This is a genomic window from Pseudomonas sp. LBUM1644, assembly GCF_059716195.1.
Genome location: NZ_CP166812.1, coordinates 2,938,395 through 3,169,080, shown reverse-complemented (window position 1 = coordinate 3,169,080; position 230,686 = coordinate 2,938,395). Strand labels below are relative to the sequence as shown.

Here is a 230,686-nt window from a genome sequence, read left to right as displayed (position 1 = left end):
CGAACTTGCGGTAGTCCAGGACCTGCGTTTTGCTCTGGGAATCCAGGTAGGTCATCTGGGCATTCACAACCCCGCAGGTGGGTGCGGCGTCCTGTGTCAGCGACACCACTTTCTTGATGTCCAGGTGGGTGCCATAGGTGTAGGTCTTAGGCGAAACGTCTGCTTCGGCGCGGGCAGATAAAGTGCAGATGTTCAGGGCGGCAAACAGGCAAGCGGCGTAGATTGCTTTGGTGTTCATGGTGATCTCCTCAAGGCTTCAATGGCTAGGTCGTTCAATTGAGCCGAGGCGGTTGGGTTTGCCTCGATGGAACCTATTAGAAGCCTGAGAGGTATCTGGTCTGTGTCGAAAAAAAGGGTGTTTTAATCGATGCGTATCAGGGCCGCCTAGTAATACACATCGATACAAACCTTTAGGAATTTAAATTTTTTCCTCTATCCGCCATTCACACCAGATTGCGAATGTGAACGGACCATCGGCAACGTGGCGATCGCCAACAATTACAGATCTGGAGCATTTTCGAAAACCAGTACTGGCCCGCTCATTACCTGATCAACGCCATGAGGCAGATGAGTTACACCCACTTTGGATGAAGCCAATGACAAGGCACAGGATCAGGTGATTCAAACCTGAAAGGAGTATCTAAGTGTTGAATATCAATCAGTTAAGCAGTGAGTGGCATAAACCGATACTTATGTGTAAGTGCTCAGTGCACAGTTTTCGCCTAGGCTGACTCCAGCGATGATCGTCACTGCACTTAGCTATTACCTGCAGCTCTCTACAGTTAATTTGGTATGCGAAAGTGGATAATATCGACTAATTATGGATGAGGTCTGTTACTTGAGATATCTAATAGATCATTTTCGCATTCCGCTTGGATATCCACCGCTAATCAATATTGGCCTGTCATCCGTTCTGTCTTAATGGCAAATAGCCTTGCACTTCGATTTTTGAGTCTTGGTTTCAGGACAAAACTTTCTTTGTAGGAGTTCATCAAATGGCAAGAACAGTGTCGGACTTTGTAGTCGAAGCCCTGCGAGGCGCGGGAGTGAAACGCGTATACGGCGTGGTAGGCGATTCGCTCAATGGCTTTACGGATGCACTACGCCGGGATGAATCCATCGACTGGATTCATATGCGCAACGAGGAAGCAGCTGCATTTGCAGCTGGTGCGGAAGCACACCTTACCGGCGATCTGACCGTTTGTGCTGGTAGCTGTGGCCCCGGAAACCTTCACCTCATCAACGGGCTTTTCGATGCTCACCGAAACCGTGTTCCTGTATTGGCGATTGCAGCCCATATACCAAGCACCGAAATAGGGATCGAATACTTCCAAACGACTCACCCGGAAGTACTGTTCAAGGAATGCAGCCATTATGTTGAATTGGTTTCCCGTCCGGATCAGCTCCCTCAAGTGTTGGAGCGCGCGATGCGCGCGGCGATCTCAAAAAAAGGGGTGGCAGTAGTGGTGCTCCCGGGGGATGTCGCTTTGCAACCTACCTTGGTACCGGTACCGCGTTGGCTTGTGCCCAGCGATCCTGTCATCCATCCGCGCAGTGACGAGCTTGAGCAGCTTGCTTTCATGCTGAATAAAGGCAAAAAGATCACACTGCTTTGCGGGGCGGGTTGCGTGGGCGCACACGAGGAGATTTTGAGCTTAGCTCAGAAGCTGAAAGCTCCTATCGTGCATGCGCTTCGTGGCAAGGAATTCATCGAGTACGACAATCCCTACGATGTTGGAATGACTGGGTTAATCGGGTTCTCTTCAGGCTATGCGGCTATGAAGGATTGCGACACTCTCCTGATGCTGGGTACCGACTTCCCTTACCGGCAGTTTTATCCAGCAGACGCGCGCATTTTCCAGGTTGATGTTCGCGCTGAGGCACTTGGAAACCGTTGCGGTTTGGACATGGGTTTGGTTGGTCAAGTGAAACCCACACTTCAGGTACTGCTTCCTTTGCTAGAGGAGCACCATGACAGCGGTCATCTCGATGCTGCCCTGAAGCATTACAGGGAAACCCGCGCAGACCTGGACGCCCTGGCAGAGGGAGGCTCAGACGGCGCGATGATTCACCCGCAGTACGTGACCCGCCTGGTTAGCGAACTGGCGTCTGAGGATGCTATTTTCACTTGCGACGTCGGCACGCCAACTGCTTGGGCTGCACGCTACTTAAAAATGAACGGCAAGCGCCGCCTCATCGGTTCGTTCAACCACGGTTCTATGGCCAATGCAATGCTCCAGGCTATCGGTGCGCAGTGCGCCTTCCCTAGTCGCCAAGTAGTCTCTATGTCTGGCGACGGTGGTTTTGCAATGATGATGGGCGATGTCCTGACATTGAGGCAGATGAAACTGCCCGTAAAAATCATCGTGCTTAACAACGGCACGTTGGGTTTTGTGGAAATGGAGATGAAAGCCCACGGTTTCCTGGACGTTGGTTGTGAACTTGATAACCCGAACTTTGCAGCAATGGCCCAAGCCATCGGTATCAAGGGCATCCGGGTTGAAAAATCTGCGGATTTGGCCGGTGCATTGAAGGAAGCCTTTGCTCATCCGGGCCCCGTCGTGGTGGACGTTGTCAGCGAAAGGCAAGAGTTGATCATGCCGCCAAAAACCACGTTCGCCGAAGCGCAAGGGTTCGGGCTCTTCATGTTGAAAGCTGTCCTTGATGGACGGGCCAAGCAGCTCATCGATCTAGCCAAGGTGAACCTTCTACGATAAGCACTAGGATCTCCGCCAGTAGCCAACACGCTGGCTCTGGCGGACTGATCCGATCTAGCGGGCCGGCCCCTGATTCACCAGAGTTCTCAGATTTTTCCGCATAGGGTGAGGATGCCGAATTATGAAAACTTCTGATGCGCGACGTTTGCCCGTATCAAAGCCTGATCAGGGCTAATTGCACTGCGTTGTCAGGTCTTCATTTTACTCAAGCTGACCTCCATCTTCGACATCAGGATGAATAACAGCGGTGTGGTAAGAAAAGAACTGACTGGCCCGGCGAGTAATAATGCTTGAACGGCTTCGGGCATGCCGGGAAGATTGGCATTGCGAATCTCATACATACGTTCAGGACCACCCTATCATCACAAGGAACAATAGACGGTCGATAGCGCAGACGCTGGAATATGAGCCTCTAATTGATATTCAAATATCAACCATGCTTGTTGGTTCAAGGAGGTAATATGCGAATTGTGTTCTGTGGCGAGACTTTTCCCGATACTGCAGAGGCCCTTCGGCAAGCGTTGCCATTCGATGCCAGTGATGAAGTGATGAAGTGATGAAGTGATGAAGTGATTGTGTGGTCGGGAAAGGATCTAAAAACGCTTCCTAACAACATAGATGTATTGATTCCCAAAATGCACAGTGTCGATTTCCGCTTGCTTGAAATGAGCCGCTGCCGCCTCGTGCAACAATGGGGGGGCGGTCTGGAAGGTATCGATATTCTTGCGGCTAAGGATTTAGGGATTCCAGTCGCTAACGTCCCAGCCAATGGAGGAAACGCAGACTCCGTTGCGGAGCACGCGTTGCTTTTGATATTGGCGTTGCTCCGAAATCTGACACAAGCTCAACTTAATGTTCGGAGCGGCATATTGGGGGCGCCATCAGGGACTATGTTGGCGGGACGTACGGTGTGCCTCTACGGTCTGGGAACAATCGCATTGCCGCTCGCTCGGCGTCTTAAATCTTTTGACGTTAAATTGATCGGGCTGACGCGCCAGTTCAGTGCCGCGAAGATGGCGGAATTTGGCCTGGATGAATGTTACTCGCTAGAGGAAAAAGCGACCTGCTTGAAGCAGGCTGACATATTGGTCATCTGCGCTCGCCTCACTCCTGAATCCCGCGTTTCGCGAGCAATCGAGAGCATCGACTTCGATGCCGCGCTCAGCAAGCTTGAGGCCGTCTTGGCCGAAAGCGAAAAAAGGTATGGCTAACTTTCTGCGTAAGGCAGGAGAGTGGAGCCTGGGTATACGCGGGCTGATTTCGGTGATCGTCTGCTTTTGCCCATAGCTGCTTGTCGCGACCGTCCGCTTTTGGCCGATTTCTGCCTTTCGCCACCCGCAGCTATGGGTCGACCTCTGCCGGTCATAACCAAGGGGCGTACTGGTCAAATTCGGTCCAAAGGACTTTCAGGTCGAATTCGAACAAACTGGGTAGATCTGGGTAGTTCGCCACCAGTCTAAGTCGACGGCGAGATGAGCTAGGCAGGACGACAGTCATGCCAGATAACTCAGATTGCAAGATCGCTACAGCGGACGCTCTGACATTGCTCCTCCACAACCAGCACGCCCTAAGTGCAGCGACAGAAGAGATAACCAAGTGGCTCTCAGAAAATGGAGTAGGGAATGTCGCCGCTAATGCGGTGTCGGCCATGGAAACGCTGGACACAAATGGTCAAGCCATCACAGATTCCATTTTGAGAATACGCCAGTCGTAGAGTACTCAGCACAGGGCGGCGCTAGCATCATTTCGCAAGTCAATCAGATCGACGCTGCCCTCAATACGCCGCTCTTGGCGGAGGACGAATAAATCCTGGCCGCGACATGGACTCGCATACACTGAGCTCCCTGCCCCTAGATTCAAAATGTGGTTTTTGGTGTATCGTTAGATTACTAACTACATAGAGAATTAACATGTCAAAACTCGCAGAATTTCGTCAGCTCGAAAAGCACTTGGCTGAACAGCTCCAAGCTCTCGAAGCGCTGAAAGGTGATGTTGGCCTCAAGAAAGAAATCGAGTTCGAGACCAAACTGCGTGCACTGCTGGCCGAGTACGGCTGCAGCCTACCGAACGTGATCAACCTGCTAGATCCGCAAGCGAGCCGTCGCGCTCCTGCCGTCGATTCCAAAGCTGGCACCCGTAAGCCACGCCAAGTGAAGGTTTACAAGAATCCTCATACCGGCGAAGTCGTCGAAACCAAAGGCGGCAATCACAAAACGCTGAAAGAATGGAAAGCAGAACACGGTTCCGCGACTGTTGAGTCTTGGCTGACAAAGTGATTTTGGTTTGAGTAAAAAAGGGCCCTCCGAGGGTCCTTTTTTTCATCTCATCCAAGAGCGGAGGTTAAAAGCTTCGTCAGCTTGCCTCCCCGCGAAAGTCGGTATCAGTTTCAGGCAATAAGCAGCCGATTTCTGCCTGTCGCGAAGGGCTACAGGCGACCCAGGCTGTGTGAAAACGCGCTAAACACCTCGAAAACTGAGAGTCGCGAGGGTTGCCTGCAATCATCCAACCCCCAGATTTCTAGCCTCTAGCCCACGCTGTCGGCGTGCCTGCTGATCGCCGGAATTTTATACTGAATCTGAGCAACTGATGTCTGACCAGGGCTGAGTAGAGCGAAACATTCCGGATGAAAGCGGCTAACAAGGGTTTTGACACACTCTGGGCCGATTGCTGCCTGTCACGAAGGGCTGCAAACGCCCGGTTAGCCACATCAATTCTACGTTACGCTGGGCTTCTCGCTCCAGGCGCCGGCTCGACTGAATGCGGTTGAGATAGCCGTAGATGTAAATCTTCAGGAGGATCGCGGGGTGGTAAGCAGGCCGGCTGGTATCAGCCGGTATGACGCCTTCAAAACCCAGTTTGACCAGGTCGAGTTCGTCGACAAAGACGTCGACTACGCGCACCGGATTGGTATCGCTGACGTAGTCGTAGAGGCTCTCGGGAAGTAAGGTGCCTTGGCCTCGATGTTCACCTTGGATAAAGCGCTTCATGGGCGATCCCTGCGATGAAATCCTCAGAAATCATAGCAAGGGTTTGCGAAAGCGTTTTTACACACTCTGGGCCAATAACAGCCGTTCCGCGGTAGGTAAGATCGAAGGGCAACAAAACGGCGTACCAACTCGATCTCCCTGGCTGATGCGCTATCGATTCTCATGGTCCAGGCCCAGATACGTGTTCGGCTTTTCATACCGCAAGCACGTGTGGCGATGTCCTAACACGCTGACGGATGAGGTACTTTTAAAACAGCACTCTAGGATGCTGTTCAATGCATAGTTGGTCGCACTTTTTTAATGAGCAGCGCGGCTATTTCGACTACGCCCGAACTGACCCGGTGTAGCGCCCATGATTGACTTGTACACCCGGGTCAAATGCGGCTGATCGGCGAACCCAGAAGCCATCGCTACCTCAGCCAGACCCAGGCCTGTTCTCAATAGTTTGTGCGCTCGTCGCACCCGTGCCTGTAGTTGATATACGTGCGGTGTCACCCCACATTTCTGACGGAACGCCCTCATCAGCTGGAACGATGGCAATCCGGTCAATTTGGAGAGGTCATCAAGCGTCACTTTGTCCGACAGATTTTCATCAAGATAGGAACGCGCAAGGGTGATCGCTGACGGCTCAGAGCAGGTCGTGTCAGGCAACCACATTCGACTGCCGTGCACCGTGAGCAAACGGATGATTATTTCAGTGATTCGGGACTGGCGCTCAAGCGACGAACAATGAGTCTCGGAGAGACGATGAAGCTCCAGAAGGTTTGTAGTCAGCACGGGATCTTCAATCACCGGACTGGCAAACATCGGTAGCCCGGATATCCCGAAGGTGCTCATGGCTATCTCCAGAAACACGTCCGGATGGATATGCAACGTTCGGCACAACCAACCGCCCGTATCTGGCCGTCCGCAATGGAGATCGTCTGGATTAATCAAGACAAAACTTCCGCGCCTGGCGATGCCGTCTGAACGGAGAGTTTTCAGATGAACGCCTCCGGCAAGCACCACCCCCAGACTGAGTTCTTCATGGGTATGCCACGGATAGCGATGGTCGAAGTAGGCGCCTTTTAACAGCTCGGCGTCGTAAAGATCCACCATCGTCCAGACATTGACGGAATTCTTTCCGGCATCGGTACCGAAATCATCATGCACGAAGCCTTTCTCCTGCCATCGGGGTTATGAAACCAGGCGATTGTACGCAGATGCAAATGCGCTGGCCTGCAAGATTCTTCAAGATCTATCGGGAAATGCTCGGCTAATCTCTGTGACCTCTATAGCAGTCGTAGCTTTCATTTGTTAGCACCTGCACAACACCCAAAAAAAAATCCATTGCTGGAGCATCTGTCATGGCGAGCGTTGCGCGCGCGTACTGTTTACCAAACGCTGAACATTCGGATAAACAAAACGACGTAGGAGAAGTGGGCGGACTGACACTTTGGCGGCAACGGCTGGCCAAGCAAATGATCGTGGATAATTTGGGCGGCGATCTAACCGTGGTGCAGTTAGCCGTAGCCTGCGCGATGTCACGCAGTCATTTTTCCAGGGCGTTCAAACGCAGTATGGGCTTGGCGCCGCAGGACTGGATCAACCGCCAGCGCATCACCCAGGCAAAGCACATGATTGTCGATTCCGATATGACGCTTACGCAAATCAGTGCCGAATGTGGATTCTGCGATCAGGCGCATTTTTGTCGCAGTTTTCTGAAAGTCGAGGGGATTAATCCAAGCGCCTGGCGTGGAGTGTCGGCTTCAGGTGACCAACAGGGGGATAGGTAAGGACGTACTTGATTCAGTCGCCTGTTAAGTTCGTCGGACTTCGTTTGGATGGACTTGATTGTACGCACCACCAGGCTGAATTGTTGCACGCTGATGAACAAGCTTGGACCGCGCTCCGCGAAGGGAGGGGCACGGGAGACTGACTGCGCTTTCTCAGATAGGACTAAGGGGTAAATCGCTCGACGTTGGTCGATTTATCCTGTAGCCACTTCAGCTGTGGGTTGAACTCTGCCCGTCGCGAAGGGCGGCAAACAACCCAGAGGTGCCCGTGGCGACAGGCAGAAATCGGCCAGAAACATCCGTTGAGCGCCTACGGAACTAGGGACGATTCATCTTCAGAGTTTCCCTAGAGCATTAGCGTGCATATTTTCAGTTGCCTGATAGTCTTCAGGATTATCTAAAAGAAACCGTTATGACGATAAAAGGTTACTTCTCTACTGCGGTTTGCGCTTGCGTACTTTCTTGCATGACGCTGCGCTCTAGCGCCGAGAATCTGGTGATCTATGGCGACAATAGCTATCCGCCGATTATTTACCTAGATCACGATCAGCCCGCTGGAATCTTGCCGGCGATCTTCGCCAGACTGGAAAAAGATACCGGCGATACCTATGAGCTGCGCTTACTGCCGTGGAAGCGAGCATTGAAGAATGCCCAAAATAGCAACGGCGGCATCCCCAATATTTCGCGTAACAAGGCGCGCGAAAAATTCTACGATTTCTCACTACCGATTTACGACGACGACATCAGTTTGGTGGTTTTGAAAGGCCACGAATTTGACTTCAATACGATCAAAGTCTTGCAGGGAAAGAAGCTCGGCGGTCTGTCCGGTGCCAGCTACGGTGAAGATGTTGATCAGGCCATCAGTAACGGCGAGCTACAGGTGGAACGGGAACACGGTGAACAATCGAGGCTGCTAAAGCTACTGGCCGGCCGCATAGATGTGGCGATTATTGGCAATGGCGTTTCCGGGCTTGAGGTAATCCTGGCCTCGGACCCTAGGCTGAAGGCCAATCGAAGCCAATTTTTGCTGTTACCCAAACCGCTGGTTCGCGATTCTCTGCATTTGGCCTTTAGCAAAGCTATGAAGTTGCAGCCAGCACTGGAACGCTTCAATAAGGCGCTAGTGGCGCTAAAGCAAACAGATGAATATCAGCAATTGGTCCAGTCGGCCACCGCAGTGTTGATGTTGAAGCCCTTACGCACGGCCTGCTTGAATTGCTGGTGAATCTAAAGGCCGCGTGGATGGCATTTGAAGTCCGCTTTTGGCCGACTGCCGCCCGACGCGAAGGACTGCTTTGGGTCGATTATGGCCCTTCATGACAGGCAGAAATCGGTCAAAAGCGGACGTTCAATCGGGTCGTTTGCAGTCAAAGTAGGCTTTCACATTTGCTACAAAACGACCTCTCGCATCGAGGAATTGAAAGCAACGATCGGAATGGGCGGCGATGAGTCATTCAATGACTTACGCCAATAACCGACGTCATGCCACTTGTCGTTCTTGAATCCGACTTCGGGATAGGTGCCAATGTGCATAAATCCCAACGACTCATGTAGACCAACGCTTCCTGCATTTGGTAAAGCGATGCCAGCATACGCAGCATGGAAACCTTGACGCTGAAGAATCGGTAATAGCCGTCCATACAATGCCCGTCCAATTCCGCTACGGTGCACCTGGGGCGAAACATATACGGTCACATCGACCGACCATCGATACGCCTCTCGGGCACGATGTTGACTGGCGTAAGCGTACCCGACCACCTGTCCGTCCAGCTCTGCCACAAGGTAGGGGTATGTAGGCAGTGTCGAGGAGATTCGCCGCGCCATCTCTTCAATGCTGGGAGGCTCCAGTTCAAAGGAAATTGCAGTACGCTCAACAAACGGTGCATAGATCCCTCGAATGGCAGGTGCATCGGATTCAACCGCTATCCTGATTTTTCTAATGGTATTCATTCTTGGCCCTTTAGGTGATGTTTCATGCCCGCCTCCCAACTCCTCAAAATCTCTCCGCTTTATAACCTGGACTCGCTAATTGTGTCGCTCCGGGCCGAAGGATTGCCCCATGCCGACCTTTACGAGCCTGAGCGTGATTTCTTTCAGTTTCACCAGGGCGACCGATTGGTGGGTTATGTGGGTGTAGAGGGCTCCACCGCTGATCGCCTGTTGCGTTCGTTTTTGATATTTCCCTCACATCGAGGAGAGGGCATCGGCTCAGATGCATTGAAATCGTTGGAAGCTCTACTTGTAAGTCATGGGGTGAAGTCGTTACACCTGCTCACCAACACCGCCGCCCCCTTCTTCGAGCACCACGGCTTCGAAAGTCGTGTAAGGGGTGCTGCGCCCTCAGCCATTCAGAACACTCTTGAGTTCCGCAGTCTGTGTCCCGCTACGGCCAGTTACATGGCAAAGCGTATCGTTTAAATGGACCTTTGTTTAACTCGCTTGAAGAGCGTTAGGCGCTTTCTGAATTGCCCCTGACTCTGTAGGCACAAATGACTGGCAGTTACGGGTCGGATTGCGCCCCTCACTCACGGTGACTGATCCACCCTTATCCTCCCTCAACGTGGAGGATCAGCCATGAACACTAATGCCACACTCAGCCATCAGCCTTGGAACAAGGGAAAGATTGTCGGGCAGAAAGCACCGCTTCGAGTCAGAGATATCTGGGCCATTCGGGTCAGACTCCAGCTCGCGGAGAAGACACGGGATTTGGCACTCTTCAACTTGGCTATCGACAGCAAACTGCGTGCCTGTGACTTAACCAAGCTGCGAGTCCGAGACATAGCCCATGGGGAACACGTGTCGTCACGGGCCATGGTGATGCAGCAAAAAACCCACCACCCAGTGCAATTTGAAATCACTGAGCAAACCCGAACGGTTCTAGAGGCTTGGATGCATCAAGCCCACCTCCACAGCGAGGACTTCTTGTTCCCGAGCCGTTTGCACGACTCAAAACACCTATCGACCAGACAATACGCTCGAATAGTGAAAGCGTGGGTGGCCGCCATTGGACTTGACCCAACCATGTACGGTACTCACACGCTACGGAGAACCATGGCATCGCTGATCTATCGCAGAACGAAAAATCTGAGAGCTGTCCAACTCCTGCTTGGTCATACGAAGCTTGAAAGCACCGTCAGATACGTGGGAATCGAGGTCGATAATGCCCTGGAAATGGCGGAACAGACTGAAGTCTGATCATCCATAGTGACGGTCGATGCTAGACCATCGCTATTCGACCCATTAGAGACATTCACCGCAGGGTATAGGGGTTCTGCGGCGAGCCTACGTAAGTGCTCGATCGCGGCGTCCCATTGTTCTCCGAATGCCTTTCCCGCACGAGCCAACACGGGATTCGGCGATGGGCAGCAGAATCCACTGCTAAACCCTTTGCTGCCGACAGAACCTTTTCTCACCGCAATGCGCGCCTTAGGGTTGGCACCCCCAATGACCAGCTTTAACATCTCGTTGTTTTGAACGGCGCGCATCACTCTTCGTTTCGGATATGGACGGTTAGTTCTTGTCGATACTTTGTCTTTGGATAGTGTCGTAATCGTAGGGTTTAGTTCCATAGAAAGAATGGATTTCTGTTGCCCAAGACTCGTCGGCCATATTAGGCCAACTGTCCTTGTCAAAACCTGGTGCATTTTCCAAGCGCTCTTTCTCTACGCTTAGTACAAAGCGTTTATTTACTGTATCGAGTGTCAATGCATTCCAGGGTACCGCAAACAATTTTTCTCCCATACCAAGAAAGCCACCAAAGGATAGAACGGCGTAACTCACTCTACCGCTGCGAACATCTAGCATGATTTCCTTAATATCCCCCAAGTCTTCTTCGTTATGGTTATAAACATCATTTCCAATGAGTGTATCTGCACCCATCAGGTCGGGGCCAGGCCCCTGTTCCTCGGAGCCGGTATCTCGCAGGAGGTTGGTTTTGTACATGCCATGGGTATCGCGATCTTCGTAGTTCATTGCTGTCTCCTATCAATAATCGCCAATCAATCTGAAAATGTACACACCGTCTTGATGGCTGTATTGTTGGGAGTCACCCGCTTTAGAAAAAGTTGAATTTTTTTTCTGCATGGCGACGAGCGGTTAGTTGGAAGAAAATAGTTAATCAGCTTTTAATTAGGTTGCTATCAATGCGTAATGCTTTGTATTGTTTTTTTTATATGGTCATTAAACTACGTCGATAACATAGACACTTGAATGAAGCGATTTCCTATTGGGGCAACTACGTCTCCGGCTTGTATATGACTTCATAAATATGAAGACTAAATTTTGATCACTACTGTAATCGACCTCGGTTAGCAAAGCGAACTAACTGAATGATATTCCATATGCGGAAATCCAGTAAAATCTAAAGCAGGACATGAAATTGGCAGGCGAATGTCTGCTTCTGGCCGATAATTTGCTGCCTGTCACATAGGGCTGCAGTTGGTTCGCTATGGACAGTTAAGCCCCAGTACGCAGAACCTGAAAATCCGCGGAGATAGGGTTTTGTCGGGACGGTGATGTACTATCGATCAAACCGCTCAACCAACCAATTCTGAGTCCCGGCCGTCTGGGTCAATTCCTTGCTTAGCTCTGCGGAATATCTCGCTTGTTCTGACGTTTGATCTGCCAGGTTCGCGATGGTGTTGATGTTGCGGCTGATTGCCATCTATCACTGCTTGGGACGGCTGATTTTTCGAGGCTGATGCGCTTGTGAAGATTTCAGCGCGACGGATTTGTTCGGCGGTCAGCTTTACTCTCTCCATTTCGTAGCCAACGACCTGACTGCATTCGAAAACGGAGTGATGTAGGCATTGACCCAGTAGTGATCACCGTTTCTCGAGCGATTTTAACGATGCCATCCATGGCTTGCCTTGCTTTAGCGCGCCCCGCATACGGGCGAATATTATCGACACAAGCTGAGCGGGACCTGCTGATGCCCGCTGGCTGCGCCAGGCTGGCTTCGTCTATTGCTTCTGCGGGTCAAATTGCTTGTCCCGGATCAACAGCGCCGGTATTACGCCACAGATGAAGTAGGCAGCCCCCATGACCAGGAAACCCACGCCGATCGAGCCGTGCGATGCCAAATATCCAATGGCTGCAGGAGCGATCGCTGCGCCCAGGCGACCGATGTTGTAGGCACCGCCTACCGCAGACCCGCGAAATTTCGCCTCAAAGCTCTCAGTCATGTAGGTGGCATTTACACCGTATGGAATGCCATATAGAAACCCGAACACTACCAGCATCCAAAGTATGTTTTCCGGACTCTGGAACAGCACGATCACGGGCAGAAATACCGCTGTGCCCAGTGCACCGAAGGCGAACACGGTACGGCGACCAATCTTGTCAGCCGCCAATCCAGCGAGAATCTTGCCCAGGATCATGGCGGTATAGGTGCCCACCATATAACCGGTCATGGATTTGAGGTTCATGCCCAGTTCGCTTTCCAGGTACGTCGGCAGCCAGTTGTTGACGCCGTAGTAGCCAAACTGCAGGAAGCCGGCAGTCAATGCCCAGGAAATGAACATGAAGCGGGCCTTCGGATCACTGAAGATCTGCTTGTACTTGCTTTCGCGTTTACCCGAAGCCCGATTCTGAATGCCCTGGACTTTTTGTTTGGCTCGCTCGGCTTGAGCGTTGATCCAGGCTTGTGGTTCAGGCACGAATCGCTGCATCACTACCGCCATAATTACCGGGATAATGGCGACGTAGAACAACACGCGCCAGCCATGGATCGGCAAGATCCAGCCCGCCAAAAGCGTTGCGACGATGTAGCCCACGGACCAGCCCGCTTGCAGAGTACCTAATACGGTCGTGCGGTAGCGGGTCGGGACGTATTCGGCCATCAGGGTGTTGCAGGCGACATAGAGGGCGCCGATTCCCAATGATGAGACGAATCGGGTGCATGCGAATTGCCAATAGTTTTGCGTAAGCCCGAGAATGGCCGTGCCCACTGAAAAAAGCACGATGCTCCAGACGACGGTCTTGACACGGCCGAAACGATCGCAGGCCCATCCGCCGTAGATGCCACCGATGGCCATACCCGCGAGCGTGAAGCTTCCGAGGCTGCCGGCTTCAACATTGGTCAGGCCAAATTCAGCCTTCAGGCTGCTGAGGCTGTAGGAAAGAAGCATCAGGTCAGCACCGTCGATCAGCAATCCAAGAAAGCAGAACGCGAATACCAACACCCAGATATTGTTTTTGGTCAATGCCTTAGCATTGACCCGAGCAGCAGCGTCCATCAGATCACCTTATTGTATTTATGGGGACAGGGGAGGGCTTGAGTCAGCGTCGAATTCGAGGTTTCAGCGTTGAGCGTCGCGAATCATGTTTCGGGCGATGACCAGCTGTTGAATTTGCGTGGTTCCTTCATAGATTCGGAACAGACGCACGTCACGGTAGAAGCGTTCAATGCTGTACTCGCTGACGTAGCCCGCGCCGCCGTGGATCTGCACGCCGCGGTCGGCGACTCGGCCGCACATCTCGGTTGCGAACATCTTGGCGCAGGAGGCCTCGGTACCGATGTTCAAGCCTTGGTCGCGCTTTTGTGCAGCATCCAGAACCATGCAGCGTGCGGCATAGATTTCCGCCTTGCTGTCGGCGAGCATCGCCTGGATCAGCTGGAACTCGGCAATAGGCTTGCCGAATTGCTTGCGCTCAATGGCATATTGAAGAGAGTCAGCGAGCATTCGCTCCGCTGCGCCAACGCTCAAGGCCGCGATATGCAAGCGGCCCTTGTCCAGCACTTTCATGGCAGTTTTGAAACCCACGCCCTCGACACCGCCGATCAACTGAGTCGCGGGTACGCGAACGTTTTCAAAGATGACATCGCTGGTATGTGCGCCTTTCTGGCCCATCTTGTGATCGCATTTGCCCAACGAGATGCCTGGGGTGGTGCGTTCCACGATGAACGCGCTGATACCTCCAGAGCCTTTAATACCCGCGTTGGTGCGCGCCATCACGGTAAAAATGTCGGCGTGGGGGGCATTGGTAATGAAGCGCTTGGTGCCGTTGATCACATAGTGATCACCGTCGCGCACGGCGGTGGTTTTCAACGACGCTGCATCGGAGCCGGAATCGGGTTCGGTCAGGCAGAAGGCACTCAAGAGCTCGCCAGACGCGAGGCCTGGAAGGTACTTGTTTTTCTGCTCCTGGCTGCCGTCCAGCAGGATGCCGATGGAGCCGATACCGTTATTGGTGCCGATGTAGGAACGGAAGGCCGGGGAGGTGCGCCCCAGTTCAAAGGCAATATTGACCTCTTCCTCCATCGTGACACCCATGCCGCCGTACTCTTCCGGGATAGTCAGCCCGAACAAGCCCATTTCCTGTAACTGCGCGACAATGTCATCCGGGATATTGTCGGTCTCGGCCACCTCGTTTTCCCGCGGAATCAACGCTTCATTCACGAACTGGCGGAGAGAGTCCAGCAGGATTTGCAGGGTTTCGGTATCACGGATCATGTGCGCTCCTCATGGCTCCCAAGCGAGCCGATTAATCAGGCGCCACTACCGTTGCGTCAGCGAGCGGTGGCGCCAATGTTATTGACCATATCAATCAGCCGGGGGCCGATATCGTCCACGAGCTTTTCTCGCGGCAACTGAAAACTGGGGCCGCCACAATTGAAAGTCAGCAGCCCGTATTGCGGATGTAACAGCGGCACCGCGATGGAATTGACGTCACGGTGCCACTCACCGATCGAAAGGCAGAACCCATAATCGGCGTAGTCCCTGAACGCACGGTCAAGCCCTTTGCGAATCCCCGGCCATTGCTCGGCTTCGCGCTGGCGAATGTGGTCCAGCAAAAACTCTCGCTCGGTTTCCGGCATCGCCGCTAGGCAAGCGCGACCCACCGAGCTCTGCGCCAGCGGCAAATAGCTGCCGATCTGCCGGCGCATGGTCATGTTGCCCTGGCCCTGCACCACGTCGACGTAGACCATCTGAAGACGGTCGCGAGCAGCCATGGCGACTGCGGCTTGAGCGTGATTTGCCAGCTCCTCCATCAAGGGATGGGCCACCGCGCGGATCGAGAGGTTCGAGAGCATTGCGTAGCCAAATCCCAATACGCCCACGTCCAGCTGGTATTTGCCCGAGTGCACCTCGCGCTTGAGACATCCAAGGCGCATCAACGTATTGGTCAGGCGCGTCACGGTCGGCTTGGGCAGTCCCGTCATCCGGGCCAGATCCTGATTGCCGAGCACGTTAGTCCGAGGCGTAAAGCACCTCATCAGCTCCAGTCCGCGAGCAAGTGCCGTTACAAACTGTCCGCCACTTTCCTCCTCACTCATGCCGCTTGCCGGGTCGACATTACCCATTCTCAACAAGCCCACCTCGTCTGTTCCCGTTGCAGTGGATAGGGGCTGGTCTGACTTGATGCGTGCCATGTTAGGACCTCAATTCTCAAAAATGCAAGAAAATAAAATAGAGTTTCGCATAGCGAAACTGGATTTTCCATCACCTTTTATTGGGATATGTTCTGACAAATCCCTTTGATTGCTAGGACTAGACCAATGTTTGACGATCGGTTGTTTACAGATCGTCCAGACAATCCCTATGATAAATCACAAATTCGGTATCTAGTTTCGTCTGACGAAACAACAAGAGGAAAGTATGAGCTTCCCACTCGATTCTGTCGTGACCCTGCAAATTCGCGATGACGCAGTCGCACTTGTCCAGATTTCCCGGCCTGATGCCAAAAATGCGCTTAACGGCGCGGTGCGTGTGCAACTGGCCGAGCATTTTCGGGCCTTGGCCGTTGACCCCCGCGTTCGGGCCATTGTCCTGACAGGGGGCGAGCACTGCTTCGTCGCAGGCGCCGACATACGTGAATTCGCTGAAGCCACGCCGATCGAGATGTATCTGCGTCATACAGAAAATTTGTGGGAGGCCATTAGCCGCTGCCCAAAACCGGTGATCGCGGCGGTCAACGGCTTTGCCTTGGGCGGTGGCTGCGAGCTGGCGATGCACTGCGACATCATCGTCGCCGGGGAATCGGCCCGCTTCGGGCAGCCGGAAGTCAAGTTGGGGCTGATGCCCGGTGCCGGTGGAACCCAGCGGCTGGTCCGTGCCGTGGGCAAGTTCAAGGCGATGCGTATTGCGCTCACCGGCTGCATGGTTCCGGCCCCCGAAGCGTTTGCCATCGGCATGGTCAGCGAGGTGGTAAAGGACGAACAAACCATCCCGCGCGCGCTGGAACTGGCGGCGCAGATTGCCGCGCTACCTGCCTTGGCAGTGGCTCAGATCAAGGAAGTCATCCTCGCCGGCGCTGATCTACCGCTGGACAGCGCGCTGGTCCTCGAGCGCAAGGCGTTCCAGCTGTTGTTCGACTCCAAGGACCAGAAAGAGGGCGCTCGTTCCTTTCTGGAAAAGCGTCCAGCCAACTTTGTGGGAGAGTAATTCATGGCACGAATCATCAATCAAATGGCGATTGTCGGTGCGGGCGTGATGGGGACCGGAATTGCGCAAACTGTGGCCCAGGCAGGTGTGCAAGTCACGATCTTTGATAATCGTGACGGCGCAGCTCATGCGGCCCGTGAAAGCTTGAAGCAAACCCTGGAAAAACTGGTCAGCAAGGGCAAGATCGCCGAGGGTGATGCGCAGGCCACCCTTGATCGTATTCATGTGGCAACGTCTTTAGCGCAGCTGGCGAAGGTTGATCTGGTGGTTGAAGCCATCATCGAAAATCTTGAGGCCAAACAGGCCTTGCTGGGCGAGCTCGAAGCAGTGGTCGCTGCTGATTGCATCCTGGCCTCCAATACGTCGTCGTTGTCGGTGACCAGTATTGCCCGCAAATGCCAGCACCCGGAGCGCGTGGCGGGCTTCCATTTCTTCAATCCCGTACCGCTGATGAAAGTGGTCGAGGTGATCGACGGCCTGGCGACCGATCCGCAGATCGGCGACTGCTTGCAGGCATTGGCTGACCGAATGGGCCATCGTGGTATTCGCGCCAAGGACACCCCGGGTTTCATCATCAATCATGCGGGTCGTGCCTATAGCACCGAAGCCCTGCAAATGCTCAAGGAAAACATTGCCGGGCCCGGCGAGATCGACCGCATCCTGCGTGAGGGCATGGGTTTTCGCATGGGGCCGCTGGAGCTGTTCGACCTGACGGCGCTGGACGTTTCTCACCCGGTGATTGAATCGATCTATAACCAGTTTTATCAAGAACCCCGCTATCGACCCGCGGCGCTGACTCGGCAGATGCTGGAGGCCGGACATATCGGCCGCAAGGCGGGACGTGGGTTCTATCGCTATGCCAACGGGCAGATGCTCGATCCGCCGTTGCCGCAGCCTGTGCCGGTCGTCGACTCGATGCCTTCGGTATGGCTCGGCACCGAGTGTGACGACGATCGTGTCGCGCTGACTGCGCTGCTGGAAACCCTGGGCGCGACGGTGGAGCAGGGCGCTACACCAGGCAGCGAGGCGCTTTGCCTGCTCGCACCGTACGGCCTGGACGCGTCCGCTGCCGCCAGCCGCTTCGGCACCGATGCAACGCGCACGGTCTGTATTGATCTGCTACTCGACCTTGGCCGCTATCGCACCTTGATGCTGACCCCTGCGACCCGGGCCGATATGCGCGATGCCGCGCATGCCTTGTTCGCTCGCGACGGGGTCGGCGTCAGCGTGATCAATGACAGTGTCGGTTTTGTCGCCCAGCGTGTGCTGGCGCTGATTGTCAATCTGGCGGGCGATATCGTTCAACAACGGATCGCCAGTGTCGACGACCTGGATGAAGGTGTGCGTCGTGGTTTGGGTTACCCCCAAGGGCCGCTGGCCTGGGGTGATAGCTTGGGCGCTAAACGCCTGCTGACTATTCTTGAACGCATGACTGAGCTGACTGGCGACCCGCGTTATCGCCCGGGTCCCTGGTTGCGCCGTCGTGCGTCCCTGGGCTTATCACTGCGTCACATTGAACCAACGCTGAACTGACCTCTGTCCTTTAGGAGTTTCCATGCTCGACGCTTATATCTTCGCAGGACTGCGCACTCCCTTCGGTCGCCACGGTGGCGCACTTGCGCCGGTTCGTCCAGACGATCTTGCCGCCCTGGTTATCCGTGAACTGCTCGCCCGCCACGCTATCCCCGGTGATGCCATCGAGGACGTCATTCTCGGTAACACCAACCAAGCGGGGGAGGATAGTCGCAATATTGCCCGCCATGCGGCGCTGCTGGCCGGTCTGCCGGTGACGGTGCCCGGGCAGACGGTCAATCGTCTTTGCGCCAGTGGCCTGGCGGCGGTCATTGACGCTGCGCGCGCGGTCACCTGCGGTGAAGGCGAGCTGTTCGTCGCCGGCGGCGTGGAGAGCATGTCCCGCGCGCCGTTTGTCATGGCCAAGGCAGAAACCGCCTACAGTCGTGACTTGACGGTTTTTGACAGCACCATCGGCGCCCGCTTTCCCAACCCTAAGATCATCGCCGAGTTTGGTAACGACAGCATGCCGCAGACTGGCGACAACGTCGCTCGCGAATACGGCATCGACCGGGAGCAGGCGGACCTATTCGCGGCCAACTCGCAAGCCCGTTATGAAGCCGCGCGACTGTCGGGTTTCTTTGCACAAGAGCTGCTGGCCGTCAGCGTTCCCACCGGCCGCAAGACACCACCCCACATCGTGGAGCAGGATGAACACCCCCGGCCGCAATCCGATCTCGCGGCATTGGCCCGACTTAAGCCCTTGTCCGATGGCGGAGTGGTCACGGCGGGCAACGCGTCCGGCGTCAACGACGGCGCAGCCATGCTGTTGATTGGCTCCAAAGCGGGCGGCGAGAGCCACGGTCTGGAGCCGATGGCGCGCATTTTGTCCGCCGCCGCCGTCGGCGTTGCGCCGCGTGTCATGGGCGTCGGGCCGGTCGAGGCAATCAACAAAGCCGTTTCACGCGCCAGGCTGAGCCTGGCGGATATGGACATCATCGAGATCAACGAAGCCTTCGCCTCCCAAGTACTGGGCTGTCTCAAGGGGCTGGGTCTGGCCTTTGATGACCCACGCGTCAATCCCAACGGCGGTGCCATCGCAGTCGGCCATCCGCTGGGCGCATCAGGTGCGCGGCTGGCACTCAGCACGGCTCGCGCCTTGCAAGTGAGTGGCAAGCGCTACGCAGTCGTCAGTTTGTGCATCGGTGTTGGCCAAGGGCTGGCGATGGTTATCGAGCGCGTATGAGCTCGCCAAGTAAGGGTGAAATAAAATGGGTGCTTTGACCGGATACCGCGTGCTTGACCTGAGCCGCGTATTGGCCGGTCCCTGGTGTGGCCAGACGTTGGCTGACCTGGGGGCTGAAGTCATCAAGATTGAACGACCCGGTGCGGGCGACGATACCCGTGGTTGGGGCCCGCCGTGGATGAGTGATGGAAACGAAGAGTCCACTCAGGAAGCTTCGTATTACCAATCGACCAACCGTGGCAAGTTATCGGTGGCACTCAACCTGGCCACGGCCGAAGGGCAGGCATTGGTGCGTGCGCTGGCTGCCAGTTGTGACGTGCTGATCGAAAATTACAAGGCTGGCTCCCTGGCGAAGTACGGGCTGGACTATTCAAGCTTGTCGCAAATCAATCCGCGGCTGGTGTATTGCTCGGTAACGGGCTTCGGTCAGACCGGCCCGCGCGCCGCGGAGCCCGGCTACGACTTCATCATCCAGGGCATCGGCGGGCTGATGAGTATCACCGGTGAGCGCGACGACTTACCGGGCGGTGGTCCGCAAAAAGTAGGGGTGGCGTTTTCAGACCTTATGACCGGGCTTTATTCCACCGTCGCCATCCAGGCGGCATTGCTCAGTCGCGAGAAGACCGGTTTGGGCCAGCATGTCGACATGGCATTGCTGGACGTGCAAATCGCCACACTGTGCAACCAGAGCCAGAATTATCTCGCCTCTGGCAAGCCCCCCGGACGCTATGGCAACGCTCACGCAAACATTGTTCCTTATCAAGTGTTTCGTGCCAGCGATCGCGATTTCATCATTGCCTGCGGCAATGACAGCCAGTTCATCTCGCTGTGTGATGCGATCGGACTCCCGGAGTTGCCTAAAGATCCGCGCTTTGCCCGCAACGCGAACAGGGTGGCGAACCGCGAGGAGATCATCGAGATTCTCTCGCTACATTTCCTGACTCGCTGTGCCGATGAATGGGTGGAACGGGTCCATCCGCAGGGTGTGCCAGTGGGCGCAATCAACAGCATCGCTCAAGCGCTGGACGAGCCACAGGTGAAGGCGCGAGAGATGCTGGTGAACATTCCTCACCCGTTGAACCCGGACTTTGTCACGGTGGGCAGCCCGATAAAACTGTCGGGTACGCCGGTGGAATATCTGCGCGCCGCGCCCATGTTGGGTGAGCATACCGACGAAGTGCTCAAACGCCGACTGGGCCTGGATGACAACCGCCTGGCCGAATTGAAAGCTCAAGGTGTCATCGAACAACTCGGCGACTCGTCCGGTTGAGCCGCACAAGTCTGGTCAAAAGATTTTTTTCTGAAGGGAGCCCGTAATGAAAGTCCTCGTAGCCATCAAGCGAGTGGTTGACTACAACGTGAAGGTTCGCGTCAAGACGGACAATTCCGGCGTCGATCTCGCCAACGTGAAGATGTCGATGAACCCATTCTGCGAAATCGCAGTGGAAGAAGCCGTACGCCTGAAAGAGAAAGGCGTTGCGACTGAAATCGTCGTCGTCTCCGTTGGCCCGTCCACCGCTCAAGAGCAACTGCGCACCGCGCTGGCTCTGGGTGCCGACCGCGCCATCCTCGTCGAATCCGCCGAAGACCTGACTTCCCTGGCCGTTGCCAAACTGCTGAAAGCCTTTGTCGACAAGGAACAGCTTCAGCTGGTGATCCTGGGCAAACAAGCCATTGACAGCGACAACAACCAGACTGGCCAGATGCTCGCTGCATTGAGCGGCTACGGTCAGGGTACCTTCGCTTCGAAAGTCGAAATCAGCGGCGACAGCGTTGCCGTGACTCGCGAAGTCGACGGCGGCGCGCAGACGGTTTCCCTGAAATTGCCGGCCATTGTCACCACCGACCTGCGTTTGAACGAGCCGCGTTATGCGTCCCTGCCAAACATCATGAAAGCCAAGAAGAAGCCTCTCGAAGTGCTGACTCCGGATGCTTTGGGCGTTTCCACCGCCTCCACCAACAAGACCCTGAAAGTCGAAGCGCCTGCTGCACGCAGCGCGGGTATTAAGGTCAAGTCGGTGGCTGAACTGGTCGAGAAACTGAAAAACGAAGCGAAGGTAATCTAATCATGACTATCTTGGTAATCGCTGAGCACGACAACAAGGTTGTGGCTCCTGCCACCCTGAACACCATGGCTGCTGCCGCTAAAATCGGCGGTGACATCCACGTTCTGGTTGCCGGCCTTGACGTTAGCGCCGTGGCTGAAGCCGCTGCGAAAATCGCTGGCGTGGCTAAAGTGCTGGTGGCCGACAACGCCGCCTATGCTCACCAACTGCCGGAAAACGTAGCGCCGCTGGTTGCAGAGTTGGGCAAGGGCTACAGCCACATCCTGGCTGCCGCGACCTCCAACGGCAAAAACATCCTGCCGCGCGTTGCCGCTCAGCTGGATGTTGACCAGATCTCCGAGATCATCTCGGTCGAAAGCGCTGACACCTTCAAGCGTCCGATCTACGCCGGTAACGCCATCGCTACCGTTCAATCGAACGCTGCGGTCAAAGTGATCACCGTGCGTGCCACCGGTTTTGATCCGGTTGCCGCTGAAGGTGGTTCGGCTGCCGTTGAAGCTGTTGCCGCTACTCACGACGCTGGCATCTCCAGCTTCGTTGGCGAAGAACTGGCCAAGTCCGATCGTCCGGAACTGACCGCTGCCAAGATCGTCGTTTCCGGCGGTCGCGGCATGCAGAACGGCGACAACTTCAAACACCTGTACGCCCTGGCTGACAAGCTGGGCGCTGCAGTCGGTGCTTCTCGCGCCGCAGTCGACGCAGGTTTTGTACCCAACGACATGCAGGTCGGTCAGACCGGCAAGATAGTTGCTCCACAGTTGTACATCGCGGTCGGTATCTCCGGCGCGATCCAGCACCTGGCCGGCATGAAAGACTCCAAAGTGATCGTTGCGATCAACAAGGATGAAGAAGCGCCGATCTTCCAGGTGGCCGATTACGGCCTGGTGGCTGACCTGTTCGAAGCCATCCCTGAACTGGCAGCAAGCGTTTAAACGTTTGCTGGCGTTGAAGTGAATAGCGATCCGGGGCTATTTCGATAGCCCCGGATTCTGAGTGATGATCGGTCTTTCCAGATAAGTCGATCGCGAGACTGAACCAGCGTACGCCAGATACGTGTGCCATCTAATCCGGTTTTCCATCATATTTCCTTTATATGGACTTTCTAAATTGGCTTACCTCAATGAATTATCGAGTTTGCTTTTGGATTCGTACTCTTTAGAACTGTTGAATGCCATCGACCGGGCTCATACAGAATGGCAGGCCACTGTTAATCATCTCCGTCGCGCAACGGATGACGAATGGTTAGCGGAATTAGATCGAATGGACCAGCTGGAGGCCCGGTTCAGAGCTTTGCAGGATCAACTCTGTGAACACCTCCGGTCTGCAGTAGTCGGTGCGAGGTCAGTTTAGCCAGCTGTCACAGGGGGGGCGATCTATTTGGGTCAGTAGCGCCTAACAACATGACAGCGACATATGTCAGAAGGAGCCAGTTGCTGCCCAAACTCTGCGTTTCGCGAGTTCGCTCACAGACCATGAAGCTGCTTGCGATGCGAGTAGGTGCATTTCATTGTTGCAGCGCCTTGGCACCATCGTCACGGACGTCTGAAGGTCTTGTGTCGGATGCGCGATTCTCTCGCTATCCCGGGTACCGCCGCGGGCGTTGCTACGTGTAACACGTACATCACAGTCTGTAGCAGCGCCTAACGGTGTAGGCGATTAGCCAGAATTGTTTTCTGGTAAGCGGTCGCATGCTGTGAGCATTCGCTATCGAGCGAAACCAGAACCGCGCTGACCGTCTGGTTTTGGACGACTGCCGCCCGACGCGAAGGACTGCTTTGGGTCGATTATGGCCCTTCATGACAGGCAGAAATCGGCCAGAAGCAGACATCCAGTTCACCTGGAAACGCTACCCCTGTAGGGTGTGCTGTGCGCACCATTGCGTTAGCCTGACCACCGCTTGGTGCGCATGCTAATTTTGGGCGAGCGAGCTGCGGCGAGCTGCCGTGATTCCGACGGGTTGAACGATCAACAAAATCCTCCGGAGAGGAAATTCTGAGCGCCTTAGGCCACCCCTAGCCATTGCCCGCTGGCGCATTGTGAGGGCGGCAACGGCTTCAATGAGATCCTTAGGCCTAAAAACGTCGTGGGATCGCGACTTCTCACACATCGCCGCCCAATGGCTAGGCTATATTCGGATAGGGTAAGGCCTTGGGCACATGCCTCGCGGTCATGATCCGCTCGACACCACCTCCACGCAGATGATCGGCCGTGACCTTGCACATGGCATCGCTGTCATCACCACCAGCACTCGTGTGCGTGATTTCAGCGGAGCTACGTCCATCATCGCGGAAACGGTCCTCGCTCTCAGTGTCCATCTGACGGGGGCAGCGTAACCCAGGGGGCTTGGAACAATTCATGTCCAAGAGGCTTGGCGCGGCCTTGTCATTCATTTGGCATTACGGAATAGTCTGCATGACGGCCAAGAGACCGACGCCTCAGAAGGAGCGGTGATGACAACATCAAGCAATTTCGGCTTCTCCGAAAAGCCCACTATTCTTGCGATTGATGACTCGCCCGACAACCTCTGGCTACTGTCCGGCCTGCTGAAGGATCAATACCGGATCAAGCTTTGCGGCTCCGGCGAGAAAGGCCTGGCGATTGCCCGCGGTGAGGCCCCGGACCTGATCTTGCTCGACGTGATGATGCCCGGCCTTTCTGGCTACGAGGTTTGCCGTCAGCTCAAGGCCGATCCAGCCACGCAGCACGTTCCCATTATCTTTCTGACCGCCATGACCAGCACGGCAGACGAGGAACGAGGTCTGGCGCTGGGTGCGGCAGACTTCATCACCAAGCCGATCAGTCCGCCCATCGTGTTGGCTCGAGTTGCCACCCAACTGCAGGCCAAGGCCGGGGCTGACTTTTTGCGCGACCAGAACAAGTTCCTCGAAGAAGAGGTGCAAAAGCGTGCGCGCGAGATCACCGCGATCCAGGACGTCACCATCCTGGCCATGGCCTCGCTTGCCGAAACGCGCGACAACGAGACCGGCAACCACATCCGGCGCACCCAGAATTATGTGCGCGTACTGGCCCAGGCCTTGCGCGAGCGGGTCCCCCGATTGCGTGAGCAGCTCTCCGATCACAGGATCGACTTACTGTTTAAGTCGGCGCCACTGCACGACATCGGCAAGATCGGGATCCCGGACCGCATCTTGCTAAAACCGGGTCGCTTCGAGCCACACGAATTCGAGATCATGAAACGGCACACCACACTGGGCCGCGACGCCATCCAGCATGCGGAGGACATGCTCGGCGTGCCCGTGGAGTTCCTGCAGTGTGCGAAGGAGATCGCCTACAGCCACCAGGAAAAGTGGGATGGCAGCGGCTATCCGCAAGGCCTGTCTGGCGAAGCGATCCCACTGTCGGCCCGGATCATGGCCGTCGCCGACGTCTATGACGCATTGATCAGCCGTCGCGTTTACAAGGACGGAATGTCGCACGAGCAGGCACTGGGCATCATGCGCGAGGGCCGCGGCTCGCATTTCGATCCGGACATCCTCGACGTGTTCCTCGCTCTGGCAGAGGAGTTTCGGCGGATCGCGCAACGCTTCGTTGATTCCGATGCGGACATCGCCGAGAAGGCGCAAGACCTGGCCCTGGCCAAGGGCGACGGCAGCTTCGCCGACTGAATGACTCCCACCGCAAGCAGGGCCGCGAAACCAACCCGCACGAGTTCGCCTATTGCCAAGCGCAGAGAAAAGCGGCCGATTCTCTGAAAGTCGACAGCGGGCCTTCCGATCGGGATCGTTCTCGAGAACTGCACTACCACCTAATTGTTCGGAACAAAGACCATGAATCAGATTCCGTTGCACAGGAGGTCCATCAAGACGCAGTTTGGCTTGCTGCTGGCCGGTGTGGTCGCCGCCTTGCTGGTACTGTCTCTTTGGTCCTACCGCGCGCTGAATATGGTCGCAGTTAACGGCGACCTGTACGGCCGAATTCTCGCCGGCGAGAACCTCGAAGCCGATGTCCTTCCGCCGCCGCAGTACATCATCGAGAGCTTCTTCGTCGCGAATCAGTTGCGCGGCGCCGCCCCGGCCGAGCGACCCGAGTTGATTGCGCGGCTGGAACAGCAGCGCGATCGCTTCTACAGCGGACAGCGACAGTGGGCCCAGAGCCAACTTCCGCAGTCGTTGAAGGACAACATCAACCGTGACGTGTTCACGCCCGCCGATGCTTTCTTCACCGAATGGGAGACCGTCTTTCTGCCGGCTCTGACGCGCGATGACACGGCAACCGTCAACCAATCCTATCGGCGTCTCACGGCGCACTATGAAGAAAACCGCGCGGCGGTCGAGCGTTTGGTCAGCGCGCTGGATCCGTATCGCGCGGGCCTCGAAGCCGAGGCCGAGGCTACGATCCGCAACTCCATCGTCGGCCTAGGCCTGCTGGCCGTCTTCCTGCTCTGCGCAGCGGTTGCGTTGGTACTGCGCCAAATGGCCAATACGATCGAACGCAATCTTCAGCAGCAAGCGGCACTGACGCAAGCCACGCGCACTGCCAACGCTGAACAGACTGCAATGTTCGAGGCCGCCATGCTCGGCATTGCATTCCTCAAGAACGCGGTCATCGTGCGTTGCAACAGCCAATGCGATGCGCTATTCCGCTCCGGGCCTGGTGGGCAAATCGGCCAGTCTGCTCGCGCCTGGTACGACTCAGAGGAGGCCTTTGTCCGCAGCCTCAACGAGGTCTACGCGCAGTTGTCAACCGGGGCCACATGCCAGCGTGAACAGGAACTAGTGCGGGCCGATGGAACGCGCTTCTGGTGCGAACTCAGTGGCTCGGCCATCGACCCTCAGGATCTGGGTAAGGGGTCGGTGTGGATGCTGACCGACGTCACGGCACGCAGAGCCGCGGAACGCGCGCTCGCCGACGAACGCGAGCGGCTGCTGCAGATCCTCGAAAACAGTCCGGTGGGCGTCTTCATCAGCTCGGAAGATGGCAACGCCGTTTTTGCGAATCATCAGATGACGCAGCTGCTCGGCCGGTCTACGGAAGAGCTGTTGGCAGGCAACAGCTTTACGTTGTGGAAGCATCCGCAGAGCATCAAACAGTTTGTCGAACGGCTGCGCCGCGAAGGCATCGTCAAGGACTTCGAGACGGAACTAGTGGGCAAGGACGGCGAAGCTCACTCCGTGCTGGTCAGCACCAGCCGTAGTTGGCAAGGCGAGGCCAGCCTCTTGGTTAGCTGGATATATGACGTGACGGAACGGCAGAAGAACGAAGAAGCTGTGCGCATCGCCAACGCTGAGCAGTCGGCGATATTCGATTCAGCAACACTGGGCATCGCCTTCATCAGAGCTCGCACCATCGTACGCAGCAACCGCAATCTCGATGCGCTGTTTCGAACTCACGAAGGCGCGCAGATTGGCCAATCCACGCGCGCCTGGTATCCCTCGGACGAACAATTTGCCGAGGAAGGACGTGCCATCTACGAACGACTTGGGTGTGGCGAAATGTACCAACGCGAGCAGGTGCTGGTGCGCGCCGACGGCACGCGCTTCTGGTGCCAAGCCAGTGGGGCGGCCATTGACTTCAACGACCTGTCCAAGGGCACAGTGTGGATGCTGGAGGACATTACCGAACGTAAGACCGCGGAGCAGATGCTCAGCAATGAGCGGAAACGCCTTCAGCAAATACTGGAGAACAGCCCCGTGGCTGTTGCCATTTCCACCGAGGATGGGCATTCCATCTTCGCAAACCACCAGATGACGCAGTTGATGGGCCTGAGCAAGGAGGAGCTGCTCCAAAGCAATATGGCGTCGCTGTGGCAGACCGCCCGGAGCCGCGGGAATTTCATCGCGCTGCTGGAGCAGAACGGCATCGTCAAGAACTATGAGGCCGAGCTGGTGGGGCAGGATGGTCAGTCGCGCAACGTATTGGTCAGTGCCAACCGCCTGGTTCAGGAGGGAACGGTAGAACTGATCAGCTGGATTCATGACATTACCGAGTTCCGCGCGATGGCCAGTGCGCTGGCGATCAGCCAACAGCGCCTGGACCTTGCCCTGAGCAACAGCAATATCGGCCTGTGGGACTGGAATACCGTCACCGACGAGCTTTACACCAATGCGACCTGGTCGACCATGGTGGGCTATCGACCCGAGGATCTGGACATCCTTTACGGGCACACCTATGAACGCTTCAAGGCCATCCTCCATCCGGAGGATGCTTCCAGCGTGGAAGCAGACCTGGCGCATGTCGTTGCGGGGCCGCAATCTGATTTCCGGAGCAAATTTCGGTTGAAGAACACTTCCGGTGAGTGGACCTGGGTCATGGCTAAGGGCCAGGTTGTTGAGCGTGACGATTCGGGGCAGGCCATTCGAATCGTGGGCACTCAGACCGACCTCACGGAGAGCAACCGGGCAGAGGAAGAGCTCAGGAGAATCAATTTCCTCAGCGATCAGGCCTTGGGCCTGACCCGGTCGGGCTACTGGCAGGTACCGCTCGATGGCTCCGGTTGGTACAACTCATCCAAGCGTGCGGCTGACATTTTTGGCGACATTCCGAACGAACACTTCCGCTATCGCGTGGCCGAGGACTGGCTCGCCAATGTCGCAGCCGGCGACCCGGCACATGCCGCAGCAACAGAACAAAACTTCCAAGATGCCATTGACGGCAAGGTTCCGGCCTATGACTCCATCTACGCCTATAAGCGCCCAATCGACGGACGCACTGTCTGGATTCATGCCTATGGCACGGTGTTCTGCGACGCGGATGGCAAGGCCACGGACATGTATGGCGTCACCCAGGACGTGACTGAATACATCAGGACCCAGCAGGAGCTGGCCAAGGCTACGGAGATCGCCGAGGGAGCCACCAAGGCCAAGAGCGATTTCCTGGCCAATATGAGCCATGAAATCCGCACACCGATGAACGCGATCATCGGCATGTCGCACCTCGCCCTAGCAACCGCGTTGGACAAGAAACAGCGCAACTATGTGGAGAAGGTGCACCGCTCGGCAGAGAACCTGCTGGGCATCATCAATGACATCCTCGATTTCTCAAAGATCGAGGCCGGCAAGATGTCCATTGAACAGGTGGATTTCCGGCTCGAGGATGTCTTGGACCATGTGGCCAATTTGATCGGCATGAAGGCGGACGACAAAGGCCTGGAGCTCCTGTTCAACTGCGGGGTCGATGTGCCGACCGCTCTCGTGGGAGATCCGCTGCGCCTGGGACAGGTGCTGGTCAATCTGTGCAGCAACGCGGTCAAGTTCACCGAGCACGGCGAGGTCATCCTCGGCATTGAGGTCGCCAGCCAGGAGCGCGGCGAGGTTAATCTGCATGGCTGGGTCCGCGACACTGGCATAGGCATGACACCCGAGCAGTGCGCCAGACTGTTCCATTCCTTCAGCCAGGCCGACAGCTCGACTACGCGCAGGTACGGCGGCACTGGTCTCGGCTTGGCGATCTCGCGCACGCTGGTGGAGCTGATGAATGGGCGCATCTGGGTGGAGAGCGAACCGGGTAGCGGCTCGATCTTTCACTTCCAGGCCCGCTTCGGCATGCAGGCTGAGCCGATGCCGCGGCGCATGTTCCGCGCCGAGGAATTGCTCGGCGTTCGCACCTTGGTAGTTGACGACAATGCTACTGCGCGCGAGATTCTTTCCACCATGTCGCGCCACTTTGGCCTGGAGGTGGATGTGGCGCAAAACGGCGCGCAAAGTCTGCGCATGATCCAGGCCGCCCATGAACGGCAACTGGACTATCAACTCGTCCTGATGGACTGGAAGATGCCCGGCATGGACGGCATCGAGGCGATACGCCGGATTCAGACCCTGGGCCACGTGACCGTACCTGCTGCCATTATGGTGACCGCCTTCGGTCGCGATGAGGCCGTGAGCTCGGCGCTCAGTACTGGCACCCACCTCAGCGCGGTGCTGACCAAGCCGATCACGGCCTCGACCCTTCTCGAAGCCGTGGGTGAGGCACTGGGCAAGGGACGGATTTTGCACAGCCGCGCTGAATCGAAGGCCCAGGGGCAACAACAACTCACCGCGCAACTGCGCGGCGCCCGCGTTCTGTTGGTCGAGGACAATGACTTGAATCAGGAACTGGCGCAGGAGCTTCTGGGCCAGGCCGGCATCGAAGTGGTTCTGGCCCAGCATGGCCAGGAGGCGCTGGACATCTTGGCGCGCGACAGCGTCTTCGACGGCGTGTTGATGGATTGCCAGATGCCCGTGATGGATGGCTACGAAGCTACGCGTCATCTGCGTGCACAGCCGCAGTTCGCTCAGCTTCCGATCATTGCGATGACGGCCAACGCGATGGCGGGTGACCGCGAAAAGGTCATCTCTGCGGGCATGACGGATCACATCGCAAAGCCGCTGCGAGTGGACGATATGTTGGGCTGTATGGCGAAGTGGATCACGCCCGCGGCGCCTCAACCTTTAGGCGTCTCTGTGCCGTACTCCGCGACTGACGAACTGCCGCCTCTACCCGGCATCGACGTACAAGCCGGCTTGGCCACTTCACAGCAGAACATGGCCTTGTACCGGCGTCTGCTGGCCAAGTTCGCCACGGGCCAAGCCCAGTTTTCCGAGAGCTTTGCTCAGGCCCGGCTGGACCGCGGCAACGCCGAGGCGGCGATCCGCTGTGCGCACACGCTACGCGGCGTGGCAGGCAATATCGGTGCGATGGACGTGGCCACCGCCGCAGCGGCACTAGAGCAAGCCTGCGCGCAAGGCGCAAGCGACGAGACGATTGGGGTTTTGCTTGCAAAGACACTTGCCGTGCTCCATCCGGTGCTCGCAGGGCTGCAGGGAGTGGCGTCGGCGACCGTACCGCAAGCCCCCGCGAGCCGGCCCAGCGTACCCCCGTCAGCCGAGGCCACTGCAATGCTGGGCAAACTGCGCCAACTGCTGCTGGACTGCGATTCAGAGGCAGGCGATCTGCTTGATGCGCTGATCGAACGTCTGAGCGCTGAAGGCCTGGCCTTGGCTCAGGCGCTTGTGCCGGTTTCGCGAGCAATCCAGAACATAGACTTCGATGCCGCGCTCACCAAGCTTGAGGCCGTCTTGGCCGAAAGCGAAAAAAGGTATGGCTAGCTTTCTGCGTAAGGCAGGAGAGCGGAGCCTGGGTATACGCGGGCTGATTCCGGTGATCGTCTGCTTTTGCCCATAGCTGCTTGTCGCGACCGTCCGCTTTTGGCCGTTCTCTGCCGGTCGTCATTCCCACGTGCGCTGGTCAAGTCGGCTGCAAATGACTGGTCAGTTGTGATGCGGATGGGGGGCAAGTCCGTGCAACTCCAAAAGCCCAGCCGCCCGCTGGGCTTTTTACTGCCCGCTCATCTGCTCAGTCGCACACTTTTCACCTGCCAAATTCAAACTATTACGGCCCAGAAAAGCTGGACCTCATTGGTGAGGTGGGTATGTCTACCGATTCGAGTTTTCAAAACCAAACACAAGGTTCTGTTCCATCCAAGCCTGAGCCAGGTTCAGATGAGCCGACGCTAGATCCAGACGATCCGAACAAATACGATCCGTTGAAAAATCCAAGCGATGATCGTCCAGAAGACTGGAAGGATCCTGGTGAGAGGACTACCCCAGAAGCGGATGAACAGACACCGCTTTCAGACGATAGGAGATAGGAGAGAAAGCCCGGCCGGTGAGCCGGGTTTTTCTTCTCCGTTCGTCCACTGTGCTGCACTTGTAACGCTTTGCCGTTTCTCATGTTCAAGCACGGACATCCCGCGCATCAGTACGGAGGTTCAGCATGGACATTGACGAGAACGCACCTGGCAACAAATCACAGCAGCCCGAAACGCGCACGACGGACAACGAAACCGGCCATGACCCCAAGAGGGACGAGCCCGAAGTTCCGCTGCCTCCAGACGACGAGACTCCTGTCGACGAAGACATGACTGACGTGGATGCAAATAACTCGGTGTCGAGTGAGCATCCAGAAGCTGGACAGAGCGGTCGAGTCGATAACCCTGACGCCGACCCACAGATGGACGATCAGAACGAAAACGATAAGGAAGCTCGCGGTATGCCTGCGAGTGACCCTGAATCAGGTGCCTGAATTAGTTCGGATGATTTCCGATGACCGCTCAACGCGGGCTTTTTTACGCCTCGAGTTTACCTGTAGCCAGGGCAGCCCTTGGGAAGGCCTGGACGTCGATGGCCGGATAGTGCGACGTACGGAATCAAAACCTGCGACCCCCGCACCCTGACCTCACATGCTTTCGGGGTGGTGCGAGACGGGATCAGCGAGACCGATGCAATAGGGCGTTGGCGCCGTGAACGTCTTGGGCAGACAGCGGGATGTAGAGCAGTGAATAGCCGCTGGGTTCGTACACGCGTCTAATGCCTGCTTTTGGCCGATATTTGCCTGTCGTGAAGGGCCGGATCCGACCCATCGCGGTCACTCCTCGCAGAGCTGCCGCCTGTGCAGATTATGAGCGCCCCATAGGAATGCGAACCGTAAAAGTAGTACCCCTATCAGCTCCTGAGTCGACTTCTATATCTCCCTGATGGGCACTTACGATTGCGGATGCGATGTAAAGTCCTAGCCCGAGCCCCGCTTCAGCGCCGTACTCGACGTCGCCGCTGTTTAGATGACGAGTCATCGGATTAAAAAGGCTCGCTCTTGCGCTGTCTTGGATTGGAAGTCCGGCATTGTGGACCGACAGTTGGGCATACTCATTGCTGGCTTTTAGAGTGACGGTAACAGGGGTGCCGGTCTCTCCGTGCTGGATCGCGTTTTCAACGAGATTAGCGATTACCTGCTCCATCCTGGGTTTATCAAACCGCCATGGCACGGTGTATTTCGACTGAAAGTCTATCTGTCGATCCGGGTGGTAGGCGCTTGCTTCGTCCACCATCCCCTTACACGTCAGTGCTAGATCATCTGGTTCGATGCGCACTGGAATTCCCGATCCCAACTGAGTGCGTGTGAAATCCAAAAGGTCACCTACGATCTTTATGGAGCGCTTCACACTCGTGAAAATACGCGACACGTTCTTGGTTGATTTGGGCGGTAGATTCCCAGCGCCTAAAAGGACTTCAGAACTGAGTAATATGGCACCGAGCGGACTTCTCAAATCGTGGCCGAGAACGCCAAGAAATACGTTGCGCGCTGTATTGACGGCATTGGTGTATGTCACCACCGACTCAGCGAGCGCTTGATCAACTGCTTCATTGAACCGAATGACATCATGAATTTCTTCAGCCTCGGACACATGATCAGGCGGCAACCACAACGCAAGCACGCTGGTACGCAATGCTCTGTATTCGGCAATCATTTGCCCGATGGTGAAGCCCGAAGAATGACGAAGGTCCGCGTGTGTTTCTGATGAGCTGACCCCAAAAGTGGGAGGGGCACCTCCGTGAGATTTCGCGATCCTTGCTTCATGGCTCTGCGGAGTTTGAAGGTCGGCAGCGATGATCCGCAACATTTGTTCCGCATGATCTCGCAGGGCGGGCGAATCCATCCCGTCAGCGGCGGGAGTTAACGTTCTGGCGAAGTCCTCCCACTGCTGAAGGATGGGTTCCATATTTGCAAGGATAAAGTCCGCAAGGCGCATGGTGTGCTCACAGTAATCAGAGTCTTTTTTTTTAACGGAACTCGTTAGGCAATGAGCATAGGAAACTCTCAGTGAGCCGTTTAAATCTTTTCATCATTCACTACAACTTTTTCGGAAAGTCAAAATCATTCATCCTTCGGAACGCGGAAATGAACAATTCAGACGCATGGCATTGGGCGAGCTGTGATGCGGGTGTGGCTCCGCTCCCACAGCCAGGCAAGCCACCACTCATGAAGCTTTCCAGACCTTTGGCACAGAGACACGCCATTACCGATGTGGAGTGGCGAGAGTCTGTCTCAGTAGGCCGGACGGAGGTGGTGTAATGATGATCGACGGCGATATTGCAGAGTCGGTTGCGCTATCCAGCGTTTGCTCGCATGAGCCTCTTTTAATGACTGCTTTTGGCCGATCTCTGCCTACCACTCATGGTTGAAGCCAACCCAAAGCGGACATCAACGATACGCTGTTCGAACATGAGTTAGATGTTCGTAGCGGACAGTGGATGCAGTTTTTCGTTAAACTGATTGAGCGAGACGAACGTCAGAGTCTGTAGCGTGTCCAGCGATCTCAGGTGCTGACGATACTGCTCCAACAAGTTTGCGCGGGCCTCTTGGGAGATGTACGGCACGTGATGCGCAACAAAGGTCGGCAACACAGCCATCCCGGTATAAGCCAGCGTGCCGCGCAGGATCGGCTTAAGCATATCGTTGAGTTCACCGTGCACGCCGTCCTTGACCAGCATGTGAGGTTGACCGCCGATAGTGATGGCAAGCATTGCCTTTTTGCCAGCCAAACCTCCCAGGTCGTAAAAGCGCTTGCCGCCGTAGCAAACGCCGGAAATGAGTACCCGATCTATCCAGCCTTTCATGATCGCCGGCATCGAGAACCAATAGATCGGGAAGTTGAAGATCACAAGATCAGCGTTGAGCAACTTGTCCAGTTCCTCTTGGATATCCGCTGCCAGGGTCTGTTGCGAATGATTGTGCCGTTGTTCCAGCGCATAGGTCAGGTAGTCGGAATTGGCGCGGCTATCAAAATCGGCTGCGCTGGCGACCGGATTCCAGTTCATGGCATACAGGTCGGAAACTTCTACGCAATGTCCTTGCGCTTGTAGTTCTTCGACAGCCAGGTTTTTCATGGCTGTATTGAACGACTGCGACTCGTTGTGTGCGTGGATAATGAAGATATTCATGGGAGAGGTTTCCTGTGAGCGTGAATGGGCTGCCCGTCAGCCTGTGATGTCTTTACCAAAGATGCCGCGTGCGATGACCAACTTTTGAATCTCATTGGTCCCCTCATAGATCTCGGCGATTTTGCAATCGCGGTAAATCTCCTCGACTCGGTAGTGCGAACCATCAGCCGCCAGTTCACGCATGAAGCCGTAACCGCCAAAGATCTGTACCGCATCACGGGCAAATTCACCGGCGAGGTTAGTGCCATACCATTTGGCCATCGCGGCTTCGGGTTCCGGGAACGCATGTCCCTCATCCATACGCAACGCCGCCTTGAGGTACAGGTTGCGGGCATTTTCGATTTCAGTCGCGCGCTCAGCCAGCTTGAACTGCCAGTGCTGGAACTGCGCAATGACTTTGCCGAAAGCCCGGCGGGTCTTGAGTCGTTCGACGCTGTGATCAAACAGCGCCTGAGCCATGCCGGTCCCGCTCGCAGCGATCCCGACGCGTCCATAGGTCAGCGTTTGCAACGCTATCTTGAGACCATGCCCTGGCTGGCCAACAACGTTCTCCATGGGCACCTTGACGTTGTCGAAGTAGATGTCCGCCGTGAGTTGGCCATGGTTGCCCATTTTCTTGTCTGGCTCACCCACACGAACGCCTGGCCAATTCAGTTCGACCACCAGCTCAGTCATGCGCTCTCCATCGACACAGAGCAGCACAACAAAATCGGCGACGGGGGAGTTGGTAATGAAGCGCTTGCGACCGTTGACGATGTAACCATTTTCAGTACGCGTGGCGTGGGTGTTCATGGCCTGGATGCTCAGGTCGGTACTGGCATCCGGTTCGGTAGTGGCAAAGCTCCCAATCTTGTCGCCGTTGAGCAGGGGCGTGAGATAGCGTTGCTTGATCGAGTCTGACCCATGATTCAGCGCATTGCCCGCGAGAATGCAATGCACGTCAACGATGGCGGCCACCGAATTCGAATGGTACGCCAGCTCTTCGATCATCACGGCGGTGGCGGCTGTCGGGTGCTTGAGCCCGCGTCCCCCGACGTCGGCAGCAAAGGGAATGCGGAACAAACCGGCCTTGGCCATCTTGGCGAACAGGTCGCGCGGGAAGGCTTCGACAGATTCCTCGGTATGACCAATGGCATAAGCCACCGGTGCGACATGCTCATCGGCGAAGCGACGAACCTCCTGGCGAATGGCGAGGATTTCCTGCGGGGTATTCAGGTCGTGGTACAGGCTGTCTTGGTAGCGGGGAATCGTGGTCTGGGTCATGAGTAATCTCGTCATTAGCCTGGAAAGCAGCGTGGCGAGCACTGTAGTGAGACGCAGGATAGGGCGTAATAGGCAAAAACGACTGTAAATATGCGAATATCGCCATACCCACTCAAAGGTGCTGCCATGCCTACCGTCGCGATTCTCGGGTTTGACGATTCCTATGCTTCCGTTATCGGAGGATTTGCCGACATGTTGCAGGTCGCCAATGCGCATATGTCCAGGCAAGGAATGCCACCAGCCGGACTGTTTGAATGGCATTTCCTATCGCAAAGCGGGCAGCCTGTACGGACGAGCAACGGACTTGAACTGGCCATGCGGCCACTACCGCAGAACCACAATTACGATCTGGTCTTTATCCCAAGCCTGCATTACCGAGGCTGGCAGCATTTCCAGCAATTTCTGGCCAATCAAATAACCGTGCGCGAATGGCTGATCAAGCAATGGGAGCAGGGTGCATGGCTGTGTGCGAATTGCACGGGCACCTTTGTGCTCGCCGATACAGGTTTGCTCGATAACCGGACTGCAACGACTACCTGGTGGCTGGTGGGGCATTTCCGCGAGCGATTTCCGAAGGTCGATCTGCAAATGCGTCCCTTGGTCACTGAGTCTGAGCGACTGGTATGCGGCGGCGCCCACGCTACCTTTCTGTTGCAATCGATCCACGTGCTCACCCAATTTGCAGGAAAGGCGATAGCCATGCAGTGCGCACGCAGCATGCTGATCGACTTGACCCAAACGACACAGACACCGTTGCAACCGCTTATCGCCGACAACACCCACAATGATCCGTTGATTCAACAGGCACAGAAATGGCTACAGGATCATTTGGCGGAGCAGATACGCATGAAAGACCTGGCGACGAGATTGGCAGTCAGCGAACGTACACTGATACGCCGCTTCAACAATGTGCTTGAGCTGTCGCCGCTGACCTATTTGCAGAACTTGCGCATCGATACGGCACGAGCGTTACTGGAGGCCGGTGACCTGAGCACCGAGCGAATCGCTCAGTATGTTGGTTATAGCGACATCAGCTCGTTTTCCCGCTTATTTCGTGAGCGGGTTGGATTTACGCCGGGGGCGTATCGGGCCAGATTTCAGTTATCAAAGATGGATTAGTTGAATGTGCCCCGGAGGGTATGGCAAACCAATCTTATGACTGGATGTAGCGGCAATCCTGTGTTTCAAAGCCCTGCGCCGAAGCGATACTGCCAGACCATGCCAATGACATCGTATTCGCTGCCCGTGCGGGTATGCCCGCCATTACTCGCATTCAGCTTTAGCGAATGGTTGCGGTTCAACGGTAGCGTGAGGGTGCATCCGTAGCGTGTGTTTTCCTGAAAATCGTGGTTACCGACCCCATCGACCGAGGTACTGCCGCCCGCGTAGTAGGTCGTGTCCAGCGAAGCCCAAACACCGTTGCTGAAGGCATAGATAAGATGCCCCTGTACCTGGTAAATCGGGTTCTGGGAAAGTGTGTGGTCGCCGAGGAGTTCGTTGTTGTCGGTGTAAAAGGTTCCCGCGCCGGATAATTCCAGGGTCACCGACCCCAGGCGCTTGGAAATCCCCAGTTCGGGCTTGAATGACCAGCGGTTGTTACCGAGATTTATCAGCCTGCTAGCGTCGTACTGGCCGAGTGGCGCCGTGACCGCCAGGCTGGCGCCGACAATCACATCCTGCTGATAGCTGGGGAATTCAGCCAGGGACAGCGCCGGGGCGCCATACAAGTTGACCGAGAAGCGGAATCTTGGATCGATCAATCCAGTCACATTGCGTTCCTTGGGTTCACCGGCGAGCAGAGCTGAGCCCGTCAATTCTGCTTCAGGTACGACGATATCGAACTTCCCGGAGCGGCCCCAGACGTCCAGGGATCTGGCAAAAGCAAACACGACAGTCTTGATGTTGAGCTTGGCATCCTGGAGTGGGATTGAGGGGTTGGCCGTCACGTTGCCATGGAGATCGCTGTAGCCCAGGAGCAGGAAATTGATACCGACCGGCGTATTGGCATAGGACCTGGGTTCGAGATCCTCTGCGACTGCACCGGAGGCTACTACGATGAGCGAAGCGGATGCGAACCGAATCAACCTGACGACACAGAGTGTGTGTTTCATTCACATTCGCTCGCTTCCTGTGAGGACCCCAGAGTTCTATGTATTGTTGTAGCGCATCTGCATTCGTTTGGCACTTACAGCTGCCACCTGCGCTGTGTGGCCGCACTTACTGTTTGATCGGATACTCTCGGCCGATCAGTGTCCGGACATACTGTTTGTTGGACGAAGTTTTCCTCCTGATTTCGTGGAAAACTCGACGTCTTATAACAAGGCGCTGCAAGAGACAGATCGTCTGGGTTTCCTCAGACGAATCGACCGGCAACTTTTGGCCGATTGCTGACTGTCACCGTCAGCGTTGGGTCGATATCTACCTGTTCCGAAAGACTGCTATCGATCCAGGCGCGGCTTCGGAAAGATTTATCTAGATACTGGGTGGCTATGTACACCGCCAAAAAATACTGTCCACTCATACGTGGGCGGTACGCTGGTTTATCAACGAGGTTGCCCTTTCGTTTTTTCCTCGATTTTTGCATCTACCTCAGCTCGGATCTGATCGATGCTGAAGCTGGCCGGTTTTTGGCTAGGTGGATAGTTGATGAAGGTTTGCAGGAAATTAGCCGACTTCATCACTGCAATTTCAGTCTGGTATACGTTCTTGGTACTCCAGTCATAGTACTGATCGGATACCACGTCGGCACGTTCACACGGATCCATGCGCAGGTTGAAACTTTTCGGCACCCTCAAGCACACGAAGGGTTCGCTCCAAACTTTGAATCCACCGGGCTCGCGCTGTTCGCAATAGGCCGCTTTCCAGTTGCCGAAGCGCATCGACACCATGCATGCCGTCGTCATTGAAATAGTAGAAATCATTACGGGATATCTCCAAGCGGCGAGCTGCCCCCTGGAGTTCCGGTTTGTAGACCCCAGCAGATCCATTCGCATCGTCCTTCGACTTCCTCCATCTGATTTGAAGCCCCCCCGACGCTGGGGGGGTGGCTGTTCGGCTGCGCAATAGGCTGGACGGAACAAGAGTGTGGTTCGTATCAGCTGGCGGGGAGCAGGGCATATGAGTGAAAGAGTGCTGATCGCCGGCGTGGGTATGGCGTCATTTTTGCCGCTGGTTGGCTGTGACAGCCACGCGGCGTTGGCGGGCCAGGCCGTGCGTTCGACGCTGGACGATGCACGAATCGATTATGACTTGGTCGATCAGGTTTTTACCTCGTGCGTACAGGGTGACGTAGGTACCGGAGCAGAGATGCTGTCCCGCATCGGCTATTCGGGCATCCCAATTTTCAGTCTCAGCGATGGCTGTGCATCGGCCAGCAGTGCCTTTCAGCTGGCCCGCAACAGCATTCTTTGCGGTGAAGCCGAGTGTGTGTTGGTAGTGGGTGTCGAGTGCATGCCTGCACGGATTTCCAATCGTGATTTTTTTGGATTGAAGGATCCCGCTCGTAATCTGTTCAAGGATGACGGTCAAGCCAGGGATTCCAACGTTTTACTCGAGCGACGATCGCATCCAGCCGTACTGTTTGCGGCTCAAACCAGTTGGCTGTTGACCCGCATGGGCATCACCGAACGTAGCTTCGATGACGTGCTCGGCCGGGCACGTGCCCAGGCTGCGGTTAATCCGAATGCGCTTTTGAACCGCGTGATGGATCGCGATGGCTGGCTCCCTCCCTATCTTTGCCCGCCGGCCTGCGGTGCGGCGGCGGTCTTGCTCTGCTCTCCGGCCTTTGCCCTGCGCTTTGGCGTTCGGGCTGATGTGAGCGTTCTGGCAAGTACCAGGGGCAGCGATTGCATGTCGGAACAAGAGTCCGGCTGTGTGCTGGATGTGCTGGGGCGGGCGACCACCCGGCGCGTGGCGCAACACGCTTATCAGCAGGCAGGACTGGGCCCCGAAGACATTGATGTAGTCGAACTGCACGACCAGAGCGTGGGTGACTTCATGGTCAACAGCGCCGCGCTGGGCTTTTGCCGAGAGGAAGAAATAGACCGTTTCGTACAGCTCGGTCATCGCCTCAAAGGACAGATGAATGCAGTGAACCCCTCGGGCGGCTTACTGGGACGTGGTCACGCACCGGGGGCCACCGGTCTGGCGCAATTGGTCGAACTGGTCTGGCAACTGCGTGGCGTGGCCAAGGGCCGGCAGATTACAGGTGCCCGCACGGCGCTCCAACACAGTACCGCGCTGGGTCGATCTGTGTCGGTAACGCTTTTGCAGCGCACTTGATCGCGTACTTCGCGAGCGGTCAATTCAACCCAAGTTTTTCGTAAACCAAAGAGCAGGTGGCAAGTTAGATGAACAAAAATAATAAGATCTGCCATGCAAACCTCCGCAAGGGGTTGCTGACTTCCGCCGTCCTGGCGGGTCTGGGCATAACACCGGCACACGCACTGGAAATCGACACAGGGAACGAAGACCTGGCGGTGCGCTTCGACAACACCGTGAAGCTCAACTACGCCCAGCGTGTGGAGGCACCCAACAGCAAGCTGGCCCATTCGTGGAACAACAACGACGGGGATCGCAACTTCTCCTCTGGCAGTCCGGTTTCTCAGCGCATGGATGTGCTGTCCGAACTGGACGTGGTTTACAAACAGAAGGCTGGCTTTCGCGTCAGTGCGAATACCTGGTACGACCATGCCTACGACGATGTTGGCAGTGACAATGCATCGACCAACCAGCTCAACAGCGGCGTACCGGATTCACGCCACGTGAGCGGTTACGCCGATCGTTACTACAACGGGCCGTCTTCCGAAATTCTCGATGCCTTTGTGTTTGGCAGCACGGAAATTGGTGATGAATCGTTGCTGAGTGGCAAGGCAGGCAAGCACACCCTTTACTGGGGCGAGAGTCTGCTGGCCTTTGCCCATGGCAACAGTTACGGCCAGTCGGGCCTGGACATTTCCAAGGCGCTAGCGGTTCCGGGAACAGAAGCCAAAGAGCTGTTCATTCCGCGCAATCAGTTATCGGCCAGTTTCACGCTTAACCCGGAACTGACTGTAGCCGCACAGTATTTCCTGGATTGGGACGCGGCGCGCCTGCCGGAGTCAGGCACCTACCTGGGGTTCAACGATGGCATTCAAAATGGTGGGCATAATCTGTCGTTGATTGCTGCACAAAACCCTCGCTTTGGTACGCCTGGCCCGCTGGGTACCAATCAGTTTTTGCGGCTTAACAACGGCCACACCTTCACCCCGGACAACCATGGTGACTTTGGCCTGATGGCCAAGTGGAGCCCGGAGTGGCTGCAAGGCACGCTGGGTGTCTACTACCGCAAAACCTCCGACATCCTGCCAAACCTGGCCTTGCAGCCCACGGCTGTCGGCCCTGCGCAACTGATCTCCGGCAACGTCGGCAGCTACAACCAGTTCTACGTCGATGACATCGATATCTATGGTCTGAGCCTGTCGAAAAGCATCGCCGGGGTGAGTGTCGGTTTCGACTTGAATTACCGCGAGAACATGCCCCTGGCCAGTGTGCCGGGCAGTGTCAGCCCCACTGCGGCCGCCGCCAACGTCCCCGGCTTCATTGGCAGTTTCAATGGCGAAAACGGCGTCGCCCGCGGCAACACCGTGCACGCGGTGCTCAACGGTCTGACCACCTTTGGCGACACGCCGGTCTGGGACAGTTCTTCGCTGTTGGTCGAGCTCGCTTACAGCCGTTGGCTGGACGTGACCGAGAACAAACAACTGTTCAAGGGCGAGGACTGGTACCACGGCACCGACAAGGTCACCAAGGACAACTACATCGTCGGCGTCAACTTTACCCCGACCTGGTATCAGGTATTCCCCGGCATCGATATGTTCATGCCTATGACTTACAACGTCGGCCTCAATGGCAACTCTGCCGTCCAGTTGGGCGGTAACGAAGACGCCGGCAGTTATTCGGTGGGTGTCGGCATGGACGTCCACAACCAGTACCGCTTCGACCTGAAATACGTGGACAACTTCGGTCCATTCGACACCTGCAGTTCGCCAGGCAACGCTGGCCGTCAGGGAGACGGTGCGGCACCGGGTGCCAATGGCCAGTACAACTGCGTACCCGGTCAAACCACCGCCTTCGGCGGAACCCCGTCCCAGCTCAAGGATCGCGGCATGGTCACTTTGACCTTCAAAACGACTATCTGATCGAACCGTTGCCCAGCAACAGGAGACACCCCATGAAGTTCGTCAACACGCTTTTGTTTAGTGCCTTGACCGTGGCCATCGCAGGCGCGGCACACGCAGCCGTTTCCCCCGATGAAGCGGCAAAACTGGGCACCAGCCTGACTGCGGTCGGCGCGGAAAAGGCCGGCAACGCCGACAACACCATTCCGGCCTACACCGGTGGTATCACCACACCGCCGGCCAGTTTCCAGGCTGGCAGTTCCTTCCGTCCGGACCCTTACGAGGCTGACAAACCCCGTGCGGTGATCGACGGCAAAAACGTCGGTCAATTCGCCGGCAAACTGACCGCGACCACGCAAGAGTTGCTTAAGCGTTACCCAACGTTCCGGGTCGACGTGTTCCCGACCCATCGCAGCGTGGCATTACCGCAGCGCCTGCTGGATAACACCGCGAAAAACGCCGTCGGCACGAAAACCCTCGAGGGCGGGGTCGCCCTGGAAAATGCGCTGCCGGGCGTACCGTTCCCGATCCCGAAAGATGGCTATGAGGCCATGTGGAACCACCTGTTGCGCTATCAGGGTTACGCCACCAATTTCAAATACGACTCGTGGAACGTCGACGGTTCCGGTACGGCGATTCTGGCGACGTCGGGCAATGCCTACCTCGAATATCCGCTCTACGATCCGAAGCGTACCGAGCCGGCGAAAGAGACCGACCTGTTCTTCAAGACCAAGCTCTATTACCAGGCCCCGGCCCGTCGCGCAGGCGAAGCCATCCTGGTGCAGGACGCGGTCAATCCGCTGAAAATGGAGCGTCGGGGCTGGCAATACCTGCCGGGCCAACGTCGGGTCAAACTCGCGCCGGACATCGCCTACGACACGCCGAACCCGGGCTCGGCCGGCGCCTCGACCTATGACGATGCGTGGGTGTTCAACGGTGCCATGGACCGTTACGACTTCAAGCTGGTGGGCAAGAAGGAAATGATCATTCCTTACAACACCTACAAGCTGAACTACCACAAGGAAGCGGCGGACATCACCACACCGCACTTCGTCAATCCGGACCTGACGCGCTGGGAGTTGCACCGCGTGTGGGTGGTCGAGGCCACGCTGAAACCGGGCAAACGCCACATCTACAGCAAACGCACCTTCTACCTCGACGAAGACAGCTGGATCGCCGTGGCCTCCGATGAATACGACGCCAGCGGCAAGTTGTACCGCGGCTCGTTTGCCCACCTGGCTTACAGCTATGACGTGCAGGCGCCGAACTCCGACAACCATATGATTTATGACTTTGTCTCGGGCAGCTACAACATCACCGGCATCTACGGCCCGTATGGCGGCGTCAAGTACATCGACCCGCTTTCGAAGGCGCTGTGGGCACCTGAGTCACTGGCCGGCACCGGTATCCGTTAAGCCATAAACGCAGGTGTTTTTTTGGTCGCCGACAGTGTGCCTTTCACTGTACGGCGGCTTTTTTTGCCGAGTAGACCTCATGAATGCATTTAGATGGATAACGCTGGCTGCGCTAGGCGTGGCATTGGCCGTGCCCTTTACCCGAGCGGTGGTCGCCGCGGAGTTTGTCGATCCGCTGTCCAGTCCGGCGATTCAGAGTGAAAAAGCCGTTAACGGGATGTTCACCGGGTTGGCCAGTGCGGGTAAACGTCTGGTTGCCGTCGGCCAGCGTGGCCATATTTTCTATTCCGATGACAACGGCATCCGCTGGCATCAGGCTCAGGTGCCGGTGAGTTCCGACCTGGTGGCAGTGCAGTTCCCGAGCCCGGCGCAGGGCTGGGCCGTTGGACACGACGGCATTGTGTTGCACAGCAACGACCAGGGTGAAACCTGGACGCGCCAGCTCGATGGCCGACAGATCGGGCAGATCATGCTCGAACACTACAAGCAGCAAGCGGCACCGGATGAGGCGTTATTGGCTGATGCTCAACGCATGATCGATGAAGGGGCGGATAAACCGTTCCTGGACGTGTGGTTCGCCAATGACAAAACCGGCTACGTGGTCGGCGCGTTCAACCTGATTTTTCACACCGACGATGGCGGCCAGACCTGGCAGCCCTTGATGGACCGCACCGACAACCCGGGCGCACTGAACTTCTACGGGATGCGCCCCATCGGCGATGACCTGTTAATCGTCGGTGAGCAAGGCCTGGTGCTGAAACTGGACCCGACGAGCCAACGATTCGTCGGCGTTCCCACCCCCTACAGCGGCAGTTACTTCGGGGTCACCGGCACGCCGGGTGCCGTGCTCGTTTATGGCCTGCGGGGTAATGTTTACCGCAGTGTCGATCACGGATCGAACTGGGAAAAAGTGGAACTCGGATTGTCCTCGAGCATCACCGCGAGCACGGTCACGGCAGACGGTCGAATCATTCTGGTCAGCCAGGCCGGCCACGTGCTGGTCAGTTCTGACGACGGCATGACCTTTACGCAAAAGCCACAAGAACGCTTGGGCCCAGCTGCGGCAGCGCAAGCCACCGGGTCAGGCTCCGTGGTCGTCGCGGGCGCACAGGGTTTGCGTCAGTTGCCTTTCGAATGAGCCCACTCCACAGAATAAAAAGAGACGAGCCACGTCATGGGTAATAACTACAACCTCGATACGATGCCGGTGATCCGCGAGCTCAAGGGCTTCGATGCACGCTCCGGCAACTTCCTTGAACGCCTGATTTTCAACAACCGTCTGCTGGTGGTGCTGACCTGCCTGATCGTCACGGTGCTGCTGAGCTATTTCGCCGCGACTCGACTGACGCTCAATGCCAGCTTCGAAAAGATGATTCCGCAGAGTCAGCCTTACATCAAAAACTACCTGGAGAATCGCCAGTCCCTGCGCGGGCTGGGCAACACGGTGCGGGTGGTGGTGGAAAACACCGACGGCGACATCTACGACCCGAAGTACCTCGACGTACTCAAGCAGGTCAACGACGCCATGTTCCTGACACCGGGTGTGGACCGGGCGTGGATGAAGTCGCTGTGGACACCGGCCGTGCGCTGGACCGAAGTGACGGAGGAGGGCTTCCGTGGCGGGCCAGTGATGCCGGACTCCTATGACGGCTCGGCTTCAGGCGTCGAGCAACTGCGCTTGAACATTGCCCGTTCCGGGATCATCGGCAGCCTGGTCGGCAACAACTTCAAGTCGAGCATGATCTTCGTGCCGTTGCTGGAGAAAGACCCGGTGACCGGCGCGGCCATCGACTATCACCAGTTCTCGCGCCTGCTCGAAGAACAGCTGCGCAACAAGTTTGAATTTGCAGGCTCCAGCGCGGAACACAAGGCCGGCGAAGAGGGCAGAGGCCCGATCAAAATCCGTGTCATTGGCTTCGCCAAACTGGTGGGCGACCTGATCGATGGCCTGCTGCTGATCATGCTGTATTTCGGCACCGCCGCGCTGATCGCCACCGCGATCATCTTTGCCTTCACCCGTTGCATGCGCAGCACCGCGCTGGTGATTTTGTGCTCGGTGGTAGCCGTGGTTTGGCAACTCGGGTTGATCACCTTGTTCGGCTACGCGCTCGATCCGTTTTCGATTCTGGTGCCGTTCCTGGTATTCGCCATTGGCGTGTCCCACGGCGCGCAGAAGATGAACGGGATCATGCAGGACGTCGGACGCGGCACCCATCAACTGGTCGCCGCGCGCTACACCTTCCGTCGCCTGTTCCTCGCCGGCCTGACCGCGTTGCTGGCCGATGCTGTGGGCTTTGCCGTGCTGATGCTGATCGACATTCCGGTGATCCAGGACCTGGCTGTCACGGCGAGTATTGGCGTGGCGGTCCTGATCTTCACCAACCTGGTGCTGTTGCCGGTACTGCTGTCCTATTGGGGCGTCAGTCGAAAAGCTGCCGAGCGTAGTTTGCGTCAGGAGAGCAAAGAGCTTAAAGGCAAAGGATTGGGCAATGTCTGGAGCCTGCTTGACCGCTTTACCGAACGGAAATGGGCCACGGTGGCGTTGGTGGTTGCCGGGGTGTTGGCCGTAGGTGGCTTCGTCGTCAGTACGCACCTGAAGATTGGTGATCTTGATCCGGGAGCGCCGGAACTGCGTGCGGATTCACGCTACAACCGCGACAACGCTTACATCACGGCCAACTATTCGCTGTCGAGCGATCAGTTCGCGGTCATGGTCAAAACCGCCAGCGAAGGCTGCCTGAAGTACGAAACGCTGGTGGAAGCGGATCGTCTTGGTTGGTTGTTGCAACAGCAACCGGGCGTGCAGACCACCATATCGCTGGTCAACGCGGTGCGGCAAATCACGGCGGGTTCCTATGAAGGCAACCCGAAGATGCTGACCATCGCGCGCAATCAGAACGTGCTGAACTACGGCGCGCAGCAGGCCTCGGTGAACAACCCTGAACTGTTCAACAGTGATTGCTCGATGATGCCGGTGATTGCCTATCTCTCGGATCACAAGGCTGAAACCCTCGATCACGTGGTGAAAGTGGCCGACCAGTTCGCCCGCGAACACAGCAACGACGATCGCCAGTTCATGCTCGCTGCTGGCAGCGCCGGGATTGAAGCCGCGACCAATATCGTTGTGCGCGACGCTAACCGCACCATGCTGTTCTACGTGTACGGCGCGGTGATCGTTTTGTGCTTCATCACCTTTCGCAGCTGGCGGGCGGTGGTGGTGGCCGTCGTGCCCTTGATGCTGACCTCGATCCTGTGCGAGGCGTTAATGGTCTGGCTGGGCATGGGCGTGAAGGTCGCGACCTTGCCGGTGATCGCCTTGGGCGTCGGTATCGGTGTTGACTACGCGCTATATCTGCTCAGCGTCCAGTTGGCCCAACAACGTGCCGGCCTTTCCTTGACCGAAGCCTACAAAAACTCCGTCGCGTTCACCGGCAAAGTGGTGGCGCTGGTGGGCATCACGCTGGCCGCAGGCGTCATCACCTGGGCCTGGTCGCCGATCAAATTCCAGGCCGACATGGGCATCCTGCTCACGTTCATGTTCATCTGGAACATGATCGGGGCGTTGGTGTTAATTCCTGCCTTGTCACATTTCCTGCTCCGACGCGCACATTAAAACAAGACAAACAGTGGAGTAACTGTATGACGGCTGTGGAATATCCTGCGTGGATTCGCGAACTGCATGAGAGCGAGATATTTGGTGAAGCCCTTGCGCTCGCGCTGATCGAGGTGGCGAAAAGCGAACGCGATCAATACCACTTTGGTACTTTGCTGCAACTTGAAACCGAAACAAAAGCGCGCTTGCGGCCCTTCTTGTTCAAGTACGGTGTACCTCTGAGCGAGAACATCGACCTGAGTGATGTTGGAGCCATTGTCAGCGCCTATCAGTCAGCCGCTAACCTCCAGGAATTTGCTGGCGGCATTAAACCTGTTGTTGAGAACTTCCTGTCGCGCTTTGAACAGATCGCGCGCATTTGCCCCGAAGAGGATCGCGACATCGCCAAGTCGATGGTTCGTCACGAGTCAGCCATCCTCAAATGGCTGACCATGGAAAGCACGTGCCATCCGCGTGGCTCTCTGGATGACATGATCGGAGAGTTGCGCTACCCCTTGCCGACAATTGAAGTTTAGCCAGAGAAGAAGGAGCATCCATGATCACCTATTCATCTGCAAACAAAGATGATGAACTCGTTTACATCGGTTCACCTGAGAGCCTGGGCGCAACGACATTGTCTGAAACGGAAATAAGACTGTATGCCCGCTTGGATCTTGGTGGGGGAGAGGCTCCACTCACTTCAGGTCTTTTTGAAGTCACGAAAGGCCGTTTCCGTTTCACTTATCCCTTTAGCGAGCTGGCAACGTTAATTGAGGGTCAAATCGAGATAACCGATGAATCAGGCAATAGCGTCACCTATGAGGGTGGCGATGGACGTAGCTGGTTTATTCGCAAGGGAGCAACTGTGGTCTGGGATGTGAAATCAGAAAAAGCGCGCAAGAGCTTTTTTTCTGCCACTACAAATATTTAGGTGCGCATGGATGCGCTGATGAGCTGACGTATTTCCTGCTTTACCGCGTAACTTTAAATGCACGCAAAAAAGAAGCCCGGCATGCGATGCGCTGCCGGGCTTTTTGGTTCTGGCTTGGTTGACTCGCACTCAGTGGCAAATCATCGGCATGCCTGAATAGACCCAGTATGCCGTGGATGTGATGCCGCAGACCCAGGCAATGGCCTGCCAACGTCTGTTTTGCCAGAACCACTTGCGCAGATAATTTATCATCACCGCTGCGCCGCCGCTCTACGCACGCCAGCGACCGCATAACAAATGCCGACGAAATAGACGAGGATGCTGAGTCCCTGCGCAGCGAGCCACAGGTTCTTTCCAGTCTGTACCGGTTCGAAATAGAAGTTTGGCCAGATCTTGTTGCCGACGTAAAAACCCACGCCGGCAGTCACCAGTTCGGCGATCAGGCCGTATGCGCAAAGTTTGGCCGCAATGCGTTCAAGGCCGGAAACGCTGTGCGCCGCGCCTTGGCGGATCGCGGCCAGATAGCACAACCCGATAGCGATCATGCCGAGGCTGCCGGTTTTGAGCGTCATCTCGGCCAGGACGGCCGGGCAGCCCCACCACAGCGTGACGTTCTTGAGGAACACCGGACCGACATCGCCCTGTTGAGCGCCGACCATGTAGTGCAGGATCGGAATGAAACCGACTGCAAATCCGGTGATGAACAGGCCAAGGCCCCAGCGGATGAAGGTCCAGCCCAGTTCGGCGGGCGTAACGGCTGCCTCGTCACCGACGATGGCCATTGTTGCGTTGCTCATAGGAAAGTTTCCTGTGGTAGGGAGGGGCACCACTAAGGGTGAGTGGCGAGTGTCTGTGTCTCTGTCTGGCAGACACGTGCCTGTTTCAGACCTTTCGCACATACCGCAGCGAGTTCCCGCTTGGCGATATTGAGATCGGCGAGGAATACAGGATCAGCGTGCAGAGGAGCGACTGCGGCGGCGCCGATAATTCGCCCCGCGTCGACGTCGCTTTGCCAGTGCACATTGCAAATCACCCGGCTCTGTCCATAGGAAAAACCTCGTGCCAGAAGGACATCGGTACGCTCAGGTGCTATCTCGGACAGGATCAGTGCCCATGCCCAGCCGATGGCGCTGTGGCCGGAGGGATAGGAGCCGTCTTTTTTCAAGGGTTCCGCGTCCGGGGCACAGATGGGTGCCTGATTCACCGCCAAGGGTCGTGTGCGAATGTAAAAATTCTTGGCTGAATAGGTCGCCAGTCCGGCATCCGTCAGCGAGCGACGCAAGAGTTGATACAGGTAGGGTGTGTCTTCGCTGCTGACCGGGGCATTCAATGCACAGCTGTGCATAACTTGGAATTCGGCGCTCGGAGCACGATCAATGCAGCGAGGCAAAATTCACCGATGGCTTGAGACAGGCGTAGGGATTCACCGCCTGGCAATCATTTCGGGTCTGGCGTAGCGACTCCAGCGAGACTTCGTCAAGTCGAGTAGAGATGACAGCCACCATCGCTATCAGTGATGCAACGACGCACAGCATTATTGTTATTTTCATCGGTTCACCTGCTCTAAAGCGCTGAGTGATGGAACGTACTGTTGTGTCTTGACTTTATTCGCGTTGAAAACGACTTCCCCCCCCTTGGTGGGGGGGATAGGACTGGCTAAAATTCCAGTTGGATGCCCCGATCGAAGACTCTTTGCAAAATGTTTCACGACCTTTAGGATGGTTTCAGATTCGGCCATGTCATCGAGACAGGGACCGTGAGCCCTATAAGAACTACCTGCCCGGAACAGGGCGTCATTCGGCGTTATCCAGCATGTCCAAAACCAGTGCCCAGACCATCTTCGCCGAGAGCTTCTTTCGCGTGAATGCAGAACTGTTCGCCCCGTTCCTGGCCGAGGCCGGCCTGGACGAGCGCATTTTGCATACCCCCGATGTGGAGATTCCCGCCGCGAATTATGTCGAGCTCTGGGAAATCCTCGGGCTCAGAGTGGATGCGTCGATCGGCCTGCGCATCGGCATCCAGACTGTCAGCACCGCCCTTGGCGCCTATGGTCAAACGATACGCAGTGCGCCGACCATGCTCCTGGCGCTGCGTTGCATGAGTCATTTCGCCGTGGTGTTTGCTCATGCTATTCGGGTGGATTTCGAAATCGACGGGGATCAGGTCATCCTGTCTTACCAGTGCACCGATCCGACCATCACGCGTCGCCGTCAGGACTCCGAATTCACCATTGGCTTCTTCCTCAGCCTTCTGCGGGAGATCACCGAGAATCCGCGATTGACGCCGCAGCGGGCCGACTTCGAGCATGAAAGGCCGACCGATTGGTCGTTACATCGAGACGTGCTTGCGTGCCCGCTGCATTTCAAGCAGCCGGACAACCGCCTTTATTTCCCGATTGCATTGTTGGAGATGCCGGTACGCACCGCCGATCCACGCCTGTTCCAGGCACTGGAACCCTTCCTCGAACAGCAGCGGCAGATCAGGGCACCCGTTAGCGATCTGCTCGCCGAACTGGGGCGTCATATCGCCAGCAGCCTGAGCAGCGGCGGGGCCAGCCTGGAAATGGTGGCGCAGAGCATGGGCCTGGGACCGCGCACACTGCAACGGCGTCTGGCCGAGCACCAAGTGGAATTCAGGCTGCTGGTCGAAGACGTGCGCCGTTCACTGGCCGAAACCTATGTGGCGCAGGACCATTACAGCCTGACTGAAGTCGCCTTGCTGCTTGGTTACGCCGAATGCAGTTCATTCAGCCGAGCTTTTCGTCGCTGGACTCAAGTCTCTCCTCAGCAATATCGCCTGCAAACCAAGGCCAACCTCGTGTAATTTTTTTTTGCAGCTGACGTCAGATGTCAACGGCTCTGACGCACGCTGGCAAGCCCTTGCGCACCTCCACTGTTAGCTTCTGTTCCAGGTGGGCATGACCTGTCCCGGCTGGCGTCGTCTGGCTCGGTCGGGGCTTTTTAGCTGCGCTGCATGCCCGCCACCCATAACAAAAAAAGAGGTGTGGGCTAATGGCAGAGCATGAGAACGGCGCAAAGGGTGTCAGCCGTCGCAAGTTTTTGCACGGCGCCGGAGTAGGCGCGGTGGCTGTCGCAGGGGCAGGGGTTATGACTCAAGCCACGGCGGCATCCGGTGATAAATGCAAGACAGTGGGTTGCGACTATGACGTAGTGGTGATCGGCGGCGGCTTCGCCGGTGTCACCGCGGCTCGGGACAGTCGCAAGAACGGCTACAAGACTTTGCTGCTGGAGGCACGCAGCCGCCTGGGCGGGCGTACCTTCACCTCCGAGTTCGACGGCCACAAAGTCGAGATGGGTGGCACCTGGATTCACCAGGCGCAGCCCTTCGTCTGGGCCGAAAAAGAGCGCTACGGCCTGGAGGTACTGGAAACTCCGGTCAGTGGCGCGGTGCTGGACAAAGAAGAGTACGTGGTCAGGGTCGGCGACACGACCCACACGCTGAGTGGCGAGCAATTGCTGCCGCTGTACGAAGCCCTGGATGCGTTCTACGCCGAGGCGCGTCAGGTCTGGGACCGTCCCTACGACGCTCAATACACCTGGAACGAAATCATTCGCCGTGACAAGCGAACTGGCCAGCAACGACTGGATGAACTCAAGCTCAACCCGGTGCAGCGGGTGGCGATCGACAGTTTCGTCGGCGCGACAGCGCATGCCCCACTGGACCAGACGTCCTACGTCGACATGCTGCGTTACTGGGCGCTTTCTGGCTGGAACCTGCAGGGTTTCAACGACGCTGTCGTGCGTTACAAGCTCAAGGACGGCACCGTCGGCCTGATCAACAAGATGATCGAAGACGGCAAGCCGCAAGTGCGCCTGTCGACTCCGGTCAAAAAAATCGAAGACAAGGGTGACCACACCGTGGTGACCACCCAAAAAGGCGAAAAAATCGTCGCTGCCAGCGTCATCATCGCGTTGCCAATGAACGTACTGCCAAACCTGGAATTCTCCCCGGCGTTGGACCCTGCACTGATCGAGGCTGGCAAGCAGAAGCACAGCGGCAAGGGCATCAAGTTCTACATCAAGGCCAGGGGCGGGTTTACCAAGCTGGCGAAGGTCACCGCCATGGCCGACTCCAGTCATCCGGTCAACCTGGTGATGGCGCACTACGTGTGTGACGACTACACCCTCTTCGTCGCCTTCGGCAACGATCCAAGCAAGGTCGATATCTTTGACATCAAGGCCGTCCAATCAATTCTGGAACCGCTCTTCCCAGGCATCCGGGTCGAGAGTACCCACGGCTACGAATGGACACTCGACCCTTACAGCCTCGGCACCTACGCCAGCTACAAACCGGATTGGTTCGAGAAGTATTACGCGCACTTCCAGAAGGACCGCGGCCGCATTTTCTTCGGCCAGGGCGACCACGGCGAGGGCTGGCGCGGTTGCATCGACGGAGCAATCGCCGCCGGCGGCAAGGCGGCCCAGCGGACCAAGGAGATGCTGGGATGATTGGTCGTTACGCCCATCATCTGTGTGTCGCACTCGGGCTGCTGGGGTTGATCAATCTGCCCGCGCAGGCCGCTGAAGCCTGCGACCTGGCTGCCGGCCAGAAGCTCTTCGAAACCCGTTGCACAACCTGCCATTCACTTGCCGAACACAAGGTCGGGCCAAAGCTCGGCGGTGTATTCGGTCGCAAGGCAGGTTCAGCCCCAGGCTTCACCTATACGCCGACGCTGGAGCAGGCCGGCTTCACCTGGAATACGGAAAAGCTCGACGCGTTCCTCAGTGGCCCCATGACGTTTCTGCCCGGTACTGCCATGGCCTTTGGCGGTCTGCGACAGGCAGAGGATCGTCAGGCGCTCACATGCTTCCTCAGTCAACAAGGACCCCACTCATGAGCATCACGATCTACACCAAACCCAAGTGCCTGCTGACCGTAGCTGTCGCGACACTACTGCTGATCGACCCAAGCCTGATCTTCCGCTGGGTGGGCATGCCACTGGGGGCCGACGGCATGCTCCTTGGCCGACTCCTCGGCGCTACGTATCTGGCTGTCGGTCTGGGCTTTTGGTTTATCAGCAGTCTCGAAGACCTGCCGCGGCGCGACTCGCTGTTGATGATCGGCTCCGATCTTGTGTGTGCCGGCATCATTGTTCACGCGGTCATGACGGGTTCGATGAACCCGCTTGGCTGGGGTCTGGCCGCCGTCTACCTGGGGTCAGCCCTAGGCTTTGGCTGGTGCGCCAGTCAGGTTGCCGGCAGGCCGGCCTGCGCCTGATCCACGTTTCGCCCCGGCGTCATGCGCCGGGCGCTCCTGCACAACAATTACAATGGGAGAGTGATCATGAGTTTTCATTTCAAGAAGTGCCTGCTGTGCAGCGCCTTGGTGGCACTGTTCAGTACTGGCGGCGCCCAGGCAGCGACCTTGGCCGATCTCGCCCGGTTGGGCAACGATCTGACACCGTTCGGAGCAGAAAAAGCCGGTAATGCCAACGGCAGCATTCCGGCCTGGAATGGCGGACTCACCCAGGCTCCGGCGGGCTGGAAACCTGGCCACGGCGACCCTTACGGCGCCGACAAGCCGCTGTACTCCATCAATGGCAAGAACCTCGCGCAGTATCAGGCACAATTGCCTCCCGGCCAGGTGGAGCTGATCAAGGCCTATCCGGGTTACCACCTGGACGTCTTCCCGACGCACCGTAGCTGCTCCTTCCCGACGGAGATTGCCCAACGCACCAAAGCGTTCGCCGCGCAGAGCAAGATCGGCAGCGATGGCTGGAATCTGGAGCAAGCAGCGGGCGCTGCGATTCCGTTCCCGGTGCCGCAAAGCGGCATTGAGGTCATGTGGAACTACAAGCTGCGCTACATGGCCAAGGGACGTCGCGCCCAGGTGTCGATGTTGCTTCGCGAGAAGAGCGGTGAACTGTCCGAACTCAAGCAGTGGGCCAGCGAGTACTACCCCTACAACGATGCGGCGGTGAAAAGTCCGGTCGATGCCGGCGACTACGAAGCCAAGATGCTTTACGACGTGCTGACACCGCCATCGCGGGCTGGCGAGATGTATCTGGTCCACGGCTACCTCGACAAGCCGCAGGACTCCTGGATCTACTTCCCCGGCCAGCGCCGCGTACGGCGTGCGCCGTCCTTCGCTTACGACAACCCGATTGCCGGCACCGACAGCCTGTACTTCGTCGACCAGATCAACATGTTTACCGGGGCGATGGACCGTTATGACTTCAAGCTGATCGGCAAGAAGGAAATGGTGGTGCCTTACAACTCCTACAAGCTGGTCGACAAGAGCAACACGTACGAGAACCTGATGGGCCAGGACTACCTCAATCGCGATGCCCAACGTTATGAGCAGCATCGGGTCTGGGTGGTGGAAGCCACGGTGAAGGCCGATAAACGTCACTCATTTGCCAAGCGCGTGTTCTTCGTCGACGAAGACAGCTGGGCGCTGTTGCACGTGGACATGTACGACGCCAAGGGCAATCTCTGGCGCGTGCAGGAAGGCAGTCTCTGGGCCAACCCGCAGACCCAGTCCTGCACGGGCTTCGAGTACGTCAGCTACGACCTCGTCGCACGGCGCTACATCGCTGACGGTTTTACCCAGGAGGGTGAGGTGCTCGACCTGACCGCGGGCCTCGAAGGCCGGGTCAGCGACAAACTGTTCAACTCCAACGAACTGCGCCGTAGCGGCGAACGTTAAGCAGCAATAACTCCGCGTAAAGGTAGAGCTATGCACAACAATAAAAAAGGCGCGGCCCAAGCCGCGCCGGGCTTCGCGCGCGCTAAAAACAATCGACTGACGCTGGCGATAATGGCCGCTTCGAGCCTGCTCTGGATGGACGCCAGTCAGGCCATGCGCTTTGGTTCCGAGGACGGCATCTCCGGCAGTTTCGACTCCACACTGTCATACGGCTTCGCCTCGCGCCTGCAATCGCCAGATTGCCATTTGCTCGGTGATGACAGCGGTGGATGTAACGATGGCACCAGTACCGGGTTGGGGGAGTTCTACAACCTGAGCAGAGGCAATGGTTACGCCAATGCCGACATCAATTACACCAACTCCGACGACGGTGATCTGAACTACAACAAGCACGATGTCTTCTCCGAAGTGTTGAAGGGTACACACGAGCTGAGCCTGAAGTTCGGCGATGGCTGGAGCGCCCTGGGTCGGGTCAGTTGGTCGAAAGACTTCAAGATGGACAACACCCGGCGCACCGAGCTCGATGACAATGCCGATCGCGAAGCCACCGAACGCGTCGACCTGCTCGACCTGTGGGTGGCCAAGAGCTTCGACTTGGGTGAGATGCCGGCCAAGGTCAAGGTCGGCAATCAGGTCATCAGTTGGGGCGAGGAGATTTTCGTCACCGGCGGCATCAACCAGATCAATGCCCTCAATCTGACGAAATACCATACGCCCGGCACGCAGTTGAAGGAGGTGTTCGTGCCGGCCCCCATGGCCTCGTTCAACTTGGGGCTGACGGATAACCTGAACCTTGAGACCTACTACCAGTTCAAGTGGAATGCGTATGGCATCGACCCGGTGGGCACCTACTATTCCAACTCCGATGTGGTGGGCGAGGGCAACCGGCCGATCTACTATTCGACCAGTACAGTCGATGGCCTACTCGGCGCGGGTACCTGTGCCTCGCTGACACCCACCGGTCGTTGCGGCGAGCCGTTGATCAGCGGCCTGGACGACGCCACGTTAATCGCCAACGGCCTGGCGGTTCCCTATGCCGGTGAGCGCTCGGCCAAGAACAGTGGCCAATATGGTCTTGCCCTGCGTTGGACGGTGGAGGAAATCGCGACCGAGTTCGGTTTCTTTTACGAGCGCTATCACGACAAGCTGCCGTTCGTGGGTTACACCGCGACGTCCAATCCTGATGCGTTGCTGGTGGACAATTACTTCTGGAATTACGGCGAAGACAAGAACCTGTACGGCCTGTCGCTCAATACCATGGTCGGCCCGGTGGCCGTGGGTGCGGAGTTGTCCTACCGCCCGAATGACAGCGTCAGCATTGACCCCACGGTGCCCTTTGGCCAGGCGTTCACCGGTGAATTCAACCAATTCAGCGTGTACGACACCGGTACCAGCAAAGGCTTCGTCGAAGAGAAGAAATGGCAGGCCCATGTGAATGCCATCTACACCTTTTCGGCTAACGACCCGCTAGGGTTTATCCCGACCAGCCTGGGCGCCTCCGACGGCTTTCTGCTGGCCGAAGCGGTGGTCACCCACTATCCGGATCTGGATACATCGGGTCGGACGCCTTACTTCCTGCCCGACTATTCGCTGCCGGACAGAACTTCATGGGGTTATGTCACCGAGTTCGGCATCAACTACCCGAATGTCTTCGGCACCGGGATTACGGTCACGCCACAGCTGGATTTCAGCCACGACGTCAACGGCACCTCGCCAAACGCTTTGCCGTTCGTCGAGGGTCGCAAGTCGTTGACCAGTTCATTGCTGTTCAACTACCGCGACCGCTGGAAAGGTGGTTTGCAGTGGGTGCAGTACTGGGGAGGCGGGGACAACAACCTGATGGCTGATCGCGATTTCTTGAGCGGCAACATTTCCTACTCGTTCTGATGTCGTGCCTTCCCTCGGCCACGGGCTGAGGGGAGCTCATTCCCGTTTTTCAGGAAGGCTCACCATGCTGGCTTCTCTAGTGCTCGGTCTCGAGCGGTTCTTTTTTCGGCGTCGTCTGTCGACTTTGGCGGTGCTGGCACTTGTCACACTGGTCATGGCCGGTTTCGCCTCGCAACTTCGCATGTCGGCCGGTTTCGACAAACAACTGCCCCAACAGCACGAATTCATTCAAACCTTCAACAAGTACCGGGACGTGCTGTTTGGTGCCAACCGCGTCATCGTGGTGCTACACGCCAAAAACGGCGACATCTGGAACACGCAGGCCATGACCCGGCTCTACGACCTGACCCAGACGCTGTTCTTTATGCCGGGGATCGACCGGCGCACGGTCACCTCGCTGTGGACGCCCAATACCCGCGCGGTGCAGATCACCGAGGAGGGCATGAAGGCCGAGGATGTGATCGGCGGTGACGTCACGGTCGGCACACTTGATGAGCAAGCAATTGTCGGCATCCGTGATCGCACCATCGTGGGGGGCTTTGTCGGTAGCTTGGTAGCCAACGACTATTCGGGGGCCATGGTGGTGGCCGAACTCGCCGACCCGGACCCGCAGACCGGCAAACGCTTGGACTACCTGGAGTTCAGCAAACGCCTGGAAGACGATGTCCGCGCCAAATATGCCGACAGTGCCTACGACGTGCAGATCATCGGTTTCGCCAAGCAAATGGGTGACATCGGCGCCGGCGCGACCAGTGTCATGGGCTTCTTCGCCCTGGCTTTCCTGCTGACCCTGGCCGCCGTGTATTGGTACACCCGTTCCTGGGTGCTGACCTTTCTGCCGCTGTGCTGTTCGCTGGTGTCGGTGGTCTGGCAGTTCGGCACCATCACCTTGCTCGGCTTCGGCCTGGATCCGCTGGCGATTCTGGTGCCATTTCTGGTATTCGCCATTGGTGTGTCCCATGGCGTGCAACAGGTCAACTTCATCTCCAAGGAAGTGTGCAACGGCGCGGATGCGATGACCGCCGCTCGTCGTAGCTTCGCCGGATTGTTGATTCCGGGCACATTAGCGCTGATAACCGCCTTCGTCGGCTTCGCCACCCTGGTGCTGGTCCCGATTCCGATGATTCGCGAACTGGCCATTACCGCCTCGGTCGGGGTCGCGTACAAGATCGTGACCAACCTGATCATGCTGCCGGTGCTCGCCAGTTTCTTCCATTTCGACCAGGCCTACGTCAACAGGGTCAAACGCCTGCAAGCCTGGCGCGATGGTGTGATGAGCAAACTCGGGCGGCTGGCCGAAACCCGCAATGCGGCGATCGGCTCGGTGTTGTGCCTGGTGCTGCTCGGTATTGCCGTCTGGCAGAGCCAAGGTCGACATGTCGGCCACGTGTTGCCGGGCGCGCCTGAGTTGCACAGCGACTCGCGCTACAACCAGGACGTGGAAAGCGTGGTCGGCCATTTCGGGCTCGGACTGGACCTGTTCACCGTAGTGGTGGAGACGCCGAAAAACGGCTGTTACCAACATGAGGTCATGGCTTACGCTGACCGCCTGACCTGGTTCCTGGCCAACGTACCGGGGGTGTTGTCGGCGCAATCGTTGCCGGCACTGACCAAGCTCTCGGCCTCGGGTGTCAACGAGGGCAATCCGAAATGGGCAGCGCTGCCGGTCGATGAACTGAGCATCGGTGAAGCCGTGCGCCAGGTGCCTGAGGTGCTACGCCTTTACAACGCCGATTGCACGGTGCTGCCGATCAACCTGTACCTGGCCGACCACAAGGCGACCACCCTGAAAACCGTGGTCGCAGCAGTAAAGCAATATCGGACGGAACACCCCGTGAACGGCATCACCGTGCGCCTGGCCAGTGGCAATGCAGGGGTGCAGGCCGCCACCAACGAAATCGTCGAAACCTCCGAGTTGCCGATGATGCTTTACGTCTACCTGACTATCGTGCTGCTGGTGTTGCTGGTCTATCGCGACTGGCGGGCGATGGTTGCCTGCTGTGTGCCGCTGACACTGGCGACTTTCCTCGGCTACTGGTTCATGAAGTCGCTGGACATCGGCCTGACCGTCGCCACCTTGCCGGTGATGGTACTGGCCGTGGGTATCGGCGTGGATTACGCGTTCTACATCTACAACCGCCTGCAACTGCACCTGGCCGAAGGAAAGGACATCGTTACGGCGTTCAAACTTGCCCTGCGCGAGGTCGGCGTGGCGACCATTTTCACGGCGATCACCTTGTCCATCGGCGTGGCGACCTGGTCCTTCTCGGCCTTGAAGTTCCAGGCCGACATGGGGTTGCTGCTGACCTTCATGTTCATGGTCAACATGCTGATGGCGATCACCTTGCTCCCGGCAATCGCGGTGATGCTGGACGTGCTGATTCCGCGGAGAGGGCCCGTTCGTGCGCCCCTGATCGCGCATTGACTGAGGGATTTGAGATGTCCAACAGAACGATTTCGCTGCCTCGACTGATGGCTACCGCCGCACTCTTGGGGGTAGCCGGCCAGGTGCTCCATGGCCATTGTACCGAGGTGCCAGCCATGCGCCTGGCACAGGCGCAACAAGCGCCACTGGTGGCCGTCAGCAAGGCGGGCTCGGGGCTTGTCGCACTGGGCGATCACGGTGTGGTGGTGCTCTCTGCCGATGGCAAGCAGTGGCACCAGGCCAAGACCGTACCAGTGGATGGGCTGCTGACGGCACTGAGTTTCGCCGACGGGCAAAACGGCTGGGCAGTGGGGCATGGCGGGGTGTTGTTGCGCACCGAGAACGGCGGTGAAACCTGGGCGCAGCAACCGCCGCTGGACGGCAAGCCGGTGCTGCTGTCGGTGTGGTTCGAAAACACCCGACACGGCATCGTCGTCGGCGCCTACGGCTACGCCAGCGAAACCCGCGACGGTGGCCGCAGCTGGCAGCGCCTGAACGTGAGCAGCGACGGCGACGACCACCACCTCAACCAGATTTTTGCCGGCCGCGATGGGCATCTGTTCATCGCCGGGGAGGGCGGTAGCGCCTACCGTTCACCCGACAATGGCACAACCTGGGAAACGCTTGATACCGGCGCCAGCGGCTCGTTGTGGGGTGGCACCACCCTGCGCGACGGCCGCGTTCTGTTGGTGGGCATGAGCGGACGGGTGCTGGTCAGTGCAGACCTTGGCGATACCTGGCAGACCCTCGACAGCGGCAGCCAGGAAGCCATCACTGCGGTCAGCCAACTCAGCGACGGTCGCGTGGCGCTGGTGGGTAATGGCGGGCTGGTGGCCGTCGCGGATCAGGGCTTGCAGCACTTCCAGGCCCAGGTCCGCGCCGACCGGCAGAACCTCGCCGCACTCGCATCGCTCGATGATGGCCAACTGGCGCTGTTCGGCCCGCAAGGTGTACTGACGCAGGATCTGACGGATAGCCATTAATCGGCGCCGGTGCAGACCGGCGCATTCAATCAAGAATCTGAATGGAGCACGAAACCATGCTGGGCTTGATGCAAGATCAACCGCTACTGATTTCGACGGTCCTCGAACACGCGCTCACGGCGCATCCGAGGAGCGAAATAACCTCGCGCACGGTCGAATGGCCGTTGCACCGCTGCACCTATGCCGACATCGGCCGGCGTGCTAAACAACTGGCGAATGCCCTGAGCACCTTAGGTGTACAGCCCGGCGAACGGATCGGCACGCTGGCCTGGAACGGTTATCGGCACATGGAGTTGTACTTCGGCGTATCAGGCATGGGCGCGGTCTTGCACACCATCAATCCGCGCTTGTTCCCCGAGCAGATCGAGTTCATTGCCAACCACGCCGAAGACAAGTATCTGTTCTTCGATCTGTCGTTCGCCGCGCTGGTAGAGCAACTCGCGCCGCGGATGAAGAGCGTTAAAGCCTTCATCGCCCTCACAGCCCGAAGCCGGATGCCAGACATCGAGGTGCCAAATCTGCTGTGTTACGAGGATCTGATTGAAGGACAGAGTTGTGAGTTTGTCTGGCCGGCGCTTGATGAAAGGGCAGCCTCCTCGATGTGCTACACCTCGGGCACTACCGGCAACCCGAAAGGTGTGCTGTTTTCGCACCGTTCCTCGATTTTGCATTCCATGGCGCTGTGCACCACGGACGGCTTTGGCCTGTCATCGGCGGACTCGGCGCTGCTCGTGGTACCGATGTTCCACGTCAATGCCTGGGGCATGCCCTACGCGGGGGCTATGTGCGGCGCCAAGCTGGTGCTACCTGGAGCGGCGCTGGATGGCGAGAGCCTCTACGAGTTGATGCGTACCGAAAAGGTGACGTTGGCCTTGGGCGTGCCGACGGTGTGGATGATGCTGCGGCAGCACGTCGAGGCCCGTGGCCTGGACCCGGCGGCGGACTTGTGCCTGAACCGGGTGGTGATTGGCGGGGCTGCAGCACCGAGGGCCCTGGTCGAGACGTTCAAAACCCGTTTCGATGCCAAGGTACTGCATGCCTGGGGCATGACCGAGATGTCGCCGCTGGGCACCGTCTGCAACCCGCTGCCCAAACATCGCGATGCTTCGCAGGCTGAACGGCTTGACCTGCAGGCCAAGCAGGGGCGGGCGCTGTTCGGGGTGTCCATGAAGATTGTCGACGAGGAGGGCGCCGAGTTGCCCCGTGACGGCAAGGCCTCCGGCCATCTACTGGTCAAGGGACCCTGGATCGCCAACCAATATTTTCGGGGCGAGGGCGGGAGCATTCTCGATGATGCCGGGTGGTTCAACACCGGTGATATTGCCACCATCGATTCCGATGGCTACATGCAAATCACTGACCGCGCCAAGGATGTCATCAAGTCCGGTGGTGAATGGATTTCCTCAATCGACCTGGAGAACGCCACCGTCGGCCATCCAGCGGTGGCCGAGGCGGCGGTCATCGGTATTCCCCATGCCAAATGGCAAGAGCGACCCCTACTGGTCGTGGTCCTCAAACCCGGCAAGGCCGCCAGCAAGGAAGAACTGCTGGAATACCTTGAAACCCGGGTCGCGAAGTGGTGGCTGCCGGACGATGTCGCTTATGTCGAGGCTCTGCCGCATACGGCAACGGGCAAACTGCAAAAAATGAAGTTGCGCGAGCAGTTCCGCGACTATCGTTTGCCAGAGCATGGTTTCAAGACGGGCATCACCCACCAAATTTCGTCAGATTGACGGCTTTTGGATTGGGGTAGTGCTCGAGTGACTTCAGGTATTCGCCGATCAACTTCATATACGGAGCAAGGGTCCAGGCATTCACCGCGACGGTATTGACCTCCTCACGGGGGTCCTGCTCGATATTGAAGACCGATGGATAACCGCTCAGTTCGGCGCGGTACCCGCCAATGCCAGCCATGGCTGGATTGCCGGCCGAACTGATGAACTGCTTCGGATAGATTCGGAACTGCCGCCAACGCACGGCAACGATCTCGTCACCAATAAAGGTAATCAGGCTTTCACGCTTTGAAGCGGCCTGCTTACCGATGAGGAGATCGCTCTGGTCAACGCCGTCGATCGGCCGATCTGCGGGAACCTGTGCGCCAATGATCTTTGCCAATGTCGGAAAGACATCGTGGATGGACACCATCGCGTTACTCGCCCGTGGCGCGATCCTGCCGGGCCACTTGATCATGGCTGGCACACGCAGCGACCCTTCTAGCGCATCGCCAAGCTCGCCACGGAACGGGCCGTTCGAGCCGCCACGGAACTCGGCCGGTCCTTCAGTCGGTGCAGCACCATTGTCGGACAGCCAGATCACGAGGGTGTTGTCTTCGATGCCGGCGGTCTTGATGGCGTCCAATACCTGGCCGGTGCGGTGATCGAGCTCCATGATAGCGTCACCATAGGGACCAATCCGCGACTTGCCGTCAAACTCAGGAGCGACCAAGGACGGGTAATGGGTATTCGTCCAGCCGACGAAGAGGAAGAACGGTTCATGCGCCTTGGCCTGCCGTTGGATGTATTCCACAGCCGAATGGGCAATATCCCCCTCCACTTGTCGGCGGTAATCCAGCGTATAGGGGCGGACTTTCTTCAGATCGCCATTTGCCTCGGACTCCCAGATGGCTGGCTCGGACGCTGCGATCAGCGCCTCAGGGAGGCTGCTGCGCTGCATAGCGCCGCGATACAGCGTGCTGTCACTGGTTTCGATTACGCCAACCCGGTACTGGTCAAAGCCCTGGCGAGTCGGCCAGCTTTGTTCGCTCGCACCCAGATGCCACTTGCCAATGTAACTCGTCGCGTAGCCCTGGCTTTTGAACAGCTCTCCCAGTGTGACCTCATTGGCCTGTAGCGTATTCGGCGTGCCCGCGACAATGATGCTGCCAAGGCCTGCGCGTGGCGAATAACGTCCAGTTTGCAGTGCGGCGCGGGAGGGTGTACATCCTGGCTCCACCAGGAACTGGGTAAAACGCACACCTTCGCTGGCCAACTGGTCGATGCTTGGGGTCGGCATGCCCCGGACCTCGCCCGCACCATAGGCACCAAGGTCTCCGTAGCCGACGTTGTCGGCCAGCATGATGACGACATTGGGTTTGTCCTGGGCATTTGCGCAACCCATGAGTGTGATCAAAAACGACAGCGGCCAGATACGTAGCATTGATTTTTTCTCATGGGTTGCACGTTGACTTGAGGTTTAAATCAATCGATCGGCTTAATTTTGCTCGGCGTACAGCCACTTGCGGTTGCGGTACAGATAGGCGATCAAGCGGAAATAGGATTCCGGCATCCAACGCTTGAGGCGCCAGGCCCATTTGGCGTCAGGCTGGGTCATGACGTAGAGGCGACCCTTTTCCAGTGCGCGAAACACATCGTCGACAATGTCCTGGGAGGTGAAACGGGACTTCTTCAACTGGGCCAACAGGCGCTTTTCCATGGCGCGTTCGCTGGTGAGCGAGTCGCCCAGAGACGTCGCGAACACGGTCGGGCACACCACGGTGACGCCGATATCAAAGCCGCTCAGTTCGGACTTGAGGGTTTCCGACAGCGACACGACACCAGCCTTGGCCACGTTGTAGGGCGACATTTCCGGCCCGGACAAAGTCCCGGCGCTCGAGGCGGTATTGATGATGCAGCCGCCGCGCTGTGCTTTAAGCAAAGGCACGAATGCCCGGCAGCCATAAATCACACTCCACAGGTCGACGTTGATGACTTTTTCCCACTCTTCAAGGGGAAGGTCATCGATCATGCCAGCGGATGCAATGCCCGCGTTGTTGAACACCAGGTCAACGCCGCCCCACAGTTGTTTGATGGTGTTGGCAGCGTCCTGCAAGGCCTCTTGCCGGGTGACATCCAACACCATGCTGAAGGTCTCGGCGCCGCATTTGCGCAGCTGTGCCTCGGCCTGATCCAGTCTTGTCGCGTTGATGTCGGCGATCAGCAGTTTCCAGCCTCTGCTTGCGAGGTGCATGCAGATGGCCAGACCAAAACCGCTTGCGGCGCCCGTCACGAAGGCGCGTTTTGCCGGGTATTTCTGTTCGAGTTTCATGATTGCTCGCAATGCCGTTGTCGTTGCTGAAGTTAGCGGGTGGTAGACGAGGGTGTGCTTAATGAACAGCCCTGGTCTTGCCCAGCCAATAGGCTTTACGCAGTTCGGTTTTCAGGACCTTGCCCGCCGGGCTACGCGGCAACTGCTCGATGAAATCGACGCTCTTCGGTGTTTTGACGCTTCCCAGCCGATCCTTGACCAACGCAATCAGGTCGTCCCCCGTGCAGCTCTTGCCAGGCTTGAGCTGGACAATCGCCTTCACCGCTTCGCCCCATTTTTCGTCAGGGATACCGATAACAGAGCAATCCTGAACGGCGTCATGGGTGGTGAGTACCTGTTCGATCTCGTTCGGATAAACGTTGAATCCACCCGTGATGATCATGTCCTTCTTGCGGTCGACAATCGTGATGTAGCCGTCCTCGGCCATGACCCCGACATCACCGGTGTGGTGCCAGCCCTGCTGACGGACTTCGGCAGTCGCCAGGGGATTCTTGTAATAGCCAGGCGTTACCAGATCTCCGCGAATGCAGATTTCACCCGATTCGCCGCGCGCCACTTCCTCACCTTCGTCATTCAGGATGACGACAGTGTTGAGTACACAGGGCCGGCCAATGGATTGCAGGCGTGCTTCATTGATCGTGCCGTCCGCGCGGATGTAGTCCCACGGCGCTTTGGCGGTAATCGCCGCCGGTGCTTCGGACTGGCCAAACGCCTCGGACATGACCGGGCCGAAGACCTGCACGGCCTCCTTCAGCTTCTCCAGTGACGTCGGCGCAGCGCCGACCAGGAAATGCTTCAGCGAGCTGTAGTCGCGCTGGCGGATGTCAGGCAATGCCAGCAGCATGTACAGCACGGTCGGCGGGAGGAAGAGGTGCGAGACCTTGTATTTTTCAATTGCATCGGCAACCGCTTCAGGGACAGCGGTGGCCATGATCGCGTTGGTCCCGCCGCGCGCGAAGTGCAGGCAACCGGTGAGGCCAGCAGTGTGGGTCATTGGCGCCACTACCAAGTGGCAGGTGTTGTCGTGATAGGAAAAGTGCGCGTAGAAGTTGCTGAAGAAGGTATGGATGTTGCGATGGGTAATCATCACCCCCTTCGACTTTCCGGTCGTACCACCGGTGGGGTACAAGGCAAAGGTATCGTCCAGGCTGTCGTTTCCCACGGCTGGGGTATAGCTCGCCGGTGCACCTTGCGACCACGCCGCGAGAGAAGTTCCGACGCCGCAATCGCCGTCGATGCAAACAAGCTCACGCAGGCCGGGGCAACGCTCTTTCAGTTGCGCCGCCTCATTGGCGTAGGTGCTATGGAACAGCAGCAACTCGCCTTCGAAGTCAGTGAACAGGTCCGCATTGGCGGACACCGTGTTGCGCGGATTGACCGGCAGCCAGACGCACCGCGCGCGGAATACCCCCAGCAGCGCCAGGAAGGCGACCGTGCAATTGGGCGCAAGAATGCCGACATGGCCACCGGCGCTGAACCCGTTATGGGCAATTGCGCCGGCAATGGCTTGCGTCACGGGCGCCGCCTGGGCATAGGTCACTGCGCTGGCATCGTTGCCAACGTCGACGAAGGCCAGGTTTTGCGGGTAAAAACGTACTGCGTTATCGAAGTGATCGATGATCCGCATGGCAAATGCACTCCATAAAACATGGTTTCCACAACGACTGGCTTTTTCGACACAGCGTTATTCTCGGACTGCACATCTGGCAGCCCGGGAACGGGGTGGATGGGGTCGGTGTTGGAATCAGTTGGCGCGTTGGTAGGCGCGGCTCAGCCAGCGCATGCCCTTGAGCTTGAGGACGTTGGTTTCGCCATCCTCGATCATCGATGCCCGTGCGTCGCGCATGAGCTTCTCGATCGGGTATTCCTTGGTCAGGCCGTTGCCGCCGAACAGTTGCAGCGCTTCACTGGCCACCTGGAACGCGGTCTCGGTGACATAGGTCTTGCTGGTGATTGAGGCCAGCAGGTGAGGGCCTTTTTCGCTGTAGTTGTAGGCGAACACGCGATGGGCAATTGCGCGCGAAAGTTCGACTTTTTGCCACAGGTCGAAGGTGCGCAGCTGCACACTCTGGTGATTGATGATCGGTGTGCCGCCTTGCTTGCGCTCATGCACATACGCCAGTGCATGTTCAAAGGCTGCGCGGGCCACGCCGGTGAAGGTCGCCGCCATTTCCATGTTGCCGAACGTCAGGGCGCCAAAGAAGCTGGTGGTGGCCGCTTCACCTTCGGCGAGGGCATATTTTCTCGGCACACGGACTTCATTGAAATAGATCTCACCTTGGGGCAGGGCGCGCTGGCCCAGTTTTTCCAGCGGTTTGCCTTTCGATACACCTGGCAGATCAAGCGGAATGAGGATGGCGATGTGATTCAGGCCAGCGCCATTTTCCAGGCCATCGCCGTAGTCGCAAGGAATGTAGGCCAGCGCAGTTTGTGCCAGCGGTGCATACGAAACCCACGCCGAGGACTGGCCTTGAATGATCACTTCGTCACCGACGACTCGGGCGTAAAGGTTGCCGCGCGATTGCTTGTTGCCACGCTGGACCAGGTCGGCGTCGATGTCGACGATGTCACTGCCACGGTCGGGCTGGGTCGCGAGCCAGCAGCCAGGGAGGGCGCCAAAGCGCTCGATGATTTCCGGGTTGCCACTGTTGTGTGCTGCATAGGCCGGGAACGAGGACGCCAGCGTGGCGATGGCCAGGCCGGAATCGCCCCAGCCAAGTTCTTCAAAGATGATCGGCATGATGCGCGACTTCTGCTGACTGTCCATTGCCGCCAGTGCGCCCAGGTCGAGCAAACCCGATTCGTGCACCTGACGCATGTAGTCGAACAGGGGAGAGCCCGGCGCAACCACTTCCTCGGCAGTCATTTTGTCCAGCTCAGCACCGATTGGGCGCATCACGTTTTTGGCGAAGCTGTGCGCCACTTCCTGAATGGCCCGCTCTTCTTCTGTCAGATCGCTTTCCAGACCGCAAAGGCCCAGGACAGGCTCGACAATTTTCTCCAGATCGAACATCGATAATTCCTCTTGTTATTGTTCCAACCGATTGATTGAGAGTAATCCGTAACGCAACCTCCGACTTATCCAACCGGGCACAGCGCTTGTCCCTGCGCCCCTCATTTGAGGTGGCGCCACAGGCCGGAGTCGGCACGATGGAGTTACGGCTTCACTTCCTCGATCTCGCCGGGCCGCCAGGTTTTGTTGAACCATGGCTCAAGCGGGCCGTAGAGGCGTAGCAGTGTGTTCCAGCCTTTACCCGGTGTGGTTTGTACCCAATTGCTTTCCTTGCCGGGCGGCGCTTTGGGGCCGAAGTACAAGTCCACCGAGGTATCGGGGTTCATGACCACGCCTTTGCGCTGGCTGCCGATACTGGGAAACTGTTGGTCGGTCTGCAGCATCGAGCGCGTCTGATTGTCGTAGAGCACGACCGACCAGAAATTCTTCGCCGGAATATTCGGCGGAAGGTGCAGCCGGTAGGTCTTGGCTCCGTCGAAGGGCTGCTTGTTGGCGTCGACGAATGCCGTCGCGTATTGCGAGCCGACGCCCACCATTTTGGCGGTCATCGCCGGTGTGTTGCCGGTGGCGTAGAAGTAGAAATACGTGCGTGCGTCGAGCAGGCGGATGCCGTCATGCTCGAAACGATGGCTGCCGCCGATGAATGGCGTACCCCAGGCACTGTCCGGATAGAAATAGGAATCCTTGTTGCGCGTGCGAAAGGTCAGGGTGCGCGCCGTGGCGCTGCCAACGGCTGCGGACTCGGTGAGGATTTTTTTCATTCGGTCGTCCGGTGCGAACGGCTTGCCTTTCTCGATCCCGATGGCGGCCAACAGGCCGAGCGTTTCCGGGTCCATCGCAGCGCTCGGTTCTTCCTGCACCACTTCGTTGACCTCGTCGAAGTAAGTGATGTCCAGGGCATGGGTGGTATTGAACGACTTGCCGGAGACATTGACGAAGGTCGTCGCCGGCGGGTTGGCGGCCTGCGCCAGAGGATAGATACGCAGGTGCTGCTTGATGTTCTCCACGCCAGGTTTCGGGTCGCCATCGACCTGAAACCCCCGGGTGATGAACACGTTGTTGAAGGTCGGTGACTTCAACACGAAGTAACCGTCCGGCACGGGGCCCTCGTATCCTGGCGGTAGCACCAGGTACTTACCACCCTTGCCCTTGTCGGGCCCGGCGTTACCGAGGTCGCCGACGTAACGGAACCAGAAATCGTCGACGATGCTCAGTGAATTGGGTGCGCTTTCGATGACGATTGGACCGCCCTTTAGGTCGATACAGGCCCATCCGTAAATGTTCTCGCTGTTGCCGGTCAGGAACAGTGACCGAGCGTCCATAAGGTTTTCGAACAGTGCAACGGTCTGGTTGGCCGGTCCGAACTCGGAGAGGCCCTTGCGTATCGCTGATAGCGAAGCCGCCGGCATGGCGGTGAGAAACGCCTGCACGCCGCGCTGGAAGTCGAGGTTGTCGTAGACCTTCTGCACCGTCGCATCGTCCGGGAAGCCGTCGGTGAATTTGAGGGTGCCGAGCCGCGTCTCGAGGCTGTTGGGTGTCACGATCGAAGGCGGAATGTCCGTTTTGTAGGTCTGGGCGAATGCCGACGACACCGTGGAGGCACCGAGCAGCATTAGGGTTGCAAGTCTGATATTCATTTATTGATTCCTTACACTGTTCGCGCCAAGGCTCACTTGATCTCTTCGATTTCACCCGGTTGCCAAGTCTTGTCGAACCAGGCATCGAGCGGGCCGTATAGACGGAAGAGGGTGTTCCAGCCTTTGCCGGGAAGCGTCTGCACCCAGTTGCTTTCCTTGCCGGGTGGTGGCTTGGGACCGAAGTACAGGTCTACCGAGGTATCGGGGTTGATCACGATGCCTTTGCGCTGACTGCCGATGCTCGGGAACTGCTGATCGGTCTGCAGCATCGAACGCGTCTGATTGTCATAGAGCACGACTGACCAGAAATTCTTCGCCGGGATGTTCGGTGGCAGATGCAGCCGGTAGTTCTTGGCGCCATCGAGTGGCTGACCCTTGGCATCGACAAAGGCGGCCGCATATTGCGAACCGACGCCGACCATCTTCTTCACCAACGCGGGGGTATTGACGGTGGCATAGAAGAAGTAGAAGGAGCGCGCGTCGAGCTGGCGAACGCCGTCGCGTTGGAATTGATAGTCAGCGCCGGAGAACAGCCTGCGCCACGCGCTGTTCGGATAGAAATACGCCTCTTGCGAACGGGCCTTGTAGGCGTTCGCGCGTGCCGTGGCGCTGCCGACTGCTGCCGCTTCGGTGAGGATCTTCTTCATCCGCGCATCGGGCGCGAATGCCTTGCCTTTCTCGATGCCGATGGCGGCAAGCAATCCGAGCGTCTCAGGATCTTGCGCGACGTTCAGTTCCTCCTGCACCACCTCGTTGACCTCTTCGAAGAACGAGAAGTCCATCGAGTGGATGGTGTTGATCGTTTTACCGGAGAGGTTGACGAAGGTTGTCGCCGGTGGATTGGCGGACTGGGCCAGTGGATAAATACGCAACTGCTTCTTGAAGCTTTCGACCGCTGGTTTGGTGTCACCATTCACCAGAAAACCACGGCTGACGAACCAGTTGTTGAAAGTAGGGGATTTGAAGACGTGGTAACCCTGCGGGACTTCCCCCTCGTAGTTCGGAGGTAGCAACAGGTATTTACCGCCCTGACCCTTGTCGGGCCCGGCGTTGCCGAGGTCGGTGACGTAGCGGTACCAGAAATCATCGATCACACCGAGGGTATTGGGCGGACTTTCGATCACGACCGGCCCGTTCTTCAGATCAATCCAGCCCGATGCGTAGACGTTCTCGCTGTTGCCCGTCAGGAATAGCGATCGGGAGTCCAGCAGTGTCTCGGTGATGAACACCGTTCCGTTGTCCGGACCAAGCGTCCTGATGGCTCTGCGCATCGCCGCTTGCGACGCTGCAGGAATGGTCGTGAGAAACGCCTGCACGCCGCGCTGGAAGTCGAGGTTGTCGTAGACCTTCTGCAAGGTCTCCTCGTCCGGGAAACCGTCGGTGAAGTGCAGGGTACCGAGACGTGTCTCGAGGGTGTCAGGTGTCACGATCGAGGGCGGGATATCGGTCTTGTAGGACTGGGCAACTGTCGTCGAAGCCACGAGTAAACCGAGCACGAAGCAGAGGGACGATTCAAGTCTGCGTCCTGCTCTTGCTGCATGGCTCGTTTGGGGCAATGTCATTCTTCTTGTTCTCCATTGATGCGGACGAAGTCATCCAGCCGATTTTGGCTGCCCTATTTTGGGAACTGCACCGCATCAATGGTTTGTTAATGCACGACAAACATTTGTGATTGGATGTCATCCCTCCGGGAGCGGAGACGAATGGGCTCGGCGCCAGGCACTGGGCGACATCCCATACCAGCGCTTGAACGCGTGTGATAACGAGCTTTGCTCGGCATAACCGAGTAACAACGCCACTTGGGAGATCCGCAGCGTCGGATCACTGAGGTACAAGGCCACGCGTTCGCGGCGGATATCGTCCACCTGCTTCTCGAAGGCCAACCCTTGATCTTCCAGGCGCCGTTGCAGTGTACGAACACTGACGAAGTAATGGCTGGCGAGGGTGTCGAGCGTGCAGCGGCCGGTCGGCAGGAGTTTACGAATCAGTGCGTCCAGTTGATGTTCGAGGTCGAGTCCGGACGCGTCAGCAATCCGTTCCAGATAGTCGGTGACGAGCGCCTTCATCTCTGGATCGTTGCCGTCCATCGGCCGCGCTGTATCGCTTGCAGAAAATTCGAGCCCGAATGTAGCTTGCGAGAACTTCGACGGACATCCGAAGGTACGGGAATAGAAATCCTTCGATTGCAACGGAGCATGGGTGAAGAAAATCGCTCGCGGGCGGGCATTTTCACCGGCCAGTATTTGAAAAACATTGATGCCCGCCATGAGGCACCATTGCTCGAACTGGCGCGCAATACCTGCTCTTGGCACTTTGAGCAGATAGCTCATACGCAGTCCACCGGGAATGCTCTGGCATTGCAGTTCCACGGCCGGGTTCAGCATGTTGATGAACCGCGCGGCGGCCCCGATGGCTTCGCCCACCGTTGCGCACTGGGTCAATACCAGCATGACCGGGCCGAGCGGCGCGCGTCCTTGCAGTGAAGCGAGGCGAATGCCGAAATCCGGGCATTTCAGGTCCTCGGCGCAGGCCTCCATCAAACGGATCAGCGATGAGCCGGGAATTTTCATATCGCTTTGATCCGGGCCGTACAGCGGAAGATGGAAGCGTTCTTCGTAACGCGCCCCATCGCCACCCAGTTCCTCGATCAGTTTGGCAAAGTCCTGCAGCACCCAGCCGCGCATGTACGGCGTCATACCCCTTCTCCTTGATGACCTCGCTGCTTGAAACGGCATTCAATCACAAAAGTTTGTCGTGCATTAACAAAATTGCCGCCTGCGTCGGTGCCTAAAATGGACCGTGTCAGTCGAAGCGATAACGCTCATTGCCGACTTGGACAATCAGAGGTTTATACCGTGACGACAAGCAATGAATGCAGCGATGTCATTGACGCGCAACGGACGCTGAAAGATGGCTTTGCGCCGGACACGCCAAGCCGTGGTTCATCCATTATTGGTGCCTATGCCATTGCGATTGCCGAAGCGCTCGAAAACCAGGGTGCTAGCGCCGATCAGGTCTTTCACTCCTGCGGCGTGATGCTGCCTGCGACCACCGATCCTATGCTGCGTATTGATAATCAAACGATCGCAAAGCTGTATGCCGCGGCCGTCCAGGCCACAAAGGATCCGTATTTCGGCCTGCGTGCCGGGGAGACATTGCGTCCGGCCAATCTGCATGCAATGGGCTTTGCACTGCTGGCCAGCATTTCCATACGGGACTTTGCGCAACGGTTGAGCTCGCTCTACCGCGTCATTTCGCAAAACGCCAACATCCGCGTAGAGGAACGAAACAACACGTTCCTGCTGATCACTTCAAGCGTACCGGGGGCACAGGTGTGCCATGAAACTCACGATGCCTACATCGCCTTGATCTTTACGCTGTTACGGACCATTTCCGGCAATCGGTTCCGTTTGAAAAAACTTGAGTTGATCCGGCCTGCGTCTGAAGGCATGGCACAGGTCTTTTCCGATTACTTCCTGTGCGATGTCGAATTCGGCCGATCCGAGATCGTGATGGCGATGGACCTCGACCTGGTGGACAAGCGGCTCCCGGGTGCCAACGAGGAACTTGCCTTGAGTCATGACCGCACGGTGATGGAGTACCTTCAGCGCATTGAGCGGGGCGATATCGTCAACCGTGTACGGGCCATTGTCAGTAGCGAATTGTCCTCGCGTGCACTGAACAAGGATCGAGTGGCAGAGCGGCTGCACATCAGTACCCGTGGCTTGCAATTGAAGCTCGCCGCCCGGGACACCAGTTTTCAGGAAATCCTCGACCATACTCGGCGCACCAATGCACTCGCCTTCATGTCGCGCAGTTCGGTGTCGGTGACGGAAGCGGCTTTTTCCCTGGGTTTTTCCGAAGTCAGCAATTTCACCCGTGCCTTCAAGCGATGGACCGGCATGGCACCGAGCCAATATCGCCAGAGTCTCGGGTTGGAGCGATGACAGGGCAGGGCAGAGCGCAATCGGGATCAAGTATCGAAGCCATTGAGAACCTGATACGAATCGAAGGGCACATAACGCGATTGCCGGTCACGCAACACGCTCACCATCGCGACCTCGGGGTCACGCGGCAGAATCAACCGGCCGCCGCAGGCCACCAGGTAATCCAGCAATCGTTCTTTCTCATCGATCAAGGATTCCGGGTTGCGGTCGTAAGCGCTGGTCACATCCAGTTGCAGCCACTGCCGCCCCGGCACCAAGTCACCGGCAAATATCACCGGGCCACCGGGCAAGTCGATCTCCGGCAATAGTTGCCCGGGGGTGTAGCCATCGCTGACATGCAAGCGCCAACCAGCGCCGAGCTCGTCGCAGTCGGGGCCTTCGATCAGGTCCAGGCGACCACTGCTTTCCAATTGCCGCACTATCTGTGGCACAAACAGCGCCCGATCGCGCGGATGGGGCTGTCGTGCCCGGCTCCAGTGACGTTTGCTGGTGATATAGCGCGCCGCGGGAAACAGCAAGCGAGGTGTCTCGCCATCCTTGATCATCGCGCTCAGGTCCGCCGGTAATTGCGCGTGCAGATGAGTCAGCAACACCACATGAATGTCGTGTTCATTCAAGCCTTGCCGGCTCAGGCTATCCAGCAGGCCAGGACTGCCCGGCTGGCAGCGACAGGAGCGTGGCGCTGGAGCCAGCAGGCCATCGGCACCGGCCAGGACAAGGATGTTGCGCCCGTTCTGTTGCACCAATAACCCGCGAGAAGCCAGTTCGACGCGGTTGTCATGGTCGGGCTTGACCCAGCCGGCCCAGGCCTCGCGCGGGGTGCTGCCGAACATTACGCCCCCATCGAGTTTGCGGCGCTTGCCGTCCAGCGTGGAAATCGTGCAATTCACACTCCGTACCTCTTCGAACGCAGACCGATGAGATTGACGCTGTGCACTCTCATCGGAAGATGAACGCGCCTGGTTTTCACGGACGCTGTTTCACTTTCATCAAAGGTTTCCAGTGCAGAAAACCAAAGAGCAGCGTGAGGACCAGGCTTGCACCCAGCGAGCCCCGGTAGCGCTTGACGAACTTGAACATGACGATGATCTCAAGCAGGTGCGCAAGCAGCAGTACCACTGCAATGGTTTGCCAGAATGACCACGTAGCGGGCAGCAAGCCCGCGGTGCTTGCTACACCCAGAACATAGACGCCGATGCACAAGAATTTCAGCAGAGCCATCAAAATGAATTCCCCCTATTGTCATGATCCGACTTGTCGGCAGACACACACGTGACACTCATTGCGTGCGTATCTGCATTCCAACCGGGCTTTAATATTTCTTCAGAATGTGCACAAATCCCGCGCTGCCCAGGCCACCGTTATGCTGCAACGCAACCCTTGCTCCCGGGACCTGTCGTGCACCAGCCTGGCCGCGTAGCTGCCAGGTCAGTTCTGCCAGTTGGGCCAGCCCCGTCGCACCCAACGGGTGTCCCTTCGCCAACAGGCCGCCCGACGGGTTGATCACCCACTGGCCGCCATAGGTACCGCGCCCCGACGCGACAAAATCGTTCAACTCTTCCTGCTTGCACAGGCCCAGCGCGACATAAGTGGCCAATTCATTGCTAGCAAAACAGTCATGCAACTCGATGACGTCGACATCCGTCGGTCCGATGCCGGCGTCTTCATAGGCTTTGTTGGCCGCATCACGACTCAATGCCTGAAACATGACATCCATGATGCTGCCTTCGAAAAAGCTTTGCTGGTCACTGCACCAGCCCTGGCCGGCGAGGCGAACGTCAGAGCGAATGCCATGGGCGCGGGCGAACTCTGGCGTACATACAATCACCGCGGCAGCACCGCAACTCGGTGGGCAAGCGAAGTTCTTGCGCAGCCCGCGAAAGATAGGCTTCGTCGCCAGGATTTCTTCGACCGTCAATGGTGTGCGAAAAATGGCGTTTTCATTGTTGGCCGCGTGTTGGCGCGATTTGACGCACACCGAGGCCAGGGTCTCTTCGGTCACACCTGTCTCAAGCATGGCGTCGACCTGAGCGCCGAACATGCAGACAGCCGGCGGCGTATCGCGCTCCTCGTCGCTGAGGTTCATGAGGTTGGCGATCACTTCTGAATGTCGTGCCAATGGGCTGACCTTGTCAGGAAAGACCATGTCGATCGCGCCTGCGGGCATCTGTTCGAAGCCAAGCGCCAGGGCGCATTCGACCTGCTGTCCCCGAACAGCCTGGACCGCCAGGGCAAAGGCCGAAGAGCCACTGGCGCAGTTGTTGTTGACGTTGAAAATCGGAATTCCGCTGATAGCCACCCGATAAAGCGCGGTCTGTCCTGCGCAGCTATCCCCATAGACATAACCGCAAAAGGCTTGCTCGATCAGCGCATAGTCGATGCCGGCATCCTTGAGCGCCGCTCGTGCGGCTTGTTCGCCCATGACATCGTAGCTTTGCGATTGACCCGGTTTGCGGAAAGGCACCATGCCTACTCCGGCGATAACAATATCGGTACTCATAGCGACTCCTCCATCAACGTGATCCCCAGTATCCACATTGCTCGACGTTTGTAGTTGCAAGGGGAGCAAGTGGATAACAAGTCAGGCACGCCGGGACAAATCGACCTTGCGCGGCGCCGTCGTGCCTGGGACAAGACTTGTGCTTGCAAGGACAAGCCCGGTGGCAGGCGGAGGGATAGTTTGACGGTGAACAATAAAAGCCACCTGGCATGTGTGAGGAGATTTACCGTGGAATTTACCGGAAAGGTTGTCATCGTTACGGGCGCTGCCAACGGCATTGGTCGTGCTTCAGCCATCCAGTTTGCCCGTCTGGGTGCGAGCGTGGTGCTGGCGGACATTTATGAAGAAGGGCTGCAGGAGACCCTTGAAGTGATTGGCGAAAACGCGATCGCTGTTCCCACCAACGTTGCGGATGCAGCGGCCTGCCAGGCCATGGTAGACAGGGCGGTCAGCCAATTCGGGCGTGTAGACGTACTGTTTAGCAATGCCGGAATCTGTGGGATTCGTGGACGTACGGCCGACGTCTCCGTAACCGAGTGGCGCCGTGTCATCGATATCAATCTGAATGGCGTCTTCTTTTGCGCACGGGCGGCGATCCCGGCCATGCTGGCCAACGGCGGCGGGGTCATCATCAACACAGCGTCAGTAGATGGTCTGGTAGGCATGGCGACCCTGCCGCACTACACGGCCGCCAAACATGGCGTCATCGGGCTGACCAAGGCCTGCGCCCTGGAACATGGACGGCAGAACATTCGCAGCGTTGCCATCGCCCCCGGTTACATTCGCACCGCCATGACCGAGGACAACCTCAGCAAGAACGAGCAGGCCATGTTGGAGGCTATGGTTCCGGCAGGCGGCCGTGCGGGCACTCCGGAGGATGTCGCCAACCTGGTGACCTGGCTGGCCTCGGACAAAGCCGCCTATATCAATGGTTCGTGCCACACCGTGGACGGCGGACTGACCGCAGGCTTTGCGCTGCCGGAATGAGTGGGAGAGCGCTGGCAAACTGAATAAAATGAGGCCACTCAAGCCGTTCAGGGGCTATCGTCTATACGCAAGGACGTTACCCTGGAACAAGCAGAGGAGTAGGGCGTTGATGGCTTGAACATCAATGTCCGGTCTCTTTCATACCGGGCACGGGATTGCAGAGAGGCATCGCCAACGTGGATCGCATAGAGCCTGAACTGGTGCTCAAGACAACTCCTCCGCGCAGTCATAGGGGAGCGCAGGCGCGCGATCGACTGAGCATCGATGCCCCCGAATTGGCGAATAAAGTCGCGATCAGCGTGCAGGGGCCGGCCGGCTTCGGCAAGACGATGCTGCTAGCGCAGTGGCGACGGGAGTTTTTGTCGCGCGGGGCCGTTGTTGCATGGTTGACTCTGGATACGCGTGATGATGGCAGTCGCCTTGCACTTGGCCTATCGGCAGCCATGGCGTTGGGTAGCGGCCGGCAGTCCTTCACCAGTACCAGTGATGGATCCATAAGCCATGGTCGCGACGAGCTGGAAGCGTTGACCCACTGGCTGGCGGAGGTGGCCGACCTCGGCGGCGAGACGGTCATGATCCTCGACGAGGTGGACGCCTTGCCCGAGCCTACCGCTCGTCACTGCCTGACTTACCTGCTGCACAATGCCCCGGCCAACCTGCGCATCATCATGTCCTCGCGTCGCCGCTTGAGCTTTAACACCGTTGACCTTGTGGCCCGAGGACTCTATGTCCGGGTCGCGGTGGATGCCTTGCGATTCCGTGGCGAAGAAACCATCGCATTGCTCAGCAACCGTTTCGGAACACGCATCGACGCTGATCTGTGTCTTCGCCTGCATGAAATCACCGAAGGTTGGCCACTCGGGTTGCAACTGGCGATTGCGGCGATTGAGAAGAGTGCGCACCTGGAAGCCGCCGTCGAGGATCTCTCGGCTTGTTCCGGTGATATTCAGGGTTATTTCGTCGACAAACTGGTCACCCGCCTGTCGGCGGAACAGATCGAGTTCATTACCTGTCTCTCCCTACAGGAAGTCATTCACCCTTCACTGTGTGCCGCACTAACGGGTAGCGAGCGGGCAGGGGAATTGCTGCATGAGTTATGCGCCTCGACACCCATCTTCGCCGAAGGGGTCGACAGCGACTGGGTACGCTTCCATCCCTTGGCCCGAGAGTTTTTGCAAAGCCGTTTTCGCGACCTCCCGCAGGCGCAAAGACAGGTCCTCCATGAGCGGGCAGCAAACTGGCTGGAGGCGAACGCCTTTTTTGAGGAGGCGGCGCGCCAATACTTGCTGGCCGGGCAGGCTACTCACGGTTATTTGATGATCGAACAGTGTCTCTACGAAGTCATGCTGCGCGGTCAGTTCAGCCGAGTGTTGGAATGGGTCGAAGAGTTGCCTGCCGAGGAAGTGGAGTCGCGTCCGCGTCTGTGCCTTGCGGCCGCCTGGGCCCTTGCGATGAGCGAGCGGCATGTCGAGGCGGCGAGGCTGATCGCCTGCATTGAGCAGGCCCCGAATGCGGATGATGAAACCCGCTGCGAAGCGGCGGCGATAGCCGCCGCCGCCGCCTACTTTGCTGACCAGCCAGACGAATCAATGGCGTTGCTCGCCCCCTGGATGGACAGATTGTCCTCTGGTTCGATCAAGCTGCAGGCCATCGTCGCCAACCTGGTCGCCCGCATAACGCTGTTCCAGGGGCAACCAGAAAAAGCCCGGCGCATCTTTCAGCGTGCACCCCACTATACGTGGACCCCGGGACTCGATGGAATTCGCGGTTATGGGGAGTGGGTCGTGGGCATGACCTACTTGAGCGAAGGACGTATGCCTCCCGCCGAGGCCTCTTTTCGCAAGAGCTTGTTGCGCGCGGAGAAGGATATCGGCCGGCGCAGTTCGGTGGCAGTAATGCTCGCCTGTGGACTGGCTACCGTGCTTCTGGAACGCGGTGAGATTCAGGAGGCCACGACGGTACTTGCCAATCGGCTGGATGTCGTCGAGCGGTTGGCATCGCCGGATGCGATTGCGATGGGATTTCTCACGGCAGCACGTCTGGCTGCATTGCAGGGGCAGCCCCATCGCGGCCACGACTTGTTGACGGCATTGTTCGCGCTCGGCGAAGAGCGGGGAATCGCACGTTTCTGCATAGTGGCGCTGGGTGAGCAAATTCGCCTGCATGCGTTGCATGGCCGAGGCGATTCTTGTCTGGCACTCTGGCGACGGCTGGATGCGCTGGTGCCAGATGTCGCTCGCCAGCAGCGCGGCCTGATAGGACAGGAACTGGCGCTGCTGGTCGGCGTGAGCAACGCTTACGTTTATTTCGCCCAACGCGACTGGCAGGCCATGTTGCGCGTGCTCGCCGTGGCAAACGAGCTTGCCGAGCGCTTGCAGCGCGGTCGCGAAATCGTTCTGGTCCAGTTGCTCAAGGCATTGGCGCTCAAAGACTCAGGCGGGGATGGACTGCCCTGTCTGCTCGAAGCGATCAGCCTGGCCGACACCTACGGCCTGCAGCGTATTCTGCAGGACACCCATCCCGATCTCGTCATGTGGGCGAAGAAGGTCCATCACAACAATGTCCAGAGGCTTGCGCAGGAACTCATACCGTCCGTTCCGGTTCGACGGCAAGAACCCTTCGCTACAGGCGTTTCGCCGAGTCGACTGCTAACGGCGAAAGAGCGGGAAGTGTTGCAGTTGCTGGCACGCAACCTGACAAATAAACAGATAGCCCTGGCCCTGGATGTCGGTGATGAAACTGTGAAGTGGCATCTGAAAAACCTGTACGGAAAATTTCATGCAGGTACCCGCAAGCATGTGGTGGATCGTGCCTACATGCTGGGCATTCTCGAAGCGTCTGGTTGAGCGAGACGTGTCCGGGTTGCCTGTTCCAGTCCCGTATCCCCGCCCACTTACTTGCCCGGATCGCGCCAGCGGGCTGGCGCGATTTGCCGCTGCGTGACTGATCAGAGCTGGGTGACAACGGCGCGAGCCAAACCGCGTTCTTCACAGAAGCCCAGCAGGTAGCGGTGACCGAATGCCTTGGAGCCAGACGCGAAGCCCACTTTTGCGGTGTCGCCGTTGAGCAACTTGATCACACCCGCGACTTGCAAGGCACCAGTGGCAATGTAAGCGGTGGTACCAAACACTTCGGCGCGCACGGCCGAAAGCTGTCCGCGGCCGATCGCGGTGTCGACCGTACGCATCAAGGTCGTGCGCTCGCGTGGCGGCATCGCCGGGGTCGTAGCCTGGACGATGTCCTTGAGTACTTCATCTTGAGCATCAGCCGGAAGATGTTTGTATTCGGCTTCCCACTTCTTATGCAGCGAATGCACCATCTTCATCGCGTCATTGTCGTAGAAACCGACACAGGAGACGCATGAACGCACGCGCGGATCATTCTCGAAATAGATGGGCAACGAGGTGCCGCCCCATGGCAAGGCGAACACCGGTTGCATGAAGTGGGGCGAAGGGATCAAGAACGAGGCATCGACCGGGTGTGCCACCAGTTTCTTGTCCCACAGGTAGCAATGCTCGGAGCGGTACATTTCGAAGATCGAAGCCGTAGAGCCAACCGTTACACCAGCACCGATACCTCGTTGGCCACGGCACAGCGCCGAGGTTTCCAGGGCGTCGATGCCGGGGTGTTCCAGCGCCAGTTCAGCAGCGATTTCCGAGAAAGTATTCATGTACGCAAGTGACGGCGACACCAGCAAGCCGGCCTGGGCGAAACGCTCACCAAACTGGTCGCGGACATTGCGCACATACGACTGCTCGCCAGTGGTATCCAGGTAATGACAGCCAGCATTAAGCGCCGCCTCGACCGTGGTGAGCCCGAATTTGGCGAAGGGGCCTACGGTATTGCAAACGACCTTGGCACCCTTGAATGCCTGAGTCAGCGATTCGACCGTGTGGTCGACTTCGATGATTTCGTAAGTCGCAGACTCCAATCGCACCACACGTTGAGCCATCATTTCACGGGTACGCCCGGCATCCCGCGCCACAGCGGTAAACGCAATGTTCTGATCGATCAGCCAATCCATAATCAGCATGCCGGTGTAACCACTGGCGCCATAGACAACGACGGGATACTTAGCCATTTTTTTATTCTCTTGAAGTTGTTGGGAATGCGAGGGCGGCGGAGTAATGCACTGGACAGTTCTGATTGAGTTTTCAGTCATCGATACAGACAAAGATGCCGCCGCTTCGGCACTGCGCAAAAGTAGTAAGTCCGACCTCGTTCGCGCCCCCCCACAGCGGGGGGCATTGACAGAGCCGCTCTAGAACGGTGATGAATCGAGGATTCGTATGAGCGAGGAGGGTGATGACACGCGCTGGCGTCTTCGAGAATGGAGATGTAGTGCTAGGCTTTGCAGAGCGTAGTCCGACATGTGTTCTGAAGGAGTTGAAAGTTGACTGATTGCTGGCGTACGACTTCAAAAAGTTTCGCACCACCAAGTAGCTGTCAACGGCGCGGCAGCCGTCATCGAAGCTTTTGAGGTATTGCCGGACAGGCGGACGCTCGTTACTGAGCTGGAGAAAGTTGAGCTCGTGGAAGCACTCGAACGTGTCGAACAGCGGCTGAGGGATGGGACCAATGCGGTACGAGAAGGCACAAAGCGTGTCTCAGAGGTGAAACGCAATATCCGGGTCTGACAGTTATCGGATTGGACGATTGAAGGGCGATTCGCGTCGCCTTATAGTCGAGGATCATCGCATAACTTCACCCAACCACAGGGCTTCCCATTTCGTGCAACCCTCAAGCCTTGAGCAACTGCTCACTCAGACAATCGATGTTGTTATTCGTGCCGGCCAGCTTCTAGTTGCCGAGTGGGCGAGAGTTGACGGACCTCGGGGCCAAGGTGACAAGGCCGCCGTAGACGAAGAAATCGAACAGTTTTTACATCAGCACCTGCTGAAGCTTCTTCCATGCGACTTCTGGGGAGAGGAGACCGGACATCTTCTGACGGGCCATCCCTGGTGCTGGGTCGTTGACCCGAACGACGGGACCGCAGATTTTCTCAAGGGTCTCAAAGGCTCAGCCCTTTCTATTGGTCTATTGCACAATCAGTTGCCCGTATTAGGTGTGGTGTATGCCCCCGTCACCGTTGAGGGAACGGCTGATTGCATTGCTTGGGCAGAAGGGATGGCCGAGGTGAACCGCAATGGACAATTGGTCACATCACGGCTTACTACCAAAACGTTGTCGAGCGACGAGTTCGTGATGGTCAGTGCCGCTGCCATCAATATGCCTGACCTTAATAGCAAACTCTGCCAACCCAGCATTTTTGTAGCAATGCCATCCATTGCGTACAGGCTCGCCAAAGTCGCCGCCGGAGAGGGAGTCTGTGGCGTCTCTCTTTATCCGGTTTCTGCCCATGACGTTGTCGCGGGCCACGCACTATTGAGAGGAGCGGGCGGCATTTTATTGGATGAGCGAGGTGAAGTCATTACCTACGTTACTGAAGCCAATATGCAAACGGTATCGAAACGCTGCTTCGGTGGCTCAGCAGCAGCGTGCCGGGAATTGCTGGTTCGTGAATGGGATCTTATTTTCACTTAATCCCCACACTATTGTGCCGTTTTATGCTTACCTAAATATCACTTACGCGGTTGTCGGCGCAGCGAACGTTGTGACCCTTCTTATTTTGTGCAACTTAGCTCTAGCTCTTGGGCCTTCAAAAGTAAACACACAGCTTTCCCCTGTCGGGTGATGACGAAAGTGTGACCTTGCTCGACTAACACCAGGAGACGGCGCAAACGACGGCGAGCTTGGCTTTTGCTGTAGGTTGTACGCATGGCTGATGCCCTTGCAAGGTATCGATCAAAGTAACCATATTCTATATCCTACTACCTCAGCGTACAGACATAGCAGCACAACACAATGTGTCATGAAATGTGGTGGTCAATTTCAAGCAAATGGCTGACCAGATCCAATGTACTATGATGGAAGAGTTTGTTTAATACTCCAAACCACGCAAGGTGAATTGGCAGAGTGTTTGCATTTCGATCCCAGTCTAGGCGGTACCTCCCCATTCCAGCGCTTGAAGTAACCGACGAACCTGCTTGCCTCCAATCTCCGTTACACAGAGCAGCACTGGTGTAGTTCCGCCGAGCGCTTTGTTTGGTTTCGACATCCAGCATGCGGCCATATTTCTATTTTGGAAAATCTGCTCAGCCAAATGGCAGACCACGGCAACGCGATCTAGCCGTTCCGAAGCGACGGAGTTGAGAGTCTTTTGTTCACGGCTACGTCGCTTGAAGGTGGAGATTGACGCGTTGAGAAGCATCTCTAAGCTATGCCCTTGGAGGTCAAAAGCTATGCAAACCACTTGGAAAAGCTGAGCGGAAAACCCTGCTTTGATCTGGAGCAATCGCTCGGAATCCATCAGCAAAACGCGACTGGCGCTGAAATCCGAGAATGCGGCGATAGCGGCATCACGCAATTCGCCTTTCTTGTTCAGCTGACGCCGAGTGGTCGTTGGGGTATTCATCGGTTCAGTATGGATGAGAGCGTTCCGGTAAGGGGGCGGCGAACCGTCACCAACAAATCATTCAGAACAAATCGTGTGCGAATTTGGGTCTGCTTTCAACGCGCAATTGTAGAGCTGAATACGGGCCCCGAAGCTCCGAAAGGCAAAGTGTCGCTATGTTCCTCAATTCTTCCCGCTAAGGCCACGTCATCTCGCGATGGAAAGTGCCGCAACAAAAATTTGGCATCACGCCTTACCCGATCTGGAAGGGAGCTATCTCGGCTTAGCTCAACTAGAAATTCGCGCGTCTGCACCACCGCGCGTGAACGCTCGTCTGGCATCGTCATTTTGTGTCTCCACGAGAGCGGATATGCACAGCTTCTGTTGCTTGCATCCTCAAATCCATCGCTCATTGGCTGGTAGCATAATCCACCGGGTGTATTCATTCTACGTCGGCGTACTAAGCTTACGAGACCACACAGACAAATGACAAAACGTGTGCAACTAAAGTTTTTCAAAAATACGAAAACGGATTTTTCATGGAATTAGTTCTCTAATTTTCAATTTTTTAGTTCGGAGGTCTCTTGCGATAGTACTACTAGTGCACCCTAGGCAAAAGTTCCGTTCTGACACATCATTTAACATAATATACATTATGCGAATCATCACAGCGATCTATCTGGGGGTGACTTGGCTGCTTTTGCACATCCGAACCCAGGCACGGCCTCTTACGCATCACTTGGCCCAGCTTGCTGCCTGGTGATGTAACTCACAATGAATGCGTCCTGCGCTCCGCGCTCGTTGTGATATCCAACCACGTTGGCCAACGTCCACCGCAGCATCCTCATCAGAATCGGGTCAGAATATTTCGCGCTGTCGCACTCATACGGATACCGGCTGTTGGTGAACACATTGCGGTATCTCTCAAGACTGTCCAAGGCCAGGCTGCAACGGATCCGATCAGAACGGCATAAAACAGTGTCAGCAGATCATGCTTGTCAGGTCTTGCGGTTAGTTTTACCGATGTTCAGCAGGTGCTGGTGAGCCTTGGCAAGCGATGTTGGATCAAGCCTGTAATTTCGCCGGAGGTCCCTTGCTTCTGATCAGGCAATGAGATGAGGCTTTTGAGCAGGATCTCCATACCGATTGCTGTTCGGCTGCTTTCAGATAGCTATGAGCGCTTTCAAGCATCCAGCCAGGGAAGTGATCCATTAATGTTCTGTCCCTTGTTAATAGATGCTCATTTTCTCCCCTTGAGCGACATCGATCATTTTTGGAAGATCGCATTCAAGGATGAGCTAGCCCTAGTTGATTTGGTGAGCTACCCTGCCCTTTGATGCTTTATGGTTATAACTAAACTAAATGTCTGTTTAGTTTAGTTATAACTGTTGTGACGTCGAAGACGCTACAGCTGGCGCTTCGCTGTGTTGCTTTGCTCCGAGTTGCTGTTGATGTCCAGCGAACCACGGATCAAATGCGCCGGCCTTTACGAACACTTCACACGCACCGATGGCCGAAATCAAGCCGCAGATCAACGAGACCGCCTTCCTGGCGGCGCTGCGGGAAAAAATCGTCAGTGGTCAGTTGCAATCGGGAGCCCCTTGTCGGAGCGCGCGATCTGTGAGGAGTTAGAGGTTTCGCGAACGCCCCTGCGCGAGGCAATCAAGATGCTTGCTCGCGAGATTGCATCACTGCCAAGCCCCACATAGCTTGACCAACTCATCGACCACATACCTGACCTTCGGCCGCAGATGGGACACCTTTGGCCAGACGGCATGTACATCGACAGCTTCGGGTTCATACACTTGCAGAACCTCCACCAGCCTGCCCGCTTCGATATCGTCCTGGAACAGGCTGCGCGGCATCTGGCACAAACCGGTGCCTGCCACTGCAGCGAGAATCATGGCTTCGCCGTCGCCAATCTGATGAGCTGAGGGTGGCGCGTAACGGACGGTTTGCCCTGCCTGCATGACCCGCCACGCCAACGGTTGGCCGCGTCGGTGCCCGACAATGCAACGGTGATGGCTCAGGTCTTCCAGGGTCTGTGGAACACCATAACGCTGCAAGTAGTCGGGGGCGGCACAAATGGCCCAGCGTTGTCGGGTCAGCCGCCGCGCAACCAGACCGCTGGTGTCTTGCAGTTCTCCAAAGCGGACCAACAAATCGATGCCCTCTTCGAAGGGATCAACCAAGTGGTCGGAAAATGTAAGGCTCAGTTGCAACGCCGGGTATTTGTTGGCGATCTCAAACAGCAATGGGGCCACGACCCGACGCCCGAATGCCACAGGAATGTCTACTCGCAGGCGTCCGGAGGGCTCACCAGCGCCGGGCCCCAATCCGCTCTCTGCAGCACCAATTTCCTCAAGGGCAGTAGAACACGCGACGAAATAAGCCTCACCATCCGCGGTCAGAGAAATCCGGCGAGTGGTGCGATGAAACAGCTGTGTACCCAAGCGCTCTTCCAGGCGCGCAATGGCTTTGCCTACGGCGGATTTTGACAGCCCCAGGCGCTCGGCAGCCTGAGTGAAGCTCGTCGACCGCGCGGCCACGACGAACGTGATGACGCCCTGAAACGAATCAATAGGAACCATGCCTGCTCGCTGATTGTAGAGTTTTAGTCTACCCAGATTATAGCCTGAGGCCGTTTATCGCCAGCATACTCAACAGTAGGATGGGTTCTAGAAAGACAACGGTGCACATCACGCACCTCTCTCCAGATCAATGCCCCAAGAGGAATACACCATGCCCGTCGTACGTGTGAGCTGGTTCGAAGGTAAAGAACACGCACAAAAAGCCGCTGTGGCCGCAGATATCACAGAAAGCATCGTTAAACACACCGGTACCGATGCCAACTATATCTATGTCATTTTTGAAGACGTCGCTGCATCCGACTGGGCGGGCGCCGGCAAACTGTATGGGGATGTGCCCGAGAAATCCTGATCCCCATCAGCACCGAATGCATCGGCTCGCCCAGCGATGCATCCTCCACTGGCGTCTTATGACGCCTCTGACGGAAGAATCATCCATGCAACCCTCTCTCCTGCCTGTTCTCCCTCGCTGTAAAACCTCAAGAGTTTCCAGAGTTCAAGGCGCTGATCGCGAACATTGTGGCAGCCACCCGTGCCGAGCCTGGTACCCTGGTTTACGAGTTCCGGTATTGCTGAAGTTATTAAGTCCCGGTTTCTAAATGCTCAGCCTCGCGCTGATCAGTTTCGGTGTCCGTCGACATTCTCGTAGCGCTATCAACTACATGACAGGCGGCGGGCACTTTCCCCTATTCTTGATCGGCTTTCTGATGCTTTGGCTGTCTCCGCGTTGTGGAGCGTCCATGAGTAGCTGTTCGCCGCATTACAATTTTGGCACCCGATACTGCTCTAGAGCAGAGCGCTATCCAATATTCGTATTGCTTGCGGCATCTCAGTTTTTTGCTATAGCTACATCTCCGTCACACAATCAAACGAGGCCACGGAATGTCACTCGCTAAAAAAATGACTGTGGGACAGCTGACAATGTTGACGGCCGTCAACATGTTGGGCTCAGGCATCGTGCTGTTGCCGACCAAACTCGCCGAAGTCGGCGCTATTTCCATACTTTCCTGGCTGGTCACGGCCACTGGTTCGCTCGCGCTGGCCTATGCCTTTGCGCGTTGCGGCATGCTCAGTCGAAAGACCGGTGGCATGGGCGGTTACGCTGAGTACACCTTCGGCAAGGCCGGCAACTACATCACCAACTACACGTATGGCCTCTCGCTGCTGATTGCCAACGTGGCGATCAGCATTACGGCAGTGGGCTATATCCAGGAGCTGTTCCACATCAAGCTCGGTTCCTTGCAAGTGGGTTTGGCGACGATCGCGCTGTTATGGATCACCACCTTCGCCAACTTTGGCGGCGCGCGGATTACCGGCCGAATCGGTGCGATCACGGTGTGGGGGGTGATTGCGCCAGTGGTGATTGTGTCGACTGTTGGCTGGTTCTGGTTTGACAGCAGTATCTACGCCGCTGGCTGGAACCCTCACGGCAAGGGGTGGTTCGAAGCCGCAGGTGCTTCCGTGGCGATCACCTTGTGGGCGTTCCTTGGTCTGGAATCGGCTTGCGCCAACACCGATGCGGTGGAGAACCCCGAGAAGAACGTGCCGATAGCCGTCCTCGGTGGCACCCTGGGTGCGGCAGTGATCTACATCGTCTCCACCAACGTTATCTTCGGTATCGTCGGTAACGCTGAACTGGCCTCCTCCACCGCACCCTTCGGCCTGGTGTTCGCCCATATGTTCACCCCCTTGATCGGCGACATCGTGATGGCGGCGATGGTACTGGCCTGTATCGGTTCGTTGCTGGGTTGGCAGTTCACCATTGCCCAGGTCTACAAGAGCTCGGCGGACACCGGTTACTTCGTGCCGATCTTCGCCAAAGCCAACAAGGCCGGCACGCCGATTGTCGGCATGCTGGTGCTGCTGGCCGCGCAGACCGCGCTAGCCCTTCTCACCATCAGTCCCAACTTGAGCAAGCAATTCGACACCCTGGTCAACCTCGCCGTGGTCACTAACCTGGTGCCGTACATCCTCTCCATGGCCACGTTGATGACCCTGCAAAAGGTCTCCAACGTGCCGGCAAGCAAGGCGTTGGCCACCAACATCATTGCCTGGATTGCGGCCGCCTACAGCTACCTGGCGCTGTATAGCTCTGGCGAGCAGGCGCTGATGCTGGGCGGCGTGGCAACCATCTTCGGCTACACGCTGTTCGGCTTCGTCAATAACCGCCTGATCCGCCTCGAAGCACTCAACAACAGCGTACCGACGCAAACCGTCAGCGCACAGCACATCACCGGTGAACCTGTGCCGGTCAACAACGTGAACACCGCAACTATGGAGATGAGGTCATGACGGAATATAGACACTCCCTCGGAATGCTGACCCTGGTGATCAGCAGCCCGCCGGACAAACGCACGGTCTTCGGTCGCGCCCTGACTCAATTGATCCACGATGTGGAAGAGCGCGCCGTCCATGTACTGGCCTCGGAATCCTTGAGCGACGCGACGTCGATCCTGCGTTCGGATCCGGCGATCCAATGCGTGCTGCTCAGCTGGGAAATGGACACCAGCGAAGGCCACGAGGAATGCATCAAGCTGCTGGTCAGCCTGCGCGAGCGCAACACCCGCGTACCGGTGTTCCTGATCAGCGACCGCAGCACCGCGTCGAGCATTCCGCTGGTGGTCATGCAACACGCCGACGATTTCATCTGGCTGCCCGAGGACACCAGCCGCTTCCTCAGCGGACGCATTCTGGCGGCCATCGAACGCTATCGTCAGGCCGCGCTGCCGCCAATGTTTGGCGCGCTGGTGAAGTTTTCCCGCACCTATGAATACTCCTGGCATACCCCCGGTCATGCCGGTGGTACGGCATTTCTGAAAAGCACCGCAGGCCGGGCGTTCTACGAATTCTTCGGCGAAAACCTGCTGCGTTCCGACCTGTCGATTTCCGTCGGCGAACTCGGCTCGCTGCTTGACCACAGCGGCCCCATTGGTCAGGGCGAGCGTTACGCGGCCAAGGTCTTCGGCGCCCATCGCACCTATTACGTGACCAACGGTTCGTCGACTTCCAACCGCGTCATCCTGATGGCCAGCGTCACGCGCAACCAGATTGCCCTGTGCGACCGCAACTGCCACAAGTCCGCCGAACACGCGATGACCCTGTCCGGGGCGATCCCGACCTACCTGGTGCCGACGCGCAATCGCTACGGCATCATCGGCCCGATCCTCCCGCAAACCCTGAGCGCCGAGGGCGTCAAAGCGGCCATCGCCAACAACCCGCTGGTCAAGCAAGGCATCGATCCGACACCGGTGCATGCCATCATCACCAACTCAACCTACGACGGCCTGACCTACAACGTCACCCGCGTTGAAGAATTGCTGGGCCAGAGCGTCGACCGTCTGCATTTCGACGAAGCCTGGTACGGCTACGCGCGTTTCAACCCGCTGTATCGCGAGCGCCATGCGATGCACGGCAGCCCGGATGATCACGACGCGTCCAAGCCTACCGTGTTCGCCACCCAATCGACCCACAAGCTGCTGGCGGCTTTGTCGCAGGCCTCGATGATTCACGTGCGCAACGGTCGTAACCCGATCGAACACGGGCGTTTCAACGAGTCGTTCATGATGCACGCCTCGACCTCGCCCAACTACGCGATCATGGCCTCGTGTGATGTCAGCTCGGCGATGATGGAAGCGCCCAGCGGGCAGATCCTCACCACTGAATCGATTGAAGAAGCGGTGTCATTCCGGCAGGTCATCTCGCGCATGCACAACGAGATGGCGAGCAAAAACGACTGGTTCTTCAGCTGCTGGCAGCCGCCAACCGTGCAGGTGGGCAACGCCACAGTGCCGTTCCATGAAGTGGACCCGGTGCTGCTGAAAACCGAGCCGAACTGCTGGGTCCTGCACCCGAACGAGGTATGGCACGGTTTCGGCGACATCGAGGAAGGCTACTGCATGCTGGACCCGATCAAGGTCTCGGTGCTTAGCCCCGGCATGGGCGACGACGGCAACCTGCTGGCCTCGGGCATCCCGGCTTGCGTGCTCACGGCGTACCTCGGACGCCAGGGCATCGTGGTGGAGAAAACCACCGACTTCACCATCCTGTTCCTATTCTCCATCGGCATCACCAAAGGCAAATGGGGCACGCTGGTCAACGCCCTGCTCGACTTCAAGCGCGACTACGACGACAACGTCGAACTGGAGCTGTGCCTGCCGGACCTGCTGGTCGGCAATCAAACCCGTTACGCCGGCATGGGTCTCAAGGACCTGGCCGACGAAATCTTCGCCGCCATGAAGCAACACAAGACCACGTACAACATGTCCAAGGCCTTCGGCATGCTCCCCAAAGCCGAATTCAGCCCGGTGGAGGCCTACGAGAAACTGGTGCGCAACGACATAGAACGCGTGACGCTGGAAGAAGCGGCCGGCCGGATCGTCGCGACCGGGATCGTGCCCTATCCACCTGGCATTCCATTGCTGATGCCGGGTGAAAACGCCGGACCCGCGGACGGGCCGCTGCTGGCCTATCTCAAGGCTTTGGAAGCCTTCGACAAATCTTTCCCTGGCTTCACCCATGACACCCACGGGATCGAAAGCGAGGCCGGGGTTTACACATTGCTGGTGCTGAAATGAAAACCGCGGGATCTTCGGCTCCAACGGTAATTTTTAGCGGCTACAGCCTGTGTGCATGAAGCCTTCAGTCATACCGAGAAATGCGACACAAGACCTTTGAGCGACACTGCCAGTCGGGACAATTCCTGACTGGCGGCACTGGTCTGGGCCGCACCTGCGGACGATTGGGTAGCCAGGTCGCGAATGTTGGCAAGTTGAGGATTTCGAATAATTTGGCACACACAACCCTTTTATGAAACTTCATCAGCATAAACTGCCAAAACAACCCAAGTATTGGGTTCAAAACGCAACCACCTGCCCTCCCCCTCGGACCTAGAATTTATCTCCCACACCCGTCACTGAGCTGCTCCAGAATGGAAGATAAAGCGCTGTATCTCTTAGCCCTTTCAATGATCTTTTTAATGCCCGGCCCGGACATGATCCTTCTGCTGCAAACCGGCGCAAAACACGGCAGAACGGCCGCATTGGCAACCGCACTGGGCCTGGCATTTGCGCGTGCCTGCCACGTCACATTGACCGCCTTGGGGTTGGCAACGATGTTTAAAGTGCTTCCTTGGACATTTGATGTCGTTAAATACGCAGGCGCTGCTTATCTACTCTGGATAGGGTTACAAATGTTCAAAAGCAGTGGGGAAAGCTCGTCAATAACTGTTGAGAATCCCGTTGCATCGCCATCCTTGAAGGCAGCTTTGCGGCGTGGTCTTCTGACTAATCTGCTCAATCCGAAAGCGTTACTGTTCAGCTCAATATTGCTACCACAATTCATTGATCCCAATCGCTCCTCTGTATGGGAGCAATTTGCAGTGTTAGGTATTGTCCTCGTCATTACAGGGCTTGCGTTCGACAGTATTTTTGCAACCGCCAGCGCATGGGTTGGCCGCTGGCTGGAGCGAAGCGCGCTGGCGCAACGCATTCAGCAACGGCTATTCGGTACCCTTCTGATCGGATTCTCCGTAAGGCTGGCACTGGTACAGCAAGCCTGAAACCTGCAAATTCGCGCCGATAACGGCGCAAATTTGCTGCACGACTTCAGGGCGTTCGGCAACCTGCTGAACATAACAACTCTCTCTGTTTGGAGGGTCACGTTGTCCGCGTTGAGCGTCACAGTCGGCGCCCCGAATAATACTGAAGTATGAGACGCACATATAAAGTGACTATCGGCTACAAACCTATGCACGACTGATTATTTCTCTCTGGAAAGATACTCTACTTTCAATGGCTCCAGAGGGCTTCATCATGAACAAGCTACTGATGAAAACAATTGGCATTTTATCCTCCCTGGGTTCGATCTATTTGAACTCGGCAGTCGTCAATATGGAATGTGAATCAAACGTGAATGACCCGTTCTTTGAAAACGGATCCCATGCCTGCAACGCTAATAGTGCGCCAACAACATGGAAAGCAGACCCAAAGCATGCAGCCTTCATAGTTCGCGACGCTGATCGTCTGAGCGCAGGGTCGCACCTGGTGAGTCCGCGCAAGTTTTATGTTCATCACGGCATCTACCTTGGTGATGGCAAGGTCGCTCATTACTCTGGATTGAGTGCATCGCTGCAAGCCGGACCGATCGAAGTCACTGACCTGGATCGCTTCGGAAACGGCAGTTCCATCTGGGTACATCAGGAACAGTGCGCCTTTTCCAGCGACGAGATCATTGTACGGGCCATGTCGAGAGTCGGAGAATCAGAGTACAAAATCCTGTCAAACAACTGCGAACACTTTTGCAACTGGTGCATCAACGGCAAAAGCTACAGCGCACAAGTAGCCGAGTATCTCCATCGCCCTTTCCGCTTGGTGCGCATGCTCTTCTCGTCGAAGGCAGGTTTGATTGCTTAGCCTCAGTCGTACATTTTTACAACTTTACGTTAACTGTCTTCACGCATAGATACACGGGTACGACGTCGTTTTTCGGTACGAACCAACACGCTTCGCCATCCGATATGGGTTTTGCTTGCTGCAATTTCGCCAGGGGTGTTCACTGCAATCACCCGTGATGAATTGTATTCCCAGCAGGCCTATTCATTGATATGAAAATCTCAATTGAACCGACGGTAGCTGTAGAAAATCCCGCGCACCCTGCCCCTCATACGCTCCTCCAGAGATTTGGCGCCGCCACGCTTGCAGGCGCCATCTTCATCATCGACACACTCACTTCCATCCATATCGCCATAGCGGTGCTCTACGTCGCCGTGATTCTGATGTCGGTGAACCTGTTTTCCCGCAAAGGTGTGATTGGCGTTTCGCTCTCCTGCTTTGGATTGACGTTGGCCGCTTTTTTTATTTCCCATGGTAGCGACTTCAACAGCTCTGCGTTCGCCCGTTGCCTGGTCAGCCTGTCCGCGATCGGTATCACCACCTTACTGGCACTGAAAAACAAAGCAGCCAATGACGAGTTGCAGGAGCAGGTGCGGATGCTCGCGCAAACCCACGACGCCATCATCGTTCGAGACATGAATGGCATCATCACTACGTGGAGTCCGGGCGCCGAAGCCTTGTATGGCTGGTCCAAAGCACAAGCTATCGGTCAGGATTTTCGAAAGCTTCTGCGGCCTCAACTGACGCTCACCTGGGAGCAAGTGATGAACTCGCTGAATGAAACCGGCCGATGGGAAGGCGAAGTTGTGGAGCACCGATGTGACGGAACACCCGTGACGGTTGTAAGTCGGTGCTCCCTGTCACGGGACGAGAGCAATCAACCAAAAGCGGTTTTGGCCACTCACAACGACATCACCGAGCAAAAAAGGGCCATCAATGCCCTGCGACGCAGCGAAGCGTTTCTGGCTGGTGCTCAATGGCTGAGTCAGACCGGGAGCATTGGTCTGAAAATCCCAAGCGGCGAGATGTATTGGTCTGACGAGGCTCGGCGGATATTCGAGTTCGGCGACGACGAGGAACCGCTGCTGTCCAGCGTCTTGAAAAAAACCCATCCAGATGATCTGGACCTGGTCAAAGTATCGATCAAGCACGCCTATCAGAAAGAGCCTCACATCAAGCTGGAATACCGGCTTTTGATGACCGACGGGCGGATCAAGCATGTGCAAATGCTGGCTCATCCCGTTCAGGATGCCGCCGGGAATTTTGAATACATCGGGGCGCTGATGGATGTCACTGATGCAAAGATGTCTGAGGAAGCACTCCATCGCTCGCAGACAGAATTGGCTCACGTGACCCGGATCACAACGTTGGGGGAGCTGGCGGCATCGATAGCACATGAAGTCAACCAGCCATTGGCCGCCGTGACCACCAATGGCACTGCCGGTTTGCGCTGGTTGAATCGCGAGGATCCAAACATCGACGAGGTGCGCAGTGCGATGGAGCGGATGATGAGCGAGACCCATCGAGCGAGCGAGGTGATTCGGCGTATCCGGGCAATGTCACGCAAGACCGATCCTCAAAGCGTCCCAGTTGATCTCATGGAGGTCATTGAAGAGTCATTGGCACTGGTCGACAGGGAGGTCAGACGGAACAAAATTGTGCTAGACCATCAATACGATACCGAGGCAGCCCGGATTATGGGTGACCGCGTCCAACTCCAGCAGGTCATCATCAATCTGATCATGAATGGTGTGCAGGCAATGTCCAATACCAAAGGTAAACATCGCACGCTCCATTTGCGCCTTAGGCGTTCTGTTACGGGCGAACTGTGCGTTGATGTCAAAGACAACGGCCCCGGTATTTCGCCGCAGGGCATGCCCAAACTCTTCAACGCTTTCTACACCACCAAGCCCGACGGAATGGGTATGGGTTTATCCATTTGTCGATCGATCATTGATGCCCATGGCGGCCGCATCTGGGCAACAAGTGAAGCAGGTGAAGGCGCGGCATTCCACTTGTCCTTCCCTTCCAGCAATGAGGAACCTGCGTGAGCAAAGATACTTCTTCCATGGATAAGGCGGCCATGGACAAGGGCCCTGTTGTCTTTGTGATTGACGACGAGGCCCCCATGCGCGAAGCGCTCAGTAGTCTCTTTCGTTCGGTGGGGCTCCAAGTACAGACTTTTGCCTCGCCGACAGAGTTTCTGCAACTACCCGATCCCGATGCGCCCAGCTGTCTGGTCCTCGATGTTCGGCTTCAAGGCGCCAGTGGCCTGGAGTTCCAACATCAATTGGTGGAATCGAAGATCGCATTGCCCATCATCTTCATCTCCGGACATGGGGACATCGCCATGTCAGTCAAGGCGATGAAAGCCGGGGCCGTGGATTTTCTGGTCAAACCGTTCCGCGATCAGGATTTACTGGATGCCGTCGCCGCTGCTCACCAGAGGGATGCCAAGCGCCGGGAAATCGACCAGCAGGACGCCGAAATGCATGCCTGCTACCAATCGCTGACAGCCCGTGAGCGAGAGGTCATGGCTTACGCAGCCAAGGGTCTGATGAATAAACAGATTGCGGGAGAAATGAATCTTAGTGAAATCACCGTCAAAATCCATCGCGGGCATCTGATGAAAAAAATGCACGCAAAGTCGTTTGCAGACCTGGTACGAATGGCACAAGCGCTGGGGATTGGCCCAAAACGCTGAGCAGCACATACATGTGTATGATTTCTTTTAAGGCTATTGGCAAATAGAGTGGAATTGGCGCGATGGCTTTTCAGCTATTTCGAATCCATTGATGTCGCGCCAGGATCTGCGCAATGAATAAAGTCCCTGTGATCTCCATTGTCGACGATGACGAATCTGGCCGCATCGCACTCAGTAGCCTGGTGCGTTCCATGGGCTGTGAAACCAGTCTTTTTTCCTGCGCAGAAGATTTTCTCGCCTGCGCCAAAAGCTACGGCACGGACTGCCTGATCTCGGACGTTCAAATGCCGGGCATGACCGGCCTGGATCTGCAATCTGAACTCCTCAGTAAAGGGCACGACATCCCCATTATTTTCATCACCGCCTACCCGGAAGAGTCGGTTCGCAAACGTGCAAAATCCGCAGGAGCCATCTTTTTTCTCAGCAAACCATTTGATGGACAAGTGATGATTGACTGTATTGAGCAAGTCCTGAGAAACAGAGAGTCAGGCCTTATCGTAAAATGACAACCGCGATGCGCCCTGTCAAACCCCGCTATTTACTGCAAAATATTAATTGTCTCTTTACCTGCGCCCTCCCCTGACCTACTTAATTAACACCCCCCCCTATACTCAAGTATTAGCCTCTACCACTTATACCTTAGATAAGTGAAACCTACGTAGAAGTGCTAATCAAGTGATCATCATTCACTATACAACCAAGCCAACGAAAGCGGCACTTCAATTAAATATCGGCCTTCAAAGCTGTTTAGTTGATGTGATTATTACCCCCCGCTTAGAGGCTCATAGGCAATGAATCAGATGTCCTTTGAACATCGCTCATTGCGCGCTGACGCACAATGACGGGCCGCAACTCTTTTGGTGATGACGATGAACAGAAACGATCTGCGCAAAATCGACTTCAGTCTTCTGATCGTTTTCGAAACGCTGATGCACGAACGAAATCTTACCCGTGCCGGTGAGAAATTGTTTCTCTGCCAATCGGCGATCAGTGCCTCCTTGAATCGGCTGCGTCAGTTTTTCGATGACCCGCTGTTCATTCGCATGGGTAGAACCATGGAGCCGACGAGCAGAGCATTTGAAATACAACTCGCCTTGACCCCTGCCCTGGACACCATGGCGGCTGCGCTAAGCAACATGAATGAATTTGATCCCTTGACCAGTACCAGCGTTTTCAGAATTGGCCTTTCGGATGATGTTGAATATTCGTTGCTGCCTGCCTTGCTGCGCCAACTGCGTATGGAAGCGCCTCAAGTCAGTTTTGTCGTGCGTCGTACCGACCACTCATTGCTGGCCAATCAGCTGGCGACAGGCGAGGTGTCACTGGGCGTGTGCCATTGCCGCGAACTCCCCGCCAATGCCAAACGAAAATTCCTGCGCAGCATCCGTCCCACTGTTTTAAGTGCCCACACCATGGCGGGTCCTCTGGACCTCAACGAGTACTGTAATCGCCCACACGTCTCTGTTTCGGTCAACGGCGAAGCGTCCGATTACATTGACCGAGCGTTGGGATCTCTGGGGCGGCAACGCCAGATCGTCCTGGCTGTTCCGCAATATAGCGCGCTTAAAACACTGCTTGAGGACACGCAGATGATGGCCGTCGTACCCGATTACGTCGCCAAGGCCATGACGGGGCAAGGTGGTTTGCGTGCGGACCCCGTTCCGATGACGCTACCGGCCCTTGATCTATCCATGTCATGGAGCGCTACGCTGGACAACGATCCAGGCGAACGCTGGCTTCGTTCGCGCTTCAGTCATTACCTGAGCGAAAAAAGTGCAACATTGCTCGAAATAAGTGCAAAAAAAGAAGCGGCTTAAAAATTCAGGCAATAATTCTGGTGAACTAAGCCTAATTATTGCTGTAATTGGTGAGCTAAGTCACGACTCCCCCTTCACTCATGCATGGACAGCATGAAAGCTCATCAACATTAGATTGATCCTATATAACAAATAAATCATTGCTCCCTCTTGTTCTTGGACGATATTTAGCAAGGTCTCTAACATCAGTTTTCGCAATTTAACCCAGACACTTGACGCCGGAACTTGCACATGAAAGCACTCATCGAAGGTTTCATCAAGTTTCAAAAAGAAGTTTTCCCGCAGCGAACGGACCTGTTCAAATATCTCGCCACTACCCAAAATCCAGAAACGTTATTTATCACGTGCTCCGACAGTAGAGTCATTCCGGAGTTACTCACACAGCAAGAGCCCGGAGAGCTATTCGTTATACGCAACGCTGGAAACATAGTTCCATCCTATGGACCGCAGCCAGGTGGTGTCACCGCCTCGGTCGAGTATGCCGTTGCGGTACTCGGGGTCCATGACATCGTCATTTGTGGTCACTCGGATTGCGGAGCAATGACGGCGGTTTCCAGTGGCAAATCGTTGAACCATTTACCGGCGGTGGCGGCTTGGATGAGCTATGCGGAGTCGGCGAAGGTAATGAACGCGACCCGGACCCACGCATCCGACAAGGAACGTGTCAGCTCAATGGTTCGGGAAAATGTAATCGCTCAGCTCTCGAACCTGAAAACCCACCCTAGCGTCAGATTGGCTCTGGAACAGAAAAAGTTGAATCTGCATGGTTGGGTCTATGACATCGAAACGGGGTCCATCGTCGCGCTCGATGGCAGAACCAACAAATTCGTTCCATTGGCGGAGTTTCCGGAAACAACGGCATAGGGTTCACCTGCACCCTAAGCATATTGCCTGCTCGACACACGATGTCCCCACACGTTCGGAGTGAAAATCATGGCTGAATCTGAAACCCGTCCCCCACTGCCCCCTTTCGATCGCGAATCGGCAATTCTCAAAGTCCGGCTTGCCGAGGACGGCTGGAACAGCCGCGATGCAGAAAAAGTCTCACTCGCCTACACACCCGATACCCGGTGGCGCAATCGCGTCGACTTCGCGGTAAACCGGGCCGAGGCCGCAGCATTCTTGACACGGAAATGGAACAAAGAACTGGACTATCGACTGATCAAAGAGCTTTGGGCTTTTACCGATAACCGCATCGCTGTGCGTTACGCCTACGAATGGCACGATGACTCAGGTAACTGGTATCGCTCTTACGGAAACGAAAATTGGGAGTTCGCAGAAAATGGCCTGATGGCCCATCGCTTCGCCTGCGTCAATGACATGCCAATCAAAGAGTCGGAGCGAAAATTTCGCTGGCCGCTAGGCCGTCGCCCTGACGATCATCCAGGGCTCTCTGATTTGGGACTGTAACGAGCGCCGTATGCCAATCGATGCAATGAAAGAGGAAGTGAAGATGGTCAAATTACTGGTTCTCTATCATTCGATGTATGGCCACATTGAAACCATGGCGCAGCATGTGGCCGAGGGCGCTCGAAGTGTTCCAGGCGTAGAGGTCACCGTGAAGCGCGTTCCCGAAGTCATGGATCCTGAAGCTTTCAAAGCGGCACATGGCAAGACTGACCAGGCGGCTCCCGTAGCTAACCCTGCCGAGTTGTCTAGCTACGACGCCATCATCTTTGGCACGCCGACGCGCTTTGGCAATATGTCAGGACAGATGCGCAACTTCCTCGATCAGACTGGCGGCCTGTGGGCCACCGGCGCACTGGTTGGCAAGGTCGCAAGTGTATTTACATCCACGGGTACTGGCGGTGGCCAAGAGATGACCATCACCTCGACGTGGACGACACTTGCTCATCACGGCATGGTCATTGTGCCAATCGGCTATTCCGATCCAGCCCTATTCGATGTATCGCAACCCGGCGGCGGTACCCCTTATGGGGCTTCCACCATTGCAGGGGCTGATGGTTCCCGTCAACCGGACCCACGTGAATTAGGTATTGCTCATCACCAGGGGCAATACGTCGCAAAAATTGCTGCAAAACTCAAGGAATAGATCTACCTCCATAGCAGTCAAGGCACCCGAACAGGGGCGCCTTTTGGAAGAGACGATTGCTAGTCTGTACCAAGGAAAAGTCCGCGTTTTAAGACGTTCAAAAATGGTCAGGCGGGCGATTTATCTCGCTCTCATGATGATCAATAGGGCAGGTACCGGGTGCTTGCCATTCGGAGGCTGCATGAAAAACCTAACAGTTTTAACCGTTATTGTTGGACTTTCGCTTTTCAGCGCAGGTACAACGCGAGCCGACGAGGTCCTCTCACAAACTGGCGACACCACTGCGGGCGCCGCATTTGGCGTTGGAACTGGAGTATTAATTGGCGGTGCAGCTGGCGGTCCTATAGGGGCGTTAATCGGTGCAGGATTAGGAATGCTGGGAGGACGGGAGGTCCAGAAAGCGAGTGGTTTGGAGGAGCGTGCCTACACCGTTCGAAGTCATACAGGTGAAGAGCAGGTAGTGCGCTCTCCGCGCGAAGAATTTGCTATTGGCCAGCAGGTCGATGTCAAAGGCAGACGACTGCATGCCGTTACTCCCTAAAAATTACGGCTGTGAAAGTAGATCGCGCCAGCACCTGATTTTTTCGTCGGCGACTTACATAAATCTTCGCCTCGTCGGCCAGATCGAGGCGAAAGCTTCACCTTCACCACCGTAGCGCTAATAGCCTTGCCAATGCCTCTGGCAGATCGCCTAGCCAATCCCGGAACGGCCGGACCGTTATCGATTCAGGATCATGTGCATGAGATTGCGTGGTCCAGATCACATCGTAACGAGCGAGGATTTCAATCATGTCGCTGCGCCGATAAGCCTTTTGAAGGGCGGCCACCGCAAGTTCTCGAAAGGCTTGTTCGACCCCACCTGGCCATAACACCGCACCGACAGTGCTCGGCACCGTTCCGTACTGATGGATGCGGTGAGCGATCCCGGGGTCGAGTTTTATAGCCTCGCCTTCCTGAAGTAACGCAATTCGCTGTCGACCGGCACGAATATCCAGTTCGCCCTTAAGCGCCACCACCAGTTTTGTTTCCTGACGATGCATCAACGGCAGGTTGTGAGCATGCAGGGGCAAGACAAAACGCATGGCCGTGCCCGCCCCTTCGATATTTGCCTGCGCCACATCAATCCAGACCGGATAGCCGTTGGGGATCAGCAGTAGCGCTTCCGCGTTTTCAACGTTCATGAACACTCCGACATGCATCTATAGGAAGGGCTTATGCGACGTATTGTTTATCGGTCTTGGACGCTATCGAGCAAACGGCAGAAGATTGCTTCACACCCAAGCAACACCAACCTGGCAAACAGCCAACAAGCAAACCCGATAGGAGAAACACCATGCAACAGTCCCACGCTTACAACGACACCAGCCTCGAACTGACCGCGAAAATCCTCGACGCCAAGGCGCGCAAAAACCTGTCCTTCGAACAAGTGACTGAAGGCACCGGCCTTGGCCTGGCATACGTCACCGCCGCCCTGCTCGGCCAGCATCCACTGCCTGAAGCCGCTGCCAAAGTGATCGGCGAAAAACTGGACCTGGACGCCGACGCGGTAGCAAGCCTGCAAATCATCCCGCTGCGCGGCAGCCTGTCGGGTGTCCCAACGGATCCGACGATCTACCGCTTCTACGAAATGATCCAGATCTACGGCACCACCTTGAAAGCCCTGGTTCACGAGCAGTTCGGCGACGGCATCATCAGCGCGATCAACTTCAAGCTGAACATGCAGAAAGTCGAAGATCCAGAAGGCGGTCACCGTGCAGTGATTACCCTCGACGGCAAGTTCCTGCCACTGCGTCCTTTCTAAGGATGCAACCGGACCTGTAAATCGGCCCGCAGCCTTGCGGGCCTGCTTCAAAAAATTTCTTAACCCTTTTCGATCAATCACCACATTTGAATGGAGGATTCGTCATGAAAAAAATTCTGTTTCTCGCCCTGTCCCTGACGGCTTCGCTGTCAGCCTACGCACAGGAAGCTGTGGTAGCACCTGAGGCCGTTCCCTATGCGTATGGCATGCACCTGGATATTGCCAAAGTCATTCACATCACCCCGACGGCTGATGTCTGCGGCCCGACGCCCGTGCAAATGACTTACCGCGATTCGCACGGTGACACCCACATCCTGGAATACAGCGTGATCGGTAGCGGCTGCACCAACTGATAGTCACTCACTCAACACTCAATGAAAGGTAAACATCATGAAAGCGCTCATCGAAGGTTTTTTGAAGTTCCAGAAAGAAGCATTTCCACAACGCACTGACCTGTTCAAACACTTGGCCACCACGCAACATCCAGGCACGTTGTTCATCACCTGTTCCGACAGCCGTGTTGTACCGGAACTGCTGACGCAGCAAGAGCCTGGCGAATTGTTCGTGATCCGTAACGCCGGCAACATCGTGCCTTCCTACAGCCCGCATTCCGGTGGTGTGTCGGCCACTGTCGAGTACGCCGTCGCCGTACTGGGCGTGACCGATATCGTGATCTGCGGCCATTCCGATTGCGGTGCCATGACCGCTGTCGCCAAGTGCAAGTGCATGGATCACCTGCCTGCGGTCGCCGGCTGGTTGCAACATGCCGAGTCGGCGAAAGTCATCAACGAATCGCGTCCTCACGCCAGTGAAGCCGCCAAAGTCAGTTCGATGGTGCGTGAGAACGTCATCGCCCAACTGGCCAACATTCAGACCCATCCGAGCGTGCGCCTGGCTCAGGAAAAAGGCCTGGTGAATCTGCATGGCTGGGTCTACGACATCGGTACCGGTTCAATCGACGCTCTGGACGACGACAACAAGACCTTCAAGTCGCTGGTCAAGCATCCGAACACCGTTGCCGTTCATGCCCGTCCCGCGCAAGCGGTTGCCTAAATCAGCCTCTAATTTTCAGGAGTACTCAACATGCTTGAAGTCACTATGTATACCACCACGACCTGCCCCTACTGCCGTAATGCCAAGCGCTTGCTCGACGCCAAAGGCATTGCGTACAAGGAAATCGATGTGCGCTCAGTCGACGTGAAAAACGAAATGGTCAGCCGAAGCGGTCGCCGTACCGTCCCGCAGATCTTCTTCGGCAACTGGCACGTTGGCGGCTTCGATGACCTGGCTCAACTTGAAAGTGAAGGCGGCATCGACGAGGTACTCAACCCGCGTAAGGCGGGATGAGCACCGATGACGCCAGATCACAAATCCAGCACCAGGGGGGTGTCGCCCCCCTTGGCTTGCGCTGGCACCGCACAGCAAATCAGTACCTCCCCTTCGGCCGGCATCTCAGCCGGCAGGTTCAGATAATGCACTTGGCCACTGACCAATCGGGTCCGGCATGTACCGCACGATCCGCCCCGGCAACTGAAGTCCGGGTTCAGGCCACGGCTCTCAGCCAGTTCCAGTAAACTCCCGCCACCCGGCTCCCAACGAGCTTCCTTCGCCGACGCCGAAAACAGCACTTTGACCGGGCTGCTTGCCGCGGGTGTCTGCTCGACCGCCGGGGTTAAATGATCCCGTTGGCGAACCAGGGTCGAAGGACCGAAAGTCTCCGCGTGAATACGGTCATCGCCAATACGCAACTGACGCAGGCCGTCGTACAGCGCCTGGGTAAAAGCGCCAGGTCCACACAGGTAAAAGTCGTAATCGTCCAGGGGCAGCAATGCCTTTAGCAGTTCGACATCCACACGCCCCGCTACCTCAAAATCCTCACCAACGCGAGCATGAGTTTCCGGCTGACTGAGCAGACGCAGCGCACGAATTTTATCCTTGGCTCGAGTCGCCAGCTCGTACAGCTCATCGCGAAACCCGAGTTCCTCCAGGCTGCGCGCACTTTGGATGAACCAGGTGGGTCGAGTACGACGGATACGTTCGCCTTCATAAATGACTTCGCGCAGCATCGACAGCAGTGGGGTCACGCCCACGCCCGCGGCCAACAAAACCAACGGTCGATATTCATCGGCGTGCACCGTGAAGCGCCCTTGAGGGGCACGGGCTTCAACCATGTCCCCGACCTGAACGCGGTCATGCAGATGGGACGAGATAAGTCCGTCGCGCTTGACGCTGATGCGGAAAAAACTGTCCGACGGCGCGCTCGACAAACTGTAGGTTCTGACCAGAGGCGCCTGTCCTTCAGCAAGGCAAAAGCGCACCGGCAGATGTTGGCCTGCCTCGAACCGAGGTATGCCCGCGCCATCGGCCGGTTCAAAATAGAAGGAGCGAATGGAGCTGCTCTCGTCAACGATTCGCGTCACCCGCAGCGGTCGCCATTGATCGCGCAAGGCATCGGCTTGCAATCGGCCTTCGGCTTGCTCCCAACTGCCGGTCAGCAGGCTATTGGGCGAAAAACCTTCAAACCGCCAACGCAGGGCCAACACGGCCTGACGTCGAACCACCTGTTCCACGGTCAGCGTCCAGAGCCGCTCAGCCCCCTGAAAGGCGGCAATCTGCGGCCCCTCGAGAATGATCTCGGTGCGCCCGCTGACTTGCAGCATGTCACCTGTTTCAAAATCGATGAATACCAGCCCCGCGCGCGGGTTGAGCAGGAAATTACCCAAGGTGTTGAAGTGCAGGTTACCGGCGAAATCGGGAATCGTCAGCACGTTGCCTTCGATCCTGACGAAACCTGAATTGCCACCTCGGTGCGAAACGTCCACCGAGCGCCGGGATGCATCGCCATCCAGGTCGACATAGCTGGCGATGAAAAAGGTATCGGCCTTGCTGATGGTTGCCTTCGCGGCTTCGTCCAGTTGGTCGAGACGTTCGGCCGGAACATTCGATGAGGCTTGGCCAAGGCTGACCGGCTCAACGCCTCGCAACTGAATGTATTGCGGGCAGTTGCCGAAAGCGTGCACTACAGAAACGGCAAAACCGCCTGACGAGGCGGTGCTGATGTTGCCGTTCATGCGATTGCGCCTTCGGGTCTTCAGGTCAATGCCCAGCAGTCCCACCGCAGCGCCCTGCTTAAGGGCCGCCCTGACCGGATCACCCTCGGCGGGCACGCGGTCGAGTTGCAGCACACGCGAATCGGGTGAATGGATGAAGCCAGGGGGGCCTTCGATCAACGTGGCCCACGGCATCCCTTTTTCATCGACCGCGCCCACCACCAGGTAAGGCAACTGGTTGTAAAACAATCGATGCTGATCAGGCATGTGGTCACGTACGACCTTGCGCCCGAATATCTCCATTTGATCGGCGACGCCGACGCTTTCCTGCAATTCACGCTCACCCGCATGCCAAGGGGATGCTCCTGGCGCGTCCGACTGATTCATGATCACCTCTACGCGTTCGTAAACAGGTGCCCTTCACCCGCCGCCCGGCGAGGAATGGTTGAATCCCCGGCAGCGGGTTCTAATACGCAGTTGCCGGTGATAATCAACTCTGCGCTTTGCAACCTCATGAAGCTCGAGACAGACCCTGCACGCACTCGAGCAACCTGGAATCGCCTAAGTGGCTAGCGACCCCGCTATGGAAGCCCATAGAGCTTTTTTCTATCCTGATCAGTTTGACCTGAGGGACGAATTTGTTCGCCTTTAGCGTAGGCTCGAATCACCGCAGGACGCCTGCTGATTTTTTCCAGCCAGGCGGCGACGTTAGGATAACCATCGAGCGTCATTCCTTGCTTGTCATGTTGCAACACCCAAGGATAGATCGCCATATCGGCAATGGAGTACTCGCCGGCGACGTAAGGTCGTTCGCCCAACTGCTGCTCCAGAACGCCATACAACCGCTCGGTCTCTTTACTGAACCGTGCCACGGCGAGCGGCACATGCTCAGCGGCGTAATTAAGGAAGAACACTGCCTGTCCCAATATCGGCCCCAGGTTCGCCGCTTGCCAGAATAGCCACTGCATGACTTCAGCCGCCCCTTTTGCATCGGCAGGGATGAATTGCCTGCGGCGCTGCGCCAGGTACAACAAAATCGCCCCTGACTCAAAGACCGATACACCCGTCTCTCTGTCGACTATCGCTGGGATGCGCTGATTGGGCGAAATTCGGGTGAACTCAGTGGAAAATTGCTCACCATTGCTGATATTGACAGGATGCGCGACGTAGGGATGTCCCGATTCCTCAAGAAAAATGGCGACTTTCTGCCCGTTGGGGGTTGGCCAGTAGTAGTAATCGACAGCATTGGAAAGATTGAACATTGGGTTACCCTTTTCGGCAGCAGAATGAAAACCTAGGCCACATACTCGTCAGTGCTCAGCACTTCGGCGTACCCGAACTTCAAGGCGGCCATGAATGCCGCATGCACCAGAGGCGCAGGAACCTTGACGTCGTTGAATTCCAGGTCGTGGGTCGTGCAGGCATCGTGAATAACGGTCGCCTCAAACCCGAAGTCGTCAGACGCGCGGGTGACAGCATCGATGCACATGTGGCTCATGTTGCCGACCACGGTGACCCGTTCAATGTCGTTGTGTTCAAGCACTTCGAGCAGTTCAGTTTCGCGGTATGGGTTCATGAAATGTTTGACGATGACCAACTCGTCCCCAAGATTGCGCACCTTCTCGTGCAATTGCGCGCCGTCGGAGCCTGGGACAAAAAACGGGGCATCAGGCGCTAACGTCTCGTGACGGATATGGATGACTAAGTCACCCCGCTCACGTGCTGCGCCAATTACACGAGCCGCATTGTCAGCGGCCGAGTCGGTAGCGTTGAGTTCCCATTTGCCGCCGGAAAAATAGTCGTTCTGAATATCAACGACGATGAGTGCTGTGTTAGTCATACGGTTACCTTGGTAAAAAGTCGATTCGAAATTGATGGATCATTTCACGGCACTTGCGGCGTTTCGTACCAATCACGGTCGGGGGTGGCGAAGCGCATTTTCTTACGGATAAAAGCGGCATTTTCGACGCTGGTTATTTTTTCGAGCAGCGCGAATGCAACTTCGGTGGCAGTGCCCGGCCCGCTTGAAGTGATGATGTTGTCATCGACAACCAAGGGGCGATCGACAAAGCGTGCACCGGTTTCCAACAGTTGGTTTTTCCGTTTGCCGCCCTCCTGGTGGTAGGTCGTGGCGTTCCTGTCACGCAGCACGCCGGCCACGCCCAGGCACACGGAAGACACGCAAACGCTGGCAACGGGTTTACCGGCTTCGACGAAATGCCGGATGGTCGCCAGGAAGGGTTCGCTCAAGGCTTCCTCGTAAAAACCCGACGGTTCAAAACCACCAGGCAGTGCCAGGGCATCGAAGCTGTTCACATCCAGATCATTCAATAAAAAATCCGGATTGAGCGTGAGACCGAAGGTGGTCACGATCTTTCTGCGAAGGCCGGCGTTGACCAGTTCCACAGGGTGATCACCCAGCAGGTTGGCCCAGCCAAGCACATCGGTAAAAGCGGCCATTTCCAGGGGCTCTACGCCGTTGGCCAGTAACATAAGCACGCGTTTCATCGGGTCATGAGCCTCTGCGGTACAGCATGGAAGAGTGTGTGTGCTTATGCTCCGCCTTAACCGCGGCGCAGAGAACGACCACAAAATACAATCCACTATTTCGCTCACTGAAATGCCCGACAGGCATTTGTATCAGTGTGTAGCTCAGGCAAGAACATCCCTGCGCCAGCCCAGGTGTTCATGGCTGAGCGGGCACACGCCAAGAAGACTGTCGCAGTCAAAGGCGCATCCCATGTGGTGATGGTGTCCAATCCGAAGGTGGTTGCCAGCCTGATTGAAACAGCTGCCACCGCTAAATAACGTGTAGGAGCGAAGCTTGCTCGCGATGGCGTCGGGTCAGTTGATATCTCTGTTGAAGTTGCCGGCCACTTCGCGGGCAAGCCACGCTCCTACAGGGTTTTGGATCAAAGAGCATCCGGCTGCATGGCCGGATGCTCGCGCAGGCCATCGACGATGTGATCAACAAAACTGCGCACCCGCATCGAGGCCTTGCGCCCTTCGCGGTACACCACGTGTACCGGCAGCGCCGGTAACTCATAGGGCTGCAACACACGCCGCAATCGCCCAGTGTTCAAATATTCGTACAACGGATAGCTCAGACAACGGGTAATGCCGGCGCCATGAGCGGCTGCATCGATGGCCGCCTGCACCGTCGCGCAACTGATCCGTGTCCGGGCTTTTAAGTGATTCACCTCACCGTCGTGGTGAAAGTCCCACTGGACCCTGTCTCGATAAGCATGCGTGGCGACCAGCCGATGATCTCGCAAATCCTCCGGCACGCCGGGCTCACCGTGAGTAGCCAGATAAGCAGGGCTGCTGCATACCATCGAGCGAACATAGCCCACCTGTCGTGCGATCAATGACGAACTTGGCAGATTGCCGACCAGCACCGCTACATCGATTCCCTCTTCATTCATGTTCGGAAAACGATCATGGTATTGCGCAAAGACTTTTACCTCGGGATACAAACTCATGTAGTCCGTCAGAATCGAGGTCATGACATAACGGCTGAACAGCAAAGGCATCAGTACCGTGAGATTGCCTTGGGCCTGAACGTGCAAGCCCTTGGCCGAAGCCTCTGCGTCTTCGATGGCCCTGAGAATGCGTGAACAATCGGCCATGAAGCCGGCGCCGGCCTCGGTCAGCGACACCCCGCGGGTGCTTCGAAGTAACAGCGGCACGCCAAGACGTTCCTCCAGCCGTGCAATGGCGCGAACGACCGTAGGTCCGGACACATCCAGACGACGGGCCGCAGCAGCCAGACTGGGGCGCTCCGATAACGCTTCGAACATCAGCATTTCATGGTAGCGATCCATCAGTTGGAACCCTTCACCACAGCCTGCAGCGCCGAATCCTTGCCGAGACGCTCCGCGAGAAAATCCACGAAGGTACGAACCTTTGCCGGTATTCGGGGGCTCTTGAGGTAGACCACTTGAATGGGCAGCGCAGGCGGTTCGAAGTCCTCCAGCACTAATTCCAGTTCACCAGCCGCCACCTGGTTGGCCACCTGATAGGACAATACCCGCGTGACGCCCCAGCCCAGGCTGGCGATATTGATCGCGGCCTGATTGGCGGTGACCACCAAGCGCGGGTCGAATCGAAAGCTCAGTGCGTTGCCGTCGTTGACGAATTGCCAGTCGCTCAGCAAATGGCTGGCCGAAGACATGACGATGTTGGCGGTACTGAGTTCACCGGGATGATGCGGCCTGCCGTAGCGCTCGAAATAATCGGGGGTACCGCAGATCACCTGGCGTACTTCGCCGACTTTGATAGCTTGCTGATTGGTCTCGTGCAAATGGCCGATGCGTATGGCCACATCAATACCCTCGTCGGCCATGTTCACGACACGATCCACCAGCAAGGCATTGAGGTGCACCGAGGGAAACTGGTCCACGTAGTCGGCCAGCAGCGGCGCGATGTACAGCTCGCCAAACAGCACCGACGCGGTCACGGTCAAATGTCCGCAGGGTATCGAGTAACTACCGGCAGCCGCCTCCTCCGCCTCGTCGATATCACTGAGGATACGCCGACAATCCTCGAGATAGCGTTGACCCGCTTCGGTGAGATGCAGGCTGCGAGTGGTTCGAGAAAGGAGTTGTGTGCCGATTCGCTCTTCCATCGCGGCGATGGCACGGGTCACGCTGGGGGGAGAGATATTCAACCGGCGGGCGGCGGCGGCAAAGCCTTCTTCCTCGGCTACTGCCATGAATATCTGCATTTCTTGAAAACGATCCATAGGCGACCCTGTCTTGATGAGAGGACAGCGAGGTGTCTGGCGGCTTGCGCGGGAAGACCTGTTTGCCAGTATCGTCGGCTACAGCGACTTTCGCACGTGCCGTCGGGCTGGCAGCATGTACGTAAAGCGTTTTGGGAGAACTGCGAAGCAAATGAAAAGGAGCTGGCCGGAATTATTCTCCCGGCAAGCTCCTTCAGAATCGAGTCAAGCCTCTTGCAAGCCTACAGCGGTACGTTGCATGCCAACGAAGTTCGGCAACGCTTCGATGCTGCTCAACCAGGCACGGACATTCGGGTAGTCAGTCAGCGCCACGTTACCTTCCGGTGCGTGGGACACATAAGTATAAGCAGCAACGTCGGCGACGGTCGGCTTGTCGCCGGCCAGGAATTTGCTTTGACCCAGCTCCTCATCCATGACCTTAAGCAGGGCATGGGAGCGTTTGATTGTGTCTTCGGCGTTATAACCGGCGCCAAACACGGTGATCAATCGCGCGGTGGCAGGGCCCGAACTGATTTGACCGGCGGCCACCGACAACCAGCGTTGAACCTTGGCTTGCTCTACAGGATCGCTCGGCAGCCATTGGCCCTTGCCATATTTGGCGGCCAGATAAACCACGATGGCGTTGGAGTCTGCCAGGACGGTGCCGTTGTCATCGATCACCGGCACTTGGCCAAAGCGGTTGAGAGCCAGGAACTCAGGCGCTTTGTGCGCGCCCTTCATCAGATCCACCAATACCAGTTCGGTTGGCAGTCCCAGCAGGGACAGCATCAGTTCGACCCGATGAGAGTGGCCGGACAAAGGGTGACGATAAAGTTTGATCGCTTGCTGGGACATGAGGTTCTCCGATTGTTGTTTGAGTTCGACCCGGTGATCGCGTCGATGGAGTTATCTTCCCCTCCTCTCGTAAACATCGGAATGACCAGCAATTACAATCCAGCATTTCATCACGCGTAATGATCAGTTTTGTTTTTGCCGACTCTACTGCCCCACCGACACTCCCAACATCAAGTCCATAAAGGCGACTGACGCCGCACTGTGATAGTTGTTCTTACGCCTCAACAACGCGGCTCCGCGCAGAGGCCCCTTGTCCAGCAGCGCGATCTTGCGCAGGGCTCGGTCCTGGGTAGCGATGGGTTCCGGAAGAATGGTGGCGACCGCCGTGTGCCGCATGACTTCCAGCAAAGTGTTGACCGAGTTGACCTCGATCACCACCTTGGGTGTGATCCGTGCCTCTGTGAAGTACTTGTCAATACAGATACGGGTGGCGAAGTCGGGAGTCAGCAACGCGAAGTCCAGTTGAGCGACCTGCTCGGCGGTCAACGGTTTCTTACATTCGTATAACGGATGATCGCGCCCCACCACCAGTCCAAGGGTTTCCATAAAAGCCGGGATTGTTTCGATGTCGGCATTTCTTACATCGTCAAACGCGATGGCGATATCCAGTGAATCATCCGCCAGGCCGGTTTCGATATCACCCATGGAGAGTTCAAAGATCTCCAGATGGATGTTTGGATAGAGAGCCATATAGTCGCGCATCAACGGTCCTACCAGGTACGCCATGAACGTCGGTGTCATCGCCAGGCGCAGGGTGCCGCGGGACAGATCCTTCACATCGTGCAGTGCGCGCTTGCCAGCTTCCAACTCAACCAATACGCGACGTGCACATTCGATGTAGGCCTGCCCCGCATCGGTCGGTTTTACCGTGCGCGAGGTCCGGTCGAACAGCACAACGCCGAGGGTCTCTTCCAACTGCCGGATCTGTTGCGACAAGGTCGGCTGGGAAACATGCAGCGCCTCGGCGGCGCGGGTGAAGCCGCCGTTATCGGCGACGGCCAACAGATAGCGCAAGTGTCGTAGCAGCATGGAATCTCCCCTCTATAGGCCCCGCTTATGCGAAGCATTGTATATCGGTCTTGGACGCTATCGAGCAACCGGCAGAAGATTGCTTCACACCCAAGCAACAGCAACCTGGCAACCGCCACCCAGCAAACCCGATAGGAGAAACACCATGCAACAGTCCCACGCTTACAACGACACCAGCCTCGAGTTGACCGCGAAAATCCTCGACGCCAAGGCGCGCAAAAACCTGTCCTTCGAACAAGTGACTGAGGGCACCGGCCTTGGCCTGGCATACGTCACCGCCGCTCTGCTCGGCCAGCATCCACTGCCTGAAGCCGCTGCCAAAGTGATCGGCGAAAAACTGGACCTGGACGCCGACGCGGTAGCAAGCCTGCAAATTATCCCACTGCGCGGCAGCCTGTCGGGTGTCCCAACGGATCCGACGATCTACCGCTTCTACGAAATGATCCAGATCTACGGCACCACCTTGAAAGCCCTGGTCCATGAACAGTTCGGCGACGGCATCGTCAGCGCGATCAACTTCAAGCTGAACATGAAGAAAGTCGAAGACCCGGAAGGCGGCCACCGTGCAGTGATCACCCTCGACGGCAAATTCCTGCCGCTGCGCCCTTTCTAAGCGGATACAGGCCCGCACTGCTGCGGGCTATCACCCAATATTTCGAGAGAAAAGACCATGAAAACCATTATTGCCTTGTTCCTGACCGTTGCTGCTGGCAGCGCGTTTGCCGCCAATGACGCACAGACTGCGCGCACCGGCGTTCCATTCGATGTGGCAAAAACCATCAGCATCTCCGACACCAGCCAGGCCTGCGGGATTGTGCAAGCCGAGATGGTGTATGAAGACTCCAGAGGTGAGCGGCATATCGCGACCTACCTGGTCGAGGGTGGTGGTTGCAGCACGGGCTGAGCCACCATAACGCTAGAATGTGCAGCCTGATCTGAAACGATGATCAATTGAAGACGTCGTGTTCAGGACAAGTACTTAGAAAATATGATGCAACGACATCAAAACTCAGACTGCACATTCGGTCCTTGCCATGGATCTTCAAGCCCCGGCATAGCTATTTCGCCCCTGTCATTGACGCACATCGCCTCGTTCAAGCGGTGAGTTACAAATTACATCACCCAACGTCCGCATGGCGCCTACACTGCAAGATGAGCAAAATTTCCTATATGGAGATAACAAACCGGCACGCTTGAAACTTGAGTCACGGACGCCACAGAGTGAGCAGCCAAGGTAAGTTCATCCACCGTCAGTGACGCCCATGAATACCGCATCAGCCATCGACTCGCTAACGCAGTCACCTGATCGAAAACCTCCGTGCCACGCTTCACGAGCTTGCGGATCATGAACGGGTCAGTGACCAGCTCCCTGGATACGCAATATCCCCGTCCCCAGTCGATCACCTTCGGCCAATTTCATCTGCTCCCTGCCCAACGACAGTTATTGAAAAACGGGAAACCGATTGAACTCGGAAGCCGCGCCCTCGACGTCCTGATTGCACTGGTCGAACATGCGGGTGAGGTGATCAGCAACCGCGATCTGATCAGAATGGTTTGGCAGGACGTGATTGTCGATGAGAGCTGCCTGCGTGTGCATATCTCAGCGTTACGAAAAGCCGTGTCGTGCGCCGAAAACGACGTGAGCTATATTGCCAATGTTCCAGGTCGCGGCTACAGCTTTGTAGCCGCCATCTCCCGCGATTCAAACGCTGACAGTGAGCGGACTTCACCCGAGTGCTCAATCGGAGCACTGCCGCCCCGCTTGATAAGAATGGCAGGCCGCGACGAAACGCTGCCTGCCATCGCACAGCTGATCAAAGTCCACCGTTTCGTGACGATCTGTGGCCCTGGCGGTATGGGCAAAACGACGCTTGCGCTGGCAGTGACTCATCATTTGGCAACGCATTTTGGAGGCCTGGTTCTTTTCCTGGATCTGAGTTCCATTACCGATCCTGCTTTGTTGCCAAGCATTCTGGCGTCTGCGTTAGGTATCCGATGTCGGGGGAAGGACCCTATTCAGGCGCTAATGGCTTTTTTGCGTGCGCAACGGTTGCTGCTGGTGCTCGATAGCTGTGACCACGTCATCGTTGCCGCCACTTACCTTGCAGAAAAGCTGTTTGGAGAAACCGAACATTTACACATTCTGGTGACCAGTCGCGAGCCATTGCGAGCTGAAGGTGAGCATGTCCATCGATTGTGTCCTTTGGCCTGTCCGCCAGAGATGTGCGGGTTGACGGCAAAGGACGCGTTAACATTTTCGGCGGTGCAATTACTCGTCGAGCGGGTTCATAACAACGATAACGCGTTCATCCTGAGCGACAACGACGCGCCGATGGTTGCGCATATTTGTCGCAAACTCGATGGCATGCCTTTAGCGATAGAACTGGCAGCTGGCCAAGTCGAGGCCTATGGGATCCAGGGCATTGCCGAGTTACTGAATAATCGTGTCAGCCTGTTTTGGGACGGCAGGCGGACAGCGCTGCCACGCCATCAAACGCTAATGGCTATGTTCGATTGGAGTTGTGACCTGCTATCTGAAACCGAAGCCAGGGTGCTACGACGGTTGTCGGTTCTGAGCGGTGTTTTTTCCCTGGAAATGGTCACGGCAATCGTCAAGTCGGAAATCGATGAGTCCTTGGTTATCGACGCGATTGGACGCCTGGTCACAAAATCTTTGATTCTGGTTGAGCGTGCTGGTCGGTCGATGCGTTACAAGCTGCCTCATACAATGCGGGCATACGCACTGGAAAAGCTACGTACCCGTGGTGAAGTGGATTTGACGATCGAACGTCATGCCATTTACCTGCTATCAATGCTGGAACGACTGAACGTGCCAGGGGAAACGCTGCCTGAATACGAGCGAATTCAACTGTACATTGAGCACTTGGGGAACATTTGCTCAGCATTGGAATGGGCGTTTTCCAATCATCGCAACCTGCTGCTCGGCATCCGTCTCGCCGCGGCAGCCGCCCCCCTATTCCTCGGTTTATCTATGCTTGATGAGTGTCGGCGGTGGAGTGAACGGGCCTTGGCGGCACGATTCGAAGTAGCCAATGGGGCGCCACCGCTCAAAGTGCAGCATTGGCCATGTTCAATTCCTCCGATGAGGAAGTCAGGCATCCCACATACCTTGCCGGTCAACCATCACAAGGGAATTGAATCTGATGCAAATATAGCCGACCTCCTGCTTCGTCAATCTCAGCATTCTGTTCTGCCTGGACCTGAGGGAATACGGAGCCCTCATGAAATCCAGTGGCAGAATCTAAATCTCAGTACGCGAATTACTGAATCTAAAATTATCGCCATGATGCAGTGGACGCTGGAAGACAGTGGCAATCCTGCCGGGGTGCCGGGGTTCTCGTTCCGAACATGCAAAGCGAATCGAGACGTAAAGCCGCCGCTCGTGAACGAGGACGAGTTCTCCTTCGGTTATGACTATCGCATTCGGGCACTGGCATCTTTGGCTAGAGTTTTATGGCTACGCGGGTACCCCGACCAAGCTGCCCGAATTGGACGGCAAGCGTTGGGTGATGCCTACAACTTGCGCCATCCCGCGACCATCTGCCTTTCGCTCATTTATGTGGCGACAGTTTTTTTATGGATGGGTGATTGGAAGAATGCCGCACAGACCATTGATAAACTGATCTCGACGGCTGTAGAGAATGCCTTCGAGCACGACCATGCCGCGGGTATAGGCTTAAAAGGCATTCTGCTGATCGGCCAAGATAGAGTGGATGCAGGCATACACCTCTTGCATGACTGCCTGAACGTGCTGAGCATTGAGAACCATCAGGTGCTCACCACCATGTTTGTGAGATGCCTTGCAAAGGGGGTTGCGGCCAAAGGCCGATATGACAATGCGATCGAGATCGCCAGCGGCGCACTGGAAATGGTCGAGAACGTCGGAGAAACATTCGATACCCCGGAAATTTTGCGGGTGACCGCAGACTTGTATGCGTATCGACCGAGCCCAGACCTGGCCTTGGCCGAGCAATACTTGAATCGCTCACTGGCTTGCGCCGAACGCCTATCGGCCTTGGCTTGGGAACTGCGCACCGCTATCTCTCTTACCCGTCTGCATCTTTTGCAAGGCCGGGACGCCGAGGCAGGCCAGCGACTTCAGCGCGTCTACAGCCGATTTTCCGAGGGCTTTGATTCAGCTGATCTGCGTGCTGCAAAACAATTGCTGAACTCGTTGAACAAGCAAGGCGTATTGAAACTCACCCCACGAGGACATCCTGCCACGGGGCCGGATTCAGCCCCGTGACAGACGGTTCAATCAAACCTTGCCACCCAACATTCCGAGTACTTCTTCGGTAGTCCATACGGCGTTCGCCATGAACCGGTAGTTGATTATCGCTGCCAGATAACCATCACCTTCAGGAAGTTTCGGTCCCGCCACTGCATCACGCACCACCGCCACTTCGAACCCCTGTTCGAGCAGCTCGCGCATGTGTGACTCAACACAGAGATTGGCCAACATCCCCGTCAGAATGACTTGGTCGACCAGTTGCTTGCGCAACTGGAGAGTCAAGTCGTTGACCTGGGGCCCATAAAGTTTATGAGGTGAGCAAACAAAGGTTTTATCGTCCTCAATATAGGGCTTGAACTCCGGCATGAAGTCGCTTCCCGAGTTGGCAAACCCATCCAGATTGATGGCGCTTTTGCGATCAAACAGTTTCATTGAGTGCTGCATGACTTCCACGGGAGCCTGGATCTTCCAGTTGTGATCAGTGGCCCAGTAGTAATGCGGTGAAATGGCCACGGTAATACCCGCCGCTTTGGCGGCCTTGAACAAGCTCAATAAGTTCGGGACGAGATTCTGTTCTGTCACTGATTCCCCCGTCATTGGCCACGCAAGGCCCTTGGAACTCATGAAGTCGATCTGCGGATCGATCACCACAAGCGCTGCCCGGGAAAGATCCAGCTTCATAGTCGATTTCGGCAGCGCTGGATTTTTCGGAGCGGCGTATTTCTCAAGACCTGCGGGTGCAGCTTTTTCGGCGCCGAATGCAGGCATTGCACCTGCTGCCATGGTTGCAACAGCCCCCACTACAAATGAGCGCCTGCCGATGGGGTAGAGTTTCTCAGACATGATTTCTCTCCAGTCAGTTATGACCTTCAACTGCGTAGAAATGCCAACAGGTCCTTGTTCAGTTGTTCTCTATGGGTTTCCGTCAATCCGTGGGGCGCCCCTGGATAGACCATCAGGGTTGCATTAGGAACAAGCTTTTTCGAGGCTCGGCCCGCGGCATCGATCGGCACGATCTGGTCATCGTCGCCATGGACGATCAGGGTCGGTTTATCGAATTTTTTCAGATCCTGGGTGAAGTCAGTTTCCGAAAAAGCCTTTATGGAATCGAAGGTGTTTTTAAACCCGCCCACCATTCCCTGACGCCACCAGGAATCGATCATCCCCTGGGAGGTTTTGGCCCCTGGCCGGTTGAAACCATAAAATGGCCCCGCCGGAATGTCCCTGAACAACTGCGAGCGGTCAGCGATCATCCCTGCACGAATGCCGTCGAATACGTCGATAGGTAAGCCGCCTGGATTTGCAGCAGTTTTCAACATCAGAGGGGGGACGGCAGATATCAAACAAATTTTTGCCACACGCGATGTGCCGTGCCTGCCCACATAACGAGCCACTTCGCCGCCACCAGTGGAGAACCCCATGATTGTGGCGTTTTTCAGCTCCAGGGTATTGATCACCGTGGCCAGGTCATCGGCATAATGATCCATGTCATTCCCGTCCCACGGTTGGCTTGATCGCCCATGCCCACGTCGGTCATGAGCAATGACACGGAACCCCTGATTTGCCAGAAAAAACGCCTGGCCATCCCAACTGTCGGAGTCGAGAGGCCAGCCGTGACTGAGGGTTACTACCGGCCCGTTCTTTGGCCCCCAGTCCTTGTAGTAGAGCACCACACCCTCACTGGTTGTAATTGTATTGGCCGTGACACTGTGGGACTTTGCCGGCTCAGCAGTCTGTGCTTTAGCGGATTTTGGCAACAGGCTGGTAATGGCTGCGCCAAGGCCGATCAGTACCAGGCCACGGCGAGTTGCTTCATCATGAGAGAGCGGAGATTTATCGCTCATTTTTTTACTCCGAGAGCTGGCAACGAGATCAGTGAAACCTGATCATGTTATGAGCAGGAGAAGGGAAAACTATGAGCGTCCGAAGTCGTGGCAACGAGTAAAGAGATGTCAAACGGTGTTATGAAATGTAAAGCACCAAACTGGGTCCACGCACCAAGATGGGTAGGGTTGGACTCAGGAGACAGCCGAAGGTGATTCCAGCGGAATGATGTGCGACGAGAAAAATAAACTGGACTCCAGTCGCATAAAGACGTTTTTACACAACCTCACTAGCGGATGTGTAAAAACGTCAAAGAGGGATTTCGAATGTCAGATCCAAGCTTATCGACGGGTGTCGTACCGTTGTTGCGCAGGACAAAATTTCTTGGGCCACCCTACAAACTATTGCGGTGGTGTGGCCTTGAAGCTGGGCAGTTCCTGAATCCGTGTCCACCAGTCAGCGAAGCCTTTTGTGGCAAATACTTCCTCAGCGTCCGGCGTCATCGATAAGTAAGCACATGCCGGTGCCAGGTAAAGGTCGCCGATGCTCAATGCGGGCCCACCCAGAAACGGATCGTTGCCCTTGATCTTCATCAGTTCGCTGAGCACCAGTTTCGATTTCTCGACGCCTTGAAGGCGAGAGGCGTCGTTCTGCCCGCCAATGAAGTCAGGAAACAGGTAATAACCGAAGACGGCGACCATCGAACCATAACCATAGGAATCGTAGATTGCCTGAGCCATATGGCTCCTGGCGCGGTCCCGAGCAGTTTTGGGCGTCAGTGAAGTCCCAGGCAGGACTTCATCCAGATAGCTCATGATCGCGCTGGTTTCGATCACCCTGAAATCGTCGTGATCGATGACCGGCACTTTCCCGAACGCATTCCGTGCGAGGTGTTCCGGATGATGCGGTTCACCTTTCATCACGTTAACCTGTAACTGATTGAATTCCGCCCCTTTTTCCTTCAGCAGCATTTTCACCGTACGAACGTATGGACTGCCGTCAAAACCGTAGAGAGTAAGGCTCATGACGCTTGCTCCAACATAGATGGCCGTTATCGAGCCCCTGGCTTGTTAGCAGTGTTGCGATGCCAGAGGAACCGAGTCTGTAACACATCAAACGAGCTTGTCGGTATACAGGAGCAACGGCGGCATGAAAGCCGCGAGGGAGATCAACGTCAATTTGACGGTGCTGTAACCGACGTTGGTGGTGACGTAAACCCCGGCAAGCCCATTCAATGTAGACCAATCCAATGATGAGTGAACGGAGTGTTCACGACCTTATTTATCGACATACGCACTCCCCTGCTCCGTTCAAACCAAATCGAATTTCAAGCGAAAGCGCGAGGCTGATTTCGTTTGTTCTTCTGTGCGAGCTTACCCACAAGCCGAATGGCAATTGCCGAAAACATCATGCCAAACGGCAATACATACCAAGCGCTCAGGGCGATGCGTTTGAAGTTGGAGTAAGCAAAAACTGCTGCCAGCACCCACATACCGGTGACGTGCAAGGCCTTCCAGGTCTTGCGACCAATCAGACGTGTGGTGGTCTTGAAGGACGTAATTGTCATCAACAGGATAAATAAATAGCCAAGCGTGCCAGGGATGTTGGTGATGGTGCTTCGACCGGGCCAGAATTCAGTGTTCAGTTGACCGTACTTGTAGATCAGGATCGCATGTAACAGGTGAGAGAACGCGAACGCCAGACCCATGAAACGACGTTCGCGAACCAGCGTTTTTGAAAACGGTGACGGTACCAGAGCTGCGAAGGCAGACGCGGTGAACGCCGCGAGAAAAAGAGCAAATGACGTACGCGCCGTGGCGCGGATAGCGCTGCGCAGGCCTTCCACCAAATCTATATTCAACGCGAGGATCAACGCCGTCATCACCAATATCAACAAACACAGCAGACCGAACAGCGACCAGCCTTCGTAACGAGGTAATTGGACTTTCATAGCAATACTCTTGAAAAAACCTATTCGATTGGCCTTCTGCCGTCATCTGCCAGAGACAGGTGTACGCAGGGTCACAAATTCTTCTGCCGAGGTCGGGTGCACACCGATGGTTTCATCGAACAGGCGCTTGGTGGCGCCCGCTTTCAACGCGATGGCCAGCCCCTGGATGATGTCTCCGGCGTCGGGACCCACCATGTGCGCGCCCAAGACCCGATCAGTCACAGCATCCACCACCAGCTTCATCAGCGTCTGCTCGGAGGAATCCGTGAGGGTCAGTTTCATCGGTTTGAATCGGCTCTCGAACACCTCGACTTTGTGGCCATTTTCCAGCGCTTGTTCCTCCGTCAGTCCAACGGTGCCGATGTTGGGCTGGCTGAAGACCGCTGTAGGGATGTGACGGTAGTCCACTGGTCGATATTGCTCTGGTTTGAACAAGCGACGCGCGACCGCCATGCCTTCCGCCGTGGCGACGGGGGTCAGTTGCACTCGACCGATCACATCGCCCAAGGCCAGAATCGATGGCTCGCGGGTTTCGAAGTTGTCGTTGACGTCGATGTAACCCTTGTCATTGAGTTCGACGCGGGTATTTTCCAGTCCCAGATTGTCGAGCATGGGCCGGCGGCCAGTGGCGTAGAAAATGCTGTCGGTCTCCAGTTGACGACCGTCGTTGAGCGTCGCCAGTAGACTGCCGTCCGCCTGTTTGTCGATCTGCACGATATCGGTGTTGAACTGCAACTGCAGACCGCGTTTGGTCAGCTCTTGCACAAGATGCGTACGAACCGATTTATCAAACCCGCGCAGGAACAGATCACCGCGATACAGTAGGCTGGTGTCCGCACCCAGGCCATTGAAGATCCCGGCAAATTCCACGGCGATGTAACCACCGCCGACCACCAGTACACGCTTGGGCAGTTGCTTGAGGAAAAATGCTTCATTCGAGGTGATGGCGTGCTCGCGACCTGGAATATCCGGAATCTGTGGCCAGCCACCGGTGGCAATCAGAATGCGTTCGGCGCTGTAACGTTCGCCGTTGATTTCGACGTGATGGGCATCGGTCAGCCGTGCATGACCTTCGAGCAAGGTCACGCCGCTGTTGACCAGCAATTTGCGGTAAATGCCGTTGAGTCGTTCGATCTCGCGGTCCTTGTTGGAGATCAATTTTTCCCAGTCGAATTGCACCTTGCCGGCGGTCCAGCCAAAGCCCTCGGCCTGTTCGAAGTCGTCGGCAAAATGGGAGCCGTAGACCAGCAGTTTCTTCGGCACACAACCCACATTAACGCATGTACCACCGAGGTAGCGACTCTCGGCAACCGCCACTTTCGCGCCGAATCCTGCGGCAAATCGCGCTGCACGGACTCCGCCGGATCCTGCACCAATCACAAATAAATCAAAGTCGTAGGTCATCTCAGTTCTCTGCAAGGTCGCACAACACACGTGCAGCCAAATATCGTTAAAGGGGATAAAAACGAAGTTTCAGTGCACGCAAAATCGGGGCGCACAGTTTCAGGACCGAAGCCTTGTTCTGATGCGTGCCGGATCTGTGCGTGACAGGAGCCGTTCTGGATTCGCTAGCCAGCGCTCCCATCAATTGGGGCAACAAAAAGCCGCCTTCGTATTCGGTATGGGCCATGGCTGGAGTATCCAGCCAAGGGCTACCGTCGCAGGAATGAGCGACATCAATCATGTGGAGACTCCCTGGATGGACACTGCATTAACCCGAAATGGGTCGATTGCTTCTGGGTTCAGTCTCTCTATCTATGGGCAATAAGAGAACCAGCAGGGATGTCACGACTTAATTGTGCTGAGTGAAATAATCCAGCGAGGTGTTGATCCAGACCTACTGATCAGGTTTGGCATCAGCGTCTTATGCGCGACTTTCCCGCAGCAGGTGACGTGCGGAGTCGGCCATTACGGTAAGAGAGCCGGCCAGCATCAATACGTCTTTAAGTACCAGGCGACCGCCACCGGACAGGTAGGGGAAACCGTGTTGAGCATCGCCCAGAGCACCCACCCAGGCTTCGGGCGTGGTGATCAGAAAACTCAAAGTCACCAGCGGCGTACCGAAGGCCAATGCACCACCGAGCAGACCGGTGCGTCGTGAGATCGGGTTGGACAGCACCAACAAGCCAATCAGTAGTTCGACAACCCCCAGCCCGGTCGAGAATCCGTAAGTGTTATTGCCTGTCTGCCAAGCGCGCTTGTCCGCGTTCAGTTCGCCTTCATGTGTCAGATGAACCTTGTACTCTTGCGGGTGTTCGTAGAAGAACGACATAAACGGGCTGTTGGCGACAAACGGTGTGATGCTATCTGCCTCGTATGGGACGAATTTGAGTGCGCCGATCCACAGGAAAACGATGCCGATTGCCAGTCGCATGAGCGATGCGCCAAAGGTATCCACTTTGCTGAGGAACCGTAACCAGGTAGTAAATGAGGTGAGCATGAGACTTCTCCAGACATTGAATGTGGAGCTAGTCTGCGGGTTTAACAAACGGTGCTTTTGTTCATCATGCTCAAGTTGTTGCTTGATCGTCTCAAGGTGACCTTCACGATTCAATGACGTAAAAAAGCCCCGGTACTTTGCAGTGCCGAAGCTGCGGGAGAACGCGATGATTGCGAAAGACTCAAAATGAATTCAATCGATAAACTCATCAGCTTGGCCAATGTTCGCGGCAGCCTCGATTTGCGCTGCCAGTTCGAGGGGGATTGGGCACGCGAGCATGCGCAGGAGGCCTTGGGCAAAGCGCCCTATCACATCGTTCTGGCCGGAGAGTGCCGGGTAGATTTTGCCGATGGCCAGCGTGTTCCCATGAAGGCCGGGGACATTCTGCTGCTTCCACGAGGCGCGCCGCATGTCATGCACAGCCCAGGCAAAACCGTAACGCCGACCGTGCCGAACGTTAGCGAAGGAGGTGTCGTGCCGATGCACCGTATTGGCGGCGCCAGTCGCGATTTCGACATGCTCTGTGGCGGGTTCCACTTCAATCGCACGTCACTCCTGTTCGCCGCGCTGCCCGAGTATCTGGTCATTCCGCCCACCGCCAGTGGGCAGTTGCCTGCACTGTTGGAGATGCTGCGTGGCGAAGCGGATGGCGACCAGGTCTGCTCCAGATTCATGCTCGACGCGCTATCCCAGGCGTTGTTCACCTTGATCCTGCGAGCGCACCTGGCAAGCGATGGCCAGACCACTGGCTCATTGGCCTTGCTCAGCGATAAACGCCTCGGACGCGCCTGGCAGGCGATGCTGGCCGACCCTGCATTCGAGTGGACCGTTGAAGGGCTGGCGGAAATGGCAAGCATGTCTCGCGCAACTTTTCTGCGTGCCTTTGCACGTGTGGCTGGCGCATCGCCCTGGGTGCTGTTGACTCAGGTCCGCATGGAAATGGCGTTCGATCTGCTGAGTCACTCCCATCTGGGGTTGAGCGATATTGCCGTACAGGTCGGGTACCAGTCGCAGTCGGCCTTCAGCAAGAAATTCAAGGAGTTTTACGGGGCGGCACCGGGAAAACTTCGTCGCGGGATTTAGTTCTCCGGCATCTCCACATCAAAACCTTCGATCAACCTCGCCAACATCCGGACCATTGCAGCAGACGAAATGCTGGATTGTAAAAGCTGGTAATTCCTGACTTTCAAGCCTCCGGGGAAGATGGCCCGTCGACGCGATTACCGTGTCGACTGCCTATATTCACCATGATTTTTGGAGACTACCGTGGAATTTCTGCTCTATCTGGCTCTCGGCGCATGCGCTGGAGTACTGGCGGGACTGTTTGGGGTCGGCGGCGGCCTCATAATCGTCCCGGTCCTCGTGTTCAGCTTCACCCTACAGGGCTTTGACGGGTCGGTGCTGACTCATCTGGCGGTTGGCACTTCGCTGGCAACTATCATCTTTACAACCATCCTGTCTGTCAGAGCCCATCATCGTGCGGGGGCGGTGTATTGGAAGGTATTCGGATGGATGACGGTCGGCATTCTGATCGGTGCCGGGTTGGGATCAGTCACCGCCAGCTTCATCGCCGGTCCGCATTTGCAAAAAATCATTGGCGTTTTTGCCATTGTGGTGTCGATCAAGATGGCTCTGGACTTCAAACCCAAAGTCACCCGTGGCTTGCCTGGCAAACCTGCCCTGACTCTGGCCGGCATGGTGATCGGCTGGGCGTCTGCGATTTTTGGCATTGGCGGTGGTTCCATGACTGTGCCGTTCCTGACGTGGCGCAGCCTGACCATGCAACAGGCGGTGGCGACCTCCTCCGCTTGCGGCTTCCCGACGGCCGTCGTGGGCACGATCAGTTTCATGATGCTTGGATGGCACGATCCATTGCTGCCAGAACACAGCCTCGGTTTTGTCTACTTGCCGGCAGTGATCGGCATTGCACTGACCAGTATGGTCTTCGCCCCGTTCGGAGCGAAGCTGGCACATAGACTGTCACCCAGGATCTTGAAGCTGCTGTTCGCCCTGATGCTGGTGTTGGTGGGAATAGACTTTTTGACGTGATTCGTCTGCTTGTGAGCATGCTCGGCGCTGCCCTATCGTTTGAGCTGCTACGCTTTTCACAATTGCAAAAAACGGTCATCCGTCCCGTGTCATCTTCATAACGACAGAGCGGATCAGTTTTCAATCAGCGCCGACGACTCAGGTGCTTTTATGAAAAGAAAATCTTTGCCCGCTGCGATCATGCTCGCGAGCTTCTCATTCGGGGCCAATGCCGCAGACACCAAAGCGCATGGTTTCTTCGAGGACAGTCAGGCAACTGTCAGTTCACGCACCATGTATTACGCCAATGACAACCACGACGGCGGAGCCGACCAGCGCGAAGCGGCAACCGCGCTCAAGTTCGGGTTCGTATCGGGCTTTACTGAAGGCACAGTCGGCTTTGGCCTCGACGTGTCATCGCTGGTTGCCATTCATTTGGATGGGGGTAAAGGCCATCACCCTGATGCCAACACGTTCTTCCCCAGCGATACCGACGGCTCCGCCTCCCATTCGTGGAGCAGAGCAGGTGCCAATGTCAAAGCACGCTTCTCAAAAAGCGAGATCGCTGTCGGCAATGTGCTCACGCCGAGCCTGCCGATACTTGTTGCCACGGATTCGCGGCTCGTCATTCAGAATTTTGGCGGTGGCATCATTACGTCCAAGGAAATCGACAACCTTACGCTCACCGCCGGCAAAATTGATCAGTCATCCGGTAGAGCTACTAGCAACCCTACCGGGCTGGCAGTTGCAGGCGGCACGAAGGATTCAAACGACTTCCGTTTCGCAGGCGGTGACTGGAAAGTCACCAAGGATCTGATGCTTCAGTACTACTTCGCCAGACTTGAGAACTATTACAAGCAGGATTTCCTTGGCCTGGTTCACGTACTTCCGTTAGGCAATGAGCAGTCATTCAAAACCGATCTGCGCTACTTCGACAGTAGCTCCGACGGAAAAAATGGCGAGGTGGGATACCGTTTCAATAACAACGGAGGTTATGCCAAAACACCTGGAGAAGTGGATAACAAGACCTGGAGTGCCATGTTCACCTACAGCCTTGGAGGTCATGCGTTCATGCTGGGCCACGAAAGTGTCAGCGACGACGGAGGGTTTGTATGGCTCAACCAGGGCAACGTCGTAGACGGCCGGAATCGACCGGAGGGGAATGGAGGTACGGCGTTCTATCTGTTTACCGATGCCATTGTCGGCAACTTTTCCCGTGCCGGTGAGCAAACCAATTTTGGTCAGTACTCCTATGACTTCTCAAAACTGAATGTGCCTGGGCTGAAAGCATCGGTCGCCTACCTCAAAGGCGACAACATCAAAGATGTAAACGGTGGAGGCGATCTATCGGAATGGGAGCGTGACATGAGGGTCGACTACGTCATCCAGGCTGGGCCGTTGAAAGGCTTTGGGACAACCTTGCGTCATGGCACCTATCGTAGTGACAACGCTGCGGTTGCAAACCAGGATCAAACCCGCCTGATTTTCAACTACAGCCATTCTTTGTAGATCCCCACGGCGTTCACAATCTTCATTTCTTGTCTTTCCCATTACTACCTCTTTATCAACATACACGGCCAATATCCAGACCCCACCCAAGCGTTCGCCTGGCGCAAGCCAGTAAGAAGGCAATCGAAATATCGACGCGCAAACCTCAGCCATTTCACACAGTGAAATATTAGATTGTCCTTTTTGGTCGTTCTCACGCATTTGATACAAGCAGACCATGACCCACGCAGTCGATCGATTCGTAGCAGGTAACAGATGTCTGTGCTCGATGACCCGTGGGCTTCTTGATGGCGCAATAAAGGTTCTGAAACGCTCCATAGACGTTGCGCCAACTCCCCACCCATGAAGGCGCAGACGGCTCTGCACCCGTTTCAAATTGATCTGACTGCGTCAATCCTCAATACACAGGAACATTTGATGAAACAGTTATTTGCAGGCCTTGCCCTCGCAGCAACAATGATCGGTTCGACAGCTGCAATGGCCGCTCCGGTCAAACCAACCGTTGTGTTGGTGCACGGCGCCTTCGCCGACTCCAGCAGTTGGAACGGCGTGGTAAAAATTCTGGAAAAGGATGGGTATCCGGTAATCGCGGCTTCCAACCCTCTTCGCTCGCTTAAGGGTGACGCACAGTCGGTAGCTGATGTGTTGGCGAGCATCAAGACTCCAGTTGTCTTGGTCGGGCACTCCTATGGCGGTCCGGTCATCAGTGAAGCTGCCTACGGAAATGCCAATGTCAAAGCCTTGGTCTACGTCGCTGCTATTGCACCCGATGCAGGTGAATCCACCGCAGACCTGGCGGGTCGCTTCCCAGGTAACACACTTGGCCCAACCCTGGCGCCACCGGTTGAATTGGCCGATGGTGGCAAGGACCTCTACATCCAACAGGACAAGTTTCACGATCAGTTCGCTGCGGACGTGTCGAACGCCGACGCCAAGGTGATGGCTGCGACCCAGCGTCCTGTGACCGCAGCCGCGCTCAATGAAAAGTCGAGTGAGCCTGCGTGGAAAACCATTCCTTCATGGTTCGTTTACGGGGAGAAGGACAAAAACATCCCTGCGCAAGCCCAGGTGTTCATGGCTGAACGTGCGCATGCCAAAAAGACCGTCGCGGTCAAAGGCGCGTCCCATGTTGTGATGGTGTCCAATCCGAAGGTTGTTGCCAGCCTGATTGAAACGGCTGCCACTGCCAAATGACGAATGCTCGCAACCGTCATTGGAGCGGTCGCGGCGTTCGTTCGACCAGCATCTGGCCGAAAGGCCGGATGCACTTGCAGACCCTCGACAATGTAGTCGACGACACTGCGTACACTCATCGTTGGAGAATTTGTGATGACTTCACGATTGCTCGTTCTAACCGCGACCGCCAGTTTTCTCTTCGGGCTGGTTTTTTCGATTGCTGCATCCGCTGATTCAACCCCCGGCCCAGCTGCAGAAGGATCTCCAGTTTTTGGCGTGACACTCCCGCCGGGCTACCGGAACTGGCAATTTGTCAGCATTGCTCATGAAGAAGGTGATAAGCCTGACATCCGTGTAATTCTGGGAAATGATGTCGCCATGAAAGCGTTTCGGGATGGAACACTTCCATTTCCAGATGGCACTATCATCGCTCGACTCGCTTATAAATATGAGTCCTCCGCGCAAAACAATGCTGTGTTTGGTCGGGACCAGTCTTTCATCGCGGGGGATCCCACGAACGTCCAGATCGAAGTCAAAGACTCTAAGCGTTACGCCAGTACAGGCGGATGGGGTTACGGGCAGTTTGAAAACGGCAAGCCCAATCCCAGTGAAAAGATCATCAATGGCTGCTTCGCTTGCCATACGAAATTGCCCCCTGCGACGGACCTGATCTTCACGAAGTATTCAGAATAACCGGTCATGCTAAAGCTGGGGCAACCAAAGCTGAATTGCGGCGTGTAGCGGACATGATGCTGGCTCAATTGCTGTAGGCGTCAATCGGCACGGAAGTGTTGGCAGAGCGATTCTTGAAAATGCTCCAACAGAAAATCGATGAACACCCGAGTTTTGGCCGGCAAAGATTTTTTGGAAGAGTAGTAAACCGAGACCACGCCTAGATCTACATACCAATCAGGCAATAATCGAATCAGCTCACCGCGTAGTAACCAAGGCCACGCGCGGTCCAAAGGTAGAAGCGCGACACCTAGCCCCATCACGGCACAGCTGCACAGGGCTTCTGGGTCGTTCATGATGGCCGTTGGTTTTAGGTTGAGGTCGAACCGCCCTTCCCCATGATCACGAAGCGTCCAGTTCAGCAAACGGCCTGAGTGGGTCGAACGCATTACGATGCCATCCACCCCCTGCAACTCGCTGGGCGTAGTGGGTAGCGGCTTGCCTTCCAGCCATGACGGAGCAGCGACAGCCACGAGATGAAGTTTGGCCAGTTCTCGTGCCACGACGCCAGGTGACAATTCCATGCCGCCGCCGATAGCGACATCAAAACCTTCACCTATCAAATCCACGCGACGGATTTCCAAGTGCCAATCAGGCACAACAGCGGGGTAACGCTGTTTGAAGGTCTTGAGCAATGGCAATACATAATCGTAAGCGAAAGACGGTGACAAATTGACCCGCAATCGCCCAGCGGGGATTTCTCGGGCTTCGCCTATCTGGTTGATGGCCCCCTGGATGGTTTCCAGGCCTTCCGCCACTTGTTGGTAAAACAACTCTCCCGCCTCGGTGAGGGTGAGACTTCGCGTGCTGCGGTGGAACAACCGCGTACCCAGATTGGCTTCAAGTCGCGCCACATTTTTACTCACCGCAGCAGAGGAAACCCCCATTCGCCGCGCGGCTTCGGAAAAGCTGCTGGCTTCCGCGGCACGGACGAAGGATTCAAGATTACCCAGGGTTTCCATGATCATCTCCAACTTTTGGTTGAAGCTGATTCTACCTATTGAAGACTAATTAATCCTTGATGCTTTGGTCATGATGGGCTTCCTCCTGATATCAAGATTGGAAAGCAAAACATCATGGCAAAAATTCTCGTTACTGGCGCGACAGGCAGATTGGGCAATGCTGTCTTGCGTTCACTTGTGCAAAAAATCCCGGCATCAGATGTTGTGGCAATGGCACGTGATATTGAAAAGGCTGAGCCTCTGGCTGCATTAGGTATTGAAGTGCGTCACGGGGATTACACCGATTACGATTCGATGGTGGCGGCATTCGAAGGCGTAGAAAAAATCTACTTGGTGTCAGCCGTAGCGTTCAGTGATCGTCTTGCCCAGCATAAAAACGTGATCGTTGCTGCCGGCCGGGCGGGTGTTCGCCATGTGGTTTACACCAGTATTCAACGGATCGATGATGAGCTGGCACCTATTGAAGGCGTGACGCAGAGCGATATCGCTACCGAGCGACTGCTTGAAAAGTCGGGCCTCACGTACACGATTATTCAACATCCGCTATACGCTAACGATTTGCCCTTACTCATCGGTGCCAATGCGGCAAAAGAAGGCTTCAGCGCCCCAACAGGTCAAGGTCGAGCCAGCTTCGCCACTTTTGCCGAGCTGGCAGAGGCCGGTGCTGAACTGTTAACCCAAACAGGGTATGAAAACCGCACTTGCCTGCTGAATGCGGGACAAACGTGGTCATTCCAGGACATCGCTGACGGGTTGGCTAGACTGACGGGCAAGCCGGTTGATTACCAACCCATTTCCGTTCAAGCCTTCATCGCCGCTCGGGAGGCTGACGGCTGGCCAACCTCGGTCGCGAAATTCCTCAGCGGCTGGGGTAATGCCATCGATAAAGGCGCTTTCGACCAGAGCAGTCGTACGCTTGAAAAACTGTTGGGACGCAAGCCGAAAGATCTTGAAGGCATTCTACGGGTGGCGTTCTCTCTATAAATAATCGTTTTTCCCCTCCACTGCGAAGCATGAGTACACGGCTATTGTGATTACCTGTGTGCTTCCCCGAAGGAAACGGCTTAGGCTAGGATTCACTGCATCAAGGTGTAATTGCTTGACGCCGTACGCATTCAAACCGCTGACTTCGAAGGCAGCACATGGATTCTATTTGGGTAGCGCTAGCCATCTTCAGCTGGTTGCTATCAGCATCGCTGGTGATGATGCATCTGTATCCCAAACTGGCGGCCCGGCACAGAGACGAAGACACCAATACCGTGGTTCGTCTGGTGGCCAATATGTATATGCCGAAGAGGGCCAGTTTTGGATACCGGGCGCCGAAAAATCCGATGGTCGTGGGAATGTTCACCGTATCGGCCTTACTCATAGCCGCCTCCGTTTATCTTGTGCTGGACATGAATGTTCCGTTTCACGGCCCGATACAAGTTTCAGATGCACCCATGCGCAGGGCGCTTGCAGAGATGCAGTTGGAGTAGCCTCCCTATCCGCGAAATCAAACCCTCTCTGAACTCACCCGCGCCGTTCGAATGAACAACGCCCTGACTTTGTCCCAGAAATTTCCACCGAGGACGAAAAAGCTGCCGATCAGCATAACGTCCCCCAACAATTGAAGCTGCCAGAGGTTGGGTCTGACGCCGGGCCAAAAAGTGTCAACGTAGGGTTCAAGGAACGAAGAAATCAACGGCAAACAGAACATGACGATGCCGAGTCTATGGCGCACCGGACCGACTTCGACGTCTGCTGAGGGCGCAAGCCTGGATACGTAGCCGAACATGCTGCGTTTCAACTGCTGGAACCCGGACTTGCCCATGATCCCGATCACAAGGATCAGCAGGACTTTGTTGCTGATAAACAGCACACCGGTCAGCGCCGCAATTCTTGAACCCGGGACTCCCACAGCCATTGCGACAGGCACCAGCAGCCACGATCCCAAGATCAGGCAGATAATCGCCAGGCCTAGCTTGAAGCGCCAACCAGCTGAATGGGGTGCAACATTAGCCTGAGTCGAGTGCATGATTGTCGTGCCTTTTTTGAACAGTTCGCAGGTGATGGGGGGTGCCAGCAAAAGCTTAGCAGTCAGTGGCTCATTTGGGCGTCTATGCTCCCAGTGACCTCCCTTGACTGGAAAATGCTTAATGCATTCACGTACATCCGGCCAACTCTTGATGCTTGGCGTCGTAGCCCTCAGCGGCTGCGTACGGCTGGGGCCGGATTTCCAGTCGCCGGGTGAAGCCTGGGTCAAGCACTGGGACACCCCTGCCCTTGAGCAAGCCAGCCAACGCGGGATGAATCCGGACCTGCGTAGATGGTGGCTGGTCTTCGCCGATCCAGTGCTCGACCAGTTGATTGCCGATTCGGATGCGCATAACTCCAGCCTCAAGATTGCCGGCCTGCGCGTGATGGAAGCCCGCGCTCAACTCGGCATCGCCCAGGCCGGGCTTTACCCGCAACTGCAGCAGGCCAGCGCTGACAGTTTGTATTTCAACCGCAAGCAATCCGGGGGGGTTAACCCGCAGGACAGTCACTTCTGGCAATACAGTGCGGGGTTCGACGTGGGTTGGGAGCTGGATTTCTGGGGGCGCTTCAGTCGCGCCATCGAGTCGTCCGATGCCAGCTACTTCGCCGCCCAGGCCAATTATGAAGACGTACTGGTGCTACTGCGGGCACAAGTGGCCGACACTTATTTCTCGTTGCGCACCACCGAAGCACGCCTGCGTGTCGCGCGGGAAAATGCCGGCCAGCAGAAGCGCAGCTTCGAGATCACCGAGAAACTCTTCAGCAGTGGCCAGAATGCCGAACTCGACCTGCAACAGGCCAAGACCCAATACCTGGGCACCCTGAGTACCATCCCCAGCCTCGAAGACCAACTCTTGCGCACCCGCAATGCGTTGTCCGTATTGATTGGCCAACCGCCCGGCGCGCTACCGCCCTTGGGCGAGAATGCCGGATTGATCCCGTTGGTCGACCGTGCCGTGCTGCAGGATGTACCCGCCAATCTGCTGCTGCGGCGCCCCGATGTACGCGCCGCCGAACTGAACGTCGCCGCCCAGTCGGCGTTGATCGGCGTGGCGGAAAGTGATTTTTATCCCTCCCTGACATTGCTCGGCAGCATCGTCTGGTCGGCCGACACACTGAACGGCACGTCCAGGAGCCTGGACCTGATTGGCGGCCCGAGCCTGCGCTGGAATGTGTTCGATCACGGTCAGATCAGCAATAACGTGCGGGTGCAGGATGCGCGTTTGCAGCAGCTGATCGAGGCCTACCGCGACAAGGTTCGCCAGGCTGCACGCGAAGCTGACGATGCCGCCAGTGGCCTGATCAAGTCGCTGGAGCGCGAGCGAATCCTGCGTGAGGCCGAAGTGGCTGCCAAGCGTTCTCTCGTTTTGGCCAGCACGCAGTTCCGCGAAGGCTACTCGGACTTCCAGCGAGTGCTGGACGCTCAGCGGGCGCTACTCGATCAACAGGACAACTACCTGATTGCCCGCAGCAATGCAGTGAGCAACGTCATTGCGCTGTACAAGGCCTTGGGCGGTGGTTGGTACAGCGCCCTGCCAAAAGTCGATCCAGCCACCCGCCAGCAAATGGAACATCGCACCGACTGGGGCGACTTGCTGGAAGAGCCCGAAGCTGCGCAACCAGCCTTTCCTATTCCAGACAAGGTACAAAACCATGAGTGACGCCGAGCAGGCTTCCCCCGACGCGCCCTCCTCCGAGCCACCTGCGCCGGCTGCCGACCCTTCGAAAAAAGGCGTCAAGTGGGTTTTGTTGCTGATCTTCCTCAGCCTGGTCTGGTACGTGTTGGCTGACCGTTTCACGCCTTACACCCAACAGGCTCGTGTGGGTGCCTTTGTCATTCCGGTGGCTGCGGAAGTCGCCGGTCGGGTGACCCGCGTCAACGTGCGCAACAACCAGGACGTCAAGGCGGGCGATGTGTTGTTTGAAGTCGACCCACAGCCCTATCAGATCGCCGTTGACCGTGCGCGCGCGGACCTTGAATCGACACGCCGGCAGATCGGTGCCGGAACCGCCGGCATTGCTTCGGCACAAGCCAATTTGCGAGCGGCGCAAGCCAACGAACTCAAGGCGAAGCAGGATAACCAGCGACTGGAAGGCTTGTACCGTGAAGACCGGGGGACCGTTTCCGTGCGCCTGCTGGAAGTGTCTCGGGCCAACCGTGAACAGGCCTCCAGTCAGGTGGCCGCCGCCCGTGCCGAGGTCCAGCGCGCCCGTGAGCAAGAAGGTGGTAGCGACGAAGACAATGCCTCCCTGCGCAGCGCGGCCACGGCGTTGTCAAAAGCCGAACTGGACCTGACCAACACGCAAATACGCGCACGTTCGGCGGGGCTGATCACTGATCTGCGCACCGACGTCGGGCAGTTCGCCGCCGCCGGCAGTCCGCTCATGACCCTGATCGCCATCCATGATGTGTGGATCAGTGCAGACATGACCGAGAACAACCTGGGGTTGGTCGCCGTTGGCACGCCGGTGCGGATCGTGCTCGACGCGTTGCCCGGCGAGGTGTTCGAGGGCCGCGTACGCAGTGTCGGCTATGGCGTCAGTGTCGGTCAGACCACCGCGCCCGGCAGCCTGCCAAGTGTGCAGAACAGTCGTGACTGGCTGCGTCCGGCGCAGCGTTTTCCGGTGATTATCGAGTTTGCCGAGGACGCCAGGAACACGTTGCGCGACAGTCGCGCCATCCGTGCCGGCGGCCAGGCCGAAGTCATGGCCTTTCCCACCCAAGGCAATCCGTTGAACGTCCTCGGCCGAATGTTTCTCGGGTTCATGAGCTGGTTGTCGTATGCCTACTGAGTGCAATCCCCGGGCTCAACGCGCGCTGCGTCTGGCCACTGGCACGGCATTGTGCCTCGCAGTCAGTTTCGGCCTGGCCTTGCCGATCCCGTTTCTCGCGCCGGTACTTTGCCTGTTGCTGCTGGCCACGCTCAACCGCCCGCTGCCGTTCAAGGCCGGCCTGGTGCTCGCATTGGCCGCGATGTTGACCACCGGTGTCGGACTGTTGTTGATCCCGATCCTGCGTTATTACCCCGTCAGCGGCTTGTTACTGATCAGCGTCAGTCTGTTCCTGGCGTTCCGTTTTGGCCTGCGCGGCGGCAACAACCTGATTGTGACGTTTTTAGTGATTGGCCTGACCATGATTTCTTCGGCCGGCATTGCCGATTTCGGCCTGGCGGTGATGGTCATAGGCGCACTGGTCAAAGGGTTGCTCCTCGCTGTCATGGTGGTGGCGCTGAGTCATTGGCTCTTTCCAGAACCTGCCAATGCCCCGTCGCCACCGGCTGCCCCAACCCTCCCAGCCGAACAAGTCGGCCGGGTAGCGCTGCGTGCAACCCTGATCGTCTTACCCACGTTCCTTCTGGCGCTGATCGATCCAGCCAGCTATCTGCCGATCATTCTGAAGGCCGTCACCCTCGGTCAGCAGACGTCGGCTACGACCGCCCGCAACGCCGGTCGTGAACTGGTCGGCTCGACCTTGCTTGGTGGCGTGCTGGCGATTCTGTTCTGGTGTGCGCTCAGCCTGTTCGTGCATCTGTGGATGTTCTTTTTGTGGATGCTGCTGGTCGGTCTGGTGCTGGCGCGCAAGCTGTATGGCCTGAGCCCGACCCGGGTTAGCCCGGGGTTCTGGCTCAACAGCCTGATCACGATGATTATCCTGCTGGGGCAGTCGGTTCAGGACAGTGCGGCGGGCAAGGACGTCTACACCGCTTTTGCGGTGCGCATGGGGTTGTTCATCGTCGTGACGCTGTATGCCTGCCTCATGGTTCATCTGCTCGATCAACGGCAGCAAAGGCAGGTTCAAGGGTTAACCTGATATCCCTTGCCTTGCAGGCAACTGGTATAGGCCGTCGAGCTGGTCGCGGCACTGGTTTTCTGCTGGGCTCGGCGCTCCTGGCGCTGGCGTGCACCACCAACGACCGCGCCCGCCGCCGCGGTGCCTTTGGCCTGGTTCTGGCGATAGTCCTGCTTGGTGTCGTCATCGACACGATCATAAAACTCGTCATGCTGGCGTCCGCGCACCTCGGCCCCCGCCGCACCGGCGGCAGCACCCACGGCGGCCCCCTTCAGCCGTCCACCGGCAGGGGGCGGTGCAGTCGATGCGCTCTGGCTGGCCGCGATGTTGTGGCAATCGGTGATATCCGTCTGGGTTTGTTGCGAACTTTGTCCTTTCATCGGCACCACTGATTCAGCCCAGCCCTGGACACTGAAAACAGACAGCGCAACGCACAGGCTGATAGGCGACAACCTTTTCATGATGACCTCCGGATAAGCAGGGTGCTCACCCTGAATGAGTGTAGATCACCCCTCCTCTATCCGTGATCAGTGTGCCCCTTCACCTCCATCACCAATCGGTCTTCAACCCATCGTACCGGCACGGGCTGCAACTGCGCGCCTTTGCACGGGCCATCGATGCAGTGACCGTCTTCGAAACGAAACATTGCACTGTGATGCGCGCACATCAGGATCTTGCCGCGATAGGTACAGAATTCTTGGGGGCGATAGTCCAGCGGCACCGAGAAATGCGGGCATCGGTTGATGTACACCCACACCTGCTCGCCTTGACGCACCGCAATCAGCCCGGCGGGATGCAGCTGCTGGTGTTCGGGTAGACCGAGCGCGCCGCCATCCGTGATGTCGTCCAATCGGCACAAGGGAATGGTCGTCATGATCAGCCGCGCAATTCCGGGTTGCCAAGGCTCCAGTGCCAAGGGCGAATCTGGATGCTGGCAAACAGTCCGGCCTGGACATAGGGATCGTCCTGGATGAACGCTTCCACCTCCGGCAGGCTGCCCGCCTCGATCACCAGCAAAGTGCCATTCATGGTGGTACTGGCCTCATCAAGGGTCGGACCACCCAGCCGGACAATCACCCGATGCGTTTCGGTCGCGCGCAAGTGCGCTTGATGACTGGGCCGCAAACGCTGACGCAAGGCCAGGGAATCCGGGTGGTCTGTAGCGAATACTGCAAAAAACTGGCCCATGCTTCACTCGGTTTCCATGACAAATTCGTAACACGCCCGCTTGAACGGCACGTCTATTCCCCTGCCGGACAAGTCATCGTGGGTGAACCGGTCCTCATAGATCACCTGCAATGAGTGTTTGACGCCAAACACCGCATCGGAATCCAGGTACGGATCATCGTGATTGAACAGATGCGTCACCAGTTTGCGATAGCCCGGCACATCAATCATGAAATGCAGGTGTGCAGGCCGCCACGGGTGCCGGCTGGCAGCATTGAGCATGCGCCCTACCGGGCCATCGGTGGGTATCGGGTAGCACACCGGGACAATCGTGCGAATCGCAAAACAGCCGTCGGCATCCGTGCGATAACGACCACGCAAGTTGCCGACAGGCTGCTCGGTGTCCTGCCCCGAATACATGCCGTTTTCGGCTGTTTGCCAGACGTCCAGCACAGCGCCGGCCAGGGCATTGCCTTGGGTATCGACCACGCGCCCGCGCACCAGCGCCGCCTCGCCCGGGGTGAAGGCCATGTTTTCGCCGAATTCGCGCTCCGGCATGCCTTCGATATAGAACGGCCCGAACACCGTGGTTTCGGTGGCGTTTGCGCTGTGCCGATGGTTGATCGCATCGACCAGCATCGAAACGCCCAGCGTGTCCGACAGCAGGATGAATTCCTGGCGCACCAGGCCATCGCACTTCTGGCCGGTTTCGGTGAGAAAGCGGATGCCTTCAAACCACTCCTGCTCAGTCAGTTCGACGTCGCTGACAAACGCGTGCAGGTGCCGAACCAGGCTTTGCATGATCTGTTTGTAACGCGCATTGGGTGCGTCGCTGAAACTGTTCACCGCACTCTCGGAGATCAGTTTTTCTGCTGCTTTGTCTTGATCGGTCATTGTTATTGTTCCGATGTGGATGAATCAGGCTGGCGCCAGGCCTTTCATGGCACGGTTCAACAGCGCTTCGATCGGGCCTTGTTCAAACGGCCGAGGGTTGTAATACGGGCTGGCGCAAGCGATCTGCGCGGCCTCGGCCGGACCGTTTTCAGGCAGGCCAATGTCCGCCAGGGCCAGCGGAATGCCCAGTTTCTGGTTCAGCGCGTACAATAAGGCGCCCACCTCACTCGCTTCGCTACCACCCAGCGCACGGGCTGCCCGTTGCAACGGGCCGGCGGCCGCTTCGCAGTTGTAATGCGCGGCGTGTGGCAGCACGATCGCGTGCGCTTGGGCGTGCGGCAGATTGAATGTCCCGCCCAGGGTGTGGCAAAGCTTGTGGTGCAAGGCCATGCCCACGGAACCGAGGCAAATCCCCGCCAGCCACGCGCCGTACAAGGCCTGACTGCGAGCGTCCGGGTCATTAGGATCATTGACCACGCCCGGCAGCGCCTGCGCCAACGAGCGGATCGATTCTTCAGCCATGAAGCCGATGATCGGGTTGGCGTCCTGGGCGTACAGCGCTTCCACCGCATGGGCCATGGCGTTCATCCCCGAGCAGGCGGAAATCTGCGCCGGCAGGGTCAGCGTCAACTGCGGGTCGTAGATCACGGTTTTCGGCAGGACTCGAGGGTCGCGTCCGGTTTTCTTCAAGCGGTTTTCGGTCAAGCCATAGATCGGCGTCATCTCCGAACCGGCGTAGGTCGTCGGGATCGCCACGATCGGCAGCCCCGAATCCATCGCAATTGCCTTGCCCAAACCAATGGTCGAGCCTCCGCCAATGGCCACGCAGCAATCGGCATCCAGACGCGCCGCTTCAATGCGCGCCGCTTGCGCCACTTCCAGCGGCACGTGCATCACTGCGTGCGGGTAGACACCCGCGGCACGATCACCGAGCAGCGCTGCGACGCGTTCGCCGAGGCCTTGCTGCTCTGGCGTGGTCAGGATCAGCGCACGCCGCGCGCCCAAGCGTTCGATCTCTTCAGCCAGCGCCGAGAGCTTGCCCCAGCCGAACACCACGCGGGTCGGCAGGCTTTGGTACACAAAAGGATTCATGGCCGGCCTCAGCGCTTGAAGTGCGGTGGAATTTTCGCGTCGACGTTGACCCAGACCGAGCGGGCCTCGGTGTAGTCGTGGATCGCTTCGAAACCCATTTCCCGGCCATAACCGGATTGACCCACACCGCCAAACGGGCTGCCGGGGCTGACGCGTTTGTAGCAGTTGATCCAGCACATGCCGGCGTGGATGGCGTTGGCCATTTTGTGCGCGCGGCTCAGGTTCTGCGTCCACAGGCCGCTGCCGAGTCCGTACTCCGAGCTGTTAGCAATGGCCAGCGCCTCTTCGTCGGTGCTGAACCGGACCACGGTGACGAACGGGCCGAAGACCTCTTCCTGGCACACGCGGTCACTCGGCTTGGCCTCGACCACGGTCGGTTCGACATAAAAGCCCTTGGCCAGGCGTTTGTCGTCCGGGGCCTTGCCGCCGGCCAAAATCTTGCCGCCCTGCTCGATGGCGATATCGATGTAGGCCAGCACGCGGTCGCGGTGCAGCGCTGAGGTCAGCGGGCCCATTTCGGTTTCAGGGTCCATCGGATCGCCGAGGCGAATGGATTTGGCCAGCGCGATGAAACGCTCAAGGAACTGGTCAGCGATGTCTTTGTGCAGAATCAGCCGCGAACCGGCGATGCACGCCTGGCCCTGGTTGTGGAAGATCGCCCACGCCGCGCCGTTGACAGCGGCTTCGAGGTTGGCATCCTCAAAGACGATGTTCGCGCCCTTCCCGCCCAGCTCTAGCTGAATACGCTTGAGATTGCCTTTCGACGCTTCAACGATCCGGCGACCGGTTGCCGTCGAACCGGTGAAAGCAATCTTGCCGACATCGAGGTGTTCCGCCAGCGCCTGGCCAGCGGTATGGCCATAGCCTGGCACCACGTTGACCACGCCTTTTGGAAAACCGACTTCGGTCATCAACTCGACGATGCGCAAGGTCGACAGCGGCGTGATTTCCGAAGGCTTGATCACGATGGTATTGCCCGCCGCCAGCGCCGGGCCCATTTTCCAGCTGGTGAACATCAGCGGGAAGTTCCAGGGCACGATCTGCCCCACGACGCCAATCGGCTTGCGCTGCACGTAGTTGAGGAAGCCGGCTTCGACCGGAATCACCGAACCTTCGATCTTGTCGGCCATGCCACCAAAATAGCGGAAACAGGCCGCCGTGCGCGGCACATCAAGGCCACGGGAATCACGGATCGGATGCCCGGTGTTCAAGGATTCGAGCTGCGCCAGTTCTTCGCTGCACTCCTCGATCTTGTCCGCCAGTTTGAGCAGCAAGCGCCCACGCTCGGCGGCGCCCAGTGCTGACCAGGCCGGGAATGCACGTTTGGCGGCAGCCACCGCCAGATCGATGTCGGCGGCTTCGGCGGCGGCGATCCGGGTGATCAACGAGCCGTCATGGGGCGACACCACGTCAATGGTGCCGCCAGCGACCGCATCGACGAAGCGGCCATCGATATAGAGCTGATTTTGCATAATATTTTCCTCGCACCGCGCCAATGGCGCAGTGTCTGACAACTTGATTCTTGAGCGCATGGCCCGGCGGACGCCGGGCTCGACACAGGGTCTTAGAACTCGATCGGGTACGGCTTGAGTTCGCCGCTTTCGTAGCGTTGTGGCAGGTTCGGCGTGGCGTTTTCCCAGACCATCAGCATCGAGCGCTTGGTCGAGTAGCCCTGGTGACGGATGTCCGCCGGCATGGCGCAGATGTCGCCAGCGCGCATGGTGATGCGGGCTCGGGGGTTGCCGTCATCCTTGTCGCCGACGTCCCAGAGGATTTCATCGGACAACTGCAAGAACCACTCGACCCGGTCATTGCCATGGAATACCGGCAGGATGAATTCTTCAGTGGTCGGGCAGAACAGGCTGGCCTTGCACACCGAAGTCACCGACGGGTTCCAGGTCACGTCGGAGCGCGACAGGTACTTGAACAGGCTGAAGGCATGCAACTCACCTTCGAAACCTTCTGCAGCGTGGACTTCCGGTTCATCCTGATCAACATCGATGAACTGCCGATTGACTGGCAAGTCGTTACGCAGCGGCGAATCATCCGGCAGGCCAGGCATGCGTTTGGTGGCGATGCGGAACCGTTCGATGGCTTCGATGTTGTCACCGTTCTTGCGACCGAACGCGGTGCCGGTTTCTTCCGGGGCGGCGAAGGGATCGAAAGTCGAGTTGGTCCAGTCGCGCAGAATGGCCTTGAAGGTGGCCATGATCAGCGGCGTTTCAAAGTTCTCGGTGTAGTTGACGCCGGCGGCCTTGAGCGTGCCGTTGAAGGTGCCGGCGTACAGGTCGACTTTACCGTAGTAATTGCGGGTGCCAATGACGTGGTCGAAGTTGACCCAACCGTAGAAAAAGCCCCAGGCCACGTCGCGCATCATGGCGCGCAGAAAGGCGTCGACCGGAATCAGGTGCGAACGGGTCTGGCCTTTGGCAGGCCAGGTGATACGGGCAAAATACTCGTCGCGCGACAGTTCGAAGGCGCCGAGTTTGAAGCTGCAGTAGCCGGTGACGGCATGCGGCGCGCTGGTCTGGACTTCGTCGTCGGCAAACAGCTGGGTATCGGCAGCGTTTTCAAGCATGGCCATGACGGGATTCCTCTTTTTGCTTTTGTTGGAAGGGGACGGCGTTGATTACTTGAAGCAGATGTCTGCCCACTTCTCGACCGACAACGGGCCTTTGATGGTCTGCTGCAGAATCACGCCGGGACGGCTGGCTTCGAAGCGGTACGCGGTGCCTGTTGGCAGCAGGCACTGGTGACCGCGCTTGAGCAGCACGTAGCCCATCGGTTTGCCCGCCGGCATTTCACCGGCCAACTGCGTGCCCTCGCCGGCGTTCAACGGCGCATCGAGCTTGAGGAAGTCCACACGTACTTCACCGTCCATGACGATGGCGAACTCGTCATGCGCTGCCGTGTACCAAGGCGACTGACCTTCGGCGCGCAGGGTTTCAATCACGTAGCCGAGGTTGAGACCGACGACGACTTTTTCATAAGGAAGGGATTTATCCGCCACCTCGAAAATATTCGAAAAGGCGTAATGACTGGCCTGGCCGCTGATGATTTCAACCGACCCCTTGCTGTAGTGATCCAGCGAGCCAAAGACCGTTTCGATTGCAGCGCTACTCATGGTTTTCACCGTTTTGTTGTTGTAGTAACAGTGAGTCAACAGTACGTCGCACCGGCAGCGGGAACAATTACAGAGCGGGCGACAACAGTGTTCGCGAAACGCAAACACTGCAGGAGCTGCCGCAGGCTGCGATCTTTTGATCTTGTTTTTTAAAAGCAACGTCAAAAGATCGCAGCCTGCGGCAGCTCCTACAGGGATGGGGGTCCCTTCAGCGCACCCAGCCGCGCTCCAGCAAAGGCTTGTCCCAACACGGTTCGTCGCCGAAGTTTTCCACCAGGAAGTCGATCAGCGTGCGCACCTTCAAGGCCCGACGCTGGGTGGCGGGATACACGGCAGAGAAATTGAAGGAAGACAACGCGTAGTCCGGCAGCACCGGAATCAGCCGGCCGCTGAGCAGGTCATCGCTGGCCACCAGCGTCGGCAAGCAGACGATGCACACCCCGGTCGCCGCGTAGTCACGCAGCAAATGAACCGAATTCGAACGCACCTGGCCCGGCAGGCTCAACTCCACCTGCTCGCTCTCGCTGGTGAAGATCCAGCGGTTACGCGACGGATAGCCTTCGTACAAGGCAATCTTGTGTTGCAACAGCTCCTGCGGGTGCTTCGGTACGCCGAACTCAGCGGCATAATCGGGTGACATGCAGAACAATCGACGCACACTGAACAGTTTGCGCTCGATCAGGGTTTCGGCCATCGGCGGGAACATCTGGAACGCTACATCGAAGCCCTCTTCGATCGGGTCCACCACCCGGTCGTTGACAATGACGTCGACTTCGATCTCCGGGTACAGCCGCGTGAACTCGGCCAGCATTCTGCCGAAATGACCGATGGCGAAGCCCGGCAGCATCTGCACGCGCAGTTTGCCGGTGGGCTTGGCGCGCAGCTCGCGCATGTGTTCGGTCAGCGAGTTGAAGCTCGCGACCATGTCTGCGCATTCCTTGTAGTACGTTTCCCCGACCTCGGAGAGCCGGACATGCCGGGTACTGCGATGGAACAGTGGCGCATTGATGAACTGTTCCAGTTGCTGGATGCGGTGAGTGATCACTGAACGAGTCACGCCCAATTGCAGGGCGGCTTTGGCGAAGTTGCCGGTTTCGGCAACCCGGACAAAGGCTTCGACACTGAGTAAACGATCCATGGGGCAGGTTCTCTGGATGTTTTTGTTCTTATAGGAACAGCGAGGTTAGCCTGTCGGCCCCTCGCACTCCACATCCCTGACGCTCGCTTTGTAGGAGCTGCCGCAGGCTGCGATCTTTTGACGTTGCTTTTAAAAGCGAGATCAAAAGATCGCAGCCTGCGGCAGCTCCTACAAAGAGCTCGTTACTCTCGTGGCTGAACAGTCAACCGCCGCTGCATCGGGAAAACCTGCCAGCCCAGGCGTTCACTGATCAAGCCCCACACGCCTTGCGGCGCCTTGAGCATCATCACCACCGCCACCACGCCGAGGATAATCATGTACACCGCGCCGTATTGCGCCAGGCAACCGCGCAACACAAAGTAAATCAGCGTGCCGATCAACGGCCCCTCCAGGGTGCCAATGCCGCCGATGATGACAATGAAGATCACCACCGCCGTCCAGTCCTGCAGGTTGAACGCCGCATCCGGGGAGATTCGCAGTTTCTGCAGGAAAATCAGCGCCCCGACCACGCCCGTACACCCGGCCGCCAGCACGTACACCATCAACTTGGTACGGAAGGTGTTGACGCCCAGGCTGCCGGACGCTGGTTCGGAATCGCGAATAGACGCCAGGGCCAGGCCTTGGCGCGAACGCAGCATAAAGAACACCACCGCCACGGCCGCCATCGCGATGGCCAGTGCGGTGAAGTAGATCAGCATTTCACGTCCGTCCCGGTCATTGCCGATCTGTCGCACAATCGCCGCTGGCAGGCTTTGCCCGGACCCACCGCCGAGGCTGCTCATCTGCGCCAGCCCCAGGCGAAAGACTTCTGCCACCACCCAGGTGCCAATCGCAAAGTAGGCGCCGCGCAACCGAAACACGATCAACGCGGTGGGAATCGCCAACAAGGCGACCAGCACGCCCGAGAGCAACACCGCGAACAAGGGCGGCACACCAAAATGCGTGGACAGCATAAACAGCAGATACCCGCCCAGACCGACGAACGCCTGCTGCCCCACCGAGACCATGCCAGCGTAACCGGCCAGCAGGTTCCACATTTGCGCCAGCGCCAGGTAGTACGCGAATTCCACCACAATCCGCAGGCTTGAACGATCCGCCCAGAATGGCGCACTGATCAACAGCAACACACACACGCCCAGCAACGACAGGCCGACCATGCTGCTGCGGGTGGTGCGCTGTACGCGATAGCTGAGCGCGGGGTTATTCAAGGCATTCATCAGTCGACACTCCGGGGAAACAGGCCACGCGGGCGCACGACCAGGATCAGCAGAAACACAAGATGACCGGCAAGGATTTGCCAGCCGGGATCGATTTTTGCCCCCAATGCCTGGGCGACACCGAGAATCACCCCGCCAGCCAGGGTGCCCCAGAGGCTGCCCAACCCGCCGATGATCACCGCCTCAAAACCGTAAAGCAGACGCGCCGGCCCTACTGTCGGGTCGAAACTGGTGCGAATCGCCAGGAACACCCCGGCAATCGATACCACTGCCATTGCCAACGCCATGGCCAGGCCGAAAATATGCGCGTTGTTGACGCCCATCAGCCGCGCGGTGTGCTGGTCATCGGAGGTGGCGCGAAACGCCCGCCCCAGCGCGGTTTTGTAGAACAGCAATTGCAGGCCGCCAATGATCAGCAGCGCGCTGCAAAACACGATCAGCGGCATGACGCCCACGCTCAAACTGCCGAAACCGACACTGGCCACTTCAAGGTCGCCCTGGGATAGCTTTTGGCTGTCGGCGCTGAAAAATTCCAGCAACACGTTCTGCACAATGATCGAGAGGCCGAAGGTCACCAACAGCGGCGGCAGAATGTCGGAGCCCAGGGTTCGGTTGAGCAACAGCCGCTGCAGCAGGTAGCCGAAACAGAACATCAGCGGCACCACCACCAGCAGGCTCGCCAGCGGGCTGAAGCCCAGGTGATTGACCACCATCAGCGCCAGGTACGAGGCCAGCACGATAAAGTCGCCGTGAGCAATATTGACCAGGCGCATGATGCCGAACATCAGCGACAGCCCCACCGCAAACATCGCGTAGAGGCCGCCCAGCAACATGCCTTGAAGCAGAGTATTGAGCCATTCCATCACTAGATCCCGAAATACGCGGCTTTGATTTGCGCTTTGTCCGCATCCCCCGGACGCCCGGTCAGGGACACGCGCCCTTCCTGGAAGCAATAGAAGCGGTCGCAGACACTCAGCGCCTGATTGATGTCCTGCTCGACGAGAATCACCGTGGTGCCGTCGGCCTTGATCGAAGGCAGCGCTGCATAGATGTCTTTGATCGTCGTCGGCGCCAGGCCCAGGCTGATCTCGTCGCACAGCAGCAGATGCGGGTTGGCCATCAAGCCCCGGCCAATCGCAACCATTTGCTGCTGGCCGCCGGACAGCGCGGTGCCTGGGCGCTTACGCAGTTTTTCCAGTACCGGAAACAGCTGATAGATCCGCGCCAGCGTCCACGGACCGGGACGCTTGCTGTAGGCACCGATCAGCAGGTTTTCCTCGACGCTGAGTGACGGAAACAACTTTCGGCCTTCTGGCACCAAGGCGATGCCTCGCTCCAGCACCTGATTGGCCGCCAGATCGCCGATGGCCTGGCCCTTGAAGGTGATGGCGTCGGGCTGGTTTTTGATCAGTCCGGCCAGCGAGCGCAGGAACGTCGACTTGCCCGCACCGTTGGAACCAATGATCGCCACCGTTTCACCCGCCTCAAGGGTCAGGCTGATATCAAACAGCGCCTGAAAGTCGCCGTAGCCGGCACAGAGTTTTTCAATCGACAGCAAGTTTGAATGAGTCGGCATGTTCAGCTCCCGATGCCCATGTAGATGTCCTGGACCCGAGGGTCGGCCATCACGCTGCGCGGCTCCCCTTCGGCCAATTTGGCGCCGAAGTTGATCACCGTCAGCCGGCTGACCACCGCGAGCAGCGCATGCACGATGTGTTCGATCCAGATGATGGCAACGCCGGCCTTGTGGATGCCCTGAATGGTTTCCACCAGCGCCAGGCATTCCGGTTCGGTCAGGCCACCGGCGATTTCATCCAGCAACAACAGCCGTGGTTGGGTCGACAAGGCGCGGGCCATTTCCAGGCGTTTGCGGTCGAGCAGTGTCAGCGAACCGGCCAGGACGTTGGCCTTGCGCATCAGCCCCGTCAGCTCAAGGGTTTGTGCGCACCATTGATTGGCTTCCTTGTCGCTCAATCGCGCGCCGAAAGTGGCGCCCACCAGCAAGTTCTCGAACACGGTCATTTTCACGAACGGATGCGGGATCTGGTGGGAGCGGCCAATGCCTTGCTGGCAGCGCTTGAACACCGGCTCGCCGGTGACGTTGCGTCCTTCGAAGTGGATCGTGCCGCTGTCAGCCGCCACGCCACCGGCGATCAGGTTAAACAGTGTGCTTTTACCCGCACCGTTGGGGCCGATGATGCCCAAGGCTTCACCCGGTTGCAGGTCCAGACTCATTGCGTCCGTGACCTTTAACGAGCCGTAGCTTTTGTGCACGTCGTTCATTTGCAGAAGTGGCTGTTGCATGTTGCACCCGCTTTTTTTCGAGCAATCAGTACGTAATGGCCTGCATCTCGCCACCCAGCGGAATGGCCGGCGCGGTGGCATTGCTGGTCACGATCAGGTCGTATTTGTTGTCTTTGCCCAATCGCCATTGGCCGCTGACCAGGGGCGTCTTGGCGACGTTTTTTACCGGTCCGTTGTTCCAGTTGATCGGCCCGACCACGGTGTTGAGGTGGGTCTTGAGCAAGGCATCGCGAACCGCATGCGGGTTGCCGACTTCTTCGGTGCGCTGGAGGATGTCCACCGCCAGTTCGAACAAGGCATGCACGAAACCCAGCGGTTGAGTCCACTGTTTGCCGGTGGCCTGGGTGAAACCCTGGGCCAACTGCCCGGCAGTGGCGCCGGTCAACGACGAGCTGAACGGGTGCGTCGGGCTCCACCAGATTTCAGTCGACAGGTTGTTGCCGGCCTTGCCCAGCGCTTCCACCGCCGTGGGAAACAACAGCGCCTTGCCCACCGATACCGCCTTGGGCTTGAAGCCTTGTTGGCGAGCCTGGGTCCAGAACGTGCTCAGGTCCGGTGGAATGACCACACCGGTGACGATCTCGACGTCGGCTTTTTTGAACGCGGCGATCTGTGCCGAGAAATCGTCAGTCAGGCTTTGAAAGCGTCCGGGATCGACCAGTTGGAAGCCCTTTTGAGCCAACACCGGTGGAAAGCCGAGCTTCTGGTCGCCCCAGGCATTGCCGTCGCCGTCATTGGGGAACAGACCACCGACCACTTTGTTCGACGGCAGGGCGCCCCACATGGCGCTGTAGGTGCCGATCACATCCTCCAGGCCCCAGAAGAAATGATAGGTCCATTCGAAACCCTGGTCCGGTTTGCCACCGCGAGTGAAAAACCACGGCTGCCACGGTGCAACCGTGGAAATGCACGGGATCTCGTTGATTTCACATTGGTCGGAAACCGGGTTGGTGGTTTCCGGCGTCGACGACACCAGCATCAGGTCGACCTGGTCGGACAGAATCAGCTCGCTCGCCACTTCCGCCGCGCGGTTGGGGTTGGACTGGCTGTCCTTGACGATGACCTCCAATCGATAGGCCTTGCCGGCCACGTTGATCGAATTCTTCAGCACTTGCTTGAGCGATTCGATGATGTAGTTATCGGCCGACGCAAAAGGTGCCAACGGGCCGGTTTGCGGGCTGACGTAGCCGATTTTGATCACCCGTTCGCTACCGAGGGCAAAGTTGAACGGCAGGCTCGCCAGCGCCACGCCGCCGGCGGCGACGCCCGTGCTGCGCAGAAAATCACGGCGAGAGAAGTCGCGGCCAAACAGGTTTTTATCGTTGTTGTCTGTCATGTAATGCTCCAATGCGGCTGCGTATCGGCAAAGTCCTGACGAACAAGGTCACAGCGTGTGGAATGAGCCATCACGCAGGGTCAGAGGCTTTGCAAAAGTGGACGGTTTAGAAAAAGAAGCTGACGTCGAAAGAGGCGACCACTTGCGAGTCTTTTTGCCCATCGGCATACGCGTCGCGACCGGGGCCGGAATGGATGTCGTAGCGCAATTCCGGGCGCAGGCGCACGTTGGGCGTCGGTGTCCAGGCCAGGTTGGTGGTCACGCCGTAGAAACTGCCCCACGTCGGGTCGGGAATCCCGGTGTGCGGGTCGATGTTAGCCATCATCACGTGCACCGGCGCATCGGTGTAGAACCACTCGGCGCGACTGTTCCACATCACGGTTTCGCTGAGTTTGTGATACCAGTTGACGTCCGTGCCGTACCAGGTTGCGTCGCTTTTATTGGCGAACCCGGCAAAAGCGCCTTGCTCCTGCTTGCCGTAATTCAACTCCAGCGCCACGCGGTTGCTCGGGTCGAGTACCTGCGAGAGCGTCAGGTAGGAAGCCAGGCGTTTGTAATCGTCATCCTTGGTGCCGGCCGGCAATGGCGAGCCACAACTGCATTCGGCGAAGCTGTCGCCGGCGCCGTTGCCGTAGATGTTTTCCCAATCAATCCAGGTGCTGAAGTCCGCCGAGCGCCAGCGCACGTTGGCGATGACATCCGGATCATGGTTGGGATCCTGCAAGTTGTTCCAGCCCTGGACCACGCCCAGTTCGAAGCCGAGCATGCTTTCACCGGGCGCCGAGGGCAGCTTGAACGAGTACAGCGCACCGGCATGTTTGGCCGGGCCGTGCATGAAGGAATAAGTGTGCGAATAGAAGTCTGTCGGTGCCGGCGATGGCAAGGCAAAGCCGATTTCATTTTCCAGCGGTGTGTGGAAAATCCCGATCATCAGGTCTGAACCACCGAGCACCGGGAAGTAGAAGTCGGCGTACGCTTGAGCGATGGTGAACGCTGGATCTTCGGCCTTGTTGTTGCGATTGACGCTCAGGTCTTCGTCCCAGCCATACGTCTTGAAGTAGCGCGCATCCTTGCCATACAGGGCCGTAACGTTGAAACCCCAGTCAGCCTCTTGCGGCATCGGCCCGGGAAACGGTCCGACACGCCCGACCACGTTACTCTTGGGTTTCTTTTCCACGGCCAGGGCGAACTGGTTGAGGTTCACGCCTTCGTCGGTATTGAAGAAGCTTTGTTTGCTGACGTCATCCGTGCCGTTGTTGTTATAGATCACGCCTGCCTGGGCCCAGCCGTAGATCTTGATGCCATGCTCGCGCTCAAGACTGTCGCCAAACACACCGCGAACCAGCGAGCCCATCGGATCATCCGCCGCCGACGCCATCGAAGGAAACAAAACATCAGCCCCCAGAACGGGAGCGAACAGAGTTGCTGCGCAAACCCATGCACGAATAGTCATACCTGCCTTCCTTATTTTTATTAGGGGCCAAACCCCCGAGGGGGGAGAAGTCCGAAAACAAGGTATGACGTTGAAGTGTCTGTCTTGATGAGCCTTGGCTGGGGCTCCACTCGATCGTTGGCAGATCGTAGTGTTCGGCGTAATGGAGGCTACAAGCCCGTCACTACGCCAACAATTCCATTCTCGGCGACTTCAGTGTTTGCGTAATCAGAACAATCAGCCCATCAAAAGCTCGCAGCCTGCGGCAGCTCCTACAAAGTACGCATTCATCTGTAGGAGCTGCCGCAGGCTGCGAGCTTTTGACTTTATTTTTCGCACCGGCACACGCCATGGCCTAACCTGAATGGCTAAAGCCGCTTGGGCATGCCGATGCGTCCTGCACTGAAATTGATCCTGTTCTTCGCGATTGCACTGTGGGGCACGAGCGTCGGTGCGCTGTCGGCTGTCGCTGGCGCCGCCTCTACACTCCCCTCGTCAGTCACTTCGTCCTTTGCGGTGTCCCAGAGCGACCTGCAAGGCTTGCAAATCCGGCTCGACCGACTCAAACAACAGGTTTCGTTGGCCAATAACCTGACCCTGATGGTCGGGCTGCAAGATTCTGTTCAGTTGTTTATCAGTGATGTCGACAACTTGCAGTCATCGCTGCTGCCCGAACAGAAGCAACTGCAAGCTCAGCTTGATGTTCTGGGCCCTGTATTACCCGGTGATGTCACATCAGAAAAGTCCGATATCGCGGCGCAAAGGACCTTACTCTCCGAGCAAAAGAACGCCATCGATGCCAACTTGAAAACCCTGGCAACGCTCAGGCGAAGCGCCACCGACCTGATCATTCAGATTGCGGCGATCCGACGCAGTCTTCTGGAGTCCGAAGTAACGCTGCGCAGCGGCAGCATTCTGGGGCCGGGGTTTTGGGCGCCGTTGTTTAACCCGCTATGGGAGGACCGTGAGCGACTGCGCGACTTCATCGAACAGGCCGGCGGCGCAATCAAGAACGCCTGGCAACCCGGCGAGCGTTTGTTTGCGTTCGCACTGATAGTGCTGTCCCTGGCTATTTGGACCTGGGGACGACGCATCGCGGACCGCGGGCTGACCTGGGTGTGCATTCATCGAATGCCTGAAGGGCGTTTACGACGAAGTTCACTGGCACTGGCGTCAGTCGTGGCCACGGTATTGACCACCGCTTGCGCGATGCAGCTATTGTTTTATGCCCTCACACGGCAACTGCCGTTGTCACCCATGATGCAGAACTTCGCCGATGAGTTTGAAAAGCTTATTTATACCTGTGTGCTGATTACCGGTTTGAGTCGGGCACTGTTGTCGACCCAACATCCCTCCTGGCGGCTACCGGCGATCTCCGATCCCGTCGCGCTGGCGATGACACCTTTTCCCAGAATACTGGCCGGCACGCTGCTGGTACTGGTGGGATTGGCGCAAATAACCAATGTCACCGGCATGAGCACCCCCGCCATACTCTTTGGCCGTGGCGTGATCGCGCTCGTCGTCACGTTGCTTATCGGTACTTTATTCCTGCGTGCCAGCAAGATTCGAAGAGCCGTGGCGGCTTCCGGCGAGGCACCTGAAGCGAGTACCACCCTCGCCGGCCTGATTTACTCCTTGGCCTGTATTGCGATTCTGGTATCGCTGATTGCGCTGCTGATCGGCTATGTCTCCCTGGCGAGATTCATCACTTACGAACTGGTATGGGGATTTATCATCCTGTCCGGCTTCTACTTGCTCGTTCAGCTGTTGAAAGACTGCTGTGAATATCTGTTTTCTCCCAAGAATCCCAGCGGCAAAGCCTTCAAGCAATTGCTCGGGATTGGCGATGTACGCCTTGAGCAAGTGTCGATCGTTCTATCCGGCGCGGGTCGCGCGACATTATTGCTGCTCGCTGTCATTTCGCTGTTTGTGGGCGGGGTGGGAACGACGCTTGGGCAACTGGTCACCCAGACGTTCGCCATCCTCGGCGGCGATGGTTTGCGCAAACTGAACATCATTCCGGGCCACTTGCTCAATGCCGTGTTGGCACTGTTGATTGGCATCTACCTGATTCGATCGCTTCGCCGATGGCTGGATAACGAATTCCTGCCGAAAACCGATATGGACCCTGGTATGTGTGCCTCCCTCAGCACACTCTTCGCCAACATCGGCTACGCCCTGGTGATCCTGCTGACGCTGTCTTCACTGGGTATCAAGTGGACCAACCTGGCGTGGATCGTCAGCGCCTTGTCGGTGGGTATCGGGTTCGGCTTGCAGGAAATCGTCAAAAACTTCGTTTCCGGTTTGATTCTTCTGACGGAGCGCCCGGTCAAGGTCGGCGACCTGATCAGTATTAGCGGGGTTGAGGGTGATATTCGGCGCATTAACGTCAGGGCCACCGAAATACAACTCAGCGACCGCTCGATTGTCATCGTTCCGAACTCTCAATTGATCTCGCAAAACTTGCGCAATGTGACGCTGGGTGGCACCGCACAAGGGGTAGCGACCCTTGAATTATTGTTCCCGTTGGACATTGACCCCGAGCAAGTACAAAACCTGTTGTACGACACCTATTGCGAGCACGAAACCATCCTCGACAAACCGGCGCCTTTTGTTCGATTCAGCAAACTGACATCCGAGGGCATCACGTTGACGGTCACCGGTTACGTCAACAGCCCGAGAATCGTCGGTACAACCAAAAGTGATTTGCTATTTGAGATTCTCAAACGCCTGGGCGCGGCCGGTATCGAATTGGCCAAGCCGATTACGCCAGCCTGATGCCAAGTGATGAGGGCACAACACCCTCACCACTCTCCCCGTCAGCACACCGCGATATGCGAGTCCGTGCGCGGCTCGGTTCCGCCGCACAGAACACCCGTTTCGGGGTCGCGCAGGATAATTTGTCCGCGGCCGTAACTGGTGAGATCGCACACCACTTCCACTTGATGCCCACGCCGCGCCAATGCCGCTGCCATATCGCGTGAAGCGCCCTGCTCGATACCGACTTTCAAGCCGCCCAGCCATTGCCAGCGCGGTGCATCCAGCGCTGCTTGCGGGTTGAGGCCGAAATCAACCAGATTCATGACCATCTGCACATGCCCTTGCGGCTGCATGTAGCCGCCCATGACGCCGAACGGCCCCATCGGCACGCCGCCCTTGCTCAGAAAGCCCGGGATGATGGTGTGGAAGGTTTTTTTGCCCGGGGCCAGGCAATTCGCATGAGCTGGATCGAGGCTGAACTCTTCTCCGCGGTTTTGCAGGGCGATGCCGCTGTCGGGCAGCACGACGCCCGAGCCGAAACCGTGGTAGTTGCTCTGGATGAACGAGACCATGTTGCCCTCGGCATCAGCGGTCGCCAGGTACACCGTGCCGCTGGCGTGCGGGTCGCCGGGTTGCGGCGTCACTGCCCGTTCGCCGATTTGCCCGCGACGATGCGCGGCATAGTGATCGCTGAGCAAATCGTCCACCGCAACCCGCATGTGCTCCGGGTCCGTGATGTAGTGCAGGCCGTCGCTGTAGGCAAGTTTCATCGCCTCGAGCTGGCGGTGCCAGGTTTGCTGGCTGTCGCGGTGATCAAAGTCGAAACCTTCGAGAATCTTCAAGGTCATCAACGCCACGAGGCCCTGGCCGCTGGGTGGTATCTCCCAAACATCGACGCCGCGATAGTTGACCTTGATCGGGTCGACCCATTGGGCGCGGTAATCCTGCAAATCACTGGCGCGCAGATAACCGCCCGTGGCTCGCGAATGCGCGTCCAGACGTTGCGCCAGTGCGCCGCGATAAAGACTTTCGCACTCGGTGCTCGCCAGCTCTGACAGCGTCCGCGCTTGCGCCGGGTTGCGGAACATCTCGCCGGCGCGAGGTGCCCGGCCATCGATCAGAAAGGTCTCGAACCAGCTGTCGAGCACGTCATCGCGATCCGGAGTGAAGTCTTCCAACGCGGTTTGCCATTGCAGGGCAACCACCGGCGATACCGGAAACCCGTCTCGCGCCAGGCTGATTGCCGGTTGCAGCAGGTCAGCAAACGGCAAGCGCCCGAAGCGCCTGGACAATTCAGCCCAGGCCGACGGGCAACCGGGGACGGTCACCGGTGTCCAGCCATGCAAGGGCATTTTTTCATGCCCGGCGTCTTTCACCGCGTCAATGCTCAGCGCGTGCGGGGCAGCGCCATTGGCGTTCAGGCCGTGCAATTTGTCCTGGGTCCAAACCAGCGCAAAGGCGTCGCCACCAATGCCGCAACCGGTCGGCTCGACCACCGTCAATGCCGCCGCCGTAGCAATCGCCGCGTCGATGGCATTGCCGCCGCGGCGCATGATTTCAATGCCGGCTTCGGCGGCCAGCGGTTGCGAGGCGGCGACCATGCCGCGTTTGGCGAAAACACTTTGGCGCTGCGAGGCGTAGGGGTATTCGTGGGCAGAAAATTTGAACATGGCAGACTCACACAAAAGTAATGATCAGAAAAAAAATGTAGGAGCGAGCTCGCTCGCGATGAACATAAGAGCGCCGCGTTTATTCAGCTGGCGCGCGTTATCGTTTACGACCATCGCGAGCAAGCTCGCTCCTACAGGGCGCCGTGTTTATTCAGCTGGCAGGCGTTATCGTTAGCGACCATCGTCGGCACGCCGCCCGGAGCAAGCTCGCTCCTACAACACCCGGCTGAGAAAGGCGCGGGTGCGGGCGTGCTTCGGTTGGCTGAAGATTTGTTCGGGCGGGCCTTGTTCGATCAACTCGCCCTGATCGAGCACCACCACCCGATCGGCCACCTCGCGGGCAAAGCCCATTTCATGGGTGACCACCACCATGGTCATGCCCTCCTCCGCCAGCTCCTTCATGACTTGCAGCACTTCACCGACCGTTTCCGGGTCGAGGGCGCTAGTCGGTTCGTCGAACAACATGGCCTGGGGTTTCATCGCCAATGCCCGGGCGATGGCCACCCGCTGCTGTTGGCCACCAGACAACATCGACGGGTAATGATTGGCCTTCTCGGCCAACCCCACGCGCTTGAGCAGCGCCCTCGCCTGTTCCACCGCCGCGGCGCGAGACACGCCCAGCACCTGGATCGGCGCTTCGATGATGTTTTCCAGCGCCGTCATGTGCGGGAACAGATTGAAACGCTGGAACACCATGCCGATGTCTCGGCGCTGGCGAGCGATGTTGCGCTCTGAATCCTTCACCAGAGTGCCGTTGGCTTTGGTGCGATAACCCATCGGCTTGCCGCTGACGCGGATCTGCCCGGACTGAATGTCTTCAAGCAAGTTGATGCAGCGGATAAAGGTGGTTTTACCGGAACCGGACGCGCCGATCAGCACCACCACCTCGCCCCGACGCACTTGCAACGAAATGCCCTTGAGAATTTCCAGGTCACCGAAGGACTTGTGAATATCCAGCGCTTCGATGACCAGCTCTTCACTCATGTGCGCCATGTTCAACGCCCTCTCAGCAATTTCATGGTGTTGCGCCCGAACATACGGCTGGCGGCGGGTGCTGGCCGGTCAGACTGTCCGAACCGCGTCTCGAGCCAACGCTGGAAAAAGCCCCAGAGCGTGGTCAATGCCAGGAAGTAGATGGCGACCACCAGGTACAACTCGAACACGCGGAACGTCGCCGAGGTGACCATTTGCGTGCTGAGCAACAGCTCCTGCACGCCGATGACGCTGACCAGCGTGGTGTTTTTGAGCATCACGTTGAATTCGTTACCCAACGGCGGCACGATCACCCGGAACGCCTGTGGCAACACGATGCGCCGCATCAGTTTGGGAAAGGTCATCCCCAGCGAACGCCCGGCTTCGTATTGGCCCTTGTCCACTGCGCCGATGCCCGCACGGATGATCTCGGCCATGTACGCGCCTTCGTTGAGCCCCAGGGCGATGATCGCGGCCTGGATATTGCCCGGCACGATGAACCAGCCGAGGTCGAGGTCTTCAAAACGAAAGATCCCGCCGGCCGCCAGCGCCGTGTACAAAAAAACGATTTGCACCAGCAACGGCGTGCCGCGCATCAGCCACACATAAAAACGCACCGGATACTGCAGCAGCGGATTGCGCGACAGCTTCATCAACGCCGCCACCAGACCCAACGCACACCCAAGCAACATCGCCGATACGCTGATCAGGCAGGTCAGCCACAATCCGGTCAGGTAAACATCGCTGGGCTGTAATAAGTACTGCCAAAACACGTCCCAATTAAAGTTCATCGAGTACCCCCTCAGTCCAGTTTGTCACCGTCGACATGCCATTTACCGAGGAGCGCGGTGTAGCTGCCATCCGCGCGCATGCCTTGCAAGACTTCGGTCAATGCCGCGGTCAACTGCGGGTCGCCTTTGCGCACGCCGAAGCCGGTGAGGATGCGGTTGAACGCGGGCACAGCGGACTGAAACAGGTCCGGCGCCAGTTGCTGATAGTGGCCGGCGGACTCCACCGTGGTGCCAAAGGCGTCTACCTGGTTGATGCGCAGCGCCTGGAATGCATCGGCGTCGACGTTATAGACCACCAGTTTCATCGGCGCCTTGCCGGCGGCCTCAAGCTTTTCGTTCTCCTTGCCAAGCAACATGCGGATGGTCGAACCGTTGCTGACCGCCACTTTGAGCCCGGACAGATCCTCCAGCGTGGTCACCGATTTCGGGTTGCCCTTGGGCACCACGATCGACTGGCTCGAATACATGAAGTTGACGATATCGATCACTTCGCGGCGTTCCGGCTTATCGAACAGCTGATCGACGATCATGTCGCATTGTTGCGCCAGCAGTGCCGGGATCAGGCCGGCGAAGGGCGAGATCCGCCATTCGACTTTCTTGTCGCCCAGCCGCTGGGCAATCGCCTCCCCCATATCGACCTGAAGCCCGACGGGTTTCTGCTTGACGTCAAACGACACCAGCGGTGGTGAGTCCATGCCGGAGCAATAGACGATCTTGTCGCTCTTGCTTAATCGCTCCGGTAACTCGGGGGCGGCGAACGCCCATTGCGAACACAGACTCAAGGTGAACACGGCAACTAACGCGCAAGGCTTGTGCATGGCATGACTCCAGGTGGCTGCAACAAATGTCCCCCTGTAGGAGCTGCCGCAGGCTGCGATCTTTTGATGTTGCTTTTAAAAAACAAGATCAAAAGATCGCAGCCTGCGGCAGCCCCTACAGGGTGGAATGTTTTCTATTGGTGGGCTTCGAGAAACTGGATCAGGCGCGGGATGGTGCCTTCGATGTGTTCACACACCACCTCCGCGGCTTTATCCGGGTCGCCGGAACGCAGCGCGGCAATAATCGAGGCGTGTTCGTCCCGGGCGCTGCGGGGTTTGTCGGCGTGCTGCAGCCACAGGCGCATGTGTGGTTCGATCACCGAGTACAGCGCGGAAATTTGTCGCATCAGCCGCGGGCGCTCGCTGAGGCTGCACAGGTATTCATGGAAGGCGCGATGGCGACTGACCCATTCGGCGCCGTCGTCGCGGTAGTCATCCATTTCATCGAGCAGCCGCTCCAGGTGGCTGAAATGACGCTCGGTGATTTTCGTCACCGCCACGCGGATCGCCAGACCTTCGAGGGCGCTGCGCATTTCGAAGACTTCGCGCATTTCGTCGATGTTCAAGCCGCGGACGATTGCGCCTCGGTTGGGCCGCAAAATCACCAGGCCGTCTGCGTCCAGACGTCGAAAGGCTTCGCGTACCGGCATTCGGCTCATGCCGATCTCGCCGGCAATGTCTTCGGCGATCAGCCGCTCCCCGGTGCGATAGCGTCCTTTGCAAATGGCTTCGAGCAGAAAGTTGTAGGCCTCCTCCTCGGCGGTGATGGGCTGATGCTCGGAATAGACAGGGGCGAATTTCATTGATTGCACCTTTTGTATTTTTGTATCCAATTATCCATGAAGCCAAAAAAGCATTTTGTGTGCCAGGTTTTGCTGGGGGTGGTTAGGTGGTTGATTCGGTTGGGTTATTGATTTGTAGGGGGGTGGGTAGCGGGATTTTTTTAATCGAAGTATCGAGTGGAAATGCCCCATGATGTGGCCTGTGTTACGAATAAGTGCAGGTGGGTAACATAGTTTTTTTAAAGCGTTTTGTTGGGGGCATATCCGTTTCTGCGGTAGCGGCGGCTGGCGGTTTCGCTTTTACAGCGAGTCACTTTCGAAAAGCGCGAAAGTAACCAAAGCGCTTCTGCCCCTTTCGTTCGGTGCCTCGCTTAGGCTCGGCATGCCCTCGGCCTCACGAGGGGGCGGTGCGTCAAGATCAAGAGCTACAGGCGAGCTAACGCTCGGCCTTGAGTGGTGAGAATCAAAAGCCGTACGTCGATGTTCGATCGTTCCACTCTGCGTGGAAACGATCACATCAAGATCAAAAGATCGCAGCCTGCGGCAGCTCCTACAGGGATCGCATTCCACTGTAGGAGCTGCCGCAGGCTGCGATCTTTTGATCTAGATCTGCTGCCCCTTTCCCAGAGGCCGAACGCAGGCGTTGCGCAGGGGGCACCGCGGCAAGGATGCCGCGGTAGCCGCCCCCGGCCATGGATGGCCGATGGCGGCGGGCCCCCGGAGCAATGCCGGAGTGAGGGCATGCCGAGCCACAGCGAGGCACCGAATGGAGGGGCAAAGCCTTTTGCTTACTTTTCGGCGTTTGGAAAAGTGAGTCGCTGTAAGAGCGAAACCGCCAGCAGTCGCTCCCAAAAAAAATGGATATACACCCCATCCAACAGCATCGAGCCATCACCGCAAACTGCTTTTACCCCCCCACCCGCTTCAGCGTTTCACTCGGCAACTCCTTGAACAACGCCCGATAACTGCTGGAAAACCGCCCCAAATGCCAGAACGACCACTGCATCGCCACTTCGGCCACCGTGGTGTCGTTGGGCGTCCGGCTGAGCAGCTCCCGACGCGCGCTGTTAAGCCGGCGCAGGCGCAACCAATGGGTCGGCGTCATCCCGGTGTAGGCCTTGAAAGCGTGTTGCAACTGACGCAGCGAAACCCCCGCAATCTGGGAAAGCTCCAGCAGGTTCAAGGTGTCTTCCGGGGAATCAGCAGCCCACTCACCGATGCGTTTCATCACTGCGCGCTCCTCGGTCCGGCGCTGCAAACTGCCGCGATCAAGACAGACACTGGCGTTGTCGAGGATATACAGGCAGTCCTCCAGCAACTGCTGCGTGAGTGCCTCTTTACTCGGCGGGTCCAGCGTTTGCGCCAGTCGGGTCAACGTCCCGCTCAACCAGCGACTGAACAGCGCGTTTTGTCCCGAATTGAGCGGCGCCATGAACAACCCTTCGAGCCTGGCGACGTTCAAACCGTGACGCGTGACGAACTCCGGACCGAACACCACGGCGATTTCCTGGTAGTTCTCCGGGGTGATCCAGATATTGCGGCTTTCGCCATTCAACACATACAGCGCGTTGTCGCCTCGGTCGAAACAGAACGCCAGCGCACCTTCCGGCGCACTGAAATTCTGCTCGACCCGCGTGTTCATCTGCTCTTCGTAAATCTCCACGCCTTGCAGGTCCAGATAGCGCACCCGCCCGGCGAAATGCCCCGGTGACATTTGCTGATAGTGCTGGACCCAACCCGGTGTGGCGCGGATTTGCGCGGCGACATCTTCGTTGTTGAACGCTTGAACCTGTAACGGACTGGACGCTGACATGGGGTGACCTACGCACTCGTTTGGTGCGTTTTGGTGCTGCTGAAAGTGGATAGATGGAACTGCAAGGCTCGCCCAAGATAGACGTCAACGCGCCACAGGGGAAGTGTCCGGCGGATGAAACCGTCTTCCCCAGCGCTAATAAAACCAATAACGAGGTCTTTATGAATGTCCCTTTCGATCAGCTGTTCACATGGCTGAAAGATCACAAGATTACCGAAGTCGAGTGCGTCGTCAGCGACCTGACCGGCATTGCACGCGGCAAAATTGCACCCACCAACAAGTTCCTGCATGAGCGAGGCATGCGCCTGCCGGAAAGTGTGCTTTTGCAAACGGTAACCGGGGACTTTGTCGACGACGACATCTACTACGACCTGCTCGACCCCGCCGATATCGACATGGTGTGCAAACCGGTCGCCGATGCGGTCTACGTGATTCCATGGGCCATCGAACCGACGGCCATCGTGATTCACGACACCTTCGACAAATTTGGCAACCCCATCGAACTGTCGCCGCGCAACGTGCTGAAGAAAGTCCTGCAGCTGTACACCGACAAAGGCTGGCGGCCGATTGTCGCGCCGGAAATGGAGTTTTACCTGACGCAGCGCTGCGAAGACCCGGACTTGCCGCTCAAGGCACCGATGGGCCGTTCCGGTCGTGCGGAGAGCGGTCGCCAGTCGTTTTCCATTGATGCAGCCAACGAGTTCGATCCGCTGTTCGAAGACGTCTACGACTGGTGTGAATTGCAAGGCCTGGACCTCGACACACTGATCCACGAAGACGGTCCGGCGCAGATGGAAATCAACTTCCGTCACGGCGACGCGTTGGACCTTGCGGACCAGATCACTGTGTTCAAACGCACCATGCGTGAGGCGGCCCTCAAGCACAACGTCGCCGCGACCTTCATGGCCAAGCCGATAGGCGATGAACCCGGCAGCGCCATGCACATTCACCAGAGCGTGGTCGACATCGTCACCGGCCAGCCGATCTTCGCCGATGCCAACGGGCAGATGAGCGAGTTGTTCCTGCATCACATTGGCGGCCTGCAAAAATACATCCCCAAAGTCCTGCCGATGTTCGCCCCTAACGTCAACTCGTTCCGCCGTTTCCTGCCGGACACCTCGGCCCCGGTGAACGTCGAGTGGGGCGAAGAAAACCGCACCGTCGGCCTGCGCGTGCCGACCTCCAGCCCGGATGCGATGCGTGTCGAAAACCGTCTGCCAGGTGCCGATGCCAACCCGTACCTGGCCATCGCCGCGAGCCTGTTGTGCGGGTATCTCGGCATGGTCGAGCGCATTGAACCGAGCGCTGCGGTGCAGGGTCGGGCTTACGAACGCCGCAACCTGCGCCTGCCGATCACCATCGAGGACGCGCTGACGCAGATGGAAGAATGCGAAACCGTCTCGCGCTATCTGGGTAGCAAATTCGTTCGCGGTTACGTCGCGGTCAAGCGCGCCGAGCACGAGAACTTCAAGCGCGTGATCAGTTCCTGGGAGCGCGAGTTCCTGCTGCTGAGCGTGTAGCAAACAAGCTTTCCCATGAGGTCGCACTCTTCTTGTGGGGGCGGGCTTGCTCGCGAAAGCGGTGTGCAAACGACATCATTAGTGACTGTGCCACCGCTTTCGCGAGCAAGCCCGCTCCCACAGGGAGAGTGCCAATGCCTGACAAATCCAATAATTCCAAGAGGTGTCGAATGCGTCTATTGAAATCCATGGTCCCGGTCGCGCTGGCTGTGCTGTTCAGCGCCGTTGCACAGGCTCAGCCACAGGTCAGTGTCTACAACTGGACCGATTACATCGGCGAGACCACCCTCGTCGACTTCCAGGCAAAAACCGGGATCAAGGTCATCTACGACGTCTTCGACTCCAACGAAACCCTCGAGGGCAAACTGCTCGCCGGCCGCACCGGGTATGACGTCGTGGTGCCATCCAACCACTTCCTCGCTCGCCAGGTGAAGGCCGGTGCGTTCCTCAAGCTGGATCGTTCGCAGCTGCCGAATTTCACCAACCTGGACCCGAAACTGCTGGCCCTGCTGGAAAAGAACGACCCGGAAAACGCGCACTCGGTGCCGTACCTGTGGGGCACCAACGGCATCGGTTACAACGTCGACAAGGTCAAACAAGTGCTGGGCATCGATCACATTGATTCCTGGGCTGTGCTGTTCGAACCGGAAAACATCAAGAAACTCAGCCAGTGCGGCGTATCGATGATGGATTCCGCCGATGAAGTGTTCCCGGCAATCCTCAATTACATGGGCATGGACCCGCGCAGCGAAAATCCCGAGGATTTCAAAAAAGCCGAGGCGAAGCTGCTCAGCATCCGGCCTTACATCACCTACTTCCACTCATCGAAGTACGTGTCTGACCTGGCGAATGGCGACATCTGCGTGGCCTTCGGCTATTCGGGTGACGTGTTCCAGGCGGCCAACCGGGCCAAGGAAGCCAAGAATGGCGTGAACATCGCCTACGCCATTCCGAAGGAAGGCAGTAACTTGTGGTTTGACCTGCTGGCGATTCCCGCCGACGCCAGCAACCCGAAAGAAGCTCACGCGTTCATCAACTACCTGCTCGACCCGCAAGTGATCGCCAAGGTCAGCGCCTCGGTCGGTTACGCCAACCCGAATCCGGCGGCGAAGCAGTACATGGACCCGGAACTGGTCAGCAACCCCGAGGTTTATCCATCGCAGGCAGTCCTCGACAAACTCTACATTTCGACCACCCCGCCCCAGGCAATCATGCGTTTGATGACCCGTTCCTGGAGCAAAGTGAAGTCCAACAAATGAATCAGTACAGCAACGAACACACTCACTCCTATTACGCCGCCTCGGCTAACGGAATGGCGCCCTACCCCACGCTGGACACGGATCTGGTAGCCGATGTCTGCGTGATCGGCGGTGGTTTTACCGGTGTCAACACGGCGATTGAACTGGCGCAGCGCGGACTGTCGGTCGTCCTGCTCGAAGCCCGGCGAATTGGCTGGGGCGCCAGCGGGCGCAACGGCGGTCAGTTGATTCGCGGCGTTGGCCATGACGTCTCCGGTTTCGTCCGCCATGTCGGCGAGGAAGGTGTGCGTTATCTGGAGCGCGCGGGGATTGAGTCGGTGCAAGTGGTGGCCCATCGCGTCCGCGACCATGGCATCGATTGCGACCTGCGCTGGGGATTTTGCGAACTGGCCAACACCCGGGCGCACTTCACGGCGCTCAAGGCTGAGCACCAAAGCCTCGGCGAGTCGGGTTACGCCCATGAAACCCGGGTCGTTGGCCCCGAGCAGATTCGCCAGCAAGTGGTCGATTCCGGCGTGTATGCCGGAGGCCTGATCGACATGGGCTCCGGTCATTTGCATCCGCTCAAGCTGGTCCTTGGCGAAGCGCGGCTGGCGCACTCTCTCGGGGTGAAAATCTTCGAGCAGAGCCCGGTGCTGGAACTGATCCATGGCAGCACCGTGCGGGTTCGCTGTGCCGGGGGGTCGGTCAGCGCGGGCAGTCTGGTACTGGCCTGCAACGCGCATCTGGAAGAACTCGAACCGCACTTGAGCGGCAAGGTGCTCCCGGCGGGCAGCTACATCATTGCCACCGAGCCATTGGCGCCGGACGTCGCAGCCAAACTGATCCCGCAAAACCTGGCGCTCTGCGACCAGAAAGTCGGGCTGGATTACTACCGGCTTTCGGCGGACCGGCGTTTGCTGTTCGGCGGCGCCTGCCACTACTCGGGGCGCGATCCGGCCGACATCACAGCCTACATGCGCCCGCAGATGCTCAAGGTCTTCCCGCAGTTGGCCAACGTGCGCATTGACTATCAATGGGGCGGCAAGATTGGCATCTCCGCCAATCGCTTCCCGCAGGTCGGGCGTTTGCGCGAGCATCCGAACGTGTTCTACGCCCAGGGTTATTCCGGTCATGGACTGAACGTGACCCATTGGTGCGCAAAACTGTTGGGCGAAGCGATCCAGGCCGGCCACAGCCAGGGCTTCGACGTCTTCAGCGCCGTGCCGCACATGACCTTCCCCGGCGGCCCGATGCTGCGCTCGCCACTGCTGGCGCTGGGCATGTTCTGGTATCGCCTGCGCGAACTGCTCGGCTGACGAAACGCCATTCCCTGCGCCTGCTCGACTGACGAAACGTTATTGCCTGCGCCTACTCGACTGGCGAAACGCAAACACCCTGTAGGAGCTGCCGCAGGCTGCGATCTTTTGATCTTGATATTGATTTTCAGCGATTACGAAAAGATCAAGATCAAAAGATCGCAGCCTGCGGCAGCTCCTACAAGGGTTTCATCGTCCTTCAGAACATCTTGATGGTCTTTCTATTTGCTCAATCACGAGGCACTTCTATATTGAGGAGGTGCTCTGACCTTTATGCCTCCTATTGAGCCTGGCCCATGGCAACTACTGACCAGCTGATCATCTGTGAGCACTGTGACTGTGTGTATGAAAAAGTCTCGCTCGCCAAACATCAGAAAACCCTGTGCTCACGCTGTGGCGGCGTGCTGCAGCGCTATAACGGCCTGACGGTGGAGCAGCGCCTGGCGTTGACCTTTACCGCGTTGGTGGTGTGGATCTTCGCCAATTTCTACCCGGTCATGAGCATCAGCCTCAAAGGCATGAAAAATAGCGCAACACTCTGGGACTCCGTCCTGGCGCTGAGTCTGGGGCCGATCACGTTTATCGCCATGGTGGCCGCGATTGCGATGATCATCGCGCCGATTTTCCAGCTGTTGCTGTTGATCTGGGTCCTGAGCTTCGCCCTCACCTCTCGGCGCTCGCCCGGTTTCGGATTCTGCATGCGCTGGCTGGAAACCCTCAGGCCCTGGAGCATGCTGGAAGTCTGTTTGCTGGGAGCGATGGTCGCGGTGATCAAACTCGCGGGGTTGCTCGATGTGCTGCCCGGCATCGGCCTGTTTGCGCTGGCCGTGCTCAGCCTGATGATGATCCGCCTCGCCGGGCGCGATATTCGCGAACTGTGGGACGTCGTATGACAACGCCACCGGTCGCCAGCGCTCTCAACCTGTGCCTGTGTCACACCTGCGGTCTGGCGTGTGACATGACCGGCGATCCCCACGAATGCGAGCGCTGTGGCGCCCCGCTGCATCGGCGCAAAGCCAACTCGCTGACCCGCACCTGGGCCTTCCTGCTCACCTCCCTGGTGTTTTACATCCCGGCCAATTTACTGCCGGTGATGAACACCAAAATGGTCGGCAACGGTGCCGACAGCACCATCATGACCGGCGTGCTGGAGTTCTGGGAGGTCGGCGCCTGGGACATTGCCCTGATCATTTTCATCGCCAGCATCGCGGTGCCGGGCATCAAGTTCGTCGCCATTACGTTGCTGCTGGTCACCGTGCACCGCGACAGCCTGTGGGCCCGCAAGGAGCGTTCAAAGTTGTACCGTTTCGTCGAGGTTATCGGCTATTGGTCGATGCTTGATGTCATCGTGGTGGCGCTGGTGGCCTCCTTGGTGAAGTTTCAGGCCCTGGCCGATATCGAGCCGCGCGCGGGCATTCTGTTTTTTGGCCTGGTGGTGGTGTTTACCATGCTGGCGGCGATGAGTTTCGACCCGCGCTTGATCTGGGACAGGCGGGATCAATCCAACAACGAGGAGACCCTGGATGAAAGTCACTGACGGGCCACACGCGCCTGGGCAAGCCCCTATAAAGACCCGTCGCTTCAGCGTCTCGCTGGTCTGGATCGTACCAATCGTCGCGGTCTTGGTGGGCATCTCGCTGGTCGTCCACAGCATCCTGCAAGAAGGCCCGACCATCACCGTCACGTTCAAGACCGGTGACGGTCTGACCGCGAACAAGACCGAGGTCAAATACCGCAACGTGGTGATCGGCCATGTGTCCGACGTCGAACTCAGCGATGACCAGAAGAGCGTCAACGCCACGATCAAACTGGCGAAACAGGCTGAAAGTTTTACCCGCGAAGACTCGCAATTCTGGGTGGTACGTCCGCGAATCGGTGCCGGCGGTGTGTCGGGCATCGATACCTTGCTCTCCGGCGACTACATCGGCGCCGACATCGGTCAGGCCAATGGCCGCGCAAAGAATTTCAAAGGCCTTGAGAACCCGCCGCCCATCACCTACGGCGAACCGGGCAAGCGCTTCACCCTGCACACCCAGGACCTCGGTTCACTGGACATCGGCTCCCCGGTCTATTACCGCAAGATTCCGGTGGGTCAAGTGGTGGCGTATGCCCTGGACCCCGATGGCAAAGGGGTCAACATCGATCTGTTCATTCATGCGCCCAATGACCAGTACGTTACTGAAAACACCCGGTTCTGGAATGCCAGCGGTGTGGATGTGAACGTCGGCGCCAATGGTGTTTCGGTGAAAACCGAGTCGTTGTCATCGATTCTGGTCGGCGGTATCGCCTTTCGTGCGCCGGAATACAGCCCGGACGACAAGCCAGCGGCCGAAGAATATGCCTATGAACTGTTCGACGATCAGCAAACCGCCCTCGCCCCGCCCGATGGCAAGGCGCAATACCTGAGCCTGCGTTTCGACCAGGCCCTGCGCGGGCTCAAGGTCGGTGCGCCGGTGGAATTCCTCGGCGTGGAGTTTGGCAAAGTGGTCTCGGTCAATCTGGATTTCGACGCGAAAAAGCGCAGTTTTCCGATCAATGTCGGCATTGTCATTTACCCGCAACGACTCGGCACGGCCCACACCAAAATGCTCAAGGCCTTGAATCATGATCCCAATGACGAGGCGGCTGGCATACGGGTGATGGGCACGTTCGTCGAAAACGGCCTGCGGGCGCAGGCTCGGAGCGGCAATCTGCTGACCGGCCAGCTTTATATCGCTCTCGACTTTTACCCCAAGGCTGAAAAAGTCGCGTTCGATCCGAACGCGCGCCCCGTCATGATTCCGACCGTTCCAGGTAGCCTCGAGGAACTGCAGGGGAAACTGGAAGCGATGGTCGACAAGGTCAACAAGCTGCCGATTGAACGTATCGCCACTAACCTCGATAGCAACCTTGTCGAACTGCGCAAAGGCCTGGTGCAATTCAACGCCAAGACCCTGCCGGGGGTGCAGACCACCCTCTCGGACGTGAGCAAGACCCTGCAATCGGCCAACTCGACGCTGGCTGACGACTCGCCGCAACGCGAACAGTTGACCCAGACGCTGGACGAGCTCGGACGCACGTCGCGCTCCTTGCGCGACCTTGCGGATTACCTCGGGAGGCATCCGGAATCGCTGATTCGCGGTCGCCCTGACAAAGCCGCGCCAATGGATATGCAAGGACCACCGAGCAAATGACCACAGGAGCATCACCCATGGCTTTTCCGCTAAAGATTATGCTGGTCGCTGCGTTGTCATTGCTCGCCGCTTGCCGCAGCGATCCGATTCAATTTCACACGCTGACCCCGGCCCAACCGAGCACCAATTCCAGGACCGGCGCGGACATCCAGATCGAAGGTCTCACGGTCCCGCCTCAGGTTGATCGTCCTCAAATTGTGGTGCGCGAGGGCAACACCGGCATGGCGATTCTGGATACCCAGTGGTGGGGCGCGAGCCTGGTAGACGAATTGCGCAGCGCCCTGCTGGACGAGATGGTCAACGGCAACCCCCAACGCAAAGTCTCGGTGCGGCTGGAGGTGCAGCGCTTCGATTCGATTCCGGGCCAATACGGGTTAATCGATGTCAAATGGCGTCTGCGATTTGCCGGTGAAAGCGACAGCGCTCTGGTGACTTGCCGCAGCACCTTGAAGACACCTTCAGGGCCGTCCATCGAAGAGTTGGTGACGGCGCAGCAGAACAACGTCAAACGCCTGGCAGCGCTGATCAGCCAGGCCACCCGCGGATCACAAAAAGGCTGCCCGTCGACGTGATCAATCAACCCGTTGCTCAACGGTGAGGACGTCACCGTTGAGCCCGTCACGGCCGCAAGCATTTATTCAGTCAACGCCAAGTTCACGGACGGCGTAAAAGGCAACAATTATCAAAAATCAACTAAGTATCCCCGCCGTACTTCCTCCGCGATTTTTTCACATTCGTTTCACTCCTCCGCTACTCATCTGAATTTAGTTTGCCAGGACCCTTACGCCTTCAGATAACTGGCAAATCATGAACACCCGATTAAGAAAACCGGCTTTTTTCATCGTCGCCCTGGCGATTGTTATTGTGGTGACAGGTTTTGTCTGGTGGCCGAGATCGCCGACCCATCTGGGACATTCCGCGCCCCGTGAGACCGCTGAATTGTTGCAGCACTGGCGAACTGGCGATGTGGTGGTGCTTGTTCGTCATGCCGAACGCTGCGACCGTTCCAGCAACCCGTGCCTTGGGCCCGCCGATGGCATTACCCGCGCCGGCAGTGACGCTGCAGTCGCCCTGGGTCAGCGTTTCACACGCCTGGGCATGGCCCGGACGGATGTTTTAAGCAGTCCGGTTACGCGCACTGCTCAAACTTCACATGACATGTTCGGCCACGACGCAATGGCCCAGGAGTGGCTGGCCAGTTGTGGCAAAAGTCTGCGTGACGAGGTGGTGGCGCATAAACGTGCGCATCACAATTTGCTGCTGGTTACTCATAGTGGTTGCATCAGTGATTTTGAAGCCCAGACGGGTTTTGAGCATGCGGCGACGAGTGAGTATGTGAGTTCTTTGTTTGTCAGTGTTGATGGCACTGGAGAACTTCAGGTGTTGGGGATTGTGAATGCGGAAAGTTGGGCTTCGGTTTTTAACAGCGAAAGTAATTACAGGTAATCAAGAGCAACTTGGCTTCGCTTTAGAACTATGGTGGATTGAGACTGTGTACATATCCGTTTCTGCGGTAACGACCGCTAACGGTTTCGCTCTTACAGCGAGTCACTTGGAAAAGCCCCAAGTAACCAAGGGCTCTTGCCCCTGGCGTACGGCCCTTCGCTGAGGCTCAGGGTTCCCTCGCTCCGGTCCTGCTCCGTGGGCCCGCCGCGATCGGCCATCCATGGCCGTGCGCGGCTAACCCGGCATCCATGCCGGGTTGCCCACTGCGCAGAACCTGCGCTCGGCCTGCCGATGGGGCAAGAAGATCAAAAACCAAGGCAACAGCAACAGCGAGGCGGCCTACCGGCCGGCCTGTCCTTCAACGCTGCTCGCGGCGAACACCAATCCCGCGCCCTACAAAATCTAAATTGTGGGAGCGAGCCTGCTCGCGATGGTCGTTAACGATAACGCGTGTTTACTGGCTAAACGCGACGCCTTTGAGTCCATCGCGAGCAAGCTCGCTCCTACAGAAAAACAACGCGGATTGGCGAACAGCTTTTGCTTCTCACCACTCAAGGCCGAGCGTTAGCTCGCCTGCTTTTGATCTGGGCGCACCGCCCCCTCGAGAGGCCGAGTGGAGGTTCTGCGCAGTGGGCAACCCGGCATGGATGCCGGGTTAGCCGCCCCCGGCCATGGATGGCCGATGGCGGCGGGCCCACGGAGCAGGACCGGAGCGAGGGCATGCCGAGCCACAGCGAGGCACCGAACGAAAGGGGCAAGAGCGTTTGGTTACTTTGCGCTTTTCAAAGTGACCCGCCGTAAGGGCGGAACCAATACCCGCCATCACCAAAAAAACGGATATACACCCAATCAAAGCCCCCCCAAAAAATGACACGAATTAACCGTTCATTTGACGTTTTTTTCTCATCACAAACCCTACATTCCCCGCGCTTTAAACATGCAAATGATTCGTATTGTTCTACACTCATCGACGACCTTCTTCCGTCGATTCAGTCGAGTCTGGGTACACGATTCTAAAAATAAACCAGGAGCTGTCAGCGCATGAATTCCACTCTCCCATCTTTCCTGAAAAAAGCACTGCTCGTTACCGCGCTGGTCAGCGCTGGCCACGTGTATGCCGCAGAAACCGCCGGCATCGTGGTCTATAACGCTCAACACGAAAGCCTGACCAAAGCCTGGGTCGAAGGCTTTACTCAGGAAACCGGGATTCCGGTCACGCTGCGCAACGGCGACGACACAGAGATGGGCAACCAGATCGTGCAGGAAGGCAACGCCTCGCCGGCCGACGTATTCCTGACCGAAAACTCCCCGGCCATGGTGCTGGTCGACAACGCGGGGCTGTTTGCACCGGTTGCACCGACCACCCTGGAACAGGTGGATGCGGCCTATCGCCCGGCGCATGGCAAATGGGTGGGGATCGCGGCGCGCTCCACCGTGTTCGTCTACAACCCGAGCAAGTTGTCTGAAACCCAAGTGCCCAAATCACTGATGGACCTTGCGGGGCCTGAGTGGAAAGGTCGCTGGGGCGCTTCACCCGCCGGTGCCGACTTCCAGGCCATTGTCGCTGCAGTGCTGGAACTCAAGGGCGAAGCCGCCACGCTCGCCTGGCTGAAAGGAATGAAAACCAATGCCACCGCCTACCGGGGCAACAGCGCGGTGCTCAAGGCGGTCAACGCCGGGCAGATCGACAGCGGCGTGATCTACCACTATTACCACTTCGGTGATCAGGCCAAGACCGGCGAAAACAGCAAGAACACCGCCCTGTACTACTTCAAGCACAAGGATCCCGGGGCGTTTGTCAGCGTATCGGGAGGCGGTGTCTTGGCGTCCAGTCAACACCGGGAACAAGCCCAGGCGTTCCTGAAATGGGTCACGGGCAAAGACGGCCAGGAAGTGCTCAAGACCGGCAAGTCGTTTGAATACGCGGTGGGTAAAAACGCCGAATCCAACCCGAAACTGGTGCCTCTGCAGCAGCTCGACGCACCGAAGGTCGATGCCTCGAAACTCGACAGTAAAAAAGCCGTAGAGCTGATGACTCAGGCCGGACTGCTTTAATTGATGCCTGAAACGCTACCGACGGGTATCGCCACGACGATACCCGCGAATTTACGGCGACGATCTCGTGGTCTGTTCATGGGCCGCGGTGGCGCGTGGATGGTCGGTTTGGCGGTGCTGGTGTCGCTGCTAGCGCTGTTGCCGATTGCTTTCGTGATCGGCGTGTCCTTTCAGACAGGCTGGGCAACCCTTGAGGCGCTGGTGTTTCGGCCGCGGGTCGGCGAGTTGCTGATCAACACCGTATTGCTGGTCGTGATCACGATTCCATTGTGCGTCGTGTTGGGCGTGTCACTGGCCTGGCTGACCGAGCGCACCAATCTGCCCGGGCGACGCGGCTGGTCGTTGCTGGCGACCGCGCCGCTGGCGGTGCCAGCCTTCGTTCACAGCTACGCCTGGGTCAGCCTGGCGCCACCTATCCATGGGCTGTTTGCCGGGGTGCTGGTCTCGGTCATCGCCTATTTCCCGTTTCTTTACCTGCCGGTGGCAGCGACGTTGCGGCGGCTCGATCCGGCCATCGAAGACGTCGCCGAATCACTGGGCCTGAAGCCCTGGGCGATGTTTTTTCGCGTGGTGTTGCCGCAGTTGAGACTGGCGATCTGCGGCGGTGCGCTGCTGGTGGGACTGCACCTGCTGGCCGAATATGGCTTGTACGCGATGATCCGCTTCGACACCTTCACCACGGCGATATTCGATCAGTTCAAATCCACCTTTAATGGCCCTGCCGCCAACACGCTGGCCGGTGTCCTCGCCCTGTGCTGTCTGGCGATGCTGACCGTCGAGTCGGCCGCGCGTGGCAGTGCGCGTTACGCCCGCGTCGGATCGGGCAGTGCCCGCGAGCAGCGCGTCGTGCGCCTGAAGTCCGTCAGCACCGTTTTTGGCCTGGCCTTGCAGATCATGACCTGTGCCCTGGCGCTGGGCGTGCCGTTGATTACATTGGGCAAATGGCTGATCGCCGGCGGCACGCAAGTCTGGCAGATGGCCGAGCTGTTTCCGGCGCTGGAACAGACGCTGCTGTTCGGCGCTGCCGGTGCCGTCCTGACCACTTGCGCCGCGTTCCCGATTGCCTGGCTGTCGATTCGCTCGCCGGGGCGCTTGCAGCGGGTGCTAGAGAGCTGCAACTACATCACCAGTTCGTTGCCGGGGATTGTGGTTGCCCTGGCGCTGGTGACCTTCGCGATCCATTTTGCCCGGCCGATTTACCAGACCACGATCACCGTGCTGCTGGCGTATCTGCTGATGTTTCTGCCCCGAGCGCTGGTGAGTCTGCGCGCCGGTATCGCCCAGGCGCCAGTGGAGCTGGAAAACATCGCTCGCAGCCTTGGACGTTCGCCCGCGCGAGCCCTGTGGCTGATCACCCTGCGACTGGCCGCCCCCGGCGCTGCCGCAGGGGCCGCGCTGGTGTTTCTGGCAATTACCAATGAACTGACGGCCACCCTGCTGCTCGCCCCGAACGGCACGCGTACCCTGGCGACCGGGTTCTGGGCCCTGACCAGCGAAATCGATTACGCGGCTGCGGCACCCTACGCGTTGCTGATGATCCTGCTGTCGCTGCCGTTGACCGGACTCCTTTATCACCAATCCAAACGAACGGCTGGCCGATGAACGCACTTGAACTGCACTCGATCTACAAGTCCTACGGCGCCCACCAGGCCCTGGATGACATCAGCCTGTCTGTTCCGGCGGGCAGCCGAACGGTTATTGTCGGCCCTTCAGGCTCGGGCAAGACCACGTTGCTGCGGATGATCGCCGGCTTCGAATTCCCTGACTCCGGGCGCTTGTCGCTCAATGGCCAGACATTGGTCGACGGCACGCATGAGGTGCCGGCGCATCAACGTTTGATTGGTTATGTGCCCCAAGACGGCGCGCTCTTCCCGCACATGACGGTGGCCGCCAACATCGGTTTCGGGCTGCCGACCAGAGGCCAGGAAAAACAGGAGCGCATTGCCGAATTGATGGACAGTGTTGCCCTGGATTCGCATATGGCGGGTCGCTGGCCCCACGAGCTTTCCGGCGGCCAGCAGCAACGCGTGGCGCTGGCACGGGCATTGGCACAACAGCCGCGCCTGATGCTGCTGGACGAACCGTTTTCGGCGCTGGATACGGGGTTGCGTGCCTCGATGCGCAAACTGGTGGCGCGGCTGTTGGCGGACGCGGGTGTCACCACCATTCTGGTGACCCACGACCAGAGCGAAGCGCTGTCATTTGCCGATCAGTTGGCCGTGATGCGCCACGGCCGCCTGGTGCAATCCGGCCATCCGCTGGACCTCTACCGCTATCCCGACGACGAACAAACCGCCCTGTTTCTCGGCGAGGCCGTGGTCATGCCCGCCCGAATAGAAGCGGGCTGGGCCCATTGCGATCTGGGGCGCATTCCGGTCAACAACCACAGGAACAACGCCAGCGCGCAGATCATGCTACGCCCCGAGCAATTGCAACTGGTCAGTACCCTGCCCGGTCCGACAGAGGCCCCGGGCTGCCGCGCCGTGGTGACCGAGCGGGATTTCAGCGGCAACACTTGCACCTTGACCGTGGAGTTACAGTCGATGGCGTCCAGCGAACAACCCGGTCGATCACTGATGGTGCGCAGCTCGGGCATGTATGCGCCGCCCGCGGGCAGCGAGGTGAACGTCTCGACCATTGGCCACGCGCATGTATTGAGCGACGTCTGAATCAGAGATCGAACCGATCCACCGCACGTCGCCGCTCATTGTCATCGCGCACGTCATAGTTGGCGGTCGTCTGGATATTGCTGTGGTGGGCGAGTTTCTGCGCAATCGACAAGTCATGCTCTTCGATCACGCGGGTAATGAACGAGCGCCGAAAATCATGGGGCATGATCTTTACCCCGACCTGCGCCCCCCGTTGCAGGGCAATGTAATAGATCGCGTGTTTGGTGATGCGCTCACGGGTGATATGGCTGCCGCGACGGATACGGTTGAACAGGAACGGATCATCGTCCTGCCCTTCTCCCAACTGTGAACGACGCAGCTCGAGCCAGGCGTCCAGTTTGGCGAAGGCCCAGGCGGGTGCGTACTTGATCAACTGTTTGTTGCCCTTGGCCGTGACCCGCAGACTGCGCTCGGTGAAATCGACCTGATTGAGGTCCAGGTTCACCGATTCCGACTTGCGCATTCCCGAGCCGTAAAGGATGCCGATAATCGCCGCGTCGCGCAGCCCTTGTGGTCGCGGGTCCGCCGCACAGACCGCCATCAACTCCTGAATCAGCGTGCGCTTGAGGTTACGCCCCTGGGACAACCGCGTGCCGGCGATGCCTTTCACCGAGCGCATTTTCAGCAAGTGTTCCTGGGTGATCAGGCTCATGCGCCACGCTTCGTTCATCACCCCGCGTAGCGCATTGACGTACAGCGACGAAGTGTTCGGCGCGTAACCGTCCTCGCGCAAGGTCGCCACCAGCGCCACGACGTTTTCAGGCTGAAGTTGAGGGCCAGGGAATCTCCTCGATGTTCGTGTCTTCGAAGCCCAGGCGGTCGGCGGCATCCTGCAAAATGTAACGCATGGTCAGTTGGCTGGACGGCGCGAGTCGCGCCAGATACAGGGTCAGCGGGTTGGACTTTGGCGCATTTGAAGCAACAGCAGGTAAGTCAATCAAACGAAACGGCCTTGGGTAGAAACAGTTTATTAAAACAACTAAGGATTGAAACAATCTTCATATAAAGGGAGACACTTCTGTAGGACTTTTCTACTAAACGGTGGATGAACGGTAGAAGTCTGAACATAGGCTTAATAACTTCCAGATAAACGTTTCGACGACCGGTTTTTTCATGTTCCTTTCACAAAATCCGGCCTAACCTCAAAGCATTCCGGGATCACCCCGCCACGCGTCAAAGCTGCCGAACCGGCCAGCAAAAGTCAATTGAAGCTGTTTATCGCAATGCGCAAGTAACTCACTGATGCAGCATTCATTTGAGCAGCTAGGCTTTGGAGTGGATCCAAGTATTGTTCAATGAACACCGCCGATCTTTCAGTCATGAGGTGCCCATGAGTCAGGCTTTTCTCCCCTTCTCCCGCCCCAGTATCGGTGACGAAGAAATCGCCGCCGTAGAGCAAGTATTGCGCTCGGGCTGGATCACTACCGGGCCGAAAAATCAGGAACTCGAAGAGCGCTTTGCCAACTTCGTGGGATGTCGACATGCCGTGGCGCTGTCCTCGGCCACCGGTGGCATGCACATCACGCTGCTGGCATTGGGAATTGGTCCAGGCGATGAGGTCATTACGCCGTCGCAAACCTGGGTCTCCACCGCCAACATGATCAGTCTGCTGGGCGCGACCCCCGTGTTCGTTGATGTTGACCGCCACACATTGATGAGTGATCTGGCCAGTATCGAAGCAGCGATCACTCCTCGCACTAAAGCGATCATTCCCGTGCATTACGCCGGCGCTGCGTTCGATCTCGACCCACTGTATGCGCTGGCCGACAAGCACGGCATCGCTGTTATCGAAGACGCCGCCCACGCGGCCGGCACGTTCTACAAGGGCCGTCATGTCGGTGCCCAAGGCACGGCGATCTTTTCGTTCCACGCGATCAAGAACATGACCTGCGCCGAAGGCGCAATGTTCGTCAGCGACGATGAAGCGCTGGCCAGTCGCGTGCGCATGCTCAAGTTTCATGGCCTTGGTGTCGACGCCTACGACCGCCTGACCCATGGCCGCAAGCCTCAGGCCCAGGTCATGGAGCCCGGTTTCAAATACAACCTGGCCGACATCAATGCCGCCATCGCCCTGGTCCAGCTTGAGCGCCTGGATCAGATCAATGCCAAGCGCACCGAACTGGCCCGGACCTATTTGCAGCGGCTGGAAGGCCTGCCGGTGCAACCCCTGGCACTGCCCGCCTACCCGCAGCAGCACGCCTGGCATTTGTTCATCCTGCGCATCGATGCCGAACGCTGTGGGCTCGACCGGGAAGCGTTCATGAAGGCCCTGCAGGAACAGAACATCGGCACGGGCATTCACTTCATCGCCACGCACCTGCACACGTACTACCGCCAGCGTTACCCGGACATTTACCTGCCCAACACCGAATGGAACTCGGCGCGGCTGTGCTCGATCCCGTTGTTCCCCGACATGACCACCGACGATGTCGAGCGCGTGGTCGGCGCCATCGAAAACATTATGGACAGACGCCTGTGAAACCTTATCCGATCCGCTGCGTATCGATTGTCATCCCGGTCTACAACGAGCAAGACAGCTTGCCCGAGTTGCTGCGGCGCACTGAAGCCGCGTGCCAGCAGTTGCACCATGACTACGAAATCGTGCTGGTGGATGACGGCAGCCGCGACAACTCCGCGCAGATCCTCGAGGACGCCGCCAATCGCGAATGCAGCCCGGTGGTGGCGGTCATTCTCAACCGTAACTACGGCCAGCACGCGGCAATCATGGCCGGTTTCGAACAGTGCAAGGGCGATGTCGTGATCACCCTTGACGCCGACCTGCAAAACCCGCCCGAAGAAATCCCGCGCCTGGTGGCCCAGGCCGAGCTGGGCTATGACGTGGTCGCCACGGTCCGCAGCAATCGCCAGGACTCAGCCCTGCGGCGCTGGCCGTCGAAGCTGATCAACCTCGCCGTGCAGCGTTCCACCGGCGTCGCCATGACCGACTACGGCTGCATGCTGCGCGCCTACCGGCGGACCATCGTCGACGCCATGCTCGCTTGCCGCGAACGCAGCACCTTCATCCCGATCCTGGCCAACAGCTTCGCCCGGCACACCACGGAAATCCTGGTGACCCACGCCGAGCGCGAACACGGCGAATCGAAGTACAGCCCGATGCGCCTGGTCAACCTGATGTTCGACCTGATCACCTGCATGACCACCACGCCGCTGCGGCTGTTGAGCATTGTCGGCTTTGCCATGGCCGGGTTAGGCGTGCTCTTCGCCACCGCGTTGATCGTCCTGCGCCTGGCCTTCGGCGCCAGTTGGGCCGGGGATGGCACGTTTGTGCTGTTCGCCGTGTTGTTCGTTTTCACCGGCGGGCAATTCATCGGCATGGGCCTGCTGGGCGAATACCTGGGGCGCATGTACAGCGACGTCCGCGCCCGCCCCCGGTTCTTTATCGAAAAAGTCTTGCGTAGCCAGCCCGCTGCCCCTGCTCCCGTTGTCACCGTTGACGGCCTTACTTCCACTTCTTCCGATCAGGTTCTCTCATGAGTGCAAAAGCTGTTGTTTTCGCCTATCACGATATTGGCTGTGCCGGCATCGAAGCCCTGCTCAGCGCCGGCTATGACATCGCCGCCGTGTTTACCCACGCTGATGATCCGAAGGAAAACGCCTTCTACGGTTCCGTGGCGCAGCTGTGCGCCCGCAACGGCATCCCGGTGCACGCCCCGGAAGACGCCAACCATCCGCTGTGGATCGAGCGCATCAGCAAGCTCAACCCGGATTACCTGTTCTCGTTCTACTACCGCCACCTGTTGAGTGAGCCGCTATTGGCCACGGCCAGTAAAGGCGCGTTCAACCTGCACGGCTCATTGTTGCCGCGCTACCGTGGCCGCGCACCGGCCAACTGGGTGCTGGTCAACGGCGAAACCGAAACCGGCGTGACCCTGCACTGCATGGTCAAGCGTGCCGATGCCGGGGCCATTCTCGCCCAGCAACGGGTGGCCATTGAACGCAGCGACACCGCGCTGAGCCTGCACGGCAAACTGCGCGTGGCCGCCACTGACTTGCTGCGCGACACACTGCCCGCGCTGCTCGCCGGTACCGTCAGCGAGGCGCCTCAGGACGAATCCAAAGCCACGGTGTTTGGTCGCCGCACGCCGGAGGACGGCAAACTGGTTTGGCAAAAACCGGCGGAAGAACTGTTCAACCTGGTCCGTGCCGTGACCCAACCGTACCCGGGCGCTTTCTGCGCCGTGGGCGAGCACAAACTGATCGTCTGGAACGCCGAGGTTGCCAAGGGCAACGAAGGCCTGGCACCGGGCCGGGTGATCAGCGTCGATCCATTGCGCATTGCCTGTGGCGAAGATTCGCTGGTGATCCGCGCCGGCCAACGTAATGACAATGGCCTGTACCTGAGCGGCCCGCAATTGGCCAATGAACTGGGATTGGTGGACGGCTCCGTGTTGCGTGGCGCCGAGTCGGGTCGTACCCCACGTCGCACTCGCGTGTTGATCCTGGGCGTCAACGGGTTCATCGGCAATCACTTGTCCGAGCGCCTGCTGCGTAACGACCGGTACGAAGTGTATGGCCTCGACATCGGCTCCGACGCCATCGACCGTCTGCGCACCCATCCGAATTTCCACTTTGTCGAAGGCGATATCAGCATCCACTCCGAGTGGATCGAATACCACATCAAGAAGTGCGACGTGGTCCTGCCGCTGGTGGCGATTGCCACGCCCATCGAATACACCCGCAACCCGCTGCGCGTGTTCGAACTGGACTTCGAAGAAAACCTGAAACTGGTGCGTTACTGCGTCAAATACAACAAGCGCGTGATCTTCCCCTCGACCTCGGAAGTCTATGGCATGTGCCAGGACCAGAACTTCGATGAAGACTCCTCCAACCTCATCGTCGGTCCGATCAACAAGCAACGCTGGATCTATTCAGTCTCCAAGCAACTGCTCGACCGGGTGATCTGGGCCTATGGCCAGAAAGGCCTGAACTTCACCCTGTTCCGTCCCTTTAACTGGATGGGCCCACGCCTGGATCGCCTGGACTCAGCGCGCATCGGCAGTTCCCGGGCCATTACCCAACTGATCCTCAATCTGGTGGAAGGCACGCCGATCCGCCTGTTCGATGGCGGTGAGCAAAAACGCTGCTTCACCGACATTGCCGACGGCGTCGAAGCCCTGGCGCGGATCATCGACAACGACAACGACGCCTGCAACGGCCAGATCATCAACATCGGCAATCCGGACAACGAAGCGAGCATTCGTCAGTTGGGCGAAGAGCTGTTGCGTCAATTCGAAGCTCACCCGCTGCGTGACAACTTCCCGCCGTTCGCCGGCTTTCGTGATGTTGAAAGCAAGGCGTTCTACGGCACGGGCTATCAGGACGTGTCCCATCGCAAACCGAGCATCGCCAACGCCAAGCGTCTGCTGGACTGGACGCCGACCGTCGAGATGAGTGAAACCATCGGCAACACGCTGGATTTCTTCCTGCGTGAAGCGATGCTCGAAATCGCGGACAAGCGTTGATGCGGGCAGGCCTTCGGATCGATGTCGACACTTACCGAGGCACCCGTGAGGGGGTGCCTCGGCTGCTGGAAATTCTTGATGAAGCGCAGGTCAAGGCGACGTTTTTCTTCAGTGTCGGGCCGGACAACATGGGGCGCCATTTGTGGCGCCTGATCCGGCCGCAATTCCTCTGGAAAATGTTGCGTTCCAACGCTGCCGGCCTGTACGGCTGGGACATCTTGCTCGCCGGCACTGCGTGGCCCGGCAAACCGATTGGCCGAGACCTTGGGCACTTGATGCGCCAGGCCCAGGCCGCCGGTCATGAAATCGGCCTGCACGCCTGGGATCACCATGGCTGGCAGGCGAATGCCGGGCGCTGGAGCGACGCGCAGCTTGTGGAGCAGATTCGCCAGGGCGTGGACACGCTCAGTGGCATCCTAGGGCAACACGTCGGGTGTTCGGCCTCTGCCGGTTGGCGGGCGGACGAGCGCGTGATCGAGGCCAAGGAGGCTTTCGGCTTTCGCTACAACAGCGACTGTCGCGGCCAGAGTCTGTTCCAGCCGGCATTGGCAGACGGTGGTTTGGGCGCACCGCAGATTCCGGTGGACCTGCCGACCTTCGATGAAGTGGTTGGCCCGACCGTGGCCGCCAAGGACTTCAACGCCTTCATGCTTGATCGCTTCACCCCCGGAAAACTCAACGTCTACACGATCCATGCCGAAGTGGAAGGGATTCTGATGGCCAACGAATTTCGCCAACTGCTGGTCGATGCGCGCCAGCGGGGCATCTGTTTTCAACCCTTGGGCGATCTGCTGCCCGAGGCCCCCGACACCCTGCCGACCGGCCGCGTGGTGCGTGGCGTTCTCCAAGGTCGCGAAGGCTGGCTGGGAGTGCAAGGCGCATGACCAAACGCTGGGCATTGCCGCTGTTACTGGCTGTTTGCGCTGTGGCCTATTTGCTGCCATTGGGCACCCACGGCTTATGGATTCCCGACGAAACCCGCTACGCCCAGATCAGCCAGGACATGCTTCTGAGCGGCAACTGGGTGTCGCCGCATTTCATGAGCCTGCGCTATTTCGAAAAACCGGTGGCCGGTTACTGGATGATCGCCATCGGCCAGGCGTTGTTTGGCGACAACCTGTTCGGTGTGCGCTTCGCCTCTGCGTTCAGCACCGGGCTCAGCGTGGTGCTGTGTTACCTGATCGCCCGCCGGCTCTGGAACGAGCCACGCAAAAGTTTCGCCTGCGCGCTGCTCTACATGAGTTTCACCGTGGTCGCCGGGCAAGCCGGCTACGCCAACCTCGATCCGCAGTTCACCTTTTGGGTCAATCTGAGCCTGGTTGGCTTGTGGTTTGCGCTGGACAGCGTCAACCGGGGTCAACGCCTGGCCGGCTGGACCGTACTCGGCCTGGCCTGCGGCATGGGCTTCATGACCAAGGGGTTTCTGGCCTGGCTGCTACCGGTGCTCGTCGCCGTGCCCTGGATGCTCTGGCAAAAACGCTGGCGTGAACTGCTGATCTACGGCCCGCTGGCGATTGTCGTGGCCATCGCTGTCAGCCTGCCGTGGGCGCTGGCGGTGCATGCGCAGGAGCCCGATTACTGGCGATTCTTCTTTTGGCACGAACACATTCGCCGTTTTGCCGGGGACGACGCTCAACACGACGCGCCGTGGTGGTTTTATCTGCCGTTGCTGGTTGCGTTCAGCCTGCCATGGGCGGCGTTGCTGCCGTCGGCGCTCAAACAAGCGTGGGCGACACGCCGCCAGGCCAGCATCGGTTTCCTATGGTTGTGGCTGCTGATGCCGCTGATGTTTTTCAGCATGAGCAACGGAAAACTGCCGACCTACATCATGCCGTGCCTGCTGCCACTCGCCTTGCTGTTGGGCCATGCATTGGCCGACCGATTGCAGCGTGAGCAAGGCCGGGTGCTGGGCATCAATGGCTTGCTGAATCTGCTGCTGGGCCTGACGGTGCTGCTTGCGCTGGTCTACCTGCAACTGAAAAAGCCGATTTACGGCCATGAACTGCATAACCTGGTGCTGGTGTTCATCGGCCTGATCGGCTGGATCATGGCCAACCTGTTGCAAGCCTTCCGGCCCCTGCAATGCTGGGCGGCGCCGGCGTTCGGCAGCCTGCTGCTGATTGGGTTCGTGCCGGCCGGACTGCCGGAATCGGTGGTGGCCAACAAAATGCCCGATCAATTCATCCTTGAACATTCCACGGAACTCGGTCAGACCGATCGGTTGCTGAGCAACGACCTGGGTGCCGCTGCGGCGCTGGCGTGGCGCCTGAAGCGCCGGGACGTGGCGTTGTACAACACGATAGGCGAATTGAAATATGGCCTTGCCTATCCTGACGGCGTACAGCAACGAGTCGATCCGGATGCCGTCCAGGCGTGGATGCGCGAAGCGCGCCAGAAAGGTTCGGTCGGTGTGGTCATGCGCATCAAGGGTGACGACGAATTGCGCGAAATCGAAAGGCTGCCAAAGGATGGCAAACACTATGAACAGGGCAATCTCGTGATTCTGCTTTTCCCTCGGGAGGCGTCATGAGCCTTATCCTGCTATTGGCCGCGTGCCTGCTGACCTGCCTGGGCCAGATCGCGCAGAAATACGCCGTGGAAAGTTGGCGCGACAAGCCGTCGGTTTGGAGTGAGAAGTTGCGTTCGCCGTGGCTATGGCTGGCGCTCGCCTCGTTGGGCGCGGGGCTGCTGGTGTGGTTGCTGGTGTTGCAGCGACTCGAAGTCGGCATTGCCTACCCGATGCTGAGCCTGAATTTCGTGCTGATTACCCTGGTCGCCCGCTTCGTTTTTCACGAAACCATCGACCGTCGCCACTGGCTGGGTGTAGCGCTGGTGATCGGTGGCGTGGTTCTGCTGGGGCAACACACATGAACCTTCGTCGCGGAATCACCTTCGCCCTGGGCAGCGTGGTGCTGGTCAGTGCCGCGCAGTTGGGCATGCGCTGGAGCATGAGTCGCCTGCCCTCCCCTGAACACTGGTTGACCGCCAGCGTCGATCTGTCCGCCATCGCCGTGGTGCTGGGCGCGATCTTCGCTTATGCCCTGTCGATGCTCTGCTGGCTCGTCGCCCTGAAGGATTTGCCCTTGGGCCGGGCGTACTCGCTGCTGAGCATCAGCTACGCGCTGGTGTACTTGCTGGCCGCCAGCCTGCCGCTGTTCAACGAAGATTTCAGTCTTTCAAAAAGCCTCGGGGTGGCCCTGGTCATCCTCGGCGTCATCACCATCAACTCTCGACCTGCTCGCGCGCCCGAACTCAGGAGTGCCCCATGAAAATCAGTGTATTTGGTAGCGGTTACGTTGGCCTGGTGCAAGCAGCCGTCCTGGCTGAAGTGGGCCATGACGTGGTCTGCATGGACATTGACGAGAAGAAAGTCGAGTTACTCCAGCAAGGCCACGTGAGCATTTTCGAACCGGGGCTGGCCAGCCTGGTGCGTGAAAGCCTGGAGGCCAAACGGTTGCAGTTCACCACGGATGAGAAGCTCGCGGTGCAGCATGGCCAAGTGTTGTTCATCGCAGTCGGCACACCGTCCCGGGACGACGGCTCGGCCGATTTGCGCTACGTGCTGTCGGTAGGCGACGCGGTCGCGCGCCATCGCGAACAACCGGTGATCCTGGTGGAGAAATCCACCGTGCCCGTAGGCACTGGCGATACGTTGCGCGCGCACATCGACAAATGCCTGGTCAAAGTGGGCCGGTTGCTGCAATTCGAAATCGTGTCCAACCCGGAGTTCTTGAAAGAAGGCTCGGCCGTGGCCGATTGCCGGCGTCCTGACCGGATCGTCATCGGCTGCGAAGGCGATGCGGTGCGTGACGTGATGCGCGACCTGTACGCGCCATTCAACCGCAACCATGACCGCATCATGTTCATGGACCTGCGCAGCGCCGAGCTGACCAAGTACGCCGCCAATTGCATGCTCGCGACCAAGATCAGCTTCATCAACCAGATTGCCGAACTGGCTGAACACCTGGGCGCCGACATCGAATCGGTGCGCCTGGGCATCGGTGCCGACTCACGCATCGGCTATCACTTCATCTATCCCGGTTGCGGTTATGGCGGCTCGTGTTTCCCCAAGGACATGCGCGCCCTGATCCACAGCGCCGAAGAGGCCCATTGCTCAAGCGACCTGCTGCAAGCGGTGGAGGCGATCAATCAACGGCAAAAACACAAGCTGTTCGAGCGCATCAATGCGTTCTACAAGGGTGATTTACGCGGCAAGACCTTCGCCGTGTGGGGCTTGGCGTTCAAACCCAACACCGATGACATGCGCGATGCGCCGAGCCGGGTCCTGCTGGAATCGCTGTGGGCGGCCGGGGCCAATGTTCGTGCGTTCGACCCGGAAGCCATGCAAGAAACCCAGCAGCTCTATCCCGACGAATCGAAGTTGATGCTGATGGGCACGCCGGAATCGGTGTTGTCCGGGGCCGACGCGCTGATCATCTGCACCGAATGGCAACAATTCAAAGCGCCGGACTTCAACTTGATCCAGCAACGGCTCAAAGCCCCGGTGATCTTTGACGGGCGCAACCTCTACGACGCTGAACGCCTGGCGCGCAGCGGCTTCATGTACTTCCCGATGGGGCGCGGTGAGTCGCGCAAGTTGCCGATCCCGCATCAACAGTGGCCGTTGGCCTCGGTCGTCGCTGGAATATGATGTCGGCGCCGGTTCGCCAGCAGTCCCTGATGGTGGGCCTGCTGGCGCTGGTTCTGTTCAGCGCCGGCGTGTATCAGCAAGCGCCGATCGGTTTCGATTCGCGGTTCGTGCTGTTTGCCCAGGAAATGTTGCGCCACGGGCCGACGGTGTTTCCCACCACATACGGCCAGCCTTACGCCGATTATTCGTCGATCTCGACGGTGTTCATCGGGTTGTTGTCCCTGCCGTTCGGAGAGGTCAACAGCTTCAGCGCCTGGTTTCCGAGCGCCATCGCCGGGGCGGTGATCGTCACATTGATGTACCGGTTACTGGCGCCCTACTCCACACGATGGGCGCTGCTCAGCATCGCGCTGATGCTGATGACCAACACTTTTGTCACCGAAACCCGAGCCGTGTCTCAGGACTTGATGCTCGCGGCGGACGCGTTCGGGGTGTTTTATCTGGGTTACGCCGCTGATCATTTTGCGACGCGCCGACGCTGGCTGTTGATTTTTGCGTTGTTGCTGCTGGGGTTCGGGATTCGCGGACCGATTGGTCTGGTGGTTCCTACCGGCATGCTTTGCAGCTATTACCTGGTCAATCGGCAATGGACGCGGTTGTTCGGTTTCAGCCTGACGGCGGCCGTGCTACTGGCGATGTGTGTCGGCGTTTTGTTGTGGCTGGCCGAAACCGTTGGCGGCCCGACGTTTATGCACGATGTAGTGCGCATGCAATTCATGGGACGCCTGGATGGCAGCGAAGGTGTCAGCGGTTCGTTGTATTACTTCACCAGTTCAGTGGGCAACTATGCACTGGCGTATCCGTTGGCGCTGTTGGCATTGGTCGCTGTCTGGCTGACCAGCCCGCGTCAGGCCGGACCCGAGCTGAGGCTGTTGCAGTATTGCGCCGCGGCTGGGTTGATCGTGATGGTCGGGTTGTCGATTCCCCAGGCGAAAAAGGCCCGTTACCTGCTGCCGATGTTGCCCATGGCGGCGATGATTGCGGCGTATCCGTTTCAGGCGGCGCACGGCCGGGTGTTCGCTTGGGTGCGGGTCTTTATGCAAGGGTTGTGGTTGTTGATCCCGGCGTTGTTGATCGGGACATTACTTTTCGCCAAGCGACGGTTTCCGGAGCAGCTGCCGACTCAAACGGCGGTGTTGATCGTGCTCGGCGTGCTGCAACTGATCGCATTGGCAGCGCTTTCCAGGCCTCGCTGGCGGGCCGAAACGCTGGCCTTTTGTGCGGTCCTGGGAGTGTGGTCGGTGTACATCCTGGTATTTGAACCGGTCGAACGACGGCTCTACGACACCCAGGCCTTCAGCCGCGCAGCCTTTGCGCTCGTCCAGAAAGACCCCGCGCCGCTCGTGCTGCACGGCATGGGCAAGGACGCCAAGGCGATCAAGTTCATGGTCAATATCCAGCAGGATCTGAAACCGGAGTTTACGGAAACCATTCAGGAACTCGACAGTGAAACGGGGCCTGCCTGGTTGATGATGGATCTAAGCGATTACAACGCACTGCAAGGCACTGTTACTGGTGCGCTACCGCCGGTGTTGAGCGGGCGTTTCGATAAGAACGATTTTGTGTTGCTGCACCTGCCAAAACCTTGACTTCGCGCCCTTGTAGGAGCTGCCGCAGGCTGCGATCTTTTGATCTTGCATCTGGTATCGCCGAAGATCAAAAGATCGCAGCCTGCGGCAGCTCCTACATGGGCGGCGTTCGGTAGCGTAATAGGTATCGCCTGGTCAGGCCTCATCGCGAGCAAGCCCGCTCCCACAGGGAAACGCATTCCAAATGTGGGAGCGGGCTTGCTCGCGAATGGCCGCAACACGGTCCCGCGTCAAACCCTACAGAATCTAAATAAGGACATTTGCCCCACCGTGGCCACTTACTCGCTCGTTATCCGCCGCTTGATGATCGTTTCCCTGACCATTGTCGTCAGCCGCGCCATCACCAGCCCGCTGCTCACGCTGTTCTTGAGCAACAAACTCGGCCTCAACCAACAGGACGTTGGTTTGCTGCTTGGGGTCGCGGTGTTCATCGCCACCCTGCTGGCCCTCTACGGCGGCTACGTGATCGACCGCCTCGAAAAACGCCGGCTGTTGATTCTCGCGATGCTCTCCAGCGCCATCGGCTTTGTGCTGCTGACCTTTGCCGAAAACCTGTACCTGACCACCGCCATCCTGGTGATCACAGAAACGGCCTCGGCGTTGTTCCTGATCGGCTCGAAGGCGATCCTCAGCGAAAACCTGCCCATGGGCCAGCGCGCCAAGGCTTTTTCCCTGCGCTACACGCTGACCAACATCGGCTACGCCACGGGCCCGATGCTCGGCGTGGTGATCGCCGGCGTGTACCCGATTGCCCCATTCCTGATCGCGGGAGGCATCGCATTTTTCAGCATTTTCCTGATGATCGGCATCCCGAAAGATTCGGCGCAGACGCCCGCCATCGGCCAGCCGCAAAGCTTCCTGAAAACCCTGGTCACCCTGAAGAACGACCGCACGCTGATCATGTTCACCTGCGGCTGCCTGCTCAGCACGGTCGTCCACGGCCGCTTCACGTTGTACCTGTCGCAATACCTGCTGGTGACCCATGACTCCAAGCGTGCCCTGCAAACCATGGCCGCCCTGCTCGCCTGCAACGCCATCAGCGTTATCTTGCTGCAATACCAGATCGGCCGGTTCCTCAAGCGTGAACAACTGCGCTACTGGATTGCCGGCGGCACCAGTCTGTTCATTGTCGGCTTGATCGGTTTCAGCCTGGCCGACAGCCTGGTGTCGTGGTGCATCGCCATGTTCGTCTTCACCCTGGGTGAAATGATCATCTACCCCGCCGAATTCCTCTTCGTCGACACCCTGGCCCCGGAAGAACTGCGCGGCAGTTACTACGGCGCACAGAACCTCGCGGCCCTCGGCGGTGCCTTGAGCCCGGTGATTTGTGGTTTCCTGTTGATGCACGCGCCAGCGCCAACGATGTTTTATGCCCTGAGTGCGCTGACCGCGATGGGAGGTTCCCTGTGTTTCCTGGCCGGGCGCAGGGTGGCGATACAGCAATATTAGTGCACTGAAACTGCATTAATATGAATTTGTCAGCATCTGGAATGATCGGCACACTGTGCCTTGTTCCTCCCCCAATAGTTGGAACTCCTTCAAGGGCTTTCTGGATAACCCAGCTAAGCCTTTTTTTTCCTGGTTTTTTGTCATTGGATCTTCACGAACATGCTCGCTCGCTGGTTGCCCGCCGCCATCAACACTCGCCCCTCGGAATGGAGTCGCGCAGCCATCGGCATGTCCCTGGGCACGCTATTCAGCGTCTGGCTGTGCAGCCAAGTGTTCGGCATTGCGGTGGCGCAGCACCTGGTCGGTCCGCTGGGTGCTTCAGCGGTGCTGTTGTTCGCCGTGTCCTCCGGCGCCCTCGCCCAGCCGTGGTCGATTCTGGGCGGTTACTTGAGCGCCGGGGTGGTTTCACTGCTGGTGGCTCACGTGCTTGGCCGCACCCTCGGCAGCGCTTGCCTGGCGGCGGGCATGGCGCTGGTGCTGATGTGCTGGCTGCGGTGCTTGCATCCACCCGCCGGGGCGCTGGCCTTGATCCTTGTATTGGCGGACCCCGCCACCATTGCCATGGACTGGAAGGCCCTTGGCCCGGTCATGCTCGGCGCAGCCACGATGCTGCTCAGCGCCTTGGCGTACAACAACCTGACGCGTATTCGTTACCCCAAACGGGCCAGCGAACCGGTCGTTATGGATAAGCAGGCCATCACTTCCGAGGACCTGAAACTTGCCATGGCAGACATGGAAGCATTCTTTGACGTCACGCCAGAAGACCTGGAACAACTGATACATATCAGTGAGTTACACGCAAAACGTCGCAGTATTGGTGAGGTATTTTCTAACAAACCTTGAAGATCAAAAGATCGCAGCCTGCGGCAACTCCTACACGGCCATACTGTAGGAGCTGCCGAAGGCTGCGATCTTTTGCGTATCGCAAAAATGCAAACTAAACCTGCACGTATCCCGGTTGTACATCACAAATTTGCACTGTTACGATCCGGCATCGCTCGCGCGCGAGCTTCTCTATAAAAAACAATAAAAGCAGGAAGTTATCGATGACTGCTCAGGTTTCATCCCAGGAGATCAACGCCATGGATGCCACGCAAAATGAAATACTGGCCGAGGTTCGCAACCGCATCGGTCACCTGACCCTCAATCGCCCCGCCGGCCTCAATGCCCTCACCCTCGACATGGTCCGCCGACTGCAACGCCAGCTCGATGCCTGGGCCGAGGATTCGCAAGTCAACGCCGTGGTATTGCGCGGCGCGGGCGAGAAAGCGTTCTGTGCCGGCGGCGATATCCGCTCGCTGTACGACAGTTTCAAAAGCGGTGACACGCTGCACGAAGATTTTTTCGTCGAGGAATACGCCCTCGACCTCGCCATCCACCACTACCGCAAACCGGTGCTCGCCTTGATGGACGGCTTTGTCCTCGGCGGTGGCATGGGCCTGGTGCAAGGTGCCGACTTGCGGGTGGTTACCGAGAAGAGTCGACTGGCGATGCCGGAAGTCGGCATCGGTTATTTCCCGGACGTTGGCGGCAGCTACTTCCTGCCGCGCATTCCCGGTGAGCTGGGCATTTACCTGGGGGTCAGCGGCGTGCAGATCCGCGCCGCCGATGCGCTGTACTGCGGCCTGGCCGACTGGTACCTCGACAGCGACAAACTGGGTGTGCTGGACGAAAAACTCGATCAACTCGAATGGCACGACACGCCACTCAAAGACCTGCAAGGCTTGCTGGCGAAATTCGCCGTGCAACAAATGCCCGATGCGCCACTGGCGGCATTGCGTCCGGCCATCGACCACTTCTTCACCCTGCCCGATGTGCCGAGTATTGTGGAGCAACTGCGTGAAGTAACTGTCGCGGACAGCCATGAATGGGCCACAACCACCGCCGACTTGCTGCAAAGCCGTTCGCCGCTGGCCATGGGCGTGACCCTGGAAATGCTCCGTCGCGGTCGGCACTTGAGCCTGGAAGACTGCTTCGCCCTTGAGCTGCACCTGGACCGCCAGTGGTTCGAGCGCGGCGACCTGATCGAAGGCGTGCGCGCCTTGCTGATCGACAAAGACAAGACCCCACGCTGGAACCCGCCGACCCTGCAGGCGCTGGACGCTGAACACGTCGCGAGTTTCTTCACCGGGTTCGACCAGAGCGAGCGCTAAGCCATGAACGATATCGAATTGAGTGAAGAGCAAGTCATGATCCGCGACATGGCACGGGACTTTGCCCGTGGTGAAATCGCGCCTCACGCACAGGCTTGGGAAAAGGCTGGCTGGATCGATGACGGTCTGGTGGCGAAGATGGGCGAGCTGGGATTGTTGGGCATGGTGGTGCCTGAAGAATGGGGTGGCACTTATGTCGATTACGTCGCCTACGCGCTGGCGGTGGAGGAGATTTCCGCCGGCGACGGTGCGACGGGCGCGCTGATGAGCATTCACAATTCGGTGGGTTGCGGGCCGGTCCTGAACTACGGCACCGAAGCACAGAAACAGGCCTGGCTACCGGACCTCGCCAGCGGCCAGGCGATCGGCTGTTTCTGCCTGACCGAACCGCAGGCCGGTTCCGAAGCGCATAACCTGCGCACTCGCGCCGAACTGCGTGACGGCCAGTGGGTGATCAACGGCGCCAAGCAATTCGTCAGCAATGGCAAGCGCGCGAAACTGGCGATTGTGTTTGCAGTGACCGATCCGGACATGGGCAAGCGTGGCATCTCGGCATTCCTGGTGCCGACCGATACCGCGGGTTTTATCGTTGATCGCTCCGAACACAAGATGGGCATCCGCGCGTCCGATACCTGTGCAGTGACCCTGAACAACTGCACGATTCCCGAAGCCAACCTGCTCGGCGAACGCGGCAAAGGCCTGGCGATTGCCCTGTCCAACCTCGAAGGCGGTCGCATCGGCATCGCCGCGCAGGCGTTGGGCATTGCCCGTGCGGCGTTCGAAGCGGCACTGGCCTACTCGCGGGATCGCGTGCAGTTCGGCAAGCCGATCATCGAGCACCAAAGCATCGCCAATATGCTGGCCGACATGCACACCCGGCTGAATGCCGCGCGGCTGCTGATCCTGCATGCGGCACGGTTGCGCAGTGCCGGTAAGCCGTGTTTGTCGGAGGCGTCGCAGGCCAAGCTGTTTGCGTCGGAAATGGCCGAGAAGGTCTGTTCTTCAGCGATGCAGATTCATGGCGGATATGGGTATCTGGAGGACTACCCGGTGGAGCGTTACTACCGGGATGCGCGGATTACGCAAATTTATGAAGGGTCGAGCGAGATACAGCGGATGGTGATTGCCCGGGAACTGAAAAACTATTTGGTTTAAAAGCAAAAGATCGCAGCCTTCGGCAGCTCCTACAAGGAAATGTTTACTCCTGTAGGAGCTGCCGAAGGCTGCGATCTTTTGGCAGACAACCCATTACTTACCGACGAACTCCGCCTCGCGCTTGGCAATAAACGCCGCCATCCCTTCCTTCTGATCCTGCGTCGCAAACGCTGCATGGAATACCCGGCGTTCAAAACGCACGCCTTCGGACAGGCTGACTTCAAACGCGCGGTTCACGCTTTCCTTGACCATCATCGCAATCGGCAACGACTTTTTGGCAATCAGGGCGGCGACTTTCAGCGCTTCGTCCAGCAGTTCATCCGCCGGCACGATCCGCGCGACGATCCCGCAACGCTCCGCTTCCACCGCATCGATCAAACGGCCGCTCAGGCACATTTCCATGGCCTTGGCCTTGCCCACGGCGCGGGTCAGGCGCTGGGTGCCGCCCATGCCCGGCAGTACGCCGAGGTTGATTTCCGGTTGACCGAATTTGGCGTTGTCGCCGGCCAGGATGAAGTCGCACATCAGCGCCAGTTCACAACCGCCGCCCAAGGCAAAACCATTCACCGCAGCGATGATCGGCTTGCGGCGATTGGCCACCCGGTCGCTGTCGCTGAACAGGTCGTCGAGGTAGATCTGCGGGTAGGTCAGCTCGGCCATTTCCTTGATGTCGGCACCGGCGGCGAAGGCTTTTTTCGAGCCGGTCAACACGATGCAGCCGATGTTCGAATCCGCTTCGAGGCCATCGAGCGCGTGGTTCAGTTCGCTGACGATTTGCGCGTTCAACGCGTTCAGCGCCTGCGGACGGTTCAACGTGATCAGGCCAACGCGGCCCTGGATTTCCAACAAAATTGTTTCATAACTCATAAATAACTCCCTTCATAAATCGGCCCCTTGTAGGAGCTGCCGCTCGCTGCGATCTTTTGATCTTAAAAATCAACATCAAAAGATCGCAGCCAGCGGCAGCTCCTACAGGGTTCATTTCAAAGATTGCGTGAGATGACCATGCGCTGAATATCGCTGGTGCCTTCGTAGATCTGGCACACCCGCACGTCGCGGTAGATCCGCTCCAACGGAAAGTCGTTCAGGTAACCGTATCCGCCGAGGGTTTGCAACGCCGAAGAGCAGACCTTTTCAGCCATTTCCGAGGCGAAAAGCTTGGCCATGGAGGCTTCGACCAAGGCCGGTTTGCCACTGTCACGCAGTGCTGCCGCATAATGCACCATCTGCCGGGCGACAGCGATTTGCGTCGCCATGTCCGCGAGGCGGAACGCCACGGCCTGGTGTTCAATGATCGGCTTACCAAAGCTCTCACGCTCACGGGCGTAATCGCGGGCCGCTTCAAATGCGGCGCGGGCCATGCCCACCGATTGCGAGGCAATGCCGACACGGCCGCCTTCGAGGTTGGCCAGGGCAATCCGGTACCCTTCACCCTCCTCGCCCAAGCGGTTGGCGACCGGGACTTTCACGTCTTCGAACAGAATCTGGCAGGTGTCGGACGCGTGCTGGCCCAGTTTGTCTTCGACACGGGCGACTTTGTAGCCCGGCGAATCGGTCGGCACGATCAGCGCGGTGATGCCGCGCTTGCCGGCGCTCGGGTCCGTCACGGCAAAAACGATCACCACCCCGGCGTTCTGCCCGGAAGTGATGAACTGTTTGCAGCCGTTGAGCACGTAGTGATCGCCTTCCAGACGCGCGCGGGTTTTCAGGCCACTGGCGTCGGAGCCGGCCTGCGGTTCGGTCAGGGCAAACGCGCCGAGCATCGCGCCACTGGCCAGCGGCTTGAGGAAGCGTTCTTTCTGATCGTCGTTGCCGTACTTCAGGATCGGCACGCAACCCACCGAATTGTGCACGCTCATGATGGTCGAGCAGGCACCGTCGCCGGCGGCGATTTCTTCCAGGGCCATGGCGTAGGCCAGGTAACCGGTGTCGCAACCGCCCCACTGTTCCGGTACCAGCATGCCGAAGAAGCCCAGTTCGGCCATCTCGCCGATGGCTTCCTTGGGGAAGCGGTGTTCACGGTCCCATTCGGCGGCGAACGGTTTCAGCCGTTCCTGGGCAAACTGCCGGGCTGCATCGCTGATCTGGAGTTGTTCGTCATTGGGAATCATGCGAAATCCTTAAAATTTTTGCCCTGTAGGAGCTGCCGCAGGCTGCGATCTTTTGATCTTGATCTTTAAATTCAAGATCAAAAGATCGCAGCCTACGGCAGCTCCTACAGGGGCCGCGTCGGCGTTAGTACAGACATTCCACGGCCATGGGCGGTGTCGGCGTTAGTACAGGCATTCCACGGCCATGGCCGTGGCTTCGCCGCCGCCGATGCAGATCGCTGCAACGCCGCGTTTCAGACCTTTCTGGCGCAGGGCCGAGAGCAACGTCACCAGGATGCGCGCACCCGACGCACCAATCGGGTGGCCCAGGGCGCACGCGCCGCCGTGGACATTGATTTTCTCGTGAGGGATTTCCAGTTTGGTCATGGTCACGAGACTGACGACAGCGAACGCCTCGTTCACCTCAACCAGATCGACTTCGTCCAGCGACCAGCCGGTTTTCTTCATCAGCTTTTTGATCGCACCCACCGGCGCCACCGGGAACAGGCCCGGGGTATCGGCAAACGCAGCATGACCGTGAATCACCGCCAGCGGTTTCAACCTCTGTTTCTCTGCCTCGGAACGACGCATCAAGACCAAGGCTGCCGCGCCATCGGAGATTGAACTGGAGTTGGCCGCCGTCACCGTGCCGCCCTCGCGGAACGCCGGTTTCAACGAGGCGATCTTGTCCAGTTTGGCTTTTGGCGGCTGTTCGTCATTGCTGATCAGCACCTGCTCTTTGCCGACGGTCACGGTCAGCGGCACGATCTCGTCCTTGAAGCTGCCGTCCTTGATCGCCTGCTGTGCACGGGTGGTCGAGGCAATGGCAAATGCGTCCTGGGCTTCGCGGGTGAAACCGTTGGTTTCGGCACAATCTTCGGCAAAGGTGCCCATCAAGCGGCCCTTGTCGTAGGCGTCTTCCAGACCGTCGAGGAACATGGAATCGAGCACGCGACCATGGCCCATGCGATAACCGCTGCGGGCGCGGTCCAGCAGGTACGGCGCGTTGGACATGCTTTCCATGCCGCCCGCGACCACCACGTCGGCGCTGCCGGCGACCAGCATGTCGTGGGCCAGGATGGCCGCTTCCATGCCCGAACCGCACATCTTGTTCAGCGTGGTGCAACGGGTCGATTTATCCAGGCCTGCGCCCAATGCTGCTTGTCGCGCTGGCGCCTGGCCGAGGCCTGCGGACAGCACACAGCCGAAGAGCACTTCTTCCACGGATTCAGGTGCGATACCGGCGCGCTCGACCGCGGCACGGATGGCTGCGGCGCCGAGTTGCGGCGCGGTCAGGCTTTTCAGTTCGCCCTGGAAACCACCCATCGGGGTGCGGACGGCGCTGACAATAACAATCGGATCGTTGGAAAGGGTCATGACAGATCCTCCTTATTTGGCGGCCATACGCAAGGCACCGTCGAGACGGATCACCTCGCCATTGAGCATGCTGTTTTCGATGATATGCCGAACCAACCGCGCATATTCGGCTGGTTTGCCCAGACGTGGCGGGAATGGCACGCCAGCGGCCAGGGAGTCGCGGACTTCCTGGGTCATGCCGGCCATCATCGGCGTTTCGAAAATGCCGGGTGCGATGGTCATCACGCGGATACCGAAGCGCGCCAGTTCGCGGGCGGCGGGCAAGGTCAGGCTGACAATCGCGCCTTTGGAGGCGGCGTAAGCGGCCTGGCCGATCTGGCCGTCATAGGCGGCGGCCGACGCCGTGTTGATGATCACCCCGCGCTCGCCATCGGCATCCGGCTCGGTTTCGGCTATGGCCGCCGAGGCCAGGCGCAGCATGTTGAAGCTGCCGATCAGGTTGACGTTGATCACCTGGCTGAAACTGGCCAGTGCGTGCGGGCCGTTCTTGCCGAGGATCTTCTCGCCCCGGACGATGCCGGCGCAGTTGACCAGGCCGTGGAGGCCACCGAAGGCTTTGACCGTCGCCTGCACCGCCGCTTCGGCGGCGGCTTCGTTGCTGATATCGGCCACCACACTTTGCGCACCCAGTCGCTCGGCCTGCGCCGCAACGGCTTCAGCGTTCATGTCCACCAGCATCACTTTGGCGCCGGCCTCGACCAGCATTTCAGCCGTGGCCGCGCCGAGCCCGGACGCACCGCCAGTGACGAGAAAAACCTTGTTTTCGATCTGCATCATTGTTTCCTTGGATTCAAGCTGAAACGTTCTTCGCGGCGGCCTCTTGAGCCTTGGCGATTTCCTGGTTGCGCAAGATAAAGCGCTGCAATTTGCCGCTTGGGGTTTTCGGCAAGTCGCTGACAAATTCGATTTCACGCGGGTACGAGTGCGCCGCCAGACGTTTGCGCACATGTTGGCGCAGTTCTTCGGCCAATTCCGGTGTCGCGCGGTATTGCGAGCAAATCACGACGAAGGCTTTCACCAGTTCCGTGCGCTCCGGATCAGGTTTGCCGACCACCGCCGCTTCGATCACCGCCGGGTGCTCGATCAACGCGCTTTCGACGTCGAACGGGCCGACGCGGTAGCCGGAGGTGGTGATCACGTCGTCACTGCGGCCGACGAAACTGATGCTGCCGTCCGGGTTCCATTCGACGGTGTCGCCGCTCAAGTAATAATTGCCGACGAAGGCTTTGGTCGGCGCGCCTTCGTAGCCGCCGAACCAGCACATCGGCGACTGGGCACGATCGATGGCAAGGATGCCGGGCTGGCCAACGCCGAGTTCCTTGTACTTGTCGTCCAGTACCACGATGCGGTGGCCCGGCGAGGCGAAACCGGCGGCGCCCATGTGAATGGGATGCTCCAGGCCATGATGGTTGCACAGCACCATGCCGAGTTCGGTCTGGCCGTAATGGTCGTGGATCACCACGCCGAGGTTGTCAGCGAACCAGCGGATCACTTCCGGGTTCAGCGGCTCGCCGGCGCTGCTGACGATGCGCAACTGGCCTTTGATCGATTTGGCAAACTCATCGCCACCGGCAATCAGCAGACGGTAAGCCGTCGGTGAACCGGTGAGGTTGGTGATCCCGTATTTGTTGATCACCCGGCAGGTGCTTTCGAGTGTGAACGGACCATCGTAGAACGTAATCGGATGCCCCATCGACATCGGCCCGGTGACGCCGAAATAGATGCCATAGGCCCAACCCGGATCCGCGACATTCCAGAACGCATCTTCCGGTCGCAGGTCCACGGCGTCATGGGTGTAGCTCTGGAACGCGACGATGGCCTTGAGCGGCACCGACAGCGCCTTCGATGGGCCGGTGGTGCCCGAGGTGAACATCAGCAGGAACGGGTCTTCGCCGGTCAGCAGCACCGGTTCGCACTCAGCGGAATAATTGGCCAGTTCGGCCCAGAAACTGAAATCACCACGGACGATGCCCTGGCCCTTGGCGCCGCCGACAGTGACGATGGTCGGGCAGTCAGCGACTTCAGCGAGTTTCTGGCGGTTGACCGCGTCGGTCACCACCACTTTGGCCCCCGAGCAGCCGAGACGGTGTTCGATGGCTTTCGGACCGAAGGCCGTGAACAGCGGTTGATACACCGCGCCAATGCGCCAGGTGGCGAACACGGTAATCAACAATTCGATATTTCGTGGCAACAGACCGGCGACTTTGTCGCCCTTCTGCACGCCTTGAGCGAGCAGGAAATTGGCGAAACGCGCGGCTTTGTCTTGCAGGTCCTTGAAGGTGTACGTCGCGCTGCTGCCATCGCGACCTTCCCAGAACAGCGCGATCCGGCCTGGCAACGCGTGCCGGTCGCAACACTCGACGCAGGCATTGAGGGCGGTCAAATCACCCGCGAGTGCGGCGTCGACGGTGTGCTGATAATTGAACTGTGATGTGGCAGACAAGTAATCGCGCATTGCCAGAATCCCTCTGTATTTTTATTAGGTTGGGGGAACCGTAAAAACCAGTGAAATACTCGCTCTGCGCGGGGTTGAGGGCAATGGTCAAAGTTATCAAGTTGTGTGACTGGTTTGGCCAAGATCTAAAGTTGCAAAACACCCCCTGTAGGAGCTGCCGCAGGATGCGATCTTTTGATCTGTTTTTCAGTGGCCCCGAAAAAAAATCAAGATCAAAAGATCGCAGCCTGCGGCAGCTCCTACAGGGCGGGGTTGGGTTAGTGAGATTCGGTCAGAATCAAACTGCGGTAGTGCCCCGGATTGGACCCGGACCACTTGCGAAACGCCTTGTAGAACGAACTGGTATCGGCAAACCCCAGGCGGGTGGCGATTTCGGCGAAGCTGATACTCGGTTCGGCCAGCCAAACGATGGCCAATTCCTTGCGCACACTGTCCTTGAGCCCTTGGTACGTCTGCCCTTCTTCGGCCAGACGTCGACGCAAGGTCGAGGCCGACATGCACAGCTGTTGCGCCAGGGGTTCGGTTTCCGGCCAGGACTCGGCGGGCAGATGCCGCAGATCGTGCTTGATGCGACTGGCCAGGCTCTCTGGATCGCGATACTTCACCAGAATATTCGCTGGCGCATGGGCCAGGAACCGCTTGAGTTCTTCAGGACTGCGCTTGATCGGCAGGTCCAGGCACTCGGCCGAGAAAATCATCCGCGTACGCGGCCGGTCGAACCGCAGGTTGTCGGAGAACATCACCTGATAATCGTCGCAAAAATCCGGCGCGGGACAACGCAACTCGATGGCCAGGATCGGAATCCGCCGCCCCGCCAGCCAGCACGCAACGCCATGGACAATCATCCAATAGGTGAAATAGGTAAAGGCTCGGCGCGGGTCCTGGTCGTCTTCGAACAGGACGATTTCAGCGAGGCTTTGCTGGCGAACCAACTGGGCGGGCATGTTTTCCAGCATCAACGACAAAAAGTGCAGGCCCGACGTCAACCCGGCCGCCAGGTCCGGCTGGACCATGGAGCTGCGACAGAGAAATTCCAGGCTGCCGGATTTGAGTTGGCGCGGGTCCATGCCAAAAAACTCGTCGTCGCCGCGCCGGGCCAGCAAACGCCACAGGCGTGCGTAAGCGGTGGCCGGTACGCGGGCGTCGGTGGTTTGCAGCAGTGCCGGATCGATGCCGACCTTGTCCAACACTTCATCGGTGGCCTGGCCGGGGGCGCAACTTTGCAGCAGCGCTTCGCGCACCAGTTGTATGGAGATGGTGTCTTTTTCCGACATTGAGCTGGGTGGGCCGTGTTGTTGTTTGGGTGGTGGGCATATTAGCCCTTTTAAGATCAAAAGATCGCAGCCTGCGGCAGCTCCTACAGGGGAATGCATTCCTTTGTAGGAGCTGCCGCAGGCTGCGATCTTTTGACTTGTTCAGGCTAGGTTCAGGCAATGTCAATCTGTAGCGTATGAGAATGAGTGTCATTATGTTACAAATTAGCATCCTATCTAACTCCGTCACGGTGCTGAATGCTTGTCCCTTTTCTGATCATGCTGCGCGAAGGCATTGAAGCCGCGTTGATCGTTGGCATTATCGCCAGCTACCTCAAGCAAACCGGCCGCGGCCAGTGGATGCCCGCGGTGTGGATCGGCGTGTTTCTAGCCGTGGCACTGGCGCTGCTGGTGGGTGGCGGCCTGGAACTGGTCAGCGCCGAGTTCCCGCAGAAACAACAGGAACTGTTCGAGGGTGTGGTCGGTTTAGTGGCGGTCGGCATTCTCAGTTCGATGGTGTTCTGGATGCGCAAAGTGGCGCGCTCGATCAAGCATTCGCTGCACGTTTCCCTCGACCACGCGTTGACCGGCTCCAGGCATCAGGTCACGGCACTGATTGCCATGGTGTTTTTCGCCGTGGCCCGGGAAGGCCTGGAAACGGTGTTTTTCCTGCTCGCGGTGTTCCAGCAAAGCGAAGGCCCGGCGGCACCGATCGGCGCCCTGCTCGGCTTGATCCTGGCGATCATCGTCGGCTTCCTCATCTATTCCGGCAGCATGCGCCTCAACCTCGGTGCCTTCTTTCGCTGGACCGGACTGTTCATCCTCGTGGTGGCCGCCGGGATTCTCGCCAATTCAGTACAGGCGCTGCATGAAGCCGGGGTCTGGAATCACTTGCAAACGGTGCTGTTCGACTTCAGTGCGACGTTGCCGATGGATAGTCCGCTGGGCTCGGTGCTGGCTGGCATGTTCGGTTATCAGGAGGCCCCGACCATCAGCACCCTTGGCGCTTATCTGATTTATCTGGTGGTGGCGATGGTGATGTTCTTTCTCCCGGCCCCGGCCCCTCGTAGGAGCGAGCTTGCTCACGATGGTCGTGAACGATAACGCGTTAAACGGGATGGTCAGCGGCGCGTGTGAGTTTTTCGCGAGCAAGCTCGCTCCTACAGGGGGCGGTATTTCAGTAATAATTCAGTCAATAAGGGCACCCATGCCAAATCAAGCCCCTCCCCAGGCCTCGCCTCCCCGCGCCTTGCGCTGGGCGGTGGCCGGTTCGGTGATCGTGATGATCGCTGCCGGTGGCCTGTTCTACTACGCCTCGAAAATGGCCGCGGCCAAGCGCCAGACCAACCACGACGAAGTGGTGGTGACGATTAACCCGCACAGCTGCGAGCCGAATGCGCTGACCGTACCGGCCGGCCGCGCCAGTTTCCGCATCGTCAACCGTTCGGACCGGGCCGTTGAATGGGAAATCCTCGACGGTGTATTGGTACTCGAAGAGCGAGAAAACATCGCACCGGGCCTGAGTCAGGTGATCAACGCCAACCTGTTGCCCGGCGATTACGCGATCACCTGCGGATTGCTGAGCAACCCGCGCGGCACCTTGCACGTTACGCCAACGGATGCGTCTGATGCGGCGGCCAAGGCCAAACCGTCGATGGTCACGTTCATCGGTCCGCTGTCGGAGTTCCGGGTGTACCTGAGCAGCCAAGGCACGGCGCTGATCAAAACCGTCACGGCCCTTCAGCAAGCTATCGAAGCCGGCGACCTCAGCCAGGCGCAAGCCCTGTATGCGCCGGCACGCGCCGCCTATCAACGGGTTGCCCCGGGCGCACAACGCCTGGCCGAACTGGACAATGCGATCAACGCCCGCGCCGACTATTTCGAGAAGCGCGAACAGGACCCCGCCTTCGTCGGTTTCCACCGGATCGAATACGCGCTGTTTCAGCAGCGCAATCTCGACGGCCTGACGCCGGTTGCCCAGCGCTTGACCCGCGATGTCACCACGCTCAAACAACAATTGTTGGCCCAATCGCTGCCACCGGAGCAACTGGTGAGCATTGTGGTGCGCAATCTCAACAGCCTCGCCGATGTGCGCGCCAGCAGCGGTGAAGAAGAACGCTACAGCCACACCGACCTGAACGGTTTTGCCGCCAACCTCGACGCGGCGCGCAAAGTCGTCGACCTGTTGCGACCGTTGCTGAGCAAATCAGCTGCCGACTTGCTGCCGAAGATCGACAGCGCCGTTACCGCTCTCGACGCCGAACTCAATGGCTTGAAGGTCAAGGACGGTTACGCGAGCTACGACACGGTCAGTGCCGGGCAGCGTAAGCAGATCGCCGACAAGGCCAAGGCCCTGGCCGACGTACTCGATGGAATCGATCCCGCCCTTGGCCTTTCCGGCCTGTAAGCAAAAGACGAGTTTTAGATGAACGATTCAGAGCAATTCAACCTTCAGCGTCGCCGGGTATTGATGGGCATGGGCGCGGCCGGCGTGGCCCTGGCCGGTTCGGCATTGAGCTGCCCGGCGATGGCCGCCAGCCCGGCGCAGGTGACGGAAGCACCGAGCAGCGACAAGACCGAGGACCGTCATCAGTTCCACGGCAAGCACCAGACCGGCATTGTCACTCCGCGTCCGGCGTCCGGCATGCTGGTGTCGTTTGATGTATTGGCCAGCGACCGCGAAGACCTGGAGCGCCTGTTCCGCACCCTCAATGAGCGCATCGCGTTTTTGATGAAGGGCGGCCCGGTGAACCAGGTCGATCCAAAGCTGCCGCCAGTGGACTCGGGAATCCTCGGGCCGGTGGTCACGCCGGACAACCTGACCATCACCGTCGCGGTGGGCGAGTCGCTGTTCGACGAGCGTTTCGGGCTGGCCGATGCCAAACCGAAGCGGCTGATCCGCATGGTCGGTTTTCCCAACGATGCGCTGGAAGCCGATTGCTGCCACGGCGATTTGAGTCTGCAGTTCTGCGCCAACACCACCGACACCAATATTCACGCCCTGCGCGACATCGTGAAGAACCTGCCGGACCTGCTGTTGGTGCGCTGGAAACAGGAAGGCAGTGTGCCGCCGCAGGCACCGGCCAAACCAGGTGTGCCGGTGCAGAGTGCGCGTAATTTCCTGGGTTTCCGCGATGGCTCGGCCAACCCGGATTCCAACGACGCCAACGCCATGGACCGCCTGGTCTGGGTCCAGCCGGGCAGCGACGAGCCAGCCTGGGCGGCTAACGGTAGCTATCAGGCGGTGCGGATCATCCGCAACTTCGTCGAGCGCTGGGACCGCACGCCGTTGCAGGAGCAGGAAAGCATTCTCGGTCGGATCAAAAGCAGCGGCGCGCCCATGGGCGGCGCCCATGAAACCGAGGTCCCGGACTATGCCAAGGACCCTGAAGGCAAGCTGACCAAGCTCGACGCGCACATCCGCCTGGCCAATCCGCGCACCGCCGCGACCCAGGCCAACCTGATCCTGCGCCGGCCGTTCAACTACTCCAACGGGGTGAACAAGAACGGTCAGCTGGACATGGGGCTGCTGTTCATCTGCTACCAGGCTGATCTGGAAAAAGGCTTCATCACCGTACAAACCCGACTCAACGGCGAACCGCTCGAGGAATACCTCAAACCGGTCGGCGGCGGGTACTTCTTCACCCTGCCGGGTGTTACGGGCGACCAGGATTTCATCGGTCGCTCGCTGCTTGATGCAACTCAACCAACAACAAACACATAACCACCCACACAACGGAACCGTCCCATGAAAAAGTCGCCACTCGCGTTATTGCTGACCCTAGGCTTGCTCAATACCCCGCTTTCGGCTTTCGCGGCGACGGCGCCACTGGACCTGGTGGGGCCGGTCTCGGACTACAAGATCTACGTCACCGAGCAACTGGACGAACTGGCCAGCCACACCCAGCAGTTCACCGATGCGGTGAAAAAAGGTGACCTGGCCACCGCGCAAAAGCTCTACGCACCGACCCGCGTTTACTACGAGTCGATCGAGCCGATTGCCGAGCTGTTCAGTGACCTCGACGCGTCCATCGACTCCCGCGTCGACGACCACGAAAAAGGCGTGAAAGCCGAAGACTTCACCGGCTTCCATCGCATCGAATACACGCTGTTCTCGGAAAAAAGCACCAAGGGCCTGGGCGAACTGGCCGACGGCCTGGACAAAGACGTCAAAGACCTGCAAGCCCGCGTGGCCGGCCTGACCTTCCCGCCTGAGAAAGTCGTCGGTGGCGCGGCTGCGCTGCTGGAAGAAGTGGCGGCGACCAAGATTTCCGGTGAAGAAGACCGCTACAGCCACACTGACTTGTATGACTTCCAGGGCAACATCGACGGCGCGAAGAAAATCGTCGACCTGTTCCGTCCGCAAATCGAGAAACAGGACGCGGCGTTCCTGGCCAAGGTCGACAAGAACTTCGCCACGGTGAACAAGACGTTGGCCAAGTACAAAACCAAGGATGGCGGTTTTGAGACGTATGACAAAGTGAAAGAGAACGACCGTAAGGCGCTGGTTGGGCCGGTGAATACACTGGCTGAAGACTTGTCGACGCTGCGTGGGAAGTTGGGTTTGAATTAATATCGGCGTTGTCTGCGACAAGATCGCAGCCTCCGGCAGCGCCTACAGGGTTAACGCGTACGCCCTGTAGGAGCTGCCGGAGGCTGCGATCTTTTGCTTTTGCGCCTTACAAAATGCGGTAGAGCAACCGCTCGATCCGTACCCGACTGACGCGCTTGAGAAACTTGGCGACCGCTGACGGGTATTCCAGCAGGGTTTCCAGGTCCTGGTAACGCTCGATGCGTGTGGTGTTCTGGAAGATCTCCGCCAGTTCCGTGCGGCGTGGCTCCAGCAATTCACTTCTCGGATCATCGATCAGCAACGCGTTTTCCAGGTCGAGGCGGAAGGCTCGCGGGTTGAGGTTGTTGCCCGTCAGCAACGTATAGCGCTGATCGACCCACATGCCCTTGAGGTGGTACGTGTTATCGCCGTCTCGCCACAGATGCAGGTTCAGCTTGCCGCTGTCGATGCTGTGTTGATGGCGCTTGGCAAAGCGCCGCAGGCTGATCTCGTAGAGATACGGCAGCGCCGCGATCACCTTGAACGGCTCGCTCGGCGGAATGTAGAAGTCGTTTGCCGTCTTGTCGCCGACGATGATGTCGATCTTCACGCCCCGCGCCAGTGCCCGGTTGATTTCCCGGGTGACAGCCAGCGGCAGGTTGAAGTACGGCGTGCAGATGGTCAATTGATGCTGGGCGCTGGCGATCAACTCGCAAATCACCCGACTCAGCGAATTATTCTTGCCCACACCGAGCAATGGGCTGACCGACAAGCCGCCCTTCTCTGTGCTGCCCGCCGTGGTGTCATACGCGGCGTGCTTGAGGCGGCTGCGCAGATCGCCAATGTCGTTGCGCAGGCTGCGGGTGGTCGGCAAGTTCGGCAAATCAAGCCGATGCACCGCTTTGGAGGCGATCAGACCGTGCTGGACCAGGTGCTGCATCGAATCGGCCAGCGCGTTGTTCTGCAGCAGGTGATAGCGGTCGTAGCGGTATTTGTCGAATTTGTGCAGGTAGACGTTGTTCAGGCTGGCGCCGCTGTAGATCACGCAGTCGTCGATCACGAAACCTTTCAAATGCAGCACGCCAAACAGCTCCCGGGTCTGCACCGGAACGCCGTACACCGGCACGACACTCTCGTGGGTACGGGTTGCTTCCTGATACCACGCCGAGTTGCCCGGCTGCTTGCCGGCACCGATCAAGCCACGCTGGGCGCGCAGCCAGTCGACGACCACGACCACATCCAGTTCCGGACGCGCCAGTTTGGCCGCGTGCAAGGCGTCGAGTATTTCCTGCCCCGCCTCGTCCTGCTGCAGATACAGCGCGACGATATAGATGCGCCGGGTTGCGCTGGCAATTTTTTCCAGCAGGCAACGGCGGAACTCGGCAGCGCCAGAGAGGATGGTGACGGCCTCCGCGTTCAGCGGAAAGCTGCGCAGTTTAGGCAGTAGAGAGCGTTTGAAAAGCGACGGCATAGGGCTCGCAATGGGTCGAATCCGAAGAACCCGAGAGCTTACACCATGGATCCGTTTGGGTCTTGTGGCCTTAAAAGATCGCAGCCTTCGGCAGCTCCTACACCGATCCCTGTAGGAGCTGCCGAAGGCTGCGATCTTTTGATCTTGAAAATATTCTTGACCATGAAGAACGTCCGTTCTACTGTTCGCAACATGAACGAAATCACCAGCAACTCCACACGCGACATCATTCTCGATGTCACCGAAAAGTTGATCTACAAAAGTGGCATTGCCGCCACCGGCATGGATCTACTGGTTAAAACCGCCGGTGTCTCCAGAAAAAGTATTTACCGCTACTTCGCGAATAAGGAGGCGCTCACCGTCGCCGCGCTGCAACGCCGCGACCTGCGCTGGATGGACTGGTACCGAACTGAAGTCGATAAGGCCGACACCCCGGCCGAACGCCTGCTCAACCTGTTCACCGTGCTCAAGACCTGGTTTGACGCCGAAGGCTTCCGCGGCTGCGCATTCATTAATACGAGCGGTGAAACCGGCGACGCGCAAGACCCGGTTCGACGGGTGGCCAGGGCACACAAACAGAAATTGCTCGACTACGTGTGCGAGCTCTGCACCGAACATGGCGCTACAGATCCGGAGACGCTGGCCAGACAGCTGCTGATCCTGATCGACGGTGCCATTACCGTGGCGTTTGTCATGGGTGATCACAGTGCCGCCAATAATGCGCAATACATGGCGCGAAAGTTATTGGACCTGTAACACGCTAACAAGCCCGATTGCATGTTTTGAACTTTACCTTGATAAGGAGACATTAAATGTCTAACGCTGAAGTTCGTCCGCCATTGCCGCCCTTCACCCGTGAATCGGCCATCGAAAAAGTTCGCCTGGCCGAAGACGGCTGGAACTCCCGCGACCCGGAGCGAGTGTCCCTGGCCTACACCCTGGACACCCAGTGGCGCAACCGCGCCGAGTTCGCCTACAACCGCGAAGAAGCCAAAGGTTTCCTGACGCGTAAATGGGCCAAGGAACTGGACTATCGCCTGATCAAGGAACTCTGGGCGTTCACCGGCAACCGCATCGCCGTGCGTTACGCCTATGAATGGCACGACGATTCCGGCAACTGGTTCCGTTCCTACGGTAACGAGAACTGGGAGTTCGATGAAAACGGCTTGATGGCCAACCGGTTTGCCTGCGTCAACGACTTGCCCATCAAGGAAAGCGATCGAAAATTCCGTTGGCCGCTGGGTCGGCGCCCTGACGATCATCCAGGCCTGTCCGACCTCGGCCTATAACACTGCCCCTTGTAGGAGCTGCCGCAGGCTGCGATCTCTTGATCTTGTTTTTTAAAAAAGCAAAGTCAAAAGATCGCAGCCTGCGGCAGCTCCTACAGGGGCTATTAGGCTTGCTCCGGGCGGCGTTCCGACGAAGGCGCCAGACCAGTCGCCGCAGAAGTTGGATAAAGGTAAGCTATCGCCCCTTCCCCGCAGCCCTTCCCTGCACCCCGCCGAATAAGCCGATTCCATGCCTTTCGAACTCAGTGTTGACCTCACCACCCTGGCCATTCTGGCCATAGTCGCTTTCATTGCCGGTTTCATCGACGCCATCGCGGGCGGCGGTGGTCTGTTGACCACGCCTGCGCTGCTGACCGCGGGCCTGCCGCCGCATCTGGTACTGGGCACCAACAAACTCAGCTCGACCTTTGGCTCGGCCACCGCCAGTTTCACCTTCTACCGCCGCAAGCTGTTTCATCCGAGGCAATGGGTGCATGCCATCGTCGGCACGCTCGTCGGCGCACTGACCGGCGCCGTGGTCGCGCATTACTTGCCGGCCGAATGGCTGAACAAAATGCTCCCGGTGATCGTCTTCGCCTGCGGCGTCTATTTGTTGTTCGGTGGCACGCCAAAAGCGCCGCTGGACAGCGATGCGCCGATCAAGAAGAAGTGGCAATCGACCCAAGGCTTCAGCCTCGGTTTCTACGACGGTGTGGCCGGCCCCGGCACCGGTGCGTTCTGGACGGTCAGCAGCTTGCTGATGTACCCCATCGATCTGGTGAAGGCCAGCGGCGTGGCGCGCAGCATGAACTTCGTCAGCAACATAGCGGCGCTGTCGGTGTTCGTGTTTTCCGGGCAAGTCGATTGGATCATTGGCCTGTGCATGGGTCTGTCGGTGATGGTCGGTGCGTTTTTTGGCGCACGTTCCGCCATCAGCGGCGGCGCCAAGTTCATTCGCCCGGTGTTCATCACCGTGGTGTTGGGTTTGACCGTGCGTTTAGCCTGGCAACACTGGTTCAGCGTGGCCTAACCGCCGCGCCACGTAGACGTCGATCAGGTAACGGGCAATCGAGCGTGACGCCGGCAACGGCGGCAGCTCGTGCACGTTGAACCACTGGGCGTCTTCGATCTCGTCCTCCTGACAGACAATCTCGCCGCCGGCATATTCCGCGTGAAAGCCCAGCATCATCGAGTGCGGGAACGGCCAGCACTGGCTGCCCAGGTACTGGATGTTCTTGACCTCGATCTGCACTTCCTCACGAACCTCGCGAATCAGACAGTCCTCCGCCGACTCACCCGGCTCGGCAAACCCGGCGAGCGTGCTGTAGACCCCGGTCACAAAGCGTGGCGAACGGGCCAGCAGCACTTCATCACCCCGGGTCACCAGCACGATCATGCTCGGCGAAATGCGTGGATAACTGCGCAAGTCGCACGGCTGGCAATACATTGCCCGCTCCCTCGGCACCTGCGTCATGGCCTGCCCGCAGTTACCGCAAAACCGGTGTTCGCGGGCCCAGGTGCCGATTTGCGCCGCGTAGCCAAGCACCTTGTAGACCGTGTGATCACCTTCCAGCATGAACGCCCGCAGACCTTTCCAGTTGCAGCCTGGTACGTCGCTGGGACTGCGCAACTCCAGCAGGTAAACCGGCTCGCCGTCCAGATGGCCGATGCCATGTTCAGCGAGGATCGACAGGTCCTGGCGCTTGAGCCATTCCCTGGGGAACAGCGCGCCATTGTCATCAAACAGAAAGCCCTCGGGGCTGCGCGCTACGGCCCAGCCGCCGGGTTGGTCGGTGTCCAGTACTGCGGTGGTCCAGCGTGAGGTCATTTTTCAATCAATCCAGAAATTCGGGTTTCTGTTTGCTCATATGGGCGGCCATGGCCACGCGCAGATCGGTGGATTGCAGCATGGCGGCGTTCCAGGTGGCGACGTATTCGAGGCCGTCGTCGATGCGATGGTCGCGCATGTAGCTGATCATCTCCTTAGTGCCGGTGATGGCAATCGGCGACTTGCCAGCGATGTCGCGGGCTATGCCCATGACGCCGTCGAGCAGGCTGGCGGTATCGCTGTAGACGCGATTGACCAGGCCCATGCCACGCGCTTCTTCGGCACCGAAGGTGCGACCAGTGTAAGCGAGTTCACGCAGCATGCCGTCACCGATGATGCGCGGCAAGCGTTGCAATGTGCCAACGTCCGCCGCCATGCCGATGTCGATTTCCTTGATCGAAAACTGCGCGTCTTCGGCAGCGTACCGCATGTCGCAGGCGGCGATCAGGTCGATCGCACCGCCCAGGCAATAGCCCTGAATCGCCGCCAACACCGGCTTGCGGCAATTGTCGACCGCATTGAAGGAGGCTTGCAGGGCCAGGATCTTTCGGCGCAGCAAGCGCGCATTGCGGCCGACGTCCTTGCCCAGTTCATTGGCGACCCCGGCCAGCATCATCAGGTCGATGCCGGACGAAAAATGCTTGCCTGCACCACTGAGGACCACTACGCGGACTTCGTCGGTGTCCTCCACCCACTGGAAGATCTCGATGATTTCGCTCCAGAACGCGGCATTCATCGAATTGATTTTTTCCGGACGATTGATCTGCACATGGGCAATTTTGTTGGCCAGTTCGACGGTGAATGCAGTGTATTGAGACATCGCAGTGATCCTTTACCGGGAAAAAATGAGGTCCGAACTATATCAAGGCCCCAAGACAAATTCCTGTAGGCGCTGCCGAAGGCTGCGATCTTTTGATCTTGCTTTTTAAGATCAAGATCAAAAGATCGCAGCCTTCGGCAGCTCCTACAGGAGGGCGCACCAATACGGGGCGGGAGGGATGCAGCGCCGCGCACGGTTATGTGACGGCAGGGTTACCTAATAGGGCTCGATCGCAAAAAAAACTGCACTTCGTCGGAGCGTTTTCCTCCCGACCCGGGACGTTCGTACCTCTTTGAACCGATTGTCGAACAATTTTGCCATTTGAGCTTCACCGCTCTAAGTTCTGGCCTAGACTCATTTTCGCGGGGTAAAACCGGTCGGTCACAAAGTGTGAAAAAAATCGAAACTTTTGCTGTTCGTGGTCGGTCCTCTGAAAGGTAAGTGCGTTGCGACTGGTGCAATCCTTGCAACGTCCACTCCAGCCATTCTGCTTCAACGCATTGGCAGCGCTTGCTCACCGATGTGTCGCGCGTTTGCGCCCGGCCACAGGAATTGGCCACGAAACACCGTCAGTGCCAGACCTGAGAATTAGATCAACAACACGGGAGATTCATATGATCAGTGCGGCTTTAGATATTCAGGGAGAACGTGCTCATCAGCAGGTCGGCGAATCGAACGCCGTGAGCGCGCCATCGGCCCAATCGGTCATCGTTCCCGGCACCAAGACGCTTGCACCGGTTGTGAGCCAAAATCCGAACAGGAAAAAAGTGTTATTCGTGACCTCGGAAATCGCCGACCTGGTGAAAACCGGTGGTCTGGGCGACGTCTCCGCAGCGCTGCCCCGGGCTATGGCCCACCTGCACGATGTGCGCGTGTTGATCCCCGGTTACCCGCAAGTGCTGCACAGCGAAAACCCGATTCACATTATTGGTGAACTCGGTGGGCACGCGGCGTTGCCACCGTGCAAGATCGGGCGCATGGACATGCCCGACGGTCTGGTCATTTATGTGCTGATCTGCCCCGAACTCTACGAGCGCGAAGGTTCGCCCTACGGCGCCAATAACGGTCGCGACTGGCCCGACAACCACATCCGCTTTGCTCGCCTGGGCCTGGCGGCCGCCGATATCGCTGCCAACCTCGCGCAAATTCACTGGTGCCCGGACCTGGTGCACGCCCATGACTGGCCGGCCGGCCTGGCGCCTGCCTACATGCACTGGCGTGGGCAGCGCACCCCGACGCTCTTCACCATTCATAACCTGGCCTATCAAGGCGTGACCAGCCTGGGTTCGTGCCCTGAACTGGGCATCCCTGCCCATGCCTTACAACAGGAAGGCATGGAGTTCTACGGCAAGATGTCGTTCCTCAAGGCCGGCATGGCCTATTCGAGCCACATCACCACGGTCAGCGCCACCTACGCCCAGGAAATCACCACCCCGGCCTTCGGCTGCGGCCTCGACGGTTTTCTCGCCGCCAAGACCCAGCAAGGTTTGCTCAGTGGTATTCCCAACGGCATTGATGAAAGCTGGGACGCCGCCACCGATCCGCACCTGTTCTGCCCCTTCAGCATCGGCGATTGGGAAGGCAAGGCGGTCAACGCCGCGCATGTCCGTGATCTTTTCGGCCTCGACGACTCCGAGGGCCCGCTGTTCGCGGTGGTCTCGCGCCTGGTGTATCAAAAAGGCCTGGACCTCACCGAAGCCGTCTCTGAATACATCGTCAAGTCTGGCGGCCAGATCGCAATCATCGGACGTGGCGAACCGGAAGAAGAACAAGCCATGCGTGAACTGGCCCTGCGTTTCCCTGGTCAGGTCGGTGTACGTATCGGCTTCAACGAAACCGATGCCCGGCGCATGTTCGCCGGCAGCGACTTCCTGCTGATGCCTTCGCGTTACGAACCGTGCGGCTTGAGCCAGATGTACGCCCAGCGTTTTGGTTCGTTGCCGGTGGCGCGCAATACCGGTGGCCTGGCCGACACCATCGAAAACGGTGTCACCGGGTTCCTCTTCGACGAGTCCACGGTGGAGAGTTATCAAGAAGCGCTGAGCCGGGCGTTCAAGGTTTTCGCCTTCCCCGAACTGCTTCACGCCATGCGCTGCCGTGCCATGGCCGCACCGTTCAACTGGTGCAAAGCGGTCGAACCGTACGCCGATCTCTACGAACAGCTGGTCATCAAGGCGTTGGGTAAAGCAGGCCACAAATAATCAGAGGTTTTCAACGAATGCCGTTACGGACTCTTGAGACCTGGCCCCACGGCGCAATCATGCTGGACGCAGAGCACACGCGTTTTGCCTTGTGGGCGCCAGATGCGTTTTACGTCAGTGTTGAACTGGAAGATGGACAATCCTTGCCGCTGCTGCCTCAGGCCGACGGTTGGTTCGTGATCAAAACCCGCTGCCCCGCCGGTACGCGTTACCGCTACAACATCGACGGTGAGCTGGACGTGCCCGACCCGGCCTCCCGCGCGCAGGACGGGGCGCTGCACCTGCAGAGCGTGGTGGTCGATCCCCTCGCCTACCGCTGGCAACACAATGAGTGGCAAGGTCGCCCATGGAATGAGGCGGTGATTTACGAACTGCACGTCGGTGCGCTCGGCGGCTTCAGTGAGGTCGAGCAGCACCTGGCGCGCCTCGTTGAACTGGGCATCACCGCGATCGAATTGATGCCTTTGGCGCAGTTTCCCGGTGAACGCAACTGGGGCTACGACGGGGTATTGCCCTACGCGCCACAGTCTTCCTACGGTTCTCCCGAACAACTCAAACACCTGATCGACACCGCACACGGCCATGGCCTGGCGGTGATTCTCGACGTCGTCTACAACCACTTCGGTCCGGACGGCAATTACCTGCATCACTACGCGAAAAGTTTCTTTCGTGAAGACAAGCACACCCCCTGGGGTGCGGCCATCGACTTCCGGCGACGCGAAGTGCGGGACTTCTTCATCGAAAACGCGTTGATGTGGCTGATGGAGTACCGTTTCGACGGCTTGCGGCTGGACGCGGTGCACGCGATCGAGAGCCCGGACTTCTTGCAGGAACTGGCCCATCGGGTTCGCCAGCAAGCCGATCCGGCGCGGCATGTCTGGTTGATGGTGGAAAACGAACACAACCAGGCCAGCCTGTTGGAACAAGGTTACGACGCCCAGTGGAACGATGACGGTCATAACGCGTTGCACGTTCTGCTGACCGGCGAAACCGATGCCTATTACGCTGACTATGCAGAACAACCGACCCAGCAACTGGCGCGTTGCCTGAGCCAGGGTTTCGTATTTCAGGGCCACATCAACCGTCACGGCGAACCCAGGGGTGAACCCAGTGGACACCTGCCACCCACCGCGTTCGTCCTGTTCCTGCAAAACCATGACCAGATCGGCAACCGCGCCTTCGGCGAGCGGTTGCATCAGTTGGCGCATCCTGAAGCCCTGAAAGCCGCCACCGCGCTGCTGCTGTTGTCGCCGATGATCCCGCTGATGTTCATGGGTGACGAGTTCGGGGTCGAAGAACCTTTTCTGTTTTTCACTGACCATCACGGCGAACTGGCGGAGCTGGTGCGTGAAGGTCGACGCAATGAGTTTGCCGCCTTCAGCGTGTTTGCCGACCCACATAAGCGCGAACAGATTCCCGACCCCAACGCGTCCCGGACATTTGAAGCGTCACGGCCCGACCTGTCCGCCCCGGAGCAGCCGGCAATCGAAGCGTTGTACCGACAGTTGCTGAGCCTGCGCCACGAACACATCATCCCGCGCCTGCCGGGCACGCGTTCGCTGGGCGCCGAGGTGATTGGCAAAGGCGCAGTGAGCACGCGCTGGTCCCTGGGTGACGGCAGCGAGCTGCGCATTGACCTGAACCTCGGCGACACGCCCGTGGTCCACACCTCACAGGCCGGTGCACGGTTGTTGTTCGAACACCCTGCGCAATCAGCCCGCCTGTTGGATCAGGGGCATCTTGCCCCGTATTGCGCGCTTGTCAGTCTCACGGCCGCAGCCCCTTTGCTACCCCCGGATGGAGAGCGCCCATGAGTGATGCGCAACTGGAAATACTGGCCGGCCGAGCTGGCCTGGCCGTCGACTGGATCGACGCCAACGGCCGCCCGCAGAAAGTCGCCCCATCGGTATTACGCGCCGTCCTCACCGGACTCGGCCACCCGGCCGGCAGCGCCCAGGAAATCGACGCCAGCCTGCAGGAATTGCTGCAGGTGCAACAGACTCACGTGCTACCGCCGCTTATTACCGCCGACTTCGGTGCCGGATTGAACCTGGCCCGTTACTTCGAACCGCAAACGCCTTGCGAAATCCACCTTGAAGATGGTTCGCGACTCAACCTGAAACTGGATGCCGAAGCAGTGCTTCCGGGCTTGATCCCGGTCGGTTATCAGCATGTCAGCATCGATGGGCAATCCTTCACACTGGCGGTTGCCCCGGCACGCTGCTACAGCGTCGGTGACGCCGTCGACAGCCCGATCCCTCGCACCTGGGGCCTGAGCGTGCAACTGTACTCGCTGCGTCGCCCCGGCGATGGCGGTTTCGGCGATACCCAGGCGCTCGAAGACCTGGCCCGAGTCGCCGGTGAACGTGGCGCCGAGGCCTTGGCGATCAGCCCGTTGCACGCGATGTTCAGCAATGATACCCAGCGTTACAGCCCCTATTCGCCCTCCAGCCGCTTGTTCCTCAATAGTCTCTACGCTGCGCCCGGTGCAATCCTCGGTGAGCGCGCGCTGCGCAGCGCCATCGATGCAACCGGCCTGGCCGCCGAGCTCAAGGGTCTGGAAGAGCTGCCATTGATCGATTGGCCGACCGCCGCCGAAGCCAAGCATCGACTGTTGCAGGCGCTGTACGAAGGCTTCGTGCTGGGTGAACACCCGCTGCACGCCGACTTCAGCAGCTTTCGTCACGCCGCTGGTGAAGCACTGGAAAATCACTGCCGTTTTGAAGCCATTCAAGAAGCCCGCGCGGCCAAGGGTGAAAACCTCGACTGGCGCGAGTGGCCCGAACAATGGCGCGACCCGCGCAGCGCCGCACTGGCCGAGTTTGCCGAAGAGAACGCCGGACGCATCGGCTTCTTCGCTTTCTGCCAGTGGTTGATTACTCGATGCCTTGAGCGCGTGCAAACCGCCGCGCGCGGCAGTGGCATGAACATCGGCCTGATTGCCGATCTCGCGGTGGGTGCCGATGGCGGTGGCAGTCAGGCCTGGAGCCGCCAGGATGAACTGCTGGCCTCCCTGACCGTCGGCGCGCCGCCGGACATACTCAATCGCAGTGGCCAGGGATGGGGCATCTCCGCGTTTTCACCCGAAGGCCTGGTCCGCAACGGTTTTCGTGCGTTTATTGAAATGCTGCGGGCCAACTTCGCGCACGCCGGTGGCCTGCGGATCGATCACGTCATGGGCCTGCAACGGCTATGGGTGATCCCCAACGGTGCGTCGCCCGCGGATGGCGCCTACCTTTATTATCCGGTCGACGACTTGCTGCGTCTGCTGGCGCTCGAGTCTCATCGCCACCAGGCGATTGTCCTCGGCGAAGACCTCGGTACCGTGCCCGATGGCCTGCGGGAAAAATTGATCGCCCGCTCGATCCTCGGCATGCGCGTGCTGTTGTTCGAACAGGACAACACTCACTTCAAGTCGATCCTCGATTGGCCGGATAACGCATTGGCAACCACCAGCACCCATGATCTGCCAACGATCAATGGCTGGTGGCATGGTCACGATATCGACTGGAGCTCACGTCTGAACCTGGTCGACGCCAAGGGTGAAATCGACTGGCGTCAGCACCGCGAACGTGAACGCGAGGGCCTGCGACGCGTGTTAAGCGAGGACCCGCAGAACTTTCGCGAAGAGTCCCACGAGTCCGATCAGATTCTCGATGCGGCCATCCGTTTTCTCGGTCACACCCGCGCGCCCTTGGTGTTGTTGCCGCTGGAGGATGCCTTGGGTATCGAGCAGCAAGCCAACCTGCCTGGCACCATCGACACGCACCCCAACTGGTCACGGCGACTGCCCGGCAACAGCGAGGCGTTGCTCGATGGCCCGGACGCTGCCCGGCGCCTGGAACTGCTCGCCTGCGCGCGACTTCAGGCCGGCGAGCGTGATCAATGACTCCATTGGCCATCCAGCCGTTGCGGGCGACCCTGCGACTGCAATTTCATAAAGGTTTCACGCTGGACGACGCGGTGCCACTGGTGCCGTACTTTGCCAGCCTCGGCATCAGCCATGTCTACGCCTCACCATTGCTGAGCGCCCGTGCCGGTTCCATGCATGGCTATGACGTGGTCGACCCGACCACGGTCAATCCCGAACTCGGTGGCGAGGCGGCGTTGCGCCGTTTGGTCAGTGCCTTGCGTGAGCAAAAGATGGGGCTGATCCTCGATATCGTCTCCAACCACATGGCCGTCGGCGGGGGTGATAATCCCTGGTGGCTGGACTTGCTGGAATGGGGACGGCTGAGCCCTTACGGCGAATTCTTCGACATCCAGTGGCATTCGCCCGACCCCTTGATGGAAGGCCAGTTGCTGCTGCCGTTCCTGGGCAGCGATTACGGGGTCGCCTTGCAGGACGGCACCCTGCCCTTGCGCCTGGATGCCCGGCGGGGCGAGTTTTTTGTCGAGCACTATGACCATCGTTTCCCGATCTGCCCGATGAATTACGGCGAGTTGCTCAAGGGCGATGACGAGCGCCTGAAATCACTGGCCGAGCGCTTCAGCACATTGAGTTACCAGACGGACGCCCACAGCCTGGCGATTCCGTTAAAAGACGAACTGCGTGAACTGGCCAGCGATCCGGCCATTCGGCAGGTCATTGAACAGAACCTTGAGGCCTACGATTCACTGACCGCGCAAGGTTTCCAGCGCTTGCACCAGCTGCTCGAGCGTCAAAGCTATCGCCTCGCCAGTTGGCGGACGGCTGCGGATGACATCAATTGGCGGCGTTTTTTCGATGTCAACGAACTCGGGGGCTTGCGCGTGGAACGCCCAGCCGTGTTCGAAGCCACCCACGCAAAAATCTTCGAGCTGGTGACGCAAGGCCTGGTAGACGGCTTGCGCATCGACCACATCGACGGCCTCGCCGACCCTCGCGGTTACTGCCGTAAACTGCGGCGTCGAGTCGACAGCCTGTCACCGGGCCGGCATCTGCCCATCTACGTCGAGAAGATCCTTGGTGAAGGCGAAACCCTGCACCGCGACTGGTCGGTGGACGGCACCACCGGTTACGAATTCATGAACCAGTTGTCGCTGCTGCAACATGCCCCGGAAGGTGCCCAGGCCCTGGGCGAACTCTGGAGCAGGCACAGCGAACGGCCCGCGGATTTCCGCCAGGAAGCCCAACTGGCCCGCCAGCAGATCCTCAACGGTTCGCTCGCCGGCGATTTCGAGAGTGTCGCGCAAGCCCTGTTGCAAGTGGCCCGGGAAGACTTGATGACCCGCGACCTGACCCTTGGCGCGATCCGTCGGGCGCTGCAGGAGTTGATCGTGCATTTTCCGGTGTACCGTACTTACATCAGCCCCCGCGGTCGTTCGGCCGAGGACGACGTGTTTTTCCAGCAGGCCATGGAGGGAGCACGACAAACCCTCGGCGAGGCCGATTGGCCGGTACTCGATTGCCTGGCGCGCTGGCTGGGCGGTGAACCGTGGCGCCAACGCCCGGTGGGTCGCCCGCGCAAGATACTTAAACATGCCTGCGTGCGGTTTCAGCAGTTGACCTCCCCGGCCGCCGCGAAGGCGGTGGAAGACACGGCGTTCTATCGTTCGGCGGTGTTGCTGTCGCGCAATGACGTGGGGTTCAGCACCGAGCAATTCAGCGCGCCGGTGAGCGACTTTCATGCGACCTGCCTCAAGCGCCTCGACGAGTTTCCGGACAATTTGCTGGCCACGGCCACTCACGATCACAAGCGTGGCGAAGACACCCGGGCGCGGCTTGCGGTATTGAGCGAGCGCAGCGACTGGTACGTCGAGCAAGTCGAACGCTGGCGTGCGCTCGCCATGTCGCTGCGCAGCGACGACAACGTGCCTTCGGCCGGCGACGAGTTGATTCTCTATCAAGCCATCCTTGGCAGTTGGCCGCTGGCACTGCATAGCGACGATCAGCCTGGCCTTGAGGACTACGCCAAGCGCCTTTGGCAGTGGCAGCAAAAAGCCCTGCGCGAAGCCAAATTGCAAAGTAGCTGGAGCGCTGCGAACGACGCTTATGAACAAGCGACCGAGGCCTTTCTCAATCGACTGTTGTTGAGCCCGGAAGGTCAGGGGCTGCGCTCGGCGCTGGCTCAAGCCGCCCAGGCGATCGCGGCTCCCGGTGCACTCAACGGATTGGCGCAAACCTTGCTGCGCATGACAGTGCCGGGTGTGCCGGACCTGTATCAGGGCGACGAATTCTGGGACTTCACCCTGGTCGATCCGGACAACCGCCGGCCGGTGGATTACGCCAGCCGGCAGCAGTCGATGCAAGTGCCTCTGGACTTGCCCGACCTGTTGGCAAACTGGCGGGACGGCCGCATCAAGCAAACCCTGATCGCGCGTACGCTGAACCTGCGCGCCGAGCATGCCGAGCTGTTTCGACGAGGGTCGTATCAAGCCCTTGAAGTGGTCGGCAGCGAGGCTCATCGGGTCATGGCATTTGCGCGCGAACAGGCTGGAACACGGGCCATCGTGATCGTACCGATACGCTGCGCGCACCTGCTGGAAAACAGTGCCGACCCCCATGTCGGCGCGCCGCAGTGGGGCGATACACGGGTCAAATTACCGTTTGCCGCACCTGACGAAAATCTGAAGGGACTTTTTTCAAGCGTCGCAGTCACACAACACATGGAGCTGCTGATTAGCGCCGCGCTGGGGGATTTCCCGGTCAATCTCTTTATCCAAACTTGAACACAGTTCAGGAGCATTGCGATGAGTACCGACGATAAACGCGTTCGCGAATTTGCCTATCAGATCTGGGAGTCGGAAGGGCAACCCGAGGGCCAGGAAGCCCGTCATTGGGAGATGGCTCGCAAGCTGGCGGAAGCTGAAGCCCTGGCACCAAAAAAATCGCCGAAAGCTTCAGGCAGTAAAGCCGCCACGACCAAACCGGCAGCCAACAAGCCCGACGTCAAACTCAACGGCAAAGCGGCCGAGGCAAAAACCAAGGCCAAGCCAGCCGTGGCTTCAAAGGTCATCCCGCCGGGCGAAAAACCTGCCGAGAAAAAACCTCGAACAGCGAAAAAGCCGCCCGCGGCCTGACGCTCAGCCTCTTGTATCTGCTTGACCTCGTGGCGAGCCCTCTCGCCACCGCGGGCGCGCTCGCCCGTAAAAAACCGGAACGCTGCCGCTCCCTGTAGGAGCTGCCGAAGGCTGCGATCTTTTGATCTTGATCTTTAACGCAACATCAAAAGATCGCAGCCTTCGGCAGCTCCTACAGGGGAACAGCATTACCCCTATTTGCAGGAGCATCTATGACCAGTCCAAAGAAAGCCGCGCCAGAACCTCATGCCGAGGCTTCGCGAATCCGTGAAGGCTTGCCCTTCCCGCTGGGCGCGACCTGGGATGGCCTGGGGGTCAACTTTGCCTTGTTCTCCGCCAACGCCACCAAGGTCGAGTTGTGCATCTTCGACGATGCCGGCGAGGTCGAGCTGGAACGCATCGAGCTGCCGGAATACACCGATGAGATCTACCACGGCTATCTGCCCGACGCTCATCCGGGGCTGATCTACGGCTATCGCGTCTACGGTCCGTACGACCCGGCCAATGGTCATCGCTTCAACCCCAACAAACTGCTGATCGATCCCTATGCCAAGCAACTGGTCGGCAAGCTTAAGTGGTCTGAGGCGCTGTTCGGCTACACCATCGGCCACCCCGACGCCGATCTGAGTTTCGACGAACGCGACAGCGCACCCTTCGTACCCAAATGCAAAGTCATCGACCCGGCGCACACCTGGGGCCACGACCACCGCGTCAGCGTGCCGTGGGACAAGACGATCATTTATGAAACTCACGTGCGCGGCATCAGCATGCGTCACCCTTCCGTCCCCGAGAACCTGCGTGGCACCTTCGCCGGGTTGATGGTCGATGACGTGCTGGAGCACATCCGCAAACTCGGCGTGTCGAGCGTGGAATTGCTGCCAATCCACGCCTTCGTCAATGACCAGCATTTGCTGCACAAAGGCATGACCAATTACTGGGGCTACAACAGCATCGCGTTCTTCGCCCCGGACCCGCGCTACCTGGCCAGCGGCAAGATCGCCGAGTTCAAGGAAATGGTCGCGCACCTGCACGAAGCCAATCTGGAAGTGATCCTCGACGTGGTCTACAACCACACCGCCGAGGGCAACGAGCAAGGCCCGACGCTGTCGATGCGCGGCATCGACAACGCCTCCTATTACCGGTTGATGCCCGACGACAAGCGCTTCTACATCAACGATTCCGGTACCGGCAACACCCTGGACCTGAGTCACCCGTGCGTGTTGCAGATGGTCACCGACTCCTTGCGCTATTGGGCCACGGAAATGCACGTGGATGGTTTCCGCTTCGACCTGGCGACCATTCTCGGGCGCTATCACGACGGTTTCGACGAACGTCACAGCTTCCTCGTGGCCTGCCGCCAGGACCCGGTCCTGCGTCAGGTGAAGATGATTTCGGAGCCGTGGGATTGTGGCCCCGGTGGCTATCAGGTCGGCAACTTTCCGCCGGGCTGGGTCGAATGGAACGACAAATTCCGTGACACCGTACGCGCGTTCTGGAAGGGCGATGACGGCCAACTGGCGGACTTCGCCAGTCGCATGACCGCGTCCGGCGAAATGTTCAATCAACGGGGCCGGCGCCCATACGCCTCGTTGAACTTCATCACCGCCCACGACGGGTTCACCCTCAACGACCTGGTGTCGTACAACGATAAGCACAACGAGGCCAACGACGAAAACAACCAGGATGGCAGCAATAACAACCTGTCCTGGAACCACGGCGTCGAAGGCCCGACCGACGACCCCGAGATCAATGAGCTGCGTCTGCGGCAGATGCGCAATTTCTTCGCCACGTTGCTGCTGTCACAAGGCACCCCCATGCTGGTGGCCGGTGATGAGTTCGCACGTACCCAGGAAGGCAACAACAACGCCTATTGCCAGGACAGCGAGATCGGCTGGGTCAACTGGGACCTCAGCGAAGACGGCAAGGCCCTGCTCAAGTTCGTCAAACGCCTGATCAAGCTGCGCCTGACCTACCCGATCCTGCGTCGCGGGCGGTTCCTGGTGGGCAATTACAACGAAGATATCGGCGTCAAGGATGTCACTTGGCTCGCGCCGGATGGCAGCGAAATGTCCACCGAACAATGGCAGGAAGGCCATGGCCGTTGTCTGGGCATGCTGCTCGATGGCCGCGCCCAGGAAACCGGCATTCGCCGTAAAGGGGCCGACGCCACGCTGCTGCTGGTGGTCAATGCGCATCATGACGTGGTCAATTTCACCTTGCCGGAAGTGCCGGACGGCGGTTTCTGGACCTGCATGATCGACACCAATCAGCCGTCGATCCGGGGTCAGGAGCGGTTTGAATTCGGCCACGAGTATTCCGTCACTGGGCGCTCGCTGTTGCTGTTCGAATTGCAGCATGAGGAAGAAGAGTGAAATGGACCTCCAGGGATTTCTTCAACGCCAATCACCGGACTACGCCGACACCGAGGCGTTAGGCCGGTGCCTGCGGGCCATGGTGCAGGCCGGTCTGGATCGGCTTCCGCTGCCGGGCAGTGGTCAGACATTGAGACGTTTTCAGTGTCTGGCGGACGTTGGCGGTCACGATCTGGGCTTGTGCAAGTTGTACGAAGGCCATACCGATGCGCTGGCGATTATCCAGCAGCTCGGTGGCTCGCCGATGCCCGCCGGCACTTGGGGCATGTGGGCTGCCGAACCGCCGCAGGCGAGGGTCCACGTGAGCGCCCGCGGGCAAATGGTCGCGCTGACCGGCCGCAAGGCGTGGTGCTCGGGGGCCAGGGTGTTGAGCCATGCCTTGCTCACCGCCTGGGATGACCAGGACCGACAGCAATTGGTCGCCGTGGCGCTGGATCAACCGGGCGTCACCGTTACCGACGCAGGTTGGCAAGCGGTGGGCATGGGCGCCACCGGCAGCGTCGACGTGCAGTTCGAAGGCGCGCAGGCGCACGCCATTGGCAACCCTGGCGATTACCTGCAACGGCCCGGTTTCTGGCACGGTGGAATCGGTATCGCGGCCTGCTGGTATGGCGCCGCGCAGACTATCGCCGAGCGCCTGCGCAGCCATTGTGCACACCGCAATGAACCGCACGCCCTCGCCCACTTGGGCGCCGTTGATCGCGCGCTGCATGCCGCCGCCGAGGTACTTCGGGCCAGCGCGATCACCATCGATGCCGCGCCTCAAGCCGATGCCGAATTGTTGGCCCGTCGCGTTCGCGCAGTGGTTGAACACAGTGCCGAACAGGTCATCCAGCACGTCGGCCATGCCCTGGGTGCCGGCCCCTATTGCAAGGATCGGCAATTCGCCCGGCTGATTGCCGACCTGCCGGTGTTCCTGCGCCAAAGTCACGCAGAACGAGACCTTGCAGCGCTCGGAGAAAAAAACCTGAGCGGGACATGGACGTTATGAAAGCCAATCCGATTGTCGGCCAAGGCACCCCGCTGCGGTTATGGCAAACCTCAAGCCACCTGGCGCAACTGCCGGTGGCCGACATCCTGACACTGGTGCCCGAGGGCGCCCGCGCCGTGATCGTCGCACCCCACCCGGACGATGAAATATTAGGCTGCGGCGGCTTCCTGCAGTTGCTGGCCGCCGCTGGGCGCGCCTTGCAACTGATCTCGGTCACCGATGGTTGTGCCAGTCACCCCGGTTCCAGGCGCTGGCCCGTCGAGCGATTGAGCGCCGTGCGCCCGCAGGAATCGGTGGAAGCCCTGCGGCGCCTCGGGCTGCCATTGCACAGCCTGAAATGGCTTCGCGCAGGGTTCGCCGACAGTCAGGTGGCCGCGCAGGAATCGGCGTTGAGCGCGTTCATTGAACGTCACCTGCGTCCCGACGATGTGGTCTTCACCACGTGGCGCGAAGACGGCCATTGTGATCACGAAGCCGTGGGACGTGCCAGTGCCGAAGCGACGCAGCGCGTCGGGGCGACGTTGTATGAGTTGCCGGTCTGGACCTGGCACTGGGCATCGCCTGAAGACAGCCTGGTGCCATGGCACCGTGCACGAAAAATCCTCTTGAAACCCGCACTGGTCGCGCGCAAGCGGCATGCCATCCACGCATTCGCCAGCCAATTGGAAGGTGACCCGCAAATCGGCTTGCCGCCGGTGCTGGCGCCGTATGTGCTCGACCGTCTGCTGCAACCGTTCGAAGTGGTGTTTGTATGAGCGTCGAGGATCGTTATTTTGAGGGTTTGTTCGCCGGCAGTGATGACCCTTGGGCCTTTCGTCAGCGCTGGTACGAGCAGCGCAAACGTGCGGTGACCCTCGCTGCGCTGCCCCGGCCACACTACCGCGCGATCTTCGAACCGGGGTGCGCCAACGGCGAACTGAGTGCGGAGCTGGCCAGCCGCTGTGATCGCCTGTTGTGTTGCGACACCGCTGCCGCCGCCGTGACACTGGCGCGCACACGCCTGAGTCTGTTCGATCACGCAGAAGTCCGGCGCAGCCGCTTGCCAGGCGACTGGCCGAACGAGCAGTTCGACCTCATCGTGCTCAGCGAGCTTGGCTATTACCTGGACGCCGAAGACCTCAAACAACTGATCGAGTGCGCTGCACGGTCGCTGACCGCCGACGGCCAACTGCTGGCCTGTCACTGGCGCCCACCGATTGATGGCTGCCCGCTGAACGCCCGCCAGGTCCATGACTTGCTCCACGAGCACTTGCACTTGCCGCGCCTGGTGTTGCATCAGGAGGCCGATTTCCTGCTGGAACTCTGGAGCCGCGAACCGCGCTCCGTGGCTGCCCTGGAGGGCTTGCGATGATTGGCATCTCCGCCTGGACAGCCGAGCGCAGTTAGTTTCGGCAGACTTTCTGCGGGACATGGTGCAGGCCGGATAAAAACGTAACAGAGGGCGCATTGAGGCGACGAATCGCGTGACATGAGCAATACTCTGCTCGCGGCAATCCAGGGGTTGGAGCGCTGCCCACTGATATCAACCCGAACAAGGATGTAATCCCATGAAACCGGTTTCCATCAGCGAAAACAGCCTGCCTGCACAAATCTGGAACAGCGCCCCGCAACTGAACAACATCCCCGTCATCAGCACCCAGAGCCTGGTCCCCGCCGGCGCGCGCGCCGTAGTGATCGCCCCGCATCCGGGCGATGAAGTCGTGACCTGCGGTGGCCTGCTGCAATTGCTCAGCGCCCTGGGACATCCCCTGCAACTGATCTCGATTACCGACGGCAGCGCCAGCCATCCGGGGTCGCAGCAATGGTCGGAGAAACGCCTGAGTGTGTTTCGCCCCCAGGAAAGTGTCGAAGCCTTGCGTCGGCTCGGCATGCCCATGCACAGCCTGAAGTGGATTCGCGGCGGCTTCACCGACAACGCGCTGGCTGAGAGCGAGGTGCAATTGACTCAATTCATCGCCCGCTACCTGCGTCCCGGGGATGTGGTGTTCAGCACCTGGTGTGAGGACGGTAACGTCGATCATGGCGTCGTCGGGCGCGCCAGCGCGAAAGCCGCGGCCCTGGTCGGCGCAGCGTTCAACGAAATGCCGGTCTGGGCCTGGCACTGGCCGAATCGCGTTCAAGGGCTGATCCCTTGGCACCGTGCACGAAAGGTCCGTCTCGACACCTGGACCGTCGCCCGCAAAAGCCACGCCACCCACGCCTATGCCAGCCAACTCGACGGCGAACCGGCCATCGGCCTCGCACCGCTGCTGCCGCCGGTGCTGCTGGAGCGTATGCGGTTGCCTTATGAGATTGTGTTTGTCTAGAAGATCAAAAGATCGCAGCCTGCGGCAGCTCCTACAAAGGAATGCGATCCCCTGTAGGAGCTGCCGAAGGCTGCGATCTTTTAAAATCACAAAAAAATCCCGCTGAACTGCCCGCTCCCGCATCAGTCGCATACTTAAGCAGCCCTGATTCAGAGGAGTGAACGTGACCATTGATTCCAAGCAGCGGGCCGTCGACCCAGCGTCGTTGGACTCGCCACCGGCGATTCATCGACTACGGGTGCTGACCGTCAACACGCACAAGGGTTTCACTGCCTTCAACCGGCGTTTCATTCTTCCCGAACTGCGCGAAGCGGTACGCAGCACGTCGGCAGACCTGGTGTTCCTGCAGGAGGTGGTCGGCGAACACGACCGTCATTCGTCGCGCTACAACGACTGGCCGCAGACCTCACAATACGAATTCCTCGCCGACAGCATGTGGAGCGACTTCGCCTATGGCCGCAATGCGGTCTACCCCGACGGTCACCACGGCAATGCCTTGCTGTCGAAGTACCCGATCCGCGAATACCGCAACCTCGACGTCTCGATCACTGGCCCGGAACGTCGCGGGCTGCTGCATTGCGTACTGGACGTGCCGGGCCACGCCGAAGTCCATGCGATCTGCGTTCATTTGAGCCTGCTGGAAAGTCACCGCCAGTTGCAGCTCCAGTTGCTGTGCCAATTGCTTGAGTCTTTGCCCGACGGCGCGCCGGTGATCATTGCCGGCGATTTCAATGACTGGCAGCTCCAGGGTAACGCTGCCCTCGCCCGCCGCGATTACCTGCACGAAGCCTTCGAACGCCACCACGGGCGTCCCGCAAAAACCTACCCGGCCAGGTTCCCCCTGCTTCGCCTGGATCGGATCTACCTGCGCAATGCCAGCAGTCACGAGCCGCGAATACTGGGCAGCAAGCCCTGGACGCACCTCTCGGATCACTTGCCACTGTCGGTCGAAGTGCACCTCTGATTCTGCCAATTTATCGCGGGTACCTGTTACTTATGACAGTAGATAGGCCAACAAACTGTTGATACGTTGTGCTCGAAGGTTTTCCTTTCGGAGACGAGCATGAGCCGTTCGACAGAACTATCCAAGGAACGATGCGGGGTCTGTGCGATTGCCATTTTGCTGTGTATCAATTGGCCGCAAATGGCCAACGCGAGCTGCACGCTCACGCCAACCGGAGGAAATGACAACTACGTCTGCGACAGCGCCAGCAGTGGGCCGTTAACTGACCTGGCGGGCAACAACAGCTTGGCCTTCCCGGCCAATGGCACCGGCACCATCAATGGCAACGTGACCTTCGGTGCTGGCGCCGACCGGGTGGTGATGGGGTCGGGCACCCTCGATGGCGTGCTTAATCAGGGTGACGGGGTCAATTTCCTGCAAGTCGACAATGGCCGGATGACTGGCGAAGTTCACCAGGGCAATGGCATCGACACGTTCATCATGAACGGCGGCAGTATCCAGGCACTTTTCCAAGGCGATAGCCTGGACCAATTCCGGATGACCGGCGGCACCATTGTCGACGCGTTCGAGGACGGTGACTTCGCGGCGATGACGGGAGGCACCATCGGGCGGGTCAATATGAAACTCGATGACAACACCTTCGACATGTCGGGTGGAAAGATCCTGGGCAATCTGGTGACCGGCTTCGGTAAAGACACCATCATCGTGTCCGGCGGATTCATCGGCGGCAACATCAGCGTCAGCGGCGGTGACGACAGCATCACGGTGACGGGTGGTGAAGTCGTCGGCGAGATCCGCGCCAGTGCGGGCAATGACACGTTCCTCTGGAGTGGTGGCGGCCTGATTCACTCGGCCATCCTGATGGGTGAAGACAACGACCGCGCGACACTGCGCAATCTGAATGACAGCACCCTGACCCTCACCCCGACCATCGACGGCGGGGCCGGCAACGATGTGATGATCTTCGATCACACCACATCAGCGGGCGCTGCCCGTTACATCAATTGGGAAACGGTCAACCTGAACAACGGCTCACGGTTCGATCTGGCGGACAACTGGGTCCTGGGTGACAGCGCCAGTGGCACCGGCGTGTTCAATATTGACGGCAGCAGCACATTGACCTCGACCCAAGGCAGCGTTACGCCCTTCACCCCTGGCCAGCGCGTCACCCTGAACAACGCCGGGGTGATCGACCTGGCCAGCGGCAATACCCGCACCAACGATACGCTGACGGTACAGGGCAATTACGCCGGGAACGGCGGCCAACTGTTGTTGCAAAGTGCGGTGGGCGATGACAATTCCCCCAGCGACAAACTGGTGGTCAAGGACGGGACGTTGACCGGCAGCACGTTGATCAGCATCAGCAACCTCGGGGGGACCGGTGCGCTGACCCTGCAGAACGGCATCCAGTTGGTCCAGGCACAAGGCACGGCAGTCAGCGCCAACAGCGCCTTTGCACTTAAGGCCCCGGTCTCAGCGGGCGCCTTCGATTACTACCTGTTCAAGGGCGGCGTCACTGCCGGCACTGAAAACAGTTGGTACCTGCGCTCTGCCGTCGTGGCACCTCTGGCTGCCGCCGTCGCAGACCCGGCAGCGCCGCCGGAAGCCCCGCTTCTGGCTCCGGCAGTCTCAGTGCCGGTAGCGGCGCCGGGAACCCCGCCGCTACCGCCTGCAGTCGCAGGCGCAGCACCGATTCCGTTGTATCGCCCGGAGGTCCCGACCTGGTCGGTATTGCCGCCGGCCGCAGCACAACTGACCCTTGCGGCCCTCGGTACATTCCACGATCGTCAGGGCGACCAACGCCTGCTCAACGAAACCGGAGCCTTTGGCGCTGGTTGGGGCCGGGCTTATGGTAAAAATCTCGACCAGACCTGGGCCGGCACCGTGACACCGCGGCTCAATGGTTCACTCAACGGCTTTCAAGTCGGCAACGACGTCTACAGCTCGCAACTCTCAGGCGGGCAAACCCAGCGCACCGGTTTCTTCGTTGGTCACACCCGTTTGCAGGGTGACGTCGACGGTTTCAACCAAGGCTTCGAGGGCAAGCGCGCCGGCAAGGTGGAACTGCAAGGTGACAGCGTCGGCCTGTACTGGACACTGATCGACCCCACCGGCTGGTACGTCGACACGGTCGTGATGGGCACTCGACTGGATGGCGATAGTCACTCCGAGCGCGGACTCAAGCTTGACACACGCGGCCATGCCTTGACCGTCTCGGCCGAGGCCGGATATCCGATCCAGCTGATGCACAATTGGGTGGTGGAACCCCAGGCGCAAGTCATCCACCAAAAAGTGTCCCTGGACAGCCAGGATGACGGCGTTTCCCGCGTGTCGTTCGATTCTGACGGCGCCTGGACCGGTCGTCTCGGCGCCCGGCTCAAGGGCAGTTACGAACTCAGCGGTCGCCCGCTCGAACCTTTTGTGCGCGCCAACCTGTGGCACACCTTTTCCGGCAGTGACTCAGTGACGTTTGCGGGAACCACTCAAATCAATACCGAGCAACAGTCCTCGTCAGCCGATCTGGGAATCGGGGTGGTGTTGAGCGTGGCGCCGTCCGTCAGTGTCTACGCCAGCGCCGATTACACTCGCAATATCGACAGCAATCAGCTGCGCGGAACGACCGGCAATATCGGTGTGAGAGTCAGCTGGTAAGCCGGTAGCTTGCTACCAAACCCGTCTAGCACGCGGTTGTTCTGACGTTTTTTTGTACAAACAACAACTTAGATGATCAGCTGAAATCAGTGACTTGCAACCGCTAAAATAGCACTACCATTTATCGGCCATTTTCTTGACGCACGGCCATGGGTCTTCTTAGCTTCACCGTACTACCCCCGGAAGTACCATCAGGGACAAACCCCAGAAACCCGTAAAAACGGGCGGGCAGAGGTTTGCCCCAATCCATTCGGTCGCCCCTCATTCGGGGTAGGAGAGACGCCAGAGCGAGATACGGAATGCGATTGCAAGGTAGACCCCCATGAGAACCTCACTCACTTCAGAAGAGATCAAAGTCACTTTTTGCACTGTCTCGAGTTCACTCCTGCTGTGCACCTCCATTGAAGTGCAGGCCTCGCCTGCGGAGGAAGATACAACGCCCTGGTATTCCCAGGATGTCCCGGTCCTTACCTTGACCGCTGCTCTCGCGACAACCTACCCCGGCCGATTCAGCGCCGCCCCTGATTTACGAAGTACACACCTGACCACCGAGGACGCTGCGCCCTCGGCCTGGGATCAGCTGTATGGACACGCCTCGCGCCAGGCACAAACCGACTATCTGGCCCTGGGCTCGACGTTCTCGGGTGCCGGCGAATTGAAAAGCCCGCCGATTCTGACCCTGCAAAGCAGTAGCGGGCACACTCAGCGAGTCGGGCTGATCGGCGGCCTGACCCAGTTCCAGGGCAACAGCAACGGCTTGGTGACCAGCCCCGCCCTGGCCGACCCGAACAGCGACACCCTCAACCTTCAAGGCCAGAGTCTTGGCGCCTACTGGAGTCTGACCGGCCCCCAAGGCTGGCACGTCGATTTGACCGCCAGTGGCGGCAGGGTCAACGGCTTCAGTCGCAATGACCAGGGCGCTCGACAAGCCACCGAAGGCAGCGCGATGACCCTCTCGGTCGAGGGTGGTTTCCCGATTGGCCTGAGCGATAACTGGGTGGTTGAACCGCAGGCGCAATTGATCAATCAGCGCATTACCCTGGATACCCCGTACGCGGGCTCCGGCAATGCCTCGTCCAGCGACCTGACGTCCTGGAGCGGACGGGTCGGCGCAAAGTTGAAAGGTAGTTACGACCTCAATGGCCTGCCCGTCGAACCCTATGTGCGGACCAACTTGTGGCACACCGTGTACACCGGCAACACTGTGACCCTCGATCAAGTCGACAAGATCAGCAGCAGCCGCAATTCATCGACGGTCGAATTGGGCTTGGGGTTGGTGGCCAGGGTGACACCGGCGGTGAGCATGTACGTCAGCGCCGATTACAGCAGCGATGTGGACGACAATGATTTGAACGGGTTGATCGGGAGCCTGGGTGTGCGGATGCGGTGGTGAATGGTTGATACAAGCAAAAGATCGCAGCCTTCGGCAGCTCCTACAAAAGGCTGCGATCTTTTGATCTTGCTTACTCCGGACGCAACATCAACACCGCCAGCGGTGGCAAATTCAGCACCAGCGACAATGCCTGCCCGTGGCTCGGTTCTTCCTCGGTAAACGCCCCGCCGCTATTGCCGTAATTCGAGCCGGCATACATCGCCGCATCGCTGTTGATCACCTCCGTCCAGCGCCCGGCAAAGGGCACCCCAATGCGGTAAGCCTGACGCGGCACTGGCGTGAAGTTAGCCACCACCAACACCGGTCTCCCCTCTTTGCTCCAGCGCAGGAAGGCATAAACGCTGTTGATCGCATCGTCACCGATCAGCCACTGGAAGCCTTGTGGTGCATCGTCCTGCTCATGCAGTGCAGGCTCTTCGCGATACAGCCGATTGAGATCGCCGACCAGTTTCTGCACGCCTTTGTGTTCCGAGTATTGCAGCAAGTACCAGTCCAGTTGCTGATCGTGGTTCCACTCGCGCCACTGGCCGAACTCGCAGCCCATGAACAACAGCTTCTTGCCCGGATGCGCCCACATGAAACTCAGGTAAGCCCGCAAGTTGGCGAATTTCTGCCAGCGGTCGCCGGGCATCTTGTCGATCAGTGAATGCTTGCCATGCACGACTTCATCGTGGGAGATCGGCAAGATGAAACGCTCGGACCAGGCATACACCAGGCCGAAACTCAGCTCATCGTGGTGATGGGCGCGGTACACCGGGTCCTGCTGGATGTAATGCAATGAATCGTGCATCCAGCCCATGTTCCACTTGTAATTGAAGCCCAGCCCGCCTTGCTGGGTGCTTTGGCTGACACCCGGCCACGCGGTGGACTCTTCGGCAATCACCAGCGCACCCGGCGCCTCGAGGGCGACGACGTCGTTGAGGTGGCGCAGGAAGTCGATGGCTTCAAGGTTTTCCCGGCCGCCGTGACGGTTGGGCACCCACTCGCCCGCCTTGCGCGAATAATCGCGATACAGCATCGAGGCCACGGCATCGACCCGCAGGCCATCGACGTGGAAATGCTTGAGCCAATGCAGCGCCGAAGCGAGCATGTAGCCGTGCACTTCGGTGCGGCCCAGGTTGTAGATCAGTGTGTCCCAGTCCTGATGGAAGCCTTCCTGGGGGTTGCCGTATTCATACAAGGCGGTGCCGTCGAACTGAGCGAGGCCATGGGTATCCGTCGGAAAATGCGCCGGCACCCAGTCGAGGATCACACCAATGCCGGCCTGGTGACAGGCGTTGACGAAAGCGGCGAAATCATCCGGCGAGCCATAACGGGCACTGGGGGCGAACTGCGACAACAGCTGATAACCCCATGAACCACCGAACGGATGTTCCATGATCGGCATCAGTTCGATATGGGTGAAGCCCAGCTCCGCCACATACGGGATCAGTCGTTCACCCAACTCGTGCCAGGTGTACTGACGAGCGACTTCCCCCAGATCGTCGAGCTCGCATTGCCAGGAACCGGCATGCAATTCGTAGATCGACAGCGGCGCATTCGGCCGCTGACGGTCGCCACGGGATTGCATCCAGTCGTGGTCCTGCCAGTCGATATTCAGCGGTGAGGCGACTTTCGAGGCGGTGTCCGGCGGCAGCGAAGTGGCCAGCGCCATCGGATCAGCCTTGAGCGGCAAAATGCCGTTGGCACCGAGTATTTCGTATTTGTAGGTTTCCCCCGCCTGGAGTCGCGGGATGAACAGTTCCCAGACTCCGGTGGGATGGCGCAAGCGCATCGGGTGTCGACGGCCGTCCCAGTTGTTGAAGTCACCGACCACCGAGACGCGCTTGGCGTTTGGCGCCCACACGGCGAAACGCACGCCGTCGACCCCGTCGACATTTTTCAGTTGCGCGCCGAGGCAACTGCTCAAGTCGCGATGATTGCCTTCAGCAAACAGGTACAAGTCCATCTCGCCGAGCAACGGGCCGAAGCTGTAAGGGTCTTCGGAGGTTTGTTCGCCGCCTGCCCAACGGGTACGCAGCAGATAGGGCTGGGCCCGCTCGAAATGACCGACAAACAGACCCGGAGTCTGCGTGGCCTCAAGATTGCCGAGTTCTTCCCCGGAGTCCTTGGCCAACACTTGCACGCTCAAAGCGTCCGGCAGATAAGCCCGAATGAATTGCCCGCCGGTGTCATCACCGTGGGGTCCGAGTATTGCAAAAGGGTCGCGATGTTCAGCACGCACCAGCGCGTCGATGTCCCGCGATCTGGGCAGTAACGCTTCTTTAGCGTGACCCTGTTCCTTGTTCGAGAAACTCATGACTACTCTCCACCAAGATCGGAAAAGGGTTTAAGCCCACTTAATAATCCATATAAGCCGTGTAACGGCACGGGCAACCACGTGGGGCGGTTTTCCGCCTCATATGCCACCTCATACGCCGCCTTCTCCAGACCGAACAACGCCAGCGCGGCGTCCTCGCCTTTAGGATCTTGCCACGCATGAGCAAGACTAGCTGCCGCCAGCCGATAAGCGTCGACAAATGCCTGTTTTGCTTCATTCAGGTAACGCTCCGCGACCTTATGTCGCGCCGCTAGCGCATCCGCGGTGTTGTCGACGTTGTGCACGTTGATCGTCATCGCCGCCGCATAGTCGAAGGAACGCAACACGCCACTGACGTCCTTGTACGGGCTATGTTTGCCACGGCGCTCGCTCAATGGCCGCGCCGGCTCGCCCTCGAAGTCGATCAGATAGGCGTCGCCCTTGATCACCAGCACTTGCCCCAGGTGCAAATCGCCATGGACGCGAATGCGTAACCCGCCGGCGGCTTTTTTGCCCAGGTCCTGAACATGGCTGAGGATGGCTTTTTTGTTGTCCAGTAAACGACTGACCAACGCTTTGTCCGCAGGGTTCAGTTCGCTTTGATGTTGCTTGAGCAACTTCAGCGCGTGCTCCAGCTGCGCGGCGACGTCCTTGGCCGACGCCAGCGCATCTTTTTGCGAGGTGACCTGTGGCGCGAAATCCGGATTGTCAGTGGGTGCCGCCAGCACCTGGTGCATTTCACCGAGACGCTGGCCGAGCATCCCGGCGAAATCTCTCAGCTCGCCCAGTGCGTTGTAGTGCTGTTCCTGTTCGGACATGGCATCGGCGAGTTCGTCGCGCAATGCCCGTTCGAGGTTGTTCTGGGTCCATTCCCAGGCATCGCCCTGGTTGCTCAGATAGCCCTGGGCGATCATCAGCAGGTTGTCTTCGCCCTTGCCATCGCGCCGAATCACCGCGCCCAACAGGGGCGAAATATTGGCGAACCCGGCGTTGGTCAGGTACGCGCTCATCTCCAGTTCCGGGTGGGTGCCCGAGGCGACTTTGCGGATCAGCTTGAGCACCATGCTTTTGCCGACCACTACCGAACTGTTGGACTGTTCGGCGGACAGGTAACGCACCTCAGACTCAGGCGTAAGGCCGAGCTTGTCCAGTTCGGCAGTCGGCTCGAAACGGATCTCGCCGCCATCCGACGGCAACACGGTGCTGTTCTGCATGCCCTGCAGCACGGCGCGGATAAAGGTTTCGAGGGCGAACGCGTCGGTGATCAAACCAACCTGCGGCCCGCGCCGAACACGCGACAGCGCCAGTTGTTGTGGCAACGCGGCGCCGACCTGGTCTTCGGCGATAAAACCGAATGGCAGCTGATAGCGGCTGGTCTGGCCAGCGCTGGTCACTTCAATTTCACTCAGTAACACCGGATGCTGCGGATCGCCGAAACGCACACCGTAGGCCAGGTTGACCTTCTCGATCGTCGCGTCCTTGCCGGCAAACCAGCGCCGGTTCTGTAACCAGTTCGGCAGGATGGCCTGCTCCAGCGTGCCCCGCGAAGGGGCTTCGAGCAGTTCTTCCATGCGTTTCTTCAGCACCAGCGTGGTGAAGTCCGGCAGGCTTTGCGCCGGCTCGACGTGCCAGCTAGGCATCTGGTTTTCCGCCGCCAGGCCGAACCAGTAGAAACCGTAAGGCGCCAGGGTCAGCAGGAAATTAAGCTGGCCGATGGGCGGGAACGCGTTACCGCCGAGCATCTCCACCGGCACCATCCCGGCATACGCGGACAGGTCCAGTTCCGCCGCTTGCGCACTGCGTGAGACGTTGGCCACACACAGGATGATTTCGTACTTGCCATCCGGCCCGGTGAATTCACGGGTATACGCCAGAATCCGCCGGTTGCTCGGCGAGAGCATTTTCAGCGTGCCGCGACCGAATGCCTTGGACTGCTTGCGCACGGCGAGCATGCGCCGCATCCAGTTCAGCAACGAATGCGGGTCACCGGCCTGGGTTTCGACGTTGACCGACAGGTAACCGTACTGCGGGTCCATGATCGGTGGCAGCACCAGGCTCGCCGGGTCGGCGCGGGAGAACCCGCCGTTGCGGTCGATCGACCATTGCATCGGCGTGCGCACGCCGTCGCGATCGCCGAGGTAAATGTTGTCGCCCATGCCGATTTCATCGCCGTAATACAGCGTCGGCGTGCCAGGCATCGACAGCAGCAGGCTGTTGAGCAGTTCGACACGGCGGCGGTCACGCTCCATCAGCGGTGCGAGACGGCGGCGAATCCCCAGGTTGATCCGCGCCCGACGGTCGGCCGCGTAGTAATTCCACAGGTAATCGCGTTCCTTGTCGGTGACCATTTCCAGGGTCAGTTCATCGTGGTTGCGCAGGAAAATCGCCCACTGGCAGTTGGCGGGGATCTCCGGGGTCTGGCGCAGGATGTCGGTGATCGGGAAACGGTCTTCCTGGGCCAGCGCCATGTACATGCGCGGCATCAGCGGGAAGTGGAACGCCATGTGGCATTCGTCGCCGTTGAGGCCTTTGGCGTCGGTGTCGCCGAAGTACAGCTGCGTGTCTTCCGGCCATTGGTTGGCCTCGGCGAGCAGCATGCGGTCGGGGTAGTTGGCGTCGATTTCGGCACGGATCTGCTTGAGGACATCGTGGGTCTCGGGCAGGTTTTCGTTGTTGGTGCCGTCGCGTTCGATCAGGTACGGAATCGCGTCCAGGCGCAAACCATCGATGCCCATGTCGAGCCAGTAGCGCATGACCGACAGCACCGCTTTCATGACTTGCGGGTTATCGAAGTTCAGGTCTGGCTGGTGGGAATAGAAACGGTGCCAGAAGTACTGGCCGGCCACCGGGTCCCAGGTCCAGTTGGACTTCTCGGTGTCGAGAAAGATGATGCGGGTGCCGTCGTATTTGTGATCGTCATCGGACCAGACGTAGAAGTCCCGCGCCGCCGAACCGGGTTTGGCCTTGCGCGCTCGCTGGAACCACGCATGCTGGTCCGAGGTGTGGTTGATGACCAGCTCGGTAATGACCCGCAAACCCCGTTTATGCGCTTCGGCGATGAAGCGCCTGGCGTCGGCCATGGTCCCGTAGTCGGAGTGTACGCCACGGTATTCGGCGATGTCGTAGCCATCATCACGACGAGGCGACGGATAGAACGGCAACAGCCAGATGGTGTTGACGCCGAGGTCGGCAATGTAATCGAGTTTGGCGATAAGACCGGGAAAGTCGCCGATCCCGTCGTTGTTGGAGTCGAAAAAAGACTTAACGTGAACCTGGTAGATAACCGCATCCTTGTACCAGAGCGGGTCCTTGATAAAGGTGGCAGCCTTGGGTTTCTTCGCCATTTGAAACTCCTGTTGTATTCGGTAATGCCCCACATTTTTCAAACGACGCTTCCTGTGTAGGAGTTGCCGCAGGCTGCGATCTTTTGATCTTGGCCTTGATCGTTAAGATCAGATCAAAAGATCGCAGCCTGCGGCAGCTCCTACGGGGTTATGCGACCGCCAATAAATGCGGTGCCGCATTCAAGAGGTGGTAATCCGCCAAATCCCGAACGGCTGGTGCGCGGGGTCGATCCGCATGAACTGGTACTTGCCGTACCAGGTCCAGCGGTGGCCGCTCATCAAATCTTCGCCCTGGGTATGCGCGTCGTCAGGCAACCCCATTTCCCATAGCGGCAATTCGAAATTCGCTTCCTGGACGTTGTGCGGATCAAGGCTGACAGCCACCAGGATGAAATTGCTGCCATCTGCACTGCGCTTGCCGAAATACAGGATGTTGTCGTTCCAGGCGTTGTAGATCGTCAGGCCCAAATGCGTGTGCAACGCCGGGTTTTGCCGACGAATGCGGTTGAGCTGTGCGATTTCGGCAATGATGTTGCCCGGCGCGTTGAAATCCCTTGGACGGATTTCGTACTTCTCCGAATTGAGGTACTCCTCCTTGCCCGGCACCGGAGCGGCTTCACACAGTTCGAAGCCTGAATACATGCCCCACAAGCCGGAGCCCATGGTCGCCAGCGCCGCGCGGATCAGGAAACCGGCCCGTCCCGATTCATGCAAAAACGCCGGGTTGATGTCAGGTGTATTGACGAAGAAATTCGGCCGATAACATTCGCGCCACGGCGATTCGTTGAGTTCGGCGAAATAAGTCGACAGTTCATACTTGGTATTGCGCCAGGTGAAGTAGGTGTAGCTCTGGGAATAACCGACCTTGCCCAAACGCGCCATCATCGCCGGCGTAGTGAAGGCTTCCGCCAGGAAGATCACCTCGGGGTACAGCGCCCGCACATCCGCGATCAGCCATTGCCAGAACGGCAACGGTTTCGTGTGTGGGTTATCGACGCGAAAGATCTTCACGCCCTCCTCGACCCAACCTACGACAATGTCACGCAACTCGACCCACAGGCTGGGAATGGCTTCGACGGCGTAGAAGTCGACGTTGACGATGTCCTGGTATTTTTTCGGCGGGTTTTCGGCGTATTTGATCGTGCCGTCCGGCCGCCAGTTGAACCAGCCCGGATGCTGTTCCAGCCATGGGTGATCCTGCGAACACTGGATGGCGAAGTCGAGGGCGATTTCCAGGCCATGATCCGCCGCCGCCGCGACCAGCCTGCGAAAATCCTCGCGAGTGCCCAATTCCGGGTTGATCGCTTCGTGCCCACCCTCCGGGCTGCCAATCGCATACGGACTGCCCGGATCATCCGGACCGGCGGTCAGGGAATTGTTCGGGCCTTTACGGTAGCTGCGTCCGATAGGATGGATCGGCGGGAAGTAAAGGACATCGAAGCCCATGTCTTGAATCATCGGCAAACGCGAATGCACGTCGTTGAAAGTGCCATGGCGAGCCGGATCATCGGTGATCGAGCGCGGAAACAATTCATACCAGCTGGCAAACTGAGCCAGTTCCCGTTCGACATCCACCGGGTACTCTGGACTGAGGCTCAGATAGGCACGGTGATCGGCCTGGGCCATCAGCTCCGCGCTACGCTGGTGCAGGAACAGCGCGACTTGCTCGGCTTCAAGCAGCCCTGCCAGCTCATGGTGCAGCGCCGCCAGGTCTTCGCTCAACGGCCCGTCGGTGCGTTCGGCGGCCTGTTGCACCAGAGTTCGGCCTTCCTGCAGTTCAAGGCTGACCGGGATCCGCGCCGTGTGCTTTTTCTCCAGCTCATAACAGAAACTGGCGAACTGGTCGATCCAGGCCTCAATGCAAAACACATAGCGGCCCTGGCGCTCGACACGGAACTCGCCCTGCCAGCCATTATTGCCGAGCTCGCCCATGACCTCGCTGTGCCAGGCTTCATCGCCGTCAGCACGCCAGCGGATGCGCACCGCCAGTTTGTCGTGACCATCGGCAAACACTTTGCTGGTCACCACCACGTCCTGCCCCACCACGGCTTTTACGGCGAACTGCCCGCCATCCAGGATCGGCATCGTGTTCTCGATCGCGATACGTGGCAGCAGTAACGCCTGCGACAGCGGCATATGAGGGTTGTAGTTCAGCTCTGTCGGTTTTTCGGCAGTCATCGAGCATCTCTCCTTTACGCCCCATGGACGCTCTTGTGTCTGATGTTCCTTGAATTAACTCACCTAGGTTCCGAGCGACTGGCGGCCGTAAAAGTTCACGGGGATTTGCCTGGGTCTTCGGGAATCAAATCCTTCGCGCTGTGGTCAACAAACTTAAGCACGACTTACGCCAAGTGCTACAGGAGACTGCAACGATGAGTATTCCAATTCCCGCTGAAACCCCTGATCCGAACATCGACAGCCCCACTATTCCACCGACCGAACCGGAACCCGTGCCGGAGCAAGACCCGCCTGGCACCACCGCTCCTCCACGCGAAGAACCGCCAACCACGATGCCGCCGGTGATTGTGAGTCCGTAAACACTGCTCCAGCCGTATGAAGATTCAATGTTCCACTGTAGGAGCTGCCGGAGGCTGCGATCTTTTGATCTTGATTTTTTGCGCCGCCCCCCCTGAAGATCAAAAGATCGCAGCCTTCGGCAGCTCCTACGGGTCGCGGTCTTTATCGAGCATTTTTACGATCCGCGGCATCACGCTGAAGATCGCCAATGCCAGCAACGTACTCAGCACCGCCGTCGATTCCCGCCCCAACCCTGCCGCCACACCGATCGCCGCCGTCATCCACAACCCGGCGGCGGTGGTCAGGCCTTTTACGTGGC

The 230,686-nt window shown here is 58.1% G+C and carries 200 protein-coding genes and 7 pseudogenes (2 of these 207 only partly in view); 121 read left to right on the top strand and 86 right to left on the bottom strand.

From position 1 onward, the window contains the following. Nucleotides 1-238 carry the 5' portion of a DUF2790 domain-containing protein gene (locus ACA052_RS14290; RefSeq protein ID WP_159812261.1) on the bottom strand. 26 nt of this gene lie to the left of the window's left edge, so only the first 238 of its 264 coding nucleotides appear in the window; it begins with the start codon at nt 236-238; its stop codon lies beyond the left edge, outside the window. Between the two features lie 207 nt (nt 239-445). Here ACA052_RS14290 and ACA052_RS14285 point away from each other — a divergent pair. Both ACA052_RS14285 and poxB read left to right on the top strand, forming a co-directional pair. Next, a pseudogene (locus tag ACA052_RS14285) lies at nt 446-631 on the top strand (cytochrome c biogenesis protein DipZ); the annotation flags it as partial. Nucleotides 632-995: 364 nt separating this feature from the next. Continuing rightward, nucleotides 996-2,717 (top strand): ubiquinone-dependent pyruvate dehydrogenase, encoded by a 1,722-nt coding sequence (poxB, locus tag ACA052_RS14280; RefSeq protein WP_497645457.1) that lies wholly within the window; start codon nt 996-998, stop codon nt 2,715-2,717. A 188-nt stretch (nt 2,718-2,905) separates the two neighbouring features. Here poxB and ACA052_RS14275 read toward each other — a convergent pair whose 3' ends face one another. Further along, nucleotides 2,906-3,058 carry a hypothetical protein gene (locus ACA052_RS14275; RefSeq protein ID WP_497645456.1) on the bottom strand — a complete coding sequence of 51 codons (153 nt, stop codon included), beginning with the start codon at nt 3,056-3,058 and terminating at the stop codon, nt 2,906-2,908. A 228-nt stretch (nt 3,059-3,286) separates the two neighbouring features. Here ACA052_RS14275 and ACA052_RS14270 point away from each other — a divergent pair, with 228 nt between their 5' ends. The 3 genes from ACA052_RS14270 to ACA052_RS14260 all read left to right on the top strand — a co-directional run bounded on the left by ACA052_RS14270 (nt 3,287) and on the right by ACA052_RS14260 (nt 4,993). Continuing rightward, nucleotides 3,287-3,928: an NAD(P)-dependent oxidoreductase gene (locus tag ACA052_RS14270; protein WP_497645455.1), complete on the top strand. Its 642-nt coding sequence runs from the start codon at nt 3,287-3,289 to the stop codon at nt 3,926-3,928. Nucleotides 3,929-4,212: 284 nt separating this feature from the next. Next, on the top strand, nt 4,213-4,431 hold the full coding sequence (locus ACA052_RS14265; protein ID WP_497645454.1) for a hypothetical protein: 219 nt from the start codon (nt 4,213-4,215) through the stop codon (nt 4,429-4,431). Nucleotides 4,432-4,627: 196 nt separating this feature from the next. Beyond that, entirely contained in the window at nt 4,628-4,993 is a 366-nt protein-coding gene (locus ACA052_RS14260; protein WP_497645453.1) for a histone-like nucleoid-structuring protein, MvaT/MvaU family, read from the top strand. Nucleotides 4,994-5,398: 405 nt separating this feature from the next. Here ACA052_RS14260 and ACA052_RS14255 read toward each other — a convergent pair. Together ACA052_RS14255 and ACA052_RS14250 are read right to left on the bottom strand one after the other, a co-directional pair. After that, a pseudogene (locus tag ACA052_RS14255) lies at nt 5,399-5,704 on the bottom strand (transposase); the annotation flags it as partial. Nucleotides 5,705-6,001: 297 nt separating this feature from the next. After that, nucleotides 6,002-6,856: an AraC family ligand binding domain-containing protein gene (locus ACA052_RS14250; protein WP_497645452.1), complete on the bottom strand. Its 855-nt coding sequence runs from the start codon at nt 6,854-6,856 to the stop codon at nt 6,002-6,004. A 194-nt stretch (nt 6,857-7,050) separates the two neighbouring features. Here ACA052_RS14250 and ACA052_RS14245 point away from each other — a divergent pair, with 194 nt between their 5' ends. Next, the gene (locus ACA052_RS14245) at nt 7,051-7,479 is read left to right on the top strand and encodes a helix-turn-helix domain-containing protein (RefSeq protein ID WP_497645451.1); all 429 of its coding nucleotides are present in this window, start codon (nt 7,051-7,053) and stop codon (nt 7,477-7,479) included. A gap of 412 nt (nt 7,480-7,891) precedes the next feature. Next, complete coding sequence (locus ACA052_RS14240) at nt 7,892-8,704, top strand: substrate-binding periplasmic protein (RefSeq protein ID WP_497645450.1); 813 nt, start codon at nt 7,892-7,894, stop codon at nt 8,702-8,704. Nucleotides 8,705-8,868: 164 nt separating this feature from the next. On the opposite strand, the gene ACA052_RS14235 is transcribed toward ACA052_RS14240, so the two are convergent. After that, nucleotides 8,869-9,429 (bottom strand): arsinothricin resistance N-acetyltransferase ArsN1 family B, encoded by a 561-nt coding sequence (locus ACA052_RS14235; protein ID WP_497645449.1) that lies wholly within the window; start codon nt 9,427-9,429, stop codon nt 8,869-8,871. A gap of 24 nt (nt 9,430-9,453) precedes the next feature. Between ACA052_RS14235 and arsN2 the strand changes: the two genes are divergently transcribed. Then, nucleotides 9,454-9,897, top strand: coding sequence for an arsenic resistance N-acetyltransferase ArsN2 (gene arsN2, locus ACA052_RS14230; protein WP_497645448.1), 444 nt, complete (start codon nt 9,454-9,456; stop codon nt 9,895-9,897). A 156-nt stretch (nt 9,898-10,053) separates the two neighbouring features. Further along, complete coding sequence (locus ACA052_RS14225) at nt 10,054-10,674, top strand: tyrosine-type recombinase/integrase (protein WP_497645447.1); 621 nt, start codon at nt 10,054-10,056, stop codon at nt 10,672-10,674. A gap of 315 nt (nt 10,675-10,989) precedes the next feature. On the opposite strand, the gene ACA052_RS14220 is transcribed toward ACA052_RS14225, so the two are convergent. The 5 genes and pseudogenes from ACA052_RS14220 to ACA052_RS14200 all read right to left on the bottom strand — a co-directional run bounded on the left by ACA052_RS14220 (nt 10,990) and on the right by ACA052_RS14200 (nt 15,853). Beyond that, nucleotides 10,990-11,451: a PRC-barrel domain-containing protein gene (locus ACA052_RS14220; protein ID WP_497645446.1), complete on the bottom strand. Its 462-nt coding sequence runs from the start codon at nt 11,449-11,451 to the stop codon at nt 10,990-10,992. Nucleotides 11,452-12,138: 687 nt separating this feature from the next. Then, a pseudogene (locus tag ACA052_RS14215) lies at nt 12,139-12,386 on the bottom strand (chemotaxis protein); the annotation flags it as partial. Nucleotides 12,387-12,440: 54 nt separating this feature from the next. Then, a complete protein-coding gene (locus tag ACA052_RS14210) occupies nt 12,441-13,715 on the bottom strand; it encodes an MFS transporter (protein WP_497645445.1) in 1,275 nt (424 codons plus the stop codon). 63 nt (nt 13,716-13,778) lie between these two features. Continuing rightward, nucleotides 13,779-14,933, bottom strand: coding sequence for an acyl-CoA dehydrogenase family protein (locus ACA052_RS14205; protein WP_497645444.1), 1,155 nt, complete (start codon nt 14,931-14,933; stop codon nt 13,779-13,781). A gap of 56 nt (nt 14,934-14,989) precedes the next feature. After that, on the bottom strand, nt 14,990-15,853 hold the full coding sequence (locus ACA052_RS14200) for an IclR family transcriptional regulator (protein ID WP_497645443.1): 864 nt from the start codon (nt 15,851-15,853) through the stop codon (nt 14,990-14,992). Between the two features lie 226 nt (nt 15,854-16,079). On the opposite strand from ACA052_RS14200, the gene ACA052_RS14195 reads away from it, so the two are divergent. From ACA052_RS14195 to ACA052_RS14145, 11 genes are all read left to right on the top strand, one after another. Continuing rightward, nucleotides 16,080-16,865: an enoyl-CoA hydratase gene (locus ACA052_RS14195; RefSeq protein WP_497645441.1), complete on the top strand. Its 786-nt coding sequence runs from the start codon at nt 16,080-16,082 to the stop codon at nt 16,863-16,865. Between the two features lie 3 nt (nt 16,866-16,868). Continuing rightward, nucleotides 16,869-18,398, top strand: coding sequence for a 3-hydroxyacyl-CoA dehydrogenase (locus ACA052_RS14190; RefSeq protein ID WP_497645440.1), 1,530 nt, complete (start codon nt 16,869-16,871; stop codon nt 18,396-18,398). A gap of 22 nt (nt 18,399-18,420) precedes the next feature. Beyond that, on the top strand, nt 18,421-19,623 hold the full coding sequence (locus tag ACA052_RS14185; RefSeq protein WP_497645438.1) for a 3-oxoadipyl-CoA thiolase: 1,203 nt from the start codon (nt 18,421-18,423) through the stop codon (nt 19,621-19,623). 25 nt (nt 19,624-19,648) lie between these two features. Next, nucleotides 19,649-20,893 (top strand): CaiB/BaiF CoA transferase family protein, encoded by a 1,245-nt coding sequence (locus ACA052_RS14180; RefSeq protein ID WP_497645437.1) that lies wholly within the window; start codon nt 19,649-19,651, stop codon nt 20,891-20,893. A 46-nt stretch (nt 20,894-20,939) separates the two neighbouring features. Further along, nucleotides 20,940-21,689 (top strand): electron transfer flavoprotein subunit beta/FixA family protein, encoded by a 750-nt coding sequence (locus tag ACA052_RS14175; protein WP_497645436.1) that lies wholly within the window; start codon nt 20,940-20,942, stop codon nt 21,687-21,689. Between the two features lie 2 nt (nt 21,690-21,691). Beyond that, the gene (locus ACA052_RS14170) at nt 21,692-22,621 is read left to right on the top strand and encodes an electron transfer flavoprotein subunit alpha/FixB family protein (RefSeq protein WP_497645434.1); all 930 of its coding nucleotides are present in this window, start codon (nt 21,692-21,694) and stop codon (nt 22,619-22,621) included. Between the two features lie 1,224 nt (nt 22,622-23,845). Then, a complete protein-coding gene (locus ACA052_RS14165; protein ID WP_497645433.1) occupies nt 23,846-24,022 on the top strand; it encodes a hypothetical protein in 177 nt (58 codons plus the stop codon). 117 nt (nt 24,023-24,139) lie between these two features. Beyond that, a complete protein-coding gene (locus ACA052_RS14160) occupies nt 24,140-25,315 on the top strand; it encodes an HD domain-containing phosphohydrolase (RefSeq protein WP_497645432.1) in 1,176 nt (391 codons plus the stop codon). A gap of 162 nt (nt 25,316-25,477) precedes the next feature. Beyond that, the gene (locus tag ACA052_RS14155) at nt 25,478-30,733 is read left to right on the top strand and encodes a PAS domain S-box protein (protein WP_497650246.1); all 5,256 of its coding nucleotides are present in this window, start codon (nt 25,478-25,480) and stop codon (nt 30,731-30,733) included. 323 nt (nt 30,734-31,056) lie between these two features. After that, the gene (locus ACA052_RS14150; protein ID WP_109636033.1) at nt 31,057-31,275 is read left to right on the top strand and encodes a hypothetical protein; all 219 of its coding nucleotides are present in this window, start codon (nt 31,057-31,059) and stop codon (nt 31,273-31,275) included. A 125-nt stretch (nt 31,276-31,400) separates the two neighbouring features. Further along, on the top strand, nt 31,401-31,709 hold the full coding sequence (locus tag ACA052_RS14145) for a hypothetical protein (RefSeq protein ID WP_497650245.1): 309 nt from the start codon (nt 31,401-31,403) through the stop codon (nt 31,707-31,709). 373 nt (nt 31,710-32,082) lie between these two features. On the opposite strand, the gene ACA052_RS14140 is transcribed toward ACA052_RS14145, so the two are convergent. Continuing rightward, nucleotides 32,083-33,213, bottom strand: coding sequence for an ATP-binding protein (locus ACA052_RS14140; protein WP_497650244.1), 1,131 nt, complete (start codon nt 33,211-33,213; stop codon nt 32,083-32,085). Nucleotides 33,214-33,284: 71 nt separating this feature from the next. Here ACA052_RS14140 and ACA052_RS14135 point away from each other — a divergent pair, with 71 nt between their 5' ends. Then, nucleotides 33,285-33,536: a DUF6555 family protein gene (locus ACA052_RS14135; protein WP_497650243.1), complete on the top strand. Its 252-nt coding sequence runs from the start codon at nt 33,285-33,287 to the stop codon at nt 33,534-33,536. Nucleotides 33,537-33,691: 155 nt separating this feature from the next. Here ACA052_RS14135 and ACA052_RS14130 read toward each other — a convergent pair whose 3' ends face one another. Further along, nucleotides 33,692-34,405 (bottom strand): NAD(P)H-dependent oxidoreductase, encoded by a 714-nt coding sequence (locus ACA052_RS14130; protein WP_497650242.1) that lies wholly within the window; start codon nt 34,403-34,405, stop codon nt 33,692-33,694. A 36-nt stretch (nt 34,406-34,441) separates the two neighbouring features. Beyond that, entirely contained in the window at nt 34,442-35,668 is a 1,227-nt protein-coding gene (locus tag ACA052_RS14125) for an acyl-CoA dehydrogenase family protein (protein WP_123432208.1), read from the bottom strand. Between the two features lie 126 nt (nt 35,669-35,794). Between ACA052_RS14125 and ACA052_RS14120 the strand changes: the two genes are divergently transcribed. Next, nucleotides 35,795-36,787, top strand: coding sequence for a GlxA family transcriptional regulator (locus ACA052_RS14120; protein ID WP_497650241.1), 993 nt, complete (start codon nt 35,795-35,797; stop codon nt 36,785-36,787). 65 nt (nt 36,788-36,852) lie between these two features. Here ACA052_RS14120 and ACA052_RS14115 read toward each other — a convergent pair whose 3' ends face one another. Beyond that, complete coding sequence (locus tag ACA052_RS14115; RefSeq protein ID WP_497650240.1) at nt 36,853-37,779, bottom strand: transporter; 927 nt, start codon at nt 37,777-37,779, stop codon at nt 36,853-36,855. A 432-nt stretch (nt 37,780-38,211) separates the two neighbouring features. Then, nucleotides 38,212-38,593: pseudogene (locus ACA052_RS14110) on the bottom strand (arylsulfatase); the annotation flags it as partial. Nucleotides 38,594-38,785: 192 nt separating this feature from the next. On the opposite strand from ACA052_RS14110, the gene ACA052_RS14105 reads away from it, so the two are divergent. The 7 genes from ACA052_RS14105 (at nt 38,786) to ACA052_RS14075 (ending at nt 47,764) form a co-directional block, all read left to right on the top strand. Then, nucleotides 38,786-39,949, top strand: coding sequence for a thiolase C-terminal domain-containing protein (locus ACA052_RS14105; protein WP_497650239.1), 1,164 nt, complete (start codon nt 38,786-38,788; stop codon nt 39,947-39,949). Between the two features lie 68 nt (nt 39,950-40,017). Then, nucleotides 40,018-41,847 (top strand): DUF1302 domain-containing protein, encoded by a 1,830-nt coding sequence (locus ACA052_RS14100; RefSeq protein WP_497650238.1) that lies wholly within the window; start codon nt 40,018-40,020, stop codon nt 41,845-41,847. A gap of 32 nt (nt 41,848-41,879) precedes the next feature. Continuing rightward, nucleotides 41,880-43,241: a DUF1329 domain-containing protein gene (locus ACA052_RS14095; RefSeq protein ID WP_497650237.1), complete on the top strand. Its 1,362-nt coding sequence runs from the start codon at nt 41,880-41,882 to the stop codon at nt 43,239-43,241. A 79-nt stretch (nt 43,242-43,320) separates the two neighbouring features. Beyond that, a complete protein-coding gene (locus ACA052_RS14090) occupies nt 43,321-44,379 on the top strand; it encodes a WD40/YVTN/BNR-like repeat-containing protein (protein ID WP_497650236.1) in 1,059 nt (352 codons plus the stop codon). 36 nt (nt 44,380-44,415) lie between these two features. After that, nucleotides 44,416-46,854: an efflux RND transporter permease subunit gene (locus tag ACA052_RS14085; RefSeq protein ID WP_497650235.1), complete on the top strand. Its 2,439-nt coding sequence runs from the start codon at nt 44,416-44,418 to the stop codon at nt 46,852-46,854. 26 nt (nt 46,855-46,880) lie between these two features. Beyond that, the gene (locus ACA052_RS14080; protein ID WP_497650234.1) at nt 46,881-47,369 is read left to right on the top strand and encodes a hypothetical protein; all 489 of its coding nucleotides are present in this window, start codon (nt 46,881-46,883) and stop codon (nt 47,367-47,369) included. Between the two features lie 20 nt (nt 47,370-47,389). After that, a complete protein-coding gene (locus ACA052_RS14075; protein ID WP_497650233.1) occupies nt 47,390-47,764 on the top strand; it encodes a cupin domain-containing protein in 375 nt (124 codons plus the stop codon). Between the two features lie 251 nt (nt 47,765-48,015). Here the strand turns inward: ACA052_RS14075 and ACA052_RS14070 are convergent, their stop codons facing one another. Together ACA052_RS14070 and ACA052_RS14065 are read right to left on the bottom strand one after the other, a co-directional pair. Continuing rightward, on the bottom strand, nt 48,016-48,561 hold the full coding sequence (locus ACA052_RS14070; RefSeq protein ID WP_497650232.1) for a hypothetical protein: 546 nt from the start codon (nt 48,559-48,561) through the stop codon (nt 48,016-48,018). A gap of 32 nt (nt 48,562-48,593) precedes the next feature. Continuing rightward, complete coding sequence (locus ACA052_RS14065; protein WP_497650231.1) at nt 48,594-49,094, bottom strand: acid phosphatase; 501 nt, start codon at nt 49,092-49,094, stop codon at nt 48,594-48,596. A gap of 482 nt (nt 49,095-49,576) precedes the next feature. Between ACA052_RS14065 and qhpR the strand changes: the two genes are divergently transcribed. The 9 genes from qhpR (at nt 49,577) to ACA052_RS14020 (ending at nt 61,461) form a co-directional block, all read left to right on the top strand. Next, on the top strand, nt 49,577-50,587 hold the full coding sequence (gene qhpR, locus ACA052_RS14060; RefSeq protein WP_497650230.1) for an AraC-like transcriptional regulator QhpR: 1,011 nt from the start codon (nt 49,577-49,579) through the stop codon (nt 50,585-50,587). Nucleotides 50,588-50,871: 284 nt separating this feature from the next. Next, a complete protein-coding gene (locus tag ACA052_RS14055) occupies nt 50,872-52,233 on the top strand; it encodes a flavin monoamine oxidase family protein (RefSeq protein ID WP_497650229.1) in 1,362 nt (453 codons plus the stop codon). Next, nucleotides 52,230-52,622 carry a c-type cytochrome gene (locus tag ACA052_RS14050; RefSeq protein ID WP_497650228.1) on the top strand — a complete coding sequence of 131 codons (393 nt, stop codon included), beginning with the start codon at nt 52,230-52,232 and terminating at the stop codon, nt 52,620-52,622. Before ACA052_RS14055 ends, ACA052_RS14050 begins: the two co-directional genes overlap by 4 nt. After that, on the top strand, nt 52,619-53,002 hold the full coding sequence (locus tag ACA052_RS14045) for a hypothetical protein (protein ID WP_497650227.1): 384 nt from the start codon (nt 52,619-52,621) through the stop codon (nt 53,000-53,002). Before ACA052_RS14050 ends, ACA052_RS14045 begins: the two co-directional genes overlap by 4 nt. A 66-nt stretch (nt 53,003-53,068) precedes the next feature. Continuing rightward, nucleotides 53,069-54,433 (top strand): DUF1329 domain-containing protein, encoded by a 1,365-nt coding sequence (locus ACA052_RS14040; RefSeq protein ID WP_497650226.1) that lies wholly within the window; start codon nt 53,069-53,071, stop codon nt 54,431-54,433. A gap of 30 nt (nt 54,434-54,463) precedes the next feature. Next, nucleotides 54,464-56,320, top strand: coding sequence for a DUF1302 domain-containing protein (locus ACA052_RS14035; protein ID WP_497650225.1), 1,857 nt, complete (start codon nt 54,464-54,466; stop codon nt 56,318-56,320). Nucleotides 56,321-56,384: 64 nt separating this feature from the next. Next, entirely contained in the window at nt 56,385-58,745 is a 2,361-nt protein-coding gene (locus ACA052_RS14030; RefSeq protein WP_497650224.1) for an efflux RND transporter permease subunit, read from the top strand. 14 nt (nt 58,746-58,759) lie between these two features. After that, nucleotides 58,760-59,728 (top strand): WD40/YVTN/BNR-like repeat-containing protein, encoded by a 969-nt coding sequence (locus tag ACA052_RS14025; RefSeq protein ID WP_497650223.1) that lies wholly within the window; start codon nt 58,760-58,762, stop codon nt 59,726-59,728. 41 nt (nt 59,729-59,769) lie between these two features. After that, nucleotides 59,770-61,461, top strand: coding sequence for a 3-(methylthio)propionyl-CoA ligase (locus ACA052_RS14020; protein WP_497650222.1), 1,692 nt, complete (start codon nt 59,770-59,772; stop codon nt 61,459-61,461). Here the strand turns inward: ACA052_RS14020 and ACA052_RS14015 are convergent. The 7 genes from ACA052_RS14015 to ACA052_RS13985 all read right to left on the bottom strand — a co-directional run bounded on the left by ACA052_RS14015 (nt 61,436) and on the right by ACA052_RS13985 (nt 71,118). Continuing rightward, nucleotides 61,436-62,884 carry an arylsulfatase gene (locus ACA052_RS14015; RefSeq protein ID WP_497650221.1) on the bottom strand — a complete coding sequence of 483 codons (1,449 nt, stop codon included), beginning with the start codon at nt 62,882-62,884 and terminating at the stop codon, nt 61,436-61,438. The two genes, ACA052_RS14020 and ACA052_RS14015, sit on opposite strands and share 26 nt — an antisense overlap. Before the next feature lie 54 nt (nt 62,885-62,938). Then, nucleotides 62,939-63,772 carry an SDR family NAD(P)-dependent oxidoreductase gene (locus ACA052_RS14010; RefSeq protein ID WP_497650220.1) on the bottom strand — a complete coding sequence of 278 codons (834 nt, stop codon included), beginning with the start codon at nt 63,770-63,772 and terminating at the stop codon, nt 62,939-62,941. Between the two features lie 58 nt (nt 63,773-63,830). Next, complete coding sequence (locus ACA052_RS14005) at nt 63,831-65,399, bottom strand: AMP-binding protein (RefSeq protein WP_497650219.1); 1,569 nt, start codon at nt 65,397-65,399, stop codon at nt 63,831-63,833. Nucleotides 65,400-65,516: 117 nt separating this feature from the next. After that, complete coding sequence (locus ACA052_RS14000; RefSeq protein ID WP_497650218.1) at nt 65,517-66,785, bottom strand: acyl-CoA dehydrogenase family protein; 1,269 nt, start codon at nt 66,783-66,785, stop codon at nt 65,517-65,519. 143 nt (nt 66,786-66,928) lie between these two features. Beyond that, nucleotides 66,929-68,422, bottom strand: a complete 1,494-nt coding sequence (locus ACA052_RS13995) for a DUF1254 domain-containing protein (RefSeq protein WP_497650217.1) — start codon at nt 68,420-68,422, stop codon at nt 66,929-66,931. A 32-nt stretch (nt 68,423-68,454) separates the two neighbouring features. Beyond that, the gene (locus ACA052_RS13990; protein ID WP_497650216.1) at nt 68,455-69,903 is read right to left on the bottom strand and encodes a DUF1254 domain-containing protein; all 1,449 of its coding nucleotides are present in this window, start codon (nt 69,901-69,903) and stop codon (nt 68,455-68,457) included. A gap of 198 nt (nt 69,904-70,101) precedes the next feature. Then, nucleotides 70,102-71,118, bottom strand: a complete 1,017-nt coding sequence (locus ACA052_RS13985) for an AraC family transcriptional regulator (RefSeq protein ID WP_497650215.1) — start codon at nt 71,116-71,118, stop codon at nt 70,102-70,104. 96 nt (nt 71,119-71,214) lie between these two features. Between ACA052_RS13985 and ACA052_RS13980 the strand changes: the two genes are divergently transcribed. Beyond that, on the top strand, nt 71,215-72,369 hold the full coding sequence (locus tag ACA052_RS13980) for an AraC family transcriptional regulator (protein WP_497650214.1): 1,155 nt from the start codon (nt 71,215-71,217) through the stop codon (nt 72,367-72,369). 26 nt (nt 72,370-72,395) lie between these two features. Here the strand turns inward: ACA052_RS13980 and ACA052_RS13975 are convergent, their stop codons facing one another. The 3 genes from ACA052_RS13975 to ACA052_RS13965 form a co-directional block, all read right to left on the bottom strand. Beyond that, a complete protein-coding gene (locus tag ACA052_RS13975) occupies nt 72,396-73,202 on the bottom strand; it encodes an MBL fold metallo-hydrolase (protein ID WP_497650324.1) in 807 nt (268 codons plus the stop codon). A 133-nt stretch (nt 73,203-73,335) separates the two neighbouring features. Beyond that, a complete protein-coding gene (locus tag ACA052_RS13970; protein WP_497650213.1) occupies nt 73,336-73,590 on the bottom strand; it encodes a hypothetical protein in 255 nt (84 codons plus the stop codon). A 91-nt stretch (nt 73,591-73,681) separates the two neighbouring features. Then, on the bottom strand, nt 73,682-74,869 hold the full coding sequence (locus ACA052_RS13965; protein ID WP_497650212.1) for a thiolase C-terminal domain-containing protein: 1,188 nt from the start codon (nt 74,867-74,869) through the stop codon (nt 73,682-73,684). 228 nt (nt 74,870-75,097) lie between these two features. Between ACA052_RS13965 and ACA052_RS13960 the strand changes: the two genes are divergently transcribed. Both ACA052_RS13960 and ACA052_RS13955 read left to right on the top strand, forming a co-directional pair. Beyond that, nucleotides 75,098-75,856, top strand: a complete 759-nt coding sequence (locus tag ACA052_RS13960; RefSeq protein WP_497650211.1) for an SDR family NAD(P)-dependent oxidoreductase — start codon at nt 75,098-75,100, stop codon at nt 75,854-75,856. 176 nt (nt 75,857-76,032) lie between these two features. Beyond that, on the top strand, nt 76,033-78,702 hold the full coding sequence (locus tag ACA052_RS13955; RefSeq protein ID WP_497650210.1) for a helix-turn-helix transcriptional regulator: 2,670 nt from the start codon (nt 76,033-76,035) through the stop codon (nt 78,700-78,702). 101 nt (nt 78,703-78,803) lie between these two features. Here ACA052_RS13955 and ACA052_RS13950 read toward each other — a convergent pair whose 3' ends face one another. Beyond that, nucleotides 78,804-79,937 (bottom strand): saccharopine dehydrogenase family protein, encoded by a 1,134-nt coding sequence (locus ACA052_RS13950; RefSeq protein WP_497650209.1) that lies wholly within the window; start codon nt 79,935-79,937, stop codon nt 78,804-78,806. A 650-nt stretch (nt 79,938-80,587) separates the two neighbouring features. Between ACA052_RS13950 and ACA052_RS13945 the strand changes: the two genes are divergently transcribed. Next, complete coding sequence (locus ACA052_RS13945; RefSeq protein WP_497650208.1) at nt 80,588-81,400, top strand: inositol monophosphatase family protein; 813 nt, start codon at nt 80,588-80,590, stop codon at nt 81,398-81,400. 80 nt (nt 81,401-81,480) lie between these two features. Here the strand turns inward: ACA052_RS13945 and ACA052_RS13940 are convergent, their stop codons facing one another. The 3 genes from ACA052_RS13940 to ACA052_RS13930 form a co-directional block, all read right to left on the bottom strand. Beyond that, nucleotides 81,481-81,636 carry a type II toxin-antitoxin system Phd/YefM family antitoxin gene (locus ACA052_RS13940; protein WP_497650207.1) on the bottom strand — a complete coding sequence of 52 codons (156 nt, stop codon included), beginning with the start codon at nt 81,634-81,636 and terminating at the stop codon, nt 81,481-81,483. 218 nt (nt 81,637-81,854) lie between these two features. After that, nucleotides 81,855-82,331 (bottom strand): Xre family toxin-antitoxin system antitoxin, encoded by a 477-nt coding sequence (locus tag ACA052_RS13935; protein ID WP_497650206.1) that lies wholly within the window; start codon nt 82,329-82,331, stop codon nt 81,855-81,857. 95 nt (nt 82,332-82,426) lie between these two features. After that, nucleotides 82,427-82,651: a BPSL0761 family protein gene (locus ACA052_RS13930; protein WP_497650323.1), complete on the bottom strand. Its 225-nt coding sequence runs from the start codon at nt 82,649-82,651 to the stop codon at nt 82,427-82,429. A gap of 1,110 nt (nt 82,652-83,761) precedes the next feature. Between ACA052_RS13930 and ACA052_RS13925 the strand changes: the two genes are divergently transcribed. Next, complete coding sequence (locus ACA052_RS13925; protein ID WP_497650205.1) at nt 83,762-84,019, top strand: GntR family transcriptional regulator; 258 nt, start codon at nt 83,762-83,764, stop codon at nt 84,017-84,019. Here ACA052_RS13925 and ACA052_RS13920 read toward each other — a convergent pair. Beyond that, nucleotides 83,999-84,901 carry a LysR family transcriptional regulator gene (locus tag ACA052_RS13920; RefSeq protein WP_497650204.1) on the bottom strand — a complete coding sequence of 301 codons (903 nt, stop codon included), beginning with the start codon at nt 84,899-84,901 and terminating at the stop codon, nt 83,999-84,001. The two genes, ACA052_RS13925 and ACA052_RS13920, sit on opposite strands and share 21 nt — an antisense overlap. 151 nt (nt 84,902-85,052) lie before the next feature. Here ACA052_RS13920 and ACA052_RS13915 point away from each other — a divergent pair, with 151 nt between their 5' ends. From ACA052_RS13915 to ACA052_RS13850, 14 genes and pseudogenes are all read left to right on the top strand, one after another. After that, on the top strand, nt 85,053-85,250 hold the full coding sequence (locus ACA052_RS13915; RefSeq protein ID WP_497650203.1) for a tautomerase family protein: 198 nt from the start codon (nt 85,053-85,055) through the stop codon (nt 85,248-85,250). Nucleotides 85,251-85,308: 58 nt separating this feature from the next. Next, nucleotides 85,309-85,462 (top strand): annotated as a pseudogene (locus tag ACA052_RS13910) (putative quinol monooxygenase); the annotation flags it as partial. A 318-nt stretch (nt 85,463-85,780) separates the two neighbouring features. Beyond that, nucleotides 85,781-87,190: a putrescine-ornithine antiporter gene (potE, locus tag ACA052_RS13905; protein ID WP_497650202.1), complete on the top strand. Its 1,410-nt coding sequence runs from the start codon at nt 85,781-85,783 to the stop codon at nt 87,188-87,190. Next, on the top strand, nt 87,187-89,472 hold the full coding sequence (locus ACA052_RS13900) for an Orn/Lys/Arg family decarboxylase (protein ID WP_497650201.1): 2,286 nt from the start codon (nt 87,187-87,189) through the stop codon (nt 89,470-89,472). The genes potE and ACA052_RS13900 overlap by 4 nt, the downstream gene beginning before the upstream one ends. 353 nt (nt 89,473-89,825) lie before the next feature. Then, entirely contained in the window at nt 89,826-90,455 is a 630-nt protein-coding gene (locus tag ACA052_RS13895; protein WP_497650200.1) for a LysE family translocator, read from the top strand. Between the two features lie 253 nt (nt 90,456-90,708). Next, entirely contained in the window at nt 90,709-91,308 is a 600-nt protein-coding gene (locus ACA052_RS13890; protein ID WP_497650199.1) for a lecithin retinol acyltransferase family protein, read from the top strand. 191 nt (nt 91,309-91,499) lie between these two features. Beyond that, nucleotides 91,500-93,338 carry a PAS domain-containing sensor histidine kinase gene (locus tag ACA052_RS13885; RefSeq protein WP_497650198.1) on the top strand — a complete coding sequence of 613 codons (1,839 nt, stop codon included), beginning with the start codon at nt 91,500-91,502 and terminating at the stop codon, nt 93,336-93,338. Nucleotides 93,339-93,355: 17 nt separating this feature from the next. Further along, nucleotides 93,356-93,991, top strand: a complete 636-nt coding sequence (locus tag ACA052_RS13880) for a response regulator transcription factor (RefSeq protein ID WP_497650322.1) — start codon at nt 93,356-93,358, stop codon at nt 93,989-93,991. A gap of 113 nt (nt 93,992-94,104) precedes the next feature. After that, the gene (locus ACA052_RS13875; protein ID WP_497650197.1) at nt 94,105-94,497 is read left to right on the top strand and encodes a response regulator transcription factor; all 393 of its coding nucleotides are present in this window, start codon (nt 94,105-94,107) and stop codon (nt 94,495-94,497) included. Nucleotides 94,498-94,860: 363 nt separating this feature from the next. Beyond that, nucleotides 94,861-95,808 (top strand): LysR substrate-binding domain-containing protein, encoded by a 948-nt coding sequence (locus tag ACA052_RS13870; protein ID WP_497650196.1) that lies wholly within the window; start codon nt 94,861-94,863, stop codon nt 95,806-95,808. Nucleotides 95,809-96,039: 231 nt separating this feature from the next. After that, nucleotides 96,040-96,672: a carbonic anhydrase gene (locus ACA052_RS13865; protein WP_497650195.1), complete on the top strand. Its 633-nt coding sequence runs from the start codon at nt 96,040-96,042 to the stop codon at nt 96,670-96,672. Nucleotides 96,673-96,741: 69 nt separating this feature from the next. After that, nucleotides 96,742-97,218 (top strand): nuclear transport factor 2 family protein, encoded by a 477-nt coding sequence (locus tag ACA052_RS13860; RefSeq protein ID WP_497650194.1) that lies wholly within the window; start codon nt 96,742-96,744, stop codon nt 97,216-97,218. 43 nt (nt 97,219-97,261) lie between these two features. Then, the gene (gene wrbA / locus ACA052_RS13855) at nt 97,262-97,861 is read left to right on the top strand and encodes an NAD(P)H:quinone oxidoreductase (RefSeq protein ID WP_497650321.1); all 600 of its coding nucleotides are present in this window, start codon (nt 97,262-97,264) and stop codon (nt 97,859-97,861) included. 43 nt (nt 97,862-97,904) lie between these two features. Next, nucleotides 97,905-98,402, top strand: coding sequence for a hypothetical protein (locus ACA052_RS13850; protein ID WP_497650193.1), 498 nt, complete (start codon nt 97,905-97,907; stop codon nt 98,400-98,402). 103 nt (nt 98,403-98,505) lie between these two features. Here the strand turns inward: ACA052_RS13850 and ACA052_RS13845 are convergent, their stop codons facing one another. After that, nucleotides 98,506-99,042 (bottom strand): hypothetical protein, encoded by a 537-nt coding sequence (locus ACA052_RS13845; protein ID WP_497650192.1) that lies wholly within the window; start codon nt 99,040-99,042, stop codon nt 98,506-98,508. A 152-nt stretch (nt 99,043-99,194) separates the two neighbouring features. Here ACA052_RS13845 and cynS (ACA052_RS13840) point away from each other — a divergent pair, with 152 nt between their 5' ends. The 4 genes from cynS (ACA052_RS13840) to grxC all read left to right on the top strand — a co-directional run bounded on the left by cynS (ACA052_RS13840) (nt 99,195) and on the right by grxC (nt 101,009). Beyond that, nucleotides 99,195-99,662: a cyanase gene (gene cynS, locus ACA052_RS13840; RefSeq protein WP_497650191.1), complete on the top strand. Its 468-nt coding sequence runs from the start codon at nt 99,195-99,197 to the stop codon at nt 99,660-99,662. A 104-nt stretch (nt 99,663-99,766) separates the two neighbouring features. Beyond that, the gene (locus ACA052_RS13835) at nt 99,767-100,015 is read left to right on the top strand and encodes a DUF2790 domain-containing protein (RefSeq protein WP_497650190.1); all 249 of its coding nucleotides are present in this window, start codon (nt 99,767-99,769) and stop codon (nt 100,013-100,015) included. A gap of 37 nt (nt 100,016-100,052) precedes the next feature. Then, nucleotides 100,053-100,715, top strand: coding sequence for a carbonic anhydrase (locus ACA052_RS13830; RefSeq protein WP_497650189.1), 663 nt, complete (start codon nt 100,053-100,055; stop codon nt 100,713-100,715). 30 nt (nt 100,716-100,745) lie between these two features. Next, a complete protein-coding gene (gene grxC, locus ACA052_RS13825; RefSeq protein WP_497650188.1) occupies nt 100,746-101,009 on the top strand; it encodes a glutaredoxin 3 in 264 nt (87 codons plus the stop codon). Between the two features lie 17 nt (nt 101,010-101,026). Here the strand turns inward: grxC and ACA052_RS13820 are convergent, their stop codons facing one another. From ACA052_RS13820 to ACA052_RS13805, 4 genes are all read right to left on the bottom strand, one after another. Then, a complete protein-coding gene (locus ACA052_RS13820; protein WP_497650187.1) occupies nt 101,027-103,099 on the bottom strand; it encodes a 2Fe-2S iron-sulfur cluster-binding protein in 2,073 nt (690 codons plus the stop codon). A 194-nt stretch (nt 103,100-103,293) separates the two neighbouring features. After that, a complete protein-coding gene (locus ACA052_RS13815; RefSeq protein WP_497650186.1) occupies nt 103,294-103,974 on the bottom strand; it encodes a glutathione S-transferase family protein in 681 nt (226 codons plus the stop codon). Between the two features lie 32 nt (nt 103,975-104,006). After that, entirely contained in the window at nt 104,007-104,552 is a 546-nt protein-coding gene (locus tag ACA052_RS13810; RefSeq protein ID WP_497650185.1) for a cysteine hydrolase family protein, read from the bottom strand. A gap of 44 nt (nt 104,553-104,596) precedes the next feature. Continuing rightward, entirely contained in the window at nt 104,597-105,220 is a 624-nt protein-coding gene (locus tag ACA052_RS13805; RefSeq protein WP_497650184.1) for a DJ-1/PfpI family protein, read from the bottom strand. Between the two features lie 150 nt (nt 105,221-105,370). On the opposite strand from ACA052_RS13805, the pseudogene ACA052_RS13800 reads away from it, so the two are divergent. Further along, nucleotides 105,371-105,520, top strand: a pseudogene (locus ACA052_RS13800) (alpha/beta hydrolase); the annotation flags it as partial. A 104-nt stretch (nt 105,521-105,624) separates the two neighbouring features. On the opposite strand, the gene ACA052_RS13795 reads toward ACA052_RS13800, so the two are convergent. The 4 genes from ACA052_RS13795 to cynR form a co-directional block, all read right to left on the bottom strand. Next, nucleotides 105,625-106,536 carry a LysR family transcriptional regulator gene (locus ACA052_RS13795; protein WP_497650183.1) on the bottom strand — a complete coding sequence of 304 codons (912 nt, stop codon included), beginning with the start codon at nt 106,534-106,536 and terminating at the stop codon, nt 105,625-105,627. Then, nucleotides 106,536-107,456: a LysR family transcriptional regulator gene (locus tag ACA052_RS13790; protein WP_497650182.1), complete on the bottom strand. Its 921-nt coding sequence runs from the start codon at nt 107,454-107,456 to the stop codon at nt 106,536-106,538. The genes ACA052_RS13795 and ACA052_RS13790 overlap by 1 nt, the downstream gene beginning before the upstream one ends. Before the next feature lie 204 nt (nt 107,457-107,660). Next, nucleotides 107,661-108,290: a glutathione S-transferase family protein gene (locus ACA052_RS13785; protein ID WP_497650181.1), complete on the bottom strand. Its 630-nt coding sequence runs from the start codon at nt 108,288-108,290 to the stop codon at nt 107,661-107,663. Nucleotides 108,291-108,434: 144 nt separating this feature from the next. Further along, nucleotides 108,435-109,319, bottom strand: a complete 885-nt coding sequence (cynR, locus tag ACA052_RS13780; protein ID WP_497650180.1) for a transcriptional regulator CynR — start codon at nt 109,317-109,319, stop codon at nt 108,435-108,437. A 145-nt stretch (nt 109,320-109,464) separates the two neighbouring features. Here cynR and cynS (ACA052_RS13775) point away from each other — a divergent pair, with 145 nt between their 5' ends. The 3 genes from cynS (ACA052_RS13775) to ACA052_RS13765 all read left to right on the top strand — a co-directional run bounded on the left by cynS (ACA052_RS13775) (nt 109,465) and on the right by ACA052_RS13765 (nt 113,586). Then, entirely contained in the window at nt 109,465-109,932 is a 468-nt protein-coding gene (gene cynS / locus ACA052_RS13775; protein ID WP_497650179.1) for a cyanase, read from the top strand. Between the two features lie 57 nt (nt 109,933-109,989). Beyond that, nucleotides 109,990-110,223, top strand: coding sequence for a DUF2790 domain-containing protein (locus tag ACA052_RS13770; protein ID WP_497650178.1), 234 nt, complete (start codon nt 109,990-109,992; stop codon nt 110,221-110,223). A 453-nt stretch (nt 110,224-110,676) separates the two neighbouring features. Next, nucleotides 110,677-113,586 carry an ATP-binding protein gene (locus tag ACA052_RS13765; protein ID WP_497650177.1) on the top strand — a complete coding sequence of 970 codons (2,910 nt, stop codon included), beginning with the start codon at nt 110,677-110,679 and terminating at the stop codon, nt 113,584-113,586. A 12-nt stretch (nt 113,587-113,598) separates the two neighbouring features. On the opposite strand, the gene ACA052_RS13760 is transcribed toward ACA052_RS13765, so the two are convergent. The 8 genes from ACA052_RS13760 to rclC form a co-directional block, all read right to left on the bottom strand. Beyond that, nucleotides 113,599-114,339 (bottom strand): cysteine hydrolase family protein, encoded by a 741-nt coding sequence (locus ACA052_RS13760; protein ID WP_497650320.1) that lies wholly within the window; start codon nt 114,337-114,339, stop codon nt 113,599-113,601. A 101-nt stretch (nt 114,340-114,440) separates the two neighbouring features. After that, entirely contained in the window at nt 114,441-115,415 is a 975-nt protein-coding gene (locus ACA052_RS13755; protein ID WP_497650176.1) for an alpha/beta fold hydrolase, read from the bottom strand. 381 nt (nt 115,416-115,796) lie between these two features. Beyond that, the gene (locus ACA052_RS13750; protein ID WP_497650175.1) at nt 115,797-116,420 is read right to left on the bottom strand and encodes a glutathione S-transferase family protein; all 624 of its coding nucleotides are present in this window, start codon (nt 116,418-116,420) and stop codon (nt 115,797-115,799) included. Nucleotides 116,421-116,507: 87 nt separating this feature from the next. Beyond that, the gene (locus tag ACA052_RS13745) at nt 116,508-116,630 is read right to left on the bottom strand and encodes a hypothetical protein (protein WP_497650174.1); all 123 of its coding nucleotides are present in this window, start codon (nt 116,628-116,630) and stop codon (nt 116,508-116,510) included. A gap of 92 nt (nt 116,631-116,722) precedes the next feature. After that, complete coding sequence (locus tag ACA052_RS13740; RefSeq protein ID WP_497650173.1) at nt 116,723-117,346, bottom strand: ferric reductase-like transmembrane domain-containing protein; 624 nt, start codon at nt 117,344-117,346, stop codon at nt 116,723-116,725. Nucleotides 117,347-117,388: 42 nt separating this feature from the next. Further along, nucleotides 117,389-118,750, bottom strand: coding sequence for a glutathione-disulfide reductase (gene gorA / locus ACA052_RS13735; protein WP_497650172.1), 1,362 nt, complete (start codon nt 118,748-118,750; stop codon nt 117,389-117,391). A gap of 46 nt (nt 118,751-118,796) precedes the next feature. Then, a complete protein-coding gene (locus ACA052_RS13730) occupies nt 118,797-119,030 on the bottom strand; it encodes a hypothetical protein (protein ID WP_497650171.1) in 234 nt (77 codons plus the stop codon). Between the two features lie 180 nt (nt 119,031-119,210). Next, complete coding sequence (rclC, locus tag ACA052_RS13725) at nt 119,211-119,786, bottom strand: reactive chlorine resistance membrane protein RclC (protein ID WP_497650170.1); 576 nt, start codon at nt 119,784-119,786, stop codon at nt 119,211-119,213. A 186-nt stretch (nt 119,787-119,972) separates the two neighbouring features. On the opposite strand from rclC, the gene ACA052_RS13720 reads away from it, so the two are divergent. The 5 genes from ACA052_RS13720 to ACA052_RS13700 all read left to right on the top strand — a co-directional run bounded on the left by ACA052_RS13720 (nt 119,973) and on the right by ACA052_RS13700 (nt 125,192). Continuing rightward, nucleotides 119,973-120,869, top strand: coding sequence for an AraC family transcriptional regulator (locus ACA052_RS13720; RefSeq protein ID WP_497650169.1), 897 nt, complete (start codon nt 119,973-119,975; stop codon nt 120,867-120,869). Nucleotides 120,870-121,052: 183 nt separating this feature from the next. Continuing rightward, complete coding sequence (locus ACA052_RS13715) at nt 121,053-121,835, top strand: sulfite exporter TauE/SafE family protein (RefSeq protein WP_497650168.1); 783 nt, start codon at nt 121,053-121,055, stop codon at nt 121,833-121,835. Between the two features lie 150 nt (nt 121,836-121,985). After that, nucleotides 121,986-123,323 carry an OprD family outer membrane porin gene (locus ACA052_RS13710; RefSeq protein ID WP_497650167.1) on the top strand — a complete coding sequence of 446 codons (1,338 nt, stop codon included), beginning with the start codon at nt 121,986-121,988 and terminating at the stop codon, nt 123,321-123,323. 417 nt (nt 123,324-123,740) lie between these two features. Next, nucleotides 123,741-124,517, top strand: coding sequence for an alpha/beta fold hydrolase (locus tag ACA052_RS13705; protein ID WP_497650166.1), 777 nt, complete (start codon nt 123,741-123,743; stop codon nt 124,515-124,517). A 135-nt stretch (nt 124,518-124,652) separates the two neighbouring features. Further along, nucleotides 124,653-125,192, top strand: a complete 540-nt coding sequence (locus ACA052_RS13700) for a cytochrome P460 family protein (RefSeq protein ID WP_497650165.1) — start codon at nt 124,653-124,655, stop codon at nt 125,190-125,192. 80 nt (nt 125,193-125,272) lie between these two features. Here the strand turns inward: ACA052_RS13700 and ACA052_RS13695 are convergent, their stop codons facing one another. Continuing rightward, the gene (locus ACA052_RS13695; protein ID WP_497650164.1) at nt 125,273-126,193 is read right to left on the bottom strand and encodes a LysR family transcriptional regulator; all 921 of its coding nucleotides are present in this window, start codon (nt 126,191-126,193) and stop codon (nt 125,273-125,275) included. 114 nt (nt 126,194-126,307) lie between these two features. Between ACA052_RS13695 and ACA052_RS13690 the strand changes: the two genes are divergently transcribed. Both ACA052_RS13690 and ACA052_RS13685 read left to right on the top strand, forming a co-directional pair. Further along, entirely contained in the window at nt 126,308-127,177 is an 870-nt protein-coding gene (locus ACA052_RS13690; RefSeq protein WP_497650163.1) for an SDR family oxidoreductase, read from the top strand. 158 nt (nt 127,178-127,335) lie between these two features. Beyond that, on the top strand, nt 127,336-127,671 hold the full coding sequence (locus ACA052_RS13685) for a bestrophin-like domain (RefSeq protein ID WP_497650162.1): 336 nt from the start codon (nt 127,336-127,338) through the stop codon (nt 127,669-127,671). Between the two features lie 17 nt (nt 127,672-127,688). On the opposite strand, the gene ACA052_RS13680 is transcribed toward ACA052_RS13685, so the two are convergent. Then, nucleotides 127,689-128,210: a transporter suffix domain-containing protein gene (locus ACA052_RS13680; RefSeq protein ID WP_497650161.1), complete on the bottom strand. Its 522-nt coding sequence runs from the start codon at nt 128,208-128,210 to the stop codon at nt 127,689-127,691. Between the two features lie 121 nt (nt 128,211-128,331). Between ACA052_RS13680 and ACA052_RS13675 the strand changes: the two genes are divergently transcribed. The 3 genes from ACA052_RS13675 to ACA052_RS13665 are packed head-to-tail and all read left to right on the top strand — an operon-like array spanning nt 128,332 to nt 132,023. Beyond that, nucleotides 128,332-129,873: an efflux transporter outer membrane subunit gene (locus ACA052_RS13675; protein WP_497650160.1), complete on the top strand. Its 1,542-nt coding sequence runs from the start codon at nt 128,332-128,334 to the stop codon at nt 129,871-129,873. Further along, entirely contained in the window at nt 129,866-131,005 is a 1,140-nt protein-coding gene (locus ACA052_RS13670) for an HlyD family secretion protein (RefSeq protein WP_497650159.1), read from the top strand. Before ACA052_RS13675 ends, ACA052_RS13670 begins: the two co-directional genes overlap by 8 nt. After that, nucleotides 130,995-132,023 (top strand): DUF2955 domain-containing protein, encoded by a 1,029-nt coding sequence (locus ACA052_RS13665; protein ID WP_497650158.1) that lies wholly within the window; start codon nt 130,995-130,997, stop codon nt 132,021-132,023. Before ACA052_RS13670 ends, ACA052_RS13665 begins: the two co-directional genes overlap by 11 nt. Here ACA052_RS13665 and ACA052_RS13660 read toward each other — a convergent pair. The 15 genes from ACA052_RS13660 to ACA052_RS13590 all read right to left on the bottom strand — a co-directional run bounded on the left by ACA052_RS13660 (nt 132,008) and on the right by ACA052_RS13590 (nt 145,727). Next, entirely contained in the window at nt 132,008-132,463 is a 456-nt protein-coding gene (locus ACA052_RS13660) for a hypothetical protein (RefSeq protein WP_497650157.1), read from the bottom strand. The two genes, ACA052_RS13665 and ACA052_RS13660, sit on opposite strands and share 16 nt — an antisense overlap. A gap of 56 nt (nt 132,464-132,519) precedes the next feature. Beyond that, on the bottom strand, nt 132,520-132,876 hold the full coding sequence (locus tag ACA052_RS13655; protein WP_497650156.1) for a Rieske (2Fe-2S) protein: 357 nt from the start codon (nt 132,874-132,876) through the stop codon (nt 132,520-132,522). 2 nt (nt 132,877-132,878) lie between these two features. Further along, complete coding sequence (locus tag ACA052_RS13650; protein WP_497650155.1) at nt 132,879-133,190, bottom strand: YciI family protein; 312 nt, start codon at nt 133,188-133,190, stop codon at nt 132,879-132,881. Between the two features lie 3 nt (nt 133,191-133,193). Further along, nucleotides 133,194-134,063 carry a dioxygenase family protein gene (locus ACA052_RS13645; RefSeq protein ID WP_497650154.1) on the bottom strand — a complete coding sequence of 290 codons (870 nt, stop codon included), beginning with the start codon at nt 134,061-134,063 and terminating at the stop codon, nt 133,194-133,196. A gap of 24 nt (nt 134,064-134,087) precedes the next feature. Next, nucleotides 134,088-135,155, bottom strand: a complete 1,068-nt coding sequence (locus ACA052_RS13640) for a maleylacetate reductase (RefSeq protein ID WP_497650153.1) — start codon at nt 135,153-135,155, stop codon at nt 134,088-134,090. Nucleotides 135,156-135,163: 8 nt separating this feature from the next. Next, complete coding sequence (locus ACA052_RS13635; RefSeq protein WP_497650152.1) at nt 135,164-136,627, bottom strand: aldehyde dehydrogenase family protein; 1,464 nt, start codon at nt 136,625-136,627, stop codon at nt 135,164-135,166. A gap of 92 nt (nt 136,628-136,719) precedes the next feature. Then, complete coding sequence (locus ACA052_RS13630) at nt 136,720-137,739, bottom strand: hydroxyquinol 1,2-dioxygenase (RefSeq protein ID WP_497650151.1); 1,020 nt, start codon at nt 137,737-137,739, stop codon at nt 136,720-136,722. Nucleotides 137,740-137,784: 45 nt separating this feature from the next. Continuing rightward, on the bottom strand, nt 137,785-138,279 hold the full coding sequence (locus ACA052_RS13625; RefSeq protein ID WP_497650150.1) for a cupin domain-containing protein: 495 nt from the start codon (nt 138,277-138,279) through the stop codon (nt 137,785-137,787). A 208-nt stretch (nt 138,280-138,487) separates the two neighbouring features. Next, on the bottom strand, nt 138,488-139,417 hold the full coding sequence (locus ACA052_RS13620) for a LysR family transcriptional regulator (RefSeq protein ID WP_497650149.1): 930 nt from the start codon (nt 139,415-139,417) through the stop codon (nt 138,488-138,490). Between the two features lie 182 nt (nt 139,418-139,599). After that, on the bottom strand, nt 139,600-140,634 hold the full coding sequence (locus ACA052_RS13615) for a branched-chain amino acid ABC transporter permease (protein WP_497650148.1): 1,035 nt from the start codon (nt 140,632-140,634) through the stop codon (nt 139,600-139,602). Beyond that, nucleotides 140,634-141,497, bottom strand: coding sequence for a branched-chain amino acid ABC transporter permease (locus ACA052_RS13610; RefSeq protein ID WP_497650147.1), 864 nt, complete (start codon nt 141,495-141,497; stop codon nt 140,634-140,636). The genes ACA052_RS13615 and ACA052_RS13610 overlap by 1 nt, the downstream gene beginning before the upstream one ends. A gap of 2 nt (nt 141,498-141,499) precedes the next feature. Further along, nucleotides 141,500-142,192: an ATP-binding cassette domain-containing protein gene (locus tag ACA052_RS13605; protein ID WP_201181518.1), complete on the bottom strand. Its 693-nt coding sequence runs from the start codon at nt 142,190-142,192 to the stop codon at nt 141,500-141,502. Nucleotides 142,193-142,212: 20 nt separating this feature from the next. After that, the gene (locus tag ACA052_RS13600) at nt 142,213-142,938 is read right to left on the bottom strand and encodes an ABC transporter ATP-binding protein (RefSeq protein WP_497650146.1); all 726 of its coding nucleotides are present in this window, start codon (nt 142,936-142,938) and stop codon (nt 142,213-142,215) included. A 25-nt stretch (nt 142,939-142,963) separates the two neighbouring features. After that, the gene (locus tag ACA052_RS13595; RefSeq protein WP_497650145.1) at nt 142,964-144,274 is read right to left on the bottom strand and encodes an ABC transporter substrate-binding protein; all 1,311 of its coding nucleotides are present in this window, start codon (nt 144,272-144,274) and stop codon (nt 142,964-142,966) included. Nucleotides 144,275-144,380: 106 nt separating this feature from the next. Beyond that, a complete protein-coding gene (locus ACA052_RS13590) occupies nt 144,381-145,727 on the bottom strand; it encodes an outer membrane beta-barrel protein (RefSeq protein ID WP_497650144.1) in 1,347 nt (448 codons plus the stop codon). A 369-nt stretch (nt 145,728-146,096) separates the two neighbouring features. Between ACA052_RS13590 and ACA052_RS13585 the strand changes: the two genes are divergently transcribed. Further along, the gene (locus tag ACA052_RS13585; protein WP_497650319.1) at nt 146,097-148,484 is read left to right on the top strand and encodes a DUF3772 domain-containing protein; all 2,388 of its coding nucleotides are present in this window, start codon (nt 146,097-146,099) and stop codon (nt 148,482-148,484) included. 41 nt (nt 148,485-148,525) lie between these two features. On the opposite strand, the gene ACA052_RS13580 is transcribed toward ACA052_RS13585, so the two are convergent. The 6 genes from ACA052_RS13580 to ACA052_RS13555 form a co-directional block, all read right to left on the bottom strand. After that, nucleotides 148,526-150,136 carry a gamma-glutamyltransferase family protein gene (locus tag ACA052_RS13580; protein ID WP_497650143.1) on the bottom strand — a complete coding sequence of 537 codons (1,611 nt, stop codon included), beginning with the start codon at nt 150,134-150,136 and terminating at the stop codon, nt 148,526-148,528. Between the two features lie 213 nt (nt 150,137-150,349). Further along, the gene (locus tag ACA052_RS13575; protein ID WP_497650142.1) at nt 150,350-151,129 is read right to left on the bottom strand and encodes an amino acid ABC transporter ATP-binding protein; all 780 of its coding nucleotides are present in this window, start codon (nt 151,127-151,129) and stop codon (nt 150,350-150,352) included. Nucleotides 151,130-151,131: 2 nt separating this feature from the next. Further along, nucleotides 151,132-151,899 carry an amino acid ABC transporter permease gene (locus ACA052_RS13570; RefSeq protein WP_497650141.1) on the bottom strand — a complete coding sequence of 256 codons (768 nt, stop codon included), beginning with the start codon at nt 151,897-151,899 and terminating at the stop codon, nt 151,132-151,134. An 11-nt stretch (nt 151,900-151,910) separates the two neighbouring features. Next, nucleotides 151,911-152,717, bottom strand: a complete 807-nt coding sequence (locus ACA052_RS13565; protein WP_497650140.1) for an ABC transporter substrate-binding protein — start codon at nt 152,715-152,717, stop codon at nt 151,911-151,913. 134 nt (nt 152,718-152,851) lie between these two features. Continuing rightward, the gene (locus tag ACA052_RS13560; RefSeq protein WP_497650139.1) at nt 152,852-153,520 is read right to left on the bottom strand and encodes a GntR family transcriptional regulator; all 669 of its coding nucleotides are present in this window, start codon (nt 153,518-153,520) and stop codon (nt 152,852-152,854) included. Between the two features lie 886 nt (nt 153,521-154,406). Further along, nucleotides 154,407-155,312: a helix-turn-helix domain-containing protein gene (locus ACA052_RS13555; protein ID WP_497650138.1), complete on the bottom strand. Its 906-nt coding sequence runs from the start codon at nt 155,310-155,312 to the stop codon at nt 154,407-154,409. Between the two features lie 161 nt (nt 155,313-155,473). Between ACA052_RS13555 and ACA052_RS13550 the strand changes: the two genes are divergently transcribed. From ACA052_RS13550 to ACA052_RS13500, 11 genes are all read left to right on the top strand, one after another. Further along, nucleotides 155,474-156,832, top strand: a complete 1,359-nt coding sequence (locus ACA052_RS13550; protein ID WP_497650137.1) for a glutamine synthetase family protein — start codon at nt 155,474-155,476, stop codon at nt 156,830-156,832. A 170-nt stretch (nt 156,833-157,002) separates the two neighbouring features. Next, nucleotides 157,003-158,091, top strand: coding sequence for a polyamine ABC transporter substrate-binding protein (locus ACA052_RS13545; protein ID WP_497650136.1), 1,089 nt, complete (start codon nt 157,003-157,005; stop codon nt 158,089-158,091). Continuing rightward, nucleotides 158,088-159,389 carry an NAD(P)/FAD-dependent oxidoreductase gene (locus ACA052_RS13540; protein WP_497650135.1) on the top strand — a complete coding sequence of 434 codons (1,302 nt, stop codon included), beginning with the start codon at nt 158,088-158,090 and terminating at the stop codon, nt 159,387-159,389. The genes ACA052_RS13545 and ACA052_RS13540 overlap by 4 nt, the downstream gene beginning before the upstream one ends. 296 nt (nt 159,390-159,685) lie before the next feature. Continuing rightward, the gene (locus tag ACA052_RS13535; protein ID WP_497650134.1) at nt 159,686-160,282 is read left to right on the top strand and encodes a paraquat-inducible protein A; all 597 of its coding nucleotides are present in this window, start codon (nt 159,686-159,688) and stop codon (nt 160,280-160,282) included. Further along, the gene (locus ACA052_RS13530) at nt 160,279-160,926 is read left to right on the top strand and encodes a paraquat-inducible protein A (protein ID WP_497650133.1); all 648 of its coding nucleotides are present in this window, start codon (nt 160,279-160,281) and stop codon (nt 160,924-160,926) included. Before ACA052_RS13535 ends, ACA052_RS13530 begins: the two co-directional genes overlap by 4 nt. Then, nucleotides 160,913-162,562, top strand: coding sequence for a PqiB family protein (locus ACA052_RS13525; protein ID WP_497650132.1), 1,650 nt, complete (start codon nt 160,913-160,915; stop codon nt 162,560-162,562). The genes ACA052_RS13530 and ACA052_RS13525 overlap by 14 nt, the downstream gene beginning before the upstream one ends. 17 nt (nt 162,563-162,579) lie before the next feature. After that, nucleotides 162,580-163,134, top strand: coding sequence for a PqiC family protein (locus tag ACA052_RS13520; RefSeq protein WP_497650131.1), 555 nt, complete (start codon nt 162,580-162,582; stop codon nt 163,132-163,134). A 235-nt stretch (nt 163,135-163,369) separates the two neighbouring features. Beyond that, complete coding sequence (gene pmrG, locus ACA052_RS13515) at nt 163,370-164,008, top strand: lipopolysaccharide core heptose(II)-phosphate phosphatase PmrG (protein ID WP_497650130.1); 639 nt, start codon at nt 163,370-163,372, stop codon at nt 164,006-164,008. Nucleotides 164,009-165,049: 1,041 nt separating this feature from the next. Then, complete coding sequence (locus ACA052_RS13510; protein WP_497650129.1) at nt 165,050-166,063, top strand: iron ABC transporter substrate-binding protein; 1,014 nt, start codon at nt 165,050-165,052, stop codon at nt 166,061-166,063. Between the two features lie 3 nt (nt 166,064-166,066). Then, nucleotides 166,067-167,665 (top strand): ABC transporter permease, encoded by a 1,599-nt coding sequence (locus tag ACA052_RS13505; RefSeq protein ID WP_497650128.1) that lies wholly within the window; start codon nt 166,067-166,069, stop codon nt 167,663-167,665. Next, nucleotides 167,662-168,732 carry an ABC transporter ATP-binding protein gene (locus ACA052_RS13500; protein ID WP_497650127.1) on the top strand — a complete coding sequence of 357 codons (1,071 nt, stop codon included), beginning with the start codon at nt 167,662-167,664 and terminating at the stop codon, nt 168,730-168,732. The genes ACA052_RS13505 and ACA052_RS13500 overlap by 4 nt, the downstream gene beginning before the upstream one ends. A gap of 1 nt (nt 168,733) precedes the next feature. Here the strand turns inward: ACA052_RS13500 and ACA052_RS13495 are convergent. Beyond that, nucleotides 168,734-169,673: pseudogene (locus ACA052_RS13495) on the bottom strand (site-specific integrase). A 389-nt stretch (nt 169,674-170,062) separates the two neighbouring features. On the opposite strand from ACA052_RS13495, the gene arnB reads away from it, so the two are divergent. The 13 genes from arnB to ACA052_RS13430 all read left to right on the top strand — a co-directional run bounded on the left by arnB (nt 170,063) and on the right by ACA052_RS13430 (nt 185,212). Then, complete coding sequence (gene arnB / locus ACA052_RS13490; RefSeq protein ID WP_497650126.1) at nt 170,063-171,211, top strand: UDP-4-amino-4-deoxy-L-arabinose aminotransferase; 1,149 nt, start codon at nt 170,063-170,065, stop codon at nt 171,209-171,211. After that, nucleotides 171,208-172,227 carry an undecaprenyl-phosphate 4-deoxy-4-formamido-L-arabinose transferase gene (arnC, locus tag ACA052_RS13485; RefSeq protein ID WP_497650125.1) on the top strand — a complete coding sequence of 340 codons (1,020 nt, stop codon included), beginning with the start codon at nt 171,208-171,210 and terminating at the stop codon, nt 172,225-172,227. The genes arnB and arnC overlap by 4 nt, the downstream gene beginning before the upstream one ends. Continuing rightward, nucleotides 172,224-174,215, top strand: a complete 1,992-nt coding sequence (gene arnA, locus ACA052_RS13480; protein ID WP_497650124.1) for a bifunctional UDP-4-amino-4-deoxy-L-arabinose formyltransferase/UDP-glucuronic acid oxidase ArnA — start codon at nt 172,224-172,226, stop codon at nt 174,213-174,215. The genes arnC and arnA overlap by 4 nt, the downstream gene beginning before the upstream one ends. Continuing rightward, nucleotides 174,215-175,099 (top strand): 4-deoxy-4-formamido-L-arabinose-phosphoundecaprenol deformylase, encoded by an 885-nt coding sequence (arnD, locus tag ACA052_RS13475; RefSeq protein ID WP_497650123.1) that lies wholly within the window; start codon nt 174,215-174,217, stop codon nt 175,097-175,099. Before arnA ends, arnD begins: the two co-directional genes overlap by 1 nt. Further along, complete coding sequence (arnT, locus tag ACA052_RS13470; RefSeq protein WP_497650122.1) at nt 175,096-176,745, top strand: lipid IV(A) 4-amino-4-deoxy-L-arabinosyltransferase; 1,650 nt, start codon at nt 175,096-175,098, stop codon at nt 176,743-176,745. The genes arnD and arnT overlap by 4 nt, the downstream gene beginning before the upstream one ends. Next, complete coding sequence (arnE, locus tag ACA052_RS13465) at nt 176,742-177,086, top strand: 4-amino-4-deoxy-L-arabinose-phosphoundecaprenol flippase subunit ArnE (protein ID WP_497650121.1); 345 nt, start codon at nt 176,742-176,744, stop codon at nt 177,084-177,086. The genes arnT and arnE overlap by 4 nt, the downstream gene beginning before the upstream one ends. Beyond that, on the top strand, nt 177,083-177,484 hold the full coding sequence (arnF, locus tag ACA052_RS13460) for a 4-amino-4-deoxy-L-arabinose-phosphoundecaprenol flippase subunit ArnF (protein WP_497650120.1): 402 nt from the start codon (nt 177,083-177,085) through the stop codon (nt 177,482-177,484). The genes arnE and arnF overlap by 4 nt, the downstream gene beginning before the upstream one ends. Beyond that, nucleotides 177,481-178,866, top strand: coding sequence for a UDP-glucose dehydrogenase family protein (locus ACA052_RS13455; RefSeq protein ID WP_497650119.1), 1,386 nt, complete (start codon nt 177,481-177,483; stop codon nt 178,864-178,866). Before arnF ends, ACA052_RS13455 begins: the two co-directional genes overlap by 4 nt. Continuing rightward, nucleotides 178,866-180,455 carry an ArnT family glycosyltransferase gene (locus ACA052_RS13450; protein WP_497650118.1) on the top strand — a complete coding sequence of 530 codons (1,590 nt, stop codon included), beginning with the start codon at nt 178,866-178,868 and terminating at the stop codon, nt 180,453-180,455. Before ACA052_RS13455 ends, ACA052_RS13450 begins: the two co-directional genes overlap by 1 nt. Nucleotides 180,456-180,725: 270 nt before the next feature. Further along, on the top strand, nt 180,726-181,904 hold the full coding sequence (locus ACA052_RS13445; protein ID WP_497650117.1) for an MFS transporter: 1,179 nt from the start codon (nt 180,726-180,728) through the stop codon (nt 181,902-181,904). Nucleotides 181,905-182,063: 159 nt separating this feature from the next. Next, on the top strand, nt 182,064-182,747 hold the full coding sequence (locus tag ACA052_RS13440) for an HPP family protein (protein ID WP_497650116.1): 684 nt from the start codon (nt 182,064-182,066) through the stop codon (nt 182,745-182,747). A 203-nt stretch (nt 182,748-182,950) separates the two neighbouring features. Beyond that, a complete protein-coding gene (locus ACA052_RS13435; protein ID WP_497650115.1) occupies nt 182,951-184,057 on the top strand; it encodes an enoyl-CoA hydratase/isomerase family protein in 1,107 nt (368 codons plus the stop codon). Between the two features lie 3 nt (nt 184,058-184,060). Further along, nucleotides 184,061-185,212, top strand: a complete 1,152-nt coding sequence (locus ACA052_RS13430; protein WP_497650114.1) for an acyl-CoA dehydrogenase family protein — start codon at nt 184,061-184,063, stop codon at nt 185,210-185,212. A 93-nt stretch (nt 185,213-185,305) separates the two neighbouring features. Here ACA052_RS13430 and ACA052_RS13425 read toward each other — a convergent pair whose 3' ends face one another. The 6 genes from ACA052_RS13425 to ACA052_RS13400 all read right to left on the bottom strand — a co-directional run bounded on the left by ACA052_RS13425 (nt 185,306) and on the right by ACA052_RS13400 (nt 192,408). Next, nucleotides 185,306-186,079 carry an enoyl-CoA hydratase gene (locus ACA052_RS13425; RefSeq protein ID WP_497650113.1) on the bottom strand — a complete coding sequence of 258 codons (774 nt, stop codon included), beginning with the start codon at nt 186,077-186,079 and terminating at the stop codon, nt 185,306-185,308. Between the two features lie 116 nt (nt 186,080-186,195). Beyond that, nucleotides 186,196-187,323, bottom strand: a complete 1,128-nt coding sequence (locus ACA052_RS13420; protein WP_497650112.1) for an acyl-CoA dehydrogenase — start codon at nt 187,321-187,323, stop codon at nt 186,196-186,198. A gap of 162 nt (nt 187,324-187,485) precedes the next feature. Further along, entirely contained in the window at nt 187,486-188,679 is a 1,194-nt protein-coding gene (locus ACA052_RS13415) for an acetyl-CoA C-acyltransferase (protein ID WP_497650111.1), read from the bottom strand. Nucleotides 188,680-188,691: 12 nt separating this feature from the next. Continuing rightward, entirely contained in the window at nt 188,692-189,453 is a 762-nt protein-coding gene (locus tag ACA052_RS13410; protein ID WP_497650110.1) for a 3-hydroxyacyl-CoA dehydrogenase, read from the bottom strand. Nucleotides 189,454-189,469: 16 nt separating this feature from the next. Then, on the bottom strand, nt 189,470-191,134 hold the full coding sequence (locus ACA052_RS13405) for an AMP-binding protein (protein WP_497650109.1): 1,665 nt from the start codon (nt 191,132-191,134) through the stop codon (nt 189,470-189,472). Nucleotides 191,135-191,391: 257 nt separating this feature from the next. Then, nucleotides 191,392-192,408 (bottom strand): AraC family transcriptional regulator, encoded by a 1,017-nt coding sequence (locus tag ACA052_RS13400; protein ID WP_497650108.1) that lies wholly within the window; start codon nt 192,406-192,408, stop codon nt 191,392-191,394. A gap of 237 nt (nt 192,409-192,645) precedes the next feature. Between ACA052_RS13400 and efeU the strand changes: the two genes are divergently transcribed. The 4 genes from efeU (at nt 192,646) to efeO (ACA052_RS13380) (ending at nt 196,960) form a co-directional block, all read left to right on the top strand. Next, the gene (gene efeU / locus ACA052_RS13395) at nt 192,646-193,491 is read left to right on the top strand and encodes an iron uptake transporter permease EfeU (protein WP_497650107.1); all 846 of its coding nucleotides are present in this window, start codon (nt 192,646-192,648) and stop codon (nt 193,489-193,491) included. Nucleotides 193,492-193,594: 103 nt separating this feature from the next. Continuing rightward, the gene (gene efeO / locus ACA052_RS13390) at nt 193,595-194,794 is read left to right on the top strand and encodes an iron uptake system protein EfeO (RefSeq protein ID WP_497650106.1); all 1,200 of its coding nucleotides are present in this window, start codon (nt 193,595-193,597) and stop codon (nt 194,792-194,794) included. Nucleotides 194,795-194,812: 18 nt separating this feature from the next. Next, the gene (gene efeB / locus ACA052_RS13385; RefSeq protein WP_497650105.1) at nt 194,813-196,111 is read left to right on the top strand and encodes an iron uptake transporter deferrochelatase/peroxidase subunit; all 1,299 of its coding nucleotides are present in this window, start codon (nt 194,813-194,815) and stop codon (nt 196,109-196,111) included. A 24-nt stretch (nt 196,112-196,135) separates the two neighbouring features. Next, nucleotides 196,136-196,960 carry an iron uptake system protein EfeO gene (efeO, locus tag ACA052_RS13380; RefSeq protein ID WP_497650104.1) on the top strand — a complete coding sequence of 275 codons (825 nt, stop codon included), beginning with the start codon at nt 196,136-196,138 and terminating at the stop codon, nt 196,958-196,960. A gap of 106 nt (nt 196,961-197,066) precedes the next feature. Here the strand turns inward: efeO (ACA052_RS13380) and pssA are convergent, their stop codons facing one another. Continuing rightward, on the bottom strand, nt 197,067-198,410 hold the full coding sequence (gene pssA, locus ACA052_RS13375) for a CDP-diacylglycerol--serine O-phosphatidyltransferase (protein ID WP_497650103.1): 1,344 nt from the start codon (nt 198,408-198,410) through the stop codon (nt 197,067-197,069). 192 nt (nt 198,411-198,602) lie between these two features. On the opposite strand from pssA, the gene ACA052_RS13370 reads away from it, so the two are divergent. The 3 genes from ACA052_RS13370 (at nt 198,603) to ACA052_RS13360 (ending at nt 200,708) form a co-directional block, all read left to right on the top strand. Then, nucleotides 198,603-199,166, top strand: a complete 564-nt coding sequence (locus ACA052_RS13370; protein ID WP_497650102.1) for a TetR/AcrR family transcriptional regulator — start codon at nt 198,603-198,605, stop codon at nt 199,164-199,166. 56 nt (nt 199,167-199,222) lie between these two features. After that, the gene (locus ACA052_RS13365; protein WP_497650101.1) at nt 199,223-199,699 is read left to right on the top strand and encodes a nuclear transport factor 2 family protein; all 477 of its coding nucleotides are present in this window, start codon (nt 199,223-199,225) and stop codon (nt 199,697-199,699) included. 229 nt (nt 199,700-199,928) lie between these two features. Continuing rightward, the gene (locus ACA052_RS13360; protein WP_497650100.1) at nt 199,929-200,708 is read left to right on the top strand and encodes a TSUP family transporter; all 780 of its coding nucleotides are present in this window, start codon (nt 199,929-199,931) and stop codon (nt 200,706-200,708) included. On the opposite strand, the gene nudC is transcribed toward ACA052_RS13360, so the two are convergent. Both nudC and ACA052_RS13350 read right to left on the bottom strand, forming a co-directional pair. Beyond that, entirely contained in the window at nt 200,676-201,506 is an 831-nt protein-coding gene (gene nudC, locus ACA052_RS13355) for an NAD(+) diphosphatase (RefSeq protein ID WP_497650099.1), read from the bottom strand. The genes ACA052_RS13360 and nudC overlap by 33 nt on opposite strands. 7 nt (nt 201,507-201,513) lie before the next feature. Continuing rightward, complete coding sequence (locus ACA052_RS13350) at nt 201,514-202,326, bottom strand: crotonase/enoyl-CoA hydratase family protein (protein ID WP_497650098.1); 813 nt, start codon at nt 202,324-202,326, stop codon at nt 201,514-201,516. A 614-nt stretch (nt 202,327-202,940) separates the two neighbouring features. On the opposite strand from ACA052_RS13350, the gene glgA reads away from it, so the two are divergent. The 13 genes from glgA to ACA052_RS13285 all read left to right on the top strand — a co-directional run bounded on the left by glgA (nt 202,941) and on the right by ACA052_RS13285 (nt 222,207). Next, the gene (glgA, locus tag ACA052_RS13345) at nt 202,941-204,527 is read left to right on the top strand and encodes a glycogen synthase GlgA (protein ID WP_497650097.1); all 1,587 of its coding nucleotides are present in this window, start codon (nt 202,941-202,943) and stop codon (nt 204,525-204,527) included. Between the two features lie 17 nt (nt 204,528-204,544). After that, nucleotides 204,545-206,341, top strand: a complete 1,797-nt coding sequence (treZ, locus tag ACA052_RS13340) for a malto-oligosyltrehalose trehalohydrolase (protein WP_497650096.1) — start codon at nt 204,545-204,547, stop codon at nt 206,339-206,341. Continuing rightward, nucleotides 206,338-208,416, top strand: a complete 2,079-nt coding sequence (gene malQ / locus ACA052_RS13335) for a 4-alpha-glucanotransferase (RefSeq protein ID WP_497650095.1) — start codon at nt 206,338-206,340, stop codon at nt 208,414-208,416. The genes treZ and malQ overlap by 4 nt, the downstream gene beginning before the upstream one ends. Beyond that, nucleotides 208,413-211,178 carry a malto-oligosyltrehalose synthase gene (locus ACA052_RS13330; RefSeq protein ID WP_497650094.1) on the top strand — a complete coding sequence of 922 codons (2,766 nt, stop codon included), beginning with the start codon at nt 208,413-208,415 and terminating at the stop codon, nt 211,176-211,178. The genes malQ and ACA052_RS13330 overlap by 4 nt, the downstream gene beginning before the upstream one ends. 21 nt (nt 211,179-211,199) lie before the next feature. Then, nucleotides 211,200-211,529 carry a DUF2934 domain-containing protein gene (locus ACA052_RS13325; RefSeq protein WP_497650093.1) on the top strand — a complete coding sequence of 110 codons (330 nt, stop codon included), beginning with the start codon at nt 211,200-211,202 and terminating at the stop codon, nt 211,527-211,529. A gap of 212 nt (nt 211,530-211,741) precedes the next feature. Further along, a complete protein-coding gene (gene glgX / locus ACA052_RS13320) occupies nt 211,742-213,901 on the top strand; it encodes a glycogen debranching protein GlgX (protein ID WP_497650092.1) in 2,160 nt (719 codons plus the stop codon). Between the two features lies 1 nt (nt 213,902). Continuing rightward, entirely contained in the window at nt 213,903-214,892 is a 990-nt protein-coding gene (locus ACA052_RS13315; protein ID WP_497650091.1) for an acyl-CoA dehydrogenase family protein, read from the top strand. Then, nucleotides 214,889-215,647: a PIG-L deacetylase family protein gene (locus ACA052_RS13310; RefSeq protein ID WP_497650318.1), complete on the top strand. Its 759-nt coding sequence runs from the start codon at nt 214,889-214,891 to the stop codon at nt 215,645-215,647. The genes ACA052_RS13315 and ACA052_RS13310 overlap by 4 nt, the downstream gene beginning before the upstream one ends. Beyond that, a complete protein-coding gene (locus ACA052_RS13305) occupies nt 215,644-216,243 on the top strand; it encodes an SAM-dependent methyltransferase (protein ID WP_497650090.1) in 600 nt (199 codons plus the stop codon). The genes ACA052_RS13310 and ACA052_RS13305 overlap by 4 nt, the downstream gene beginning before the upstream one ends. A 196-nt stretch (nt 216,244-216,439) precedes the next feature. Continuing rightward, nucleotides 216,440-217,198, top strand: coding sequence for a PIG-L deacetylase family protein (locus ACA052_RS13300; RefSeq protein WP_497650089.1), 759 nt, complete (start codon nt 216,440-216,442; stop codon nt 217,196-217,198). Between the two features lie 163 nt (nt 217,199-217,361). Then, nucleotides 217,362-218,162 carry an endonuclease/exonuclease/phosphatase family protein gene (locus tag ACA052_RS13295; RefSeq protein ID WP_497650088.1) on the top strand — a complete coding sequence of 267 codons (801 nt, stop codon included), beginning with the start codon at nt 217,362-217,364 and terminating at the stop codon, nt 218,160-218,162. Between the two features lie 99 nt (nt 218,163-218,261). Continuing rightward, the gene (locus tag ACA052_RS13290) at nt 218,262-220,814 is read left to right on the top strand and encodes an autotransporter family protein (protein ID WP_497650087.1); all 2,553 of its coding nucleotides are present in this window, start codon (nt 218,262-218,264) and stop codon (nt 220,812-220,814) included. Between the two features lie 322 nt (nt 220,815-221,136). Beyond that, the gene (locus ACA052_RS13285; protein ID WP_497650086.1) at nt 221,137-222,207 is read left to right on the top strand and encodes an autotransporter domain-containing protein; all 1,071 of its coding nucleotides are present in this window, start codon (nt 221,137-221,139) and stop codon (nt 222,205-222,207) included. 70 nt (nt 222,208-222,277) lie between these two features. On the opposite strand, the gene glgB is transcribed toward ACA052_RS13285, so the two are convergent. The 3 genes from glgB to ACA052_RS13270 form a co-directional block, all read right to left on the bottom strand. Beyond that, the gene (glgB, locus tag ACA052_RS13280; RefSeq protein WP_497650085.1) at nt 222,278-224,506 is read right to left on the bottom strand and encodes a 1,4-alpha-glucan branching protein GlgB; all 2,229 of its coding nucleotides are present in this window, start codon (nt 224,504-224,506) and stop codon (nt 222,278-222,280) included. Nucleotides 224,507-224,508: 2 nt separating this feature from the next. Next, nucleotides 224,509-227,850 carry a maltose alpha-D-glucosyltransferase gene (gene treS, locus ACA052_RS13275; protein WP_497650084.1) on the bottom strand — a complete coding sequence of 1,114 codons (3,342 nt, stop codon included), beginning with the start codon at nt 227,848-227,850 and terminating at the stop codon, nt 224,509-224,511. A 180-nt stretch (nt 227,851-228,030) separates the two neighbouring features. Continuing rightward, nucleotides 228,031-230,028 carry an alpha-1,4-glucan--maltose-1-phosphate maltosyltransferase gene (locus tag ACA052_RS13270; protein WP_497650083.1) on the bottom strand — a complete coding sequence of 666 codons (1,998 nt, stop codon included), beginning with the start codon at nt 230,026-230,028 and terminating at the stop codon, nt 228,031-228,033. 194 nt (nt 230,029-230,222) lie between these two features. On the opposite strand from ACA052_RS13270, the gene ACA052_RS13265 reads away from it, so the two are divergent. Beyond that, nucleotides 230,223-230,387: a hypothetical protein gene (locus tag ACA052_RS13265; RefSeq protein WP_497650082.1), complete on the top strand. Its 165-nt coding sequence runs from the start codon at nt 230,223-230,225 to the stop codon at nt 230,385-230,387. Between the two features lie 126 nt (nt 230,388-230,513). On the opposite strand, the gene ACA052_RS13260 is transcribed toward ACA052_RS13265, so the two are convergent. Further along, a protein-coding gene (locus tag ACA052_RS13260; RefSeq protein WP_497650081.1) for an MgtC/SapB family protein crosses the window boundary here: on the bottom strand, nt 230,514-230,686 show its 3' end. The gene runs 328 nt beyond the window's last position; 173 of the gene's 501 nt are visible here — the last part of the coding sequence; its start codon lies beyond the right edge, outside the window — the gene reads right to left on this strand; it ends in the stop codon at nt 230,514-230,516.

Coding starts and splice junctions, on each gene's coding strand:
- poxB (WP_497645457.1), top strand. CDS start 996: ATGGCAAGAACAGTGTCGGACTTTGTAGTCGAAGCCCTGCGAGGCGCG.
- ACA052_RS14275 (WP_497645456.1), bottom strand. CDS start 3,058: ATGTATGAGATTCGCAATGCCAATCTTCCCGGCATGCCCGAAGCCGTT.
- ACA052_RS14265 (WP_497645454.1), top strand. CDS start 4,213: ATGCCAGATAACTCAGATTGCAAGATCGCTACAGCGGACGCTCTGACA.
- ACA052_RS14260 (WP_497645453.1), top strand. CDS start 4,628: ATGTCAAAACTCGCAGAATTTCGTCAGCTCGAAAAGCACTTGGCTGAA.
- ACA052_RS14245 (WP_497645451.1), top strand. CDS start 7,051: ATGGCGAGCGTTGCGCGCGCGTACTGTTTACCAAACGCTGAACATTCG.
- ACA052_RS14240 (WP_497645450.1), top strand. CDS start 7,892: ATGACGATAAAAGGTTACTTCTCTACTGCGGTTTGCGCTTGCGTACTT.
- ACA052_RS14235 (WP_497645449.1), bottom strand. CDS start 9,429: ATGAATACCATTAGAAAAATCAGGATAGCGGTTGAATCCGATGCACCT.
- arsN2 (WP_497645448.1), top strand. CDS start 9,454: ATGCCCGCCTCCCAACTCCTCAAAATCTCTCCGCTTTATAACCTGGAC.
- ACA052_RS14225 (WP_497645447.1), top strand. CDS start 10,054: ATGAACACTAATGCCACACTCAGCCATCAGCCTTGGAACAAGGGAAAG.
- ACA052_RS14220 (WP_497645446.1), bottom strand. CDS start 11,451: ATGAACTACGAAGATCGCGATACCCATGGCATGTACAAAACCAACCTC.
- ACA052_RS14210 (WP_497645445.1), bottom strand. CDS start 13,715: ATGGACGCTGCTGCTCGGGTCAATGCTAAGGCATTGACCAAAAACAAT.
- ACA052_RS14205 (WP_497645444.1), bottom strand. CDS start 14,933: ATGATCCGTGATACCGAAACCCTGCAAATCCTGCTGGACTCTCTCCGC.
- ACA052_RS14200 (WP_497645443.1), bottom strand. CDS start 15,853: ATGGCACGCATCAAGTCAGACCAGCCCCTATCCACTGCAACGGGAACA.
- ACA052_RS14195 (WP_497645441.1), top strand. CDS start 16,080: ATGAGCTTCCCACTCGATTCTGTCGTGACCCTGCAAATTCGCGATGAC.
- ACA052_RS14190 (WP_497645440.1), top strand. CDS start 16,869: ATGGCACGAATCATCAATCAAATGGCGATTGTCGGTGCGGGCGTGATG.
- ACA052_RS14185 (WP_497645438.1), top strand. CDS start 18,421: ATGCTCGACGCTTATATCTTCGCAGGACTGCGCACTCCCTTCGGTCGC.
- ACA052_RS14180 (WP_497645437.1), top strand. CDS start 19,649: ATGGGTGCTTTGACCGGATACCGCGTGCTTGACCTGAGCCGCGTATTG.
- ACA052_RS14175 (WP_497645436.1), top strand. CDS start 20,940: ATGAAAGTCCTCGTAGCCATCAAGCGAGTGGTTGACTACAACGTGAAG.
- ACA052_RS14170 (WP_497645434.1), top strand. CDS start 21,692: ATGACTATCTTGGTAATCGCTGAGCACGACAACAAGGTTGTGGCTCCT.
- ACA052_RS14165 (WP_497645433.1), top strand. CDS start 23,846: ATGCCTCGCGGTCATGATCCGCTCGACACCACCTCCACGCAGATGATC.
- ACA052_RS14160 (WP_497645432.1), top strand. CDS start 24,140: ATGACAACATCAAGCAATTTCGGCTTCTCCGAAAAGCCCACTATTCTT.
- ACA052_RS14155 (WP_497650246.1), top strand. CDS start 25,478: ATGAATCAGATTCCGTTGCACAGGAGGTCCATCAAGACGCAGTTTGGC.
- ACA052_RS14150 (WP_109636033.1), top strand. CDS start 31,057: ATGTCTACCGATTCGAGTTTTCAAAACCAAACACAAGGTTCTGTTCCA.
- ACA052_RS14145 (WP_497650245.1), top strand. CDS start 31,401: ATGGACATTGACGAGAACGCACCTGGCAACAAATCACAGCAGCCCGAA.
- ACA052_RS14140 (WP_497650244.1), bottom strand. CDS start 33,213: ATGCGCCTTGCGGACTTTATCCTTGCAAATATGGAACCCATCCTTCAG.
- ACA052_RS14130 (WP_497650242.1), bottom strand. CDS start 34,405: ATGAATATCTTCATTATCCACGCACACAACGAGTCGCAGTCGTTCAAT.
- ACA052_RS14125 (WP_123432208.1), bottom strand. CDS start 35,668: ATGACCCAGACCACGATTCCCCGCTACCAAGACAGCCTGTACCACGAC.
- ACA052_RS14120 (WP_497650241.1), top strand. CDS start 35,795: ATGCCTACCGTCGCGATTCTCGGGTTTGACGATTCCTATGCTTCCGTT.
- ACA052_RS14115 (WP_497650240.1), bottom strand. CDS start 37,779: ATGAAACACACACTCTGTGTCGTCAGGTTGATTCGGTTCGCATCCGCT.
- ACA052_RS14105 (WP_497650239.1), top strand. CDS start 38,786: ATGAGTGAAAGAGTGCTGATCGCCGGCGTGGGTATGGCGTCATTTTTG.
- ACA052_RS14100 (WP_497650238.1), top strand. CDS start 40,018: ATGAACAAAAATAATAAGATCTGCCATGCAAACCTCCGCAAGGGGTTG.
- ACA052_RS14095 (WP_497650237.1), top strand. CDS start 41,880: ATGAAGTTCGTCAACACGCTTTTGTTTAGTGCCTTGACCGTGGCCATC.
- ACA052_RS14090 (WP_497650236.1), top strand. CDS start 43,321: ATGAATGCATTTAGATGGATAACGCTGGCTGCGCTAGGCGTGGCATTG.
- ACA052_RS14085 (WP_497650235.1), top strand. CDS start 44,416: ATGGGTAATAACTACAACCTCGATACGATGCCGGTGATCCGCGAGCTC.
- ACA052_RS14080 (WP_497650234.1), top strand. CDS start 46,881: ATGACGGCTGTGGAATATCCTGCGTGGATTCGCGAACTGCATGAGAGC.
- ACA052_RS14075 (WP_497650233.1), top strand. CDS start 47,390: ATGATCACCTATTCATCTGCAAACAAAGATGATGAACTCGTTTACATC.
- ACA052_RS14070 (WP_497650232.1), bottom strand. CDS start 48,561: ATGAGCAACGCAACAATGGCCATCGTCGGTGACGAGGCAGCCGTTACG.
- qhpR (WP_497650230.1), top strand. CDS start 49,577: ATGTCCAAAACCAGTGCCCAGACCATCTTCGCCGAGAGCTTCTTTCGC.
- ACA052_RS14055 (WP_497650229.1), top strand. CDS start 50,872: ATGACTCAAGCCACGGCGGCATCCGGTGATAAATGCAAGACAGTGGGT.
- ACA052_RS14050 (WP_497650228.1), top strand. CDS start 52,230: ATGATTGGTCGTTACGCCCATCATCTGTGTGTCGCACTCGGGCTGCTG.
- ACA052_RS14045 (WP_497650227.1), top strand. CDS start 52,619: ATGAGCATCACGATCTACACCAAACCCAAGTGCCTGCTGACCGTAGCT.
- ACA052_RS14040 (WP_497650226.1), top strand. CDS start 53,069: ATGAGTTTTCATTTCAAGAAGTGCCTGCTGTGCAGCGCCTTGGTGGCA.
- ACA052_RS14035 (WP_497650225.1), top strand. CDS start 54,464: ATGCACAACAATAAAAAAGGCGCGGCCCAAGCCGCGCCGGGCTTCGCG.
- ACA052_RS14030 (WP_497650224.1), top strand. CDS start 56,385: ATGCTGGCTTCTCTAGTGCTCGGTCTCGAGCGGTTCTTTTTTCGGCGT.
- ACA052_RS14025 (WP_497650223.1), top strand. CDS start 58,760: ATGTCCAACAGAACGATTTCGCTGCCTCGACTGATGGCTACCGCCGCA.
- ACA052_RS14020 (WP_497650222.1), top strand. CDS start 59,770: ATGGAGCACGAAACCATGCTGGGCTTGATGCAAGATCAACCGCTACTG.
- ACA052_RS14015 (WP_497650221.1), bottom strand. CDS start 62,884: ATGCTACGTATCTGGCCGCTGTCGTTTTTGATCACACTCATGGGTTGC.
- ACA052_RS14010 (WP_497650220.1), bottom strand. CDS start 63,772: ATGAAACTCGAACAGAAATACCCGGCAAAACGCGCCTTCGTGACGGGC.
- ACA052_RS14005 (WP_497650219.1), bottom strand. CDS start 65,399: ATGCGGATCATCGATCACTTCGATAACGCAGTACGTTTTTACCCGCAA.
- ACA052_RS14000 (WP_497650218.1), bottom strand. CDS start 66,785: ATGTTCGATCTGGAGAAAATTGTCGAGCCTGTCCTGGGCCTTTGCGGT.
- ACA052_RS13995 (WP_497650217.1), bottom strand. CDS start 68,422: ATGAATATCAGACTTGCAACCCTAATGCTGCTCGGTGCCTCCACGGTG.
- ACA052_RS13985 (WP_497650215.1), bottom strand. CDS start 71,118: ATGACGCCGTACATGCGCGGCTGGGTGCTGCAGGACTTTGCCAAACTG.
- ACA052_RS13980 (WP_497650214.1), top strand. CDS start 71,215: ATGGACCGTGTCAGTCGAAGCGATAACGCTCATTGCCGACTTGGACAA.
- ACA052_RS13975 (WP_497650324.1), bottom strand. CDS start 73,202: ATGTTCGGCAGCACCCCGCGCGAGGCCTGGGCCGGCTGGGTCAAGCCC.
- ACA052_RS13970 (WP_497650213.1), bottom strand. CDS start 73,590: ATGGCTCTGCTGAAATTCTTGTGCATCGGCGTCTATGTTCTGGGTGTA.
- ACA052_RS13965 (WP_497650212.1), bottom strand. CDS start 74,869: ATGAGTACCGATATTGTTATCGCCGGAGTAGGCATGGTGCCTTTCCGC.
- ACA052_RS13950 (WP_497650209.1), bottom strand. CDS start 79,937: ATGGCTAAGTATCCCGTCGTTGTCTATGGCGCCAGTGGTTACACCGGC.
- ACA052_RS13940 (WP_497650207.1), bottom strand. CDS start 81,636: ATGCGTACAACCTACAGCAAAAGCCAAGCTCGCCGTCGTTTGCGCCGT.
- ACA052_RS13935 (WP_497650206.1), bottom strand. CDS start 82,331: ATGAATACCCCAACGACCACTCGGCGTCAGCTGAACAAGAAAGGCGAA.
- ACA052_RS13930 (WP_497650323.1), bottom strand. CDS start 82,651: ATGCCAGACGAGCGTTCACGCGCGGTGGTGCAGACGCGCGAATTTCTA.
- ACA052_RS13925 (WP_497650205.1), top strand. CDS start 83,762: ATGTCCAGCGAACCACGGATCAAATGCGCCGGCCTTTACGAACACTTC.
- ACA052_RS13920 (WP_497650204.1), bottom strand. CDS start 84,901: ATGGTTCCTATTGATTCGTTTCAGGGCGTCATCACGTTCGTCGTGGCC.
- ACA052_RS13915 (WP_497650203.1), top strand. CDS start 85,053: ATGCCCGTCGTACGTGTGAGCTGGTTCGAAGGTAAAGAACACGCACAA.
- potE (WP_497650202.1), top strand. CDS start 85,781: ATGTCACTCGCTAAAAAAATGACTGTGGGACAGCTGACAATGTTGACG.
- ACA052_RS13900 (WP_497650201.1), top strand. CDS start 87,187: ATGACGGAATATAGACACTCCCTCGGAATGCTGACCCTGGTGATCAGC.
- ACA052_RS13895 (WP_497650200.1), top strand. CDS start 89,826: ATGGAAGATAAAGCGCTGTATCTCTTAGCCCTTTCAATGATCTTTTTA.
- ACA052_RS13890 (WP_497650199.1), top strand. CDS start 90,709: ATGAACAAGCTACTGATGAAAACAATTGGCATTTTATCCTCCCTGGGT.
- ACA052_RS13885 (WP_497650198.1), top strand. CDS start 91,500: ATGAAAATCTCAATTGAACCGACGGTAGCTGTAGAAAATCCCGCGCAC.
- ACA052_RS13880 (WP_497650322.1), top strand. CDS start 93,356: ATGGATAAGGCGGCCATGGACAAGGGCCCTGTTGTCTTTGTGATTGAC.
- ACA052_RS13875 (WP_497650197.1), top strand. CDS start 94,105: ATGAATAAAGTCCCTGTGATCTCCATTGTCGACGATGACGAATCTGGC.
- ACA052_RS13870 (WP_497650196.1), top strand. CDS start 94,861: ATGAACAGAAACGATCTGCGCAAAATCGACTTCAGTCTTCTGATCGTT.
- ACA052_RS13865 (WP_497650195.1), top strand. CDS start 96,040: ATGAAAGCACTCATCGAAGGTTTCATCAAGTTTCAAAAAGAAGTTTTC.
- ACA052_RS13860 (WP_497650194.1), top strand. CDS start 96,742: ATGGCTGAATCTGAAACCCGTCCCCCACTGCCCCCTTTCGATCGCGAA.
- wrbA (WP_497650321.1), top strand. CDS start 97,262: ATGGTCAAATTACTGGTTCTCTATCATTCGATGTATGGCCACATTGAA.
- ACA052_RS13845 (WP_497650192.1), bottom strand. CDS start 99,042: ATGAACGTTGAAAACGCGGAAGCGCTACTGCTGATCCCCAACGGCTAT.
- cynS (WP_497650191.1), top strand. CDS start 99,195: ATGCAACAGTCCCACGCTTACAACGACACCAGCCTCGAACTGACCGCG.
- ACA052_RS13835 (WP_497650190.1), top strand. CDS start 99,767: ATGAAAAAAATTCTGTTTCTCGCCCTGTCCCTGACGGCTTCGCTGTCA.
- ACA052_RS13830 (WP_497650189.1), top strand. CDS start 100,053: ATGAAAGCGCTCATCGAAGGTTTTTTGAAGTTCCAGAAAGAAGCATTT.
- grxC (WP_497650188.1), top strand. CDS start 100,746: ATGCTTGAAGTCACTATGTATACCACCACGACCTGCCCCTACTGCCGT.
- ACA052_RS13820 (WP_497650187.1), bottom strand. CDS start 103,099: ATGAATCAGTCGGACGCGCCAGGAGCATCCCCTTGGCATGCGGGTGAG.
- ACA052_RS13815 (WP_497650186.1), bottom strand. CDS start 103,974: ATGTTCAATCTTTCCAATGCTGTCGATTACTACTACTGGCCAACCCCC.
- ACA052_RS13810 (WP_497650185.1), bottom strand. CDS start 104,552: ATGACTAACACAGCACTCATCGTCGTTGATATTCAGAACGACTATTTT.
- ACA052_RS13805 (WP_497650184.1), bottom strand. CDS start 105,220: ATGAAACGCGTGCTTATGTTACTGGCCAACGGCGTAGAGCCCCTGGAA.
- ACA052_RS13795 (WP_497650183.1), bottom strand. CDS start 106,536: ATGGATCGCTACCATGAAATGCTGATGTTCGAAGCGTTATCGGAGCGC.
- ACA052_RS13790 (WP_497650182.1), bottom strand. CDS start 107,456: ATGGATCGTTTTCAAGAAATGCAGATATTCATGGCAGTAGCCGAGGAA.
- ACA052_RS13785 (WP_497650181.1), bottom strand. CDS start 108,290: ATGTCCCAGCAAGCGATCAAACTTTATCGTCACCCTTTGTCCGGCCAC.
- cynR (WP_497650180.1), bottom strand. CDS start 109,319: ATGCTGCTACGACACTTGCGCTATCTGTTGGCCGTCGCCGATAACGGC.
- cynS (WP_497650179.1), top strand. CDS start 109,465: ATGCAACAGTCCCACGCTTACAACGACACCAGCCTCGAGTTGACCGCG.
- ACA052_RS13770 (WP_497650178.1), top strand. CDS start 109,990: ATGAAAACCATTATTGCCTTGTTCCTGACCGTTGCTGCTGGCAGCGCG.
- ACA052_RS13760 (WP_497650320.1), bottom strand. CDS start 114,339: ATGCCTGCATTCGGCGCCGAAAAAGCTGCACCCGCAGGTCTTGAGAAA.
- ACA052_RS13755 (WP_497650176.1), bottom strand. CDS start 115,415: ATGAGCGATAAATCTCCGCTCTCTCATGATGAAGCAACTCGCCGTGGC.
- ACA052_RS13750 (WP_497650175.1), bottom strand. CDS start 116,420: ATGAGCCTTACTCTCTACGGTTTTGACGGCAGTCCATACGTTCGTACG.
- ACA052_RS13740 (WP_497650173.1), bottom strand. CDS start 117,346: ATGAAAGTCCAATTACCTCGTTACGAAGGCTGGTCGCTGTTCGGTCTG.
- gorA (WP_497650172.1), bottom strand. CDS start 118,750: ATGACCTACGACTTTGATTTATTTGTGATTGGTGCAGGATCCGGCGGA.
- ACA052_RS13730 (WP_497650171.1), bottom strand. CDS start 119,030: ATGATTGATGTCGCTCATTCCTGCGACGGTAGCCCTTGGCTGGATACT.
- rclC (WP_497650170.1), bottom strand. CDS start 119,786: ATGCTCACCTCATTTACTACCTGGTTACGGTTCCTCAGCAAAGTGGAT.
- ACA052_RS13720 (WP_497650169.1), top strand. CDS start 119,973: ATGAATTCAATCGATAAACTCATCAGCTTGGCCAATGTTCGCGGCAGC.
- ACA052_RS13710 (WP_497650167.1), top strand. CDS start 121,986: ATGAAAAGAAAATCTTTGCCCGCTGCGATCATGCTCGCGAGCTTCTCA.
- ACA052_RS13705 (WP_497650166.1), top strand. CDS start 123,741: ATGAAACAGTTATTTGCAGGCCTTGCCCTCGCAGCAACAATGATCGGT.
- ACA052_RS13700 (WP_497650165.1), top strand. CDS start 124,653: ATGACTTCACGATTGCTCGTTCTAACCGCGACCGCCAGTTTTCTCTTC.
- ACA052_RS13695 (WP_497650164.1), bottom strand. CDS start 126,193: ATGGAAACCCTGGGTAATCTTGAATCCTTCGTCCGTGCCGCGGAAGCC.
- ACA052_RS13690 (WP_497650163.1), top strand. CDS start 126,308: ATGGCAAAAATTCTCGTTACTGGCGCGACAGGCAGATTGGGCAATGCT.
- ACA052_RS13685 (WP_497650162.1), top strand. CDS start 127,336: ATGGATTCTATTTGGGTAGCGCTAGCCATCTTCAGCTGGTTGCTATCA.
- ACA052_RS13680 (WP_497650161.1), bottom strand. CDS start 128,210: ATGCACTCGACTCAGGCTAATGTTGCACCCCATTCAGCTGGTTGGCGC.
- ACA052_RS13675 (WP_497650160.1), top strand. CDS start 128,332: ATGCATTCACGTACATCCGGCCAACTCTTGATGCTTGGCGTCGTAGCC.
- ACA052_RS13670 (WP_497650159.1), top strand. CDS start 129,866: ATGAGTGACGCCGAGCAGGCTTCCCCCGACGCGCCCTCCTCCGAGCCA.
- ACA052_RS13665 (WP_497650158.1), top strand. CDS start 130,995: ATGCCTACTGAGTGCAATCCCCGGGCTCAACGCGCGCTGCGTCTGGCC.
- ACA052_RS13660 (WP_497650157.1), bottom strand. CDS start 132,463: ATGAAAAGGTTGTCGCCTATCAGCCTGTGCGTTGCGCTGTCTGTTTTC.
- ACA052_RS13655 (WP_497650156.1), bottom strand. CDS start 132,876: ATGACGACCATTCCCTTGTGCCGATTGGACGACATCACGGATGGCGGC.
- ACA052_RS13650 (WP_497650155.1), bottom strand. CDS start 133,190: ATGGGCCAGTTTTTTGCAGTATTCGCTACAGACCACCCGGATTCCCTG.
- ACA052_RS13645 (WP_497650154.1), bottom strand. CDS start 134,063: ATGACCGATCAAGACAAAGCAGCAGAAAAACTGATCTCCGAGAGTGCG.
- ACA052_RS13640 (WP_497650153.1), bottom strand. CDS start 135,155: ATGAATCCTTTTGTGTACCAAAGCCTGCCGACCCGCGTGGTGTTCGGC.
- ACA052_RS13635 (WP_497650152.1), bottom strand. CDS start 136,627: ATGCAAAATCAGCTCTATATCGATGGCCGCTTCGTCGATGCGGTCGCT.
- ACA052_RS13630 (WP_497650151.1), bottom strand. CDS start 137,739: ATGGCCATGCTTGAAAACGCTGCCGATACCCAGCTGTTTGCCGACGAC.
- ACA052_RS13625 (WP_497650150.1), bottom strand. CDS start 138,279: ATGAGTAGCGCTGCAATCGAAACGGTCTTTGGCTCGCTGGATCACTAC.
- ACA052_RS13620 (WP_497650149.1), bottom strand. CDS start 139,417: ATGGATCGTTTACTCAGTGTCGAAGCCTTTGTCCGGGTTGCCGAAACC.
- ACA052_RS13615 (WP_497650148.1), bottom strand. CDS start 140,634: ATGAATGCCTTGAATAACCCCGCGCTCAGCTATCGCGTACAGCGCACC.
- ACA052_RS13610 (WP_497650147.1), bottom strand. CDS start 141,497: ATGGAATGGCTCAATACTCTGCTTCAAGGCATGTTGCTGGGCGGCCTC.
- ACA052_RS13600 (WP_497650146.1), bottom strand. CDS start 142,938: ATGCAACAGCCACTTCTGCAAATGAACGACGTGCACAAAAGCTACGGC.
- ACA052_RS13595 (WP_497650145.1), bottom strand. CDS start 144,274: ATGACAGACAACAACGATAAAAACCTGTTTGGCCGCGACTTCTCTCGC.
- ACA052_RS13590 (WP_497650144.1), bottom strand. CDS start 145,727: ATGACTATTCGTGCATGGGTTTGCGCAGCAACTCTGTTCGCTCCCGTT.
- ACA052_RS13585 (WP_497650319.1), top strand. CDS start 146,097: ATGCGTCCTGCACTGAAATTGATCCTGTTCTTCGCGATTGCACTGTGG.
- ACA052_RS13580 (WP_497650143.1), bottom strand. CDS start 150,136: ATGTTCAAATTTTCTGCCCACGAATACCCCTACGCCTCGCAGCGCCAA.
- ACA052_RS13575 (WP_497650142.1), bottom strand. CDS start 151,129: ATGGCGCACATGAGTGAAGAGCTGGTCATCGAAGCGCTGGATATTCAC.
- ACA052_RS13570 (WP_497650141.1), bottom strand. CDS start 151,899: ATGAACTTTAATTGGGACGTGTTTTGGCAGTACTTATTACAGCCCAGC.
- ACA052_RS13565 (WP_497650140.1), bottom strand. CDS start 152,717: ATGCACAAGCCTTGCGCGTTAGTTGCCGTGTTCACCTTGAGTCTGTGT.
- ACA052_RS13560 (WP_497650139.1), bottom strand. CDS start 153,520: ATGAAATTCGCCCCTGTCTATTCCGAGCATCAGCCCATCACCGCCGAG.
- ACA052_RS13555 (WP_497650138.1), bottom strand. CDS start 155,312: ATGTCAGCGTCCAGTCCGTTACAGGTTCAAGCGTTCAACAACGAAGAT.
- ACA052_RS13550 (WP_497650137.1), top strand. CDS start 155,474: ATGAATGTCCCTTTCGATCAGCTGTTCACATGGCTGAAAGATCACAAG.
- ACA052_RS13545 (WP_497650136.1), top strand. CDS start 157,003: ATGCGTCTATTGAAATCCATGGTCCCGGTCGCGCTGGCTGTGCTGTTC.
- ACA052_RS13540 (WP_497650135.1), top strand. CDS start 158,088: ATGAATCAGTACAGCAACGAACACACTCACTCCTATTACGCCGCCTCG.
- ACA052_RS13535 (WP_497650134.1), top strand. CDS start 159,686: ATGGCAACTACTGACCAGCTGATCATCTGTGAGCACTGTGACTGTGTG.
- ACA052_RS13530 (WP_497650133.1), top strand. CDS start 160,279: ATGACAACGCCACCGGTCGCCAGCGCTCTCAACCTGTGCCTGTGTCAC.
- ACA052_RS13525 (WP_497650132.1), top strand. CDS start 160,913: ATGAAAGTCACTGACGGGCCACACGCGCCTGGGCAAGCCCCTATAAAG.
- ACA052_RS13520 (WP_497650131.1), top strand. CDS start 162,580: ATGGCTTTTCCGCTAAAGATTATGCTGGTCGCTGCGTTGTCATTGCTC.
- pmrG (WP_497650130.1), top strand. CDS start 163,370: ATGAACACCCGATTAAGAAAACCGGCTTTTTTCATCGTCGCCCTGGCG.
- ACA052_RS13510 (WP_497650129.1), top strand. CDS start 165,050: ATGAATTCCACTCTCCCATCTTTCCTGAAAAAAGCACTGCTCGTTACC.
- ACA052_RS13505 (WP_497650128.1), top strand. CDS start 166,067: ATGCCTGAAACGCTACCGACGGGTATCGCCACGACGATACCCGCGAAT.
- ACA052_RS13500 (WP_497650127.1), top strand. CDS start 167,662: ATGAACGCACTTGAACTGCACTCGATCTACAAGTCCTACGGCGCCCAC.
- arnB (WP_497650126.1), top strand. CDS start 170,063: ATGAGTCAGGCTTTTCTCCCCTTCTCCCGCCCCAGTATCGGTGACGAA.
- arnA (WP_497650124.1), top strand. CDS start 172,224: ATGAGTGCAAAAGCTGTTGTTTTCGCCTATCACGATATTGGCTGTGCC.
- arnD (WP_497650123.1), top strand. CDS start 174,215: ATGCGGGCAGGCCTTCGGATCGATGTCGACACTTACCGAGGCACCCGT.
- arnT (WP_497650122.1), top strand. CDS start 175,096: ATGACCAAACGCTGGGCATTGCCGCTGTTACTGGCTGTTTGCGCTGTG.
- arnE (WP_497650121.1), top strand. CDS start 176,742: ATGAGCCTTATCCTGCTATTGGCCGCGTGCCTGCTGACCTGCCTGGGC.
- arnF (WP_497650120.1), top strand. CDS start 177,083: ATGAACCTTCGTCGCGGAATCACCTTCGCCCTGGGCAGCGTGGTGCTG.
- ACA052_RS13455 (WP_497650119.1), top strand. CDS start 177,481: ATGAAAATCAGTGTATTTGGTAGCGGTTACGTTGGCCTGGTGCAAGCA.
- ACA052_RS13450 (WP_497650118.1), top strand. CDS start 178,866: ATGTCGGCGCCGGTTCGCCAGCAGTCCCTGATGGTGGGCCTGCTGGCG.
- ACA052_RS13440 (WP_497650116.1), top strand. CDS start 182,064: ATGCTCGCTCGCTGGTTGCCCGCCGCCATCAACACTCGCCCCTCGGAA.
- ACA052_RS13435 (WP_497650115.1), top strand. CDS start 182,951: ATGACTGCTCAGGTTTCATCCCAGGAGATCAACGCCATGGATGCCACG.
- ACA052_RS13430 (WP_497650114.1), top strand. CDS start 184,061: ATGAACGATATCGAATTGAGTGAAGAGCAAGTCATGATCCGCGACATG.
- ACA052_RS13425 (WP_497650113.1), bottom strand. CDS start 186,079: ATGAGTTATGAAACAATTTTGTTGGAAATCCAGGGCCGCGTTGGCCTG.
- ACA052_RS13420 (WP_497650112.1), bottom strand. CDS start 187,323: ATGATTCCCAATGACGAACAACTCCAGATCAGCGATGCAGCCCGGCAG.
- ACA052_RS13415 (WP_497650111.1), bottom strand. CDS start 188,679: ATGACCCTTTCCAACGATCCGATTGTTATTGTCAGCGCCGTCCGCACC.
- ACA052_RS13410 (WP_497650110.1), bottom strand. CDS start 189,453: ATGCAGATCGAAAACAAGGTTTTTCTCGTCACTGGCGGTGCGTCCGGG.
- ACA052_RS13405 (WP_497650109.1), bottom strand. CDS start 191,134: ATGCGCGATTACTTGTCTGCCACATCACAGTTCAATTATCAGCACACC.
- ACA052_RS13400 (WP_497650108.1), bottom strand. CDS start 192,408: ATGTCGGAAAAAGACACCATCTCCATACAACTGGTGCGCGAAGCGCTG.
- efeU (WP_497650107.1), top strand. CDS start 192,646: ATGCTTGTCCCTTTTCTGATCATGCTGCGCGAAGGCATTGAAGCCGCG.
- efeO (WP_497650106.1), top strand. CDS start 193,595: ATGCCAAATCAAGCCCCTCCCCAGGCCTCGCCTCCCCGCGCCTTGCGC.
- efeB (WP_497650105.1), top strand. CDS start 194,813: ATGAACGATTCAGAGCAATTCAACCTTCAGCGTCGCCGGGTATTGATG.
- efeO (WP_497650104.1), top strand. CDS start 196,136: ATGAAAAAGTCGCCACTCGCGTTATTGCTGACCCTAGGCTTGCTCAAT.
- pssA (WP_497650103.1), bottom strand. CDS start 198,410: ATGCCGTCGCTTTTCAAACGCTCTCTACTGCCTAAACTGCGCAGCTTT.
- ACA052_RS13370 (WP_497650102.1), top strand. CDS start 198,603: ATGAACGAAATCACCAGCAACTCCACACGCGACATCATTCTCGATGTC.
- ACA052_RS13365 (WP_497650101.1), top strand. CDS start 199,223: ATGTCTAACGCTGAAGTTCGTCCGCCATTGCCGCCCTTCACCCGTGAA.
- ACA052_RS13360 (WP_497650100.1), top strand. CDS start 199,929: ATGCCTTTCGAACTCAGTGTTGACCTCACCACCCTGGCCATTCTGGCC.
- nudC (WP_497650099.1), bottom strand. CDS start 201,506: ATGACCTCACGCTGGACCACCGCAGTACTGGACACCGACCAACCCGGC.
- ACA052_RS13350 (WP_497650098.1), bottom strand. CDS start 202,326: ATGTCTCAATACACTGCATTCACCGTCGAACTGGCCAACAAAATTGCC.
- glgA (WP_497650097.1), top strand. CDS start 202,941: ATGATCAGTGCGGCTTTAGATATTCAGGGAGAACGTGCTCATCAGCAG.
- treZ (WP_497650096.1), top strand. CDS start 204,545: ATGCCGTTACGGACTCTTGAGACCTGGCCCCACGGCGCAATCATGCTG.
- malQ (WP_497650095.1), top strand. CDS start 206,338: ATGAGTGATGCGCAACTGGAAATACTGGCCGGCCGAGCTGGCCTGGCC.
- ACA052_RS13330 (WP_497650094.1), top strand. CDS start 208,413: ATGACTCCATTGGCCATCCAGCCGTTGCGGGCGACCCTGCGACTGCAA.
- ACA052_RS13325 (WP_497650093.1), top strand. CDS start 211,200: ATGAGTACCGACGATAAACGCGTTCGCGAATTTGCCTATCAGATCTGG.
- glgX (WP_497650092.1), top strand. CDS start 211,742: ATGACCAGTCCAAAGAAAGCCGCGCCAGAACCTCATGCCGAGGCTTCG.
- ACA052_RS13315 (WP_497650091.1), top strand. CDS start 213,903: ATGGACCTCCAGGGATTTCTTCAACGCCAATCACCGGACTACGCCGAC.
- ACA052_RS13310 (WP_497650318.1), top strand. CDS start 214,889: ATGAAAGCCAATCCGATTGTCGGCCAAGGCACCCCGCTGCGGTTATGG.
- ACA052_RS13305 (WP_497650090.1), top strand. CDS start 215,644: ATGAGCGTCGAGGATCGTTATTTTGAGGGTTTGTTCGCCGGCAGTGAT.
- ACA052_RS13300 (WP_497650089.1), top strand. CDS start 216,440: ATGAAACCGGTTTCCATCAGCGAAAACAGCCTGCCTGCACAAATCTGG.
- ACA052_RS13290 (WP_497650087.1), top strand. CDS start 218,262: ATGAGCCGTTCGACAGAACTATCCAAGGAACGATGCGGGGTCTGTGCG.
- ACA052_RS13285 (WP_497650086.1), top strand. CDS start 221,137: ATGAGAACCTCACTCACTTCAGAAGAGATCAAAGTCACTTTTTGCACT.
- glgB (WP_497650085.1), bottom strand. CDS start 224,506: ATGAGTTTCTCGAACAAGGAACAGGGTCACGCTAAAGAAGCGTTACTG.
- treS (WP_497650084.1), bottom strand. CDS start 227,850: ATGGCGAAGAAACCCAAGGCTGCCACCTTTATCAAGGACCCGCTCTGG.
- ACA052_RS13270 (WP_497650083.1), bottom strand. CDS start 230,028: ATGACTGCCGAAAAACCGACAGAGCTGAACTACAACCCTCATATGCCG.
- ACA052_RS13265 (WP_497650082.1), top strand. CDS start 230,223: ATGAGTATTCCAATTCCCGCTGAAACCCCTGATCCGAACATCGACAGC.